This window comes from Micromonospora sp. NPDC005291 (genome assembly GCF_040607415.1).
Taxonomy (GTDB): Bacteria; Actinomycetota; Actinomycetes; order Mycobacteriales; family Micromonosporaceae; genus Micromonospora.
The window spans coordinates 1-230,686 of the sequence record NZ_JBEXGR010000002.1; the positions used below are offsets into that span (position 1 = coordinate 1).

The window sequence follows — 230,686 nt, forward strand, 5'->3', positions numbered from 1 at the left end:
AACCGCGCCTCGGGCACTCCCCGCTCATGCAGAGTAGCCACCCGCACTGCGGCCCGCTCCCGCAACTCATCCAGAGCCCCGTACTGAATCGACTCGGTCGGACACGCCTGCGCACACGCCGGAGTCATCCCCACACCGAGCCGGTCATAGCAGAGCGTGCACTTCCACGCCCGACCATCATCCTTACGCTGATCAATCACCCCATAGGGACACGCCGAAATGCAGTAGCCGCACCCGTTGCAGATGTCCTCCTGCACCACCACCGTCCCGAACTCCGTCCGGAACAGCGAACCCGTCGGACAGACATCCAGACACGCCGCGTGGGTGCAGTGCTTGCACACATCCGACATCATCAACCAACGGAAATCAGTGCGCCCCTCCGCGCCGGTGCCCCGACCCGGCGGCCGCGCACCCGGCATCCCGAGGAACTCCGGCCCGCCCGACATCCGGGCCGCCGCTGCCGGCGAGCCGGGCGGCAGGCCGGGGTCCGTTCCGGTGTCGGTGCGGGTACGCGCGCCGACCGCCGCCGTCGCCGGGCTGACCGCCGGCCCGTCCGGGTTCTCCTCGAACGCGGGTGTGGACCAGCCGGAAGGACGGGCCTGCTCCACGAACGCGACGTGCCGCCACGAGTTCGCGGTCAGCGCCCCGGTGTTGTCGTACGACATGCCGAGCAGGTCCAGCCCGCTCTCCGGGACGCCGTTCCACTCCTTGCACGCGACCTCACACGCCTTGCACCCGATGCAGACGCTGGTGTCGGTGAAGAACCCCATCCGTGGCGGCGCGTCCACGTAACCGGCGTCGGGTGCCGGGTCGAGCGGCCCGTACAGGGCGTTGGCATGCGCCATCGGTCAGACCTCCTGGTCGCGGCCGCTGTCGGGGTCGTCGGTCGTGACCTGCGGTGGATAGTGCGGGCTGAGATCCCCGGACCGCCGTCGGTAGTCGACGAGGAGGTCGAGCAGTTCGCGTCCTCTGGGTCGCCGCCCGGATCGGATGTCGCAGGTGCCGACCTTGCTCTCCTGGATCAGGACGTTCGGGTCGAGGCTGATTCCGAACAGGTCGTTGGCCGAGTCACCGGTCACCAGACCTTCCGGGCCGAAGTGGTACGGCAGCCAGAGCTGGTGGATGATCCGGCCGTCCACGCGCAACGGGGTGAGCCGGTCGGTCACCAGCACCCGCGCCTCGATGGCCGCGCGGGCGGTGATCATGTGCGCCCAGCCCAGGTGGTTGAGCCCGCGTTCGGTCGCCAACTCCGGCGACACCTCGACGAACATCTCCGGTTGCAACTCGGCCAGCGGCGACACGTTACGGCTCATCGCGCCGGCGGTGTGGTGCTCGGTGAGCCGGCTGACCGTGAAGATGTACGGGAAAACCTGGCTGTACGGCTCCGGTGGGCTCGGGTTGAGCGTGTTGATCGGGTGCGTGTAGACCTTGCGGGTCGGGTTGGACTGCTGGCGGTAGAGCGGGTTGCGCACCGGCGATTCCACGGGCTCGTAGTGGGTGGGCATCGGCCCGTCGAGCACGCCGGTGGGCGCGTACAGCCAGCCCTTGCCGTCGCCCTGAAGGATGAACGGGTCGTCGCCGGAAATGCCCGCCACACCCGAGGCGTCGTGGGCCGGTCGGTAGGAAGGCGGCTTGGTCTTCTCGAAGTCGGGCACGTCGTAGCCGGTCCACTCGCCCTTGTCCGGGTCCCACCAGACGTAGCGCTTGCGCTCACTCCACGGGTTGCCGTCCGGGTCGGCGGAGGCACGGTTGTAGAGGATGCGTCGGTTCGCCGGCCACGCCCAGCCCCACTCCAGGGCGACCAGGGACTGCTCGCTGGCGGGTTTGCGCCGGGCTGCCTGGTTGACGCCGTCGGCGTACACGCCGCTGTAGATCCAGCACCCGCAGACGGTGGAGCCGTCGTCCTTCATCTCGGTGAAGGACGACAGTGGCCGCCCGGTCGCCACGTCGTACCCGTTGATCTCACGCAGCACCGCCTCGGCGCTTGGCTCGACGGTCGCGCCGTGCGTCGGATAGTCCCAAGCCAGGTCGAGCAGCGCACGGTCGCGGGGCTTGGTCGACGTCGCCAACCGTTCCCGGACGACGCGACCGAGATGGTAGAAGAACCAGAGCTCGGAGCGGGCGTCGCCTGGCGGCTCGACGGCCTTCTCCCGCCACTGCAACAGGCGTTGGGTCTGGGTGAAGGTGCCCTCCTTCTCCACGTGGGAGGCGGCGGGCAGGAAGAACACCTCCGTGCGGCACTCCTCCGGCACGATCTCGCCGGTTTCGATCTCGGGCGCACTCTGCCAGAAGGTCGCGCTTTCGATCTCGAACAGGTCCCGGACGACCAACCAGTCGAGGTTGGCCATGCCGAGCCGCTGCGCCCGACCGTGCGCCGACCCGACCGCCGGGTTCTGCCCCAGCAGGAAGTACCCCTTGATCTTCCCGTCGATCATGTTCAGCACCTGCTGGTAGGTGCCGTGGTCGCCGGTCATCCGCGGCATGTAGCCGTAGCAGTAGTCGTTGTCGGCGGTGGCGGCATCGCCCCAGTACGCCTTGAGCAGGTTGACGGCGTACGCGCGAGCGTTACCCCAGTAGCCCTTCTGCCCGGGGTTCCGAATGCTGTCCACCCACTCGTCAAAGCTCGGGTGGTCGGCGTGGTGGGGCATCGGCAGGTAGCCGGGCAGCAGGTTGAACAGCGTCGGAATGTCCGTGGAGCCCTGGATGCTGGCGTGCCCGCGCAGCGCCATGACCCCGCCACCCGGGCGGCCCATGTTGCCGAGCAACAGCTGGATGATCGCGCCGGTGCGGATGTACTGCACGCCGACGCTGTGCTGCGTCCAGCCCACCGAGTAGACGAGCATGCTGGTCCGCTCCCGGCCGGAGTTCTGCGCCCACGCCTGGGCCAGCTCCAGGAACCGGTCCTGCGGGATACCGCAGACCCGCTCCACCATTTCCGGCGTATAGCGAGCGTAGTGCCGCTTGAGGATCTGGTAGACGCAGCGCGGGTGCTGCAGCGTCTCGTCGCGTTCGGTGTCGCCGTTGACCGGAGCGCCGTGCGACTCGTGCTCCAGCCCGGCTGCGGTCTCCCGCTGCGTCTCGGTGTCGCGGGTCGCCTCGTTCTGCCCGTTGCCCGCGTACCGCCAGCTGGCCTGGTCGTAGGAGGCGTTCTCGTTCTTGAAGCCGGAGAAGAGCCCGTGCAGGTCATCGGCGTCGACGAACTCCTCGGTCACGATCGTCGCGGCGTTGGTGTAGGAGACCACGTACTCCCGGAAGTCGAGCTCGTTCTCCAGGATGTAGCGGATCACGCCACCGAGCAGGGCGATGTCGGTGCCCGCCCGGATCGGCAGGTACGCGTCCGCCACCGCGCTGGTCCGGGTGAACCGCGGGTCGACGTGGAAGACCTTCGCGCCGCGGCGCTTGGCCTCCATGACCCACTGGAAGCCCACCGGGTGCGCCTCGGCCATGTTCGAACCCTGAATGACGATCATGTCGGAGTTCGACAGGTCCTGCTGGTACTGGGTGGCGCCGCCACGGCCGAAGCTGGTCCCCAGACCGGGGACGGTGGAGGAGTGTCAAATACGGGCCTGGTTCTCGATCTGGAGCGCCCCCATCGCGGTGAACAACTTCTTGATGAGGTAGTTCTCCTCGTTGTCCAGCGTCGCCCCACCCAGACTGGAGATGCCCAGCGTCCGGTTGAGCGGTCGACCCTCGTCGTCGACGTCCTCCCAGGTCTCGTCCCGGGCGGCCAGGACCCGATCGGCGATCATGTTCAGCGCCGTGTCGAGGTCGAGGTCCTCCCACTCGGTGCCGTACGGCCGGCGGTAGCGGACCTTCGTCTGGCGCAGCGGGCTGGTCACCAGGCTCTTGCTCGCCGCGCCCTTCGGGCAGAGTCGACCCCGCGAGATCGGGCTGTCCGGGTCGCCCTCGATCTGACTGACCTGCCCGTCCTTGACGAACACCCGCTGACCGCAACCAACGGCGCAGTACGGGCAGACGGACCGGGCCACCGAGTCGGCGGTTTCGGTGCGGGCGGTGAGCGCCCGGGATCCATCGGACTTGGCGGCGGCACCCCGGCCGAGCGGGTCCGTGCCGGTGAGCTGGCGATAGACCGGCCAGCCCTCGATCCAGCTGCGCACCCCCATCGCCGCACCTTTCCGGCCAATTCCACCAAATGCGAACAGCCTGACATTAGACGAGGTGCCGGCCCGGTCGCAGCAGGATCACAAGAGCCATGCCTCCCCCGGCTTTTCAAGCAGACCAGGGAAGGCATGGTGTACGCGGTCGGCGGGGATGCCCCGCGACGGTCAACTCGGCTGGAGCTGGCGGTGATCGTTTTGGCCGGAGGCGGATCAGGCGCTGGGAGAGCCGCCTGGCTGCGGTCGGCGATCCCACAACACCAGGCCGGTGAGCAGCATCGCAACGCCCAGCGTGACCATTCCCAACCCCACGGCGGTGCGTGCGCCCCCTTCCAGGTGACCCGCCACGATCCACCCACCGTCGATCCCGAACGCCAGCACCATCACCCCTTGCGGGATCACCGGGATCCATCCCACCGTCAGCAACCCCAGCGCCCACGCCGTCGCCTTGTTGTCCCGATACCACTGGGCATCCCACTTCAGCGGGATCACCGTCTCCGCGGGTCGGCTGCGCTGCCCGGCCGCCGCGAGCACCTCGGTTCCACGCCGGCTGAGGCGGTCGTCGGCCAGCAAGAGGCCACCCCACAGGGCCGCAGCACCCGACAGCACGCCGACCAGCGGCAGCAGCGGAGCCACCCCGGGCGGGCCCCAGATGATCAGCGCGAGTACCGGCGCCGCGGCGAGCAGCCCACCGGCGGTGGCGACCAGGACGCTGACGATGTCGGTCGGGTTGTCGGCCGAGGTGGGATGCCGCGGGTCGGCTACCGGGCGCACCCGCAGCAGCGACACCCACACCGGCACCGCTGCGCCCGCGCCGAGCAGAGCCGGCAGGGTGGAAAGTGCGGCCAGCGCGTCGACATCAGGCGCGAGGAGGACGCCGGCGACGGTGAGCAGCACCCCAATGGGGGTGACCAGCGCCAGCCACGCCAAGGCCCGCCCACGGACCTCGGCACGTTCACCGCCGGGCGTGGTGAGCGGCAGCCACAGCGCGGTGCCGTCGAGCCCGACCAGCCCGGCCGACATCGCCGCCGCGCCGAGCACGGCGAGCGGCCCGGCCCACGGCAGCAGCAGATCCACGTCGGACAACAGTGGCAGTCCGGCGAGCAGCGCGCCATACACCACCGCGAACGCCAGATACTGCATCCGCAGCGGATGCCGCATCCAGGCACGCAACTCACGGACCGCGACCGCCCGCGTCGCGGCCGGCAGCCATCCCAGCCACCCGCGCTGCTCACTCCCATTCCCGGCCGCCGTGGCCGGGCGCAACGCCGCCGGCTCGCTGTCAGGGGCGCCGACGAACGGGACTGCGGTGGTGCCGCGCGGCCGGAACGGTACGCCCGCGGTGATCACCCTTCGAACGAGCATGATGTACGCGACGGCGCAGAGCACGACGATGCCCGCCAGGGCCGCCATCATCCGCGCCCCTTCCTCGGGTGCCCCGACCACGGCCGAGATTGGCCAACTGCTCGGCACGTACCCCATTACCCGGACCACCTCGTCCGGCGCCCCGACCAGCAGGACCGACACCCAGGGGAAGACCGCCCAGAGCGACCCCGCGACACCCATCGCCGTCCCGGTGAAGATGCCGGTGAGCAGCGCACCAGCCGGCCCGCCGGCGTGGCCGACGACCTCCAGCGCGATCGCCGAGCCGATCAGCCCGAGCAGCCAGAGCAGCACCGCGCCGAAGGCGGTGACGAGGACCGCAGGGGGGCCGTAGCGAGCGGCGTGCACCGGCAGCGCAGCGAGCGCCACCAGCGACACGGCGGGACCGATGCCGATCGCCGACGCGGCGAGCAGACCGATCGCGGCCGGGGCACCGCCGATCGGCTCCAACCGCAGGTGGGCTGGACGGACCCGGCCACGCCCACCGCCGAGCAGCAGCGGCAACACGATCCAGCCGAGAACCCACGCCCCGGCCAGCAGGGCGAGAGTGTGCTGGTCGCCCTGGAGTGCGTACCGGATCAGCCAGGCGGCGGCGAGCAGACCGACCAGGCCGGCCACCGCGGGTCCAGGATGCTCGCGCAGCGAGCGACGCAGCATGGCCGTGCGCATCCGGGCCGGCACTGCCATCTTGCCAAGGGTGCCGGCCAGCGGGCCGGGGGCGACGGAATCGGCGCTCATCGGGGCCCGGTCAGCCAGTCCAGGCCGGCGTCGCCGGAGGCGTCGGCGCCGACCAGCTCGACGAACCGGTCCTCAAGGTTGCTGCCGGCGGCGACCTCGGCGACCGGCCCGGCGGCGACCACCCGACCCTGATGGATCACGGTCACCTCGTCGCACATCTGCTCGACCAGCAGCATCGAGTGGGTGGACAGCACGCAGGTGCCGCCGCCGGCCACGAATCGGCGCAGCACCCGCCGGATGGTGGCCGCGGAGACGGGGTCGACCGCCTCGAACGGCTCATCGAGCACGAGCAGCCGGGGCGCGTGCAGCAGCGCCTGGGCGAGGCCCAGCTTCTTGCGGGTGCCGGTGGAGCAGTCGGCGAGTGGGGTGCCAGCGCCCTTGGCCAGGCCGAGCACCTCGATCAGCTCGGCGGCCCGTTCGGCGGCCGCGACGCGGTGCAGCCCGCGCAGGCCAGCGCTGTAGCGCAGCAGCTCGGCCCCGGTGAGTCGCTCCGGGAAGTCGAGGCCGTCGGGCAGCACGCCGGTCAGCGTGCGGGTCAGGCCGCGGTCGCGCAGCGCGTCGTGGCCGAGGATCCGGATCTTCCCGGCGTCCGGGGTGACCAGTCCGACGGCCATTCCGATGGTGGTGGACTTGCCGGCACCGTTGGGTCCGACGATGCCATGGAACGTGCCGGAGCGAACGGTCAGATCGATCTGGTTCACCGCACGATGCGTCCCGAAGGTCTTCACCAGGCCGCGGATCTCGAGTGCTGGGGGGATCACGCGCCGAGCATAGTGATCCTTTGACGACGGAGGGACCCGTCGGCGTGACGGATCGGCAGAGGCAGGCGCGGGCAGGGTCATGGATTCTGTACGTTTCACCGCTGACACCTCGTCGGACGGTGTCGTCGAACGCGACTTCCTGCCGGGACACGGCGACCGCCCGCGTACGGACGAGGACGAGCAGGCCGTACGGAGATCCGGGAAGCCGTGACGGCGGGCGGCAACCCACGGTTCGCGGCGCCGATTGACTCCACATCGGACCGCCCCGGCGTGAGCCCGATCCGAGCTACTGGCACTCCATACCTTGTTGGCCGACCCGGCCAACTCCCCGTGGGCTCCTGGTCCAGCGGCCGACTGTCACTAGCGTGTGGCGAGTCGCTCCAACAGGGCGGCGCTGCGTGCCAGTAACGCCCGCTCCTCATCCGTGAGTTCGGCCTCGATGGCCTGCGCGAGCCAACCGGCCCGGCGGCCGCGCTCCGCTTCGAGCGCGGCCCGGCCCGCGTCCGACAGATCGACCAGTGACTTTCGGCGGTCCGTGGGGTGCGCCCGGCGCGTGATCAGGTTCTGGTCGATGAGCAGCCCCACCGCCCGCGCCATCGACTGGGGGCGTACGCGCTGATCGGCGGCGAGGTCGCTGGTGGTCATGGCGCCGTCGCGGTCGAGCGCACCGAGAACGGCAACTTGGCCCAGCGGGATGTGGTCCTCGTGTTTGACGCGTCGGGTCAGCTTGCCCATCGCGGTGCGCAGTTCAGCGGCGATGGCGGCGGCTTCCGGGGTGGGCATAGGGCACTTTACACCGTCGGTCAGCAAAGCTGTGCAGCTAACCTGCGCAGCAACACTGAACAGCATTGCTGTAGGGTTTGCCGCTGTCGGGCTCAGCGCCACCGCTGTCGCAGCCGGGGCCACGGCACGACAACGGTAAGGAACTCCCATGTCCGCACAGACAGTCGCAACCGTCAACGCCGCCATCGAGACCGTCACCGCCCGCCAGATCATCGACAGCCGGGGCAACCCCACGGTCGAGGTCGACGTCGTCCTGACGGATGGGTCCCTGGGGCGCGCGGCTGTCCCCTCCGGCGCCTCCACCGGTGCCCGGGAGGCCGTGGAACTGCGCGACGGAGACTCCGCACGCTGGCACGGCAAGGGCGTCGACCGCGCGGTGGCCCACGTCAACGGGGAGATCGCGGCGTCCGTGCGCGGCCGGGACGCGGCGGACCAGGCGGGTCTCGACGCCGCGTTGGTCGCCCTCGACGGCACCGCCACGAAGTCTCGGCTCGGCGCCAACGCGATCCTCGGCGTCTCCCTCGCCGCCGCCAAGGCCTCCGCTGCAGCCCACCACCAGCCCCTCTACCGCTACCTCGGCGGCGCCGACGCCCACCTCCTGCCGCTGCCGATGATGAACATCGTCAACGGCGGCGCCCACGCCGACAACCCGCTGGACTTCCAGGAGTTCATGATCGCGCCCGTGGGCGCGGACACCTTCGCCGAAGCCGTCCGCATGGGCAGCGAGGTCTTCCACACCCTGCGCCGCGATCTGCTGGCCGCCGGGCATTCCACGGGCGTCGGCGACGAGGGTGGCTTCGCGCCCGCGCTGCGTACCGCTGAGGAGGCGCTCGACTTCGTGATGGCCGCCATCGAGCGCACCGGCTACCGCGCCGGCACGGACTTCGGCCTGGTCATGGACCCGGCGTCGTCGGAGTTCTTCCGCGACGGGGTGTACGACTACGCGGGCGAGGGAGTGCGCCGCACCCCGTCGGAGCAAGCCGACTACCTGGCCAAGCTCATCGACGCCTACCCGATCGTCTCCATCGAGGACCCGATGGCGGAGAACGACCTGGACGGCTGGCGCGAGCTGACCGCCCGCGTCGGCGAGCGCTGTCAGCTCACCGGCGACGACGTGTTCTGCACCAACGCGGCGCTGCTGCGCGAGGGCATCCGCACCGGCGTCGGCAACTCGGTCCTGGTCAAGGTCAATCAGATCGGGACCCTGACCGAGGCGCTGGCCGCGGTGACCATGGCTCACCAGGCGGGCTGGACGGTTGTCATGTCGCACCGCTCGGGCGAGACGGAGGACACCACCATCGCGGATCTGGCGGTGGCGACCGGCTGCGGTCAGATCAAGACCGGCTCGCTCTCCCGCTCCGACCGCACGGCGAAGTACAACCAACTGATCCGGATCGAGGAGGAGTTGGGCGACTCGGCGCGCTTCGCAGGCCGCTCCGCACTGCGTCGGGCGTGAGCAGCAGGCAGGGGTAGCGACCACGCGGGCCCCCGATCACGATCGGTGCCCCGTTCCGTCGGATCGGCAGACGCAGCCGCGGGCAGGGCTCCTCAGACGACATGCACCAACCGGAAGCGCTCGGTGACCACCATGGTGTCGTCGTCGGCCGTGAACCCTGGATCACCCAGCTCGGCGCGCACCTCCGCGCTGTGCCAGAACGTCTCGTGCCCCGCCCGCCACTGCGCCACCGACTCGTCCCGCTCGCCCTCGTCCAGGGCGTGTTGCAGGTCGACGTCGGCGAGCCGTAACACCCGCACCTCGGTCAGCTCGATCACCGCGACCCGCCGACCATCGGAGTCCACCACGGCGGATCGTTCGCCCACCTCGGGCAGCGGGTCGCCAGCGCGCTCGTATCCGACCAGCAGGGCGGACGTCGAAGTCTTGGTGCCGGAGAGGATCGCGGCCACGAGACTGTCCCGCAGCGGTCCCGGAAACGCGAACTCGGCCAGCGGAAGATCATCGAGGTCCATCCGCGCAGGCTACGCGATCCGGCGCGCGGCGAGGGACCGCCGTCGACAAGCTCATGGCGACATGGCACGGTCTCGTGGTGGCCACCTATGACGTCGCTCTCGTGCTGCTCGTCGATCCATCGGGCGCGGTGCTGCTTCAGCACCGCGACGAGGATGCGGCCGCCTCGCCTGGTCAGTGGAGTTTGCCGGGTGGCCACATTGAGCCCGGCGAGTCGCCGGAGGAGGCGGCCCGCCGCGAACTGTTGGAGGAGACGGGTCTGACAGCGGGTGACCTGCACCCACTGTGGAACGGCCCCCGTCCGCACGAACCCGGGTTTCCCCACACCGTGACCGTCCACGTGTTCCGTGGCACCACCACGGCTCGGCAGGAGGACGTGGTCCTCGGGGAGGGGCAGGCAATGGTGTTCGTCCCCCGGGACCAGGTGCTCCATCGTGAGCTGGCGGTTTCCGCGGCGCTGGTCCTGCGCATGATCTAGCTCGAACTGCCCTGCCTCGCCGATCATGCAGTTGTGGTGGGTGACGAAGTAGCCGCTAGAGCTCCAAATCGGGCACCACAGCTCCATGATCGACGGGGGCCGAGCTGCGCCCCGGCGAATCAGCCGCCGCTCAGACGTGGTGGATCGGGGTCTCCAGCTCGCTGAGCGGGCGACCCGAGCCGCCCCAGGCCTGGGCGGTGATCTCGGCGGCGATCGCCACGGCCGTCTCCTCCGGTGTTCGCGCGCCCAGGTCCAGCCCGATCGGCGAGGAGAGCCGGGCCAGCGCACTCTCCTCCACACCCGCCTCGCGCAGCCGGCGCATCCGGTCGTCGTGTGCGCGGCGGCTGCCCATCGCGCCGATGTAGCGGGCGGGTGTGCCGAGGGCGACCTGGAGCAGCGGCACGTCGAACTTGGGGTCGTGGGTCAGGACGCAGAGCACCGTGCGGTCGTCGACGGTCGTCGACTCCAGGTACGCGTGCGGCCACTGGACGACGAGGTCGTCGGCGTCCGGGAAACGCGCGCGGGTGGCGAACACCGGGCGGGCGTCGCAGACCGTCACGTGGTAGCCGAGGAACCTGCCCATCCGGGCCATCGCGGCGGCGAAGTCGATCGCACCGAAAATGATCATTCGGGGCGGCGGCACGTACGACTGGACGAACACGGCCACGTCATCGCCGCGCTGCTCCCCCTGCCGGCCCAGGTGGATCATGCCGGTGACGCCGAGGGCGAGCATCCCGGCCGCCTGCCGGGCCGCCGCGTCGTCCAGGTCGGGTGCGCCGAGGCTGCCCGCGACCCGGTCGGGCCAGATCACCAGTTGGGCGTTCTCGACCGATGCGGTGGCAACCGGGCGGCCGTCCCGGATCGCGGCGAGCACCTCGTCGGGCTCGGTCATCGCGACACTCGGTTGGACCAGGATCTGGATCGTGCCACCGCAGGTCAGGCCGATGTCGAACGCGTCGTCGTCGCTGACCCCGAAGGTCTGGGTGTGGGCCGTTCCGGTCTCCAGCGCGGTCCGGCACAGCTCATAGACGGCACCTTCGACGCAGCCGCCCGAGATGCTGCCGAGGACCTCGCCGTGCACCGAGACGGCCATCGCCGCGCCCGCCTGCCGGGGCGCCGACTGCCAGGTCCGTACGACGGTCGCGACGGCGAACGCGACGCCGTTGGTGCGCCAGCCCGTCAGCCCGTCGACGATGTCCCGCATGGCCGCACGATCCGGGAGCCCTGGCGGCACCGTCAACGGCGACCTAAGCAGTTGCTTAGGTCGCCGTTGACTTTGGCCACCGCCGGGCAGAGATTTTGCCGGACTGCGGGAGGTGCGACATGCAGGTGCCGGCACCGTTCGAGTACGAGCGAGCCACCAGTGTGGACCATGCGATCGGCCTGTTGGAGCGGCTGGGCGGTACGGCGCGCCTGATCGCCGGCGGGCACAGCCTGCTGCCGATGATGAAGCTGCGGCTGGCCAACTTCGACTACCTGATCGACATCAACGACCTGCACGCCGAGCTGGGCTACATCGAGACCGGCCCGGACGAGGTACGCATCGGAGCGCTCACCCGGCATCGGGAGCTGCTCGAATCCGCCGTGCTGGCGGCGGCGTTCCCCATCTTCGCCGACGCCGAACGGGTGATCGCCGATCCGGTGGTGCGTAACCGGGGCACCCTGGGCGGCTCGCTCTGCCAGGCCGACCCGTCCGAGGACCTCTCGGCGGTCTGCACGACGCTGGACGCGCGGTGCGTGATCCGTGGTCCGGGCGGCGCCGAGCGGGTCGTGTCGATGGAGGAGTTCCACGTCGGGCCGTACGAGACGGCCGTCGCGGACGACGAGATCCTCGTCGAGATCCGGCTGCCGGTGCGGCCGGGCTGCGGCAGCGCGTACGCCAAGGTCGAGCGCCGGGCCGGCGACTGGGCCGTGGTGTCGGCCGGCGCGGCGGTGTGGCTCGACGGCGGCGCGATCGTCGACGCCCGGGTCGGGCTCGCGGCGGTCGGCCCCAACACGACGGGCATTCCGGAGATCTCGGCGGCGCTACGCGGGCAGGAGCCCTCGGAGAGCCTCTACGAGCAGGCCGGGGCGATCGCGGCGCGCAGCTGCGACCCGGTGACCGACCAGCGCGGCAGTGCGGACTACAAGCGGCATCTGGCCGCCGAGCTGACCAGGCGGACCCTGCGCCGGGCCGTCGAACGGGCGAGGAGCTGAGCATGCAGGTCACCATGACCGTCAACGACGTCGAGGTCACCCGGGAGATCGAGGCCCGGCTGCTGCTGGTGCACTTCCTGCGGGACGTGCTGAGCCTGACCGGCACCCACTGGGGCTGCGACACCAGCAACTGCGGCACCTGCGTGGTCTGGCTGGACGGCGAGCCGGTGAAGTCGTGCACCGTGCTCGCGGCGATGGCCGGCGGCCACCAGGTGCGTACCGTCGAGGGCCTCGCCAAGGGTGCCGAGCTGGACCCGATCCAGCAGGGCTTCATGCAGTGCCACGGTCTGCAGTGCGGCTTCTGCACGCCCGGGATGATGATGACCGCGCGAGCGCTGCTCGACCGCAACCCCGATCCGAGCGAAACGGAGATCCGGGAGGCGATCTCGGGTCAGATCTGCCGGTGCACGGGCTACGCCACCATCGTCCGCTCGGTCCGCTGGGCCGCCGTGGCCGAGGCGCAGGCCGCGGCCCAGGTCGCCGAGACCACCGAATCGCCCGAGGCCGGCGAGATCGCCGACGCCGGCCAGACCGCGGGGGCCGTCGCATGACCACCGTGCACGAGCGCGTGGACACGTTCCACGACAACGACCAGAAGCCCGTCGGGTACGGCCGGATGCTGCGCAAGGAGGACCCGAGGTTCCTCCGTGGTCGCGGCCGGTACGTCGACGACGTCCAACTGCCCGGCATGCTGCACCTCGCGATCCTCCGGTCCCCGGTGGCGCACGCCCGGATCGTCAGCATCGACACGAGTGCCGCCGAGGCGTCGCCCGGGGTGAAGGCGGTGGTGACCGGGGCGATGCTGGCGCAGCAGAACCTGGCCTGGATGCCGACCCTCTCCAACGACGTGCAGGCCGTGCTCGCCACCGACAAGGTGCGCTTCCAGGGCCAGGAGGTGGCGTTCGTCGTCGCCGAGGACCGGTACGCGGCGCGCGACGCGTTGGAGCTGATCGAGGTCGAGTACGACGTCCTCGACCCGGTGATCGACGCGCGTCGTGCGCTGGAAGCGGGCGCCCCGCTGATCCGCGACGACCTTGACGGTAAGACCAACAACCACTGCTTCGACTGGGAAACCGGCGACAAGGCGGCCACCGAGGCGGTCTTCGCCCGCGCCGACGTCGTGGTCAGCCAGGATCTCGTCTATCCCCGGGTGCACCCGGCGCCCATGGAGACCTGCGGGGCGGTCGCCGACTACGACGCCGTCGACGGCAAGCTGCGGCTCTGGTCGACGACCCAGGCGCCGCACGCGCACCGCACCCTCTACGCCATCGTGGCGGGCCTGCCCGAGCACAAGATCCAGGTGATCGCGCCGGACATCGGTGGCGGGTTCGGCAACAAGGTGCCGATCTACCCCGGGTACGTCTGCGCGATCGTCGCCTCGATCGTCACCGGCAAGCCGGTGAAGTGGATGGAGGACCGCTCAGAGAACCTGATCAGCACCGGCTTCGCCCGCGACTACATCATGCGCGGGGAGATCGCCGCGACCCGCGACGGCCGGATCCTCGGTATCCGCACCAACGTGCTGGCCGACCACGGCGCGTTCAACGGCACCGCCGCCCCGGTGAAGTACCCGGCCGGCTTCTTCGGGGTCTTCACCGGCAGCTACGACATCGAGGCCGCGTACTGCTCGATGACGGCGGTCTACACCAACAAGGCGCCCGGCGGTGTCGCGTACGCCTGCTCGTTCCGCATCACCGAGGCGGTCTACCTGGTCGAGCGGATCGTCGACTGCCTCGCCGACGAGCTCGGCATGGACCCGGCCGAGCTGCGGTTGAAGAACTTCATCCAGCCGGAGCAGTTCCCGTACACGACGAAGACCGGCTGGGTGTACGACTCGGGCAACTACGAGCCGACGATGCGGCTGGCGATGGAGATGGCCGGCTACGACGAGTTGCGCCGCGAGCAGGCCGAGAAGCGGGCCCGGGGCGAGCTGATGGGCATCGGCATCGCGTTCTTCACCGAGGCCGTCGGCGCCGGCCCTCGCAAGGACATGGACATTCTCGGGCTGGGCATGGCCGACGGCTGCGAGCTGCGCGTCCACCCGACCGGAAAGGCCGTGGTACGCCTCAGCGTGCAGTCGCAGGGTCAGGGGCACGAGACGACGTTCGCGCAGATCGTCGCCGAGGAGATCGGGATTCCGCCGGCGGACATCGAGGTGCTGCACGGCGACACCGACAACACCCCGTTCGGCCTCGGCACGTACGGCAGCCGTTCGACGCCCGTGTCGGGCGCGGCGGCGGCCCTGGTGGCCCGCAAGGTCCGCGACAAGGCCCGGATCATCGCCTCGGGGATGCTCGAGGTGTCGGTGGCCGACCTGGAGTGGGAGAAGGGCGCGTTCCACGTCACGGGTGACCCGGGAAGGTCCGTCACCATCCAGGACATCGCCCTGCGCGCGCACGGGGCGGGTGACCTGCCCGAGGGCATCGAGGGTGGGCTGGAGGCGCAGATCTGCTACAACCCGTCGAACCTGACGTACCCGCACGGCGCGTACATCTGTGTGGTGGACATCGATCCCGGCACGGCTCAGGTGACGGTACGACGGTTCATCGCGGTCGACGACTGCGGCACCCGGATCAACCCGATGATCATCGAGGGGCAGGTGCACGGCGGGTTGACCGACGGGGTCGGCATGGCCCTGATGGAGATGATCGCATTCGACGAGGACGGCAACTGCCTCGGGGCGTCCCTCATGGACTACCTGATCCCGACGTCGCTCGAGGTGCCCGACTGGGAGACCGGCTTCACCGTGACGCCGTCACCGCACCACCCGATCGGCGCGAAGGGCGTGGGTGAGTCCGCGACGGTGGGGTCGCCGCCCGCGATCGTCAACGCAGTCGTGGACGCCCTGAAGCCCTTCGGCGTACGCCACGCCGACATGCCGCTGACGCCGTCGCGGGTCTGGGACGCGATGCGCGGCCAGGCCCGGCCGCCGATCTGAGGGAGCCGAGGATGACCACCATCGCGGAGCGCGCCCGGGAGCTGACCGACACCCGGGAGCCGTTCGTCCACGCCACCGTGGTCCGCGCACAGGACCCGACGTCGGCCCGGCCGGGTGACGCCGCGGTGATCCGGTCGGACGGCTCGATCGAGGGCTTCGTCGGTGGGGTGTGCGCCGAGAGTTCGGTGCGGGCGGCAGCACTCGACACCCTGCGCGACGGCACCGCGCTGCTGCTGCGGGTGCTGCCGGACGGCGCAGCCCCGTTCCCGGAGACACCGGGGGCGCGGGTGGTGGTCAACCCCTGCCACTCCGGCGGCGCGATCGAGGTCTTCCTTCGACCGGTGTTGCCGGCGCCGGCGCTGCGGGTGGTCGGCAACACGCCGATCAGCGCCGCGGTGGCGACCCTCGCCGCGTTCCTCGACTTCGACGTCGTCACGGCCGACGACTGCACCGGCTGCACGGCGGTCGTGGTGGCCGGGCTCGGCAAGGGCGAGCAGGAGGCGATCCGGGCCGCGCTGGACGCCGGCGTGGGGTTCATCGCGCTCGTCGCCAGTGGCAAACGCGGCGCGGCTCTGCTCGACGAGCTCGGCCTGACCGACGCCGAACGGGCCCGCGTCCACTCACCGGCCGGGTTGGACATCGGCGCGCAGACGCCACCGGAGATCGCCCTGTCGATCATGTCCGAGATGGTCCGGGCGATCCGGGTGGACGGGCTGACCCCGTCCTCGGACGCGCCGGTCGCCCGGCCCCAGCAGGCTGTCGACCCGGTGTGCGGAATGACCGTGCTGGTCGGCTCGGAGACCCCGCACGCCCGAGTCGACGGGCAGGACCTCTGGTTCTGCTGCGCCGGCTGCCTCGCGACCTACACGGCGGCGTAGCCCGTGTTCCTGACCGGCCTGGTGCTCGCCGCGGGCGCGTCGGTGCGGCTTGGCGAGGCGAAGCAGCTGCTCCCGTACCGGGGGCGGACGCTGCTCGACGCCACCCTCGACCTGGCCCGCTCGTGCGACTTCGACCAACTGCTCGTCGCCCTGGGCGGCGCTGCGGGCGAGATCCGCGGCCGGGTGGACCTGACCGGCTGTCAGGTCGTGGAGAACTCGGCGTTCAGCAGCGGCTGCGGGTCGTCGGTCAGCACGGCCGCGCGGGCGGTGGACCCACGCGCCGACGCGCTCGTGCTGCTCCTCGGCGATCAGCCCGGCGTCCGCGCCGAGGACGTCCGCCGGGTCGCCGCGGCGACCACTCCCCTGGCCGTGTGCCGGTACGCCGACGGGCTCGGCCATCCGTTCCGCTTCGGCCGCGCGGTCCTTCCCGAGCTGTACGACCTGCACGGCGACAAGGCCGTGTGGAAGCTGCTGCACTCCGGTCGCCACCCGGTGACCGAGGTGCCCGTCGACGGGCCGGTGCCGATCGACGTGGACACCCGGGCGGACTACGAGCGCCTGTTGGCGGGCGAGGCATGAAGGACGCCCTGACCGTGCGGCACCGCCTCGACGCCGTCGACTACCTGGTCGACGACGGCATGGCGATGGCCCTGTTCCTGGCGTTGCGCCTCGGCCGGCCCCTGCTGCTGGAGGGCGAGCCGGGTGTCGGCAAGACCGCTGCCGCGAAGGCGTTGGCCCGCGCGCTGGAGACGCCGCTGATCCGGTTGCAGTGCTACGAGGGGCTGACCGCGGGTGAGGCGCTCTACGAGTGGAACTACCAGCGACAACTGCTGGCGATCCGGCTCGCCGAGGCGAACCATGCCCGGCTCACCGATGCCGACCTGTTCAGCGCCGAGTTCCTCCAGGAACGGCCGATCCTGCGGGCCGTACGCCACCGGGGGCCGGTCCCACCGGTGCTGCTGATCGACGAGATCGACCGGGCCGACGACGAGTTCGAGGCGCTGCTGTTCGAGTTCCTCGGTGAGGCCGGCATCACGATCCCGGAACTCGGCACGTTCACCGCCCGCACGCCGCCGGTCGTGGTGCTCACCTCCAACCGCAGCCGGGAACTGCACGACGCCTTACGCCGCCGCTGCCTGTACCACTGGATCGACTTCCCCGAGCCGGCCCGCGCTGTGGAGATCGTCCGCCGGGCCGTACCGGGCGCCACCGAGCCGCTGATCCGCACCGCGGTCCAGTTCATCGGCGGCGTACGCGACCGGGAGTTGGAGAAGGCGCCCGGGATGGCGGAGACCATCGACTGGGTCGGCGCGCTGGCGGTGCTGGGCGCCGCCGACCTGGCCGCCGACAACGTCGCGCAGACCCTCGGCACCATCGCCAAGACCCCCGACGATCGCGCCGTGGTCGCCGCCGCGCTCGGCGCCTACCAGGAGAGTCAATCATGAAGATCACCAACGAGTTCGTGGTCACCGTCCCGATCGAGCGGGCGTGGGCGGTGCTCACCGACCTGGAGGGAATCGCGCCCTGCCTGCCGGGCGCCCAGTTGACCGGTGTCGACGGCGACGTCTACCGGGGACGGGTGAAGGTCAAGGTCGGGCCGGTCATCTCGGAGTTCGCGGGCACCGCCCGGTTCGTCGAGAAGGACGACACGGCCTACCACGGGGTGATCGACGCGAAGGGCCGCGACGCCCGGTCCACCGGGAACGCGTCCGCGCTGGTCACCGCCCGACTGCGCCCGGACGGCGACCGGACGCTGGTCACCGTGGACACCGACCTGAAGATCTCCGGCAAGCTGGCCCAGTTCGGCAGCAGCATGATCAAGGAGGTCTCGGGCAAGTTGCTGGCCCAGTTCGTCGCCAACCTGGAAGCCAAGATCGCGGCCGACCAGCCGACGTCCGCCACCGTCGGGGCCGCTACGCCAGTGCCCGCCGCCCGGACCGGGTCCGATGCCGTCACGTCCCCGGCGCAACCCGAACCGGGGCTCGCCCCGGCCGCGTCCGCCGCGGCGGTCGCGACCACGCCCACCACCACCGCTGTCGCACCCTCCCCGGTCGAGCCGCCGCCGCTCGCCCCCTCGCCCGCCGAGCCGTCGCCGACCGGGCCGCCAGCCGCCGAGCCCTCCGCCGCCGGGTCACCGCCGGTCGCGTCGCCGCCGGTCGCGTCGCCGCCGGTCGCGTCGCCGCCGGTCGCGTCGCCGCCGGTCGCGTCGCCGCCGGTCGCGTCGCCGCCGATGGAGCCGTCCCCTGTCGAGCCGTCGGCCGCCGGCACGCGGGCCACGGCGACCGCCGAGCCGGAGGCGCTCGACCTGCTCAGCATCGCGGGTGGCTCGATCACCAAGCGTGTCGTACCCCTTGTTGTCGGTCTTGTCGCGGCCGGTGCGGTGATCGCCTGGCTGGTCGCACGTCGGTGAGCCCGGCCGTGCTGCGCGGGGTCGACCGGGCCGCGTTCGCGGTGGCGTTCGCCAACCGGCTGCGACGAGCTGGCGTCCCGGCCGGGCTCACCGACGTGGACGACTTCGTCCGTGCGCTCGCCGCCAGCGCACCTGACTCGATGTCCACGCTCTACTGGACCGCCCGGATCAGCCTGGTCCGACGGCACACCGACCTCGCCGCGTTCGACCGCGTCTTCGCGGCGATCTTCGCGGATCCCCCGCCACTGCCCCGGCCGTCGCGGTCCGCGCCTCCGACGGAGGGCCACGACGACGTGTACGTCCGGGTGCCCGCCGACACCGACGGCGCGGGCTCGGGCGGCGGCCTGCCGTGGGCCACCCTGCCGCCAGCCGTCGCCGACGCGACGGAACACGACACCGCACTACGGCTGCCCGAGCGGCGTCCCAGCGCCCTCGCCGGGCTCGCCGACCGCCCGTTCGACGAACTCGATACCGCGCAGGTCACGCAGCTCGGCGACGCCCTGCGCGCGGCCGTCGCCGGCTGGCCGACCCGGCGCACCCGGCGACACACCGCCGGCCCGACCGGTCCCCGGATCGCGCTGCGACCCACCATCGCCCGGGCCCGCCGCACCGGCTGGGAACCCGTCGAGGTCGTCCGCGAGCGGCCGGTGAGGCGACCACGCCGGGTCGTGCTGCTCTGCGACGTCAGTGAGTCGATGCGGGCGCAGGCGACCGCGTACCTGCATCTGATGCGGGCGTTCGCGGTGGTCGCCGACGCGGAGGTCTTCGCGTTCGCGACGACGCTGACCCGGCTCACCGTGGTGCTGCGACACACGTCGGCGGCCGAGGCGGTCGCCCAGGCCAGTGCCGCCGTGACCGACCGGTACGGGGGCACCCGGATTGCCACGAACCTGCGCGCACTGCTCACCTCCCACCACGCGGATGTCGTACGCGGGGCGGTGGTGGTGATCGGCTCGGACGGCTGGGACAGCGATCCGCCCGACGGGCTGGCCGCGGTGATGGCCCGGTTGAGCCGCCGCGCGTACCGGATCGTGTGGTTGAATCCCCGCGCCGGCGCACCCGGCTTCGCGCCCCGGGTCGGCGGCATGGCCGCCGCTCTCCCCTACTGCGACCGCATGCTGCCGGCCGGCACCTTCCAGGACCTGCTGGTCGTCGCCCGTCAGCTCCAGAGCGTCACGTGCACCGACGGCCGGAAGTGGCCGACGCTGACGCCCGCGCCGCGCATCATCGCCTGAATCGCCCTCGGGGTCGACGAGAAGCGGCACAGCTCGTCGGCGGCCGACATCGAGCCGGGGCTGGCGAGCACCTGCGAATGCCACACCGCTTCCATCGTCGCGTGCGGCCCCGCCACCTGCACCAGGTGGCCCTGGCGGACGTCCGGCGCGACGGTGAACGCGAGCGCCGGTGAGATGCCCTTGCCCCGCTTGGCCTCCCCCAGCGCCGCCGCGTGGCTCTGGAAGATCTGCTGCCGGTCGTCGGGCACGGCGAGGCGGCGCAGCATCGCCGGCACCCCACCAAGCTCGGAGGTCGCCGACGGCCCGAGCAGCCAGGTCTGTTCCCGCAGCTGCCCGGGGGACGCCGGCACACCGGCGAACGGGTGATCAGGGCCGACGACGAGGACGAGGCGGTAGTTCATCACCGGCCGGCAGGCGATCGCGGGGTCGACGACCGGCGGCTGCGGCCCGATCGCGATGTCCGCGGCGCGGGTCAGCAACAGCGACCCGAACGAGCCCGGGTTGCGCACGCTCAACTCGACGTCGAGGTCAGCAGCCCGCTTCGCGAACAACTCGATCAGCCCCGGCGCGGCGAACTCGGCGAACAGACTGGACGTGGCGACCCGCAGCAACCGGCGGCCACGCTTCGCGGCGCTCACCTCCAGCATCGTGCGGTCCTGCAGGCCCAGCAGCTCGGCCGCCCGACTGGCCAGCCGAAGCCCGCCAGGGGTGAACGCGAGTCCCGCCGCCGTACGGATGAACAGTTTGTCGCCGAACTCCTTGCGCAACTGTGCGATGTGGAGCGACACCGCCGACTCGGAGACCTGAAGCTCCGCGGCGGCCTGCTTGACGGAGCCCAGCCGGACCACGGCTACGTACGCGCGAAGTTGCGTCGGGGTCATCGGCGTCACCCTCTTCCGCCCGATCGCGTGGTTCGGCTCTCCGTCGAGACGAACCACGATCATGCCCCGCTGATCGACCCCGCCGCCAGCGCCTGATCGACCGATCGTCACGCGGTGGTGCTGCTGACCACCCCGTTCCCGGACACGCAGTACACATCGCCGGAATTCGCCTGGTGCGGGAGTGCGAGCAGGTGTGCTGCCATGTCGTTCGCGGGTATCCAGCTCTGGAACGTCATCGACTTGTCGTCGCCCAACGCGACGTCGAAGCCGTCGAAGCCGAGCGCGCCCAGGCGATCAAGACACCGGTAGGCGACCGGGCGCGCGATCGTGGTGAACTCGAAGGAGAGGGCGGGCAGCGGGCGGCTCAGGCCGGCCAGCACCTCGTCCTCGAAACCCTCCACGTCGATCTTGGTGAAGGCCGGCACGCCGTACCGGTCGATCAGCGCGTCGACGGTGACCACCGGGACCTCGATGGCCGCATCCCACACCTCGCCCTCCCACCCGCCCGCGCCCTTCGCCGCCTGCACGAAGTCGGACGAGGCGGTCGACACGGTGGGGTTGGTCGAGTTGACGTGGAACCGGACGCTCCCGGCGACCGCGCCACACGCCGCTTGCACCAGAGTCACCTGGTCGTCGCCGCCATAGATCGCACGGAGCGCACGTAGGCACAGCGGCTGCGGCTCCACGGCGACGACCCGGGCTCCGAGGCGGCGGAAGCTGCCGATGTGGTCACCCACGTGGGAGCCGATGTCGAAGACGAGATCCCCACTCGTGACGAACCGGGAGTAGAAGTCGTCCATCCTCGCGTCGCGCTCGGCGTCGCCGTAGTAGACGTTCAACGACCGGTGCAGGAGCGACATGGCCGGATCGGTCTTGAGCGCCGCGATCCTGGTGCCGGTGGTATCCGTCATCTATCTGTTCCCGTCCGTGAGAGGGGCGCGAGCGGGGCCGGGATTACGGCCCGAAGGCGGTCAGGAACCGGTCCCGGAAGGTGTCCATCGGCCAGACCGGGGCCTGGGGACCAGGCTTGAGCCCGTCCTGCCAGCCCCACCCGGAGATCCGGTCCAGCACGGCCCGGTCTCGGGTGATGATCGTGATCGGGACGTCGTGGCTGGCGTTCTCGCCGGTGACGACCGTGGCGGGCTGGTGGTCACCGAGGACGATGAACACGAGATCGTCGTCGCCGTAGGTCTCCACGTAGGAGATCAGCGTGCCCAGCGTGTACTCGATGGAGTGCCGGTAGTCCGCCCGGATCTGGGCGGTGGTGCGCCGCCCCTCGTCCGCCGCACCGCCCCCGGCGGCGGCGTCGTGGAAGGTCGCGCCGTCGCCGACGGTGGTCCAGTCGATCAGCCGCGGAACGGGCGTCCAGGGCGCGTGGCTCGACACCAGCGCGAGCTCCGTCATCGTTGGTCTGCCGTCCTGCTTCGCCTGCTCCAGGCCCTGCCAACTCGACAGGGTGTACTGGTCGGGCATGGTGCCGAAGCTGAACTTCGGGCCGTGGTAGTCGAGCGTCTTGGCGTTGTAGAACCGGTCGTAGCCGAAGAACGAGCCCTCCGGCCACGCCCTGGTGACGGCGGGCATCACGCCCACGGTCTGCCAGTTGGCCCGCCGGAAGGCACCGTTGAGGGTCATCCGGTCGCTGGCCAGCAGGGTGCGGTGACGCTGATCGTTGTCGATCCAGAGGCCGGAGAGCAGCGTGGCGTGGGCGAGCCAACTGCCGCCGCCGAACGTCGGCGAGGTGAGGAAGCCGCTCTGCGCGGCGAAACCGGCCGCGCCCAGCCGGCTGGTTCCGCTGTCGAGGACCGCGCCGACCTGCGGGGCGAACTCCGGATCCTCGACGGCGTCCCGGCCGTAGCTCTCCACGAAGGAGATGACCACGTTCTTCCCGCGCAGCGCGGTCAGTAGTTGGTCGCCCGGAGTGTCGCGGAACCTGTCGGCGTCGACCAGGGTGGAGAACGTCTTCCGGTCGTTGAGACGCAGGCGCACCTGGAATCCGTGGCCGTTGGCCAGGGTGGTCGCGGACGTATCGGCAACCGGTACGCCCGGCAGCACCCGCACGTTGAACGCGGCGCAGACGACCCAGACGACCACCAGCGTCGCCACGATCCGGGTGGTGCCGGTGCGGTGCCGGATCACCAGCCGACTCAGCCGCCGTACCGAGAGCATGACCAGGATCGGCAGGCCGACAGCCACCACCGCCACGGCGATTGCCGCGCCGACAGCGCCGGGCCGACCGTACGACTCGCTGAGGAAGGCGAACGCGTCATCGAGCAACGCCCAGTCGAGCACCGGGTCGAACGCCCGACTGAGGGAGGCGGAGAACCCCAGATCGAGCAGTTTCAGCATGCCGAGCAGGCCGAGGGCCACGCCGGCGACCGTCGCGACCAGCCGACTCCCGCGGAGCGGCAGCGCGACCAGGAGGGCAACGAACAGCAGCGCCTCCAAGGGGATCCGCACGAACCCCGCCGGGGTGAGCTGGCCGAAGTCGTACGGCGCGGTGAGCACGAGCAGCGCGAGCAGCGCGGCCAGGACGGTTGTCAGCCAGGCCCAGATCGGGCGCTTCGTCCGACCCTCGACTCCGGTGCCATCGTTGGCGGGAACGCCCGAGAGTTCGCTCCTCATCGCTCTCCGTCCCTGGCTCGGCAGCTGACGTACTCGCGCGTCAAGAGCGACAACCCGGGCATCCTTCCATGATCGCTGGTGAGTAAGGCACGCGCGCGGCTCAGACCCGGGCGATTTCGCTTCGGGCCACAGCGACCGTCGGGCGCGCCTGCCAGGGCAGCCCATCCGTCTTTCCTGCGCCCAGCCCGCCCAGCGGAGAGTCGGCGCACTGGGTGCTGTGGCTCGCCTGACCGCTCGGATGGACCAACGCACCCCTCATGCCCGGGGTGTCCGCGACGATGGAGGCGCGGCGGAGGTGACGGGTCACCCACAGCCAGGTGACGTCACGCCCGAACGACTCGATCAGCAACGCCAGGGACACCATCAGCACGACCGTCGTCAGCGGCCCGGGCAGCGCATCGCCCATCGCCACGGTCAGCAACACGCCCTGGATCGCCGCGACGACCTTACGCCAGTAGCGCGGCGGCAGAGATCCTCGCATCCACCCCAACACCCAGCTCGCGGCGACGAAGACGTACCGCATCGCGCCGATCGCGAGCACCCAGCCGCCCACCGAGGGTGCCACGTGGAGGCAGAGCACCAGAACCAGGAAAGAGTCGATCTCCATGTCGAAGCGCGCGCCAAGCTCGCTGGTGGTCCCGGTGCGTCGGGCCGTGTACCCGTCCACCGCGTCGAGGGCCAGCGCCACGGCGGTGAGGGTGACCATCAACGCGGCCGGCGCCGGCCGGGCGAACGACTCCGCTGCCAGGGCCGTCACACCGCCGACGAGGATCGCGCGGCTCAGGGTCACCTGGTCCGCTGGACTCAGACCACGCGCACCCGACCGGGACATCCCCCGGCTGAGCAGGACGCAGAGGACCAGCCCGTACGCCAGCCCCGCCAACCACCCCACCGTGCCCAGACCGACCGTTCCCGCGAGCACCGCCAGCACGACGATCTGCACGATAAGTCCGATGACCGGACCAGTTCGAACCGTTGACATCGTGCCTCCGTGGTTCTGGTTTGTGACCCTGACCGGCAACACGGAAAATATGACCGATCGGTTCATTCCGAAACGCGAGCCAGCAGAGTTCAGCCCGGTCCGGCTGTCTCCTTGGCGAGGGTGTGGAGCGCCGCGGTGGTCACCGGGCCCGCGGGAAAGAAGGCCTCGACGGCCAGCCCGGAGACGGTGACGTCCAGCGGAGTGCCGAAGAGGGTGGTGGTGCTGAAGAAGGACAGCTCCTGGTCTCCGTGGCGGTACCGGAGCGGGACGACGACACGCGAAACGGCGTCGCTGATCGGCGCCGCGACGTCGGTGCCGCTGGGATAGCCGCGAAGCTCGTCATGCAGTGCGGAAAGCGCCGGGTCGTTGGTCGTCGCGGCCTGGTGGCGCAGTCGGTTGAGCAGGTGGGCGCGCCACTCGGGCAGGTTGAGGATTCGCGGGGCCATGCCGCCGGGGTGCAGGCTGAGCCGCAGTACGTTGACCGGTGGGGCCAGTAGGTGAGCCTCGACACCGGCGGTGAACAGCGCGAGGGCGGCGTTGGCCTCGACGAGGTGCCAGTGCTCGTCGATGAGCACTGCGGGGTACGGGTTGTGCCCATCGAGGATCTGCCGGACGGCGGCACGTACGGGAGCCAACTCCGGGTCGTTCAGCTCGTGGCGGGGATAGGCGGGGGCGTAGCCGCCCGCCAGCAGCATCGTGTTGCGCTCAGCCAGGGGCATGTCAAGCTGCTCCGCCAGCCGCAGAATCAACTCCGGGCTCGGCCGAGATCGCCCGGTCTCCACGAAGCTCAGATGCCGGGCCGACACGCCCGCCTCGATCGACAGGTCGAGTTGACTCATGCCGCGAGTTCGGCGCCAGTCGCGCAGCAGCTCCCCGACCGGTCGCCCCGGCATGGTCATGGTCGTCACGCCCCGACCCTAATGACCGCGCCGGGGGCAGAGCCATTACCTGCGACGTAATCGACAGCGCGCGCGACTGGCCGGCCGAACTCAGTCGAGCTGATCGCTCGTAGGCGTCGCCTGCGAGGCAGAGCCGGGGCACAAGTTCCGCCGGTCAGGCGAGCACCGACGGTCGGCAACGAGCGTTATGACACCGAGGTATCAATATGACTCAGAGTCATAACGCTCGAACGACACCGCGCCCGGTTCGGGCGGCGGCCCGCGGTCGTCGGGAGATCAGGTCGCGTCGGGCAGCCACGGCGTGAGGACGGCGGGGTCGGCGACGTACTGCTCCACCCGCGTACGCTCCTGCGCGGTCAGGGACAGTGCCCGGAGGCGGGCGCCCCACTCGGACACCCGCTCCACCTTCTCCAACGCGACCGACAGCTCGATCAGCGCGGCGAGCGCCATCGCCTGCTCGACCACCGGAGCGTCCTCCTCGCGGCGGCGCATCCCCGAGTCGAGCGCCCGGTAGGCCGCCCGGTCGTCGGTCTTGAACTCGCGCAGGATCCGCGCGTTGTCGAGCACCCGCGCGAGGCCCTGCAACTCCGTCGACCCGCCGTACTCCAGCTTCTCCGGTTCGTCCCGTCGGATGAAGGTGATGGTGTTGCCCGACGGGTCGACGATGCTGAACCGCGACGCCCCGGCACGGTAGCGGGTCATCCGGGCAGACCCTTGACCAGCACCTTGCCGTACGTGCGGCGCATCGCCTCGGTGAACGCCGCGTGGTAGGGCGCGACCGCGTCGACCATCACCAGGCAGCCACCGGACGTCTCCTTCGCCGGGTCCAGGCCCTTCGGTGCGGGGCCGTAGTGCAGCTGGAACCCACTCCATCTGAAGGCCAGATACACGTACGGCTTGTGTTGCTCGTAGGTCACCTCGAACCCGAGGGACCGCCAGAACGCCAGGGTCTCCGCCGGCGCCGGGCAGGGCAGCAGTGGCACCGTGGTCTCGTTCGGCTGGACACGGTCCTCATTGGTCGTCATGGTCACTCCCGGTCCCTTCGGCAGGTCGGCCATTGTGCCAGCACCGGCGACGCGTTCCGACGGATTTCGTCTCCTACCCAGGGAGGAGACGCGCTCCGACTGCCGGTCGCGACCAGGGCTCGCGGTCGGAGGCGACCGGCGGACACGGTCGCGAGCATCTACAGACATGGCAATCGATCTGCGCCGGGCGGCACACTGGCACCGCCCACTCATGCTCCTCGTCGCCGCGATGGCGGCGCTCGCCGTCGTCTGCGCGGTCGGCATCGTCGTCGACTCGCGGGTCCTCACCGGATCGCCGATCTGGCTCAAGCCGTTCAAGTTCGCGGTGTCCTTCGTGCTGTATGGCCTTACCCTCGCCTGGATGCTCTCGCTGCTGCCACGACGGAGCCGGGTCGCCGAGTGGGCGGCCACGGTCATCGTCGCCGTGTCGGTGATCGAGCTGGTGGTGATCGTCTGGCAGGTCATCCGGGGCACGACCAGCCACTACAACGGCACGACGCCTCTCAACGCCGCTCTGTTCTCGGCGATGGGCGCGGCGATCATGGTGCTGTTCGTCGCGCACCTCGTCATCGGGATCGTGGTGTTGATCCGGCGGATTCCCGACCGGGTCGCCGCCAGCGCTGTCGGATGGGGCATCGGCCTGTCCCTGCTGGGCATGCTGGCGGCGGTGCCGATGGTGCTGCCCATGCAGGAGCCGGGGATCGAGGGAATCAGCGGGGCGCACAGTGTCGGCGTCCTCGACGGCGGGCCCGGGTTGCCGCTGGTTGGCTGGAGCACCACCGGTGGGGACCTGCGGATCGGGCACTTCGTGGGCCTGCACGCCCTACAGGCCCTGCCGATCCTGGCGATCCTGCTGACCCGGTTCATCGGCACCCGACTGGACGAGCACACCCGCGCCCGGCTCGTGGTCGTCGCGGGTGGCGCGTACGGCGTCCTCACGCTGCTGTTGACCTGGCAGGCCCTGCGTGGGCAGCCGCTGCTACGCCCGGACGCCCTCACGCTGGCCGCGGTCGCGGCCCTGGTGGTCGCGACCGCGACCGCCACCGCGGCGGTGCTGGCTCGCCGGACCCGGCCGGAACTGGCGCTGGCCGCATGACCGCGACGCTGTTCACCCTGACGTTCGCGGTGGCCGCGCCGTTCTGGGCGCTGATGATCCTGCTGCCGCGCTGGTCGTGGACCGCTCGGATCATCTCTTCGCCGCTGATCGTGCTGCCGGTCGTGGTGATCTACGGGCTGCTGGTGATCCCGGCGTTCGGCGACGTGCTGCCGGCCGTGACGTCACCGACTCTGGAGGGGGTGCGCGACCTGCTCGGCACCTCCGACGGCGCGGCGGCGGGCTGGGCGCACATGATCGCGTTCGATCTGTTCGTCGGCCGGTGGGCGTGGCTGGACAGCCGGGAACGGGGGGTGCCGGCGCTGGTCATGGCTCCGGTGCTGGTGCTGACCATCCTGCTCGGACCACTCGGCCTGGCCGCCTACCTGGCCGTGCGGCCCCGGTGGCGGGGCGCTCGTGCCGCCGAGCCGCAGCACCTAGGCTGACCCGGTGGGGTGGCCGGGACGGTTGTTCGACGCGCGGGACACGCTCGTGCGGACGCTTCTGCTCGACCTCAGCGGGGTGGGCTACCTGGTCTTCGGCACCCAGGCCGGTCGCGAGCCGACGGTGACACAGTGGATTCTCGCGGTGGTCGCGTTCGCGGTCGCCCTGGTGTTGCACCGCCGGCCGGTGGTCAACCTGGTGGCGCAGGCGGCACTGCTGGCGGTCGCGATCTGCCTGGTCGACGACATCATGATCAACCAGGTCGGCGCGAGCTGGGCGCTGCTCGAGGTCACCATGCGGGCACGTCGCGGCCACACCATCTGGCTGGCCGCCGCGCTGCTGGTCGTGGTCGATCTGACCGACTCGATCGGCGACCCGGCCGGCCGGGTCGCCTCCGGCGTCGTCGGGCTGGCCCTGGAGGTCGGCGTTCCCGTGCTGCTCGGGCTGGTCATCCGCACCAACCGGGAGCTCGGTCTGCAGGCCGTGGAGCGGGCGGCGGCGGAGCAGCGCCGACGTGAGTCGGAGAGCCGGGCGGCGCGCGCCGACGAACGCAGCGCCATCGCCCGCGAGCTGCACGACGTCATCGCGCACCACGTGGCGTCGATGGTGCTGCGGGTCGGCGTGGCCCGGCACGTGCTCACCGACCTGGAACCCCGGGTGGGCGAGGTGTTCGACGACGTGCACGGCACGGGCACCTCGGCCCTGGCGGAGCTGCGCCGGCTGGTCGCGGTGCTGCGCGACCCCGATGGGGTACGCGGCGACGCGGCCCTGACCGCGATCGAGCCGTCCGCGTTGCCGGCGGCGATCGGTGCGGCGGTCGACCGGGCCCGTCAGGCCGGTATCACCGTGGAGGCCGACCTCGACCCGGCGATCGGCTCGCTCGACGCGGTGCGCGGTCTGGCGGTGCTGCGCCTGACCCAGGAGGCACTCACCAACGTGGCCAAACACGCGGGAACGTCCGCGCTGGCGCACCTCGTGGTCGCCGTCCGCGACGGGGCCGTGCACTGGGAGGTCGCCGACAACGGCCGCGCCGGGGTGCCGGCGGGCACGCCGGCCGGTGGCGGTCACGGCATCATCGGAATGCGCGAACGCGTCGAGGTCCTCGGCGGCCGGCTGGAGGCGGGCCCGACCGGCACCGGGTGGCGGGTACGAACCGTGCTCCCGACCGTGGTTTCCGTCGGGACGCCGGTCGTGTCGGTGCCCCGCGAGCGCGAGGCCCCGGCCGGGTCACCCACGCCGGAGCCGGCGTGATCCGGGTGCTGCTGGTCGACGACCAGCACCTCATCCGGGCGGGGCTGCGCATGCTCTGTGAAGCCCAGCCCGACATCGAGGTCGTCGGGGAGGCCGACAACGGCCGCGAGGCGATCCCGCTCGCCGCGCGGCTCCTCCCCGACGTCGTCGTCATGGATCTGCGGATGCCCGGGGTCGACGGGATCACCGCGACCAGCCGGATCCTCGCCGAACGTCCCGCCACCCGCATCCTGGTGCTGACGACGTTCGGCGACGACGACCACCTCTATCCCGCCCTGACCGCCGGGGCCTGCGGGTTCCTGCTCAAGGACGCGCCCCCGACCGAGCTGCTGGACGGCATTCGCCGGGCCGCCGTCGGTGACAGCCCGTTCAGCCCGGAGGTGCTGCGACGCCTCGTGCAGCGCGCGGTGCACGCCCGCCCCGAGACGCCACGGCCGGCGCAGGGCCTGACCGCCCGGGAACGGGACGTGCTGAACCTCGTCGCCGAGGGCCTCTCCAACACCGAGATCGGCGACCGGCTCCACATCGGTGTCACCACGGTCAAGACCCACATCACCAGCCTGATGACCAAGACCGACAGCCCCAACCGGGTACGCCTGGCCCTGTTCGCTCGCGGTGTCTGAAGGTCAGGCCCTCATCCGCGCGGACACGACGATGACGAGCACCAGCGGCACGATCAGCAGCGCCGGGGCGACGACCGGTAGGTGCAGGGCGACCAGGGCGCCGACCGCGGCGCCGACCATGAGGGCCAGCAACACCTGAGCCTTGGGGCGCAGCGTGCTCCACGGGCTGCGTCCGGCGACGCCGGCGATCAGGCTCGTGAGCGTGCCGGTCAGGTACGTGGAGGACAGGCCGGACACGCCGAATCGTTGGATCGCACTGCTCTGCACGCCCAGCGCCACCGCGGACAGCATCAGCAGCGCGAGGTGGACGTGCGCGTCGGGGGCGCCGAGTGTGACCTCCCAGACGACGAGGAACACGACGAACACCGCCAGCTCCAGGACCAGCGCCCAGGTGACCCGCCGTGGCCAGACCGGATCGTCCGGCTGTGCCGAGCCGACGACGCGGGCACCCGCGAGGACGCCGACGATGAAGCTGATGATGGCGCAGCCCGACGTGAGGGCCAGCTCGGCGTCACCTCTGCCCGCCGAGAGTCCGAGCAGGACCATGTTGCCGGTCATGACGCTGGCGAAGGCGCCGCCGAGGGAGAGGAACCCGATGGCGTCGGCGCTCCCGGTCAGGAAGGTGAGCACGACGACGAGCGCCTGCCGTCGCCGTAGGAGGTGCTGGTCCTCCTGAGCCGCGACGCGGGGGTGGATGACGTGGGGCACTGTGCTCGACACTGTCGGCTACCCTCCAGAGATTGTTCTTCGTATACACTTTGTCCGGATACACGTTCACGGAGAGGCGACCAGGTGGCGGAAGACCTGCGGGACAAGCTCGGCGCGCAACACCTGCCGCTACGCGATCAGGTCCTCGCCGCACTACGGACCGCCATCATCGACGGCGACTACCTTCCCGGAGAACGGCTGACCGAGGACCGGCTGGCAGAGGACTTCGGCGTCTCCCGCAACCCCGTCCGGGAGGCTCTGCGCGTCGCCGAGGCGGAAGGCTTCGTCGTGGTCCTCCCCCGCCGGGGCGCGGTCGTCGCCTCACCGAGCAGCGGCACCATCACCGACATGTTCGCCGTCCGCGAGCGGCTGGAGACGCTGGCCGCCCGGCTGGCCGCCGAGCGGGCGACCGCAACGGACGTGGCGGCCCTGCGTGCCCTGCTCGACCAGGGCCGCGAGGCGACGCAGCGGCAGGACCTGGCCCGGGTCGCCGAACTGAACAGCACACTGCACCTGCGCATTCTCCAGATCAGCGGAAACCCCTGGCTGTCGTCGATCGCCAAGTCGCTCTACCTCCATGTCCAGTGGGTCTTCCGGCTCGGGGCGGCGCAACGCGCACCACACTCGTGGGCCGAGCACATCCAGCTCGTCGACGCCATTGAGTCAGGTGACGGTGACCGCGCCGAGCAGGCCGCGCTCGCCCACCTCGACGCGGCATCCGCCGCCGCGTACGAGAACGCCGAGGGCGGATACGGCGCCCGCTAACGGCCGCACGCGTAGCCCTGCATCCCTCGGGGGTTCGCACCGGCGGAGAGCACGCCCGTGCCCGGGTCGCGGGTCACGGCGCAGAGCCGCCCGAGGCTCCATCCGTCGGTGACCCGCACCTCGTGCCCGTACGCCCGCAGTGCCGCCAGCACGCCCTCGTCGAGCCGGTCCTCCACGACCAGGACGCCGGGCTCCATGTCGCGTGGGTAGAACGACCCCGGCAGGCTGACCGTGTGCCACGCGGGCGCGTCGATGGCCTCCTGCAGGGACTGGCCGCCGACGAGATGCCGCAGCAGGAACGGCAGCTGCCACTGGTCCTGCTGGTCGCCGCCGGGGGTGCCGCACGCCAGCACCGGCTCCCCGTCGCGGTGCACCATCGTCGGGCTCAACGTCGTACGCGGTCGACGACCCGGAGCCAACGACGAGGCGAGACCCTCCTCCAGCCAGAACATCTGCAGCCTGCTGCCCAGCGGAAAGCCGAGTTCCGGAATGGTGGGAGAACTCTGCAACCAGCCACCACTCGGGGTCGCCGAGATCATGTTGCCCCAGCGGTCGACGACGTCCACGTGACAGGTGTCGCCACGGGTCACCCCGTCGGCCTGCACCGTCGGCTCCCCCGTCGTGGGATCCGTAGGGTCGGCACGCCGCCCGGCACCGGGCCGGACGTGGGCCGGCAGGCGCGGCTGTGCCCCGTCGGGACGCCCCGGCCGCAACTCCGCCGACGCGCGATCGCCGATCAGGGCGGCGCGCTCCCGCGCGTACTCCCGGGAGAGCAGCGCCTTGGCGGGCACATCGGCGTCGTCGCCGTACCAGGCCTCCCGGTCGGCGAAGGCGAGCTTGAGCGCCTCGACCTGAGCGTGGATGCCGGTCGCCGTCCCCGGGTCGTACGCGCCGGGGTCGTCGAGCGCGTCGAGGACGGACAGCGCCTCCAGCAGCACCGGCCCCTGGCCCCAGAAACCGGTCTTGGCCACCGAGTAGCCGTGCCAGTCGAGGGTGGCGGGCGCCTCCCAGGTCGCCGAGTACGCGGCCAGGTCGTCGCCGGTGACGAGCCCGGCATTGGGTCGACCACTGGAGTCCTGGAACGGCTGCCTGCTGAACCGATCGATCGCCTCGGCGACGAAACCCGTACTCCAGGCTCGGCGCGCGGCCTCGATCTGCGCCTCCCGGTCGGCGCCGGCCGCCTGCCCCGCCTCGACCAGCCTGCGCAGGGTGCCCGCGTACGCCGGGTTGGCGAACATCTCGCCTGCGGCCGGCGGACGGCCGCCGCGCAGCCAGAGCTGGGCGGAGGTGGGCCAGTGTTCCTCGAACAACGACCGCACGGCTGCCACGGTGTCACCGACCCGGCCGATCAGTGGGTGGCCGGCACCGGCATAGCCGATCGCCGGCTCCAGCACCTCGGCGAGGGTGAGCGTGCCGTGCTCGCGCAGCAGCAGGAGCCAGGCGTCCACGGCGCCGGGCACGGCGGCCGCGAGCGGTCCGGCTCCCGGGATGAGGTCCATCCCGAGCGACCGGAAATGGGCGATGGTGGCACCGGCCGGGGCGGGCCCCTGCCCGCACAGCACCTTCGGCCTCGGGTCCTGTGCGGTGGCCACGATGGCCGGCACCTCGCCACCCGGCCCGTTCAGGTGCGGTTCGACCACGTGCAGGACGAACCCAGCGGTGACCGCGGCATCGAAGGCGTTGCCCCCGCGTTCGAGGATGCCCATCGCCGCCTGGCTGGCGAGCCAGTGCGTCGAGGACACCATGCCGAAGGTGCCCTGCAGCGTCGGTCGGGTGGTGAACGTCATGACGAAACCTCACTCGGATCTGCGGTGCGAACGTCGGGACCGGTGCCGTCGGGCTGGACCAGGTGGCACGCGGCCATGCCGTCGCCGATCGCCGTCTGCGCCGGCACCTCCGTCGCGCATCTGTCGAACGCGAGCGGGCACCGGGTACGGAACCGGCAGCCGGACGGCGGATCAAACGCCGACGGCAGGTCGTCGCCGAGCAGCACCGGCTGACGCTGCCGTTGGCGCACCGGATCGGCCACCGGCGCGGCGGACAGCAGTGCCTGCGTGTACGGGTGGGCGGGCCGGGCGAAGATCCGCTCGCGGGTGCCCTTCTCGACGAGTTGGCCCAGGTACATGACGGCGATGTCGTCGGCCAGATACTCGACGGCGGACAGGTCATGGGTGATGAAGAGGCAGGCGAACCCGATGTCGCGTTGCAGGTCGGCGAGGAGGTTGAGCACCGACGCCTGGACGGACACGTCGAGTGCGCTGGTGGGTTCGTCCGCGATGAGCAGCATGGGTTCGGAGATCAGTGCCCGGGCGATGCTGACCCGTTGGCGTTGCCCACCGGACAGCTCGTGGGGGTAGCGACGCGCCACCTCGGCGCGCAGGCCCACCCGCTCCAGTTGCGGAGCGACGCGGACGTCCCGGTCGCGCCGGGAGATCCGTGTGCCGGCCAGCCGCAGCGGCTCGGCCACGATCTCGCCCACCAGCATGCGTGGGTCCAGTGACGCGGCCGGGTCCTGGAACACGATCGACACCGCGCCACGGTGTGGGCGCAGCCGCCGTCGGGACAGATGGGTGACGTCCGTCCCGGCGATCCGGACCGTCCCGGCGGTCGGCTCGACGAGCCGCACCACGCATCGGCCCACGGTCGACTTGCCGGAACCGCTCTCTCCCACCAGGGCCGTGACCCGGCCTCTCGGGATGGTGAGGGACACCCCGTCCACGGCGCGGACCGGGCCGAAGTGCATGACCAGGTCCTCGATCTCCAGGGCGTTCGGCTGCGGCGTCATCGGTTCGCCTCCTGGGGTGCCATGGAGCAGGGGTGCCAGCAGGCCGCGAGGTGGTCCGTGCCACCGACCCCCTTCAGGGGCGGTGCGGCGTCGCGGCACTGCGCGTCGGCGGCCGGGCAGCGGTCCGCGAAGGTGCACGCGTCGGGTTGGATCGACAGGACGGGCACCAGCCCGGGGATCTCCGTCAACCGATCCGTGCCGGCGTGCCGGCCCGGCTGCGGTGATGCCGACAGGAGCCCGGCCGTGTAACGGTGCTGCGGGTACGCGAACAGGTCGAGGACCGGTGCCCGCTCGACCACCCGCCCCGCGTACATGACGACGACGCGGTCCGCGATGTCGGCGATCACGCCGAGATCATGGGTGATGATGAGGACGCTCGTGCCGAGCCGGTCCCGCAGGTCCCGCAGCACCTGGAGGATGCCGGCCTGGACGGTGACGTCCAGCGCCGTGGTGGGCTCGTCGGCCACCAGCACCTTCGGGCCACACGCCACCGCCATCGCGATCATCACGCGCTGGCGCATCCCGCCGGAGAGCTGGTGCGGGTAGGTGTCGACCCGAAGGGCTGCGGACGGGATCCCGACGAGCGTCAGCAGCTCGACGGCGCGAGCCCGCGCCGCCCGTCGGGACATCCGCTCGTGGACCTGGAGCACCTCCCCGATCTGACGCCCGACGGTGAGCACCGGGTTCAAGGACGTCATCGGCTCCTGGAAGATGTAGGCGATCTCCTGGCCGCGTACGCGACGCAGCGCCGACTCGCGGGCGCCGACCAGCTCGGTGCCGTTGAGGCGTACGGAGCCGGTGATCCGGGCGCTGCCGGGCAGCAGGCCGGCGATGCTCATCGCGGTGACGCTCTTTCCGCACCCCGACTCGCCCACCATCCCGACGATCTCCCCGGGTGCGAGATCCAGACTGACACCGTCGACCGCCGAGACGGTGCCGGTCTCGGTCGGAAACGACACCGAGAGATCGCGTATCTCCAGGACGGGCGCGGTGGCCCGTTCGACCGTGGTCATCGGCGGTCGCCCTTCGGGTCGAGGGCGTCGCGCAGGGCATCGCCGAAGACGTTGAACGCCAGCGCGAGACCCATGATCACGACACCGGGGAGGACCGCGGCCCATGGTGCTCGGGCGGCGAACTGCTGGGCGGTGGCCAGCATCGTGCCCAGGCTGGGTGCCGGGGGTTGGATGCCGAGGCCGAGGAACGACAGCACCGCCTCGCCGAGGATCGCGGCCGGGATCGCGACCGTGGCCTGCACCAGGATCACCGACGTCGCGTTCGGCAGGATGTGCCGGGCCAGCACCCACAGGTCACTCGCCCCGTCCACGACGGCTGCCGCGACGAAGTCCAGCGACTTGAGGCGCAGCGTGTCCGAGCGGACGACCCGGATCACCCCGGGGATCTGGGCGATGCCGATGGCCACGGCGGCGTTGCCGAGGCTGGCACCCCGGATGGCCGCCAGCCCCACCGCCATGATCAGGAACGGAAATGCGAGCAGCAGGTCGGTGAAGCGCGAGATCACCGCGTCCCAGGCCCGGAAGTAACCGGCCGCGAGCCCGAGCGGCACCCCGATGATCAGGGAGGTGGCCACCGCCAGGAGCCCCACCTGCAGCGACGCCCGCGCACCGAGCATGATGCGGGACAGGACATCCCGACCGAGGTCGTCGGTGCCGAGCACGTGCCCGGGGGTGCCGGGAGGTGCGAACGTACGGGCGAAGTCGGTCTGGTCGACGGAGTAGGGCGCGATCCACGGCGAGAGCAGCGCGATGACAGCCGCGAGCGCGAGCACGACGAAGCTCACGACAGCGAGCGGGTTGCGACGCAACCGCCGCAGCACGCGCGTACGCCGGGTGATGCTGGCGCCGCCGGTCTCCGCCATCGGTACGGTGAGGACGGTCATGCCGGATCTCCCGTCACCCGAATCCGTGGGTCGATCACCGAGTAGAGCAGATCCACGAGAAGGTTGATCACGATGTAGGCCGCCGCGGTGAGCAGGACGACGGCCTGGATCACCGGGTAGTCCCGTTGGAACACCGCGTCGATGGTCATCTTGCCGAAGCCCGGCAGCCCGAAGATCTGCTCGGTGACGACCGCGCCGGAGATCAGGCCGCCGAGTTGAAGACCCACGACGGTCACCACCACGATGAGGCTGTTCCGCAGGGCGTGCTGGGTGATGACGGCTCGCGGCCGGAGGCCCTTCGCCTTCGCCGTCCGTACGTAGTCGGAGGAGAGTGAGTCCAGCATCGCCGACCGGGTCTGCCGCATGATGATGGCGGCGAGGCCGGTCCCGAGGATCACGGCCGGCAGGACGATGTGGTGCAGGTTGTCCACGGGATCTTCCAGGAACGGCACGAACCCGGAGGCGGGGAACAGCCCGGTGGCCACGGACAGGTAGAGGATCGCGAGCAGCCCGAGCCAGAAGTGCGGCACGGACAGGCCGATCAGGGCCAGGCCGTTGGCGAGCCACTCCGCCGGGCGCCCGCGGCGTACGGCCGCGAGCACCCCGGCGCCGACGCCGAGCGCCGTGGCGATGAGGATCGCCAGGACGGACAGCTCGACGGTGACCGGCAGGGCGGTCGTGAGCATCGACGAGACCGGCGTGCCGGTGCGGATCGACACCCCGAAGTCGCCCTGCGCCATGCGCTCCAGGTACTGCGCGAACTGCACTGGCAGCGGCTGGTCCAGCCCGTAGTGCCGACGGATGGCCTCCAGGGCCTCCGGCGACCGGTCCTCCCCGGCCAGCGCGAGGGCCGGGTCACCGGGGAGCGCCCGCACACCGACGAAGACCACGATCGTCGACAACAGCAGGGTCAGCGCCGACTGCCAGGCGCGGGTGAGGAGATATCGGGCCACGGCGACCTACTTGGTGAAGCCGGCGAAGGCCGCGCGGATCACGCCGTCCGGGAACACCTGCAGGCCCTGGATCTGCTTGCTGACGGCGGTGAGGTTCCGCTGCCGGTAGAGGTAGATCAGCGCGTCGTCCTGCTGCAGCAGGGTGACGGCCTGCCCGTACAGCTTCTTGCGCTCCTCGATGTCGCCGGACTGGCGGGCCTGGGTCAGCAGTGCGTCGAGCTGGGGGTTGCTGTAGCCGGAGACGTTCTGGCTCGCGCCGGTGCCGACGAAGTTCGTGATGTTGGCGTCCGGGTCGATCCGACCGCTCCAGCCGAGCTGCAACAGCTCGAAGTTGCCACGGTCCTGCTCGTCGAGGAGCGACGAGTACTCCACCGGGTTGATCTTCAGGTCGAACCCGCCGTCCTTGACCATGGACTGCAACGCCTGCGCGAGGCGCAGCGTGTCGGGTGTGTTCGAGGCGAGCATCGTCACCGTGTACGGCGTCTGCACGCCCGCCTCGGTGAGCAGTTGCTTGGCCTTGGCGGGGTCGTGCGCCGGGCAGGTCTGCGCTTCCGGTGACGAGAACGTGCTCGCGGGCGAGATGGGTGAGCACGCGGCGGCGTGGATGCCGTTGAAGACGGCGTCGACGAGCGCCTTCCGGTCGATGGCGTGCTCGAAGGCCTGCCGCACCTTGGCGTTCTGCGCGAGGGGGCGGTTGATGGGCTTGGGTGCGGTGCCGACACCGTCGACGTTGCCGATGTTGATGGTGAGGCCCTGGTAGCCGAGGGACTGCGACTGGAGGACGGAGACGGAGGACTCCTGCCGCAGGGAGGCGACGTCCTGGGTGGAGATGCTGTCGGCGACCTGGGCGTCGCCGGAGCGCAGGTTGGCGGCGCGGATGCTCGCGTCGCTGAGGATGCGCCACGAGATGGCGTCGAGGTGGACCTTGTCAGCCTCGTAGTAGTTCGGGTCCTTCACGACTTCGATCGAGTTTTGCGGCACTCGTTTGGCGAACTTGAAGGGGCCGACGCAGACCGGCGCCGAGGCGAAGTCGTCGCCCAGGCTCTGCAACGCCTTGGCGCTCATGACCATGCCGGCCCGGTCGGCGAGGGCGCCGAGCAGGGGCGCGAACGGCTGCTTCAACCGGAGGACGACGGTCTGCGCGTCAGGGGTGTCGACGCCGTCGATGGGACCGAGTTCGCTCTTGCGCGCCGACCGGGCGTTGGTGAGGTGGCGCTGCAGGGTGGCCTTCACCGCGGCGGAGTCGAACGGCGTCCCGTCCGCGAAGCGCACGCCCTGACGCAGCGCAATCGTCACCGTCCGGCCGTCGCTGCTCGTGGTGGGCAGGGCGGTCGCGAGCTGCGGTACGACCTGCGCCTGCTCGTTGACGTCGTAGAGCTTCTGGCACATCGCCTGGAAGACATAGCGGGAGTAGAGGCTTCTCGACAGCGTCGGATCCAGCGCGTCGGGTTCTGCGGAGAGGGCGATGACCAGCTTGCCGCCCTGCTTGACGGCGGCGGGGTCCGCCGGCGTACCGAAGGAATCCTGGCCGGCCGACGGGTTGTCGCCGGACTGGTCGCCGCTCCCGCTGTTCGAGACCGGTGAGCAGGCAACAACCGTGCAGACGACAGCGGCCGCCGCCACCGCGGCCCGGAGCACACGGCGGCGGGGCAGGCTCGTTTCGCTGACGGAGAGGTTCGTCATGGAGAGCTCCTCGAGTGGACGATTCGGGGAGCGTATGTTGTATACGATGACCGCCGCAAGACCTCCACGCATGACTCTCGGGCACCCCGCGCGTGCCTGAGCACCATGGACAAACCCAGCCCGCGATCAGCCGACGGGCCGGGCCCGGCCGCCCCGGAAAAGGCTGACCAGGACGACCAGAGCGAGCACCGCCACCACGGCGCTGAAGACCTCACCAGCGGGACGCAGACCGATCGTCTGGATCAGCAGGCCGACCCCGACCGCGGGCACGCCGAGCATGGCGAACAGGATGGCGAAGAAGGTCGACACCACCTCGGCCTGCTGCTTGGGCGCGGTCTTCATCGTGATCGTCGCGATGCCGTCGCCAACCGCCACCCCGGACGCGACCCCGATGATCGCCGCGCTGATGACCAGTGTCGCCAGCACGGCCATCCACATGCTGAAGGCGAGCAGGCCGGCCCCCACGATCAGGCCGACGCAGGCGCTGGCCAGCGCGGCGCGCGAGGACAGGACGCGGGTCAGCAGCTGACCGAACGCGGCACCGGTGAAGGCCACGAAGACCACCAGCGCGGCCAGGGTGTGCGACGTCTCGTGCAGGACCATGCCGAGGAACAGGCCGCTCACCGACGTGAGCACCCCGAGCGCGGCGAAGCCCGCACCGCCGGTGATCGCGGAGCGGACGAAGGGGCCGCGAATGTTCGCCGGCACGCGCAACCGCTGGATTCGCAGGGTCACCGGCGAGCGTTCCCTGACCGTCTCCGGTACGCCGCGCAACGCGATGATCGCGATCACCGCCAGGATCAGCACGATGGCCCAGGGCAGCCGGAGCGGGCCGGGCGCCACGTCCGACACGATCCCGGCCAGCAGGGTGCCGGTGGCGAGACCACCCAGGTTCGCGAAGATCGACACGGTGGCGGCGCGTTTCGGATGCCGCGGGCTGATCAGCTCTGCCAGCGCCGCCGTCGCCGCTCCGATGATCAGTGCGGCGGAGAGACCGGCGAGGATCCGACCCACGATGATCATCGCAAGGTCCACGGCGGCCAGGAACACGGCGTCGGCGGCGACGGAGAGGAGCAGTGCGGCGAGGATGACCGGACGCCGGCCGATCTGGTCGGAGAGCCGACCGAAGACCAGCAGCCCGACGACCACGCCCAGCGCGTACAACGCGTAGACCACGGTCACGGTCAACGACGAGAAGCCGAACTCCAGCTCGTAGAGCGGGTAGAGCGGGGTCGGCACGGTGGTGCCCACGAGCGTGATCCAGAACGCGAACGCGACCCGCACCGCGCCGGAGGTGGAACTGGACCGTGCCATTGCGCCGTCTGCGTGGCTGGCGTTGGACATGATCAGTCCCCTCGGGCTCGGACCCTGCTGCGGGCCATCGCCGCCCGCACCCTCCCGTCGCGGCTCCTGTCCCCGCGTACAGCATGGGTCTTGACCTTGGCGGGGGTGCGGCAACGGCCCTTAAACGCCCACATCAGGTGGCGCGGCCCCGCCCCGCCGCGACCACGTGGCCGGCTGCGGAGAACGCGCCCTCGCGGTCAGCTCGCCGGTCCGCCCTCGCGGCGCCCGGGTTCCCGACGGTGGTACTCGGGGCGAAGCTTCGCGCTCGCGAATGCCGCCTTCACCGCTGCCGAGAGCGCGGTGATGTCGTACGCGCCGTGGTGGCGCCGGCCGTTGATGAAGAAGGTCGGGGTGCCGGTGACGCCACTGAGGTCGGCGGAGTCGACGTCCTCGGCGATCCGGTCGACGCCCATCCGCTCGACCATGTGCTCCCGGAACCGGTCCAGGTCCAGGCCGAGCTGTTCGGCGTAACCGAGCACATCAGCGGGATTGAGTGCGTCCTGGTGGGTGAGAAGCAGGTCGTGCATCTCCCAGAACGCGCCCTGCTCGCTCGCCGCCTCCGCAGCCTCGGCGGCGAGCTGGGCCTGCGGGTGGACATCGGTGAGCGGCAGGTGCCGCCAGACGTACCGGACGTTCGCGAAGTCGGCCAACAGCTTCCGAACCGCCGGCTCGGCCTGCCCGCAGTAGGGACACTCGAAGTCCCCGTACTCCACGACCGTCACCGGCGCCTCGCTCGGCCCGCGCAGGTGGTCGCGCTCCGGATCGACCGGAAGCATCAGGTCGACGATCCCCTCGGCCACGCCCAGCAGCGCCCGCGCACGCCGCGCCGGCGGGAGCCGCGCAGCGGAGCGGAACACCAGCCAGGTGATGACGGACGCACCAACCGTCGCGACGAGGATGCCGAGCTTCGCCTCATCCAGGGCCGAACCGCTCAGGGCATGGGTGGCGATGAGCAGGGCGACGGTGAACCCGATGCCGGAGACCGTGCCCACCCCGGCGACGGCGACCCAGCCGACCGGCGGCCGGAACCGGTTGCCGCTCAGCCGCGCGACCAGCCACGAGGTGGCAACGATCCCGGCCGGCTTGCCGATAACGTACGCCGCCACGACGCCAAGCGTGACCGGGGAGGTCACGGCCCTGGCCAGGAGCTCGCCGTCGATCACGATCCCGACGTTCGCCAGCGCGAAGAGCGGCACCACCACGTAGCTCGCCAACGGATGGTAGAGGGTCTGCAACCGCTCGTTGGGCGACAACGCCGAGGTGAGCCCGGCCTGGGCCATACGGGCGAGCTGCGGGGTGGGCTGTTCCCGGAAGAGCCGGAACTGGTCGCTCGCCCGCTGCAGTTCGTTGCGGCCGGGGGCGTAGGCGTAGGTCAGCAACCCCATCACCAGGCCCACCAGGACCGGGTCGACACCGGACTCCGAAACCGCGACCCAGGCCGCCACCCCCAGCAGCGCAAAGACCGGCCCGAACCGCACGCCCCACGCCCGGACGAGCAGGACGACGCCGAAGATTCCCGCCGCGACGAACAGCGCCGTCGACGAGGGATGTTCCGGGTAGGCGATCGCCAGCACCGCGATCGCGACCAGGTCGTCGATGACGGAGACCGTCAGCAGGAAACCCCGCAACCGATCCGAGAAGCGTGGTCCGAAAACGGCCAGCGCGCCGAGCGCGAGCGCGGTGTCCGTGGCCATCACCGCTCCCCAGCCCGCGGCGGTGGGGTGCCCGGCGTTGATCGCGAGATAGATCCCGATCGGCAGGAGCATGCCGCCGAGCCCGGCCAGCATCGGCAACGCCAGGCGCCGTCGTTCCCGCAGCTCACCGATGTCGAATTCGCGGCGCAACTCCAGCCCGGCGACCAGAAAGAAGAACGTCATGAGGCCGCTGTTGATCCAGAACCGCAGGTCGTGTGACACGCGCCAGTCGCCGAACTGGACGGAGAAGGGCGTGCTCCAGAGCGACTCGTACGACGACAGGTGCAGGTTGGCCCACAGGAGCGCCACCACCGCAGCGACCAGCACCACCCGTGCGCCGCCGGTCTCGGTACGCAGGAACGAGCGCAGCGGAGCGTTGACCCGGCCCTCCCAGGCGGTCCGGGCGGACCATCCCCGGCGTGGGTTGCTGCTCGTCACGGGGACAATCCTCCCCGACCTGATCGCCACCGGGTTCGGATTCGCGCACACGGCGACCGGGGGTGCCCCATCCCTCCTGGTCGGCGCAGCAATCAGGGCATGCACACAGCGCCACCGGTTGGTAGCGTACCGGTGATCTCGCCGGCCACCGCCGGCAGTGGTCCCCTGGGGAGGGTCGGCATGTGGGCGGACGACGCTGTGCTCGACGCGGCGGGACGCCGGCTCGACGAGTGGGAGTCGTCGCTCGCCGAACGCGCGGAGCGGGCGAAGACGCTGGCGGCGAGGGTGCAGGCTCTGACCGGCACCGCCCGCAGCCCCGACCGGACGGTCGAGGTCACCGTCGACTCAGCCGGCCTGCTGATCGACCTGTGGCTCGACGAGCGCGTCCGGCGCCATCCGGCCGCGAGCACCGCCCGGCAGATCCTGGCGACCACCCGGGCTGCCCACGCCAACCTGCTGACGCAGCTCAGCGAGGTGACCACGGAGTCCCTCGGTGACGACGCGAGCGCCCAGGCCATCATCGACTCGTACCGCAGCCGCCTGATCCGCGACCAGGGGCCAAGCGATGCCCGCCGGTGACGGCATCCAGGTCGACCCGGCCGACCTGACCACCCACGCCGGGCGCCTCGACCGCTGCGCCGGCAACCTCGACACCGCCCAGCAGGCAGGCCAGCACGTCCGGTTGGGCGTCGACGCCTACGGTCAGCTCTGCGCGATGATGCCGACACTCCTCGACGACCTGCAACGGACCCTGGTCGACGGCATCGGCACGGCCGCCGGATCGGTGCGCGACACCGCCGGGAAACTGCGAACCGGCGCAGACCGCTACCGAGCCTCCGACGCCCACGCCAAGCAGCTGCTCGACGGGGTGCGGCAGCGCCGGTGACCTCCAACCCGCTCGTCGCCACCGCAGCGGACACTCCGCCCAGCGCCTGGGCGGGCGTGTGGATCTGCGAGGACATCGAGCTCATCGCTCAGGGCGTACGCAACGGCAGCTGGATCGACGGCAGCCTCGGCGTCGTCAGCGCCGGCCTGGACGCCCTCGCCCTCGTCTCCGACCCGGTCAGCGCCCTGCTCCAGTACGGCATCGCCTGGCTCATCGAACACGTCAAGCCACTCAGCGAGGCCCTCGACTGGCTCGCCGGCGACCCGGCGCAGATCACCGCACACGCACAGACCTGGCGCAATGTGGCCGGGTCACTACGCGAGGAAGCCGCCACGCTGGCGCGCGCCGTCCGCACCGACGTCGCCAACTGGGGCGGCAGTGCCGGCCCCGCCTACCGGACCTGGGCCGCCGAACAGCAACAGGCCATCACCGGCCTCGCCCAGGGCGCCGACGCCATGGCCGCGATCACCGAAGGCGCCGCCGGTCTGGTCGCCGCCGTCCGGCTCCTTGTCCGCGACGCCATCGCCACCTGCGTCTCCCGCCTCATCGTGTACGCGGGCGAACTCCTCGTCACCGGCGGACTGGCCGCACCGCTGGTCGTGGAACAGGTGATGACGACGGTCGCGTCATGGGGGGCACGGATCGCGCGGCTGCTGCGCGGACTGCTGGCCAGCCTGCGACGGCTGATCCCGGAGATCCGCCGGCTCGGGGACCTCATCGAGAAGCTCAAGCAGGCACTCGGCCGGCTCCAGAAGCAGTCACCCGCCCCGCAGAGGCCCGACGGTCCCGAGCCGACAAAGATTCCGGGTGATCCCGGCCGACCGGACTTCACCAAGGCCGACATCGACCCACGTAAGATCACTGCTTACGCCATGAACCCGGACCACCCTGTCGGCAAAAACAAGTATCGCGTCATCAACTCCACCACTGGCCTCGGCCCGGACGACTCCGACGTGATCCTGCAGCAGATCCGCGAAGGCGTACTCGCCGGAAAGCCTTTGCCAGGCAAGGCGGACGAGTTCGGCCAGCGGTGGTCCGTGGACCTTCCCCTGACCGGGCCTGGTGGCACGATCATCGTCCGCACAGCCTGGATAATGGAGAACGGGACATTTGCACCTCGGATGGTGACCATCTCGTTCCCGCCCAAGGAAGGATGACATGTTGGAGCTGTACGACGTAGTTGAGCTCCGAGAAGCCATTCCGGGGGAACAACTGCCCGCCGGGGCAGTGGGAACCGTCGTTCACATCTTCCGTGGCCCGCCGACCGCGTACGAGGTCGAGTTCACCGATGCCGATGGCCGTACCGTCGCCATGGCCACGCTCCGGGCCGACCAGATAATTCACCGAGACGGGTAATTGATCGGTGTATGCCTTCCTGGCGCAGATCGCTAAGTCGATCATGCCCACCGGTCTGGAGGTGTCTGGTCAGCGGCGTAGGCGGCGGGTGCAGTCGCCGTCGTGACCGTCGCGGAGGAGGCAGCGCCGGCCGCCAAGCAGCCGCAGGTCGCAGAAGACCCGGTGACGGAGGAACTGCTGGTCCTCTTCGGAGACGGTGATCTCCCCCGGATCAGCCATCGGCAGCACCGCCATCCAGCGACCGATGACCCGGGCCAAGCGCTGCGCGGCGGGCAGGTCAGCGGCGACGACGGGCAGGTGGATGACGTACCGCTCGCTCATCGCACCTGACCCCGCTCGTTGCAGGCGGGGGCGTGGTTGGTCTGCCAACGGCGCAGCGCGTCCTTGATCCGGGCGGTCTCGCGGCGACTCTCGGCGAGAGCGGCGTAGACGGCGGCCATGTCGACGGCGACCCGGTCGAGGAAGGCGTACACCTCGGCGGCGTTCAGACCGCGACGCCCGAGCCCGGTCGGCGAGAAGCGGCGCTCGCGGACCTGCCATGGCAGGAGGCTGGTGTACGCGGCGGAGCGGTAGGTAGCGCCACCGCCGACTGAGGTTGGTCGTTGGTTAGGAGCGTTCATGTCCGTCCGCCTTCCAGGTCGTGGGTAGGGCGGGCCTGTTCGCTCATTGCGTGCGGGCAGACCCACCCCGCCCTGACGCCGCAGCATTCAGCGGTACGACGCCAGGGCTGCTGTGTTCGGGGAAGCACGGCGGCCGTTCGGGGGGACCGGCCGGCCGCCGTCCTGTTATCAGCCTGACAGTCCGTAGTGGAGACGCAACGTTCCAGACCGCATTTTCGCCTTTGTGCATTGACTTTCTTTGTTGAAACCCGTAGGAGTTGCAAGAGTAGGTCACGCAGTGTTGCGGGACGGAACCAGGGAATGTGCCGATGCCCGAAGACATCGGATCGACCGTGCCGCGCCGGCAACTCGGCCGGCTGCTGTGACAGTTCCGCAACGAAGCCGGGGTGACGCTCGACGCCGCCGCCGAGGCCCTCGAATACAGCCGGCAGAAGATCTGGTGCCTCGAATGCGGCCAGGGCTCGGTCCGGGTGCTCGACGTCAAGGCGATGTGCGAGTTGTACGGGGTGTCGCCGGAGATGACCGAGGCGTTGCGCGGGTTGGCCGCGGAGACGAAGTCGAGGGCTGGTGGCACGCGTACGGCGACGCGGTGCCGAAGTGGTTCGAGCTGTACGTGAGCCTGGAAGCCGCCGCTTCCCGCCTCCGTCGCTACGACGAATCGCTCATCCCTGGGATCCTTCAGACCAAGGAGCACGCCCACGCGTTCTACCGCCTTGGCGGGATCCTCAGCGAGGAGGAACGCGAGCGGGCGGTCCAGGTCCGACTTCAACGGCAGGCGTTGCTCTTTCGTCGGTTGCCGAGTGCCCCCAGGCTTGAGTCCGTGCTGTCTGAGGCGGTGCTCACACGTAGCGTCGACGGACCGGCGGTCATGACCGCGCAGCTCGATCGCCCAACCAAGGTGGCTGAGCTGCCGAATGTCAGCGTCAGAGTGCTACCGCTGGCGGTCGGTCCACAGCCCGGCGCGGTTGCGGGGTCTTTCGTGATCCTCGATTTCCCGGCGACCAAGGGTGGCCGGGCCGCGCCGGAACCATCAGTGGTCTACAGCGAATCGTTGACCGGGGCGCTGTACCTCGACAAGCCCGACGAGTTGGCCGCTTACGAGCGCGTCTGGAGAGGGCTGGATGCGCTGTCCCTCGGCGAGGCAGACTTGACTGACATGATCAAGAATATCGCTGGGGAGATGCGACATGACTGACCTGAGCGGCGCCGTCTGGCGCAAGAGCATCCGTAGCGGCGACAACGGCGGCGACTGCGTTGAGGTCGCCACCAACCTTCCTGGCGTCGTCGCCGTTCGCGACTCCAAGGATCCCTCGGGTCCGCGCCTACGGTTCAGCGGTCCCGGGTGGTCTGCGTTTCTCGGCTCGCTGAGGAACAAGACGCAGCACGGCTGAATCGGCCGGCCTCGACGCAGCTCGGCATGCACCGCTGACCGGGCAGCGCATGCCGATGAACCTGGAACGACGCGGCGTTGCGCAGGATGCTGGGGCGCTGCGAAATGTGAGAGCTAACGAATGGTGGTCGGCTCTGTCGCATCTTCGGATTCGCCCAACTCAAGCTGGCAGACCATCGCCTGCTGTCGGCACTCATCGGCGAGATCGTGCTCGGTCTCCGACTCATCCAGGTCTCGGGCCAACGTCGCGAAGGCCTGACGCGCCTGCCGAAAGTCACCTGCGAGCATGTAGAGGTTCGCGAGTTCCACCCGTAGCGCGATGATCTCGTCGTCTTCCGGCCCTGAGCGGAGCGCCCGCTCCAATACCTCGGCCGCCTGCACGAAACGCTCATTCTCGGCGAGTTCCCTTGCCTGGGCTCGCAACTCCACCAGCTCATGCCGGGGCCTCTGCAACGGCATCAAGGCGGACGCAGAGGACGGTGCAGCGCGGGAGGACTTGTTGTCCGTTCGGGTGGCCGCTATCCCAGGGGTATCGCCGCCGTCGAGGAACGGCGTAAGGATCTGGCCAACCTCGCCAGCCGACGCTGGCCTCTCCGCTGGATCTTTGGCCAGGAGGCAGTAGAGGAGATGCGCCAGGTCGTCGGGCACATCCGATCGATACTCGGTGATGATGGGTATCGGCGAATCGATGTGCAGGCGCAGCATGGCCGGGGCATTCGCCGCCTCATAGGGAGGGTTCCCGGCGAGCATTTCAAACAGAACGCAGCCCAGGGCGTACAAATCGGTAGCTGGCCCTACCGGGCCACCCTGGGCCTGCTCGGGAGAGATGTACGTGGGGGTGCCGAGCGTGCGGCCGGTGGCGGTGAGTCGCGATGCTTCGGCTGGACCGAGCAACGCGGCAACGCCGAAGTCGAGCACCTTCACCACCCCGGACGGGGTAATCATGAGGTTCTGGGGCTTCAGGTCACGGTGTACGAGGGAGGCGGCGTGGGCGGCGACGAGCACGGAACAGACCTGTGCGGCAATGGAGACCGCCTCACCGACCCGTAGTTGTTCCTGCTCGGCGATGTGGTCGGCGAGGACGATCCCCGGCACGAGTTGCATGACGAGGTAGAGGTCCGCACCGTGTACGCCAAGGTCGTGTACGGCCGGCACGCCGGGATGGTCGAGCCGCGCAGTTGCTCTCGCCTCGCGCCTGAAGCGCTTGCCCGCCGTCTGACGATCACCCTCGGGCACCTCCAGCTGCCGAAGAAATTTGATTGCCACCGGCCGGTCGAGCCGTTCGTCGAAGCCGGCCCAGACCTGACCCATTCCGCCGCGACCGACCGGGTACGTCAACTCGTACCGGTCACCGATCCGTTCCCCCGCCTGCACGTACGACCTCCTTGCGCACCGAACCAGCCCTGCTGGCGTCGCTCACCGTAGCTGGCGCTGGACGAGCCGACTGGTCAGGAAGGGGCTGGGCATGCCGTGCCAGAACACCGCAAGCTCGTCACGCGAGCGAGTGGCGGCGACGAAGAGCAGTGACCGGTCGCGCTGGCGTTCGCGCTGGTAGCGCTTCGGGTCCGTGTCCCGGTACCTGCTGATCATCTGCCGAGGCACCAGGCCGTCGCTGACCCCAGCGATGATCATGCGCTGATACTCAAGTCCCTTGAACCGGTGCATCGTGCCGATGTGTACGCCGTCAGGCCGCTTCGGGCCGTCCGGGCCGATCTCCACCACGGCCAGTCCGTCGGCCTCCAGTCGGCTGATGACGTCCGCCGCCAGGTCCTTGGTCGGCACGCAGATGGCCACCGAACCGTCGGTCGGGTTGCCCCAACTGCTCAACTGTTCGACGATCAGGTCTCGCTCCTGCGCCCACGTCGCGGCACCGCGAAAGGCCGGGTGGCCGCCACGTAGCAACGATCGGTAGCCGGCCAGGTCTTCCTCACCGCCGTCGAGGTCGTCGTACACCTCCCCGGTCATGATCTGCAAGGCATCGGCGAGGATCTGCCGGGTCGTGCGGTAGCTCAGTGTGAGCCGGGACGACCGACCGCGGATGTTGACGCCGAGGCTGCTCAACGTCACGTGGTTGTCGTAGATGCGCTGGTGGGTGTCGCCGGTCAGGAACATATCGTCCGGACCTGGCGCCACCATGGCGCGCAGCATTTTCCAATGGGCGGCGCTGAGGTCCTGCGCCTCGTCGACCACAACGTGGCGGTATCGCGGTCGGTAGAACCCACCGGACGCTTCACCAGCGACGCCGGTGTTCTGGCCGGTGCGGTCCATCTCGAGGCGGGCGGCGCGTTGTGCCACCTGGCGCCAGGTCCAGACGCCTTGGTTCTCCAGCCAGGTCGTAAAGCGCTCGGTCAGCTGCCAGATCTGATCGCGCTCGATCCGGTTGAGACTGCGGCCACGGTTAGGGCGGCGGGCCTTGAAGTAGTCGGTCCGCGAGTTGAGCACCTGGCCGAGGATCACCTGGGTCCACTCGGCGACGAGGAACTCCGCCTCCCAGGCGGTCTCCCCCGTCTCGATGAGGAACTCATCCCACAGCTCAAGGACGCGATTGTCGTCAACGACGCGCCGGCTGCCGCCCGACTTCGCTTCGGCCACCACCCGGCTGGCCAGTCGGTCGATATTCACGATATCGACGCGAGCCACCAGTTCCTGCCCACCCAGTGCCATCAACCGGGTGCGCAGATCAGCGGCGAGGTTCCGGTTGAAGGTGGTGAGCAGGATCGGCTTGTCCGCTCCGGGCGGCAGTTGACGGGCCAGGTGCGCGACCCGGTGCAGGGCAACGATCGTCTTGCCGGTGCCCGGCCCGCCACCGACCCGCGCCGGACCCTTGTACGTGCGCTCGACCAGCTTCCGCTGAGTGGGGTGTAGGAAGATCTGCCACCGCTCGAAAGCCTCGCCGAGCATCGCCTGCAGCGCCTCGTCGTCGGAGGTTACCTGCGTGGCGGGGCGTTCCACCGCCGCCTCGAAGTCCTCGGGGTCGACCGGCTCGTCGGCGCGTACCGGGTCGGTGACCTGTTGGAGCACCTCGTCGTAAGGGGTGCCATCAAAGAGCGCGAAGAGCACGTCGGTGGTGAGCTGTGGCGCCCGGTCGAGCAGTTCCAGGAGCTGCGCCTCGGTGGTCAGTTCCCGGATCTGCGGCAGCAACGGCTCGGAGACACCGAGCTCCAACAGTTGGGCGTCGGTGTATGCCTGGAAGAGCGGCTTCTGTGCGGGCTCAGGCTCAGCCTCGGGCGGCACGACCCGTCCGATGATGCTGTCGCCGACGGGCGCCATGTCGATGACCTCGATGCCGCCGGTGACCCGGTTGATGCGGTACGCGTACCGGGTGAGGTCGTCGTACACCTCACCGCGGTGCTTGACGGCGACGAGCAGGTAGTCAGCCCCGGCAATGTGCAGCAGCAGGGCGCGGTAGTCCTTGTTGACCCGGGCGGACATCAGCCGGGAGTCGCTGTTGAGAGCTTTCAGGTTGAGCCCGGGGTTCTCCGGATTGTGCCGGAACTTGTGCATGAACTCGTAGACCGCTCCGATGTCGGCGCGGGTGAGCTTCATGACCTCTTTGTCGGCGCGGTCCAGCATCCGCAGGGTTGTTGCTCCGGTGCTCATCGACGTTCTCCCCCGCTTGTCGCCTTGATCTCTGCCGCCAACTCGTCAACCGACCATTCGCGAGCGGTACGGGCGTGCCAGCCCGCTTCCGCGTATGCCCGGTCGCGATCTTCCGTCTCCGGGTCGTCGGACGGGCCAGTGAGCACAATGGCGATCCGCCGGTCGGGCCAGGCAAGCTCAGCCTGCCAGCCCTGATCGCCCAGCTCGTAACCGACGACCGGTGCGGGCAGATCCTGCCGGGCCAACTGCTGGACGAGCTGGTCCAGGGTGTTCTCGTCCGGGTCCAGGTAGCGCAGAATGTCCCGCCACGGCGACTCCTTGGCGAGCGTCTCGGGCTCCGCGGCCATCGGCTGCGCCGCGACGCCTAGCCACGTTGCCGTCTCCTCGTCGAGCGGTAGCGCGCGTTGAGCCAGCACCAGCCCGGTGCCCTCGGTGACCGCCATCGAGGCCGGCTCGAAGACGTCGAGGGTGGACACGGCGAGTTGACCGGCGTCACCGCCGCCATTGGCGAGGAACTGGATGACGTTGCCCCAGGCCAGCCAGGCAGCCCAGCGTTCCTTGTGCCCGTCGCCGGCGACCGAGGCGGGCAGATCGTCGAGGACGGCGAGGGCCGAGATGGTCGGCAACGGCTTGCTGCGCGCGTCGAGGACGATCGTCACCGGGCAGCCTGCGTTGTCCTCAGCCCTAGCGACCATGATGTGCCCTGCGGTCGGCGCGGGTAGTGATCCTCCACGCAGAGCGGCGGTCAACCTTTCCGCGACGCCGGCGGAGTCGGTGGTGCTGTTGTCCCGGGCCTGCTTGAGCATGCCCCACAGACCCGCCTCTGCCCGCCGCTGCCAACGGGTGAGGTCAGGATCGGCGAGGAAGCCCATCAGCTGCTCGATCGGGTTGACCCAGATGGTCTCCTCGATCTCATTCGGGTCGGCGCCGGGAAGGGAGTGCCGGTATTTCTCTCGGGCGAACTGCTTGCTGACCCCGCCGTACGGGGCCCACCGCCCCTGCCCGTCGGTGCTGCCCCAGGTTTTGACGTCGTCCCAGGTGGCGGCGAAGACGAGGTAGCCGTGCGCGCGCAGCCGTGCGCGCTTCTCCGCGTCGTCGGCGAGCCGGTTGTACTGGGACGAGGCGTGGTACTTGAAGCCGTCGAGGTAGACGGCCACCTCAGGTGACGGGGCGTCGAGGCGTTTGAAGTGGACGTCGGGGCGAGTGCCTCGAACGGTGTTCTGCAGTTTCATCTGCCAGTGGGTGACGCTCTGACCGTTGTCGCGGACGAACCGCAGGTCGGCGATGCGGGCACCGTCATGATCGGTGCGCCGGTCGATCCGCAGACCCGAGTTGGGTGTCTCACCGAGCGCCAGCAGCTTGGTGAGGAAACGCATCTCCAACTCGCTCTCCACCTGGTGGATCAGCGAGATCTCGTCCGTGCGGGTGCCCTCCTGAACGTCCCAGTTGTCGAGGAGCTTGTCGAGCATGCCCAACGCCTCGTCACGGCTCATCAGGGCGAAGTGCTCGTTGCGCGCGTGGCGCAGGAGACAGCGGTGACACACCGCCCTGCCTTCGTGTCGACACACGCAGTCGGCGATTCGCTGCCGCGCGAGCTCCAGGACTGCGCGGAACTCCTCCGGCTTGGCGAGGCGGTGCAGATAGCCGGTGCCTTGCGGCTGAGTGTCGTAGACGACCACGAAGTTGCGCGTCCCGTCGCTCTGCCCGTCCGGCATGGTGGCCGACACGGCCTGAAGGTGTGCGGGGTCGCCACCGTACTGCGCGGCGATGCCGAGGCGGATCGCGGCGGCGAACGACGCGATGCGCTCCTGCACGACAGCGGTCGCGGCGGGAATCAGGATGCGCAGCGCCTCGGTTTCCAGCTCGTGAGCGAGGATCAGATCGACATGGGTGCCCTGGGCAGCCGCCGAACGCCGGTGGGGACACCAGGGCCGGTGATGCTCGGCGCCCTTCACGACGGTCGACCCTGAGGTCTCCGCGGCGAGTTGTTGGCTCACCGCGGGGACGCCGTCGACCGTGGTGCCGCCGCAGGAGGCGCAGGTGTGGAACCGGTTGATCCGCACCTCAACGCCCGCGAAGAGTTCAGCTGCCCGGTCGTAGCGCTGTGCGCCCAGGTTGAAGTGACGGATCATCGCGTGCCGGCTGTAGTCGACGCCGAAGGTGTCATGGGCGTGCCGCCAGGACGAATCGACCTTCGCCGGGTCGACGTCGACGGCGACGGTGGTGGCGTAGAAGCGCCGGTCCCGGTCGTCGCTGTCGTCGCGGATGCGGGCGTCGTCGCGCTTGTCGCGGCTGAGCACCCGGGTCGGTTGGAGAACCTGGAACAGTCGCCCGTGGTCGGCGATACCCGGGTCCGCACAACGCGGGCAGGCGCTGGTGTCCTCCTTGGCCAGGTGGGTGCGGACGTAGCCGCACTGGGCGCAGACCCGCCACTGCTCGTACGCCGGACGGTCCGCCGGGCCCACGTCGAGCCCTGAGATCTCGTGCTTGTAACCCCGCACGTAGTAGCTGTTGCCGGGTGCGATCTCGACCAGCGCCTGGCGGGCGGGGCGTGCGTACTCGCGAAGTTCGCTGTGGAACCGGCGGTCGCCGTCGGTCTTGTCCTCCCAGGTCAGGGTGGCTTCCAGGTCGGTCCGGGTGTCGATGAGCGCGTAGTTCGGCAGCAGACCGAACTCGACCAGCGTGCCGTGAGCGGCGGCCGCGCTGACCTCCCGAAGCCGGCGACGGACAGCCCTCTCCTCGGCCTTCAACATTTTGATTTCGCGGGCGTGGTCCGGGTCGCTGGGCACCAGCGTGCCCCGGGCGGTGGCGAGTTCCTGCATCCGGCGACGCAGGTCGGCCAACCGGGACTCCCAGACGTCGTCGGCTTCCTTGACCCGGTGGACGATGCCGTCCACCGCGAACTCCCGCAGTTGGTCGGCGGCGGCCCGCAGGACCTTGTCGCCGAAGAGGGTCAGGAACTCCTCCACCAGCCGGCCGCCGTCGCGCCGGCCAGCCTCGGCGAGGCCGGTCAGCCAACCGGTCGGCCCGAACAGCACGTGCGCCCGCCGTGGCATCGGCAGCACGCCGGCCAGGCGGCCGCGGGCGGCCAGGTCGATCAGGTGGGCGAGGTACTGGCGGCGCAGGATCTCCACGGCGGAGAGGAAGCAGCCGGGCGGGACGATCTGACCGGCGATCATGTCGCGCGGATCGGTGAGGTAGTAGCGATCCCGCTCGGACCGTCCGACCAGCGTCAGCACGAGGGCGTTGCCGCTCTTACGGCCGGCGCGGCCGGCCCGCTGGACGTAGTTGGCTGGGCCGTGCGGGAGCGACGCCAGCACCACCGCCGAGAGGGCGCCGATGTCGATGCCCATCTCCAGGGTGGGCGTGCAGGAGAGCACGTTCGGGTCGGTGTACCGCTCACCGTCGCGGAACTGCTTCTCCACCGTCTCCCGCTGGGCACGGGTGAGCATGCCGGTGTGTTCGCCGGTGACGACCCGGAACACCGGGCTGTCCAGGTAGAGCCGCCGGTAGTAGTCGTCGGCAGCAGTGTCGTCGTGGACGGGCTGGAGCTGACCGCGGCAGCGGTACTGCCGGCACGGCTGGCCGACCCAGTCGGCCACCCGGTCGGGATGCTCCGTCTGCTGCCAGTGGCAGGTGTCGCAGCCGACCCCGGCGGTCACCGCGGACGCGTCGTCAAGTCGGGTCACCCGGAGGTGGCCGGGCACCAGCCCGTACACCGTGTTGCCGTCCTCGGTGTCGCCGGCGGCAACCACGTCGGCGGCGGCAAGGGCCGGCAGCAGCCGGCTGAGGAAGCCGGCGGTATCGCCGGAGTCGAGACCGAGGCAGCGAGACGTCCAGTCCTGGTACCAGTTGCCCCGCGCGGTGATCACGTCGAACTCCGAGCGGGACTTCGGCGTCGCGAGCAGGAACGCGGGCGCCGACAGGCCCTTCGGGAACGCGGGCATCCCGGCGGGGCGGCCGCCCCAGATCTGCCACCGGGTGCCACCGCGCTTCAGGTACGGCACCAGCCACTCGTGGAACACCGCACCCCGGATACGCAGCCGTTCCAGCAGACCGCGGAGGAAGGCGAGGTAGCGGGCATCGTCCGGCGGTGTCCCGGCGATGTGGCCGGGGCCGATCAGGTGGACATCGCGGCAGATCGCCGCGGCTCGTGCCGGATCGTCGAGGGCAACCTCGACGGCGACGCTGCGGGTCAACTCCAGGGTGCGGCCCTGGCGGGAGCGCAGTCCGGTTTCCATGACGGTGGCGAAGACGAGCCGCTCGCTGATCAGCTCCCAGGTCTCCCGGCTGCCGTTGTGTTCTCCAGCGAGCAGGCTGTCGACACCGGGCTGATCGTGCAGGTCCGGCGGTACGACGGTGGAGAGGATCTCCGGCTTCGCCGCCTCCTCGATCATCTTGACGAATAGGTCGTCGAGCCCGATCGACTCCCCGGCCTTCAGCCGGCCGGCGAGCAGAGAGCGCAGCGAGAACGAGTAGGACCGGTTGGCAACGAAACCCGCGCGGTGTGCGGCGTCCTGGACCGAGTCGTTGAAGAGCAGCGTCTTCTTCTCAGCCGCGTCGAGCTCCCCGCCGGTGAAGAGTTGGGTGATGGCCACCGAGGCGAGGGTGGCCAGGCCGGCGCCAAGGAAGCGGATGCCGTGGTCCAACTCGCAGGACGGGCAGCGGTCCTTCTCGGCGCCGTCAATGTCGAGGACGTCGCCGAGCACGACGATTGCGTCGTCGGTGGGCGTGCGGTCGCGCTGCTCGTCGAAGGGGCGTACCCGGCGGCCGTACTCCAGGACCAGCAGGCCACGGGAGCGCTGGCGTACCTCGTCCTCGGTCGCGGCGATCAGCGCGCGGACCCGGCGCTTGTCCCGACCGACGCTGGCCCGGTAGATCTTGTCCGGGTCGGTCTCCAGTTCCTGCGGGTCCTTTTCCGGCGACAGCGCCATCCAGCCGGAGCGGCCGCAGTGCCGGCAGTAGATGGCCGGCAACCGCGGGTAACGGTTGTCGGCCACGACCACGTCAGCGTCGGTGGCGTACGGGTCCAGCTCACGCGGCGCTTCGCCATACCAGCCAAAGGCAGCCTGGTGGGAGGTGCCGCGCAGCAGGCGAGAGACGGCGCGTACCCACAGGTGGGTTTCGATGTTGAGCAGCGGGCGGCCGGGTGCCTCCGGATTCTGCGCCACGGAGAGCAGGCCGACGAACCGGGTGAGCGCCGTCGCGGTGATCTCGGGTGGGGTCTTCATCACGCTGCCCCAGCCGGTGGCGTTTTTTCTGGGCAGCACATCAATGATCTCGTCGAGGGTGCATGGCCTCGCCTGGAGCGAGTCGAGCACCGCCTTCGTCAACGGATGCTGGCGGAGCAGACCACCGAGGCGCGTGGGGTCGTCGAGACAGCGCTCGCCGACGACCAGCTCGGCGACCTCGGCCATCATCTCCTCGGGGTCGCGGTCGTCGACGGCCGCGAGCTGCTCCGGGCTGGGCAGCGGCAGGCTGAAGTCCTGGCTCGCGATGAACTCGCCAGCCTCGTAGCGGTCCTCCCCCACCAGTGACCCGGTGCCGAAGGCAATGCCGAAGACCTGCTCGGCTACCTCACGGATAGCGGTACGACCGTCCCGGCCTCCGCCCTCACCGAGGGTCGCGGAGGTCGCCACGGGGCAGATCGGCCCGAGCGGCCGCTCCGGCTCGTCGAGGTCGAGCGCGGCGGCGAGCCGGCGCAGCAGCATCGCCACGTCGGTGCCCTGCGCGCCGTCGTAGGTGTGGAACTCGTCCAGCACCACGTACGCCGGCTCGGCGCCCTCCCACAGCGGCAGGTCGTCGGCGCGCTGGAGCAGCAGGTCCAGCATCTTGTAGTTGGTGATCAGGATGTCCGGCGGCGTGCGGCGCATCTCCGAGCGTTTGGTGAACACGTGCGGGTACTCGATGGCCGCGACGTCGCCGATGTAGAGACCTGCCGTGACCTGGCCGAGCGCCGGGTCGGTGAGCAGCTCGTTGATGCGAGACGTCTGGTCGGTGGCGAGGGCGTTCATCGGGTAGAGCAGGATCGCCTTGACCCCGGCCCTGCCCTGCTGCTTCTGCCGCCGGCAGTGGTCGAGCACCGGGATCAGGAACGACTCCGTCTTACCCGAGCCGGTGCCGGTGGTGATCAGGGTCGGCTTAGCCGCCTTGCCCTTCGTCGACAACCGGGCGAAAGCGTTCGCCTGGTGCAGGTAAGGGGTGAAGTCAGCCGGCGCCCAGTCCAGGTCCGCGCGCCAGTCCCCCTCCGCCGGGCGGAAGGGAGTGCGAATCCGCAGGTACGGGCCACGGAAGATGCCCTGCTCCGGGTGGGAGAGAAAACCCTCCAAACCATGACGTACGGCGTCCTCGGTCAGGCCGAAGGTGGTGGTGAGGTACTGGGTGAGGGTCCGACGCAGGGTGTCGGCAGCGATTGTCGGCCTCATGAGCGGATCACCGCCGCATGCTACTGCACCCCTTACCGGGCCTGACCTGCCCAACAGCCCCGTAGCCGGGGCGAGTCGGATTCGCGACACCGGTCGCCGTCCATCACCGCCTAGGATCCGCACCCATGTCCCCCACGCCCCGAGTCCAGCTTCACGCTGGATCAGTTCGACCGACACCCTGTAGACAAACTTCTCGGCAAGCGTTTCGCCGGGGAGTTCGCGGTGCGTTCGCGCCGTGACCGGCCTGCCAGCGGAGCGCGATGACGAGCCGACGACAGAGGTGATGTCGCTCGAGGAGGCCGTCCGATCGGCCGTCGAGCGGGGCCACGCGGAACTTACGAGCCTGGATGACATCACCGACGACCTGGTCGGCGCATTTGCGCAAGGGCAGCGCGTCGCACCGTCCTCGTCTGGCTTGATCAGCCGACTGGACGATTTCACTCGTGGGTTCCCGGGGGAAATGCGACGTCACCTCGATCGTGAGCGCGAGTCGCTCGGGTCGTTCAACATCGCCTTCTTCGGGCGTACCGGCGTCGGGAAGAGCACCCTGCTGTCGGCGTTCGGCCAACTCGACGGGGAGTATGTCTCACCAGGTGTCAGCGATTGGACCACCGAGGTGCGTCCAATCGAGTGGCGAGATTGCCGGCTGTTCGACACACCTGGGATTAACGGCTGGGGACGGACCGAGAGCCGCGACGATCTCGAGGCCAAGGCCCGCGAGGCAGTCGAGATCGCCGACATCGTGCTCCTGTGCTTCGACAACCAGTCTCAGCAGGAGATGGAGTTCGAGAAGATTGCCGCCTGGATCCGCGACCACGGAAAGCCGGTGGTGGCTGTCCTCAACGTCCGCAACCCGCGCTGGCGCCACCCCGCAAAGGTTCCCGAGGCACGCCGCAGGCATTTGTCTGAATCGGTTCGCCAGCACGCCGACAACATTCGGACCCAGCTCGTACAGATTGGGTTGCCCGACGTGCCGATCGTCGCGATCCACAGCCAGCGGGCCTTGTTCGCGCGCGCCACGATCCCCTTCCACGGCCCAGCCGAAGGGGACCTCCATCAGGAAAGGGAGAGGTTCGGGAAGGACTACCTCGACCGCTGGTCGAACTTCGGGGCGCTGGAGCGCCTGATAGCCACCTCAATCGCGGAAGGCGGGGCCGATCTCCGGTTGGCCGCGTTGCGCGAGGACATCCGATCGCGGTGCCACCGAGGGGTCGGCGAACTCGATGACCTGGCGGTCGAGATCGAGCGGGAAACGGAATCCCTCGAACGCGAGGTCGAGTCGCTGTTCGCCGTGTTGGGCTATCCGGAAGACGCCGAAGGTGCCACGTGGCTGCACGATGCGGCTCTCAACGCGAATCTGGTTGACGTGTCCGAGCAGGCGCGGGGCCGGCCGTACACGTCGCCGGTCAAAGGGGCACTGGACCGCTTCGTCCGGCACCTCGCTGCCTCGCACCTTGCCGGATGCCGCCGACACGCGAAGGCCAGCACGGATGATCTGATCCGGAGCGCATTCGACGAGCACACAGCAATCGACGAATCGAAGTTCACGAAGGTTGTGTTCGATCAAGGTGCCATTTCCGCTGCGGCGGAAGCCGTCTGGGCGGATCGTCGGGCGTTCCTGCATCGTGAGCTTGAAGTCGCGGTGGACCATGAGTCCGTCGACAACGAGACCGCGGTATCGCACGCCGCGATGATCCTCGGCGACGAGGGCGGCGGCGTGGCGGGTGATGTCGTCAGGGGGGCGGGCATCGCGGTAGGTGTGGGCGCCCTTGCGGTACCTGCGGTGGCCCTCTTCTGGAACCCCGTAGGTTGGGTCCTCGGCGCAACTGCCGTGGGCGTCGGGATCGCAGGACAGCTCCAGCAGCATTTCGGCAAGAAGATGAGCCATCAAGCCTCGGAGCGAGCACGAGCAGCGAAGGCGCAGGCAATTGCAGACTGCCATCGCGCTGTGGATCAGACGTTCGTCGACTACGAGGACGCTCTCGTCCGCGACAGCCGGAAAGCGGCGTGGACGTCGTTGGCTTCTGCGGTCGGCGAGTTGCTCCGCGCCGCGATCGAGCTTCGCATGGCGGGGAGCCGGATCGCCCGGTTGATCGACAGTCTGCAGACCTACGCCGGTTCGATCAAGCCCGCACCCGCTGTGACCGACGTCCTGCTACGGGCGCAGCGACGGATCGGGCAATCCCCGGCAGAGGTGACCCGAGCATTGTTGGGCGAGGACTGGCTCGAGTCTGGCGTCGACCACCAGCCGGCGCAGATCGACCTTGGCGTCCACGAGGCGTACTCGAGTCGCCGGGATGAGGACCGCAGCCGGCTGACACGCACAATAACTGCGGCGTGGAGCGCACCGTCGACGGCAAACATCCACTCGTGGCGAGACGACCTCGAGGACGCGGCCCGACGCGATCCGGCATTGTTCAACATCGTACGAACCTTCTGGCGCGTCGATGGGGCGAGACCAGCTCTTGCCTTTCTCGGCGACTACAACTCGGGAAAGTCGTCGTTGATCCGCCGGATCATGGCGGACAGCGGCCAGAAACCGCACGCAGCGATCGACATCCGGGCGTTGCCCGCGACCGCAGCCGCGCATCGCTACCAGTTCCCCCGGTTCGATCTCGTAGACACACCGGGCTTGCAGAGTGGACACGACGAGCACGACACCGTCGCGCTCGAGGCGATCGCGGAGGCTGCTCTCGTGTTCGTCGTCGTCCACATCAACCTGCTGGTCGGCAACACCTCGATCCTCGAAGAGCTATCACGCGGCTCGGAGCTGGTTGCCGCAAAAGGCGGGCGGATGGTGTTCCTCGTCAATCGGTGCGACGAACTGGGCGTGGATCCGTTGACTGCACCCGAGGCATTTCTCAATCTACAGAACCGCAAACGCGAGGAACTCCGCGCCGCCCTTGCCGCTCGTTCCATCGAAGTCGGGATCGATAGAGTTTACTGCTTGTCCGGCGATCCGTTCGGCCTGGTGGGGGACGCAACGGCGGGGCCGGCGGATTTCGACGAGAACCGGCTGTGGGACGGCGTGGCCGTGTGGACGAGCGTCATATCAGGTCTCACTGACGAGCAACTGTTCGCTGCGGCGTCGTCGGCCGCCTTCGATGCGGCGGTCACCGACCTCAAACGTCACCAGCACACGCTTCACCAGGTGCAGGTCGACGGCACGAAAGACCTGCGTCGCTCGGAACCGGTGCTCGGTACCCTTCGGGCTGCAGTGAACGACGCCGTGGTCCTCGGAGATTCACTGCGAGAGGACGCCCGCCGCATGGTGGACCGCCACCGGGTAGCGACGAAATCTGCAGTCGCGAAACTTGATCTCAAGGAGGGCCAGAAGCTCGAAGAACTCGTCGAGTCCTGGTGGAAGGCTCCGCAGTTCGAAGCTGATCTCGAACGATACCTTGCCGACGCGGCACGCAAACTGGACGAGTGGTACAACGACAACTCATCAGCGATCGGGCGCGAGATGCGCGCTGCCGATTTTGAGGTGACACCCGCGTTCGCGGCAGAGTTCAAGGCCCAGGGAAACGCCTGGTACGAGGATCTGGCCCAGGGCGCCGGCAATGTCGCAGGAGCCGCGGCGCGGCTTGCGAAAGCCCTTGGAAATCGGAACGCGGTCTACGCGATTGGCAAGCAGCTTGGACACAAGTTCAGGCCGTGGGGTGCGGTGAAGGGCGGCGCCAACGTTGCCAGGGCCAGCGTCGTCCTCGGGGTCGTCGCTGCCGCCGCTGATGTGGCGGCGATGGTCAACGACATTAAGAAGGCTGGTAAACACGAGAACCAGCAGGAGTCGGCGTCGCAGGCGATCGACGAGAGGGCTGCGGGGATCGTCGAACAGATCATGCACGGCGAGCAGGGGGAAAGTCCCGTCGGATACCTCGAACAGCGGACCAGGGAGCTTGAGACATTGCTCGACGAGCACCTCGACCTCGAATCGTCGATCAGGGAAAGGATGGCCTCAGCGAAAGCGCGGGCCGAGGTGGCCGGGGCCTTGATCGCGGCTGCGGACGAATTGATCAGCACACCAGGGCGGAGCGAGTGACGATGGTCGACATCGATGCAGTGCGGAACTGGCTTGGGCGACTTCCAGGCGGATCGCTGGTCGGGCAGTACGTCGACGACTGGGACGCGTTCGAGAAGCTGAACAGTCCGGTCGTGACCCTCTTCGGGTCCTACGACACCGGCAAGAGTTCCCTGCTCCGCCGGCTGCTCGTCGATTCGGGCGGCGATGTTCCCGACTGGCTCACGATCAGCGCGCGCCACGAAACCTTCGAGGTCAACGAGGTTGCGGTCGGTGGTTGCATCATCCGCGACACTCCTGGATTCGCGGTCGGCGCGTCCGACATTCGCGCACGAAACAACTCGCGCCGAGCGATGGCGGCGGTCGGACTCACCGACGTCGGTATCGCGGTACTGACGCCGCAGTTGGCGACCGCCGAGCGTGACGTGCTTCAGAAGCTGTTCACGCAGGGATGGCCGGTGGGGACGATGTGGTTCGTCATCTCGCGGTTCGATGAGGCGGGTGTGGACCCAGAGTACGACCTCGTGGAGTACCGGGAACTAAGTGACCGCAAGGTTCGCGAGTTGCGGTCACTATTCGAATTAGACGACAGGACACCGGTGTTCGTTGTCTCGCAGGACCCGTTCCAGACGGCAGGGCCGGATACAGATCTCAGCCGAGATACCTGGGATGACTTCCGTGGCTGGGACGGCATGAGGGACCTTGCGAATGCCTTCGAGGCGGTGTCCCCTTCGGCACTGCCCGGATGGCGACAAGCGGCCGGGCAACGGTACTGGACCGCGGTCCTGGACGAGACCCTGACCGAACTACGGAGGCAACTGGCGGACTACACGGCGCGTGCCGAAGTAGCTGCCAGTGGCGTCGCTCGCCGTGGTGTATGGGAGAGCGAACTCGACACGCTCGATCGGGCCGCCCAAGCCAGCCTCGACGGTCTCGTCGAGGAGGTGATGCGGCGGTCGGGGGAGCCGAATTCAGGCGCCGATGCACCTCAGGCCGAGATTCAACGCACGCTCGACGAGTGGTTCACCAAGCACGAGGTCCGCCTCCAGCGGTTGCAGCAGTCGATCCGCAAAACCAAGGAGCGAGAGCGCGCTCGACCCTCCTGGGCCGGCTTTGCTTCGCTGGTCTCGACACTCGGGTCCGAAAAGGACGGTTCCACGACCCCCGCGGGGCCCGGTGGTGCCGCAGAACATGTCGAGACGGTCGGGACCATGTTGATCGGTATGTTGAAGGCCGCGAACACACCTAGGCCGATCCTCGGCGGGAAGGCCGTTGCGGCGAAGGCGGCCGGGGACCTGGGTCGGCACATCGGCATCGCCGAAGCCGCTCTTCCCCTTGCCGTCTACCTGGCGAAAGTCGTCGACGAACAGGGAGCGGATCGCGCGCGCCTGAACCAGGGCAAAGCGGCGGCTGAGCAGCGACAACACGTCGTCACTGAGTGCACGCAGCGCGCTCGCGACACCTGGCGTCCGTTCGTCGACGACGTGCGTGAAGCGATCGTCGCGGAGACGAGAGACCAGGTCGACCTCGACGCGATCCTGCGCCAACTCGTCGAGCAGCTGCGAGAAGCTGTGGCGGAAGGCGAGGGTCTCTTCCAAGCGGGTGTCGTGCCGCTACTCAAGACAGAGGCGTGAGCGAGTGGCCACTGTGATCCGATTTGACGTGATGCCAGTTGACGCACTTCTGTCGGCGGGACGGGCGGGTGCGGCGGCGGTTGAACGGGGTCCAGGCGGTGCTGCGGGCGCCCTGTAGCCCTTGTCCGCGAAGGTCAACACGTTCGCGCTTGTCAGCGCGTCGATCATGCCGTGAGTGCGGGCGGCGGTCAGGTCGTGGACCAAGCCAGGTAGTGCGGCCGACGCCCAGACCAGCCGCCCAGCGGCGTCGGCGAGGACCTGCACGTTTACGCCGTGGCGCTTGTGCTTACCGGAGTAGTACGGCGTAGGTAGGGCCAAACGGTGGTAACCGACACCTCGAAGCCGGCCGCGAGGCGGATGAGGTTGTGCAGATGGGCCAGGGTCATCAGTGCCTGCTGCCGCGCGGCAGCCTGCGCCAAGGCCCGCCGAGCGCACGGCGCCGGTCGCGGATCAGCTCGGTCGGGCGGGCCAGGCTGCGCGAGCCGGTGAAGTGCCAGCGCAGGTGAACAGGTCCGAGCGGTCCGGCCCGGCGGAGTTGGTGCGGGTGCCGTCTAGGTGGTCGGCGGGCGCTCGTGCCAGCGCTGGATGGTCCGCTTGTAGGGATCCGGCATGTGCAGATGAGGCACCTCGTCGTACGCGAACACGCCGAGTTCCTTGTGCTCAGCGGAGTAGACAAGGTCCTCGTCCCCAACATAGGTAGCGCCGAAGCTCACGATGAACACGTGCCGGACCGGCGTGATCACGTAGACCCAGGAGTCGATGATGTCGACTTCGGTAATGGTCAGCCCGAGCTCTTCGGCGACTTCGCGGCAAACGCCATCCTCGGGTGTCTCGCCCACTTCGAGCTTGCCGCCAGGCAGCTCCCATTCGTCGCGCTCGTTGCGCAACAGCGGCACTCGGCCGTGGTGATCGATGACGAGCTTGACCGAGATGGGTAACTGGTACTCGAAGTACCCCGGGTTCCGCTCGACGAGGTACGGCGGTCGCTCAGTCATGCGGGCGGTCCTTCCATGGGTGCGGCGTCAGTTCGGGGTCAGCAGGAGAGCGGCGATGTCGTCGGCCCGCTTGAACCGGCCGCCGCGGCTGCCGGGTTCGTTTTCTGCATCCCGGAGCAGCTTCTCCAGGTAGTGCAGCCCTCGATCGCGCGCATCGGGGATCACCTGGGTCCACGAGCAATAGAGCCCGTAGTCGGTGACCAGCCGGGCGAAGCCGTCAGTGCACAGCAGTATGCAGTCGGTGTGCGTCCACTCGCCGCAGGCGGTGTGCGGGCTGAGCTGGCGATGGGGGTGCCCGGAGAAGACCGATTCGACATCACCGGAGGTCATCGTGTGCAGCCGGCGTTGGTGCATCGCTGCGACAACCCGGTCCGTCTCACCCTCATTCGTCGCCACCGCCGCAGCTTCGCGTCGGTCGAAGTAGCCAGTCGATAGGACCACCGGCCGAACGCCGTCGACAACGGCGGTGGCGTCGCCGATGCGGGCGAGGTCGTAGCCGATGCCCTGGTCGACGCAGACCGCTATCGAGCAGGCGGGTGGCACCCTGCTTGCGGGGAACGACAGTGCTGCCTGCTCGCGGGCCACGTCCGCAGCGATCGACGTCAGCAGCGCGGCGGCGGATCCTCGGTAGTCGCCGGCGCCGGCTTGGGCCAACCGTTCACCGATGGTGTCGACAAGCCACTGCACGTCACTGTCAGCGGGCAGCACGGTGTCGTCATACAGGTCGGTGGCGCCGTCGATGACCCAGGCGAGGGTGCCGCGGTGGCCGACACGGTCCTCGTTCGCCCGCGTACCGCCAGCGGAGGTAATCGCTTCTCCTACCTTCATGGCTGGTCCAACTCTCATGACATCCACGAGGCCGGCACGAACATCCCTGCCCCGATCATGGCGCACCCGATGACGACCGCTGCGATCACCCGGAGAACGCGGCTGTTGTTGACGAGAGAGAACGTACCGAAAACGACGCTGATAGCGCCGGACGCCACGAGCATGAGGCGGAGGCCCTCGACGCCGCTGCTCTGGCTGGCGATGTTGCTGGCGGTGGCGATGAACGCCACCACGGCCGCCAGCAGGCCCAGGAGTTGCAGTTGCTGGCCCTTGAACTCGGTCAGCTCCGTGCGGAAACGGGCGTGAGCCTGGGCCCACCGGGCGCGCTCCTGCATCAGATCGATGCGAATCCGACTCGACTGATACTGGGTGAGCCGACGCAGGTGGTCCCGCGAGGCGCGCGGCTCAAGCTCGATTGCCTGTGCAACAGCAGTCCTGGCAGCCTCGAACTCTCCTCGCAGTGCCAGCACCCGAGCTTTTGTCTCGTAGTAGTGGGCGATACGGCCCTGGGTCAGGGTGATCGCCCGGTCGACATGCCGTTCCACCTCGTCCAGGTCACGTGCGGGGCCGGGATCCTCCAGACGTTCGAGGTATTCGACCCAGAATGCCGCCAGTTGATGAACCACCGCCGCCACGTCAGGCATGGCGGCGACCGCCTGACGGGAGTATTCGACCGAACTGCGAAGCGAGGCCAAGTCGCCCTTGGCCCGGGCCACGATCGCACGAAAGGTGTGGAAGTAGGGCTCGGCGCCGAACTCATCTTCGTGGTATCGGACGACCGAGCCGTACTCGGCGTGGCGTTCCTCGCGTCGCAGGCGCAGCAGGAGCGCGTAGAGCGCCGCGAACCGGGACCGGCTGCGAATGGTTCGATCGTCGAGAACGGCTCGCAGCAGCGGCTCGGGATCGGGGTACGCCTCGATGACGGCACGGATCGCCTGCGGAAAGGCCGCGTCGGACGGCAACGGCACCTTCGACAGTGCAGCGATGAGGTGGGCACGGCCCTGCGGTGACGACACTGCCGTGCGCGCTCTAGGAACTCGCAATCGAAAACCCCCGGTTCAACCACGCGTACGGATGGTCGCTGTTGACTCTCGCCAGGAGACGCGCCAGGCTCCGGTCCCCGGTGAAGGCCGTGCGCCCGTGCAGGAAGCGGTGATTGTGTACGAGGTAGCCGTCGCCCGCACCCAGGTGCAGAGTCTCGGCCGTCTCAGCGATCAGGCGACGGATCGCGACCACGAGGTCCGTACGCCCATCGGTGCTGTACGGACCGGCGATCCGGTCGTCGCGATAGCGGATGCGGGCGTGGCCGGCACCGATCTCGACAACCGCCGGGCCTGGCCGACCGGTAGCCGTCCTCAGCCGCAGACCGGCGATCTCGGCATCCCCGGCGTGTTGGCGGACGAGAGACAGCACCCGCACGCCGTCGACCAGTGTGGCGCTTCCCCCGGCCCTCGCCGGAGTCAGCATGAGGGTGGCGAGCACGCTGGGGGGCTGTGCGTGCAGACTGCGATCGGTGTGCGGCGACAGGGCCAGAGCGGTGAAGCCGGCCTCGTTGTCGTCCTCGTCGGTACGTAACCGAGGCGCGATGACGGTCAGCCCGTCGGCCACCTGATGCGGATGGTCGACGGGGACGGTCCAGCGGTCGAGCAGAGCCTTGACCTCGGCGATGGACCCCTGCCGGATCAGGACGACACCATCACGGGCGAGTGCGCCGGGCACGAGGTCCGGGCGCACCTCAGCCTCGCGTCCCGCCTCCACCAGCCGCATACGCCCCGCCTACGCGCCGTCAGTCCTCAGGATCTTCGAGGTCGACGGCCGCCGGAAGCTCCGACCGCGCGGGGGGCTTCACCGGGGCGGGCGTTGGCAACGCACCCAGACCTGCTCGGTCCAGCGCCGTGTGCAGGGTGCCGACCAGTTCCTTGAGCACATCTTCCCGGGCCTGGTTGTAGGCAAGTTGGGCGGCCGCGCCGGCGGCGGCTCCGGCACGCTCGTAGCCGCCCCAGGTGTCCAACCACTCGTAGGAGCCGTTGACGCGGCGCATGCGGGCGACCCAGTAGACGGATCCCTGCTTCCGAACCGTCCAGTAGCTGCCATCGGCCGTGTAGTTCCGGTATGCCATACCGACCAAGCTATCGATGGAAAGTGCGGGCCACTTCAGCCGTACGTCCACTTCAGACTGCGTCCGAGCACCGCAGCGCACGGGGACGAGGCCCTTGCGGGGCAGCTACGGGCGCCGGTCCAGGCCCGCCAGGTCGAACCGCCCGGGCGACAGCGGCGACCGGGCAGAGTGCGCCGCCGGCCTGCGTGGCCATCCTGAGCCAGGCAGAGGCACTGGCTACTTCGTGCTGAATTCCGGACCGAGCGCGAGACATGGTCCGATCGAGCCGATCATTGGAAGAGGGGCGGCTGGACATCGATGATCGGCTTTTTCGCTTCATCTGCCGGCGGCAGCATGCCTAAATTCTCAAGGTCTGTCGCCTTCAGAAGCGGTCCATCGAGGATGGTTTTCAGCACATCGTCCTGCTGCGGCTCGAGGAGCACGCATCCATGGAGTACGGCTAGCAGGTTTCGCAAGTCGTCGGTGAAGTCCCACTTACTGGCAATGATTTCGTTCAGTGGAGACGATCTGCGCACGCGGGGCCGCTTGGAGCGGTAGTCGAACCACTTCTTGACTACTTGCGTGCCACAGACGTTGTAATCCCATACTGCTGAGAGAACGGGACCGAGGGCTCCTTCGCCGACATACAGGGTCGAACTGTCCCGGTCGTACGTGATGCTTTCGGGCATGCGGTCCGGCACCCCTGGTATGGGCACCAATACATCGGGCCGCAGTTCCCGCGGGGGTCCCGGCGGGCGGCCGGCTGCTGCGCAGACATAACGCTCACCGTAGGTCTGGAGCCAGATTACTCGCTCGCCAATCCTGATTGCTTCACGCCAAAGGACAGGGTTCACGGTAAACGGAATCCGCACTCCCGGAGTGCGAAGGTCCGCACGGAATCGTATCGGGTAGCCGGGATGTGAAGCCACGGCGGCAATATAGGCAAGCACTTCGTCGCAGGTAACGGGGCTATCGAGCTGACAAGAAAGATGCTCGATCAAGCCAGGCGCGATGTTGGGCTGCTCACCACTGGCGTCACGGTATTGAGGTAGCACCTTGCCGCCATGGTGGCCCATGTAGTGGTGGGCATCCGGCACCTCGGCGGCAAAAACGACGGCCGGTCCCGAAGTTACCGATTCCGCGAACAATGTGGTCAGATACGTCTGATGCTTTCCGTACGTAGACCAGAGATCGGGGCGGGAGAAGTCGACCACTCTTCGGTCGGAAATAACATACTGTTGATCGAAGCTCCGGAACGATACGCGCATGATGGCAACCTGAGGATCAATGGTGCCAGCCAGTGACGCGGGCTGACCTGTGCCATCGAAGTGCGGCGAGAGTGCGACAGAGATTGCCCTATCCCTAGTCTCCTTCATGAGCTCCGGCCGTTCTGCCAGCGGAGCCAAGCTTAGGCGCCGCCACCGCTCGGCCAACGTTTCATGGTCCGGCGCGTAAACCCATGTTCGGTTAGGTTTGATACCTGGGGATTGCCACGGCATCAGGTCAGCGAGCGCAATGCAGTCGTTCCATATGGCCTGCGACGCGGGACGGAAGGGAGCCGACCACTTCGTTGGGCAGTCCAACCACCGACCGCTTGCGGCAGTCAGAGCCTGGAGGGCGTCGAATTTTTCTTGCTTGGTCCCGGAGAGGGCAACGTAACGGATCCTGGCGGGTGTTTCCGTATCGGCCGTCTTGGCACGTCCGAATACGCCGATACACAATGGCTGCTGCACGTCCGGGAAAATGCGTGTCGGCACCTCGGGCTGATGCCCTTCAGGAGATAGATCGATGATCCAACCCCAGTCGGCCTGCCGTCGCAGGTACTCGCGCATGCCGGCGAATCCTGGTCCGGTCGTGTAGGCCGACGTGCAAACGAAGGCCACGATTCCCTCCGGGTGCTCAGGATGTGCTTCGAATACCTTCCAGGTGGCCCAGCGCCAAAAGTAGATGTTCAAGTTGTGCAGTTTGAACTCGACTCTGCCGGTACCGGTGCCTCGAAAAGCGTCGAGCATGCTCGACTTTCCCTTGTTGCTGGCAAGTACGAGCCCTCCCTGATTCTTGGCGCGTTCGAGGTAGGGCGGGTTGCCGAGAACGACCATGACTCGTTCCTCGGTCTTGACCTTGATTGCTTGCGCCCGGGAGTCAGCAATTGGCCGGTACACGTACGGGCTAACAAGCGTCTCTACGTCAGGGTCCTCCAGGGTATCGGTGACGTAGAATCTGACCTTCTCGTCGGCAACCTCCAATCCCCGCGCTGCGAGATCCTGGTGCAGCCGTAGTTCCGCTACGGCGAAGGGCGCGATCTGGCGTTCAAATCCAACTAAACGACCGAGGAGAGCACGAAGTTCAGCTGGCTCGTCCCCGCGGTCAGCCGCAATCGTCTTCGCTACACGTGCAATCACGCTCAACAGGAAGGTGCCTGTACCCATAGCCGGGTCGACGACCACTACGTCGCGGTCGGCCAGACCTAGCCGTCGTTTCAGCTTGTCGTGCAAGATGCTGTCGACAAACTGGACCATGAAGTCCGCAACGGGCTGCGGCGTGAAGTAGGAGCCACTTCCCCGTCGAACCGCTGGGTCGTACAACTCCAAGAAGCGCTCATACAGCTGGTCCGATGTGTCTGTCCGCCAATCTGTCCAGTCACTGGCCTCGATGGCGCGCCGCAGCGTTTGCAGAGCCACGCTGCGCTGCTCAATGCTAGGACCACCGTGGTCCTCGGTGAGGATAGCCAGCGCTCGCCCGACGAGCAGGTGGTTCTTGGCCAGCTCTCGCCCGAGCGTCGGCAGTTCCTTGCCCTCGAACTCGATCCCTGACCGACGCGCCAACAGCAGCCCAAACGTGACGGTCTGCGCGTAGGCGTCGGCGAACAACTCCTCGCTCAGGTGGGGAAATAGCCAGGTGCGCCAGTCGGCTAGATGATCGCTGAAGAGCCGCACCCTCCCACCGACTCGCTCTTGACCAAGGGTGTCCAACACCTCGTCGCGCAACAATCGGCAAAGTCGTGCCGCGTCTCGGACCAGATGTTCGAGGCGGCGATGTGGACGTGGACGCCACGCAAGGAAAGCGTGGAGCACGAGCGCCAGGTCGCCGTCTGCGGGCCGAAGGCGCGCACCGGCCCGCTGCAGGTCGCCGTCCATCCGTGCCACTGGCCCCTGCAATTCTCCCCAGCGATACACCGCGAAGGACTGACCATCGCTGTACAGAACGTTCGGAAGCAACTGAAGCTGGACCCATTGCCTACGCTCCCGGGCCGTGGGATGCCAACCGTGGCCGGGAACACCCCTGCCCGGCGCCTTGAGTTCCACATACCCGATCGGGGCTCCGTCGACGTCGATCAAGTAGTCAGGGCGGATAGCAAGGTCCGGGAGGCGGACCTCGCCATGCGCCCTGACCGGGCAGCCAATCGCTTGTCCAGCCGCAACGAGAAGCTCGACCATTGGCGCCCGCAAGGTGTCCTCCCGAGCAGCCAGTCCCCGCTGAAGGACCGGCGCGACGGAAGCACCGAAATGAGAAACAGCTGCCTCGAGCACGGCCCCGTACGCTTCAGCAGAGCCCCGAGGACCGGGCACGTGGGCCGCACTGCGGGTGCGGGCGCTCCTGTCCATGCGCCCTCATCTCGACCGGTGAGTCGTAAACGTGCCGCCACCACCCAGCTCACCATGGCTACTCAGAGTCATTAGCCGACCTCCCGCCGTATTGCCACAGCATGCGGCAGGCAGCGAAATAGATCAATGGCGACAGTGCACGTCTGACCAACCGCATGATGCCGATAGGTACGCACGACAGAGAACGGAGGCGCTGAAGGTGATTGGCCCGACCGGCCCCGCCGACGGGACTCACATCAACACCTGATCTTGCACGTCGTACCCCTCAGGCAGGATCTGGATCATGACAACGCACCACCCCGACCACCCGGCGCCTGGTCTACGGCCACGCGCAGATGCACGACTGCCTCGCCTTCGCCGACGCGGACACCGCCGCCGAGGAGGCTGCGGAGATCAAAGCGATCGCCGCCGCTCGCACCTGGGGCGAGGCCCGGCGAATCCGGACCACCCACGTCTCGAACCCCGCCGACCCGGAGTACTACGACCCCGACGAGGACCCCGCGGACGACGAAGCGTTCGACATCAACGAGGTGGATTCGGTCGTGGAAGGCGACTGGCCGCCGCTGGTGGCGGAACGGGCCTTCACGCTGCTGCCGAAGGATCTGCACACGCGCTTCGGCAAGCAGCAGGCCACCGTCCTCAATGGCGACCTGCTGGAGATCCCGCTGAACGATGAGGCGGAGCTGGTGGCCGAGCTACGGCGGCGCGGCTACGAGGTGCACCGCGATGACGAGCTGATCAACGTGCTCGACGGCCGCAGCTTCAGCCCGCTGCCCGGCTGACCGCGACTCCGGGCCCCGACCGCCGGCTCCGGGCGACACGCCGGAGCCGGCGGCAAATTCCGATCACCCCGAAAAACATACAGAACCCCCATTGGTACGCCGACAATCGTCGCGTGGGAATTGCGCGTACATGACTGTTGTCGCGAGTGTCTTGTATGGTCAGACGCGTATCGCTATTGATGAAATGGCGCCGCCGAAGAATGGCTTAACGGCAACGTTCCACGTTTCAGCGATGGCGTCGGGATGTAACACCATGCAACACGGAGAGGGGTGGCGGATGGCCGACGACATGGGATCAACAGTGCCGCGACGGCAGCTCGGGCGGGCGCTCCGCGACCTGCGTACCGAGGCCCGGATGACGCTGGACGGCGCGTCCGAGGCGATGCAGTTCAGCCGGCAGAAGCTGTGGCGCATCGAGACCGGCCTCGGCCCGGTCCGCGCCGTTGACGCCAAGGCCATGTGCGAGCTGTACGGGGCGACCGCCGAGCTGACCGCCGCGCTGACCGCCCTGGCCAACGAAACCAAGGCCAAGGGCTGGTGGCACTCGTACGGCGACGCCATCCCCGACTGGTTCGAGCTGTACGTCGGCCTGGAATCTGCCGCCTCCCGGCTCCGGGAGTACGACGACACCCTGATACCCGGCCTGCTCCAGACCAGAGGTTACGCCCACGGCGTCTACCAGCACCGCTCGCGCATCTCCCAGGACGAACGCGAGCGGCTGGTCGAGGTTCGGCTGCAACGTCAAGCGCTCCTGGAACGCCGCCTTCCACCTGCACCACAGTTCGAGGTCGTCCTCTCAGAGGCGGTTCTCCTCCGGGTCGTCGGTAGTCCCGCCACGATGGCCGAGCAGCTACGACACCTGCTCGCCGTAGGCACGCTTCCCCACGTCTCGATCCGGGTGCTCCCCCTCAGCGCCGGACTCCACTTCGGCGCGGTCGCTGGCCCCTTCGTCATGCTGGAATTCCCGCTCCGCAACCGGGTCGAGCCCGATCCACCGGTCATCTACAGCGAGTCGTTGACCGGGGCGCTCTACCTCGATCGCAAGGAAGAACTCGCGATCTACGAAGAAGTTTGGACGAGCCTCACGTCACTGGCCCTCGATGAGCAACAATCGAGGTATCTGATCAACAAGATTGTTGGAGAGGTCCACCATGGCTGAGCTGACCGGCGCCCGGTGGCGCAAGAGCACCCGCAGCGGCGACAACGGCGGCAACTGCGTGGAGGTCGCCGACAACCTGCCCGGCCTCGTCGCCGTCCGCGACAGCAAAGACCCCGCCGGGCCAGTCCTTACCTTCCGGCCCGCCGCTTGGGCCACGTTCGTCGGTGCATTCACGCCGATGAACTAGCGTTCATAGACGCGGGTGTGCCAGGCCGGCCGTCTGGCCCACCCGCACCCGCGCTGCTCACACGTGACTTGAGAGATATCAACCGGCATCAAGCCGCGATTTGAACTCCTTATGGGCCTCGCGCATTTCCCGCTCCCGATCGGCCTTGTAAAACGGACCCACAAAACCGTCAGGGACAGGCTCCTTCGCTGGGGCCGCCAGATGCGCCTGCAACTGAGCAAAATGCTCCTTCCGCTGGCGCTGCCCGTGAGCGCGATGGTTTCCTGCAATCTTCCAGCCGCCGAAGTCGAACCAAGTCCCTTCCTCGAACCTATTCATAACGGGGAAACGAGAGCGGTACATTGCGATTAGGGAATCAGCATCCACCCCAAGCCAAACGGCCACCAGCGCGTCCAGTTCAACAAGTGCGGCACGTCGAGCCTTTTCAGTCCTTAGTGGCGTCGAATACTCCCACTGCCGGCCCACCGAGCCCAACGGTTCGAGTCCATCCCAGGCCAGGGCCCAATTCTCATCTCGGAGCGCGTCGTCGTACACCTCCCTCCACAACTCCGAGTAGGCCCTCGTCAGGCAGTTTAGACGTAAGCTCCGGAGCAATAGAGCGTTGGCGAGTGGATGCGGAAGGCTAGGAGCCGGCATGCGTCGGGCGTTCGAGACATCAAGATGGCCTACACCAAGTACCCGTAACAAATAGTCGACAGGAATCGAGGCCCAGAAGCCGGCTGTCAGACAGGTCAAGCGACGGCTTCGAAGTGACGCACTTCGCACCGCGTTCACATGAGCGGGACCCGGTGGAAGTATTGCCGCGTACAGGCTACGTTCGGTGTCTGGGGCGATCATCTCGCGCCAGGAAAGTCGGAAGAATTCAGTGTAGCGGCGGGTTGCCCGCTCCCGAAAGTGGCGCTCAACTTCGCCTCGCGAAACATCCTGCGCCTTGCAGCCAAGCAAGTTCGCGAGAGCGGCACGCGCCTTCTCAACCTCATCAGCCGAATCCAATAGCCGGTCCAAGATCTCATAGTCGATCCAGCGATCCTGTTGATCCCTATATTCCTGCGGTCCAACAACCCGCCGATATTCAGTTGCCGGAACCGCATCTTCCGCCAACTGAATGAGGTTCGCCCCTAAGACATCATTACTTCCCGGGTTCGGCCCTTTAAAGAACGGCGTTGCGACACCCAGTTGAGGACCCTTCAATATAACCTCAAACCAGTCGCCGGGCTCCGAGAGAGCGTAATCCATGACGCCCGCCTGCTTTGCTCCCGCCTCATCGAATCCTCTAGATATTTGCGGAAGAAGGCTTTCGAGGCGGGTTGACCAATTAGACAGGGCGCGAATTGCAGAGCTTTCCGCAGTGCTGACCGGAGACAGCAGGCGCGCATGCTCGACTGGTCGATCAGTCTCACCCGCAAGGCGCTGCCATCGAGCCAGGACATCCCTGTCGACTCTAACAATGCGGGCATGATGGGGGCGCTCGTCTAGCGCTCCTCTAAACCGAACACTCGGCGGATCCCCGGATCCATCATGATCGAATGAATGACGCAAAGCATCAACGGAGAAGAGCCAGGAAAGGTGATTGAAGCGGATTTTCCCGGGGCTGCCGTAAATGTGGACGCCAAAATGGCTTGATTCACCGACCGGCTCCGGGAAAAACCGATGCCCGGGATTAACAAAGTCTCCGTGAACTCTCAGGCGGGAGTATGCGACGGCGCGGAGCAACGCCTCTTTCTCTCCAGTGAAATGCGTGTCCGGGTGCACGAGTCCCGCAGTGCCACCCCGTGCGGAGTTTTCCCATACTCGGCACATGAAGCACCGATACAGATCCGGCTGCGTTCCGACTAGGAGCGGGAACACCTGAGCAGACCCAAAGAACGCCACCACCGCACTGATTCGTTCTCTCTCGTTCCTCAAGCTGCCCGCCGCTAAAGAGCTCGCCAGGACTGCCTCTGCACGTGTCGCCTTCGCCCGCGCAGACGGCTTTTCTGTAAGCTTGAACCAGGGATCGAATTCAGCCAGAACAGCGGAGGCATCCCACCTTGGGCGAACCCAGGGCGGGTTGCCGACCTGGAGGTCAAAGCCCTCCTTAGCGAAGGCTTGGGCAAAGGTGAGTTCCCAGTGGAAGAAGCCGTTCTGGTCGGCGATCTGATCGGCAGCGAGGAGCCAGGGGAACCGGTCACTGAGGGTCCAGGGCGAGTCGACGCCGATCACGCCGTCGAGCTTCCGCTCGAAATCGCTCATCTCGCTCAGGCTGGTGAACGTCCGCCCGTAGAACCGCTCAGTATTCTCGTCCAGATCACTCCGGCCGATGAGCGCTTCGGCGAACGTCAACCAGTCGTCCACGTTGGACAGGGGCACCTGCTGGCGGAGCTGTTCCGCCACCGTCATGCGTCGCGAGCCCGTGGCCTTCGTCGGCATCTTCATCTGCTGCGGCTGTACGTTGCCGAAGATGTCTGGCGTCTCGTAGACCACCGGTTCCTCGTACGCCGGCTCGTCTTTGATGTGTGAGACCTGGACGGGCGCGGCTGGATACGCCGGGTCGGAGCCGTCGAGCAGCCCAACCTTGTCCAGCGGCCAGAACCACAGCGCGCACCACACGTCCATCAGCGTCTTGAGCCGCCAGTACGGGGTGCCCGGCGCAGTCAGATCTGCGAGGATCTCCTCCCGAGGCACCGCTTCCGTGACGGGCGGTAGGTCCTCTGCGCCCCAGACCGCGATGTCGCGGCGAATCTCCCGCTCGGAGATGTCGAGCCGCTGCTGCACCAGCCCCCACAGGAACTCGACCCGTCGGGCGAGGGCCTGCAACCGCTGCACCTGCGAGTTCTTGCCCTTGGCCGACGGCGTGCGCTTCATCGCCGTACGCCATGCTTTTAGTCTCGCGGTCTCAGCCGGCGCCAGCTCGCGGGCCTCCTTCTCGCCCGCGACCGCGCCCCAGCCGTCGGCCGGGAGCAGGAAGTGGTGGATGGTGCCCTCGTCGATCGGCCCGTCCCGGAACGGCTGCTCCTTGGGCGCGGCGGTCAGCCACGACTTGTCGGCGAGCTGCTTCGGGGTGTAGGTCTTGCGTCCGCCGCCGATGAGGGAGTTGCCGCGCTGTAGGTGCAGGCCGAACCAGGGTGCCTGGAGGCCGGCGTGCATGACGTTGAGCCAGAGCGACACCTCGGCCAACTCGACGGCGGTGCGATTGAGGTCGACGCCGTAGCTGTTGTGCAGGGCTATGTACGCCTTCACCCGCTGGAGTTCGAGGTGGTAGTCCTCGGGGTCGAGGGTCACCTCCCGTTCGGCCTGGCGGCGGCGCAGGTATTCGGCGGCGACCTGGTTGATGGCCTCGTTAAGGAACGCGCCGGAGCCGAGCGCCGGCTCGCAGATCGTCCAGTCCAGCAGTTCGCGCGCCTTCGTGACGGTGCCGTCCTGGTCAAGTCGGTACTTGAGGGCGAGTTGGACGGTGACTTCGGTCAGCGACTGCGGGGTGTAGTAGGAGGCGCTGGTCTGCCGGTCGCGGCCGGCGAGCCGGTAAACGAACTGGCCGGGCTGGTAGCTGACCCGGCTGCGGACACCGGTGTACGGGTCCTCCTTGTAGACGAAGACACCGTCGTCGTACTCGTCGACCTTGGAGGCCGGGATCATCCACGAGCCGTCCTTCGGGTCACCGTTCTTGGCGACCTCGTAGAGCTGCTCGGTGGCGACGAACCCGGTGTACGACATCAGGCCCTCGTAGACCGCGCCGAGCTGGTTGATGCCGAGCTGGGCGTAGGAGATGAAGCCGCCGCGGCGCTTCTTGCCGCCCTTGGTGAGCATCAGCCGGCGCAGCACCTCGTAGAGGACCTTGTTGCGCAACCGCGTATCGATCTTCGGGGCGTCGTCGTCATCCATGTCGTCGGTGTCCGGCACGGGGATCAGCCGACCGATGAGCTTGGTCTTTTCCGGCAGGAACAGGTCGGAGCGCATCGGCTCGAAGCGCAGCCCCTCCCCCTCGCTGGCCTTGTCGCCGACGTCCGCGCCGCCGCGCGGCCGGTGCCCCCCGTTGACCATGCGAAAGAGCAGGTCGAGTGACTCGTACAGGTGGGTGCCATCCTCGGCGGAGGGGGCGAGGCGGCGGGAGACGAGGTCACCGAGGCGGGCCAGGCTGTAGCCCTCGACGTACTGGGGGTCGTTGACCGGCAGCACACCCAGCTCAGGACGGGCTTCGGCGTAGAGCAGGAACAGGATTCGGTAGAGGTAGCGCAGCGACTCCCGGCTGAGTTCCTTGGCCAACTCGTCGAGATCCATCACCTGCTGCGGGTGGTAGCCGGCCTGGCGGATCTGGTCGAGGACCTCGTTGGCGATGAGTTCGACCGAGATCTTCAGGCCCTCGCGGAGCTCGCTGGAGACGCCGACGGCGTGCTGGCGGGAGCCGGCGACCAGGTCGGCGAGGGGTTCGGTGCCACCCTCGGCCGGTGGGCGCAGCGAGTCGGCGCCGAAGAGCGCGGCAACGACGTCAAGTTCCTTGTCGTCGTTGCGGGCGTACGCGGTGTCCAGGCTGACGGCCAGATAACGGCCCTCACCCCAGACGGTGCGGTCGGCGAGGGTGATCACGCCGCCGCTAAGGATCAGCACGTAGCGGGGTTTCGGGCTGTCGGCGGCGAAGAGCAGGGAGGCGAGTTTGGCGCCCGTCTCGATGGTCTCGGTGCTCGACAGGGTGAGCGGATCGAGCAGGCGGCCGGCGCCGTCCGGGTCCTGGGCTGCCTCGGTGTCGGCCGCCCAACCGCAGTCCAGGGCAACGATGCCGTGCGTGGTGCCCAGTTCGGCGTGGGCGACGTGGACCTCGTGCTCCTGACCGGCCCGCTCGACGGTGATGGTCTGCGGCTGCGGCTCGAAGCCGAGCGCCCGCAGCACGTCCTGGTGCTGCTTGCGCAGCCGCTCGGGGTCGAAGAAGTCGGCGTCGGTCAGCTCGGTCTTCGCGTCGAAGTAGGGCCGGCGCATGCCACGCAGGCCGGTGCGCGGCGTCGACTCGCCGGACTTCTCCGTCTCCGCCCACTGCTTGAGCAGACCGCCCTTGAGGGTGGTGGGCAGGATCTCGGCGAGGTAGTGCGCGGAGAGATACTCGCCGCGGTTGGTCAGCGACTCGAAACTCATGCGGCACTCTCCTGCGACGGTACGAGGACGGCGAGCACCCGCAGCAGCGGGTCGCCAGTGGTTTCCAGGCGGTCGAGCAGGTCGTGTTGCTCCTGGACGGTGGTGTCGACGCGTTGGCGTCGCTTCTCCCGATGCGCGCCGGTCAGCTCATCGAGGAGGCTGGCCTGCTGGAAGGTCGTCAACTGCTGGCGGTGCTTCTGCAAGGGCTCCGCGTTGGCCTCGGCCCACTCGGCGCGCTTGCCCTCCAGATACTGCCGAGCAACCTCGACGGCCTCCGGCAGGAGATCCTTCAGCGGGTCGATCGCAATGGCCTCGGCACGGTTGACCATCGCGGGGCCGACTTTGGCTTCGCGCAGCACCTCGTCCATCGGCCGGATCGTCGGCGACATGGGCAGGCCGGCGACAGCCATCCACTGGACGACCGTGGGCTGGCCGAGGCGGTTGGCGTAGACGCCCTGGATCAGGAACGTCGGCGCGGTCACGTCGGCGGTGAGCACCGGGGCCTGCTGGCGGCCGAGCCGGATCAGAACCTTGTCGACCAGCCAGTCGACCATCGGGTGCACGTCACTGAGGAAGGCGATGTCGGGCCACATCGGGGTCTTGCTCTGCCGGGCCTGGTCGAGCTTGCGCTGCGCGAGGGCGCGGTCGAAGGTGACCTTGAGCCGCAGGTCCTCGCCCTCCCGGTGCGCCCGCAGGTAGGTGCGGGGCAGGTCGGTGAGCCGGTGCACCAGGTCGTCAGGGGCGAGGAACGTCATCAGTTCGTCCTCGCGGCGCAGGTCGATGTGATCCTCGGGCCGGTCCTCGTAGATCTCGTAGAGGGCGGCGTCGACGAAACTCTGGGTGGAGTCGAAGAGCTTGGGCACGTTGGCCCGGGGCACGTCCGCCGTGACCGGTGCGGTGCCGACCTCGGCGAAGAGGCCGGCCATCACGTCGATCTCCACGTGGGCGGCCTCGTAGGACTCGTCCACCGACTTGCCAGCGAGCAGGTCGCGAACCAGCCGGTCCTCCTCGGCCTTCGCGTCGTAGAGGCCCGTCGCGGCCTCGACGCTGCCGAGGCTGCGGTGCGCCGTCTCCTCCCGGTTGAGCAGCTTCTCGGAGACCGTCCGGTCGTCCTTGGCGTCCTCACGGTCGGAGGTGAGGATGAGCGCATGGAACTGCGGCTGGTGCTTCTGCCCGTAGCGGTCGATGCGACCATTACGCTGCTCGATGCGGATCAGGCTCCACGGGATGTCGTAGTGGATCAGGTGGTGGCACTGCTGGTGCAGGTTGACGCCTTCGGAGGCGACGTCTCCGGTGAAGAGCAACCGGACCTCACTGCCGGCCAACTCGAACTCCTGCAGGATCGTCTGCTCGTCGGAGTCAGCCACCCCGCCGTGCAGCACCCTGATCGCGTTCGGCTTGAGACCGAGCATGCCCGGGACGACCTCGGCGAGCCACTTGATGGTGGGCACCCGCTCGGAGAAGACCACGGCCCGGGTGTCGCTGCCCTTGCCGACACCGATCTTCCTCAGCTCGTCGACCAGCCCTTTGAGCTTGCTGGAGTCGCGGTCGGTCATCGAGGAGGTCAGCTCCGCGAGCCGGTCCAGCGCCGCCCGCTCGGTGCCGGTGGTCTTCTTGCGCCGCTTGTCCACCGTCTCGTGCAGCGCCCGGTGGGAGGACAGAAACGACTTCAACAAGGTGTACGGGAAGAGCCGGTGCTGCCCGGTGATCGCCTCGTCGGTCCACTTGCCGGCCAGCCACACATCGGTCAGCTCGTCGAAGATCTGCTCCTCGACGGGCGTCGCTGTGCAGTGCAAGGCCTCAGACGGGCCGCGATCGGCCCAACGGTCGCCGATCTGGTCGCGTACCTCCGGGCTGATCTTCGTGCGGCGCAGGTAGAGGTGCGCGATGTCCTTGGCCTGGTAGTCCTTCTCATTGGCAATCGCCGCCGGGTCGAGCAGCGAGATCAGCTGCGCGAACGACTCCTTGTCGCCGTTGTGGGGGGTGGCGCTGGCCAGCAGCAGCGCGTCGGTCTTCGCGGCCAGGCGGCGGGCCAACTCGTTGCGCTTCGTGCCCTTGTTGATGAGGTTGTGCGACTCGTCGATGACGACGGCGTCCCAGGTGGTGGCGTCGAGGTGGTGGCCGAACTGGCCGGCGTCCTTGAGAGTGTCGACCGAGATGATGGCCCGCTTGAAGTAGGTGAACGGGTTACGCCCAGCCGGGATCTCCTGCTGGATGCGCTGAATGCCCGTCGAGTCGAGCCGGACCAGCGGGATCGCGAACCGGGTCCACAGCTCCCGTTGGAACTGTTCGAGGACCTGCTGCGGCGAGACCACCAGGATGCGCTCACCCCGGCCCCGGCGGATCAGCTCGGCGAGGATCAGCCCGATCTCCAGGGTCTTGCCCAGGCCGACGACATCAGCGAGCAGGATCCGCGGCCGCAGACCGGACAGCGCCAGCTCGACGGGACGCTGCTGGTAGGTCAGCGGGTCGAGCAGGAACCGGTCAGCGAGGGCCAACCCTCGCTCGGTGCGGGGCAGCGGAGTACGCCGCAGCACGGCCTCCAGGAAGAGGCGGCTCTGCCGGAACCGCGACGAGGTGTCCTGGACGAGCTCAGTCTCCTCCGGCACCAGCGGCCTGATGTCCTCAAGCTCGGTGAAGAAGGTCGCCTCGACGTCCTGCACGAACTCGGAGACGCCAACCGCCTTCACCATCGTGCCGTCCGCGGTGCCGGTCTTGACGCTGCGGATCAGCCATTCCTCGTCGCGGACGACGATGCGGGAGCCCGGAGCGAAGGTCGCGGCCTGGGTGGTCGTCATCGGTGGTGCCTTCCTACAGGGTCGAGCGGCGGGCGTACTGGCGGCGCATCTTGTCGACCAACCACGTCACATCGGCTGCCACCCTGGCGGGCCGCTCGGCGTCGACCTTCGTGGGTGTCGTCTTCGGCACCGGGACGGTGTCCGCCTCGATGACCGGTGTGCTCTCCGGGTCCTGACGCGGATCATCCAGGTCCGGAGGGACCAGCAGCTCGGTGTCCCCGTCGTAGGTGAGCGCGGCCACCTCTTGCCGCAGTGCGTGGACACTCTTGCCGCTGGTAGCGGTCGCGACCGCGAGCAGCCTGGCGCGAACGTCGGTCAAACCAGGGCGGGCCGTGGGGTCGAAGGCGAGCATCGTGCCAAGCAAATGCACCACCTCGGCCGGCACCTCGGAGAGATCGGGAAGGTCGGTCGGCTCGCTGATGCGCAGCAGCAGGTTCCAGGAGTTGGTCGGCGGATAGAGCCCCCGCCCGGTCAGTGCGAAGACCAACGTCGCGGCAAGGGCATAGACGTCGACCGCCGCAGTGAGGTCTCGCTCACCCTTGACCTGCTCGGGCGACATGTAGGCGGGAGTGCCGACCAGGGCGCCCGGCTCGGTCAGGTAGTCGTTCCGCTCGATCAGCACCGCCAAACCGAAGTCGATGAGTTTGGGTCCGTCGGGGCCGAGGATGATGTTCTGCGGCTTCAGGTCGCGGTGCAGCAGCTTGACCTGGTGCACCTTGGCGAGCCCCTCGGCGAGCATCGCCCCCGCCATGGCGGCCAACGGCAGCGGAAGCGGCCCCCGCGCGTCGACGTGCTGGCGCAGGGTGGCGCCGGGGACGTACTCCACGGCAAGCCAGGCCGGGTTCGCGTACGGGTCGGCGTCCTCCAGGCGGGCCACCCGGGAACCGAAGACCAACTTGAGGCTGTCGACCTCGACGGCGAACCGCTCGCGCACCGTCGGCGCCTCAATGAGGTGCTGTTTGATCACCTTCACAGCGACCCGTTCGGCGGTCGGCGACACCGCGAAGAACACATCGCCCATACCACCTGAGCCGAGCGGCCTGACCAACTCGTAGCCGCCAATTTTGCCCAGCGTCATTCGTCCCCCTCACGATGACACCCACCCCAACTGCTCGTCTGCCCTGTCGGCTCGACGCCTGGCGGACGCATGACCGTACAACGTTGAACTTTCAACGAGGAAGCGTCCGAATGGCGGTTAGCGCTGGCCCGCCGTCTGATATCCGACGACATGCGGGCCGCTCTGCAAACGACCGGGCACGGCAGTCATCGCGTCACGTCCGGCCGGATTGTTCCCCGAGCCAGGCCGTCAGCGGTGAGCTGGGCCAGCTCCGCTCCCAGCGAGGCAGCCTGCCGGATCGCTGACTCGAAGGCAACGAGGCGCCGGAAAGCGTCGCCGTGCGCTCGCTGCTCGTCGAGCGGCAGCCGCCGCACCTGCGCCCGCCGGATGTCAAACCGCATCGTCCCCGACAGGCTCGACGACTGCTTCTCGTTCGCCGACGTCCGCAACTGCCCTGCCAGGAACCACGGATCCAACGCCGTCGGATTCGGCCGCAGCAGGTACAGATTCCGCCCCAACAGCGCTCCCTCGGCGGTGACCACCCGCGCGGTGAGCTGCCGCGCGATCATCGGCACCACCACGTCGCCCACCGCGAGAGGGATCTCCTGCCCGAACCGGTCGTCGACCCGTCCGGACGCCTCCACTCCGGCGATCACGTCCGGCACGGTGAGCACCGGCGGCCCGTCGGGTGCGGGTGTGGACGTGCCCGCGCGGACCGGGCCGATCAGTTGAAGCGCGCCAGTCTTCGCCAGCTCCCCCACTGTGAGGAAGGAACCGTCCGGCCCGTCGGGCGCGGGCGTGACCTGCGGCAGCAGCGCCGGCAACTCGCCGACGATGGCGGCCAGCCGCTCTCTGGTGCGTACCAGATGCTCTCCCGTTGCCTCGCCCACGACGGCCGGTTGCCGACGCGCGGGGGTGAGATCGACGTCCTCATCGAGCAGCTCGATGACCGGCACCGCGCGGGCGAACCCGGCCTCCTCGACGTCGCCGTCCGGAGTAGCGGCGAAGGCCCGCCACGCGGCCAGCACACGCGGCGCGGTGTCGCCCAGTTCGCCGTCGGCGGCGTCGATCAGCAAAGCTCGCGCCGGTGGCGGCGCGTCGGCCGCAGCCCGCCGTAGCACCCACAGATGCAGCGGTACGCCGTGCGGCGCCGCCACCCCCGGTGGGAGGGCGATGACAGCGCGCAGGTGGCCTCGGCGCAGCAGCTCGCTGCGGATCCGTCTGCCGGCCCTCCGGCTGGCCACCGTGGGCGGCATCAGCAGGACGGCGTGCCCGCCAACCCGCAGGTGGGCCAGGGCGTGCTGCACCCAGGCCAGCTCCGGTTCAGTACGGGGTGTGGTGCCGACGATCCAGCGAGGATCGTGGCCAAGCTCCTCGTCGCCCCAGTTGGTGGCGCCGAACGGCGGGTGGCAGACGACGGCGTCGACAGCGCGGCCAGCGAAGGCGTCGGCGCGCAGGGTGTCGCCGGCGCAGACCTCCCCGGGTACGTCGTGCAGGGCCAACCACAGGCCGGCGAGTTTGGCCAGGCCCTCGTCGAGTTCCTGCCCGTACACCGAGGTGCTGCCTGCGCGGACGGCGGCTCGGAGGATGGCGCCGGAGCCGGCGGCCGGGTCGAGGACTGAGCCGCCCCCGACGCTGGCGAGCCCGATCATCAGGTCGGCGAGGTCGTCGGGGGTGGCGAAGGGGCGACCGGGCCCTGGTGCGGAGAACCGCTGCCACAGCTCGTCGAACGCGCCCTGCGGGCCCAGCTCGTCGGCGAGGGCGTCGACGTCGACCAGCAGCGGCGCGAGTTGGGCGTCGGGGTGGCCGCTTCGGGAGCCGCGTTGCCGGGCCAGCAACAGGGCGCCGACGGCGGCGAGGCCGGCGGCTGGAGTGTCGCTGGCTGCGGCGAGGTGTCGCCAGAGCCGGTCGGCGGTGGCGAGTTCGGGGAGCTTGCCCTGGGTGCGTAGCCACTGCTCGACCTGGATCAGGTCGAACTCCGGGCTCGCCGTCGTCCCGCCCACCGGGGCGGGGAAGTCGGGGTGCCGTTTACGCCAATTGCTGACCGCAGCGCGACCGACGCCGGCGAGCCGGGCGATCTCCGCTGCCGTGATGGTCGGGTTCTCCTGCACGCCAAAAGTCTCGCACATCTGTCAAGCACGAGAACGTCTGTTGACACCGCTCTCGGACGATGCTCTTATTGACGCCGCAACGTTCACATCAGGAGGACAACAATGCGCAAGACCACCACTCTCGCTCTGATCGCCACCGGCCTCATCGCCCTGGGCTGCGGCTCCGGCGCCGCCGACAACGCGGGCAGCTCTGCCAACGAAGAGGGCGGCACCAAGGCGAGCAGCTCCACCGGCGACAAGGGCGACGCAAAGACCGAGGAGAAGCCGGCGGCGACCGCCAAGATCGGCCAGCCGGCCCGGGACGGGAAGTTCGAGTTCACGGTGAAGTCCGCCAAGTGCGGCGTCGCCAAGATCGGCAGCGACATGCTCGGCCAGAAGGCTCAGGGCCAGTTCTGCCTGGTCACGGTCAACGTGAAGAACATCGGCAAGGAAGCGCAGATGTTCGACGGCAGCAGCCAGAAGGCGTACGCGGCCGACGGCACCGAGTACTCCGCCGACACCAGCGCCGCCATCTACGCCAACAAGAACGCCGAGACGTTCCTCAACGACGTCAACCCCGGCAACCAGGTCAGCGGCGTCGTCGTCTTCGACATCCCGAAGAACGTCAAGATCACCAAGCTCGAGCTGCACGACTCGATGTTCTCCGGCGGCGTCGACGTCACCCTCGGCTGACTCTCCCCCACCCCCGGGGCGGGCAACCACCGCCCGCCCCGGCTGTTCACAGCCCACCTGTTCACAGAAGGAGCTTCGCCATGACCGATCCGACCCCGCCGCACCCCGACGAACCCACTGAGCAGTCGGCCCCGCCTCTCGCGGCGTCGCCCTCCGGCAGCCCCGTCGGGGACGTCCTGCCCGGCGAGCCGGTCCCACCCGCGAAGGGCCGGCGGTCCCCTCTACGCGCCTGGGCGGTCGGCGGTGCCGCCCTGGTAGTCGCCCTATGCTGCGGCGGTGCCGTCATCGGCGCGGCGAGCGGCGACAACGAGGAGCCGGCGGCCAGCGGAGGCAGCCCGGTCTCGGCCAGCCCGAGCGCGGTCATTTCCACGGCCGTTGCGCCCAGCACCGCTGCCCCGACGGCCTCCCCCACCACCGCGGAACCGACGGCGGCCGCGCCGACCACCACTGCGCCGGCCCCGAAGCCGAAGGTGATCAAGGGGCGGGGCGACGACGTCGTGCGGATCCCCGAATTGACCGACTTTGCCGTCGTGAAGTTCGTCTGCCGCTGCAGCAGCAACACTGTCCTGCGCAGCGACGGCCCCGAGGGGCTGCTGGTCAACGAGATCGGCGCGTACACCGGCAAGCGATGGATCAACCTCGAGGATGGCGCGCTCACGACCCAGTTCGAGGTGGAGGCAGCGGGCAGCTGGACGTTGACGATCGGCTCGCTCGACCAGATGGCCACCAAGGCGACCTCGGGCAAAGCGTCTGGCAAGGGCGACGACGTCGTCGTCCTGGGCGGAGACGCCACGGCTGTAAAGATCACCCACTCCCGGGGCAGCTCCAACTTCGCGGTGTACGCCTACTCGCTCGAATCCGATGAGGGCGGCCTGCTCGTCAACGAGATCGGTGGCTACTCCGGCGTGCGGCCGCTGACGGCGCCCGCACTCATGGAGATCACGGCCGACGGTAACTGGACGATCGCACCCGCCTGATTCGTTTGCGACATCAGGCCAAAGCGCACCAGCACGTACCTCCTCCCGCACGCCTCGCCCCTGACGAGCCGTCGACCCGCGGACACCACACGCCTGGAGACGACCATGACCCAGCCTCCGCAGCCCACCGCGCCCCTGATCGATCTGATCTTCGACCGACTGGCCGCCGCTGACGACGTACCGACCGAGACCGCCGAGCTCGTCCTCGCCGCCCTGACCAGCGAGGACGACCTGACCGCCGCGCTCGCCGGCGCTCCCACCCGACTCGACCCCCGCGCCCCCGCCGCAGACGGTCCACCGGAACGGATCTGGTTGAAGTCGGTGACCGTCGCCGGGTTCCGCGGCGTCGGCCCGGAGCGGACCCTCCAGGTCGACCCCGGTCCGGGCCTCACCCTGGTCGTCGGCCGCAACGGCTCCGGCAAGTCCAGCTTCGCCGAGGCCGTCGAACTCGCCCTCACCGGTGACAGCGCCCGGTGGGCCGACAAGACCAGCGTCTGGCGTACGGGGTGGCGCAACCTCCACAACCAGGACCCGTGCTGGGTCGGCGTGGAGCTGCGCGTCGACGGGGTAGCCACACCGACCCGGGTGAACCGCGCCTGGCCGGTCGGGGCCGAGCTGGCCGACGCCGAGGTGACCGTCAGCAGCGCCCGGGGCCGGCACACCGGCCTCTCCGAGCTGGGTCTGGCCCGCCCGCTGGAGCTGTACCGGCCGTTCCTCACGGCCGCCGAGCTGGGCAAGCTCGCCGCCGGCACGCAGAGCCAGCTCTTCGACGCGCTCTTCGCGATCCTCGGCCTGGACGCGCTCACCGACGCCGACCAGCGTCTGCTGCGCGCCGCCCGGCCGCACGACACGACCATCAAGGAGGTACGCGCACAGCGCATCGCCCTGGCCAACGCGCTCGCAGAAATCGCCGACTACCGGGCCCGGCGGACCGCCGCACTGCTGCGCGGCCGGAGCGCGGTCGACCTCGGCGCGGTGACGGCGATCCTCGACGAGCCGGACGAGGCGACCACTGACCGGGAGGTGCTGCTCTGCCGGGAACTCGCCGCTTTGGCGCCGCCGCCGGTCGACGAGGTGACCCGGCTGGCGGATCAGCTGCGAGAGGCGGCGGCCGAGGCTCTGCGGTACGACGGTGGCCGGTCCCGGGCCGCGCTGCGCAGCGCCGAACTGCTCCGCCTCGCCCTCGAACACCACGAGGACGACGGCGACGGGCCGTGCCCGGTCTGCGCAACCGGCACTCTGGACGGTGGGTGGCGTGCCGCCGCCGCACAGTCGCTGACCGACCTTCGGCAGCGCAGCGTCGCCGCTCAGACGGCGGGGACCCGGCTGACGGCTCTACTCCGGCAGACGCACCACCTGATCGACGACCTCGCGGTGCCCGAGGGGCCCGGGTCGGAGCCGCCGGTCGGGGTGCTGCGCGACGCCGTGTCCGCGCTGCGGCGCGTACCCGGGAAGCCTGCCGAGCTGGCCGACCACCTGGCCGCGCGGTACCCCGCGGTGGTGGAGGCGGCGGACGCGGCCCGCGCGTACGCCGAGGGGTTTCTGCGGCAGCGCGACACCGGCTGGCGGGCGGCGGCGGCCGACGTGCGCGAGTGGGTGTCCGCCGCTGGCGGGATGCCGGCGCGGGAGGCGGCCCTGACCCGGTTGAAGGCCGCACGCGGCTGGCTGAGGGACGCCGGTACGGAGATCCGCAACGAGCGGGTCGCGCCGTTCGCCGGGCACTCGCAGCGGATCTGGGCTCAGCTGCGGCAGGAGAGCAACGTCGAGCTGGGGGCGATGACGCTCGAAGGCGCGAACACCCGGCGGCGGGTCGTCTTCCCGGTCAGCGTGGACGGCGCCGACAACGGCACCGCGCTGGGGGTGATGAGCCAGGGTGAGATGCAGGCGCTCGGGCTGGCGACCTTCCTGCCGCGCAGCTGCGCCCCGGAGAGCCCGTTCCGGTTCATCGTGGTCGACGACCCGGTGCAGAGCATGGATCCGTCGAAGGTGGACGGTCTCGCGCGGGTCCTCGCCGAGTTGGCCGAGCAGCGGCAGGTGGTCGTCTTCACCCACGACACCAGGCTGCCCGACGCGGTCACCCGGCTCGGCCTCGGCGATGCCCGCATCATCGAGGTCCACCGGGCGGAGAAGTCGGTGGTGACGCTGCGGCCCGGCTCCGACCCGGTGACCCGCTACCTGGACGACGCGTCCGCGCTGGCCCGCAACGAGGACATCCCTGCCGAGGTGCGCGGGCCGGTGGTCGCTGAGCTGTGCCGCTCTGCGGTGGAGGCGGCCTGCCACCGGACGGTGTGGCGGAACCGGGTGGCACGCGGCGTCCCGCACGCCGACATCGAGAAGGCGATCGACGACGCGTCCCGGCGGGTCGCCACCACCGTCGCGTTGGCGTTGTTCGACGACCCCGATCGGGGCGGTGGAGTACGCAACGAGCTGCTCCGCCGGCACGGACGGCGGGCGGCTGACGCGTACCAGGCATGCCGGGAAGGCGTGCACGGTGCATACCTGGCAGACCTGCCGGGCCTGGTCGCGGACGCCCGCCTCCTGGCCGAGGCGCTGCGGTGACCGCGCCGACGCCGCAGCGCTGCCTGGCGGCGGCCGATCAGCTGCTGCGCGGGGCCGGTCTGCTGGGGACCGTCGCCGTGACCGGCGGTTGGTGGCCTCGGGCCTGCGCCTGCCTGATCCGGCTCGCCCTGGAAGGCGGCATCGACGGCTACTGGCAGCGGGTGAAGCCGACCGTGGCGGCCTGCCGGCAGGGCCGCGCAAAGCAGTTGATGCTGCGTGGCCGGCTCGGCCCGGGCACCGAGACCGCCCGCCGGGTGGCGTTCGCCTGGGCGACGCTCTCCACCGCCACGCACCACCACTGCTACGAACTGGCCCCCACGGCGGCGGAACTGCGACGCCTGCACACCGAGGTGAGCACCCTGCTCGCACGACTCCAGCCGACCGCCAGCACCACGAACTGACCCCCGACAGATGACTCGACCACCCAAGAGGGAACCCACCTTGTCCTACCAGCCGGGATACGACCCGACCCGCCCGCAACCGCCGATCTCGGTCGTGCCCGCCGGTCCCTACCCGCCGATTCAGTACCAGCCGCTGCCGCCCCAGATGGTCGTACAAGCCGCGCCCTCGTCCGACCTCGCCACCGCGTCGATGGTCCTCGGCATCCTCGGTTTCCTCGGCGGCTGGTGCCTGTTCGGGCTGCCCTGCGTCCTCGCAGTCATCCTCGGCCACATCGGCCTGCACGAGACTCGAGACGGCAGGAAGTCCGGGCGGGGCATGGCCGTGACGGGCCTGATCCTCGGCTACGTCTTCGTCGGCCCGATGATCGCGCTCACGGTCCTGGTCTTCTTCGGCGGTGTAATCGGCGCGGCAACTCCGACGCCGACGTCGACCCCGTGAGTACAGCGGCCGGCGCCCGTGACTGTGGCGACCCGACCCGCTCGCACCACACGCTCAATCTGTTCAGCCACTCGCGTTTGGACACTACGCGCGGTGAGATGCCGCTCCGGATGAGCCGGGGTGACCACGTTGACACCTACTGTGATGCTCCCGCTGTCGATCATGAAGGATTTGAGATGGCACCTGAGGCCGAGGGATCCGAGAACGAACTCTCCATACCCGTTGACCACGATGCGCTCGACGGACCGGTTCCGGAAGCAGCCGTACCTGGGCAGCGAGTCCTCGACCTCCTGGATAAGGCAATCGCCATCCAGAGCCCTCTGGTGCGAAAGAACATCGCCCGAGCCCGCCAGCGGAACCCAGAGGCGACACCAGCAGAGGTAATCGGCAATCTGGAGCGGATGTACGTCAGCGCCTTGACCGGGACGGGTGCTGCCGTTGGAGGAGCTGCAGCGGCGCCCGGCGTCGGCACGGGCGTCGCACTGGCACTGTCGGCGGGCGAGTTTCTCTCATCTCTTGAGCTGAGCGCCCTCTTCGCGCTCTCGATCGCCGAAATCCACGGCGTCCGCATCGACGAGATCGAGCGCCGTCGAACGATCGTGATGGGAATCATGCTTGGCGGGTCCGGCTCCGCGACCATTACCAAGGTCGCAGAGCGTACGGGGCAACACTGGGGACGTCAGATTGTCGCCAAGGTGCCTCTACAGACGTTGCGTCAGATCAACAAGGTCTTGGGTAGACACTTCATCACGAAGTACGGGACCAAGCAGGGAATCATCGTTCTCGGTCGAATGGCACCGTTCGGTATCGGCGCTGTGATTGGTGGTGGCGCCAACGCTGCCCTCGCCACTCTGGCTGTGCGGGCTGGTCGTCGCGCATTTGGCCCACCCCCGACGACCTGGCCGTGACTGACGCGCACCCCGCCAAGGTCATGCGAGGTAGGGTCCAGTCACGGTCGACGAAAGGCATATCAACCATGACGATTCCCCACCTGACGGCCGCAGACGGCACCACGTTGCCGGCGATCGGCCTCGGCACGTACCGACTGAACGGCTCGGCGGGTGTCGACGCGATCGGGCAGGCAATCCGGGCGGGCTACCGGTTGATCGACTCCGCGGTGAACTACGAAAACGAGGGCGCGGTGGGTCGGGCCGCCCGATCGGCCGGCGACGTACGGGACGAACTGGTCGTCACCTCGAAGCTGCCGGGCCGGCACCACCGCTACGACGAGGCGCTGACCACCATCGAGGAGAGTGTGTTCCGCACCGGCCTCGACCGGGTCGACCTGTACCTGATCCACTGGCCGAATCCGAAGGTCGACCTGTACGTGCAGGCATGGCGGGCGCTGATCGAGGCTCGCGAGCGTGGTCTGGTCACGCACATCGGTCTCTCCAACTTCCTGCCCGAGCACATCGACCGGCTGGTGGCCGAGACCGGGGTCGCTCCGGCGGTCAACCAGATCGAGGTGCATCCGTACTTCCCACAGCAGGAGGCAATCGACTACCACCGCGAGCAGGGGATCCTCGTGCAGGGCTGGAGCCCGCTCGGCCGTGGCAACGACCTGCAGGAGCACCCCGTCGTGGTGGAGATCGCGACCGCGCACGGCGTCAGCCCGGCGCAGACCATCCTCGCCTGGCACGTGGCCCGCCAGGTGATTCCGCTGCCCAAGGCCGCCTCCCCGCAGCGGCAGATCGAAAACCTGGACGTCTTCGGCATCAAGCTCACCGACGGCGAGGTCGAAGCAATCACCGCTTTGGGCCGCCCGGACGGGCGGCTCGCGGACCAGGACCCGGCGGTGTACGAGGAGTTCTGACCAACCCGACCTGCTCAGTCGGCGGCACGGCCTGAAGATGCGGAGCAGCGGACGCCGTGACGAGCGTGATGACTCTGAGGCATGAATATGCCTGTGAGTCATGACGCTCACCGGCACATCCGGCGCCGACCAGGAAGAGCGGCCGCGCCTGGCCCATGAAGCCGTGCCGACCCCGGCAGGAGCCGTGTCAGTCGGCGTCACCCATGACCCTGAGGTACGACCACTCGACGACCGGTTCCGGGCCCGGAAGACCTGCGCCCAACTGCCGGTCACGCCACCTGTCCGCCGACACGCGCGAGTCGGCGATGCCCGCTTGGGCTGACCCCGTGGACCCGTTTGAAGGCCGCACTGAAGCCGAACGCATCCGCGTACCCGAGTTGATGCGCCACGGCGGCGACCGTCGCTGTCGATTCGGCCAGCATGTCGGCGGCCAGGGTCATTCGCCAGTCGGTCAGGTAGGTGAGCGGCGGCTCGCCCACCAACGCGGTGAACCGTTTCGCCAGTGTGGACCGGGAGACTCCTGCCTGCACGGCCAGTTCGGCCAGGGTCCACGGCCTGCCCGGCGCGTCGTGCATGGCACGCAGCACCGGACCGACCGTGTCGTCGCTCAGCGCGCGATACCAGCCGGGAGCCTCAGCGTCCGGCTGGTCGAACCAGTCCCGCACCGTGCACACCAACAGCCAGTCCAGTAGTCGGTCCAGCACGATCTGCCGTCCGGGCCGACACGCGCCGAGCTGTGTGTCCAGGTAGTCGCGGAGGGCTGCACAGTCGTGGTCGTCCGGCACGACGAGCACCGGCGGTAGCGCACCCAGCAACCGCTGGGGTGCCCGGCCCTGGACGTGGTACGCCCCCACCAGCAGCACCATGCGGTCGCTTTGGTCCGCGCCCACAGAATCGGTCATCCCCGACTGGCCGCAACGAACGTCCCGGAGTTCCCCGGGTTGGAAGCTCGACCGTGGCTCGGCGGAGAACACGAACGGTGCCGGCCCGCGCACGGCGGCGGCCTCCCCGACCCGCACCAGGCGGGGCTTGTCGCTCTCCGGATGCGAGATCCAACCCTCGCCCCGCAGAGGGACACAGAGCGTCAACGGGGCGCCGTCGGTGAACCGCAGCGCCCCTGGCGGCGTCAGCACCGAACGGCCGAAGGCCGCACCGTCCGCGTGTACGCCCCGCAGCAGGTTGTCGAACGGGTCCATGGCACCGACGATAGATCCCGGACGATCGGACATGCCCGACGTACGACAGGACATGTACCGCCCGCGACCGGGCGAGTTGACTCGTGACCATGACGACAGACGCACCCTCGATACTCGTGATGGCAGGGACCGGCAAGACCGGCCGCCGGCTGGTAAGGACGCTGCGGGCGGCGGGCCAGCACGTCCGGGCGGCCTCTCGCTCGAGCGAGGTGCGGTTCGACTGGTCGCAGCGGGCCACGTGGCAGCCGGCCCTGGCGGGAGCCTCGGCGGTCTATCTGCTGGCTCCGGAGGACCCCGCTCTGGCCGTCGACTTCGTGGCAACCGCGGTCGACTCGGGTGTCGGTCGAATCGTGGCGCTGTCCGGCCGAGGGATCGACCAAATCGAGGGTGACTTCTCCCCCGGCATGGTCGCCGCGGAGGAGGCAGTGCAGAACTCCGGCGTCCAGTGGACGATCATCCGGCCGAACAACTTCAATCAGAACTTCAACGAGGACCTGTGGCGCCAACCACTGCTCGACGGTCGGCTGGCTCTGCCGATGGGCGCGACTCCGGAGCCGTTCATCGACGCCCAGGACATCGCCGACGTCGCCGCGACCCTGTTGACATCGCACGGTCATCACGAACAGGTGTACGACCTGTCCGGGCCTCGTGCGCTCACCTTCGCCACGGCGGTGGCGACGATCGCCAGGGCAGCCGATCGTTCGATTCGCTACGTGGAGCTCACACCAGCGCAGTACCAGGCCGAACTGCTCGCCCAGGGCCATCTGGAGGAAACCGCCACGGCGTTGAACATCATGTTCGCCGGGATGCGCGCGGGTCATCTCGCCGAACCGACCGACACGGTGCGTCGGGTTCTCGGACGTGACCCGCTCGATTTCGACAGCTACGCCACCCGGGCTGCGGCGGCCGGAGCGTGGTCATAGCCTCGGGCGGCATGAGAGCGGCGTAACAGGTGATCTGCCGGCATGCCGGGATCCCGCCGACGTACCGTGAGATCGTGTCGACGAAAGACGTACTCACCAAGGCTGACCTCGCCGAACTTCGCCGCTCGGCGCTCGGAACGGCCAACCCGCTCGGTATCGCCGCCGATCTCGCCGAGGCCGCGGAGCAGGGCCGACTGGAGGATCCGGACGACGCCGGGGACGCCCTGACCCTGGCCGCCGAGATCGCCGAGATCCGGGCAAGGCCAGACGCCGCCCTGCGGTACGCGGAGCAGGCTCTGGCGGCGTACCCGTCCGGAGATGATCCGCGGGCCGGGTTCGCCCGGGCGCTGCGGGCCCGGGCGCTGTTCCGGGCCGGCGGTCAGGACGACGAGGCGATGGCGGAGCTGACCGCGCTGCGCCCGTTCCTTATCGTGCAGCCCGACGCCGCCGCCTACGTGAGTGCGGCCCTGGACGCCGGTGGCCGTTCGGCGGTCGCCGAGACTTGGCTGAGCGAGGCGGTCGACACCCTGCTCGGCGAGCGTGCCGCCGCCGGGGCGTCCGCGCAGGCCATCACGGCGATCGACCCCGTGCTGGAGCTCGGTCCGCCGGACGCGCCCGGTGTCCTCTTCTTCCTGCTGCAACAGCGGCACCGGGTACGCCGAAACCTCAACCTGCCGCACGACCGGCAGGACGATCTGGCGGACCGACTGGAGAACCAGCTCGTCCGCCGGGCCGGGGAACGCAGGGACGCGGAGTCCGATCTGCTCTTCTGGCCTCGGGCCGAATTCGATCGTCTGCTTTCCGAGCACGCCGCGCTCGCCGAGGTCTACGGGCAGGACTGGGACGAGCACCGGGCCCGGCTGGAGAAGGAACTGGTCCGGCTGACGGGCGCCGGTCAGGCCGGGTTGGGCGTCTTCAGCGCGACCGTGGCCGGGCTGAACGACTTCGCCGGTCGACGCGACGGCGATCCGACCGATGCGGCGATCCGGGCGGGCTACGCGGCCGAGGTGTTGGCGCGACCCAGCGCGCGGATCGCGTGGCCACCGGAGCGCAACGACGCCTGCTGGTGCGGTTCGGGCCTGAAGTACAAGAAGGACTGTCTGCCGCGCTCCCGGAGCTGAGCGCGGCTCACTAGGATAGCGATCGTGCTGGTCATCGCGCACCTCAGTGACACCCACCTCGACAGCCAAGCCCGATCGGCCGAGCGGACGGCCCGGGTGATGGACTACCTGCACACCCTGCCGCGGCCGGTCGACGCGATCCTGATCACCGGGGACATCGCGGACCACGGCGAATTGGCCGAATACGAGACCGCCGCGAAGCTCTTCGACTCCCCACTGCCGGTCATGATCTGCCCCGGCAACCACGATGTGCGCGACGCGTACCGCAAGGGTCTGCTCGGTGACGATCGCGGCGGCACCGGCCCGATCAACGCCCGGTACGACGTGGCCGGCGCGGTCTTCCTCCTCGCCGACTCCTCCGTGCCAGGCGAGGACGACGGTCACCTGGACGAGGAGACCATGACGTGGCTCGCCGACGAACTGGGCTCGGTGCCGGCCGAGACGCCGACGTTCATCGCCTTCCATCACCCGCCGGTGGTGCTGCACCACCCAGTCATGGACCCGATGCGGCTGCTACCCGCCGACCCTCTGGCCGAGCTGGTCACCGCCCACCCGCAGGTCGTCGCCGTGCTGACCGGGCATTTCCATACCGCCGCCGCGAGCACCTTCGCCGGCCGCCCGCTGCGGATCGCACCGGGTGTGGTCTCCACCCTCCGGATGCCGTGGGAGGGCGAGGGACAGTTGACCACCCAGACCCAGCCGCCCGGCGTCGCATTCCATGTGTACGACGACAGCGGGCTGCTCACCACCCACTACCGGGTGGTGGTCTGACGGCGGTCTTCACGACGAAGACGGGCGCTGCTGGCAATCTTGGGGGCTGACATGCCTCTTCGGTACCGATAACGTCCATCCCTGGGCGATCGACGTCCACCGCCATCACCGGAGGAGACGCCGATGTTCGAGGAGTTCATGGGCATTCCCGCCCATCCTCTGGTGCTGCACGCCGCAGTCGTGTTCGTGCCGCTGCTGGCCCTCCTGACGATCGGCTACGCGCTCGTCCCGCCGATCCGGCCGCACACCCGCTGGGTGCTGGGGCTGCTCGCCCTGGGCGCGCCGATCTCCGCCCTGCTGGCGAAGCTCTCCGGCGATGCCTTCTTCGACCGCCTGCGCGCCGCCAACCGTGTCACTCCCGAGTTCGCCCCGACGATTGAGGCGCACCAGGAGTTCGGCGACATCACGCTCTGGGCCACCATCGGGCTGGCGATCGTGGCGCTGGCGCTGGTCTGGTTCGTCCCACCGAGAGCCGCCAAGGCGAGCGCAGCCGAGGCGAGCGCCACCGACGATGCGCGGCCCAGTAGGGCGCTGACCCTGGCGTTGCAGGTGTTGTCGCTGGTGGCCGCCGGCATCGCCGTGTACTACGTGATCCGCACCGGCGACTCGGGCGCGAAGGCGGTCTGGACGGGCCAGTGACGAGTCAGGCCACCTCGTCGCGTGCCCGCCAGGAGAGCGCCACGAGCCAGCCCGAGATGAGCACCGCTCCGACGGCGAAGCGGATGCTCGCGCTCTCCTCGCTCCACGGCCGGGCGGTGAGCACGAACGCGACGGCACCGCTGGCTGCGCTGTAGAGCGCCCAACCCCGGTGCCCCTGGCCGACGAAGCGTCGGGCGAGCAGCAGGCCGGCCGGCCGCGATCAGCGACAGGAACGCCGCCGCGCCGCACACCGTGTGCAGGACGCTGCCCGTGCTGACCTGCTCGGGCAGCCCCGCCGGGGCCCCGGGCGGCCAGCCGAGCGCGGGATCGGGGACGAAGATTCCGCCGCCGACCATCGCCACCCCGTAGACGCCGACCAGCACCGGGCCCACGGTGCCGGCCCGGCCCGGACGCAGCGCCCGCCACAGACCCACCGCGAAGGCGACGGCCAGCAGGCCGGTGCCCACGAACGCGATGACCTGCAGCCAACCGAGGTCACCGAGGGTGAGTGAGCTCACCGCGTGCCGGCGCAGATCGAACCCGCTTCGGGTGAACGCCTGCCCGAACGACAGAACGGGAAAGAGCAGGCCGGCGACCGTGCCGCAGCCCAGCAGGATCCGGGTTCGGCGGAGCTGGATCTCGGGGGCGGTCGTCAGGGACGTCATGGGCGTACCTCTCGTGTCGGCGTCGGTGTTCTGCCGTCACGACGAACGAGGTGGGGCCGGATCGACACCGCGGCCCGGGGAGGTACGGAAACGGGGTGCTGGTGCGGCCCGGTTGAGGGCCGCCGGGCCGCGCCGTGGCGCGAACCTTCCGGTCGAGCCAGACCTTCTTCGCGCCGGCGAGCAGCGAGTTGGTCGCCAGCTTCGCGGTGGCTGGGCTCTTCTTGGGTACGTGGCCGGCGACCGCGCCAATGCTGGGCAGCGATTTCCGCAGTGTGTCGCCGCCCGACTCAGTTCGATGTGGTTTCGATTGCCGCACATTGTGGACGAAAGACGTATCCCCACCCGAAGGGATCGACGGAACGCCGGCTCGGTCATAGCATGTCGACGAATGGATCTTCGAGATTGGCCCGTGCCGAAACCCGGCAACCAGCCCAACCGAAGGGAGACGCGCATGCGTCGACCCCGCCATCTGGCACTCCTCAGCGTCGGTGTGTCCGGCGCCCTGGTTCTGAGCGCGGCCCCGACAGCGGCGGCGGCCCCGCCCACGCCGGCCACACCCACCGGCATCGTGGTCAGCGACGGCATGACCCAACCGGTGTTCTCGCTCGCCGACGCGATCGAGGAGCGGGTGTTCGTCCAGACCCCGGTGGACACCGACCACGACGGTCGACCCGACCGGGTGGCGATCGACATCTCCCGACCCCGGGAGACCGCCACGCAGGGCTTCAAGGTGCCGGTCATCTTCGAGCACAGCCCGTACCGCAAGGGCACCTGGGGCGACGTGCCGTACCCGAGCGTGTTGGTCGACGACCTGCCGCAGAACGGTGTGACCGACCGGTCCGGACGTCGATCCCTCGACGTCGGCACCCAGCGGGCCCAGGCGAAGGCCAACCTGCCCGGCTCGCTGGACGACTACTACGTGCCGCGCGGGTACGCGGTGGTGCTCGGCCAGAGCGTCGGCACCGGCGACTCGGACGGCTGCCCGACCAGCGGCGACCAGGCCGAAACGCTCGGCACCAAGGCCGTCATCGACTGGCTCAACGGGCGCGCCAAGGGCTACGACGCGAACGGCGCCCCGGTCACCGCCCGCTGGACCACCGGCGCGGTCGGCATGACCGGCGTCTCCTACAACGGGACGCTGCCCAACCAGGTCGCCACCACCGGCGTCAAGGGACTCAAGACCATCGTGCCGGTCTCCGCGATCAGCAGCTGGTACGACTACTACCGGGCCAACGGCCTGGTCGTCGCGCCCGGAACGTTCCAGGGCGAGGACCTCGACATCCTCGCCCAGTACACCGCCGGGCAGGCACGGGCCGAAGGGCCCTGCGCCGACGAACTCGCGAAGATCACCGAGGAGCAGGACCGGGTCACCGGCGACTACTCGAAATTCTGGCAGGATCGCGACTACCTCGACGCCCGGGACGTCAAGGCGAGCGTCTTCGTCGTACACGGCCTCAACGACTGGAACGTGAAGACCGAGCACTTCGCCGGCTGGTGGGACCAACTCGCCAAGCGCGACGTACCGCGCAAGATCTGGCTGCACCAGGGCGGGCACGGCGGCCCGGGCAGCAGCGCCTCGGTGACCCTGCCCAGCGGGCAGACCTGGACCTACAAGCAGACCGAGAACCGCTGGTTCGACTTCTGGCTGTGGAACGTGCGCAACGGCATCATGGACGAGCCGACGGCGGTGCTGCAGCGCGAGGACCGGGCCTACACCACGTACGCCAACTGGCCCGACCCGGCAGCGCGTGAGGTCGGGCTGCGGTTCGCCGCCACCGACGCCACCGCCCCGGGCGCGCTCACCACGGGCAAGCCGCCGAAGGCCAAGGTCGAGCAGAGCTTCGTCGACGAGGGCCGGACCATCCACCCGGACACCCTGGTCGCCAACCCGGACACGGCGAGCGCGAACCGACTCGCCTACCGCTCCCCCGCGCTGACGCAGAACGTCCGCATCTCCGGACGTCCCGAGATGCGGCTACGGATGGCCATCGACAACAAGCCGGACGCGAACCTCACCGCGTACCTGGTCGACTACGGCCCGGCCGGGACGACCGCCGCGCCGACCGTGGTGACCCGCGGCTGGATGGACCCGCAGAACCGCAAGAGCCCGGCCCGCACCGAGCCGGTCAAACAGGGCAAGCTGTACGACTACCGGTGGACCATGGAGCCGAAGGACTACATCTTCCCGGCGGGCCACCGCATCGGCGTGGTCCTGTTCTCCAGCGACCAGGAGTACACCCTGCTGCCGCTGGGCGGCACCGAACTGCGGGTCGCACCGAACGACAGTGAGCTGCGACTGCCGGTCGTCGGCGGTCGGTCCGTGCTCGGGTTCTGACACAAGTCGTCCCGAACAGGTGGGGCAGTCCGACGCGTCGGACTGCCCCACCTGCGCGTTCCGACCGCACTGATCCGTCCGGGCTGCTGGACGCGACCCTTCCGTCCCGCGTTTGGCGGCCGGAGGCGCGGGAAGACCTCGCCGATCGGGCCCAGGCGACCCGCCACGTCCGTCGTCCGGCAGCGCTGGCGATGCCGGCGAGACCCGAGGAGGAGCGAGGATGAGCCCACGCAGGACAACCGTCCCGGCACGCAGATCGCCCGGGCCCACCAAGGCCACCGGGGCGACGAAGATGCCGCCGAGCCGGAAGGTGGCGGCCAAGAAGGTCGCCGCTGCCACGAAGCGGGCCACCGGCGCGAGCGCAGCCAAGACGCCCGGCGAGAAGCCCACGCCGACCACGCCCCGCGTCGCCCGGAAGAAGGACGTTTCCGCCACCACGGCCTCGCCCAGCCGCAGGCCGACGGCGAAGGCGGCCGCCGCCAAGAACGCACCACCAAAGAAGGCACCCACGGCGAGGGCCGCGGCGAAGAAGGCACCGGCGAAGAAGGCCGCGCCGACCCGGGCCCGCACCACGTCCGCCACCAGGGCGCCGGCCAAAAAGGCGACCACCATGGAGTCGTTCGGCAACCGGCGTACGGCGCGGAAGACCTGAACTTCAACGCCTACCCGATGTGTCGCACCAGCTCGCTGACCGTAGGGGAGGCGTCGCCGCAGGCGTGCACCACCCTCACCATCCGACCCCGCCCGCCCGCGCCGTTTTGGCACCCCGCTCGGTCTGCACACCCGCGGGTCGAACGTCGTGGACGCGCGTGTGGCCGACGGTACCGCCCGGGTGACGTATCGGCGGCGTGAAAAACCGGCGCGTCGGCTCTAGAGTGCGTGAAGATCCTTGCCCGGGTCGACCGGGCTGAGATCTGCTGGACGGCGTCGGGGTGAAGGACCACCCCGAGCGAGGTGAGAAGGACGACGGGAACCCTCTCCCGGAGTGCGGGGGGGTGTGCGACAGGGGGGTCACCTGGTCCGCCGGCGGAGCCGCCGGACCCACCCGAGCGGCCTCCGCCGCGCCCTGCCCGGGGTCCGAGTGACTGCCCGGCTCACCCGGTCCGCCTTGAGGCCGGCGCGTCCGAGCAGCCGGATCAGGAGCCAGCAGAACACCGCCAGCGTGCCGAACAAGGCGGCCGTCACGATCCGCCAGGGCATGCTCTCGACCTGCATCATCTCCGGCAGGAGCGCGGCGACGCCGGCAACCGCGGTGACCGAGAACAGCCACTGGAGCCGCTGCTGGAACAGCGCCGTCTGCAACCCGAAGAGCTGGCCCAGATTGCTGCGGAGCAGTTCCAGGCGCTGCCGGGCGGCCTGTAGGTGCCGGGACACCCGCAGCCCGTCGATGAGGAACGTGGCCACCGCGATCCGCACCGGATCCCGGTACATCAGGTCCACGTTGCCGACCTCGGCCAGCCCTCGAGCGAGTTGCAGTTGCACCCGCGCGAGGTGGGTGATGCGGGCACCCAGTGAGTGCCCCGGCCCGACCAACTCGTCGCGGTCGTTCGGATCCACCCCCACCCAAAGTTGACAGAAGAACCACTGGGCGTGGATCTGCCCGTACATGTCCTGCACCAGCCGTACCGCCGCGGTACCACCGTCGACCCCGTCGTGCAGGACGGCCACCGTGGACCAGCCGGTGGTGCGCACCATGAGGCCGCGTAGGCGCAGCGGCCCGTCGTCCGCAGCCGCACCCGGGGCCACCGGCAGGGCGGAGAGCCGCAGCAGCGACTCGACGATCGGCGCGTTCTCATGCTGCTCGGGGCCGCGCAGCACGAAGAACTGCCGCATGTTCTGGAACGGGTAGCGGCGTTCCCGTGGCTCGAACCCGGCCGAGTCCCGAAGGATCCCGCGGATCGCCTCGACGTAGGCCGCGACCGTCAGCCCACCCGCCTCGAAGCTCTCGGCCTCGACCGTGCTCAGGTGTCTGGCCAGGTTCGGCGGGAAGGTGTCCAGGTCGCGCAGGTGCCGGAAGTAGTCGACGGTGTTCTCGCGGATCAGGTCGTCATAGAACCGGCAGATGTCCTCGGTGCTGACCGCTGGCTCGGGTGCGGCGAACCGTAGGTCCACCGAGATCACCCCCAGCGCCGGGTAGATCACGACCTGGGTGCTGGTGGCCCACGTGGTGCGGCCGATCCGTACCGCCGAGGTGCCGAGGGAGAGCTGCAGCACCGGAGGATGGGTGGCGAGGTACGAGATGTTGTATGCCCTGGTCTCCTCGTGCTCGACCACGTCGACCGTGATGGTGCCCAACCCCGCCAGCAACGGAATGGCCGGCTCCACGTCCTGCACGGTGCCACCGAGGTCGAACTTGATGGGTACGTAGATGTGGTCGATATCGAGGCTCACGCATTCATTGTGGCTGCCGGGATCAACCTTTTACCGCCCCGGCACAGGTGGTGCCAACTACCGGTGCATACCTAACTGATCTCTCACCCGGAGAGCGTCAGATGGCCGCCGCCTTGGCCACCTTCCACTCCCCGTCGACCGGAACCAGTGTGAGCACCACGCGATTCTGGTCGACCTTCTCCCCGGCCGTGTTCACGTTGCGCCGGTACTGGTTGAGGTACACGAGCAGCTCGACCCGTTCGGCGGTCGCGGTCACCACGCCCGTCGCGGACACCTCCGCCGCCACGACCGCCTGCTGCGTGGCTGCGGTCTGCTTCAGCGCAGGCGTGGTCTGCTCATACTCCTTGCCGAGCACCTCGCCGACTGGATCGCCACCCGCGGCTACGCCACCAGCTGACCCGCACACAACAACACGACCGAAGGGCCGGACCCCACCAGGGTCCGGCCCTTCGGCGTCGTCATTTCCACCAACTGCGGTACGTATTGACAAGCTTCGACATCGGGGTGAGGCTGGGGTCAGTGAGAGCGCTCTCTCGCTACCCCGGGCTCAACAGACCACCACCAGTCTGGCCAGGGCAATCTCCGATGTCTTCGGCGGCGGCGCCGGAGCTGCCCCTGACCCGTCCCCCCGACAGGAGTCACGAGATGGACAGGGCCGCACCCCTCTCCGGCATCCACCGCCGGCTGCGCCTCGCCACGGCGATCAGCGCACTGCTGGTGCTACTCGGCACGTACATGGTTTCCACCACCGCACGGGCCGACGCCGCCCCCGGCGCCAACGCGATCCGGGTCGCCGAGTTCCCCGCCGACTGCACCTACAGCCACCGGCTGCCGGACGACCCGATCGTCTTCCCCAAGCTGCCTGGCGCCTCGCACATGCACAGCTTCTTCGGCAGCACGGTGACGAACGCCAACACCACCCTCCCGGACCTGGTCAACTCCCCCACCACCTGCAACCCGCGGGTGGACGTCTCTTCCTACTGGGTGCCAACCCTGTACCGCGACAACGTGCCGGTGGAGCCGGCGATCTCCACGTTCTACTACCTGGGCGAGGGGGTACGCGCCGACGTCGTCGCGAACACCCAGCCGTTCCCGCTGGGTCTGCGACTCGTCGCCGGCAACGCGCGAGCCACCGGGCCGAACGACAGCATCGCCCGCTGGTCATGCCTGCACGCCGGGCAGGTGCCGCCGTCGAAAGACTTCGTCAACTGCCCGGCCGGCACGATGCTGGAGTCGTACCTGGACTTCCCCCAGTGCTGGAACGGCCGAGACCTCGACTCCCCGGATCACAAGAGCCACCTGGCGTACCCGGTGAACCAGGCCTGCCCGAGCACCCACCCGGTGCACGTGCCGAAGTTGCGGCAGGTGCTGCGATACCCGGTCACCGGCGACCCGTCGCACTTCCGGCTGGCCTCCGGACCGGGCTACACCATGCACGGCGACTTCTTCAACGCCTGGCCGGTGGCGGAGATGGCCCGCCGGGTCCAGGACTGCATCCGCCCCGTCATCAAGTGCGGCCACGACGGCCGACCGATCTGAGCCGACACGTTCACACCCGGAGGCGGGCCCGGTCCACGCCGGGCCCGCCGTCCGGGGCGAAAGGAGGCCGGATGCGGATCCCCGTGACCGCACCCATCCCCCTGCTCCTCGTGGCGCTGCTCGTCACGGGCTGCGCCACCGGATCGCCAGGCCCCGCCCGAACCACGCCACCGACTGCCGCGCCGTCCACGGCCACACCACCCACGGCCGAGCCACTGACTGCGCCGCCCAATCAGGTCCCGTCCGCAACGGCCGGCCCGACCAGCCAGTTCAGCGCCACCGACATCGCGTGGCTTCAGCTGACGGTGGCGATGACCGAACGTCTACTGCCGGTGCTCGACATGGTGCCGAGCCGGACCACTGACCCGGCCTGGCGGCGGATGGCCGAACGGGTCGGCGCGGTACAACGCGAAGACCTGGGCCGGGCCCGCCGGCTGCTCGCCGCGTCCGGCGCCCCGGCCTCCAACCCGCACGAGGGTCACGACATGCCGGGCATGGTCACTGACGAGGAGTTGGCCGCGTTGCAGTCATCCAGCGGGGTTGTGTTCCACCGGTTGGCAGGCCAGCACGTGCGCGCACACCTGGCACAGTCGGTGCGGATCGCCACGGCGGAGCAGCGGGCCGGGCTTCACCCCGCGACCACCGCCTTCGCCATGACGGTGGTCGCCGCGGGCAACGCGGAGCTCACCCGGCTCGAACGGATGGACCGGCCGCCGGCAGCAGGCCCGTGACGTGACCGCGGCCGACCGCCGCCACCCGAGAAACGGAGGAACCGGCCCCCGGCGGCGGGCCGAGTGACGTGACCACCGCCGACCGCCGTCCTACGAGAACGCATGGACCGGCCGGGTGACGTGACCGCACCCAACCCCCGTCCTACGAAACTGGCACCGGCCCCACGGCGAGAGTGACCTCCCGGCCCGACCATCGGGACCGGAGCCGCCGGTCGTGGCTGGCGACGACGATGGCGCCCGGCCCGGTGCCCAGTGCCTCCTCCAGCTCGTCGCAGAGCCGGGGCGAGAGATGGTTGGTCGGCTCGTCGAGCAGGAGCAGGTCCGGCGGGTCGGCGACGAGCACCGCGAGGCCGAGTCGACGACGCTGTCCGACCGAGAGTTCGGCCACCGGGCGGTCGAGGTCCGCCGTAGCGAGCAGACCGAGTGACGACAGCGGCACCGCCTCAGCCCGTTGCGCCCCGACAGTCGCGTCGAAGATCTGCCGCGCTGTCCGCCGCGCATCGGGGAAGACACTGTCCTGCCTGAGCAGGCCGATACGCAGGTCCGGTCGCCGCCGGACGGTTCCGACGCAGGTCAGCTGGCCGGCGAGGACGGCGAGCAGCGTGGACTTGCCCGCGCCGTTGGGCCCAGTCACCAGGAGCCGGTCGCGGGCCAGGATCTCGAGGTGCGCCACCCGTAGTCGGCCGGGCACCTCCAACCGGTCTGCCGTGACGATGGCCTCGTTGCCGTCACCGGTGGCGAGAGCAGGCCCGTGAAAGCGCAACGGCTCGGGCGGAGCGGGGATCTGGACACGCTCAATCGTCCCCAGCCGCCGGGCGGCGTCGCGAACGCGGCGAGAGATCTGGTTCTGGACGCGGCCGGCGGTGTGCCCGTACCCCATCTTCTCGCTGTCGCGGGGGCCACGGCCGTGTGCGACCTGGTGCCCGGTCACGGCGGCGGCCTCGCGCAGTTCGGCGAGGAGTGCCTGCTCGTCGTCGTAGCGGCGGCGCCACCGGTCGGCCTCGGCGCGCTTGGCCGCGAGGTACTCGGTTTGACATCCTCTCCGCCCTAAAGGACGGAGGTTCCCTCCACGCTGCGCGTGGAACACGCGGCGTCCGGGTGAGTTACCGCTTCGCCGCGCGGTGCCGGGACGGGTCCCGGTCTTACCTGCGCTCCACGGTCGTTGAAGTCCGCCTGTCCGGCGGCCTTGACGTTGATGGCGGCGTTGACGTCCCGGTCGTGGGCTGCTCCGCAAGGGCAGTCCCACGCTCGGATATCCAGCGCCATATTCTCGTTGATCCGACCACACGCCGAGCACGTCCGGGTGGACGGAAAGACCCGGTCCACCCTGGCGAAGGTACGCCCGTACCGGGCGGCCTTGTACTCCAACATGCCCGTGAACGACGCCCATCCGGCGTCGTGCACAGATTTCGCCAGCCGGGTCCGGCCGAGACCGACCACGCACAGATCCTCGACGTACACCGCTTGGTTTTCGCGGATGATCCGTGTCGAGAGTTTGTGCTGCCAATCCCGCCGGGTGTCGGCCACCCGGGCGTGCGCCCTGGCTACCTTCACGACGGCCTTCTTGCGGTTCTGACTGCCCCGCTGCTTGCGGGACAGATCCTGCTGCAACCGGCGCAGCTTGCGAGCCGCGCGGCGCAGAAACTTCGGTGCCGTCACCTTCGTACCGTCCGACATGACCACGAAGTGGGTCAGGCCCAGGTCGATACCGACCTCGGAGTCCGCCTCGGGCAGCGTCTCGTCCTCGGCAGTCTGCACGACGAACGAGGCGAAATATCGGCCTGCCGCATCCTTGATGACCGCCACGGACGACGGGTCCGACGGCAGAGTCCGCGACCAGCGCACGCGCAGGTCGCCGATCTTCGGCAGGCGCAGGCGGCCGTTGTCCAGCACCGTGAACCGGGAGTTCTTCGTGAACCGGATGGCTTGCCGGTTGTCCTTGCGAGACCGGAACCGGGGCGGGGCCACCTTAGGGCCCTTGCGGCTGCCGGTGACCGAGGCGAAGAAGTTGCGGTAGGCGGTGTTCAGGTCCGCCAGGGCCTGCTGCAACACCACGCTGGACACCTCACCCAGCCACGCCCGCTCCGGCGTCAGCTTCGCCTCGGTGATCAGACGCCGGGACAGCTCAGCGTCGGAGACGGACTTCTCGCCCGCCTCCCGCGCCTGCCGGCGCAGGCGCAGCCCGTCGTTGAACACCACCCTGGCACACCCGAACGACCGGGACAGCGCCTCGCGCTGAGCGGTGTCCGGGTACACCCGGAAGTTGTAACGGAGCTGCACGAGAAGCACTGCACCATGTTGGTCTATGGCTAATCTCGAAGGCATCCGCACTGGCAGACACTGTGTTTTTGCTCTGCACGCCCACTTGGTTTTCGTGACCAAGTTTCGGCACAGTGTATTCGGTGACCGACACCTCACCCGGATGGAAGAGATCATGCGGTCGGTCCGCGCGGACTTCGAGACCGAACTGGTCGAGTTCAACGGCGAGAACAACCACGTGCACCTGCTCGTAAACTTCCCGCCCAAGGTCGCCCTGGCGAAGCTGGTCAACAGCCTCAAAGGCGTCTCGTCGCGGCGGATGCGGCAGGAGTTCCCCGACCTGGTCCGGCACTACTACCGGGCCAACAAACTCTGGTCAGGTTCGTACTTCGCGGGCTCCATGGGCGAGGCGCCGCTCAGTGTCGTGCGTCAGTACATCGAGCAGCAGAACCGCCCGGTTTAAGACACTGCTCAGGCCTTGGCGGCCCTCAGAGGTTAGCTCACCGCCAGCGACACCGGTGTCAGCTCGCGCCCATGCTCGACGAGCTGTTGTCCGACGAGTTTCCCGGGCGCGAGGTGTATCGGCCCGCCAGTCGCCCGGCCCGCGCCCGGCGCCCCAGCGCGCCGATGATCGTCAGCAGCAGGACGGCGAAGAGCACGATCCCCCCGCCAAGCACGGCAAAGATCATTCCGACCGACATGCTCCACCGCCCTCCGACCCACGACCGGTACGGCCGGGTGAACAGATCCTGACACGATCAGGCCCTCTGAGCACCTGCCCGCAGGGAGTCGATGGTGAGGTCGAGAGCGGCCTCAAGGTGGTCGATCTTGCCGGTGGACAACAAGAGCAGCACCCCGCCCTGGATGCCGGCCGCCGACGATCCCGTCGGCGTAGGTGACCTGGCGCAGTTGTGGCAGCGGATCGGGCATGGAGTCGAACAGGTTTTCCTCGCCCGCGACGAGCGGACGAATGACCAGATCAGTCATGGCTTGGTCCTCCGGGAAGCGAGCGCCCCGGGTCAGGTCCGCGCGAACGCCGGAGCGCGCGGGGGGCGCAGAACATCGGACATTGTTCTGACCTCCTCCCGGCTCGACGGCGTGCCCGAAGAACATACGCGCAACGCTCGCCGGCCCGCAATGGATTGCCGGACGCGGGTCACAGCGTCGGGTTGGTCTCCGACCCGCGCCGGTGGGCGCGCTGGTCGAAGACGGCGATGCCGACCAGGATCACCGCCGCGGACGCCGCCACGGCGACCGGCGGGAGCAGCACCATCGGTATCGCCGCCACGGCCAACGCCAGCGCGCCGATGTACAGCGCTCGGCAGCGCGGCGCGAATCGGTTTTCCTGCTCCAGGAAGCTTCGCCCGACAAGGAACAGCACCGGGCCGCCGAAGATGATGGCCACCAGTGCCCAGTCGATCGGCGGGTGCGGATCCTCGATGACCTGCCCGAAGCCGACAGCCGTGCAGATGATGCCGCCGACGATGAGCAGCAGGCTGTAGCTCGCCCACCGGGACAGCCGTATCCCCTCCCCGCCCGAGGTCGACGCCTGGCCGGACCCGACGTGGTAGAAGTAGATTCGCCAGAAGGACACCGCGGCCGTGAACGCGGCGACGAGGGTGATGGTCCCCTCGGTGGAGAAGCCCGGGAAGCTGACGGCGGCACCTGCCTCAAGCACCACCTCGGCGAGCGCGATCATGAAGAACTGGTTGTACCGCTCGGCGAGGTGTTCCTGGGAGACGGTGACCCCCGTGATGTTGAGCCGCTGCCCACCGAGCCGCTGCCCACCGAGCCGCTTCCCGCTGATGCGCTTTCCGCCCAGTCGAAGCGCGGGCCAGGTGGTGGCGGCGCCGATCATCTCGATGGTGAGGGCGAGGGTCCAGAAGATGCCCCGACCGAGCCCTCCGCTGATGCCGCCACCGATCCACAACACGCCGGACACCAGGTGCCAGGTCAGCACCCGGGCCGAGAACGCCCGACCCGGGTGCCCCCGCAGGGCGAGCGTCAGGAAGAGCGGTCGACCGACCTGAATGATCACGTACGTGCAGGCGAAGACGACGCCGCGCTGGCCGAACGCCTGCGGCAACGAGACAGCCAGCACCAGCGTGCCGAACATCGTCGCCAGCAGGACGGCCTGTAGTTCGGTGCGCCGAGGGTCGTAGGTGCTGGCCAGCAGAGCGTTGAGCGACCAGATCATCCACATCGCCGTGAAGAACAGCACCGTCTGGCCGGCCTCCGACAGCAGCGTCTGCCGGACGATGGTCAGGTCGTCGGCGACCCGCCCGGCGAGGCGGGCGAGCGCGAACACGTACACGATGTCGAACAGCAGCTCCAGGACCGTCGCCGAACGCGGGCTCTTGCTGTCCCCGAGCCCGCGGAATACGGCGCGCGTCAGCACGTACGGCGGGACAGCTCAGCCGGCCAGAGCCGCCGGCGCGGGCGCGCCGGGGTGGTAACGGTGCTCAGTGACCTGCCCCGCTGCCATCGCCCCTGAACCTCCCCGCCGGCATCATTCCTGTCCGCACATTTTATCCGCCCATAGAAGGATCACGGTGGTTATGCGGAGACCTGGTGGGGCCGTTCGGGCCCGGTTGAACGCGGCGCTGGTCGGCTGCGTCGCTCTCACCGCGTCGCGCGGACTGGCCCGGTCGGTTGGACCTGGCCCGCCGCAACCTCATCGGCGGTACGCCGAATCATGTGTGCCGTCACCCTCCGGTACGAACGCGGGTCGACGGGGAACAGCCATTGCCGGGCCCGGGTCAGTGGGCCGAGGTTGAGCCCCAGCTCGTTGAGCACCTCATCGATGTTGTGCATCGAGAACGGGATGATGTTCGTACCGCGGGCGTGCCGCCCGTTGGTACGCGCCGCCATCCAGGCCAGGCGGGCACTCACCTCGTCGCGCATCCGGCCCTCGGTCGGCAGCGTGATCCCGCCCCGCAGGTACGCGGCCGTCCAGACCGCCGCCATCTCGGCGCTGAGCGGGCTGAAGAAGGACGAGTTGTAGCCGGCGAACGTCAGGTGCGGCACGCCGATCGGCAGGATCTGGCGGTAGAGCATGAAGTTGCCCGCATCGTCCTGGAGCCGGGCGTGCAGCGCGTCGTCGAAGAACGGCACGCGCTGGCGGAAGCCGGTGCCACAGATGACCAGGTCGGCGGCGAGCACCGTGCCGTCGACGAGGCGGGCGGCGGGCCGGCCGCCGTCCTCCACGAGCTCTTTGATCACCTGGTCCCGGTGCACGGTGATCCGGCCGTCGGCGACGCGCTCGAAGAAGCCCTCGGTGGCGAGGCTGACCGTGCTTCGGGCGATGTCCTCGAAGCCACCGTTCGGCACGAGGCCCAGCTCGCGCAGCTTGAGCTGCCTGGTCGCGACCGAGCCGACGCTGTCGACCATGCGTCGTCGCAGACCGTTGCCCGGGCCGTGCAGGAACCGCTCGAAGCCCTTCAGGTTGAGGTAGCGGAACAGCGCCTCACCCATCCGGGTGAGCAGCAGGTACTTGTAGTTGAGCGCCCCGCCGAGCTTCCTGGGCATCTTCCAGAGCAGTTCGCGAGCCACGACGTGGGTCTGGGCGGCGACATCGCTCAACGGGATCGCCACATCGCAGGACGACTTTCCGTAGCCGACGACGAGGACGTTCCTGCCTCGGGCCGCCTCGATGTCGTGGAACTCCCCCGCTGCCAGCACACGCCCTCCGGCGGCGGCGAAGTTCGCGTGACCCTCGAAGGACGGGACGAGCGGTTCGGAGAAGATGCCGTTGGCGACGATCAGGTGGTCGTACCGTTCCACCGTCACCGGGTCCCGGGCGTCCGTCGGCCGCGACGAGATCAACCACCCGGTCTCGTCGTTGACGAGCTCGGCGGAGATGACCTCCGTGGACAGGCGCAGCACGGAGGCGAGCCCGAACTTCTCCACGTAGCTCTCAAGGTACTGCTGGACCTGCTCACCCGACGGCCACTGCGGGTAGTGGGCGGGCATCGGCAGGTCGGACAGGTGATAGGTGCCCTTGTCGTTCTGCGTGTGCAAACCGGGATAGCGCCGGGTACGACTCCACACCCCACCGACGTCGGGCGCCTTCTCGAACACGGTGACGACGAATCCGCTCTGCCGCAGCACCTTCGCTGCGCTCACACCGGCGAATCCAGCGCCGACGACGGCAATCCTCATGACATCCTCCCGGGTGCGTGACCCGCTGATGAAAACCGCGCCAGCGGTGACCGCACGCTAGCGAGCAGGCCAGGAAGGTCGCTATCCGCGAGACGCGGGGTCTGTCCGCTGTACGCAGACCGACCGCCCGTTGTCGGGTCGACGGCTTTCGTGCGCTGTCCTCCGGGTCACGACTTATGGTCAGCGCATCAGGACGCGCGGAGGTGTCGGATGGATGCCGTGACGGTCCGGACGGACGACATCGAGCGGGCTCGCACCGAGGTGGGCCGCGTCTTCTGCCCGCACCGGCTCACCCCGCAGGCGGGCGTGCGCAGCGTCCAGCTGCGGATGGCGGCACGCCGGGTGGGCGGGGTGGGTGTCATCGACCTCGACTACGGGCAGGCGGTGCGGATTCAACCGCCCGCGCTGGAGACGTTCTACCTCGTCCAGATCCCGCGCGCCGGCAGCACGGTGGTCCGGCACGCCGGTCACACCGTCACCTCGACGCCCGGGGTCGCCTCCGTCCTGTCCCCGTACGACGCCTCGGACATGCACTGGTCCGAGGGGTCACCACATCGGATCTTCTACGCCGACCGGCGCACTGTCGACCGGGAGCTCGCCCGCCTCCTCGGTCGCCCGCCGGACGACCCGGTCCGCTTCGACATCGGCATGATCATGACCACGTCGACCGCGCAGGCGTGGGCGCGCGGGGTGGCGTTCCTCGCCGACGAGCTGTCGCAACCGACGGAGGCGTCCCTGTTCGACCACCCGCAGGTCGCCGCCCGCTTCGAGCAGGGGCTCATCGGCAAGCTGTTGCTGGCCCACCGGCACACCCATTCCGACCTGCTCGCCGAGTCGGGCCACCACCCCCACCCAGGGCGCCTCGTCCGCCGGGCCTGCGCCCTGATCTCCGACCACCACAGCGAGGCACTGACCGTCGGTGATATCGCGGAGGCGCTGCGGGTGAGCGTACGAACGCTGCAGGACTGCTTCCGCCGGGAGTTGCAGACCAGTCCGACGGCGTACCTGCGCACCTGCCGGCTCGACGCGGTGCACCGCGCGCTGCGCGCGGGCGATCCCGGGGTGTCCGTGACGAGCGTTGCCGTGCAACACGGCTTCGTGCACCTCGGTCGGTTCGCGACCGACTACCGGACCCGGTACGGCGAAGCGCCGTCCACGACCCTGCGTCGCTGACGATCATCCGGCCTGTTCAGCAGTGTCGGCCCGCGGGACGATCACCACGTGCAGGTGTCGAGGGCCGTGGACGCCCTCGACCCGGTTGAGTTCGATGTCGCTGGTGGCGGAGGGACCGCTGATCCAGGTGAGTGGACGGTGCGGGTCGAGGCGCGCGAGGGCGTCCGGGACACCCGCGACGACCTGATCGGTGCGCACCACGCAGATGTGCACATCGGGCAGGAGCGTGATGACCCGCCTACCCTGGTCGGCGGCCGCGTCGAGGATGACGGTCCCGGTCTCGGCGACGGCCACCGCCGCCGCGGTGACCACCCCGTCGGCGGTGGCGATGTCCTCCCTCCGGAGATTGTCGTCGATCAGCACGTCGACGCTCTCGGGCAGCCAGTGTCGGGGCAGCCCCGCCGGGATCACGACCCGCCGGCCACCGAGGATCGCGTCGACGACCTGCGCCACCTCACCGTCGGAGCACCGGTGCACGGTGGCCCGGTAGTCGGTGAGCCGGTGCACCAGGACGTCGAGGTGCACGGCACCGCCGGCCGGCCGGTAGTCCCGCGCCACGTCGGCGGGGGTGGACGGCTCGGGGCCGAGAGCGGCGCGCACCCGGCCGAGGATCACCTCGCGGGAGCTCATCGCTGCGCCCACCATTCGCGGAAGGTCTGCGGTGGCGGCTGCGGCAGGTCGCGGCCGACGGTCCAGCCGGACAACGGCGGGGGGAGGCCACGGCCGCGCCGGCCGGCGAAGCGGGCGGCCCGCGAGCCACGCTGCGCGGCCTCGTACAGCGGCAGGTGATCCATGGTGTACGCGGCGGCGGCCATGGTGACCGCCTCGGCGCTCGGCAGGCGATGCTCGCTCCGGTAGGCGGTCACATGCTCCGCGCGCAGGTGCACCAGGATCGACGGGATGTCGATCTTCACCGGGCACGCGTCGAAGCACGCGCCGCAGAGCGAGGAGGCGAAGGGCAGGGAGGCGTTGTCCTCCACCCCGGTCAGCTGGGGTGAGAGCACGGCACCGATCGGTCCCGGATAGACGGATCCGTACGCGTGGCCGCCGGTGCGCTCGTAGACAGGGCAGACGTTGAGGCAGGCGGAGCAGCGGATGCAGTGCAGCGCCTGGCGCCCGACCTCGTCGGCGAGCACCGCACTGCGGCCGTTGTCCAGCAGCACGAGGTGGAAGTCCTGCGGCCCGTCGTCGGGGGTGACGCCGGTCCACATCGAGGTGTACGGGTTCATCCGCTCCCCCGTGGAGGCCCGGGGCAGCAGTTGCAGGAACACCTCCAGGTCCGCCCAGGTGGGGATGACCTTCTCGATGCCCATCACGGTGATCAGGGTGTCCGGCAGGGTGAGACACATCCGGCCGTTGCCCTCGGATTCGACCACCGCGAGGGTGCCGGTCTCGGCGACCGCGAAGTTCGCCCCGGAGACCGCGACCCGGGTGCTGAGGAACGTACGCCGCAGGTGACGGCGGGCCGCCGCCGCCAGGATCGCGGGTTCGTCGGTCAGCGCGGGGTCCACGCCGGGCATCTCACGCAGGAAGATCTCGCGGATCTCCGCGCGGTTACGGTGAATCGCGGGTACGAGGATGTGGCTGGGCTTGTCCCGGCCTAGCTGGACGATCAGCTCGGCCAGGTCGGTCTCCACCGGTTCGATGCCGGCAGCCTCCAGTGCCTCGTTGAGGCCGATCTCCTGGGTCGCCATCGACTTGACCTTCATGACCCGGTCGCTGCCGGTGGCCTTGACCAGCGCGGTGACGATCCGGTTGGCCTCGACGGCGTCGGCGGCCCAGTGCACGGTGCCGCCCGCGGCGGTGACCGCCGTCTCCAACTGGTCCAGCAGCTCGGGCAGGCGTGCCATCGCGTCGGCCTTGATGGCGCGGCCGGCCTCGCGCAGCTCCTCCCAGTCGGGGACCTCGCTGATGACGGCGGCCGACTTGGCCCGGATGGTGGCGGTGGCGTGGCCGAGGTTGCGGCGTAGTTGGGCGTCGGCGAGGCTGCGCCGGGCCGCCACCGGGAAGGGTTCGTCGCCGCGCAGGTGCCCGACACCGCGCGGTGCGGTGGCCGGCATGCCGAGGAAGGTCCGGGTCATACCGGCACCTCACCGGTCCGTCGCTGCGCCTGCTCGGCCGGCTCGGCGGTGGCCTCGGTGCTGGCCAGGATCTCCGCGAGGTGCACGGTGCGTACGCCGGTCCGCAGCCGGGACAGCCCACCGCCGATGTGCATCAGGCAGGAGGCGTCCCCGGCGGTGCAGACGTCGGCCCGGGTGGCGAGCACGTGACGCATCTTGTCGGCCAGCATCGCCGTCGAGGTGTCGGCGTTCTTCACCGCGAACGTGCCGCCGAAGCCGCAGCACTGCTCGGCCTGCGGCAGCTCCACCAGGTCCAGGCCGCGGACCTCACGCAACAGCCGCAGCGGCTTGTCCCCCACCCGGATCATCCGCAGCGAGTGGCACGTCGGGTGGTACGTGACCCGGTGCGGATAGTAGGCACCGACGTCGGTCACCCCGAGCACGTCGACGAGCAGCTCCGACAGCTCGTACGTGTGACGGGCGACCTCCTCGGCCTGGCTGGCCAACCGCTCGTCGCCGGCCCGTCGGGCGACCATCGCGTGCTGATGGCGCACCGACCCGACGCACGAGCCCGACGGGGCCACCACCACGTCGTACGGGGCGAAGGTCCGCACGTGGCGACGCACGAGGCGCAGCGCCTCGTCCGGGTAGCCGGTGTTGATGTGCATCTGCCCGCAGCAGGTCTGGTCCTGCGGGAAGGCGACCTCGTGACCGAGCCGCTCCAGTAGCCGTACCGTCGCCTTGGCCGCCTCCGGGAACAGGGTGTCGGCCAGGCACGTGACGAACAGGGCTATCCGCATGCTCAGTCCTCCCGTCCGAGGCGCCGGGCAGCTGCCCGCCACGCCGTCGCGTCGGCGCGTGGCTCGTACCGCACGATCTGTTGGGTCGCACGCAGTACGGACCGCAGCGACGCCAGGTCACCGCCGATCACGCCGAGCGCGCGGGCCTGCACCAGGGCGTTGCCCAGGGCGGTGGCTTCGACCGGCCCGGCGAGCACCGGCAGGCCGCAGGCGTCGGCGGTGAGCTGGCAGAGCAGGTCGTTGCGGGCACCGCCGCCGACGACGTGCACGACGTCGACGTGTCGACCGGAGAGCCGTTGCACCTGCTGGACAGCGCGCCGGTGCGCCAGTGCGAGGCTGTCCAGGATGCACCGGACCGTGGCCGCGGGGCTGTCCGGCAGCGGCTCCCCGGTACGCCGGCAGACCTGGGCGATGCGGGCGGGCATGTCGCCGGGTGGCAGGAAGGTGGGGTCGTCCGGATCCACCACGGAACGGAACGCCGGTTCCTCAGCGGCCTGCCGGAGCAGGGCGGGCAGGTCCGTGGTGCCCCAGGTGCGCAGTGACTCCTGCAGTGGCCAGAGGCCCATCACGTTACGCAGGTAACGGATCGTGCCGTCGACGCCGGACTCGTTGGTGAAGTTGGCCCGTCGGCTCGGCTCGCTGAGCACCGGGGCGTCCAGCTCGACGCCGACCAGTGACCAGGTGCCGCAGGAGATGTAGGCGAAGTGCGCACCGGCAGCCGGCACCCCGACCACGGCCGACGCCGTGTCGTGCGATCCCACCGCCACCACGTCGGGCGTTCCGGGCAGGTCGAGCGCGGGCAGGACCGGGCCGATCCGGGTGCCCGGCTCGCGCAGCGGCGGGAACAGCTCGCCGCGGATCCCCGCGTCGGCCATCAGGTCGGTGGCCCAGGCGCGGCGACGCAGGTCGTACAGCTGGGTGGTGGAGGCGTTGGTGACCTCGGCGCCGACCTCACCGGTGAGCCAGTACGCGATGAGGTCCGGGATCAGCAGCAGCCGGTGCGCGGCCTCCAACTGGGGCGTACCGGCGGCGGCGGCGAGCTGGTAGAGGGTGTTGAACGGCAGGTGTTGCAGCCCGGTCGTGGCATAGAGCCGCTCCGGCCCGAGCTGCTTGGCCACCCGGTCGCTGACGCCCTCGGTACGCCCGTCGCGGTAGTGCACCGGGTTGCCGAGCAGAGCGCCGGTGGCGTCGAGCAGCCCGTAGTCCACCGCCCAGGTGTCGATGCCGATCCCGGCGACCGGGCCGGCGGCGCGCAGCCCTTCCAGCACGCCCTGGTAGAGCGCCAGGATGTCCCAGTGCAGGGTGCCCGCCACCCGCACCGGCTCGTTGCGGAACCGGTGCGCCTCCGTCAGCTCCAGCGTCCCCGGCCCGACACGCGCGAGCATGACCCGGCCGCTGGACGCGCCCACGTCCACCGCGGCCAGTCGCACGGCGGTCATCAGCGGAGGAAGGCCGCGGCGACGCCTGCGTCCACCGGGACGTGCATGCCCGTGGTGTGCGACAGCTCCCCGCCGGTGAGCACGAAGACCGCGTTGGCGACGTGCTCGGGCAGCACCTCGCGCTTGAGCAGCGTGCGCTGGGCGTAGAACTCGCCCAGCTTCTCCTCCGGCACGCCGTAGACGGCGGCCCGCTGCGCGCCCCAGCCCCCGGCGAAGATCCCGGAGCCGCGGACCACCCCGTCCGGGTTGACACCGTTGACCCGGATGCCGTGACCGCCAAGCTCGGCGGCGAGCAGCCGGACCTGGTGCGCCTGGTCGGCCTTCGCCGCGCCGTACGCCACGTTGTTCGGCCCGGCGAACAGGGAGTTCTTGCTGGAGATGTAGACGATGTCCCCGCCCATCCCCTGCGCCAGCAGCACCCGCGCGGCCTCCCGCGAGACGAGGAAGGAGCCCTTTGCCATCACGTCGTGCTGGACGTCCCAGTCCGCTTCGGTCGTCTCCAGCAGCGACTTGGACAGCGACAGCCCGGCGTTGTTCACGACCAGGTCCACCCCGCCGAAGGCCAGGACCGCCTCGCGCAGGGCGGCGGCCACGGCGTCACCGTCGCTGACGTCGGCGGCGACGGCGACCGCCGTGTCGGTGCTGCCGATCTCGGCGGCGACGGCGGCAGCCGCCTGGGCGTCGCGGTCGGCGACCACGACGCATGCGCCCTCCGCGGCGAGCCGGTGGGCGATCGCCCGGCCGATCCCGGAGCCGCCTCCGGTGACGAACGCGACCCGGGTGGCGAGGGCCTTCGGCTTCGGCATGCGCTGAAGCTTCGCCTCCTCCAGGGCCCAGTACTCGATCCGGAACTTCTCGGCCTCGTCGATCGGCGCGTAGCGCGACACGGCTTCCGCGCCGCGCATCACGTTGATGGCGTTGACGTAGAACTCGCCGGCGACGCGGGCGGTCTGCTTGTTGACGCCGAAGCTGAACATGCCCACACCGGGCACCAGGACGACGGCCGGATCGGCACCCCGCATCGGCGGGCTGTCCGCGTTGGCGTGCCGCTCGTAATAGGCGCGGTAGTCGTCGCGGTAGGAGGCGTGCAGCTCCTTGAGGCGGGCGACCACGTCCTCGACGGGTGCGGTGGGTGGCAGGTCGAGCACCATCGGACGGACCTTGGTCCGCAGGAAGTGGTCCGGGCAGGACGTGCCGAGGGCGGCGAGCGCGGGGTGCTTCTCCCGCGCGACGAAGTCCAGCACCACGTCGCTGTCGGTGAAGTGGCCGACCTGCGGCCGATCGGTGGACGCCAGGCCCCGCAGCACCGGGAACAGCGCCGCCGCCCGCCGCCGTCGTTCGTCGGTGGGCAGCGGCTCGTAGCCGGCGATGACCGGGCCGAGCGGCTCGGCTCGACCCCGCTCGTCGAGGAACGCCTGCGCGCGGCGGATCATCTCCAGCGAGTTGCGTTCGCACTCGTCGCTGGTCGGGCCCCAGGCCGTGATGCCGTGCCCGCCGAGGATCACGCCGATCGCCTGTGGGTTGGCCCGTGCCACCGCGGCGATGTCGAGGCCGAGCTGGAAGCCGGGCCGCCGCCAGGGGACCCACAGGACCCGGTCGCCGAAGATCTCCTTGGTCAGCTCCGGCCCGTCGGCGGCGGCGGCGATCGCGATGCCGGCGTCGGGGTGCAGGTGGTCGACGTGCGCGGCGTCGACGAGCCCGTGCATGGCGGTGTCGATGGACGGCGCGGCCCCGCCCCGGCCGTGCAGGCAGTAGTCGAACGCGGCGACCATCTCGTCCTCGCGCTCGATGCCGGGGTAGACCTCGACGAGGGCGCGGAGCCGGTCCAGCCGCAACGCGGCCAACCCGGGCTCGGTGAGGGTGCCGAGGTCACCGCCGGAGCCCTTGACCCAGAGCAGCTCGACCGGACCGCCGGTGACCGGGTCGGTGGCCGCACCCTTGGCGGAGGTGTTGCCCCCGGCGTAGTTCGTCGTGGTCGGGTCGGCGCCGAGCCGGTTGCTGCGCGCGATCAGCGCCTGAACCTCGGATTGCATCGTCCTCACGTCCCCAGTCTGCGTTTCTTCGGTGATGGTCAGGCGCCCCAGCCGGCCTGCTGGCCGTCGGCGCGTTCGGCGCGGATCTTGTCGAAGTAGCCGGAGCGGGCGTACGCGGCCATCGGGTCCGGATCCAGGCCCAGGTCCGTACGGAACTCGGCCAGCAGTGGTCGGACGTCGGTGTTGTACGCGTCCATCAGCACGGCGTTCGCGGCGAGCACGTCACCGCTGCGCTGTGCTGCGGCCAGCGCGTCCGCGTCGACGAGCAGCGCCTTCGCCGTCGCCTCCTGCACGTTGAGCACCGAGCGGATGATGGCGGGGATCTTCGCCTCGATGTTGTGGCACTGGTCGAGCATGAACGCGATGCCCGCCTCCGGCGCCAACGCGTCGCCACGGACGATCTCGTACATGATCCGGAACAGCTGGAACGGGTCCGCGGAGCCGACCATCAGGTCGTCGTCGGCGTAGAAGCGCGAGTTGAAGTCGAATGCGCCCAGCTTCCCGACGCGCAGCAGGAACGCCACGATGAACTCGATGTTCGTGCCCGGGGCATGGTGCCCGGTGTCGATGACCACCTGCGCCTTCGGACCCAGCTCCAGGCAGTGCGCGTACGCGGTGCCCCAGTCCGGCACGTCGGTGGTGTAAAAGGCCGGCTCGAACAGCTTGTACTCCAGCAGCAGCCGTTGGTCGTCGCCGAGCCGGTCGTAGGTTTCGCGCAGCGCGGTCGCGAGCCGGTCCTGCCGGGTGCGGATGTCGTCCTGGCCGGGATAGTTGGTGCCGTCGGAGAACCAGAGCTTCAGGTCGCGGGAGCCGGTGCGGTCCATGATGTCGACACACTCGAGCAGGTGGTCGATGGCCTTGCGGCGCACCCCCGGGTCCGGGTTGGTGACGCTGCCCAGCTTGTAGTCGTTGTCCTGGAAGACGTTGGCGTTGATCGCGCCCAGGGCGACACCGTGGTCCCCCGCGTACGCGGCCAGATCGGCGTAGTCGTCGACACGGTCCCACGGGATGTGCAGCGCCACCGTCGGTGCGACGCCGGTGAGCTGGTGTACGACCGCCGCGTCGGCGATCTTCTCGTACGGATTGCGCGGCACACCCTCCTGCGGGAACACCTTGAACCGGGTTCCGGAGTTGGCGTACGCCCAGGACGGGGTCTCGATGCGCTGGCCGCGCAGGGCTTGCTTGACCCGATCGAGGGTCTGCGCGTCGGGCTGCGTCATGGTGTTTCTCCCGTCTCTGCGGCGCACCGCGTCGCACGCTCTGCGGCGAGCTGCGCCTCAAGGTTGAAGACCTCGTCCAACGGCCGCATGGTGCGGTCGGCTCCCCCGGTCGGTGCACGACGTGCGCCGGCACCGACCGGGAGGGCGATCAGAACTGGAACTGGTCGATGTTGTTCTTGTCGAACACGGTGGGTGGGCCGAGGACGACCACCCCGTCCTTCGCGACGGTGAACTCGCCGAGCTTGCCGGCCTTGAACTTGTCGCCCTCGGCGCCGGTGATCTGACCGGAGGCCAGAGCGGCACCGGCGTACGCGGCGAGGTAGCCGAGGTCGGCCGGGCTCCACAGGGCGAACCCGTCGACGGTGCCGTCCTTGACGTACTGGCGCATCTGGTTCGGGGTGCCCAGGCCGGTCAGCTTGACCTTGCCCTTGTACTGGGAACCACTGAGGTACCGGGCGGCGGCGGCGACGCCGACCGTGGTGGGCGAGATGATGCCCTTGAGGTTCGGGTACGACTGCAGCAGACCCTGGGTTTCCTGGAAGGACTTCTGGTCGTCGTCGTTGCCGTACGCCACGGTGACCAGCTTGATCTTGCTGTACTCGGGCTTCGCCAGCTCGGTCTTCATCAACGCGATCCAGGCGTTCTGGTTGGTCGCGTTGGCGGTCGCGGAGAGGATCGCGATCTCCCCCTCGCCACCGATCTGCTGCGAGATGAGCTTGACCTGGTTTTCCGCGATGCCCTCGGCGGTCACCTGGTTGACGAAGATCTGGCGGCACTCGGGCTTGGTGTCCGAGTCGAAGGTGACGATCTTCGCGCCGGCCGCCTTCGCCTGGTTGAGCGCCCCGCAGATGGCATTGGGGTCGTTCGCCGAGGTGACGATGACGTCCATGCCCTGCTGGGACAGGGTGTTGATGTAGCTGACCTGGGACGAGGCGCTGGCCTCGGAGGGGCCGACCTCCTTGAACTCACCCTTGATCTCGGTGACCGCGTCCTTGCCGCCGTTGTCCGAGACCGTGAAGTACGGGTTGTTGAGCTGCTTCGGCAGAAAGGCGATCTTGAGCCCTTCCTTGAGGGTGGCGTTGGGATTGGCAGCGCCGCTCGCCTGGTTGTCGGCGCCGGTGTCGTTGCCGGTGTTGTCCCGGGTGGTGCCGCCACAGGCCGTGGCGCTGAGCAGCAGTGCGGCGAGGGTGAGGCTGGTGGCACCGACACGGAGCCCTCTGCGGTACGCGGACATCGTCATCCTTCCGGGGGTGGGTGGTACGCGGGGGAGGTCACGGCACGACAGGGTGCCGCTGTCGTCGACGCTGCAGCCGGGCGCGGACGTCCGCGACGGCGTTGGGCAGTACGACGGATGCGATGAGCAGGGTGCCGGTGACGATCGTCAGCGCGTTGGCGTCGACGTCGGCGAGCTGCAGCGCGTTGCGCAGGACGCCGAGGAGCAGGACGGCGGCCAGCACGCCGAGCAGACCACCCCGACCGCCGAAGATCGACACACCACCGAGCAGTACGGCGGTCACCACGGTCAACTCCAGGCCGGTGGCGTTGTCGCCCCGGGCGCTGGCGTAGCGCAGGGTCCAGAAGATGCCGACCAGCCCACAGACGGCACCCGAGACCACGAACAGCCAGAACTTCGTCCGGGCCACCGAGACACCGGTGAACGTGGCGGCCTGGTCGTTGTTGCCCATGGCGTAGAGCGCGCGACCGGCCGGGGTGGCGTGCAGCACGACCGCGAAGACCACCGCGAGCAGCAGCAGAGGCACCACCACGACCGGAACGGACGTGCCGGGGATGTTGCGCACCACGGCCGCCGTCCAGTCGGCCGGGAAGTCCGCGACGGCCTGGTCGCCGAGCACGACGAAGGACAGCCCCCGGTAGAGGGCCAGAGTGCCGATGGTGACCGCCAGCGACGGCAGGCCGAAGCCGGTCACGAAGAGGCCGTTCACCGCGCCGAGCACCGCGCCGAGCAGCACCACGGCGACGCAGATCAGCTCCAGGGACAGCCCGCTGGAGAGCCAGAGCTGGCCCATCAGGGTGCTACTCAGGCCCACCATGCTGGCCACCGAGAGGTCGATCTCGCCGGTGATCACGATCAGGGTCATCGGCAGCGCGATGAGCGCCAGCGGCACCAGATCGAGCAGCAGGAACTGGGCGTTGCGACCGGTGGCGAAGTTATCCACGGTCAGACCGGCGACCAGCACGGCCACCACGAGAGCGGCGACGATCACCGCGTCCCAGGAGCCGAGCAGCCCGCGCAGGCTGGCGAGGCGGCCCGCGCCGGGCTCGGCCTCGGCGGTGGGCGGTGCCGCGTACAGGCTGTCATGCGCCATGGGCGCTTCTCCCTCGGAGCCGGGCCGCCACCCGCAGGGCCAGGAGCCGGTCCAGCCCGATGGCGGCAAGGATGAGTGCGCCGACCACGGCCTGCTGCCAGAACGGGTCGATACGCAGGACTGCGAGCGAGCTGCCGATCGTGGTCAGCAGCACGGCGCCGAGCGCCGCGCCGTAGGCGCTCCCGCTGCCACCGAAGATCGCCACCCCGCCGACCACGGCCGCTGCGACGACCTGGAGCTCCAGACCTGTGCCGGCCGCTGCGTCCAGGGTCCCGAACCGGGCCGCGTACAGCACGCCGGCGAGGCCTGCGAGCGCGCCGTTGGCGACGAACACGGCGAACACCCGCCGGCCCACCGGGATGCCGGAGAGCCGGGCGGCGGCCGGTTCGGAGCCGATCGCGTAGAGCTCCCGGCCACTGCGGTAGGACCGCAGGTAGAAGCCGATGGCGGCGACGACGACCAGGGCGACGAGGAACAGCACGGGTACGCCGAGCACCGTCTGGTTGCCCAGCCGCAGAAACGACGGGGGCATGTCGGCGGCGTTGATCTGGCGCCCGGACGCCCAGTAGTAGTCGACGCCGCGGAAGGCGTAGAGGGTGCCGAGGGTGATGACCAGGGCGGGCACCCGTGCCACCGCGATCAGGCCACCGTTGACGACCCCGCACAGCGCGCCCAGCGCGACACCCAGGACGAGCGCCACCGGCCACGGGGTGCCGGGCGCGGAGACGAACAGCGTGCCGGTGGCGAAGGCGACCAGGCCCAGGATCGAGCCGACGGACAGGTCGACGTTGCGGGTGACGATGACCAGGGTCTGGCCGACCGCCAGGATCACCAGGATCGCGCAGCCCAGCAGCAGGTCCTTGACGCTCTGACCGCTGAGGAACCGGTCGTTGCGCAGGGTGGTGACCAGGACCAGCAGGCCGAGCGCGATCAGCAGGCTCAGCTCGCGTACGGCCAGCAGCCGCTCGGTGAGGCCACGGCGCTGCCGGCCGGGGCCGGTCGGGGCGTTCCCGGCGGCCCGCTCGGGCGCGTCGGCGTCGGTGAGGCTCATACGGTCGCTCCTTGACCGGTGGCGGCGAACATGATGGAGGTCTCGTCCGCCTCGGCCCGGGACAGCTCACGGACCAGGCGCCCCTCGTGCATGACGAGAACCCGGTCGGCCATGCCGAGCACCTCGGGCAGCTCGCTGCTGATCATGAGGATGGCCAGGCCCTCGCCGGCCAGCTCGGAGAGCAGGCGGTGCACCTCGGACTTGGTGCCGACGTCGATGCCACGGGTGGGTTCGTCAATGATCAGGATCCGTGGTTCGGTGGCCAGCCACTTGGCGAGCACGACCTTCTGCTGATTGCCGCCGGAGAGGGTCGCCACGGGCGCTCCGAGCCGGGCGGCCTTCACCTGCAGCCGCCGCGTCCAACGGTGGGCCTCGGTGCGCTCGGCGCCGCCGAACAGGAGGCCGAGCCGGCTCAGGGCCCGGCGGCGGGCCAGGGTGGCGTTGCGCTCGACCGACAACTCCATGACGAGGCCCTGCTGTCGACGGTCCTCGGGGACCAGCGCCAGGCCGGCGGCGATCGCCCGGCCCGGGTTGCCCGCCCGGACGGGTCGGCCGGCCACCAGCACCTCGCCCGCGTCGTATCGGTCCACTCCGAAGATGGCGCGGGCGACCTCGCTGCGCCCGGCGCCGACCAGCCCGGCGAGGGCGACGATCTCGCCACCCCGTACGGAGAACGACACGTCGGCGAACACACCGGTGCGGGTGAGCCCACGGACCTCGAGCAGGGTGTCCCGCAGCTCGGCGTCCTGCTTGGGAAAGAGTGAGGAGACGTCCCGACCGACCATGCGTCGCACCACCTCGTCGACGGTGAGGTCGGTGGCGTGATCGCTGGAGACCCAGGCGCCGTCGCGCAGCACGGTGATGCGGTGGCTCAGGTCGAACACCTCGTCGAATCGGTGCGAGATGAACAGCACCGCCGCACCGCGCTCGCAGAGCGACCGGGTGACCGCGAACAGCCGCTCGACCTCCACACCGGACAGCGCGGCGGTGGGTTCGTCCATGACCAGGACCCGGGCGTCGAAGGAGATCGCCTTGGCGATCTCGACGAGCTGCTGATCGGCGATGGAGAGCCCGCGCGCGGGGCGGGTCGGATCGATCCGGACGCCCAGCCGCTGGAAGAGCCGCTCGGCATCGCGGTTCATCGCCGCGGTGTCGATGCGGCGCAGACCGCGCAGCGGTTGCCGGCCCATGAAGATGTTCTCCGCCACCGACAGGTCCGGGAAGAGCGTCGGCTCCTGGTAGATGACGGCGATGCCGGCGGCCCGCGCGTCGCCGGGGCCGCGAAGGCGCAGCGGCTGCGCGTCGAGGGTCATCTCGCCCGAATCCGGCGCGTGCGCGCCGGCCAGTATCTTCACCAGGGTGGACTTGCCGGCCCCGTTCTCGCCGACCAGGGCGTGCACCTCACCGGAGTGCAGCGCCAGGTGCACCCCGCGCAGCGCGGCGACGGCCCCGAAGGACTTCGTCACGCCGTCGAGGACCAGCAGCGGAGCGCGGTCCGTGCCTGGTGCTTCGGCGGTCATCCGACCCTCCTGAATCGTTTCATGCGTCGTCCATGGACCGTAGGGGCCGGCCTTCGAGAGCGTCAAGAGTTTCGCCGCTATTTCTTCCCTGTTGCCGGTCCGGGCTTTCGACCACTCCGCGCTGGCCCGCCCGCCGACGTTTCGACGCGCGGCACTTCCAGCCGGATGGATGAAACGTTTTAGCCGCTATAGACTGCCGAGGCGACCTGGTCGTGCCGACCCACGCCCTGCGTGACCGGCCTTCCGGGAGATCACCGCGACCGCGCCGCCCGGCGCCGGGCGCGGGGCCGCGACCACCGCACAAGGCATTGAGGGAGCCATGGCAACGGCGAACATCAAGGAGGTTGCCCGGCACGCCGGCGTCTCCCTCGGCACGGTGAGTAACGTGCTCAACCGACCCGACACGGTCGCCCCCGCCACCCGCCAGCGGGTGCTCGACGCCATCACCAGCCTCGGCTACGTCCGCAACGACTCCGCACGTCAACTGCGTGCCGGGCACAGCCGCACCGTCGCCATCGTCGTCCTGGACGTGGCCAACCCGTTCTTCACCGACGTGGTCCGTGGCGCCGAACAGGTGGTCGAGGAAGCTGGCGCCATGCTCGTCGTCTGCAACAGCGGCGAGGACAGCGCCCGTGAACGCCGCCACCTGGAGCTGCTGGAGGAGCAACGGGTCCGCGGCGTGCTCATCACCCCGGTCGGACACGGCCCGCAGCCCACCCTGGACAAGCTCATCGACCGGGGCATCCCGGTGGTGCTGGTCGACCGGGGCGCCGGCCGGGCGAGCCGCTGCTCGGTGGCGGTCGACGACGTCCTCGGGGGCCGACTCGCCATGGACCACCTGCTGGACCAGGGCCACCATCGCATCGCCTACCTCGGCGGGCCGCTCTCCATCGCCCAGGTCGCCGACCGACACGCCGGGGCCGCCGCCGCGCTGGAGGAACGCGGCAGCACCGCCGAGCTCCGGGTGGCGGTGACCGGCAGCCTGACCGTCGCCGCCGGCCGGCGCGCCGCCGAGGAACTGCTGGCGCTGCCGGCCCGGCAGCGCCCCACCGCGGTCTTCTGCGCCAACGACCTGATCGCGCTCGGCGTGCTGCAGGAGTTGACCGCGCGTGGCCTACGGGTGCCCGCCGACGTCGCCATCGTCGGCTACGACGACATCGAGTTCGCCGACGCGGCGGCGGTGCCACTGTCGTCGGTGCGCCAACCCCGCGACCAGCTCGGCCGCACCGCGGCGCAACTGCTGCTCGAGGAGGCCGAGGCCGGTGACACGCACCGGCACCGGCATGTGGTGTTCCAGCCGGAGCTCGTCGTGCGCCGCTCCAGCGACCAGCCCCGGCGCGCCCGGCGCTGACCGACGGCCGCGCCTCGCTGACCGACGGCCGCCCCCTCGCTGACCGACGGCCGCCCCTCGTGCACGCAGGAGCCGGGCGGGAGACCCGCCCGGCTCCTGGGTCAGAACGTCAGGCTGACGGAACGGCCGTGGCCCAGACGTCGGCGATCGACGGGTCGTAGCCGTCGCCGGTGTCCTGGAACCGCACCCGCACCACGCCGTCGCGGGTCGCCTCCGGCAGGTCGACGACGAACTGGTAGCTGACCGTGCCAGCACCGCCCGCCGTGCGTCGCCATGAGCGGGCGTGTGCCACCACCCCGTCCACGACCACCTCGTAGTCCTTCAGCTGCGCCCCGTCGTACGTCTCCCGGGCCCGCAGCACGAACGGCTCCCCCGGCTTGACGGCGAGATCGAACTCGAACCATCCGCCCGGACGGGTCGTGTCGGTGTACCGGCGGGTCAGCCCGGCCTCGGTGCTGGTGGCCGAGTAGGTCGAGGCGGCGAGGCGGTGTGCCTGCTCGGAGGCCGCGTCACCGAGATCGACGTGGTCGGACGCACCCGGCGGCGGGTTGTCGAGCCGCACCGGGAGCGCGAGTGTGCGCCGTTGCACCGCCGTGTCGCCAGTGGCCACCGTGATCTCCGTTGGCCCCTCCGTCGCCGACACCGGCGCGGTGAGGACGGTCGACACGGTGGTCTCCGCGCCGGGGGCGAGGTCGTAACCGGTGGTGGCCGGTGCCGCCCGCCAGCCGTCCGGCGCGGTGACGGTGAGCTGCCCCGCAACCCGTACGCCGGCCCGGTTGCGCAACACCGTGCCGACCGTCGTCGCCGTACCCGGCGTGACGTCGGCCGGGGCCGAGGCCACCGAGACGATCTCCACCGCCGGAATGACGTCGACCGTTCCCGCGACGGGCACAGTGGCGGTGCCGCCCCGGTGGCGGTAGCTGACGGAGCCCTCGACGGAGGCGCTCACCGGTGCCTGGCCGGCGGGAATCCGCAGGTCGTAGCGATGGCTCACGGTGCCGCCCGGCGCGACAGTGGTGGTCTGCCTGCCGACCGGGGTCACCGTCCAGCCGTCCGGTGCCCGCAGGCCCGAGGTGACCCCGGTGAGCGGGTCACGCCCACCGTTGGCCACCGTGACGGTGGCACGGACGACGTCACCGGGCAGCCGCTCCCCCACTGGCAGGTCGAGCTTGGCCACCGCGCCGACCAGGGTCGACGACGCCGCGGAGAGCCGCTGGTCGACCCGGGTGAGCAGCACGGTGAACCGGTCGGCGTGGGCCTGCGTGATGCGGCCCGCGGCGACCTGGGTCCGCAGCCAGCGGGTCGTGTCGGCCGCGGTCGCCAGCGCCCGGTGCACGTCCCCGGCGGCGGAACGGGAGTTGCCCGCCAGGTACGCCGTGCGCGCCGCCGTCGTCTCGGCACCCAGTCGACCGAACCGGCCCCGCAGGTACTCGGCCGTCGACCGACCCAACTCACCGGCGAGCTCATTGGTGAGCGTCACCAACTCCCGGGCCGTGTCGCCGGCGTCGCCCAGGTCGCCGAGCACCCGATCGATGGCGAAGGAGTAGGTGCCGGATCCGATCTCGTAGACGGCGACCGTGCCGTCCATCCGCACGAACCGCACCCCGTCGGCCTGCTCCGCCGGCCGGCCGCCCTCGGTGACCGCGTTCCGGCCGGGCGCCGGGAGGCGTACGGTCGCCGTGGTGTTCGCCGGCAGGGTGAGGCTCAGCCGCATGTCCCCGCGCGCGTCGAGTTTCCAGTCGCTGCCGATCGTGCCGTAGGCCGAGCGGTACGACGCCTTTGCGGAGGTGAGGTCGCCACCCGGTTGGGGGGCGAACGTGAGGTGCGAGTACCCGGGGTTGCCGGCGTCGGGCTGGATGCCGGCGACGGTCCGGTACATCCAGTCGCCCACCGCGCCGTACGCGTAGTGGTTGAACGAGTTCATCCCCACGTCGCCGAAGCTGCCGTCGGGTTTGATCGAGTCCCAGCGCTCCCAGATCGTCGTCGCGCCCTTGGCGATCTCGTAACCCCACGACGGATAGGTGTCGTTGAGCAGCAGCCGGTACGCGACGTCCAGGTGTCCGGTGGCGCTCAGCGCCGGCAGCAGGTCCGGGGTGCCGAGGAAGCCGGTGGAGAGGTGCCAGTCGTGCCGTTGCACGTTGGCGACGAGCCGGTCGGCGGCCTTGGCCCGCAGCGGGTCGGGCAGCAGGCCCATGCCGATGGCCAGCACGTACCCGGTCTGGCTGTCGCCCTGCACCGTGCCGTCGGCGGCGACGTACGCGCCGACGAACGCCTGCGCGATGTCCTTGGCCAGCGCCGTGTAGCGGGCCGCGTCCGCGTCCTTGCCGAGGGCCCCGGCCATCTCCGCGAGCAGCCGGATGCTGTAGGCGTAGTAGGCGGTGCCCACGACGCCGGCGGGCGTCGGGTCGTCGAGGTTGAGCCAGTCGAGGTACGGGCCGGCGTTGGTACGCCGGTTGCCCGAGCTGGTGCTCTCCAGCCAGGACGCGTACTTCACCATCGACGCGTAGTGCTCCTCGACCACCCGGGTGTCGCCGTAGCGCTGCCAGAGCGCGTGCGGCACGGTGATGCCGGCGTCGGCCCAGCCGGTCGCGCCGTCCCCGCAGCAGGCACGGGGTGCCACGTCGGGGTAGGCGCCGTTGGCCGCCTGCGCGTCCCGCAGGTCCTGCAGCCACTTGGTGAGGAACGTCAGGCTGTCCATGTTGAACGTCGCGGTGTTGGCGAAGACGTTGATGTCACCGGTCCAGCCGAGCCGCTCGTCCCGGGCCGGAGTGTCGGTCGGGATCGACAGGAAGTTGCCGCGCTGCCCCCAGGTGATGTTGCTGTGCAGCTTGTTCACCATGGCGTTGGAGGTCTCGAACTCGCTGGTGAGCTCCCCGTCGGTGTGCATGACCAGGCCGGTCACCGACGACAGGTCGGGCTTGCCGGGAAGACCCGTCAGCTCGACGTAGCGGAAGCCGTGGAAGGTGAACGTGGGTTGGTAGACCTCGTCCCCGCCGCCGCGAAGCGTGTACAGGTCGGTGGCCCGGGCGCTGCGCAGGTTGGCGGTGTAGGCGGTGCCGTCGGGGTTGAGCACCTCGGCGTGCCGGATCCGGACCGTCGTGCCGGCCGGGCCGTTGACCTTGAGCCTTACCTTGCCCACCATGTTCTGGCCGAGGTCGAAGATCCAGGTGCCGGGTGTGGGCTCGGTCAGAGCCCGTGCCGGTAACTCCTGCGTGACCCGCACCGGCGGGTCGACCTGGGCGACGATCCGGTCGGTGGCGTCGACGTCGTCGACGGTGGCGGCCGACCAGCCACTGTCGTCGAACCCGGCCGTGTCCCAGCCGGTTGGCAGACGCCGCGCGTCGTAGGTCTCGCCGTGGATCAGGTCGCTCTGCAGGAACGGCCCGGCCGTGGCGCGCCACGAGCCATCGGTGCCGATCGTCTCGCTGCGTCCGTCGGTGTAGTCGATCTGCAGCTGCGCGCTCAGGTGCGGCCGGGAGCCGTAGATGTCGCTGCCGAACCAGGCGATGCTGCCGGAGTACCAGCCGTCGCCGAGCATCGCGCCGAGGGCGTTGTCGCCCGAGCGGAGCTGGCTGGTCACGTCGTACGCCTGGTACTGCACACGCTTGGCGTAGTCGGTCCAGCCGGGCGCCAGCTCGTGGTCGCCGACCCGCTGGCCGTTGAGCGACAACTGGTAGACACCGAGGGCGGTGGCGTAGACGCGGGCGCGGGCGACCGTACCGTTGACCCGGAAACCTCGGCGCAGCAGCGGGTTCGCGTCCAGTGCGGCGAGCATGGCCTCGGTGTCGCCGGTGACCCGCAGGCCGTCCGCGGTGGCCGTGCCCGCCCCGAACGGATTCTTGCCGTCGGTGAGCGGGGCCGCGTAGAGGGTGTCGCCGCCGCCGCTGGTCACCGAGAAGTCGGAGAACACGCCGGTCTCCACGCCGTTGGTGCGCAGGCCGACCGAGCCAGCCCGGTGCGCGCTGCTCTGGGTGACGTCGACCTGGGTTCCGTCGACCCAGGTGGTGAAGGTGTCACCGGCCGCGGTGATGCGCAGGGTGTGTGGCGCGGTCAGCTTGTCGGCCGGTACGACCCCACCCAGCGGCACCTCCTTGAGCAGGGTCCAGGCGCCGTTGACCCGGACGTGCGGGCGCAGCTTGGCGCTGCCGCCGGTGATGGAGAACTGCCACATGTACGCGTTCGACGCGCCACGGGCGCGTAGGTAGATCCCGGCGGCGTCGCGTTCCAGCCGGAGCGTCGTCTGCACCGTGTAATCAGTCCAGGACTCGGTGGGCGACGGCATCCCGATCCAGTCGGCCCCCCAGCCGGCACCACCCTGGACACCGGTCTCCCACGACGCGGGGGCGCTCCACTCGGAGGCGCGGCCGGCGGTGTCCCAGACCCGAACCTGCCAGACATAGGGGGTACGGGGTCGCAACTGCGGTCCGGCGTACGGGACGAGAGTGCTGTCCCGCGAGCGAACCCGGCCGCTGTCCCAGACGTCGGCGTCGTTCAGCCGGGCCGCGCTCGTCGCGACCCGCACCTGGTAGGACTCCTGGATCACGCTGCGGACGGCGCCCTCGATGCGCCAGCCGAGGCGGGGCTTCGCCACGTCCAGCCCGATCGGATTGGTGGCCCGTTCCGTGGTCAGACCGGTCGCCGTGAGCGGTGGGGCGGCGGCCGGGGCGGCGGCGGCCGGTCCTGGCACCACCATCGGCGTCACGCCGAGCAGCAGCACAAGAAGCGCGGAAAGTGCGGCGCGGCGCCGCGATGTGCGCATCATTCCTGGTCCTCATCCTTTGGTTGGTGGTGGCTGGGCCAGTGGGTAGCCGTGGACGGGCCGTCAGCGACGCTCCCGCTAATGAATCGTTTCAGGCAGGCTACGCGCTCGTTGTGGTCAAGTGAAGACGTTCACTGTGTTCGGATCCGAACAGGCGCGGGTGGCGATCAACGCCGCTCCCGGCGGTGGAAACTGTTATCCCGGTGCGGCGGGCCGGTCTCCTGATGAGAGGCGCCGGTGGCGATCAACCACCACCTCTCCGCTGAGTAGCGGTGCGACCACGTGAAGGAGTGGAAACGATGCGCGGAACCGGTCCCGGCCGAGCCGACACCGGAACGGTCACCCGAGGCGCCCACCCGGACCGCCGAGGTGGGCTGCGAAGTCGCATCCCCATCGGCGCGAAGCGTCTGTTGTGGCCGCTCGCTGTGGCCGCCGTGGTCGTCGTACTGGTGACCGGGGTGGTCGTGGCGGTCCAACCGACCGGGCCGGTGCCCGCCCCCGTGGCGACGCAGGCGGTCGACGCGCTTGCGCCCACGAACCCGGCGCCGAGCCCACCGACCGCGACCCCGCCCGCCGCCACGGCGAGTCCGGCGGGGGCGACACCGACGCCGACGCCAGCGGCGAAGCCGACGACCGGGCGTCCGGTCGCCCCGGCGGCCGCGATGACCTCGAAGCGCAAGGGCGTCGGGGTGTGGACCTTCGACGGCGTCAGCCAGGCACTGGCCAACTCCGGGGCGAGTTGGTACTACACCTGGGACGTGGCCCATCAGGGCGTCGCCAGCCCGAAGGGCGCCGAGTTTGTCCCGATGATCTGGGGTGCGAAGAGCGTCACCGCCAGCAATCTGCAACAGGCCAAGAAGAACGGCCGACAGCTGCTCGGGTTCAACGAACCGGACATGGGTGGTCAGGCCAACATGACCGTGGAGCAGGCCCTGGAGTTGTGGCCGCAACTGGAAGCCACCGGCCTTCCGCTGGGCAGCCCGGCGGTGGCCTGGGGCGGTGACCGGACGGGCGAGTGGCTCGACCGCTTCATGACCGGCGCGAAGCAGCGCGGTTACCGCGTCGACTTCATGGCCCTGCACTGGTACGGCGGCGACTTCACCACCGCCAACGCGGTCAACCAGCTCAGGTCGTACCTCCAGGCCGTGCACGACCGCTACAGGCTGCCGATCTGGCTCACCGAGTTCGCCCTGATCGACTTCTCCAACGGCGTTGCATTCCCGACCCAGGCACAGCAGGCCGCGTTCCTCACCGCGGCGACCCGAATGCTGGGCGGCCTGTCCTGGCTGCATCGGTACGCCTGGTTCGGCCTGCCCGCCACCGACAAGGACCAGACCGGGCTCTTCCGTACCGGCAGCACGGCGACCGCCGTCGGCCGCGCCTACCAGGCCGCCCGCTGACGCTTCCAGTGCGGCCCCAATCCCAGAGGGATCGTCGCCATGGTGCGCTCGCCTGACCAAAAGGTAAGTACCTGAGGAAATAGTAGGTACTTGATGCGTCACGCTCGGCGGACCGAGGATGGGACCGGGCCGCCGAACGATCTGCGAACGGTGCGGCGCCATCCATCCCGTCTCGCTGAGGAGCACCTCCATGTCCGAATACGTCCGTCCCCCGGTCACCGTTCTGGGACTCGGACCGATGGGCCAGGCGTTGGCCGGCGCGATGCTGGCCGCCGGGCATCGCACCACCGTCTGGAACCGGACCTCCGCCCGGGCCGACCCGCTCATCGCCCGCGGTGCGCGGCGAGCAACCACCGTGGACGAGGCGGTCCGGGCCAGCGCTCTGACGCTCGTCTGCGTCATCGACTCCGCGGCAGTCCACGAGATCGTCGAACCGGCCGTTGCCGCGCTGAAGGGCCGTACCCTGGTGAACCTCTCCGCCGACACGCCGCGTCGCGCCCGGGAGATGAGCGAGTGGGCGGGCTCGCACGGCGTGCACCACCTCGACGGCGCGATCATGACCCCGGCCCCCACCATCGGCGGGCCGGACGCGTTGGTGCTCTACAGCGGCCCGGAGCACGTCTGGCAGACCCACCGGGCGACGCTGGCCAGCATCGGCGGTGCCGCCGACTGGCTCGGACCGGAGCCCGACCGCGCCGCCGCTCACGACATCGCGCTGCTCGACGTCTTCTGGACCGCGATGAGCGGCGTCGCCCACGCCTTCGCCCTGGCCCGTGCGGAGCGGATCAGCCCGACCGCGCTCGCCCCGTACGCCAGAGCGATCGGGGGCCTGCTACCGGAACTCATCGACGACATGGCCCGTCGCCTGGCCGCCGACGATCACGCCGCCGACGTCTCCGCCATCGCCTCCGCCGCCGCCAGCATGGCCCACATCATCGACGCCGCAGACGAGCACGGAATCGACGCCGGCATGGTCCGGGCGGCCCGCACGGCCGCCGTACGGGCGATCAGCACCGGGCACGGCGACGACGACTTCTCGCGAATGACCGAGATGTACGCGCAGGTCCACCCGTCAGCGGCCGGTGGTGTCCACGTGGTCTCGCCATGAGTGCCGCGGCTCGTAGCCCAGCACTCGCCGCGCCTTGTCGATGCTGAGCAGCGTCTCGTGCTCGCCGAGCTCCCCGCGGACCTCGACACCCGGGTAGACCTCGGCCATCAGACTGGCACTGGACCTGGTCATGACGGTGTCGGCGTTGGCGATGATGAAGACATCAGCGCCGGGCTGGTCGTGAGCGAGTGCCCGCTCGACCGCCTGGGCCCCGTCGCGTGCGTCGATGTAACCCCACAGGTTCCACCGGCGCAGCGCCGGGTCATCGTCGAACGAGGGGAAGGGCGCGTAGTCCTCGACGTCCATGACGTTGGAGAAACGCAGACCCACCATGACCAGCTCCGGGTCCCAGCGGCAGAAGTGCCGCGCCATCTCCTCCTCAAGGGCCTTGTTCAGCGAGTACGTCGACTCCGGTCGCGGCGCGTACTCCTCGTCGACCGGCGCGTACGGCGGCGGTGTGTCGAACGGCAGCCCGAGCACCGTCTCGCTCGACGCCCACACCACCCGCTTGATCCCGGCCGCCCTGGCCGCCGCGAAGACGTTGTACGTCGCGGCGGAGTTGTTCGCGAACGTGGTCGCGTTCGACATCAGCCCGGGTGCCGGCACCGCCGCCAGGTGCACGATCGCGTCGACGCCGCCCGCGTGCTCGTCGGCGCCCCCGGTGAACGCCTCCACCACCTGCCCGTAGTCGGTCAGGTCGACGAGGAGGAACTCGCCGTCCACGTCGCGGGGGTCGCGGCCTCCCGCACGGTCGACCGCCAGCACGTCGACGCCCACGGCCCGCAGGTGCGCGACCACGGCGCGACCGAGCTTGCCGGTGGCACCGGTGACGACAACGCGCGCGGGCAGGGCAGGGTTGCTCATGACGACATCTTCGCCGGGCGTAGCCGGAGCGCCGCAGTCGGGTGTGGCCCGGCTCGGTGCCAAGCCACACGCGCCATGATCCCGATCCGAGGGCGATCGGGTCGGCGGGTGCGTAACGTGCAGGGATAACGCTGACGCGACGAGGAGAGACTTCATGTCCAAGCCACCGCTGCCCGAGGCCGCCATCGCCATGCTCCAGAAGCCGAACCCGGCCGTCATGACCACGCTTCAGGCGGGTGGTCAGCCGGTGTCCGCCGCTACCTGGTACCTGTGGGAGGACGGCCGGATCCTGGTGAACATGGACGAGAGTCGCCGCCGGCTGGAACACGTTCGGAACGACCCCCGGGTGTCCCTCACCGTGCTCGACGACGCCGGCTGGTACACCCACGTCAGCATCATCGGGCACGTCGCCGAACTGCGCGCCGACGAGGGCCTCGCGGACATCGACCGGCTGTCCCAGCACTACACCGGGAATGCGTACCCACGGCGGGAACGCGCTCGGGTCAGCGCCTTGATCGAGATCGATCGCTGGCACGGCTGGGGTTCGCTCAAGGACAACAGCCAGGTCGGCTGAGAGGCTGGCCCGGTCCACCGGGGGGCGACCGGGCCAGCACCGGGCCCGTCAGGGCGTCAGGGTGGCGGCGGACCTGGTGCCGACGCGGGTCACCAGGTAGCCGAAGGCCGCCGCGGTGAAGAACATGACGATGCCGTAGACGGCCCCCGGGATCGCCACCTGGGTGCTGTTGAGCAGCGCCGGGCTCAGCGCGATCGTGATCGCCAGGGTGCTGTTGTGGATGCCGATCTCGAACCCGGCCGCCGTCGCGGCGCTCCGGTCGACCCCGGCCAGTCGCGGCACCCCGTACCCGATCGCGAGGCTCAGCAGGTTGAACGCGAGCACGGCCAGGCCGACCGAGACGAAGTAGTCGGCGATGTTCTCCCGCTCACCGAGCACGGCGCCGGCGATCACCGCCACGAGCACGATGACCGAGAGAATCCGGACCGGGCGGTTCAGGCGCTCGGCGACGTGCGGCACCCGGGCGCGGATCAGCATGCCGATCGCGACCGGGACGAGCACGATGGCGAAGACCTGCAACACCTTGTCGAACTGGAGGCCGAGGCTCCTCCCGTCGGGCAGGAAGTACGCGGCCGACAGGTTGACCAGGATCGGCAGGGTGAACACGGCGAGCACCGAGTTGATGGCGGTGAGGGTGATGTTCAGGGCCACGTGCCCGCCGAACAGGTGGCTGAAGAGGTTGGCCGTCGTGCCGCCCGGGGAGGCGGCCAGCAGCATCATGCCGACGGCCAGCTCGGGCGCCAGGTCGAACGCGAGGACGAGGCAGAAGCAGAGCGCCGGCAGGACCAGCACCTGACACACCAGCGCGATGACGGCAGCTCTTGGGTGCTGGGCCACCCGGCGGAAGTCCGCGATGGTCAGTCCGAGACCCAGACCGAGCATGATGATGCCGAGGGCGATGGGCAGGCCGATCAGAGTCAAGGCTGAGTCCATGGCACAACATCGTTACCACCGGGTAACGCCCTCACAATCCCCCATGTGGCTGGCGGCCCTTGACCGCAGACGGTGATCGGCTTAACTTCATCAATCAGATAAGTCTCTTTACTAATTCTGTCTGATGCCTCGTGGGAGTGTGCCGATGCGACCATTCCGCCACCGCCGTCTCACCGCCGTCGTCGCCCTGGCGACCCTGCTGATCACCGCTGCCCCACCGACCGCCGCGAGCGCGAGTCCCAAGACCGACCGGACCGGCTACCACCGGGTCGGCTACTTCACCCAGTGGGGCATCTACGGCCGGGCCTTCCCGGTCAAGAAGCTCGACACCTCCGGGGCGGCGAGCCGCCTCACCCACGTCAACTACGCCTTCGGCAACGTGAGCGAGGACGGGCGCTGCTATGTCGACGGTGGGCCGGGTGAGGGCGACGCCTGGGCCGACTACCAGCGGCCCGTCCCCGCGGAGGAGAGCGTCGACGGCGTCGCAGACGCCCCGGGTCAGGCGCTCAACGGCAACTTCGGCCAGCTCGCCAAGCTGAAGGCCAAGCACCCCAAACTGAAGGTGCTGATCTCGCTGGGCGGCTGGAGCTGGTCGACGTACTTCTCGAACGCGGCCCGCACCGACGCCTCCCGCAAGGCGTTCGTCACGTCCTGCATCGACCTCTACCTCAAGGGCAACCTGCCGGGCGGGGACGGCGCCGCAGGCGGCCCGGGTTCGGCCGCCGGTGTCTTCGACGGCATCGACCTCGACTGGGAGTGGCCGAACTGGGAAGGTGAGCCCGGCAACGTCATCCGCCCGGAGGACCGGGAGAACTTCACCAAGCTGCTCGCCGAGTTCCGCCGGCAACTTGACGCGTACGGGCGCACGACCCGCGCGCACCACCCCCTGACCGCCTTCCTGCCGGCCAACCCGGCAACCATGGACGCCGGGTACGAGGGCCGCAAGATCTTCAAGTACCTGGACTTCGCCACCGTGCAGGGGTACGACTTCCACGGCAGCTGGGACCCGGTGACCAACCAGCAGTCGGCGCTGCGCGTACCGGCGGGTGCTCCCGACAACCCGGACTTCTCCGCCGAGGTGGCCATCGACGGCTGGATCGCTCGCGGGGCGCCGCGCGACAAGCTGGTCCTCGGCATCCCGTACTACGGCCGGGGCTGGACCGGCGTCACCGGGGGCGGCAACGGCCTGTTCAAGCCCGCCACCGGGCCCGCGCCGGCCACCTTCGAGGCCGGGTACGAGGACTACAAGCAGCTCAAGACCCTCGCCAACAACGGCTACACCGTGCACCGCGACCTCCGCAGCGGGCACGCCTGGTTGTTCGACGGTACGACGTTCTGGACCTACGACGATCCGGCGGTCGTGCTGCAGAAGACGCTCTACATCCGTCGGGCCGGCCTGGCCGGAGCCATGATCTGGTCGCTCGACGGTGACGACGACAACGCCACGCTGACCAAGACCATCGGCCTCGGCCTGACGACCTGGTAGACGTACCCCAGCGGTTCTCTGGCCCGTCGCCGACCGATTCCTCGGCCGGCGGCGGGCCGCCTACGTCTCCTCGGGGGTCACCGCGCGCACCGCGGCCTCAATGAGCGCGGTCACCTCGTCCATGTCACGAGCTCGGCGGACGTCCAGCTCGGCGGACCATCCGTCCGGATCGGTGAGTGTCACCGTCAGATCGTCGCGGCGGTGGGTCAACCAGCCGGCGATCGCCTGGACCAACACCATGACGTCGCCAGCGTCGTCAACCGCCACCCCCAGCAGGTCCGTGCCGTCCGCCGATATCTCATCAGGCGGCGTCGTGGTCACTCTTTCGCGAAGCCGGTCCTCGGACCGCAACCAGGACGCGAGCGAACGCCGAGCATCGGCGGAGGGAAGATCCGGATGGACCGAAAGCGTGATCGTCTCCTGAGACACGGGCAACGTCTCCTCCTTCCGGGCGAGGACAACCCCACATCGTCATCCTGCCAGCCGGCGTCGCCCCGGGCATCCTGCAAAGTCACCTGAGTCGATCAGACCTTGACCGCTGCATCGACGGTTCATAGGCTCCGGCCACTGCGAGGCTTTTCCCGAGAAGGGAACCCGAGACATGGATCCATCGTCGCGTCCGTTCTGGACGGTCCCCCCGAAGCGGCTGGCGAGTGCCGCCACGATCGCACTCCTGCTCAGCATGGTCCCCCTGCTCAGCGGCACATCAGCCGCGAGCGCCGCCCGGCCCTCCCCCTGCCGCAACGACCCGACCGCCCGGTTGAGCACCGTGCCCACCCCGGAGGCCGTGCTCGGCTTCCCGCTCGGCGCGGGGCAGGAACGGGTCGTCACGAATGACGAGGTCCGGACGTACCTCGGGGCCGTGGACGGCGCCTCCGACCGGGTTGTCACCGGCGTGATGGCCACCAGTGTGCTCGGCCAGCCCCTGCCGTACGCGGTGGTGTCCAACGAGGGCAACATGCGCCCGGCGGCCCTGCGCAAGATCGCCGACGACGTCCGGGACCTGCGCGACCCGCGCCGAACCAGCGCGCGGACGGCCGACCGGACGGCGAAGGACAGCCCGGCCATCGTCTGGGTCACCGCGAACGTGCACGGCGGCGAGAAGAGCGGCACCGACGCGGCGCTCAAGACGCTGTACGAGCTGGCGGCGGGCCTGTCCTGCGCGGTCGCGCAACGCAACGACAATCTCGTCACCATCATCGTTCCCACCCAGAACCCGGACGGCCGCGACGCGACCCGGCGGCAGAACGAGTTCGGCTTCGACATGAACCGGGACTGGTTCGCCCGCACGCAGCAGGAGACCGACGGCAAGCTCGAACTGCTGCGCCGCTACCCGCCGCAGGTCTTCATCGACGCCCACGAGATGGGTGGCCGCCAGTACTTCTTCCCGCCCAACGCCGACCCGATCCACCACGAGATCGCCGGTGAGGCGGTGGACTGGATCAACCGGATCGGCGAGGCCAACAAGGCCGGGTTCGGCTACAACGGCGCCTGCGACGACACCGTCACCACCGAGTGCTACTTCAACTACGACACGTACGACATGTTCTTCATGGGCTACGGCGACACGGTGCCGACCACCGGCTTCGGTGCCGCCGGCATGACGTACGAGAAGGGCAGCGCGTCGGCGGTGGCCGACCGCGTCCAGCAGCAGTTCAACACCCAGTGGTCGACGCTCGGCTGGGCCGCCGCGAACAAGCGCGAGGTGCTGAACGGCTACTTCGACATCTGGACCGACGCGCTCGCCCAGGGCAGGGCGGGCACGCTGGAGCCCAACGAGGTGGTCCAGCCCACCAACGAGGTTCAGTTCCCGGTGCCCGACATCAAGATCCGCTCGTACTTCCTGCTGCCCGACCGGCAGCTCGCCGACGTCCGCCAGCTCGTCGAGCGGCTGCGCCGGATGGACGTCGAGGTGTACGAGGTCCAGAAGCCGACCCGGGTGCCCACCGCGCGGGTCTTCGGCGGGCGGACGGCCACCAACCTGACCGTGCCCAAGGGCGCGTACTGGATCCCGATGGACCAACCGCAGAAGCACTGGATCCAGGCCATCATGGGCGAGGACCCGTACACCCCGTTCCCCTACTTCTACGACGTCTCGTCCTGGAGCAACCCGCTGCTGATGGGCGTCTCCACCATCTACACCGGTGACAACGTACGGCCGAAGGCCCAGCTGGTCCGGAAGATCACCGGCGGTCGGACGGCGCCGGCGTGGCCGTGGGGCTCCTACACGTACCCGCTGGACTCGGAGGCGGCCGCTGAGCTCACGTTCACCCTGCTCGGCCGCGGCGTCCCGCTCGTACGCGACCTGAAGACCAGCAGGGTCGCCCTCCCGGCGACCAAGCTCAGCCGTACCGTCGACGAGCTGGCCGAATCACTCGGAGTGACCCTCACCCCGGGCGGGCGACCCACCGGAACCCGCCTCGACCTGCCCGACGTCGGGCTGTTCCAGGGCACCGGCATCTCCACCACGTCGGGCTCCCATGGCGAGGCCCGGTACGTGCTCGGCAAGCGGTGGGGCCTCGACCTCACGCCGGTCACCACGGCCGACATCAACGACAACACCGAGGCGTTCACCGGACGTACGGTGCTGCTGGTGCCCGACGGCAGCAGCGCGACCGGCGGTCTGACCGCCGCCGGACAGGCCAACCTGCGCGACTGGATCGCCCAGGGCCACACCTACGTCGGGCTGCGCAACGAGGGCACCCGGGTGGCCCGCGCCGCCGGGCTCACCTCCACCACCGAGAAGGCCAAACCGGCCGACTACCTGGTGATCGGCTCCCACCTGCGGGTGGACGTCGACCACGACAGCCCGGTGGCGCTGGGCCGTCCCGCCGAGGACTTCGAGTTCAACAACAACGACCCGATCCTCAACCCGAGCACCACCGGGACGAACGTGCTCAGCTACCCGACGGGTGACACCTTCTGGGCCAACGGCTACATCGTCGGCGACGACACACTGAAGGGGACGGCTGCCCTGGTCGACGAGCCGACCGGCGCCGGTCGGGCGGTGCTGTTCGCGTTCAATCCGCTCTTCCGGGCGTACAACGAGAATGGTCTGCACCTGGTGGCCAACGCGCTGCTCTACCCGGCGGGCGCGACCACCGCGCCGGACGCCCGGCGCTCGCCCGGGGCCGACGCGGCACGCGCCAGCGCCGCCGCCGCGCCGGTGACGCCGGACCTGGGCGGCGGGTGGCGGCCGACCACCATCGAGGTGGCGGCGACGGACCTGGCGCGCACGCAGGCAATCGTCGAACGCTTCACCACCGACGCCCAGACGTCCGCGAAGGGCAGCTCGGCGTACGTCGTGATCCCGAACCCGGAGGGACTCCAGGCCGACGAGCACCCGTTCCTGGCTGACCTGGTACGCGCGCTGCGCGACGCGCGAGTGCCGCTGCGGTCGGTGGTGGGCTGACCGACCCCGCACAGCGAAGCGCCCGTCCCTTCGACTGAGGGACGGGCGCTTCCGTGCGTTCTGGGGTTGGCTACGACCGCCGAGCGACCTCGGTGACGAACGCCCGCCAGGCGACCGGCCCGAAGACCAACGCTGGCCCTTCGGGGTCCTTGGAGTCCCGCACACCGACGATGCCGGGCAGGTTGTCCGCAACCTCGACGCAGTTGCCACCACCAGAGCCGCTGCGGGTCGACTTACGCCACGTAGCGCCGATCAGGTCCATGACGTCACCACTTCCCTCATCAGGTCGATCGACTGACGGCGGGGTAGCGCCTCGCTGCGAACCATCTCCCACCTTGACATGAGGGTATCCACATCGTCGTCGCGGTCGATGACAACCCCGCCGAGCTGATTTTCCATCTCCGCCACCCACTTGTGGTCGGGCAGGCGAGCCAGGCTGAACGGCCCGGTCAGGCCGACGTGCATGCTGACCTCGTCCGGCAGCACGTGAACGCTGATGTTCGGCCGCTCAGCGAGGGTGGTCAACTGCTTTACCTGCCCCGCCATGATGTCGCGGAAGTCCGCGCCAGCGCGGCGGAGCACCGCCTCGGCGATCACGGCGACGAACTGCGGGGCATTCGCCTTCGTGAGGATCGCCTGCCGGTCGAGCCGGTTTGCCAGCCGCTTGTCGACCTCGTCATCGCTCAACATGTCGTTGCAGCGGATGACGGCTCGGCCGTAGCTCTCCGTTTGAAGCAGACCCGGAACGAGGCTCGGCTGAAAGCACCGGAGCTGGGTCGCGGTGCGCTCCGCGTCGAGCCACGGCAGGAACCAGGACGGGGTGCCGAGCTTTCCCACCATGCGCTCGAACAGCCCGGCGTTGTTGAGGGCGCGGTCGGCGCCTTTGATGAAGTCCATCGTCAGCGCTCGCGTCTCGCCCTCCACGGCGCTGACGTGGGATGCGCTGAAGCCGGCGCCCCGACCGAACGCATCCTGCGTCATTCCGGCGGCCCCTCGGGCCCGGCGAATCTCGGCCACGATGAACGCGGCGAGCGGGTGCGGCAAATCGGCCATTCAATGCTCCCCAACCCGGAAGATCGACTACTCACGCCACTGCCCGGCGTGGAACGTTTCGCCAGCTCAGCCCGAACCGGCGAACCACCTTCCGAGCGTAGTGCCCTTCACAGCAGAGTGTCACCAGCGGCGCGGCCGGTGGAGGACCCGAGACCCGGCGGACGCGTTCGTACCGGGGCCGCCCCTCTGGGCGAGCACTCACGGGGCGGCCCCTCCCAACGTGAGCCGGGGGAAGACCATGCCCACAGACCAGCCAACGCAGGTGCGGTCCGGTGATCTGCTGCGCCTGACCCGTACCGCGAGCCCGCAATTCGCTCAACCCATCACCGTCCGGGTGATCCGCGCCCTCACCGACCGACACACGTACCACGGTTGGTTGTGGATCGACGCTTACCAACTCGGCCCGAACGGTGACGCCATCGCGCGCCGCGAGCTATATCTGATGCCGGCCGGCGCACGCTGGCTCACCTCGCTGCCCACCCCACCGGCTCGGCCCGCTGCCCGGCGTGCGGTGCGTCGGAACCCCGTGTGGATCGACTGATGGCCCGTCGCCCGTCCGACCACCGGCCGGCCCGTCCCACCTGGCGCTGCGGAACCTGTGGCGTCGCCTGGCCCTGCTCAGCCGCGAAACTTCGCCTCCTCGCCACCTACCGGCTCGACCGCGCGGCCCTGCTCGTCCACCTGACGACGCTTCAGGCCGAGGCTGCCAGCAACCTGGCCGCCCTGAACCCGACCGCCCCGCCGGCCGACCTGACCGAACGCTTCACTCGCTGGGCGTCCGCCCACTAGTGTCCTGCGCCGGAAGTTCGCCTGATAAGTGAGCAGGGTGGTGGGATGCCGAGAACCGGGCGTCCCACTGCGCCGCTGACGCTGACCGACGATGAGCGAGCGGCGTTGACGCGGTGGTCACGGCGGGCGAAGTCGTCCCAGGTCCTGGCGATGCGTTCGCGGATCGTCCTGGCTTGTGCTGACGGTGCGTCGAACATCGATGTCGCCAGGGATCTCGGTGTGCATGTGTCCACGGTGGGCAAGTGGCGACGGCGGTTTCTGAAGCTACGGCTGGATGGGCTGATGGACGAGCAGCGACCAGGGCGTCCACCCGTCGATCAGCCTCGACCAGGTCGAGGACGTGGTGGTGACGACGTTGGAGCGGACCCCGCGCAACGCCACCCACTGGTCACGCAAGTCCATGGCCGAGAAGTCGGGGTTGTCGAAGTCCACGATCGGAAGGATCTGGCGCGACTTTGGCCTCAAGCCACACCGGAGCGAGACCTTCAAACTGTCCACGGACCCGCTGTTCATCGAGGAGGTCGTCGACGTCGTCGGGCTCTACCACCATCCGCCCGAGCGGGCCGTCGTGCTCTGCGTCGACGAGAAGAGCCAGATCCAGGCCCTCGACAGGTCTCAGCCAGTCCTACCGATGATGCCCGGCATGCCCGAACGGCGCACCCACGACTACGCCCGCAACGGCATCACCAGCCTGTTCGCCGCGTTCAACATCGCCGACGGCAGTGTCATCGGCGAGTTGCATCGCCAGCACCGCGCCGTCGAGTTCAAGAAATTCCTGGCTGGCGAAACATCCCCGGTTCCACATGCACTTCACCCCGACCGGCTCATCCTGGATCAACCAGGTCGAACGCTGGTTCGGCCACCTCACCGAGCAGAGGATCCGCCGCGGCACCCACAAGAGCGTGCAGTCCCTCGAAGCAGACATCCGAGCGTGGATCGCTGACTGGAACAGCAACCCACGCCCGTTCATCTGGACCAAGACCGCCGAAGAGATCCTCGAATCACTCGCCCGCTTTTGTAGGCGAATTTCCGGCGCAGCACACTAGCTCACGGTTTGGTGCGCGGGCGGCGCCGGTGCCCGGCCCGGCTCAGCCCCGCCGGCCGGGAAAGTCGACGGTGAACGGCGAGGTGCCCACCCGGATGGCGGACGCGTCGACCTGCCTTACGTAGTCCGGGTAGCAGCGGTCGCGGTGCAGGCAGAACCGGACCCGCTGGCCAGGCAGGAGTCGGGCGTCGTACCGGCCGTCCTCGACGTTCTCGTCGACCGCGACGATGTCGCCGGTGTCGGCGTTGTAGACGTAGACGGGGTAGCTGTAGCCGTACACCGGAAGGCCATTGGCTTGGCCGGAGACGGCGGTGCCGGCGCTCATCCGCTCGTTCGCCACGGTGGTGCCGCCGGCGACGACCGTGATCCGGGTCGCCTTGACGCTGTTCGGCGCCCCACCGGACCACTGGGTGGCGTAGCCGCTGTTGGCGCCGCCGTTGCCCGGTGGGATGAACGCCAGCGACCACTCGTACGGGCCGAGCCCGCTGAAGGTGTACGAGCCGTTGCCGGAAACCTTCCAGGTGGTCTCGTACCAGAACGGGTCGTAGGTCGTCAGCGCGACGGTCACCGACACCGGCTGGCCGGTGACCGCGTCGGTGATCGACCCGGTGATCGACCCCGCCGGGTCCAGCAGGATGTCGGGCAGCGTGGTGATCCCGGGCCCTGGCTCGACCACCAGTGCCTTGGCCCGGTCGCCGGTGCCACCCTTCGGGCCGACCCACTGCGCGCCGTGCCCGTTGGCCGAGCCGCCGGCCCAGATGTTGTACCGGTCCGGGTAGAGGCTCCGGAACCGCACCACCCCGTTCTCGTCGGAGATCTCGTTGGCGTCATAGATGTCGGGGAACCGCTTGTCCACTGAGATGGCGATGATCCCCGCGTTGGGCACCGGCGCGCCGGTCGCCCGGTCCCGCAGCGTCACGCGCAGTTCGTTGCCGGGCGGCTGGACCGGCAGCGTCGCGTGGGTCACCCGCCCGGCGACCGCGGTCGCCTCGACCATCCCGCCCTCGTGTACGCCGTCGTTCGCGGTGCCGGTGAACCGGTAGTGGCCGGGCGGCACCTCCAGGTCGAGGTACCCGTTCGGGAAGGTTCCGGCGGGGTTGGTGCAGATGAAGCCGAGCTCCAGCGGGTCCTGCACACAGAAATTCCGCACCTCGGAGCCGGTGGCCGCGTCGGCCGCGACGAACCGGATCCGGCCGGCCGGGGGTAGCACGTCGTCGACGACGAGCCGGCCACGGGTCGGGACGGTAACAGCTCCCCAGGGGAACCCGAGCCGGCTCGGGTAGTAGCGGGGCCGGAACACGCCGGGCAGTTGGTTGGTGATCCGGTAGCGGCCGGCCGACACCCCGGACACCCGCCACCGGCCGGCCCGGTCGGTGGTGGTCGAGTAGGTTGGATGCTCGGCGCCGGATTCCGGCGCGAGAGTGACCCTGACCTGGCTGGCCGGTCGGCCGGCCCGTTCGGTCAGGGTGCCGCTGACGGTCGCGGCGGCGCTACCGGCCCGGACCGGCGCAACCGAACCAAGCACCGCGTCGACCCCGAGCAGCAACAGCGCGCTCAGCGCCGCTAACAGGAGAGTTCCGGTACGTCTGGTGGGACGTGCTACTCGACTGCCCATCATGGTGGCACCTCCGGAATCGGCGAAGCCCAGCTCGCTTCGTGCACATCAGGGCAGCCTAACCACGGTTCTCACCACTGCATGTCAAGTGACGAACACGGACAGTGTCGGTTTTCGAGGCACCTGCGGACCGCGGCGGACGGTCACGGCGCTGCCGGCCGCTCAGCTAGCGTGCCGCGCCGGAAATTCGCCTACAAAAGCGGCGAGTGATTCGAGGATCTCTTCTGCGGTCTTGGTCCAGATGAACGGTCGGGGGTTGCTGTTCCAGGAACGGACACTCGGCGCTGGCCCGCTGGCCCGCAGGCGGGCAGAGCGCGAGCCGGCAGCGCGAGCCGGCAACGCAGTCGATCGGCTGCCCCTCGGGTCGGCTTGTGGACATCCTCCGGGCCGGATCACGACAGCGTTCACGACGCCCGGCGACGAGGCTGGCCGGGACCGCTGGCGGTGGGCGCCGGCTGCCGGAGGAGGCGCGCGACCATGGGCGTACCCCGGGCAGGGTCGGTGGGTCGGGGGGCGCTCGCTGGCGGCCTCGCCCTGCTACTGATGGCCACGACGGTCGCGTGCCGCCGGTCGCGTCCCGCGCCGGCCCCCGCCGTCGCCGCCTCGGTCGGTCTCACCGTCGCCGCGTCGCAGCCGGCGTACCGGGTGGGTGAGCAGGTCAGCCTCCGGCTCAAGCTGGTCAACAACCGCGACGCCGAGTGCCGGCTGAGCCGGGTGCCGGACGGCGCGGTGACGGTGCTGTCGCTGACCCGCGACGACGCGGCGGTGGCACCCACCGTCGGTGGCGCCGCCTACTACCGGGACTTCAGCGCGTACCTCATCGAGAACCTGGTCCGGGTGCCGCCGCGCGGGTCGGTGGAGCTGACCCTCGGCAGTGACCCGCAGAGCCCGGTCGGTGCGGCGCTGACCACGTCCGCGCCGGACGGGCGTGGCGGCGCGACCGTGACCTGGTGGCCGGTGGACCAACCGGGGGCGTACCGGCTGGTGCTGGGTTACCTGCGGGCGCCGCTGCGGGGGGTGCCGGCGGACGCCTGCGCCGCGACGGCCGAGCAGGGCACGGTGGCGTTCGAGGTGAAGGGCGGATGACCGGTATGCGCATCCGGATACGGCTGGGTCTCGTGCTGGTGGGCGTGCTGGTGTTGCTCGCCCCCCGGGCGGCGTCCGCCGTGGTCAGCGTCAACCCCGAGCTGCAAACGGTGTACGCGGGCTGCGTCGGAAAGATCCGCGGCTCCGGCAACGGCGCCGTGCTCGACGCGCTGCAAGGCTCCGGCAAGCAGATCAAAGTGCGCAAACCCATCTTCGGTACGGAGAGCAGCACCACGACGTACGTCCCGGGCAGCGACGTGCAGATCAACTGGTGGCCGGAGAACGATGGGCGGGCACTGTCGGAGGAGGGTGCGGGCTTCACCGAGGACCGCTGCGCCACCCTCATCCACGAGATGAACCACGCCCTCGACGAGGCGAACGACACCGATCGGGGCCAGTTCTGCACCCAGGGGGGTCAGTTCGCCAGCGAGGTGGACCCCGCCGAGGTGCACGCGGTGCTGGCGGAGAACGCGTACCGCAAGGCCGTTGGGTTGCCCACGCGCACGACGTACAGCGGAATGAAACTGCCGTCGAACGGCAAGGACTGTGACAAGCCCAGGCCGCGCCCGCCCGGCGGTGGTGGTTGTTCGATCTCGGTGGTCGGCAAGGGTTACCGCTGCGCGAACAGCAACGGCGACCCGCACCTGCTCACCTTCGACGGTCTCCGGTACGACTTTCAGGCCGCCGGGGAGTTCGTGCTGACCCGCTCGACCACGGACGACTTCGAGGTCCAGGTACGACAGACGATGTTCCCGGCCAGCTCGGTGGTGGCCGTCAACTCCGCCGTGGCGGCACGGGTGGCCGGCGACCGGGTCGGCGTGTACGCGACACCCGACGGCCCGGTGACCCGGGTGAACGGCGCCCCGCCGGTGTCCGCGCCCGCCGGGGTGAAGCTGCCCCGCGGCGGCACCGTCACCACCTGGGACGACGGCACGGTGACCGTGGACTGGCCGGACGGCGCTCGGTTGACCGTGGATCCCGTCGGTGTGTGGGGGTTGAGCGTGAGCGTCAGCGCGCCGACCGGACGGGCCGGGACGCTGGAGGGCCTGCTCGGCGACCACGACGGTGACCCCGCTGACGACCTGACCGTCCGCTCTGGCGGCAGGTTGGCTCAGCCGCCGACGTTCGAGGCGCTGTACCCCGGCTTCGCCGACAGTTGGCGGGTCGAGGCTCAGCGGTCGCTGTTCGACTACGAGCCGGGGCAGGACACCGACTCGTTCACCGACCGGAAGTTCCCCGACCGGCTGCTCACCGTCGGCGACCTGCCCAACCGGGCCACCGCCGAACTCGTCTGCCGGCGGGCCGGCGTCACCGATCCGCAGATCCTCGCCGACTGTGTGCTCGACGTCGGTCTCACCGGGCAGGTGGCGTTCGCCGAGGACGCCGCCCGGGCGCAGCGCGAGGCTCCCGCCGCGGGCGACGCCGACCTGGAGGTGACCCGGGCCGGTGCCACCGCCGCGCTGAAGGTGCCCGGCCGGGCCGGTCAGAAGATCTTCGTGGAAGTACCGGCTGCCACCGTTGCGGATCGCTGCGGCGTGCTGTTGTTGCTCGACCCGCAGGGCCGTCAACTGGCGACCGGCTGCGTCATCTCCGGTGTCGGCTTCATCGACACGACCACGTTGGCCGTCACCGGCGACCACCAGGTGGTGCTCGACCCGTGGGACGCCGACCTCGGCCGGGCGACGGTGCGGGTCGTCACGGTGACCGACGAGGACAGGACGCTCACGGTGGACGGGCCCGCGGTCCGGGCGACGCTCGCCCAGCCGGGGGCGGTCAGCCGCCTGGCGTTCGACGGGCGGGCCGGCCAGAAGGTCTTCCTCCAGGTCACCGGCGCGACCCTGCCGGATCGGTGCAACGTGCTGCGCCTGCTCGACCCGGCCGGCGAGCAGGCGGCTACCGGCTGCGTGATCGGCGGCCAGGGGCACGTCGACGGGTTCGTCCTGCCAGCCACCGGCCGGTACGTCCTGGAGATCGACGGGACCTCCACCGACACCGGCTGGGCCGACGTGCGGCTCCGCGACGCCCGGGACGAGCAGGCTGACACCGTCGCCGATGGGCGGACCAGCACGTTGACCGTCAGCCGGCCGGGAGCCGTGAGCCGTCTACGGTTTCCCGCCGACGCCGGCCGGCGCCTCACCGTCGAGGTGACCAGCGCCAGCCTTCCCGACCGGTGCGCGATCCTGATCGTGGCCGGCCCGGACGGCGACCAACTGGGCAGTGGCTGCGTCATCGGCGGCACGGGGCGGTTCGAGATGGGCCCCCTGCCCAGGAGCGGCACGTACACCCTCGTGCTCGACCCGTGGGCGGACGAGACCGGGTCGGCGACGGTCAGCGTCCGCCAGGTCGGCTGACCGTGCGGCTCGGCTGACCGTGCGGCTGCGCTGGTCGTGCGGCTGCGCTGGTCGTGCGGCTGCGCTGGTCGTGTGACCGTGCGGGCCGGCTGGCCCGAGGAACGGGCCAGCCGGACCACAGCGGCGTCAGCCGGTGGTGCAGACGGTGCCGTTCAGGGCGAACGCGGTGGGCAGCACGTTCGGGCCGCTGTACGCGCCGACGAAGCCGGCGCTCACGCTGCGGCCGGCGGCGATCTGCCGGTTGTCATCGGTGGGGGTGACCCGCACGGCGGTGCCGACCTGTTCCCAGGTGGCGCTCCAGCCGCTGCTGACCTGCTGCCAGCCGGTGGGCCAGGTCCAGGTGAGGGTCCAGCCGTTGATCGGCCTCGTCCCGTTGTTGGTGATCTCGACGCCGCCGATGTAGCCGTTGCCCCAGTCGCTGTTGGTGGTGAAGCGGACGGTGCACGCGCTGGCGGCCGGGCCACCGGTGGCGAAGGTGAGCGGCGGTGAGGACCAGGACACCCGGCCGGCGGTGTCCCGGGCCAGCACGTTGACGGTGTACCTGCTGCCCGGCACGAGGTTGCCGACCGTGAACGAGGTGGTCGTCGTCTCGCCGAACTGCTCGCTGACCGCACCGTTCTGCCGGTACACCTCGTACTTGGCGATCGGGCTCCCGCCCGGGGTGGCGGCCGGCCAGGAGATCGTCGCGGTGCGGTCGGTGACGCCGTTGGCGGTGGGCTGGCCCGGCGCCGAGGGACGCCCGGCGGTTGCGCCGGATGGGCGCAACACGAGCGTGGTCAACGAGTATGCCGGCAGCGTCCGACTTGTCGCGGAGCCGGACTGGCTGGTGGCGATGCCGGTGGCGCCGTTGGTGAGGGTGGACACCGTCGGCGCGGCGGCCGACGGGGTGAACCCGGCGTAGTCGATGGTCACCGGGTGCGCGGCGGCCGGATCCTTGTTCACCAGGAGCACCGCGAGGTCCCCGTTGCCCCGACGGACGGCGTGCGCGGTGACCAGCGGCTCATCGGTGCCGGCGCGGACGAACTGGTCGCCGGCCTTGGCGAACAGCTTCATCATGGTCAGCCCGTGGTACGGGGCGAACGGCGTGTTCAGCGGCGGCTCGCACACCGAGCCGTCCTCGGTGCAGGTGCCGCTGGAGAGCATGCCGAAGTCGCCGTAGTCGGTCTGGCCCGCCACCTCCGACACGGTGCCGAGCCCGTTGTGCACGTTCCACCACTGGACGGTGAAAACGCCGCTCTCCAGCAGCCCGCTGTAGACGTCGGCCAGGAAGAGCGCCGCCGGCTGGGTGGTCCGGCCCGCGTCGACGTTCAGCTCGGTGAAGCTGATGCCGATGCGGTCGGCGTTCGCGCCGGCGTACCGACTGAGTTGCTGCCGCAGCAGGTAGGTGGCGTCCGGGAGATGGTTGACACGGGCCAGCGACTCGGCGGCGGTGCCACCCGGGTACCAGTGCACGTCCACAAAGTCGATCTTCGGGCCGGCGATGGAGAGCACGGTCTGGTTCCACGGGCCAGGATCGCTGCCGGCGGTGATCCCGTCCGGCCAGTTGCCGGGCATCGTCAGCACCGCGCCGACCTTGATGCTCGGGTCGACCGCCTTCATCGCGTCGGCGTACTCGACGACCAGCCGCGCGTACTGGCTCGCGCTCTTGTCCGGGTGATCGTCCGCCTCCCACGCCGACCCGTAGTGCCCGTTGCCGTAGTTCTCGTTACCAACCGTCCAGTACCGCGCGCCGTAGCCCTTCGTCACGTTGGCGTACCGCACCCAGTCGGCGGCCTCGGCCGGCGTGCCGGTGCCGTAGTTCGCAATGATCATCGGTTGCGCGCCGACCCGCCGGACCCCGGCCATGAAGGTGTCGAAATCGGTATTGGGGGCGACGTAACCGCCGGGCGCGGTGTGGTCCTTCCAGTGGTAGATGTCGGCGTACGAGCCGCCGGGGTAGCGCATCATCTGCACACCGGCGTCACGCAGCAGGTCGGATGTCTCGGTGGTGCCCAGGTTCGTGTCCCAGATGGCGTGGTTGACGCCAAGCGCGGTGTCGGGCACGGTCGCCATTCCCGCGCGGGCGTTGACGGTCACCGTGACCGGATCGGGTGCGGCGCTGGCGGTCGGGGGGTTGACGCCGGAGAGTGCGGTCGCGGCGAGCAGCAGGCTCGCCAGGAGTGCCGCGCGGCTTTTCGGTTTACGCATGAGCTGGGTTCCTTCACGCAGATGAGTCGCCCAGCCGGTCGGGGTGCGGCGCGGCGGTGGGCGGACTCGTGGACGGATGGCTCTCGTTGGTCCATCACTCGTGTCACCGTCCCCCGGAGTCCGTGTTGGATCCCGGCTGCCCATTGGACGGTCGTCAGCCCCGCGCGCGCGGCATGTCATCGACGGCCAAGAATGTCACGGTCGGAACGACATTCTCAAGGGGTACGCCACGCCACCCGGGACACGTGTGTCCGGCGTGTGCGGAATGACCCGTCGACAACGGGTCAGGGAATCAGCAGCCCCTTGCCCGGGATTGAGCGGGCTTCCATCGCACGGTGAGCTTCGGCTGCGGCGGACAACGGATACTCACGTGCGATCACCGGACGCATCCGCCCTTCCGCGGCGCTTGCCAGGGCCTTACTCGCGAGCCGCACCATCTCCGGCGCCTCGAACTGCACATCGGTGATGCCCCGCAGCACGATGCCGCGGGCCTTCACGGCCTGTTCGTCCACTCTGGCAAAGTCGCCACTCGCCGCTCCGTGGGTCGACACGTGCGCACCGTCCGCAACCAGGTGGAAGGCTTCGGTGCCGAGATCGCCTCCGACGCCGTCCAGCAGCACATCGACTGGCAGACCGCCAAAGGCGTCGCGTACGGAGTCGGTCCATCCGTCCTCGGCGTAGTCCACGGCGGCGTCGGCGCCCAACTGTCGTACCAGCGCGAGCTTGGCCTTACCCCGCGCCGCCCCCACGACCTGTGCACCGAGGGAATGTGCGAGTTGGACCAGCAGCGTTCCCATGCCGCCCGCGGCTCCCAGGATCAGCACTCGGTCGCCGGGCTTGACGCTGGCGTGCTCGATGATCCCGGTGCCGGTCACGCCGTCGTGTGCAAGACCCGCCGCCTCCCGCAGATCCAGTCGTTCTGGGACCGGCACCAGCCGGTCGACACCAGCGCGGACCAACTCGGCGTAGGAGCCGTGCGTCCCGGGGCCGGCGACGACCCGGCGGCCGAGCCAGGACGGCGAGACGCCCGGACCGGTGGAGACCACCGTTCCGGCAGCTGCGCCGCCCGGTACATACGGCGGGACGACTCCGAACACCGTGCCCCAGCCACTGCGGATCTGGGTCTCCAGGTAGATGGTGTCGATTGCCTCGGCCCGTACGACGACCTCCCCTTCTCCGGCTCGCGGGTCTGGCAGGTCCACCGGGACCAGAACCTCAGGACCCCCATACTCGGAAACCTGTATCGCACGCACGCGTCTGCCCCCAACTCAGCCGTGGCCCAGCGTTCGGGCCTGCCGTGATACCTGGTGTCGGCGACGCTACGACGTGAACGTTGGTTGAAGTCAAGTGTGGAGACGATGATGATCCACCCCGGACCGGTCGTCGGGAGCGCGGCCGGAATAGTCTCGCGGGATGCGGGGACGACTCGGTGCGGCCAGGCGATGGTACGGCGGGTGCCGGCGGTTCGTCCGCTACACGCTCCTCGCGCTGGTGACTGGTGCGGTGGTGCTCACCGGCGGCACGGTGGCCAGCGTGTCGTGGGTCCGTGGCGCGGCCGACGGCCACCTCTACAGCGAGGCTGACGTGCCGAACGCGCCGGTCGCCCTGGTGCTGGGGACCAAGGTGAACGCGGACGGCAGCCCGTCACCGTTCCTCGCCGCCCGGCTGGAGATCGCGCGACGGCTCTTCGTGGCCGGCAAGGTGCGGGCGATCCTGGTTTCCGGCGACAACATGAACGCGGACTACGACGAGCCCACCGCGATGCTGAGCTGGCTCGTCGACCGGGGCGTGCCGGCGCGGAAGGTGGTGCTCGACTACGCCGGTTTCGACACGTACGACTCGTGCGCGCGGGCTGAGCGGATCTTCGGAGTGCGGCGCGCGACGGTCGTGACCCAGTCGTTTCACCTCCCCCGCGCCGTGGCACTGTGCAGGCGCCTCGGCATCGACGCCAGCGGGGTGGGTGACGAGACCGCGAGGCGCTACGCCCAGACGTGGCGGGTCAGCTCGTCCCGCGAGAACGGTGCCTGCCTGAAGGCGGCGCTGGACCTGCTCTCCGGTCGGGACCCGGCGCACCTCGGCCGCCGGGAGACGGGCGTCGACGACGCTCTCCGTGACGCGTGAACGGCGGTCACGACCGTGGCCGCCCAGGCGGCGACGGTCGCGATGGTGGTGCGGCGCTGTCGCGGACGATGAGCTCGGTGGCGAGCTCGACCCGAGGGCTTTCGGTCTTCTCGCCGCCAGCGAGGCGCAGCACGGTGCGTGCGGCCAGCATGCCCATCTCGGCCAGGGGTTGACGAACGGTGGTCAGCGGCGGGGAGCACCACCGGACCTCGGGCAGGTCGTCGAAGCCGACCACGCTGATGTCGTCAGGCACCCGTAGGCCACGCTTGCGAACCGCCTCGTAGACGCCGAGTGCCATCTGGTCGCTGGAGGCGAAGATGGCGGTGGGCGGGTCGGCCAGGCCCAGCAGCTGCGTACCCGCGGTGAAGCCGGACTCGTGGTAGAAGTTGCCAGGGCGGATGAGGGTGTCGTCGACGGGGATGTCGGCGGCGCCGAGGGCGGCCCGGTAGCCGTCCATCCGCGCCCGGCTGCACATCAGGTGCGGCGGCCCGGCGATAAAGCCGATGCGGCGGTGGCCGAGGCTGATCAAGTACTGGTTGGCGCTCAGGCTGCCAGCCCAGTTGGTGGCCCCGATGGTGGGTGACTCCTGCGGGTCGACCCCGGCGGGGTCGATGATGACCACCGGCAGGTGGAGTCGGCGCAGCTCGGCCTGCAACGGTGGGTTCACCATCGAGGTCACGAAGATGACGCCCTCGGTGGAACGGGTGAGCATGTTGTCGAGCCACTGCTTGGCCGAGGAGATGCGCCAGTGGATAGCCGACACGACGGTGCCGACGCCGCTGGTCTGGCCGACGTCCTCCACCCCGCGGATGATCTCCACGGCCCACGGGCTGTCCAGGTCGTTGAAGACCAGATCGATGAGGGCGGCGTCGGTACGACGCGCCGGTGACCGGCGGCGGTAGCCGTGCCGGTTGAGCAGCGCCTCGACGCGTTCCCTGGTGTCGGGGGCGACGTCGGAGCGGCCGTTGATGACCCGGGAGACCGTGGGCACGGAGACACCGGCCAGCCGCGCGATCATGGCGATGGTGACGTTTCGGCCGTTCTCCGAGCCCACGGTCAGCCCCTTCGTCTGGCTGGAAGCTTCAGGTTTGCTCGCAGTGGTACGGGGTCATCCCTTGACGCTGCCGGTCAGGCCACCGATGAGCTGGCGTTCGGCCACGGCGTAGAAACCCAGGGCGGGAAGCATGGACAGCACGACGTAGGCGAGCACCCGTGCGGTGTCGTCGGCGTACTGGCCCTGGAAGGCCTGGACCCCGACAGGGAGGGTCCACCAGCTCTGGTCGCTGAAGACGACCAGCGGCAGCATGAAGTTGTTCCAGCTGGTCACGATCGCCAGTACGGAGACGGTGGCCAGGGCGGGACGGGCCATCGGCAGCAGGACCCGCCAGAAGAACCCGAAGGAGCCGCACCCGTCGAGGACCGCGGCCTCCTCGACCTCAGCGGGGATGGTTCGGAAGAACTGCCGCAGGATGATGATGGTGATCGGCAGCCCGAAGGCGGCCTGGGGCAGGATGACGCCGAGCGGGTTGTCCAGCAGACCCACGCTCCGCAGCAGGACGAACAACGGCAGGATGGCCACCGCGAACGGAAACATCAAGCCGATCGCGAACAGGGTGACCAGGAACTCGCGGCCCCGGAACGCGTAGCGCGCGAAGACGAACGCCGCCATCGCCGCTGAGCCGACGACGATGAGGGTGCTGCTCAGGGCGATGAGCAGACTGTTGCCGAGCTGCCGCCAGAACGTCCCGGTGCCCAGGATGTCGAGGTAGTTCGGCACCCAGGGGTCGGGCCAGCCCAGCGGGTTGGTGGACAGCTGTCCGTTGTCCTTGAAGCCGCCGAGCACCCCGAACCAGACCGGTACGACGATCAGCGCGCCGACGGCGATGCAGACGAGGTGCAGGACGACGCTGCGGGTCCGCTGGGCGCGGTTCACCGTGCCGCTCATCGCTGGCCTCCCTGGTTGGTGATCGCGCCCGCGGTGTCACGGCGCAGAACGATGCGCTGGTAGAACAGTGCGAAGACGAGGCTCAGCAGGAACATGATGATGCTGATCGCGCTGGCGTAGCCGACCTCGAAGCGCCGGAAGCCGTACTGGTACATCGTGACGGCCAGGGTCTCCGAGGAGTGGACCGGGCCGCCGCCGGTGAGCACCCAGACCATGTCGAACAGTTGGATGGTGCCGATGACCGACAGGAACACGCTGATGCGGATCGTCGGCCCGAGCAGAGGCAGCGTGACGTGCCGGAACGCCTGCCAGGCGGTGGCGCCGTCGGTGACCGCAGCCTCGGACAGCTCCTTGGGGATGCCCTGGCGAGCGGCCAGGAACAGCATCATGTAGAGGCCGAAGTACTTCCAGGACACCACCAGGAAGACGGCGAACAGCACGGTGTCCGGGTCAGCGAAGATCGTGCCCGCGTCGGCGCCCAACCACCGGGCGACCCCCTCGCCCAGGCCCCGGTTGGGTGAGAACACCAGCGTGAACAGGACGGCCGTGGTGACCTCGGAGAGGACGTACGGTGCGAAGAAGATCAGCCGGTAGACGGCCCGGCCGCGCAGCGGCTGGTTGAGGAGCATGGCCAGGGCCAGCGCGGCGGGCAGCTGCACGGCCAGGGACAGCACCACCAGCAGGAGCCCGCGCCACAGGTCACCGCGGAAGGTCGGGTCGCTGAAGGCACGGGTGTAGTTGTCCAACCCGACGAAGTTCTCCGGCAGCCCGAAGCCGTTCCACTTGTAGAAGCTGGCATAGCCGGCCACCACGATGGGGGCGACGACCAGCAGCAGGAACAGCGCCAGGGCCGGCGCCAGAAAGACAGCGAGGACGCTGCCCCGGCCGGGCCGGGGCTGGCGGCCGCGCTGTCGCGCGGTGCCCGGCCCCGGTGCCGGCGGGTCGGTCGCCGTGTCGCCGCGCCTGATGTCCGACACGGTCGATGGCCTGGTCATGCCTGCTCCACTCGGGTTCTACGGCCGGCTACGGATGGATGGGTGGTCATGATCAGACGGTCTTTGCCACCTGCGTGATGTCCTTGACGATCGCCGCGGGCTGCTTGTTGCCGGCGATCAGTTCGGCCACGCTGTCGTTGATCTGCTGCCCGAGTGCCGGCGCGTACGCCTGGTCGAGGTAGAGCTGGAAGCCGGTGTTCTTGGCCAGGGTCTCCGCGACGACCTTGTTGTTGGCGTCGCTGATGGCCGAGGTGGCCTCCTTCACCGTGGGCAGCACCGCGCCAGTCTCGGCGGACCGGCGCTGGTTTGCGGCGCTGAGCAGGAACTTCAGGAAGTCGATGGTGGCCGCCGGCGCGTCCTTGCCGACGGCGAAACCGTTGCCGCCGCCGAAGACCTCGGTCGAGGAGCCCTTACCGCCGTCCACGGCGGGGAACGGGAAGAAGCCGAGCTTGTCGCCGAGGCCCTTCTTGCTGGTGGAGGCGGACGCCTGCACCGCCGGCGCCCACTGCCCCATCAGTTCCATGCCGGCCCGGCCGTTGCCCATGGTGGCGGCCTGGCCGTCGGGCGAGCCGAATTCCGCGCCGAGGAAGCCCTTCTGAAACGGCTGCAGGTCGACGAGTTCCTTGAGCCGTTCGCCAGCGGCGACGAGGTCGGGGGTGTCGAAGTTCTTGTCGTCGACGGCCTTCTGCAGCGCGTTGACCCCGCCGATGCGCATGGCCAGGTACGACCAGTAGAAGTGGGCCGGCCACTTGTCCTTGCCGGCCAGGGCGACCGGGGTGATCCCGGCGCTCTTGAGCTTGCGGACCGCGTCGAGCAGGCCGGCCCAGGTGGTGGGTGGGGTGGTGATGCCGGCGCGGGTGAAGAGATCCTTGTTGTACCAGAAGCCGACCATGCCGATGTCGAACGGGATGCCGTAGATCTTGCCGTCGATCGTGTACGGCTGCATGGCGGCGGGCAGGATGCCGTCGACCAACGATTTCACATCGTCGGTGAGGTCCTTGACCAGGCCCGCGTCGACCTGCTGCTTGAGCACGCCGCCGCCCCAGGACTGGAAGAGGTCAGGCGGGTCGCCGGCCTGGGTGGCGGTGGTGAGCTTGGCCTTGAACGCCTCGTTCTCCAGCGGCTGGATGGTGAGCGTGACGTTGCTGTGTGCGGTCTTGTACTCGTTGGCCATCGCCGCCCACACGGGCAGCATCGGTTCGGTGTTCTGGATGTGCCACCAGTTGATGGTCTGCGGGGCGTTCGGGTCGCTGGACTCCTCGTCGCCGCTGCAGGCGCTGAGCAGATAGGCGCCTGCGCCTGCGCCGGCGAGACCGAGCAGCGTTCGGCGGGAAAGGTGCGTCGTCATGATCCATCCCTTCGGGGACTCACGGGGTGCTCGGACGCCGGTCGAGCCGGCAATGGTGCGAACATGGATCTCCGGAACTTTCATTGCTTCGCCGGTATTACCGATCGATGGCCGGCACGCTACGAGCTGTTGCCGCAACGGTCAAGACCTCTGTCCTATTGCGAAAAGACCGGCTAGCGTAGTCAGGACTTCCGGTGATCCTGGACCGCAAGTTTCCGGAAGTTCCAGACCGCCGCCCAGAGGAGCCCCCGTGTCGACCGACATCGCTGACGTGGTGACCGCTGCCCGGTCGATCCGCAATCCCGTCCTCGCCGGGTTCCACCCGGATCCGTCGATCCTGCGCGTCGGCGATGACTACTACCTGGCCACCTCGACCTTCGAGTGGTATCCGGGTGTGCGTGTGCACCATTCGCGTGATCTCGTGAACTGGCGCACCCTGGGCGGGATCATCACCGACCGCCGCCTGCTCGACCTTCGCGGCTGTGGTGACTCCAACGGGGTGTGGGCGCCCGACCTGACGTACCAGGACGGCGAGTTCCACCTCGTCTACAGCGATGTGGCCAGCTTCGCCAGCGGCTACTGGGACCCGCAGAACTTCCTCGTCACCGCTCCCGACATCGCCGGGCCCTGGTCTGATCCGGTGAAACTGCACGGGCGCGGTTTCGACGCCGCGCTGTTCCACGACGACGACGGCACCAGTTGGCTGCTGAGCATGAGCGCCGACTGGCGACCCGGCCGGGACCGCTTCGGGGGCATCGAGATCCAGCAGTACGACCGGGCCGCGCGCCGTCTGGTCGGCCGGCCCCGCATCCTGTTCACCGGCACGCCGGTCGGGGTCACCGAGGGTCCGCACCTGTACCGCCACGACGGCTGGTACTGGCTGATCACCGCCGAGGGCGGCACCAGCTGGGAGCACCAGGTCACCGTGGCGCGGTCCCGGGAGTTGTTCGGGCCGTACGAGGTGGACCCGGACGGCCCACTGCTCAGCTCCGTCGGCCGGCCCGACCTGCGATTGCAGAAGGCCGGTCACGGCAGCCTGGTCCGCACCCCCGACGGCGGGTGGTACCTGGCCCATCTGGTCGGCCGCCCCTACTCGCCGCTGGGCAACTGTGTGCTGGGTCGGGAAACCGCGATCCAGCGCGTCGAGTGGCCGTCAGGTGGCTGGCCCCGGATCGCCGGAGGGGTGCCAGCAGAGGAGGTCGTCGCGCCCGACCTGCCCGCGCACCCGTGGCCGGCGGAGCCCGACACCGACCACTTCGACGCCCCCGAGCTGGGTCTGTGCTGGTCGACGCTACGCCGGCCGGCCACCGCGGACTGGATCGACCTGCACACCCGCCCGTCGCACCTGCGTGTCCACGGCGGGCAGTCACCGGTCGGTCGACAGGCCCCCAGCCTGGTCGGGCGACGCGTCGGCGCGACGCACTGCTCCCTGGAGACCGTGGTGGAGTTCGAGCCGGTCGACCACCGTCAGCTCGCCGGGATCACCGCCTACTACAACACCCTCAACTGGCACCACCTCTACCTGACCCGCGCCGACGACGGGCGGACGGTGCTGGAGCTGCTCAGCTCTGACAACGGGCGGCGCACCCCGTACCCCGATCTGACCGTCGACGTCAGTGGCGTCACCCGGGTCGGCCTGCGGGCCGTGTTCGACGGGCCGGTGGTGCGCTTCGACTACGACCTCGGCGCCGGTTGGCAGGGGCTCCCGGTCGACCTGGACGCGACCATCCTGTCCGACGAGCACGCCGCGCTGATCATCGACGGCGAGCCGGCGGCGTGGGGCTTCACCGGGGCGTTCCTCGGCCTGTGGGTGCAGGACCTCGGCGGCGACGGCGTGCACGCCGACTTCGACCTGGCCACCTACCGGGAGCACTGACACACGGGCGGCATCCGCGTCCCAGTCGGGTGCCGCCCGCCAACAACGGGATGAACAGGCTCCGTCGCGCCCTGCGGTCGTCGTTTGACGGTGCATCGACGTACTGGTATCTGTTAATACAGTTTCCTGATGCTCGCGGTGCCCGCCGGGGCCGAACCGCCGCGCCGGGCCACCGACCGGCCTGCGGCCCGCCGCCCTTTCCCCGAGGAACACCATGGTTCGCAAGAGAACAGCCGCCTACGTCGTCGGCGCCCTGCTGATCGGCGTCGCGGCGGTCGGCTACGGCCTGCCGTCGGCGAGCGCCGCGACCGCCGGCCCGATCACCGGCCTCGGCGGCAAGTGCATCGACGTCGCCGGTGCCAACCCGGCCAACGGCACGCCGGTCCAGCTCTACGACTGCAACGGCAGCGCGGCCCAGACGTGGACGGTCGGCAACACCGACACCTCCGTCCGCGCACTCGGCAAGTGCCTCGACGTCACCGCCGCGTCGACCACCGACGGTGCCAAGGTGCAGCTGTACGACTGCAACAACACCGGCGCCCAGAAGTGGACCGCCAGCAACGGCGCACTCGTCAACACCGGCTCGGGCAAGTGCCTCGACGTCACGGACCGGAGCACGGCCAACGGCACCCGGTTGCAGATCTGGACCTGCTCGGGCACCACCAACCAGCGTTGGACCCTGCCGGGCGGCGGCACCGGCACCCCCACCCCGACCACCCCGGCCGGGACCAACCTCGACGACCCGGCGAAGAAGGACGTCGCCATGCAGATCGTCTCGGCTGCGGAGAACTCCTCGCTCGACTGGCGTGCGCAGTTCTCCTACATCGAGGACATCGGCGACGGGCGCGGCTACACCGCCGGCATCATCGGCTTCTGCTCCGGCACCGGCGACATGCTCGAACTGGTCGAGGCGTACACCCGCACCAAGCCCGGCAACGTGCTCGCCGCGTACCTGCCGGCGCTGCGCGCCGTCAACGGCACCCCCTCGCACGCGGGCCTCGACCCCAACTTCCCGCGCGACTGGCGGGCCGCGGCCACCGACTCGGTGTTCCGGGCCGCGCAGGAGGCCGAGCGGGACCGGGTCTACTTCAACCCGTCGGTACGCGACGGCAAGAACGACCAGGTCCGGGCACTCGGTCAGTTCGCCTACTACGACGCGGCGGTCATGCACGGGTACGAGGGCATGCGCCAGATCCGCAGCCGCGCCCTCGCTCGGGCGAAGCCCCCGGCCCAGGGCGGTGACGAGCGGACCTGGCTCAACGCGTTCCTCGACGAGCGGGTCATCGAGATGCGCAAGGAAGCGGCCCACTCGGACACGTCCCGCGTCGACACGGCCCAGCGGGTGTTCCTCAACAACGGCAACTTCAACCTGAACACACCGCTGGTGTTCGCCGTCTACGGCGACCAGTTCCGCATCGGCTAGGTTCGCCGGCTCACGCGGATGCTCAGGGCGTCGCCTCGTCGGCGGCGCCCTGAGCGCATCTTGCCTTGACGCCAACGACAAGGTTTAACCTGGTCGCGACGGCTGATCGAGGAGGTCGGAATGCTGATCGGCGAGCTGGCTGAGCGGGCCGGCACGAGCACGCGAACCCTGCGCTACTACGACGCGCACGGGTTGGTGCAGGCGCAGCGCTCCACCAACGGCTACCGCGTCTACGAGGAGGCCGAGCTTCGGGTCGTCCGCGAGATCCGGACACTGCTCGACGTTGGCTTCGGCCTCGACGATGTCCGCCCGTTCGTCGCGTGCCTCCGGGCCGGCAACTCGTCCGGCGGCGTCTGCCCGGACTCGGTACTGGTGCTGCGACGCAAGCTCGCTGAGGTCGACGCCTACATCGACCGGCTCGGCGCCGTACGGCAGCAGCTCAACGCCCAACTCACCCACGCCATCGCGCACCGGGAGGAAACATGCCCCAGGAAACGGCAATCGGCTCTCTGATCACCGTCACCGACGACACATTCGCCGAGCTGGTGCTGGCCAGCGAACGACCCGTCGTGGTCGACTTCTGGGCCGAGTGGTGCCCGCCCTGCAAAATGATCGAGAAGAGCCTCGCCGAGTTGGCGCGGGAGTTCGGCGACCGGATGGTCGTGGCCAAGCTCAACTCCGACGAAAACCCGCAGGCCACTCGGCGCTACAGCGTCATGTCCCTGCCGACGTTGCTGGTGTTCCGCCAAGGCGAGGTCGTCGGCTCGATCGTGGGGTCCAGGCCGAAGACGCACCTACGGCAGAGCCTGACCACGTACGCCGGCCTGTAACGCTCAGCGGCGGTCGGGCTCCTCCCGGGGCCCGGCCGGTCGTCCTGCGGTCCTCGACGCCTGTGCCTCCGCGCGCCGCTTGACCTCAAGCTCGGGTGAGGTCCTAACCTCCGGTATCGGAGGTACTGAATGAGCATGGAATTTGCCGCGTGGACATCGCTACACCACACGATGAACGCGCAGGACGAACGACCACTGTCCCGGGCCACCTTGAAGCGCATCGCGCAGTTCGCGCAACCGCACCGCGCTTTGATCATGAGATTCCTGCTGTTGAGCGTGGTGACAGCGGCTCTCACGGTCGCGGCGCCCGTACTCGCCGGCCGGGTGGTCGATGCGATCGTCGACGGCGCCGACAGCAGCGTCGTGATCCGGTTGGCAGTGCTGATCGCCGTGATCGCCCTGGCCGAAGCCGGCCTGGGTCTGGTGACGCGATTCCTTTCCGCGAGCATCGGTGAAGGGCTGATCGTCCAACTGCGGACCGCGGTCTTCGACCACGTTCAGCGCATGCCGGTGGCGTTCTTCACCCGGACCCGCACGGGCGCGCTGGTCAGCCGTTTGAACAACGACGTGATCGGCGCGCAGCGGGCCTTCAGCGACACCCTGTCGGGTGTCGTCGGCAACGCCGTGACGCTGATCCTGACATTGGCCGTGATGCTCACCTTCTCCTGGCAGATCACGCTGCTGGCGCTCGTCCTGCTGCCCATCTTCGTCCTCCCCGCCCGGCGGATGGGTTCGAGGCTCGCCCAGTTGCAGCGTGAGGCGGCCGAGCACAACGCGGCCATGAGTACCCGGATGACCGAACGCTTCTCCGCACCCGGCGCCACACTGGTCAAGCTGTACGGGCGTCCGGCCGAGGAGTCGGCCGAGTTCGCGGCGCGGGCACGACGGGTGCGCGACATCGGCATCCGCGCCGCCATGCTCCAGTGGGTCTTCATCACCGCGCTCACCGTCGTTGGCTCGCTGGCGCTGGCACTGGTCTACGGGCTGGGCGGTCTCTACGCCCTCCGGGGCAGCCTCGACGCCGGGACCGTGGTCGCCCTCGCGCTGCTCCTGTCGCGTCTCTACGCACCGTTGACATCGCTGGCCAGTGCCCGAGTCGAGGTGATGAGCGCGCTGGTGAGCTTCGAGCGGGTGTTCGAGGTCCTCGACCTCAAGCCGCTGATCCTCGACAGGTCCGACGCCCGCCCCCTTCCCGACGGGCCGGTCGCGGTGGAGTTCGACGGAGTACGGTTCGGCTACCCCTCAGCAGACAAGGTGTCGCTCGCGTCCCTGGAGGATGTGGCGAAGCTCGATACGCGCGGCGGCGACGAGGTGCTGCACGGCGTGTCGTTCCGCGCCGAAGCCGGGCAGATGGTCGCCCTCGTCGGCTCCTCCGGTGCGGGCAAATCGACGATCGCGCAACTCGTGCCACGCCTGTACGACGTCGAGGACGGCGCGGTGAGGCTCGCCGACATCGACGTACGCGATCTGTCGGCCGAGTCGATCCGGGCCTCGCTGGGCGTGGTGACCCAGGACGGGCACCTCTTTCACGAGAGCATCCGCGCCAACCTGGCGTTCGCTCAGCCGGACGCGACCGAGGACGAGATGTGGGATGTGCTCGGGCGGGCCCGGCTCGACGGCCTGATCCGCTCACTTCCGGATGGGCTCGACACCGTCGTCGGCGAACGCGGATACCGCCTGTCGGGCGGGGAACGGCAACGGCTCACCATCGCGCGGCTGCTGCTGGCCCGGCCGCGCGTGGTCATCCTCGACGAGGCCACCGCGCATCTGGACTCCACGTCGGAGGCGGCGGTTCAGGACGCCCTCGCCGAAGCCCTGACGGGCCGGACGAGCGTCGTCATCGCGCACCGGCTCTCCACCATCCGGGCGGCGGATCAGATCCTCGTCGTGGAAGAAGGACGCATCGTCGAACGCGGGCGACACAGTGACCTGCTCGCCGCTGGCGGCCGCTACCACGAGTTGTACCGCACCCAGTTCGACCAGGAGCAGCCAACGGTCCAGGAGCAACGCGTCGCCATCTGAGGGACGTCTCGTACCCGGGTCACGGGCACCTGCTCGAACCCACTGCCGCCGCCCGCCCGGGTATTCCCCGTGACGGGCGGCGGCATGGCAGGGTCAGTCGTCGTCGTCGGACCTGTCGTCATCGTCATCGTCATCGTCGTCATCGTCGGACTGGTCGTCGTCGGCCTGGTCGTCATCGTCGTCGTCGACCGGCTCCTGCTCGGCCTTGACCACCGAGCCGTTGTCCCGATCGACGTCGACCTCGTGCTCGGTGTCGCCGGCGACGATCTCGACGCTCCACACCGGGCGGCCGTGCTCCTGCTCGGCCTCGACCTCGACGATCCGGCCGCCACCCGCCTTGGCGAGCGCGATCTCACCGGCGCGCTGCTCGTCGACCGCGCTGCCCGCCGTCGAACTGTCGGGCGCCGGGGTGCCGTTCGACGGCGTACCCGATGGGGTGCCGCTCGACGGCGTACCGCTGGTGCCCGGCGCGGGGGTGGTAGCGCTGCCGTCCGGCGTGTTCGTGGCCGTCGGGGCGGCGGTTGCCGCCACGAGTGCCGTGCCGCCGGCCCGCGAGTCGTTCGCGGCGTTAACGCCGAGCGCGACCCCGGCAACCGCCAGCACCGCCGAACCGCCGACCGTCGCCAGAAGCAGATTGGTGCGCTTCATCGTGGTGTCCACCTTTCCTCGGTTGTCGACTCCGAGGATCGGTCGAAACGGGATAGCACCGCGCTGTCCCGACGCTAAGGCCGGGTTAAATCGGCGCTTCCGTGTGAATCTTGGACAGTTTCCGTCAGCCGGGCCGGCAACGCGCCGGGCCGGCGGTCACCCCGGGCCGGCGGTCGAGAGCTGGTCAACCGCGCCGGTTCAGTTCTGCCTCAAGCCGCTGGACGAGCGTCTTGCGGTCCTTGCCTGCGTGCTCGTTACGTAGTGCGGTCTGGAGCTGTCGCTTGTCGAGACCGCGGACCAGCTTGGCGGCCTCGGCGACCGACATCTCCGGCATTCGGCCGGCCGTGGTGGCATCTCGCCGCGCCCGTTTGGCCGGCCCGGTGTTGGCGACGTACTGCTTGCCGGATCGGGACGCTTCACGCTTCTTGGTGTCGGTCGCGCGCTTCTGGCTGTCCGACATCTCGGCCCAGGCCCGCTTGGGCAGGTAACGACTCGTCGTGTCGCCCTTGCGCGCACGAGTGTCGCCCTCTTTCGTCTGCCACTTCTCGTTGCCCCACCGCTGGAGAGACTTCTGCCGTTCGTCCTTTTCGCCCAGGAATCCTCCTCCGCGCTTCTTGTACTCCTGAGTGAGTAGCTGCGACTTGCGCGCCGACCACTGCCCCGGCCTGCCGCCCTTGTCCGAAGCCTTGATCTCTTCCTTGATCTGCTCTCTGAGCTCGGGTTTCGTATACCGCGCCATAGCTCGCAGCTACCCGGGGCAGCAGCGCCTATGCCTCCCGCTGCGGCGTCGGTGGCCCGAGCCGGAGCAGCACCTGCGCCCCGCCGCCCGGACCGGTCCGCACCTCCAGGCGACCGCCGCCGGCCTGCGCGGCGCGCCGGGCGATGTCCAGGCCGAGGCCGGTCGACCCGGCCGCGCTGGCACCCCGCCGGACCGCACCGACCGGCATGCCGGGGCCTTCGTCGGCGACGGTGAGGAGCACCTCCCCCGCGTCGCGGGCGAGCCGGACGGCGAACGGCGTCCCGTCGGGGGTGTGGGCGAAGACGTTGCCGAGCAGGGCGTCCACGGCCGCCGTCAGGTCGTCGGCGGGCACACCGACGGGAAGGGGGCCGGGAGCCAGGTCGAGCGTGACGGCCCGGCCGGTGTCCTCGGCCAGCACCGACCAGAACGCGACCCGGTCGGCGACGATCGCCGCCGCGTCCGAGGCGACCGGTTCCGCCGTCGGTGAGCGACGCCACCGGGCCTGCCGGATCAACCCGGTGACCGCCCGTTCGAGCCCGTCTGCGGCGGCAGTGATCCGGGCGGCGTCGTCCGGGTCACGCAGCGACTCCGCCTCCAGCCGCAGTGCCGTCAGCGGCGTACGCAACTGGTGCGACAGGTCGGCGACCTGCTCGCGCTCCTGCACGAGGAGCACCTGGATGCGGGTGGCGAGGTGGTTGAGCGCGCCGGCCACCTCGCGCAGCTCCGCCGGGCCGGCTGGTGTGACCCGGGCGTCCAGCTCCGCGTTGGCCAGCCGGTGCGAGACGGCGGAGAGGTCGCTGATCGGCCGGACCAGGGTGCGCGCCAGCCGGTCGGCGACCAGCAGCCCGATCAACACGAGGATCACGCCGAGCAGCGCCAGCACCAACCAGGCCCGGGTGACCCCGGCGGTCAGCTCGTGCTGTGGCACCGCGATCCGGATCACCCCGGTGCCGTCCGCCCGACCCTGCACGGCGATCACCACCTCCCGGCCGGCCGCCGACTCCCCGGTGAGGCTCTGCCCACGCGCGGCCAGAGCCACCGCGGGCGTACGGGGTGTCTGCGCGCCGAGCACCGTCCCGTCCGGCAGGAAGACGCTCACCGGTCGCCCCGACTCCGCGGCGAGCTGCTCGACGGTGAGCCGGATGGTCGTCGCGTCGGCGGTGCCGACCACCGGCACCAGGCTCTGCGCGTCGGCGGTGGCCCGAACGGTGGCCCGGTCCTCGGCGACGGTGCGGACCAGCAGCGCCAGCGGCACCAGGAACGCGATCAGGGTGAGCACGCTGACCGAGGCGACCAGCAACGCGAGCCGGGCCCTCACGGTTGCGCTGCCGGCGCCTCGAGACGCACCCCGACACCGCGCACGGTGTGCAGGAAGCGGGGCTGCAGGGCGCTCTCCCCCAACTTGCGGCGCAACCAGGACAGGTGCACGTCGACGGTCTTGTCGGCGCCGCCGTACGGGATCTGCCAGACCTCGGTGAGCAGCTCACGTTTGGTGACCACCTGGCCGGGCCGGCCGGCGAGGTGGTGCAGCAGGTCGAACTCGCGGGGCGTCAGCTCGACCGCAACCCCGTCCAGGGTGACCTGTCGGGCTCGGGGGTCGACGCGTAACCCGCCGACGACGAGCGCCGGGTCCTGCGCGTCGGCGCCGGCGGGGCCTCGCCGCAGCACCGCCCGGACGCGGGCGTCGAGCTGTGCCGCGGTGAACGGCTTGACCACGTAGTCGTCGGCGCCCGCGTCGAGCACCCGGACGATCTCAGTTTCGTCGTCACGCGCGGTGGCCACGATGACCGGCACGGAGCTGACCGCGCGCAGCATCCGCAGCAACTCGCGCCCGTCCAGGTCGGGCAGGCCCAGGTCGAGCACGACGAGGTCGGGCCGATCCTCCAGGGCGTCGCGGAGCCCGGCCATCGCGGTCGAGGCAGCGGCCACCGCATGACCGCGTTCCCGCAACGCCCGGATCAGCGGGGTACGGATGGTCAGGTCGTCCTCGATGAGCAGCAGGCGGGCCACGCTGGCAGGCTAACCGCTGCGGCTGGCAGTGCGGCGCGCGTTAACCGTGCCTTAGCGTCCGGATGTGCCGATGACAACGTTGGATCGGGGATAGTCAGGGGATGGGCCGTCGTTCGATCCTCGTCGCCACCGGTTGGGTGGCCACCGCCGCCGCGGCGACCCTGATCGGGTTGGGCGCGATCCGGCTGGTGGGCGAGAGCATCACGGGCACCCCGGGCGGGGTGCGCAGCGAGGCGGAGATCGAACGGGCGCTCGCCTCGCCGGAGCCGGTGCCCACCGGCACGACGGGCACCGCCTCGGCCGGGCCGGGAGCGACCGGCACGGCCTCAGCCGGGCCGGGCACGACGGGCGTCGCGCCGAGCGCCAGCTCCGGGGTCCGCCGGGGGTTCGCCACCGACGGCGGCACGGCCGTCGCCGAGTGCAGTGCCGATGGTGTACGCCTCGTCTCCTGGGCGCCCGCGCAGGGCTACCGGGTCCACGACGTGGACCGGGGCCCGGACGACGACGTCGAGGTCACGTTCGAGGGGTCGACCCACAAGTACGAGTTGAAGGTGCGCTGCATCGGCTCGGAGCCGGTGGCCGTCGCCGACGACTGACGACCTGGGAGCAGGTGAGGTGAGTGTCGCGACGGGTCACCGGCTCTGTAAGGCGTCCACCAACCTCCGGAGCGTCGCGCGGGCGTGCTCGAGATCGCCAACGCTGAGGCCGGCTCGGTCCACGGCGTCCCGGCGGTCAGCGTCCGAGCGTTCCAGTAGACCGGCGAGCGTGGCCAGCCCCTCTTTCGTGAGTGTCACCAGTGGCGCGCGGCGGTGATCGGGATTGTCGTGCAAATCCACCATTCCGGCACGGGCCAGGTCGTCGACCACTCGCTGCACGCTCTGTCGAGCGAGGCCGAGTCTGCGCGCCGCGCTCGCGACGGTGCGGGAGCCGTCGGAGAGCACGCTCATCACGTGCCATCGGGCGGCAGTTTGCCCCTCTTCTCGAGCCAGCTCCTCGCTTGAGCGCCGAGACTCGCCCGCCAGTTCGTACACGTCTGCCATCAGCAACCGATACGCGTCGACCCGGTCCTGCTTCCGTTCCCTCACCGACAGCATGGTATCGGACCTTGACAGCCTATTACTAGAATGACAGCATGCTGTCATGATTCTTCGACTGTGGAGCGGGTGGACGGAGCCCGCTCTCGCTGACGCCTACGATCGGTTGTTGACGCAGGACATCGCGCCCGCGATCCTTGCCCGGGGCGTGGACGGGCTTCAGGAGCTTCGGGTTCTGCGTCGTTCCCCGCAGGAGCTGGATCCCGCCGAGGGCAGCGAATTTCTCACCGCCATGACATTTACGGACTTCGCCGCGGTGTCGGCCTTCACCGGCGGTGATCCGTCAACCTCCGTTGTCCCGCCTGCTGCCCGTGATCTGCTCGGGCGCTTCGATCGGCAGTCCCGGCACTATCTCAGCCGAGCGGTGTTCCGCGGCGATGCTGGATAGCCGTCAGGCGTCGGGTGAGCAGCCTGCCGTCTCACTGGCCCATTGGCTGCTCGCGGTCGGCGTTCCGGCCGAGGGCGACCATGCGCAGGGTCTCCTCTCGACGTCGCATGAGTAGCGCCCCGGCCAGGAAGGTCACCGGCGCGACGAGCACCAGCATCGCCCACTGCGCGGGCACCAGGGGAATGACGTGGCCCATGTGCATGGTGGAGGTGGCCCAGCCGGCAAGGGCGCTGTCGATCACCAGGGCGAGCGCGGCCACCGGCAGGAGCATGACGACGATCCGCCGGCGTACGCCGGGGGTGAGCCTGGCCAACGCGACCAGCATGGCCAACGCGGCGGCCCCCAGACCAGCGACGTAGAGCCAGACGACCAACTCGGTGCTCGCCTCGATGCCATAGAGGACCTGGTAGGACGCCCCGTCGACCGGGTCGAACGTGGGACTGGTCACCCGGTTCGTCACCAACAGCGCGACCATCGCGGCCGGCGCGAGCAGCAGCACCAGCAACCGGCGTACGCCCAGCAGCGCGACCACCCGACGACGCGGCGCGGGCACAGTGAGCGCGGCGGCAGCCACCACGGCGAGGGCGAACTGCGGCAGCGTGTCCACCACGTACGTCAGATTGTCGCTGGCTTGCGGGGCGACCAGCCAACCCCAGCCGAGCACGCCTGCCCAGGCCAGGCCGGCGGCCACCCAGCGCCACCCGACCAGCACCGCCGCGCAGACACCCGCCCAGCCGGCCACCCGCAGCCACTCGACGAGGTCCGGGCCGCTCGGCTCGTACCCGGGCGGCAGACTCGGGTTGTGGATGAGCTGGTTGAGCAGTGACTTTCCGGCCAGGGAGAGCAGGACGAGCCCGACCAGCAGGCCGGTCACCGTCGCCGCGTCCGCCCAGGTCGACTCGGTGAACCCCCGTGCGCCCACCCGCAGCCGAGCCCGCAGGCCGGCGCTGACCAGATTCCGCACGTCACCGGCGGCGGGTCGCCGTTGGCCCGGCCGCGCGCCGGCGAGAAGCACGGCAAGCATCTCGTCCTCGTACGCCCGGCGGTGCTCCCACGGATAGACGGCCAACAGCCGCCGGTAGCGGCGCTCCAGATCGTCGCTGCTCACGCCGCACCCCCATCGGTCAGCAGGCCACCGCGGCGCAGCCGCACATGAGCGGCGTCCGCATTGTGTCGCAGACGGGCCACGTCTTCGGCGAGACGGCGCGCGCCCAGAGCGGTGAGCCGGTAGTAGCGACGCAGACGGGACTGCACCACCTCCTCGCGTTCGACCTCGATGAGGCCGTCGACGCGGAGCCGGTCGAGAACGGCGTAGAGGGTGCCAGCGCGTAGGCGCACCCGGTTGTCGGAGATGCGCAGCACGTCCTCGATGACGGCGTACCCGTGCTTGGGTGCCTCAGCCAGCGCGGTGAGCACCAGAAACGTCGGTTCCCGAAGTGGACTCTCGGTCATACACGGCAGCATATACCGACAGCCGGTATATGCAATATGAATCGCTACCGGGCGTGCCCGGCACGGGAATCCGTGCCGGGCACGTCAGCGGTGGTGGTTCAGCTCGTGTACGCCTCCACCTCCCAGAGCGAGTGACCGTATCCGGTGCCCCGGGCGGTGCCGTAGATCCGCAGGTAGCGACCGTTGGCACCGAGCGCGGTGTGCTCGTCCACCCCGCCGTCAGCGCCGGTCACCGTCTTCACGGTGGCCCAGGTGGTGCCGTCGTTCGAGGTCTGGATCTGGTACGCGCTGCTGTACGCCGCCTCCCAGCTCAGCTTGACCCGACCGATCGCGGTGGGGCTGCCGAGGTCGACCCGGATCCACTGCGGGTCGGAGAACGTGCTCGACCAACGGGTGGTGAGGCTGCCGTCCACCGCCTGGGCACCGGACACGTCGGCCCCCTCGTTGCTGGACGTCAACGCCGGCTTGTTCAACAGCAGGTTGGTGCCCGGCCCGGTCGGGCCACCGGTGTTGCCGTACACCTCGAACTCGAACAGCGAGTAACCCCAGGCGGTGCCCCGGGTGGTGCCGAGGAGCCGGACGTACCGGCCCGAGCCGGTGAGCCCGGTCAGGTCGTCCACGCCGCCGTCGCCCCCGGTCACCGTCCGGACCGTGGTGAAGGTGACCCCGTCCGGCGAGGTCTGGATCTGGTACCCACTGCCGTACGCGGCCTCCCAGGTCAGCTTGACCCGGTTGATGGCGTACGAGGCACCGAGGTCCACGTCGATCCACTGCGGATCGCTGAACGCGCTGCCCCAGCGGGTGCCGGCCACTCCGTCGAACGCGTTCGCCGCGGTGAAGGCCCCCTCGAAGCTGGACGTACGCGCCGGCTTGCCCTGGGCCAGGTTGCCGCCCGGGTTGGGATCCGGGTCAGGTCCCGGGCCACCGGGGCTGGTGGAGAGGGTGAACTCGTCGATGTCGAACCACGGACCGGCGCCCTTGAAGACCAGGAACAGGGTCCGGGTGCCGGTCGGGGCGGTGACCCCACCGGTGACCGTGGCGAAATTGGCGTACCCGCCGGTCGGCACCACGGTGGCCGAGCCGACCAGCGGCCCGGTCGGGGAATCGACCCGCAGCTCCAGTGTGCCGCCACCGCCGGCCGGGGCGCCGACCCGGGCGCTGAACGACTGGACGCCGGTCAGGTTGTAGGGGCGGAACGAGATCCAGTCGTTGTTGTCGACGTAACCGACCGCCGCGCCGCCGTGCCCGGCTGCCCCGGCGACGATCTGGACGCCGGACGAGTCACCGAAGTGCTCGGCCTGGCGCACCCGCGGTTGCAGGACGGCCTGGGTGTGCGTGGTCAGCGGCGGCTGGCCGCCCCCGCCCAGGTCGGTGTACTCGGCGTCGATGATGCCGAAGATGTTCGCCGCCGAGTCGTGCTCGCCGTCGGCCGAGGTCTGGATGACCCCGGAACAGCCCTGCACGCTGCCGAGCTGGTGACCGTGCGAGTCGTGCCCGAGGACGTAGTTCACCTTGACCCGGGCACAGTTGATCGCACCGTCCTGGGCGTCAGTGACGGTGACGGAGAACGGCACCGCGTCCCCGAAGTTGAAGGTCTGCCCGTTCAACGGGGTGTTCACGGTGACCACCGGGGCGCTGTTGCCGACCGTGACGACCACGCTCGCGGTGGCCGTCTTGCCGGTGGTGTCCCGGACCGTGAGCGTCGGGCTGCGGGTGCCATTGGTGGTGTACGTGAAGGTCGGGTTCGCGGCGGTCGAGTCGGTGGTGCCGTTGTTGTCGAAGTCCCAGGCGTAGGTGAACGGGTCACCGTCCGGGTCGAGGGTGCCGGCCGAGGAGAAGGCCACGGTCAGCGGTGCCGTGCCGCTGGTGGGGGTGGCTGACACCACCGCGACCGGTGCCCTGCCCTCACGGGCGTACTCGATGCGGTAGAGCGCCGAGTTGGCGTCGCCGTTGAACCAGCCGGTGCCGTAGTCGAGCACGTAGAGCGCGCCGTCCGGCCCGAACTCCATGTCCATGACCTGGGTGCCGGTCCACGGGAACGGGTTGATCTTCAGCGGTTGGCCGGCCGGGTCGAGCTTGATGTTCTTGATCCAGCGGCGGCCGAACTCACCGGCGAAGTAGGTCCCGTCGTAGTACTCGGGGAACGCCACCGGCGATGTGTTGTTCGGGTCGTACCGGTAGACCGGGCCGCCCATCGGGGACAGGCCGCCGCCGGTGAACTCCGGCGGCGAGCCGGAGCCGCCGTAGGGCAGCCACGCCGAGACGGCCGGCGGCAGTTGGGTGATGCCGGTGTTGTTGGGCGAGTTGTTGACCGGCCCGCCCTCGCAGTTGAACTTCGGCCCGGACGGGCCGGACGGGAAGGTGTAGTCGTTGTACGCGTCGTTGCGGGCGGTGCAGTACGGCCACCCGTAGAAGCCGGGCCGGTCGATGCGAGCGAACTCGACGTTGCCCGCGGGTCCCCGGTTCGGGTCGGCGGTGCCCGCGTCGGGACCGTAGTCACCGAGGTAGACGATGCCGGTGGCCTTGTCCACGCTCATCCGGAACGGGTTGCGGAAACCCATCGCGTAGACCTCGGGGCGGGTCCGGGCGGTGCCCGGTGCGAACATGTTGCCGGCCGGGATGGTGTAGCCGCCCGCGGCGCTCGGCTTGATCCGGAGCACCTTGCCACGCAGGTCGTTGCTGTTGGCTGACGTGCGCTGCGCGTCGAAGGCCGGGTTGCGCCCGGCCCGCTCGTCGATCGGGGTGAACCCGGCCGAGTCGAACGGGTTGGTGTCGTCACCGGTGGACAGGTAGAGGTTGCCGGCCGCGTCGAAGTCCATGTCACCGCCGACGTGGCAGCACATGCCCCGGCTGGTCGGCACGTTCAGGATCAGCGTCTCGCTGGCCAGGTTGATGGTGTTGTCCGCGTTCACGGTGAACCGGGCCAGCCGGTTGACGCCATCCCAGACGGCGAAGTCGGCCGGCGTGCCGGTGGCCGGGGCACCGCCGCCGGGGGTGCTCAGTGGTGGCGCGAAGTACGCGTACACCCAGCGGTTGGTGGCGAAGTTCGGGTCGGCCTTGATGCCCTGCAGGCCCTCCTCGTCGCCGGTGTAGACCGGCAGAGTCGCGGCGATCTTGGTGTTGCCGGCGGCGTCGGTGTGCCGGATCACGCCATTGCGGGAGGTGTGCAGCACGCCCCGGTCCGGCAGGACGGTGAGGCTCATCGGCTCACCGGTCTCGGCCGCGCCCTTGGCCAACTCCACCTGCTGGAAGCTGCTGTTGACGGTGGGACCGCAGTCGGCCTCGGCCGCACCCGCCGCGGTCCTGATGCCGCCGAGCAGGTGCTGACGGAAGTTCGCCTCGGTGTACGACGCGTCGGTGTGGCCCAGGCCCGTGTACCAGGATCGGCCGCCGGAGTAGTTCTGGCACCAGGAGATCGGGTGGTCGGCCCCCATACTTCCGCCGGTGTAGGTGCTCTCGTCCAGCGTGGCCAGCACGTGCACGTTGCCCCGGGGATTGATGCGGTAGTTGTACAACTCGTCGAACCGGCTCCACCGCTGCGGCAGCGTCGCGGTGGACGGGTGCACCTGGTCGGCGACCTTGACGGTGACGGTCTGCTCGGCCGGGTGCGAGGCGAAGTACGCCCCGACCAGCCCGCCGTACCAGGGCCAGTCGTACTCGGTGTCGGAGGCGGCGTGCACACCCACGTACCCGCCGCCGCCCTGGATGTAGCGCTCGAACGCGGCCTGCTGGGCGGCGTTGAGCACGTCGCCGGTGGTGGACAGCCAGATCACCGCGGCGAACCGGTCGAGGTTGGCGTCGGTGAACTGGGCGGCGTCCTCGGTGGCCTCGACGGTGAAGCCGTTGGCGGCGCCGAGTTGCTGGATGGCGGTGATGCCCGGGGTGATGGCTCCGTGCCGGAAGCCGGCGGTCTTGCTGAAGACCAGCACGGTGAACGGTGCGGCGCTGGCCGTGGGTGGCACGGCGACGATGCCGCCCGCCACGAGGATCGCGCTCAGCGCGACGCCGAGCCACGATCTCAGGGATCTGCGCACGGTAGGTCCTTTCGCGGTGCGAGGACGGCGTGCGCCGATCACGCCTGGCGGTGATGGGACGAGACATGCGAATGCATCGTTGCGTCCGGATCACGGCCGCGTCAAGCACTCTCCCACCATCCGTGAGAGCGTTATCTCCGCAGGTCAGAGGCGACCGTGGCAGGCGAGATCAAATAACGGTTTTCGGGCCACGACCCGCACCTGGAGGGCCCGATGCGCCAGCGGCAATCCATCTGCTTAGGGAAGGCTGCCCTTCTCAAAATATCCCTAAAAGGGGATTCTGATGGGGAGTTGTCCCGTCGAAGCCGGGTACTGGGATTGCCCTGCACCACCGACGGAAGCGAGACCGCTCATGACTGACATGCTGGAGATGCCGCGGGTCCACGAGTGCACGGTCACCGACTGCGGCTACAACCACGACGGCTGCCACGCGTTCGCCATCACCATCGGGCAGCAGAACGCCAACTGCGCCACGTTCATCGACACCTCGGCCAAGGGCGGGCTGGACCGCGTCATCGCCCAGGTCGGGGCCTGCAAACGCTCCGACTGCCAACACAACGCCGAACTGGAGTGCCACGCGCAGTCCATTCGGGTGGGGCCGGGTCAGGACATCGCCGACTGCCAGACGTATCAGCCACGCTGAGCGCTCCGCGGGCACCGATGGGGGCGGCCACCAGGGCCGCCCCCAGCGCACGTCAGAAGCCGCCCTCAGCTCTCAGCGACCGCCCGCGACCAGCTCGGCGATCATCCCCTCGCAGCTGCGGACGACGACCTGGGCCCCGCGCCGCTGCGCGAGCGGCAGCAGGGGGTCCTCCGCCCGGTCCCGCCACTGCCACTGCGCATCAGCGGCGACCTCCCAGAGCCGCTGCACGGTCGCCTCGTGCTCGACACCGAGCCGGGCGGCGAGGCCCACCCCGTCACCCCCGATCAGCCGCTGCGCCTCGGCGGCCAGCTCGGCGTCGAACCCGAGCCGGGTGTTCCGCAGCGCCACCAGCAGGCGTAGCTCCCGAAACTCGTGCGCACCGACGAGGATCTGCTCGACCACGCCGGCAAGCTCGGCAGAACCCCGGGTGGGCTGTGCCCGCAGCAGCGCCTCGACCGCGGCCAGCGCGGATCGGGCCTTGAGCGCGTCGCGGCGGTCGATGAAACAGCGAGTAACCGACTCGCGCAGCTCGGTGAGACCGCTGCGCCGAATAAGCTCGGCGGAGAGCGTCACCCGGCTGTCGAAGCCGCTGCGGACCAATGTGGCCGCCAGCCGGACACCGAAGACCCCGAACCGATCCAGCAGCGCGGCGCGTACCTCGGTTTCCAGCCGTACCGGCAGCTCGCCGCGAAGGAAGCGGTCGGCGGAGATCAGGTGGGCGTCCAACTCCGCCCGGGGCACCTGGGCCAGCGTCGCGAGCGCGGCGAAGTCCGACTCGCCGAGCATTCTGCCCGCCAGGCCGATCATCCCACTGCACGCCACCACGTTCACGCTGAGCGCGCGCACCCGCGGATCGCGGTAGTGCCGCCGAGCGAGCTGACGGGCGGTGAGCAGCCCGTCGATCCGGCCTCCGCCGGTCTCATCCGCCCGGGACAGCACCATGATCACATTGACCGGCGCGGTCTGCCCGACGGCGCTGTCCCGGCCGGACTCCAGCACCCGCAGATCACTGTCGCGACCGTCGCGGGTCAGGTACAACACCGCGTCCGAGTCCCGTAACACCCGGTCCAACACTGGCACGCGGCCCTGCTCATCGGTGCCGCTGAGCGCCGGGGTGTCGATCAGCGTGATCTGCCGCAGCGCCCGCGTCGGCCACTGCACCACGATGTCCCCCACGGCCCCCGCGCCCCAGGCGAGATCCACCCGCAGCCCGGTGGCCGACTTGACCACGGTCAGCTCCTGCGGAGGCTGGCCGGCCGGGTAGGCCGTGGCGCGCGGCGCAGCGCCGTCCTCGTACCAGGTGAAGACGCCGTCTGCCCTCTCGACCGGTGCGACCTCCTCCCCCATCAGCGCGTTGAGCACCGTCGACTTGCCGGATCGCCACGGGCCGGCGACCGCGATCCGCAGCGGTTGCTCCAACCGGGCCACGTGATGCCGCAACTGCCCGACGGCCCGGGGGTCGTCCTGGTAGAGGTCGATGGCCTGGTGCAGCAACCCCCAGGCCGCCTCGTCCAAGCGCAGCCCCACGGTCATGCGTGAGGCTCCACCAGCATCGGGGCGGAACGGGCGCCGGTCACCTGCTGGGCCTGCTCGTAGAGCGCGGCCAGCCGGGTCATCTTCAGCCGGATCTCGCGCTGCCGCTGCTCGCGCAGCGAGGCATCGGTGTCGGCCTCCTGCTTCGCGCTCCGGAACGACTGGACGATGGCCTCCTGGAGCTCCTCGGTCAGCCCCGTGAAGTGGTCCCGCAGCATCCGCTGCACCTGCCGGGCGGTGTCCCGGCAGTCTCGGATCATCCGGACGAAGACCTCGTCGACATGCCGCTGGATGGCCGTCTTGACGGTCGCCTGCCGGCGGCGGAGCAACTGCTTGCTCTCGTCGCGGATGCTCTTACCGCCGAACAGCGCCCCGATGCCGACCGAGACCGGGTTGATCATCGGCATTCCCGCCAAGGTGGTCGCCAGTCCGAACATCAGCATGCCGCCGTACGAGCCCTTCATGCCGGTGAACAGCTTCTGCCCTGTGGTGAACCGGTCGATCGTCGGCCGTTCCAGCTCTGGCAGTCGCTCGCCGATGTCGTCCGGCATCGTCATCGACCAGGGCGGCAGCACGTCGTAGCCGTACCGGTTGAAGTTGGCGGCCACCCGGCGGGCGATCCAGTCGCAGCGCTGGATGAGCCACTCGTGGTTCGCCTCCGCCGCCTCCACCAGGCTCCTCTCCAGCCAGTCGTGGAAGGTGTCCCAGGCGACCAACGGATCGGCGGTGTCGAACGCCTCGTCCACCGTGCGCAGGATCTGACGGGTCCGGTCGCGAAGGTCGTACTCGATGTCGGAGAGCAGGTCGCCGATCTCGTCGTTGAGCGTGTTCTGCCACCGGGTGGAGCACCGGCGCAGCTCGTCGACCTCGCGCTGCGCCGCATGCAGCCGGGAAATCGGCCCGGACTGCTCCTCGGCCTCCTGGGTCGCCAGCTCGGCGCGCAGCGGCGCGGCCAACTGCTCCACCACCGTCCGGGCCACCCTCTGCACCGACGCCCTGGCCAGTTGGTCGGCCTTGCCAACCAGGTCCCGCTGCAGCCGAGCGATCAGCGCGGGAAAGCCGGACTCGGCGTTGAGACCACGGTCGTCGACCGCGGCAGCGCGCAGTCGCAGCGTCGCCGAGACCGGGATCAGCATCGCCGGGACGCCTGCTTCGGCCAGGTGCTGCCGGTTGCGCTCGGCGACCGCACGCCAGTCCGCCACCAGATCGGTCTTGCTCTGCACCACGACCACGTTCGGATGCGACCGCATGACGTGCAGCAGCATGTTCAGCTCGGCAACCGACAGTTCCCGGGTGGAGTCGGAGACCAGCAGCACGGTGTCCGCGCGGGCGGGAGCAGCGACCGAGGCGGCACCGCCGATAGCGGCGATCTCGTCGGTGCCGGGAGTGTCCACCAGCACCAGTCCGGCACCGAGCAGGGCGCGGGGCACCCCGATCTCGACGTACGCCGGGCCGCCACCCGGCCGCCGTCCGACCATGCCGGCCACACCCGCCGCAACCTGGTTGAGCGCCACCGGGGTCCGCTCGACGGTCAGCGCGACGGCAGTGCCGGCGGGACGACCCGGGGCTGGTGGCGGCGCCTGGGCCACGACGGCGGACGGGACCTCGGCGTGCTGCACCACGGTCGGCAGGACGGTCGTGCGGCCGTCGCCGACCGGGCAGGCCGGCGCGTTGATGATCGCGTTGATCAACTGGCTCTTGCCCTGGTTCGGCTCACCGATGACCAGGACGCGGAGCGTCGGGTCCAGCAGTTGGGCGCGCTTCTGCCGCACCGTCTGGAGTAGATCACCGCGACCGTGCGCACTGCATGTGCGGGCGATCTCGTCCAGCACGTCCAACCAGATCCCGGCCATCACCGCACCAAGTGTGCGGATTTCGGCTCAATTATCAAGAGGGACCGGATGTGGAACCGGAGAGGGCCGGATCGCCTGAAGCGATCCGGCCTCCCGCTCCTACCGGAGATCCCCGTCAGAGCAGACCGCCGGTGATACCCAGCAGCCCGTGGTCGGACGAGGCGTGCGAGTCGCCCAGCACACCATCGGTGACTCCGCCGGTCACATCGCCGACCGTGCCGGTGACACCGGGCAGGAGGCCGTCCACCTGGTGCGTCACCCCGCCCACCGCGGACGGTACGTCGAGCGGCGGGACCACGCCGCCGACAACGCCACCATGCCCGAGGCCGAGCCCGCCCAGGGTGTCGTCGACACCGAGGGAGCCAACGACACCGTTGATCTGACCGTGGGCGCCGGAGAGGACACCGCCGGTCAGGTCACCGCCGAGCAGACCCGGGTCGGTGGCGCCGAGCAGGCCGCTCGGGTCGCCGACCGTGCCGGTGACGTCCCCGAGCACCGGGTCCGTGATGGCGTCCACCGGCTGGACCACGTCGGCATCGAGGGTGTATGCCACGTCGGAGACACCGGCCAGGTCGGTGTCGAGGCCGTTCGGGCCGACGCCCAGGCCGATCCCCGGCAGCACGGTGACCCCGGCGGCAGCGGTTGCCGGGTCGACCGCGATGGCGCCGAGCACACCGGCCTTGACGTCCACGCCCGTGGGAGAACTCGTGACGCTGATCTGCTGCGCCACGCTCTGCAGTTGGCCCACCACGTCGGTGGTGTCGGTCACCAGCGGGTCCAGCCCGAGCTGGCCGACGGACGGGACCAACGGCGCGAGGCCCTGCCCCGGCGCGTAGTCGACGACCAACGGTACGACGTCCTGCACGTCGGCCGCGGTGATGTCGGTGAGCCCCGCAGATCGCAGCGCACCCTCGGGGTCGAGGTCGAAGGCCGACCGCGCGTCGGGGTTCGTCAGCAGGTCGAGCACGAAGTCGTGGAGGGTCTGGTGCGAGTCCATGTGCCGGTTCTCCTCGGAAGTGGCGTCGGCGAGTGTCGTACGTCGACAGTGACGCTATTGCCGGGCACGCCCCCGGACATCGGGGCTCAGCCCGCATCCGGGCCGGTTGAACTAGGGGCTCCTCCGCCTCGTACGTTAGGGGGACAGGGGGAAACCGTCCCGGCAAGATTAGGGTCCCGACCAGGGACTGATCTCTGGTACGAACGTAGGAGCCCGCGGGGTTTGCCGGGGGTGGGTCGTCGGCAGCACCGACGCCATCGCCACCGACCGGCCAACTCACGGGGAGAGAAGAGACGATGCCGTACGTCCTGGGGATAGACATCGGAAGCACCAACACGGCCGCCGCCGTCGCGCGGCGACACGGCACGACCTGGACGCGTCCCGAGGCCATCCCGCTGACTGACGGCTCAGCTCTCGTACCGTCGGTGCTGTGCCTGTCGGAGGACGGCTCGCTGCATGTCGGCGAGCCCGCGACCGACGACGGCAGCCGCACCACCCGCGACTTCGTCCACCGGATCGGCGATGACGTGCCCCTGCTGCTCGGCGGCGAGGCATGCGCCCCGCAGACGCTGACCGCGGAGCTGGCGGCGTGGGTGGTGGAGCGGGCCCACGCCCTGGAGGGCGGCGCGGCCGAGGCGGTCGTGCTCAGCCACCCGGCGGGGTGGCGCCCCTACCGGCGCGAGATGCTGCACCGGGCACTGTCGGACCTTGGCCTGCGTCACGTGACGTTGCTGCCCCGCACGGTCACGGTCGCCGAGAGTCACGCGGCCCGCGGGTTCGCGGGCACCACGGCCGTCGTCTACGCCCTGGGGGGCAACAGCTTCGAGGCGGCCCTGGTGCGTTGCACCCCGCGCGGCACGTACGAGACGTTCGGCACTCCCCAGGGTCTCGACTCGATCGGCGGCGCCGACTTCGACGAGGCGCTGGCCGAGCATGCCCGTACCGTCCTGGCCCGGGAGTTGGCCGCCACCGCACGCCGAGGCGCCCAGGCCGCGCTGCGCGGGCTTCGCGCGGAATGTGACCGGGTCAAGCGGGTGCTGACCGTCGATCTCACGGCCGACGTGGTGCTGGCCCTGCCGAGCGGCCCGGCCCGGATACCGGTGACCCGCGCGCAGTTCGAGGACATGATCCGCCCGACGGTGCAGGCCACCGTCGACCTCCTGCTTCGGGCCGTGCGGAGTGCCAACCTGACGCCGGCGCAGCTCGACGGCGTCCTGCTGGCGGGCGGCTCCACCCGCGTCCCGCTCGTCGCCGAGCTGATCAGCGCAGCCCTCCCGGTCCCCGTCGAGGTGGAGCCGGATTCACAGCTGACCGCCGCCACCGGGGCGGCGATGGCAGCCTGCCAGGTGGTGTCGCCACGCCCTCGCCACCCGGCACCGGTACGCGACCCGGCCCTGGTCGTCGGCACCGGGCGGGCCACCATCCCGGCACCGCGCCGCCCGCACCACGACACCACCGTCCCGGGCGATCCGCCACCGCGGCCCCCGGTCCGGGTCCTCCCACTGGAACTGCCGAAGCCGTCCCGCCTGGCGCTGGCCCGCAGCCGGGGACGCGAAGGATGACCCCAATGATCATGAATGACATCGCCGAATCAGGGCTGATGCTGGACAAGGGCCCGCAGGCCCTGCTGGAGACGGTCGTGCAGGATCCGACCGGCCCGCTCACCGTCGGCATCGCCGGCCCTGGCGGTCACGGAAAGACCGCACTGCTCGCGGAGTTGGCGCGGGTCCACCGGCGCGCCGGGATCACCGTACGCACGGCCGCCCCCGAGCCGGGCGAAACGGTCGACCCCGACACGTTGGTGCTGGTCGACGACGCGCACCTGCTCGACGACGCGCGGATCGGGGTGCTGCTGCGCCTGGTGGCCGCCCGTCGGCACCGGCTGGTGGTCGCGCATCGCCCGTGGCCCCGGCCAGCGGCCCTCAGCGAGCTGGTCGACTCCCTGCGGCGCGACGGGCAGGCCGTGCTGCTCACGCCGTTCACCCGGGAGCAGACCGCCACCTACCTCGCCTCCACACCCGAGTTGGGCCGCCGCGACGACCTCGTCGACTTCGTACACGCACAGACCTCCGGCGTACCCCGGGACGTCGAACGGCTCGTGCGCGGCCTGGCCGGCACGGAGACCCTGACCGGCACCGTGGTCGACCCGCCCCGGTCCGTCGTCGGAGAGTTCGGGCCGGACCTGGACGTTCAGCCCGCCGCCGTACGACGACTGCTGCTCGCCGTCGCGGCGGGCGGGCCGCTGCCGGTGAGCATGCTCGGCGCACTCCTGGGCCGCGAGCCGGCGGCGGTGGACGAACTGATCGCCGCGACCAGGGCGGCCGGGCTGCTCGGCGCCGACGGCCGGCTCGCGCCGATCGTCCGGCGGGCCGTCACCACGCTCAGCCCGACCACCGACCGGACGGCGGTCTGGCGCCGGCTCACCGAGTTGCAGCTCGCTCGGGGCGGCGCGGTGCTGCCGCTGGTCCGCTCCCTGCTCGCGGTCGGCGCGCTCGGCGACTGCCCGGTCTCGACCCTCGCAGCGGCAGCGAGTGAGGCTCTGGCCGATGACCCGGCGTTCGCCGCCGACCTGTTCGCCGCCGCCGCCACTGCGGCCGGGCGGCCGGCAAGCGCCCAGCAGGCGCTCGCCGCCGCGCTCGCCGGCAACCTCGACGACGCCCTGCGGCTGGCGGACCGACTGCTGGCCACGGCCCCTCCGCCCGAGCGTTGCGAGGCGGCCCTCGTGGCGGCAACCGCCCTGGCCCATCGCGGTCACGTCGGTCACAGCGTCGAGCTGTACCGGTGGTCGGGCACCGCCTCGGCCGTGGCGTTCGCCGTCGTCGGCGGGCTCGCCAGCGGCGACCTGAGCGCCACCGCCGGACCGCCGACGGGCGACCCCGCGAGCGAACCACCAACCTCGCACGCCAGCGCCGCCCGACTGATGGCCAACGGGGTACGCGAGAGCGTGACCGGCGCGCCGACCACCGCGCTCTCCACGCTCGTGCAGGCCGCCGCGCTGCTGGAGCCGGACGGACGGGCGGCGCTCCTACCGGACAGCCCAGCCGCGCTGGCCGCGTTGACGGCGGTGCACTGCGGTGAGCTGGAGATCGCCGAGCGGGTCCTGCACCGGGCCCTGGGTGCCGGTGTCGGCGGCCCGCTGATGGCTCGCCGCCACCGACTGTTGCAGGCCTGGATCCTGATGGTCCGGGGCGAGACGCACGCCGCGACCGAGCGCCTCGTCACGGTGACGCTCGACGGACGGCAATTGGAGTCACGCGACCTGCTCTTCGCCGCCGCGATTCGGATGGGCATCGGCCGGCGCAACAGCGACCTCGGTGCACTCAAGCGTGGCTGGGGGCAGGCGCTGGAGGCGGTTGTTCGGCACCCCGTCGACCTGTTCACGCTGCTGCCGCTGGGTGAGCTGGCCATCGCGGGCGCCCGGCTGGGTGACCTGGCCCGGCTGGAGCCGTACCTGCGGGAGGGGCGTTCGTTGCTCGGCCGACTCGGTGACCCACCACTGTGGAGTGTGCCGCTGCACTGGAGTGGTCTGCACGCCGCGATCCTGACCGGCGAGCCGGCGGTCGCCGACGAACACGTCGCCGCACTACTCGCCGCGGCGGGCCACAGCCGGTACGCCGCCGTGGTCGCCGCGGCCGCGGAGAGCTGGGTGGAGGTCCTTCGGGGCGTCGTCGACCCCGCCCGGGTGGAGGCCGCCGCCCGAGGGCTGCACGAGACCGGGCTGTGCTGGGACGGTGCTCGCCTCGCCGGCCAGGCCGCGATCCGTACCGCGGACCGGCGGGCGATGACCACCCTGCTGGAGTGCGCCCGCGCATTGCAGGGACGGCCGCCCGGCGGCTCGGGCGGGCCGACACCGACGACCGGTGAGAGCACGGCGCGGGTCACCGGCCCCACCCAACAGGGGCTCAGCGACCGCGAGTACGAGGTTGCCGAGTTGGTGTTGGCCGGGTTGACCTATCGGGAGATCGGCGACCGGCTCTTCATCTCGGCCAAGACCGTGGAACACCACGTCGCGCGAATGCGCAACCGGCTGAACTGCGCCAACCGCGCGGAGCTGCTGGCTCTGCTGCGCACCCTCGTCGCCGACCGGGCCAGCGACACCGCCGGCCAGCCGTGGCCGCAGCGGGCGACCCGATGAGACACCCACGCCACTGGCGCCGCCGCACCGAGCGGGGCGGCAGGTGACGCGTAGCGAGGTCCGGCTGATCCGGACCAGGCTGGCCGTGCTGGCCGCCGTCCTGATCACGCTCTGGTCGTACGCGGCCTACGTGACCAGCCAGGACGCCGTCGACCTGTTACGGGTGCGGGCCCTGGCGGACACCCTGGGCCAGCCCATCGACCGCCTGATCCTGAGCCTGCAGACCGAACGCCGGTTCACCGCCGAGACGATCGCCGGAGCCGGGCCGACGGCGACCCCGCTGATCGGGGCACGCGAGGGCACCGACCGGGCCACCAGCGAGGTCCGCGAGTTCACCGAGGGCCGCGACCTTCGGCTGCTCAGTGCCGGCGAGGTCCGCGACCGGGCCGGCGAACTGGTCCGACGGCTGGACGGCCTGGGCACGATCCGGTCCCAGGTGGACGCCGGGCGACTCGACCAGGCCGAGGCGGTCGACGGGTACGACCAGGTCATCGACGTCGCCTTCCGGGTGTACGGCCAAGAGTGGGGCGCGAACGAGAGCCAGTTGGCCGCCGACACCCGGGCGGTGATCGCGCTGGCCCGCGCCCGCGAGTTGCTCGCCCGGGAGGACACCCTGGTCAGCGCAGCCCTGACCGGGGAACGGCTCGGTGTCGACGAGCGTCGCCGACTGACCGGACTCGTCAGCAATCAGCGGTACGCGCGCACCGAGGCGGCAGCCGGGCTGTCGGGCGAGCTCACGACGGGCCCCGAGTTCGCGGGCCTGGTCGCCCTGGAGGACAGGCTGCTGTGGGCGGACGCCACCAACCCCCTGGTCGGGATCACCACGCCGGCCTGGCGGGCCGCGGCCGACACCGCCCTCGGCACACTGCAGACAGTGGTGACGACCACCGCTCGTAGCAGCGTCGAGCGGGCCACTCCGGGTGCCGCCGTGATCGTCGCGCGTACCGGCGCGGTGGTGGGGCTCGGCCTCATCGTCGTGCTCGTGCTCCTGTTGAGCTGGGCGGGCACCGTCCGGCGCCTGGCCGACGAGCTGACCGGGCCCTTCCCGGTCGTGGCGCGGGATGCCCCGGCGACGGTTCTGACGCGGGATGCCACGGCGACGGAGGACGGCGCCCACCAGGAGCTGTTCCTGCGGCTCACCCGACGCAACCAGGTCCTGCTGCGCGATCAGCTCAGCCTGCTGGACGGGTTGCAGCGCCGGGAGCGGTCCGCCGAGGAGACCGCCGAGCTGTTCCAACTCGACCACCTCACCACCCGGATCCGACGCAACGTGGAGAAACTGATCGCCCTCGCGGGCGCGACGCCCGCCCGCCGCTGGCGGCGCCCGGTGCCCCTGCTCGACGTCGCACGCGGTGCTGTCGCCGAGGTGCCGGACTACCACCGGGTCCTGATCGCGCCGCACTGGCCGTGGTCGCTCGCGGGCCCCGCCGTCACCGACGTCATCCACCTGCTGGCAGAGCTGATCGAGAACGCCCTCGCCTTCTCTCCGGCGGACACCACCGTCCGGGTCACCGGCGAGCGCCGACCGCAGGGGTGCGCCGTCGTGGTCATCGACGACGGGCCTGGCCTGGACGAGTCCGCGCTCGCCGAGGCGAACCACCTGCTCGGTGGCCCGCCACCGGCCGGCCCGCCCACAGGCCCGGCAGGGCTGTACACCGCCGCCGTGCTGGCGAAGCGGTGTGGTGCCCACGTCTCGCTGCGTCCCAGCCAGCGGGGTGGGACGGCCGCGATCGTGCTCCTCCCGGCCCGGCTGGTCACGGCGACCGACACCAGCCGTGGCCCGTCCGCCGCAGCGCCCGGCGACCCGTTCCCGCCGGCCGGGAACGGCGCCGATCTGCCCCACCCGAGCGGCGGCGGCGAGCTGCCGACGCGGGTCCGTCACACCGGGCCGACCGGCCCCGAACACCGCAGCACCGGCCTCGACACGGTCGAGTTGCCGGTCGCGAGAACAGCGAGGAGACACCAATGACGTCTGCAGTGGTCACCGACGACAACCTGACCGGCGCCCTGGACCGCCTGGTCGACCGAGTGCACGGCGCGGAGTTCGCCGTGGTGCTCTCTCCCGACGGGCTGCCCCTCGGCGGTTCCCGGCAGGTGGAGGCGAAGCTGGCCGAGCAGATCTCCGGCGTGGTCGCCGGCCTGATCGCGTTGGGGCTTGCCGCCACCCGGGTCTGCGACGCGGGTGGCCTGCGCCAGGTCGTCGTGCAGATGTCGCGAGCGTTCCTGTTCATCGCCACCATCCCGAACGGGACCATCCTCACCGTGCGGATCGCCGGTGACGACGTCGAGGTCGGCGACATGGCGTACGAGGTGGCGCTCTTCGTGGGGCAGGCCGAGCGGCACCTGCCGATCAGCCTGGGACCGGCCTCCTCGGCGACGATCGAGGACACTGGTGCACACCACCGGCAGCGCTGACGAGGCGTGGTACGACGACGACGCGGGCCCGGTCGCCCGGCCCTACACGATGACCGGCGGGCGCACCACGCCCGCGCGTGGCCAGTTCGACCTGATCTCACTGGTCGTCGCCCGGCGGGCGGTCACGCCTTCCGCACCGCTCTTCCCCGAACAGGCACGGATCGTCGAGCTGTGTCACCATCCAGTGTCGGTGGCTGAGGTCGGCGCCGAGCTGGACCTTCCGCTGGGCACCGTCCGCGTGCTGCTCGGCGATCTGCTCACGGCCGGGCTGATCGAGACGCATGACCCGCCGGTGCTGTCGGAGCTGCCGACCGACGATCTGCTTGAGGCGATACTCGTCGGGCTTCGCGCCCTGTGACAGGGCAGGTGCCATCCGCGACCCGGACGGATCGTGGACGCGCACCCGGCGCCGAATTGAAGGGGAGACAGGCAGTGCCGGCAACACCACCCCAGCCACGCCGTACCGTGGCGATCATTCTGCTGGACCGCATCGTGGCCCTCGTTACGGCCGCACGGCGGGTGCTCACCGGTCGGGACGACGTCTCGCGGGCCACCTGGGTGGCCATGATCGCGGCGTTCGGGGTGCTGATCGCGACGGCCGTCTCCGTCATCGGGGTCCTGCGTACGCCGGAGAAGCTGACACCGGTGACCCTCGATCCACCACCGTCCGTCGAGCAGGTGCGCACACCGCCGGCGGGCACTCCCCGGGCACAGGCGCGACCGGCGGCCACCAGCTCGGCGGCGTCCGCTCCCCCGGCAGCCGCCTCGTCCACCCCAGACCCGCCGATCGTCGGGGCGTCGGTCCGGCCCACACCGACCGGTTCGACGGCTGCACCCACACCGGCCGCGCTGCACGCCGACTTCGCCATCGCGGACAACGCCCTGCTCAGTTATGGCGCGGCCGTGACGATCAGCAATCCCGGGCCGGTGTCGGTGCCGCAGTGGTCGCTGACCGTCACCCTGCCCCGGGAGTCTCTGCGCGTCAGCGCGGTCGAGGGCGCACGGGTCAGCCGGGACGGTGCGGTGTGGACGTTCGTGCCGGACGGAAGCGCGGGTCAGGTGCCCGGCAGCGCCTCGGTCCGGGTGACGTTCCGGGTCAACGGCTCGCCGGTCGGCGCCGCCCCGGAGGCGTGCACCATCGACGGTGCCGCCTGCTCCGGCCTGGCGGACTGACCACCCGGCCCGATGGGGTAGGTACACCCAGCGTTCCGGCGGCAGCCACACTTGATTGATCATGAATTCGGGTGCGCTTCGTACCGTTCCCGCCATGACTGTCCTACCCGCATCATCGTCGCCCGACCGCGCCGGGTCGAGGCTCCGGGCCCTGCGTAGCCGGGCCGCCGCCACCGTCGCCGCCCTCGCCGTCACCGGCGCTGCCGTCGCGGTCACCGTCGCTACCTCGTCGCCCGCCACGGCCGAGCCGGGCAGCATCGTCGTCTCGGAGAACTTCTCGGCCGGGTCACTGCCCGCCGGTTGGAACGCGGTCGACGGCACCTGGAAGGTCGAGAACGGCCGGCTGTACGGGACCTCCGCCAGCTCCGGCGAGAACAACAAGATCACTTTCGGTCGGCACCTGAACGACTTCCGCCTTGAGGCGACCATGCGCTTCGAGTCGGTCTCCGCCGCCACCCGCTGGGCCTCACTCGGCATCGACGTCCCCGCCGACGGCGCCACCCCGTGGTGGATCGCCACCATGCGCAGCGGCACCACCGCCGCCAACGGTCTCGAGTTCGCCCAGCGGACCACGGCCGACGCCTGGGTCGTGGCGAACACCGCCTCCGCCCCGTACGCCGCCGGCACCGGCCGGGACGTCCGCGTCGCCGTCGAGGTGCACGGCAACCAGGCCCGCTGGATCTTCGACGGGCGGGAGGCGATGCGGACGAACAGCCTCCAGCGCTCTGCCAACGGCGTCCAGGGGCTCTTCGTCAACGGCTCCACCGTGTCGTACGACGACGTCACCGTCACCGAGCTGGCCCCGAACGGCCACATCCGGCCCGAGGGCAGCCCGTTCACCGTGATCGCCCACCGGGGCGCGTCCGCCGCCGCACCGGAGAACACCCTCGTCGCGCAGGAGATCGCTCGCAAGGGTGGTGCCGACTGGATCGAGAACGACGTCCAGCCGAGCAAGGACGGCATCCCGTTCATCCTGCACGACGGCACTGTCGACCGGACCACCGACGGCACCGGCAATATCCGGGACCTGACCGCCGCGCAGATCAAGGCACTCGACGCGGGCTCCTGGTTCGGCCCGCAGTACGTCGGCGAGCGGGTGCCCACCCTCGCCGAGCAGCTCGCCGACCTGCGGACCCGGGGCGGCAACCTGCTCGTGGAGATCAAGGGCAGGCACACCCGGGACGAGGTCGCCACGATCATCCAGGTGATCCGGGACGAGCAGATGATGGGCCGGGTCTTCATCCAGAGCTTCGAGGTCGGCGCACTGAAGTACACCTACGAACTCGCCCCCGAACTGCCGCTCGGCCTGCTCCGCAGCAACCTCGACGCCGACCCGGTGGCGATCGCCAAGGAGCTGCATCTGACCGCGTACAACCCGGACGGCAACGCGCTGCTCGCCAAGCCGGAGGTCATCGGCCCGCTGCACGCCGCCGGGGTCGCCGTGATGGCCTGGACGATGGACTCGGCCGGCCTGTGGCAGCGGTTGGAGCGCATCGGCACCGACGCGATCATCACCAACCGTGCGGCCGAACTGGTCGGCTGGAACGCCGCGTTCCTGCAGCGGGCCTCGGCGGACCCGACGGTGGAGATCACCTCGCCGGCCAACGGGGCTCGGCTCGACCGGGCGCAGTCCCCGGTGATCGCGGTTGCCGCGACCAACGCGGACACCGTCACCGTCACGTTGGACGGCAAGAAGTCAGCCGCCGGGCGCAAGCTCGACCTGGCCAAGCTGACCGCGGGTCGCCACACCATCTCCACCCAGGTGACCGGGCCTGAGGGCACCGCCACCGCGACCGGCACCTTCACCGTGACGGTGAGCCAGGCCGGCCTCGGCTACCTGATCCTCACGTCCGGCGCCGATGCGAGCGCCATCACCGCGATGACCACCAAACTGGTCCACGCCCAGTACGCCGAGCTGGCCACCTACGCCGACCGGCAGGCCGGCAAGCTCGTCCCGGCCGAGGTCGCCAGCGTCATCGCCGCCGACGCCCGTACCCTCGCGCTGAAGTAGCCCAGACTGGTCCCCGCCGTCGCCCTGACGGCGGGGACCAACGCGTCTCAGTGGACTGCCACCGTCGGCTCGACCCGCTCACCCTGCTGCCGCAGGGCCGGCAGGGCCGGCGCGAGTGCCACCAGCATGCACAGGCCGCCGATCGGAAGCAGATCGAGGGTCACCACCGGCAGGACGATGCCCGCGAGCAGCAACGGAACGCTCCACCACGGCAGCCGCCGTCTGGCGGCGAGCATGCCCGCGAGAACGACCAGGCCGAGGAAGAAAAGCTGCGGTACGACGTCGTAGAAGGCCACCTCGACGCCGGGGATGTCCTTGAAGTCCGCGCCAAGCGCTGACATCTCCGCCCGGTCGGCGGCCAGGAGCCCTTCCACGATGTCCGCGACGAACTGCACCATCGTCGCGGCGAGCCCCACCAACGTGAGCGCCACCACCCCGTTGCGCCAGGGGCCGCCGGGTAGCAGGCGGGACAGCGCGAGGACGGCCGGGACGAAGAACACCATGCCGGCGAGGCCGACCAGATGCGCGGCCTGCCAGTCGAACCCCGGGCCGTACACCCCGTCGGATCTTCCCCACAGACGTACGAGCCCGTAGGCCGCGATACCGACCGGCCCGGCAATCACATAGAGCGCAGCGCGTTTCATGCAAGCCATCATCTGGCCGCTGGCGCCCGCCCGACCTCCGGGAACCTCCCTTGCCTGGCCCTGGATTCCGGATCAGGACTTTCACCGAGCAACCCCTAGATGAGTAAGTCCCAACTGGGGTGAGCGGCACGTTCCTGGCCGGCTGACCGGCAGTTCCCGGCCGGATAATTTATCGTCCCGTGGGCGCCGAAATGCTACGAAGGGGAGTGCCTAACCTGACAAGCTCCCTTGATGCCACGTCCCTGGAGACTCCGCGGCTGCTGTTACGCCGCTGGCAAAGTGATGATCTAGACGGGTTCGCCGCGGTCAACGCGCAACCCGAGGTGATGCGCTACATCCATGACGGCCGCACCCTGGACCGGGCCGCGACCGCGGAGCGTCTGGCCAACTATCAGCGGCACTGGGACGAGCACGGCTTCGGCCTGTACGCGGTGGAGATCAAGGAAACCGGCGAGCTGGCCGGTTTCACCGGGCTGGCGGTGCCGACCTTCCTGCCCGAGATCATGCCGGCCGTGGAGATCGGCTGGCGGCTCGGCCGCGCGTACTGGGGCCGGGGCCTGGCCACCGAGGCGGCCCAGGCCGTCATCTCCCACACTCGTGCCGAGCTCGGCCTGCGGCGGCTGGTCAGCATCCACATCGTCGGCAACGAGGCGTCCGCGCGGGTAATGGTCAAGCTGGGCATGTCGCTGGAACGCGAGACCGTGCAGCCGGACACCAGCCGCCGGGTCCGGGTCTACGCGATGGACCTGTAAAGGAGATCGTCACGTAGGTCTCCACGTCCATGGTGTTCGTCTCTTCTTTCCGGCGTGAGCGGGCTCACCGCTCACTGATGAGTGGGGCGTAGTCGGCGCGGGTGCGCGGTTCGGTGGACAGGGAACCGTCGGCCCGGGGCACGCCGAGAGCTTTGCGGTCCCGCAGGAATGCCACGGTGGTGACGTCGTCGCGGCTCGTGAGGGTGCAGACGATCTGCCCGAAGGCGAGGACCTCGTCGCTGCGACCTCCGTCGTCGGCGGGTTCGTCCACCTCGACAAGGGCCCGCGTACCGGTCACGGTCGCACCGGCCGCGTTGACCGCTCCTGGCAGCGCGCTGGTCAGGCCGCTGTCGCGTTCGGCCCCGGTAGGCCCGGAGAGCAGATGCCGCAGTTGCTCCTCAATGGTCGGTGGACGGTCGACGCGCCGGACCACCGGGATGATGCGGTTGTCGTGTACGAGGCAGAGGGTCTCGGCGGCACGGCCGGCCGGTGCGGTGGTGTCGGCGGGAACGGAGCCTCGGAACGGTCCTCGCGGGGGCTGCACCGTTCGAGGGCTGTCGTCGGTGGGGATGCCACAACCGGTCAGCAGCACGGCGAGCGCCAACGGGACGAGACGACGGCGGTTCACGGCAGGCTCCCCGGCAGGGTGACCCGAAAACGGGCTCCTCCACCGGGACGGTCGGCGACGGTGACGTGCCCCGTGTGCGCGACGGCGTGCTGGGCGACCAGCGCGAGCCCGAGCCCCGTGCCGTCACCCGCGCCGCGGGTGTGGGCGGCTCGCCCCCGGACGAAACGGTCGAAGATCGTCTGACGATCATCGACGGGCACGCCCGGGCCCTCGTCGTCGACCTCGATGATGCCGGTGTCACCCTCGCGGCACAGGCGAACGGCTGCGGGGCCACCACCGTAGGTCACGGCGTTGTCGAGCAGGTTCGCCAGAATCTGGGCGAGCCGCCGCCGCTCGACCTGCCAGGTCGGGGGTACGTCCGGTGCCAGGTGGACGAGGCTGACCGGCAGGTCGTACGCGTGGCACGCCTCCCCGGCCAACTTCACCACGTCCACCGGGGCACGGTGGGCGGGCTGGTCGCTACGGGCCAGGTCGATCAGGTCGTTGACCAGTCGCTGGAAACGGTCGATCTCGTCGGCGACGAGCCCGGCGGCAGTGGCCGTTCGTTCGTCCTGGTGTTCCCGACGACGGGCCAGGACGCTGGCCGCCGCGGCGAGGGTCTGCAGCGGTGAACGCAGCTCGTGGCTGACGTCGCCGGCGAACCGGCGATCCCGCTCGATGCGACGGGCGAGTTGGTCGACCATCTGATTGAACGAGGAGGAGAGTCGGGTCAGATCGGGGTCGGTGGCCGGGTCCAGCCGGGCCGTGAAGTCACCGGCAGCGATCTTCTCGGCCGCGTCGGCGACCGCCGTCAGCGGCCGTAGGCCGTGCCGTGTGGCGTACCAGCCGAGGGCGGCACCGGACCCGGCGACCATCACCGCGACGCTGGTCAGCGCGAGCGCCAGGACCTGAAGCGTCTGCTCCAGCTCGCGCAGCGAGTTGACCTCGAAGTACGCCGCCGTCGCGGACAGGGGCACCCCCACCACCAGGGCAGGTTGTCCGTGGACGCGTACGCGCTGCACCGCCGGCTCCCCGGAGGCGACGACCCGACGCAGGTCGACGGGAATGGCGGCGGTGGTGCCCGGGTCGGCGGTGCGGGCGTACCACTCGCCGTTGAGGTGCAGCACGGGCCGCCGGCTCCCGCCAGTGTCCAGCGACCGGAGCACCTCCACCACGTCGGGGGTGTCGGTGTCGAGCCCGGCATGCACCACGGCGGCGTCGAAATAGGCGGCGCGCAGAGCGATGCGTTCCCGGTCGTCGAGCAGGGATCGGCGGGTCAGCTCGTAGGAGACCAGGGCCATCGACGCCGAGAGCAGCAGCGCGCCGACGGCGAACGCGGCGGTCACCCGGGTCCGCAGTCCAAGTCGTCTCATCGCTGCAGCTTGTAACCCAGACCCCGCAGGGTCACCAGGTGCCGGGGGTTCGCCGGGTCCGATTCGATCTTCTGCCGCAGTCGGCCGACGTGCACGTCGACCAGCCGTTCGTCGCCGCTGTCGTACCCCCAGACCCGTTGCAGCAACTGCTGGCGGGACAGCACCCGGCCGGCGTGTTCGGCCAGCTCACAGAGCAGCCGGAACTCGGTGCGGGTGACCGTGACCTGCTGGCCGGCGCGGCGTACCTCCCCCGCCTCTGGACTGATCTCCAACTCCCCGAAGGCGACCGCCAGCACGGGAGCCGGCGACGATGCCGCCACCACCGGGCGGGCGCGGCGACGCAGGGCCCGCAGTCGGGCGGTCAACTCTCTGATCGCCACGGGCTTGACGAGGTAGTCGTCGGCGCCGGCCTCGAGGGCGGCGACGATGTCATCGGTGTCGTCGCGGGCGCTGACCACCACGATCGGTACGTCGTCGTCACGGCGCAGCTGCCGGATGCACTCGAAGCCGTCGAGACCGGGCAGCATCAGGTCGACGAGCACGTAGTCGGCCGGGTGGTGGCGCTGGGCGCGCAGACCCTCCTCCGCCGTCGCCGCGCCGAGAGCGTCGTAGCCCTCGTCCTCAAGTGCGAGCAGCAGCGCGAGCCGGATGCGGTCGTCGTCCTCGATCACCAGTACGGCCGTCATGCCGGCATCATCCTCGGCAGCCCGCCGGCCGGCCAACCGTGCCCGGCAGCCAGCGGTTTTGTCACACAACTGTCACAGAGCCTTGCAGTGATCGCCAACCCCGCCCACCAGGGTGGTGGTCGAGCGAGGGTTGACGGAGAGGGGTGCGGCCATGACAACGCCGGTGATGCCTCCGCGGTGCACGCTGCCGCTGGTCGAGGTTCGCGTCACCGAACTCGACCTGGTCTGCCTGCCGGAGGTCGGTGCGGTGTTCGATCGGCTGTTGCCCCTGCGCCCCGCGCAGGTCGTAGTGGACCTGTCCGACTGCCAGCATCTCGACGCCGCCGCCATCGGCCTGCTCCTCGACGTGCATCGGCGGCTGGCTCGTGCCGACGCGGTCCTCACCGTCCGCAATCCGAACACTCGGGTCCGACGCATCCTGCGCATCGCCCGCATGGACCAGGTGCTGTCGATCGTGAGTGAGGAAGGAGCAGCAGAATGACCGTCGTCCCGGACGAGCACCTGATGACCCTGATCTGCGACACCTGCGGCGAGACCATTCGGGGCACGGCGTGCGTGCTTCCCGACGCCGAGGTCGTCTGGACCCTGGTGGCCGAGCATGGCTGGAGCGGGTCTCCGTTCGCCACCGGGCCGCACCGCTGCCCCCACTGCAGCCTGCTGCCACCCTCGGGCGGCGGGCACGTGGCATTCGACGACCACGGCCCCGGCGGCATCCTCGGCATCGACCAGCTCGACGACGTGACCGTCATCGCCGCCACGGGTGACCTCGACACCGACGACACCGTGCGTACGGCGCTGCGGCACGTGACCGAGGTGGGCGAGCACGTCGTCGTCGACCTGAGCCGGGTGCACATCATCGACTCGACCGGCCTCGGTCTCCTCGTCCGCGCCCACCGTGACGCTCGGGAACGGGGTGTCACGCTCTGCCTCGCCGCGCCGTCGCGATTCATCCGCACCGTCCTGCACACCATGCGTCTGGACGGAGCGTTCCCGATCTTCGAGAGCCACGACGACGCCCTCACCCAGTTGTCCGACAGCGGCGAGAAGCCCCTCCCCCATGTGCCCCTCGCGGGCATCGTCAACGACCCGCGCCCGCTGACCCCGGCAGCACGCTCCTAAGAGGACGGTGTGCCGGGACGGCTCCCGCGTGGTCGGGTGGCGAGCATCGCTCATGCTGTAGTGGTGATTCGTTTCGTACTGAATGTGCTGTGGCTCATCTTCGGTGGTGGCATCGTGCTGGCGGTCGGCTACGGCGTCGCCGCGCTGATCTGCTTCGTCCTGGTCGTCACCATCCCGTTCGGCGTCGCCTCGCTACGCCTCGCCGTCTACTCGCTGTGGCCCTTCGGCCGCACCCTCGTGCCGAAGCCTGGTGCGGGTGTCGCCTCCGGGTTGGCGAACATCCTCTGGGTGGTGCTGGCGGGCTGGTGGCTCGCGCTGTCCCACATCGTCGCCGGCATCGCCCTCTGCGTCACGATCATCGGGATCCCGTTCGGCATCGCCAACTTCAAGCTCGTCCCCGCCGCGTTCTGGCCCCTCGGCCGCGAGGTCGTCGACGCACCGTAATCCTCCGGACCCACCACCCGCAGCGGACACCCCAGCGAACCCTCATCCGACGCTAAGACCGCCGTCACGGGCCGTTCCTAGCGTGTGCGGGCATGGCGACACCACCCGTCGTCGCCGTGCTGAGCTGGAACGGGGTCCGCATGCCACCGTCGACGACCGCCACCCGACCGACCGGTGCCGCCGCCTGGTTGAGCTGCGCCGAGCCCCGCCCGGCCGCCCGACTGCGGCTGGTCTGCCTCCCGTACGCCGGCGCTGGCGCCGCCGCGTACCGGCCCTGGTCGGCGCTGCTGGGCGACGACGTGGAGGTCTGGACCGCGCAGCTGCCCGGCCGGGAACGCCGACTGGCCGATCCGCCGCTGAGCACGATGGCCGAACTGGCACCACCGCTGGTCGATGCGATCGCCGAGCGGGTGCAGGCACCGTACGCGATCTTCGGGCACAGCATGGGCGCCCTGATCGGGTACGAGGTGGCCGCCCGCCTGCTCGCCCGGGGCGGCCCGGCACCACACCGACTGGTGGTCTCCGCGGCCCGCCCGCCGCACCGCGACTCGCCGATCGGCACGGCACACCGCCTCGACGACACGGCGCTGACCCAGTGGCTGCGTGACCTGGGTGGCATCACCGACGAGGTGCTCGCGGACGTCGGCCTGCTGGAGCTGATCCTGCCCACCGTACGGGCCGATCTGGCCGTGGTCGCGTCGTACCGGCCGACCACGGTGACGCCGCTGCCGCTGCCCGTGGACGCGGTGGCAGCCGCCGATGACCCCCTCATCAGCCCGGACGAGATGGCCGGCTGGGCCGCCTGTACCGCCGCCGGGTTCTCGCTGACGGTCGTACCCGGGGGGCACCTCTACCTGCACGACTCCCCTCCCCCACTGGCCCGCCTGCTGAGCGGTACGCCGACGGCCGAGGGTGCGGACGTCGAAGGGGTCACCCGGTGAGCCAGGACCTGCACCCGGACCTCGCCGGTCTCACCCCCGAGCAGCGGGAGTTGCTGGCCCTGCGGCTACGCCAGACCCGTACGCACCGCCCGGACGCCGCGACCGCGTACCCGCTCTCGTTCACGCAGGAGCAGCTCTGGTTCCTCGACCGCCTGGAGCCCGGCACCCCGGTCTACAACGTGCCCTTCGCCGAGCGGATCACCGGCCGACTGGACGTCGCGGCACTGCATCGGGCGGTGAACGCGGTGGTGGCTCGGCACGACGCGCTGCGGGTCGTCTTCGTACCGGGCGACTCAACCGCCGAGGGCGGCCACCGCAACTCAGCCGTCACCCAACGGGTCCGCGAGGCCGTGGAGGTGCCGCTGCCGGTGGTCGACCTGACGGTGCTGCCGCCCGCGGAACGACGGGCCGCAGCAGACCGGCAAACCGTTGCCCACGCGGCGATCCGTTTCGACCTCACCACCGGTCCGCTGCTCGCGGTCCGGCTGCTCGCGCTGGCCGACGACGAGCACCTGCTGCTGGTGAGCGCGCACCACATCGTCTTCGACGCCTGGTCGGCCGGCGTGTTCGTCGAGGAGGTGGTGAGCTGGTACGGCGAGTTCGCCGGTGACGTGCCGGCGGGGCTGCCGGCGCTGTCCACCCGGTTCGTCACGCACGTCACCGCCCGCCGCCAACCGGAGGCCGAACGCGAACTCGCCGCTCACCTGGCGCACTGGCGGGAGCGGCTCGCCACCGCGCCGACCCGCTCGACGCTGCCGCCGGACCGCCCCCGGCCGCCGGTGCAGACCCACCGTGGCCGCAGCCTCCCCTTCACCGTCGACGCCGAGACGACGGCAGCGCTGGGCGGGCTCGCCCGGTTGGCCGGCGCGACCGTCAACGCGGTGGTCCTCGCCGGGCTGAGCGCCCTGCTCCGGCAGGCCACCGGCCAGGACGACCTGCTGCTCGGCATGCCCGCCGCCGGTCGGGCGAGCACCGACCTGGAGCCGCTGATCGGTTGCTTCGCCACCATGCTGGTGCTGCGGGTGGACGCGACCGGCGACCCTACGGTGCGCGAACTGGCCCGCCGGGTGCACCGCACGGTCAGCGAGGCGTACGCCCACCAGGAGGCCCCGTACGCGCGGGTGGTCGAGGAGGTCCGCCCGGTCCGCGACCCCAGCGTGAACCCGCTGTTCCAGGTGCTGGCCACGATGACCGAGGGCGGTGCGGCACAGCGGCACGCGGCCGGAGTCACCTTCACACCGGTGGCCGCCGAGAACGGCCTCACCGACTTCGACCTGTTCGTCAGCCTGACCGTGCACGGGGACCGGATCGAGGGCGCGGTCGACTTCAACGCCGACCTGTACCTCGACGAGACGATCACCGCGACGGTGGGGCGCCTGCCGGAGCTGCTCCGTGCGATGGCCGACGCCCCGCAGCGGCCACTGTCGCAGGTGCCGGGGTTGCGCCGGCAGCGGATCGCCCTGGCGGCCACCTTCACCGTCGACCCGTTGCGCGACCCGGTGGAGTTCTGGCTGCGTTTCCTGCGGGTGCCCGCCTCGGTCGAGCTGGTCGGCTACGGGCAGCTGGTGACACACCTGCTCGCCGGGCCGCCGGCCGACGCCACGGTGTGCCTGCTGCGCTGGGAAGACTGGCTGCGCCGGCAGGACCGCAGCGCCGGTGCGACGGCCTTCGACGCGGCGATGGACGACCTTGAGGCGGCGGTGGCGGCGTACCGGCGGCGGAGCAGCGCCCCGCTGCTGCTGGTGGTCTGCCCCGCGTCGCCGGGCTTCGACCTCCGGAGTGCCGAAGGTCGGCTCGATGACCGACTGGCCGTGTTGGCCGCACGCACACCGGGTGTGCACGCGGTCTGGGCCGCCGACCACGCCGGCACGTATCCGGTCAGCGAGGTGGGCGACGAGCGCGCCGACGAGCTGGGGCACGTGCCCTACACCACCGAGTATTTCGCGGCCCTCGGCACGATCCTCGTGCGCGAGCTGCGCCGGGCCGCCGCTCAACCCGGCCGGCAGGTGCTGGTGGACGGCGATCGGCTGCCGATCGACCGGCTCACCGAGGCGCTGCCCGGCCACGAGGTGCGGCACTGCCCGGCCGACGGCCTGACCGCCGCGCTCGCCACCGCCGATCCGGCGACGGTGGTGGTGCTCGACAGCGACCCGGAGACCGTCGCGGCGCTGCGCCGCGACAACCCCGACCTGCTGGCGCTGACCGTACCGGCCGGGTGGGACGACGCGCGCCGGCTCCTTGCCCACGTCTGGGCCCTGGACCCGCCCGCTGCGGAGATCACCACCGGCCACCTCGGACTCCTCGCGCCGATCGGGCCGGAGCGGGCCGCGTACCTGGTCGAGGAGTTGAGCACGGCCGCGGCGGTCGCCGAGCGGAGTCGACCCGCGCCGGTGCGGGCGGCCGGGCCGGACGACGCGGAGGCGGTGGCACCGCGCACCCCGACCGAGCAGCGGCTGGCCGATCTGTGGGCCGTCGCGCTCGGCGTCGACCAGGTCGGTGTGACCAGCGATTTCTTCGGCCTCGGTGGCCATTCGTTGCTCGCCACCCACCTGCTGTCCCGGGTGCAGGCCGAGTTCGGCCGGGAGGTGTCGCTCTACACCCTGTTCACCAACCCGACCGTGGCCGGGCTCGCCGCGCTGCTGGACGCCGACACGGAGGGCATCGCGCTCGCACCGCTGACCCCCGCCGCACCTGGCACACCCGCGGTCGCGTCGTCGGCGCAGGTCCGCCTCTGGGCCCTCGACCAGCTCGGCGACGACGTGGTCCGGCACAACACCACCGCCGCCCTGGAGCTGCGCGGCGACCTCGACGAAGCGGCCTTGCGCCGGGCGCTCGACGACGTGCTGGTTCGGCACGAGGTGCTGCGGACCACGTTCCGGGACCGGAGCGGCGAACCGGAGCCCGTGGTGCGACCACACGTGGACCCCTGGCTGGAGACACTGGACCTGACCAGCCTGCCGACGACGAAGCAGGCCCGAGCGTTGCGCCGTGCGGCCGGCGAGCTGGCCGCCCACCGGTACGACCTGGCCGCCGGCCCGCTGGTGCGGTCCCGCCTGGTCCGGCTGCCCGATCAGCGCTGGCACCTGCTACTCGGCATGCACCACATCGTCTGCGACAACACCTCGTGGAGCATCCTGCTCGACGAGGTCGCCACCCGGTACGCGCACCACACCACCGGTGCCGACGGACGGCTGGCACCGCTACCGGTGCAGTTCGTCGACTACGCCCACCACCAGCGCGACTGGTTGACCTCGACCGCCGTCGAGCCACACCTGACGTACTGGCGGGAACGACTGCGCGACGCGCCGACACTGCTGGAGCTGCCCACCGACCACCCCCGTCCCGAGGAGCGCTCCGACGTCGCCGGGTACCAGGCACAGCGGCTGGCCACCGGTCTCGGCGCGGCCGTTCGGGAGCTGGCTCGTGCCGAGGGGGTCACCCCGTTCGCCGTACTGCTGGCCGGCTTCGCCGCTCTGCTGCACTCCGAGAGCGCCCAGTCGGACCTGGTGCTCGGCGTGCCGACCGCGGGCCGGGAGCGGGCCGAACTCGCCCCGCTGATCGGTTGCTTCGCCGACCTGCTGCCGCTGCGCGTCGACGTGGCCGGGCGGCCCACCTTCCGTCAGCTCGTGGCCCGGGCGTACCGGACGGCGCGGGAGGCGTACCGGCACCAGGGGCTGCCGTTCGCGTCGATCGTGGAGGCGCTGGGGCTGCCCCGGCAGGCCGCACACCACCCGCTGTTCCAGTGCGTGCTGAACGTCATCGACGGCCCCGACGAGCTGCCGGAGTTCGCCGGGCTGACCGCCACCGGAGTGGACGTGCCGAGCGTCGGGGTCGACTTCGACCTGTTCCTCAGCGTCACCTGGCAGGGCGACGAGTTGCACGCCGACCTGGCGTACCGTGCCGATCTGTTCGTCCCGGAGCGGATGGTCCGGCTGCTGACCGGTCTGGGGCGCGTGCTCGACGACGGGGTGCGGCGGCCGGACGACCCGATCGGTGGTGCCACCCGACCCGTCCCGGCGCGTCGTCGGCCTGCCCCGCCGGCGCCCCGCCTGGTGGTGGGGGGCACGGTCGAGCTGCCCGGGCTGGCGGCGACGGTCCGCTTCTGGGCGGAGTTGCTCGGCCTGCCGTACACCCTCGGCCAGCTCCCGTCCGGGGCGCTGCTGCGGCTGCTGCGCGACCCGGCCGCCGGCCTGGCGACCTCTGCGCGGGACCGCAACGTGCTGGTGCTGCGCTGGGAGGACCGGCTGGCTCCCGGCCCACTCGGCGCGGCAACCGTCGGGCTGCGCGACTTCCACGCCGAGTTGCTGGCGGCGCTGGACGTCTACCGGTCCCGCAGTGCCACCCCGCTGACGATCGCGATCTGCCCCGCCTCGCCGGCGTACCGGACACCGCCGTGGGACGCGCTCTTCGCCGAGCTGGGCGGGCGGTTGCGCGACGGCCGGCCCGACGTCGACGTCGTGTCGGTCGAGGCGTGGGCGCGGCGCTACCGGGTGCCGGAGCTGTTCGCGGGCGACGAATGGTCACCGGAGCTGGCCGTCGCCACGGCGACCCTCCTGGTGCGGCGGGCGGTGCGGCATCCGGCGGTCGGCCGGCTGGTCGTACCGGCCGGGCCCGCGCACCGGCAGGCGGAGCTGGCACCGCTGCTCGCGACCCAGGCCAGGGGCGGGCGCGCGGTGCTGCTCACCACAGCGCCGCAGACCCCGGAGCTGTCCGCGCTGGTCACCGCCGGCATCATCGGGTACGCCCCTACGCCGCCCGTCGACGCGGCGACCCTGTTCCTGCACCCGGCCACCGAACCCGGCCCTCCGGACACCCTGGCGATCCCCTTCGACCCGGAGACCGGGCCGGTGGAGGTGCTGCGCGGCCTCTGGTCCCTCGACGCGGCCCGCACCGTGGACGCCGACGAGCCGGTCGACCGGATCCCGCCCGGCCTGCTGGCCGAGGTGGCCACCGAACTGGTCGACGCGGCGGCCGTGCGGGTCGCTGTCGTGGACGGGTACCGGCGGTCGGCCGACCGGGCCGCCGCCGCCCCGCGCACCGATCGGGAGCGTCAACTCGTGGCGATCTGGTCGGAGCTGCTGCGCACCAACCAGCTCGGCATCCACGACGACTTCTTCGCCGTCGGCGGCGACTCGCTGCTCGCCATGCAGCTCGTCGCACGCTGTGCCACGGCCGGCATCGACGTCACACCGCGCCAGCTCGTTCGCCATCCCACCGTCGCCGATCTGGCCGCGAGCCTCGGCGAGCCGGCGACGATCGGTGCGGCGACCGCCCTCGACGCCGAGCAGGGCGAGGTGCGCGGCGACGCGCCGCTGACCGGAGCGCAGCGCTGGTTCACCGACCTGCTCGCCCCCACGATGGCCCGGCCCGCCCTGTTCAACCACCCCTACTACCTCCAGCTGGCCCGCCCGCTCCCCGCCGACCTGCTCCGCGAGGCGGTACGCCGGTTGGTCGCCCAGCACGACGCGCTGCGGCTGCGGTTCACTCAGCAGCCGGACGGGAGCTGGCGACAGCACCACGCCGACCCGGCCGACGCTGTCCCGTTCGCCAGCCACGATCTGACCGGGTTGCCGGTCGAGGATCGGAAGGCGGCGGTCGAGGAGCGCTGCGCCGAGGCGCAGACCGCGCTGGATCTCGACCTCGGCCCGCTGACCCGGGTGGCGCACTTCCGGCTCGGCCCGGAGCTGCCCGACCGGCTGCTGATCGTGAACCACCACCTGGTGGTGGACGCCGTCTCCCGCGGCCTGCTCCTGGCCGACCTGGAGACCCTCTGCGACCACCTCGAACGCGGCGAGGAGCCGACGCTGCCCCAGAAGACCACGTCCTACCGCAGGTGGGCGCAGCGGCTGGCCGAGTACGCCGGTTCGAGCCGGCTCGTCGAGCAACTGCCGTTCTGGCTCGCACAGGCCGACGACGGTGTGCTGCACCGACTCGCGGACGAGCCGGAGTCCGGACCGTTCCGCCTCGGCGACCTGGGGTTGGCCACCGTGACGCTTGACGAGCCGGCCACCCGCGGGCTGCACGCCGCCGCGCGCCGGCTGCGGGCCAGTGTGCGGGACCTCCTGGTGTGCGCGGTGGCGACCACCATCGCCGGGCACATCGGCGGCGGCGCGGTCACCGTGGCCACCACCGGCCACGGCCGGGAGCCACTTTTCGACAACCTGGACGTCAGCCGCACGACCGGCTGGTTCCAGGTGCTCTACCCGCTGCGGCTGCAACTGCCCACCACCGCCGACCCGGCCCGCTCGCTGCGCTCGGTGATCCGACAGCTCGCCCGGGTGCCGGAGAACGGCATCGGCTACGGGCTGCTGCGCCACCTGTGCCCCGACGAGGAGGTACGCACCCGGTTGGCCGCGACGGCACCGCCGACGGTCGCGGTCAACTACATGGGTGGCTTCGGGTTCGACGACGTCGCACCGGCCACCCCACTCCTCGACGTCTGCGCGGCGCCGTTCGGGCCGACCGAGGACCCCGACGGGCACTGGCCCTTCCCCTTCGACGTGACCGGGTCGCTCAGCGGCCCCCGGCTCCGCGTCGACCTGAGTTACGCCACCCCGGCCTTCCGGTCGGGGACCGCTGAACACCTGCTCGACGGCATCCGGACCAGCCTGCTGCGCCTGGCCGGAGACCACGGGCAACCGCCACGGCAGTAGGAGGAGACCCCATGGCGTTCCGACGCCCGACCCGGTTCGCCGGGTTCACCACAATCTGGTTCGGCCAGCTGCTGTCGGCGCTCGGCACCCGGATGACGAACTTCGCCCTGAGCATCTGGGTGTGGGACGCCACCGGCCGGGCCTTCGACCTGACCATGTTGATGGCGTGCGCGTTCGGCGCGACCGTCATCTTCAGCCCGATCGCCGGCGCGCTGGTCGACCGGTGGGGGCGGCGGCTGACCATCGTGCTCAGCGACGTCGGCTCCGCGATCACCACCGCCGCCGTGCTGCTGCTCTTCCTCACCAACTCGGTCGAGGTATGGCACCTCTACCTGGTCAACCTGGTCACCGGCGCGTTCCTCGCGTTCCAGCTGCCGGCGTACCAGGCGACCATCACGGTGATGATGGAGAAGGGCCAGTACCCACGGGCCAACGCGATGATGTTCGCGGTCCGGACCATCCCGGTGATCTTCGCCCCCGGCTTCGCCGCCGCGCTGCTCGGCGTGATGGACATCAAGGTCATTTTGTTCATCGACGCGCTGTCCTACGTGGTGGCGATCGGGGCGGTGCTGCTGGTGCAGCTGCCGCCGGTGCCCCGCTCGACGCAGCAGGACGACGCCGGCTTCTGGTCCGACACGATCTACGGCTTCCGCTACATCATGGCCAGCCGGGCCTTCACCGGGCTGGAAGTGATCATGTTCGCCATCAATGTGCTCGCCGCGGTCGGTTTCGCCCTGCTGGTGCCGCAGATCCTGGCCCGCACCGACAGCAGCACCAACGCGGTCGGGTTGGTGCAGACCATCGGCGCGGTCGGCGGCGTGGCCGGCGCGGTCCTGCTCGGGCTGCTGCCCAACACCCGGCACAAGATCCGCAGGATGCTCATCGCCATCCTGGTCTTCAGCGTCCTCGGTCGGATCGTGTACGGCGTCGGGGACAGCATCATCGTCTGGTCGATCGCCCTGCTCTTCCTGCACCTGTCCATCCCCTTCATCGACGGGTACGCCCAGTCGGTCTGGCAGGAGAAGGTCGAGCCGTCGCACCAGGGCCGGGTCTTCGCCGCGCGACAGTTCATCGAGGACCTGGCGTACCCCGGCGGCACCGCGTTGGCCGGCATCGCCGCGGACCGCTGGTTCGAACCGATGATGCGCGACGGCGGTCCCGGCGTGCCGTACTTCGGCTGGTTGGTGGGCAGCGGGCCAGGCGCCGGCATGGGCCTGATCTTCGTGATCGTCGGCCTGTTCGGCATCGGCGTCGCGGCAGCCGGGTTCGCCTCCCCGAGCATCCGCCGGATGGAGACCGACCTGCCCGACTACGACGAACCCACCGCCGTGCCGGCGCCGCTGCCGTCACCGACCGGCACTGACGAGTTGGCCGACGACCGCGCGGTGGTGGCGAAGTGACGCTGACCGAGGTGGTCGCCGGGGTTCTGGAGGTCGACCCGGCCGACGTGACCGACGAGTCGGGACCGGGCACCATCGGCACCTGGACGAGCCTGCGTCACCTGCAACTGGTCGTGACCCTGGAAGAGATCTACGGGCTCTCCTTCGCCTTCGAGGACATCCGCGACGTCCGCAGCGTCGGTGAACTGCGCGCCGTGCTGCGCACCAAGGGCACGGAGGCGACATGAGCGCCGAGTTGTTCGCCCGGCGGGGCCGCTGGCAGGCCGTCACCCGGCAGCGTCCGAAGCCGGCACTGCGCGTCGCGTTGCTGGCCAGCTACACCGTGGACCCGCTGGTGCCGTACCTCGGGCTGGGCCTGCACGACGCCGGGCTGCCCGCCACCCTCACCGTCGGCCTATTCCAGCAGGTCGTGCAGCAGTGCCTGGCCACCGACGGCTTCCTCGCCGACGTGCGGCCCGACGTGCTCGTGGTCGCGCAGCGCCTGGAGGAGGCAGGAGTTCCCGGCCCGGCCGGCGCCGGGTGGGCGACGGAGCTGCTGGCCGGCGCGGAGACGGCCGTCGCCGCCGCGCGCCGGCAGGGCGCACTACTGGTGTACGTCCTGCCGGCCGTTCCCGCCGCCCGCTCGTACGGCCCGGCCGACGCGATGCACGCCGACGGGGTGACCGCCAGCGCCACCGCGGTACGGGAGCGACTGCGCGACCGGCTGGCCGGTGACCCGTGGGTGCTGCTCGTCGACGCGGACGAGGCGGTGCGGATGGTTGGCGACTCGCGGGCGTACCACCCGGCGTTGTTCCGGTTCGCCAAGGTGCCGTACACCGAGGAGGTCTTCGCGCGGCTCGGTGCCGCCGCGGCCGCGCTGGTGGGCTGCTTCTTCGGCGCGGGCTGCCAAGCTCTGGTGCTCGACGGCGACGGCCTGACCGGTGCCGCACGCCTGCTGCCGGCGCTGCGGGAGCTGCGCGCCGCCGGGGGGCGCGTGGCGCTGCGCGCCAGCGGTGCCGACTACTGGTCGACCGCCGACGGCGCGGATCTGCTGCCCGTGCTGGACGGCTGGGTCACCGACGACCGCCCGATGGCGGAGCAGCTCGCCGAGATCGCCGGCGAGCTGGACATCACCCCGGCTCAGCTCGTCCTGGCCGGCACGGGCGACGCCGAGGCAGCGCCGGGAGGGGTGGCGGCCGACCTAGCGCCGGGAGGCGTGGCGGCCGGAACGGCGCCGCGACGGGTGCTGCTCGGCGCCGACCCGGGGGCCTGGTCGGACGAGCTGCGGTCGGCGGGACTGACCGACCGGCTCCCGGCCCGACGCTGGGCCGGCGGCACGGCCGGGCCGGCCGCCGCGCCCACCGGGCTGTCCCTGGACGACTTCGTGGCCGGCCTGGACGTCCGAGTCGACTACCGGCCGGTGGCCGCCGACAGTGTCGCCGAGGTCGCCGAGGTGGTCGCCCGGGCACACGACTTCGCCCTGGCCCCGGCACCACCGGCCGCCGCGCTGGCCGAGCGGGCCGGTGACCTGCTGGCGGTCCGCGTACGCGACCGGCTCGGCGACTACGGCACCTCGGGCCTCGTCGCGCTCGATCGAACCGTCGACCGCTGGACGGTCGACGTCTTCTCGCTCTCCTGCCCGGTGCTCGGCAAGGGCGTCGAAGCCGCCGTGCTCCGGGAGCTGACCCGGCGGGCCGGGGCGGCCGGGGCCGGCGAGGTGCTGGTCCGCTGGACCGACACGGGCCGCAACGGCACCGCCCGGCGCTTCCTGTCCGAACTGGACGCCGTCGTGCCCACCGATCCGCAGGTTCGGCTGCGCGCCGCCCGCACCACCGACGACGAGCACGCCACTGCCACGGCGGTGCGGCGATGAGCACGCCACCACCGGTCGGCGTCGGGGTGGCCGCCCTGGCGCACGTCCTCGGCGAGCAGGTCGACGTGGCGGCGGCCGCCGCCACGTACACCGATGACCTGGACCGGCTGCGGTCCTGGGAGTACCGGGCCTTTCACCGGGCCGGGCCCGGCATCGGGGTCACGGACCTCGCGGTGGTGGCCGGCGGCACCGCGCTGGACCGGGCCGGGTTGTCCGCCGCCGACGTGGACCTGGTGGTGCTGGCCATCCCCGACCTGGCCGAGTACCTCTACTGGGACCCGGCCGCGCACACCCAGGCACGCCTTGGCGCGCACCGGGCCGAGGCGGTGCTGCTCAACCAGGCCTGCGGCGGTGGAGTGGCCGCGTTCGACACCGTCGCCGGCCGGTTCGCCACCCACCCGGAATACCGGACGGCGCTGCTGATCGGCGCGAACCGGGTCTGTGAGCCGTACTGGAACCGGATGGAGGTCAACACCAGCATCTTCTCCGACGGCGCGGCGGCGGCCGTGCTGGTCCGCGACCACGACCGGTGCCGCTGGCTGGCGACCGAGACGATCAGCGACGGCCGGTACGCGGGATTCATGCGCATGCCGGTGGGCGGCGCGGCCCAGCCGTTCACCCCGGACGGCGGCACTCCCCGCGTCGGTGACCCGGCGGACCGGCTCAACGAGTTCTTCGCCGGCGACGTGCGGCGGATGTTCCAGTTCGTCGCCACGATCCGGGAGCGCAACCGGCGGGTGGTGGAGGCGGCCTGCGGCCGGGCTGGCGTGACTCTCGCCGACGTCCGCCGGTTCGTGCACTTCCACGACAACGCCCGGCAGTTCGCCGAGCTGGCCAAGGATCTCGGCGTGGAGCTGGAGCGGACCAACGTCGAGCTGGCCCTCACCCACGCTCACGTCGGCTGTGCCGACCAGCTGATCGGGCTGGAGCACCACCTGGGCACCGGCGAGCTGACCGAGGGGGATCTGGTCGCGCTGACCAGCACCGGCAGTGGCATGCACTGGGTCTGCACCCTGCTGCGGGTCTGACCGGCCGCACACATCCGACGGGAGCAGCGCGAACGGCCCGTCGACGACGACCCCGCCCGGCGGGAGAGGAAGGAACACCGCATGAGAGTCGAGGAGGTCCTCCTCCGGATCCGTCGGTTACGCCGACCCGACGCGGCCGGAGACCCGGAGCTGGCACCCGGCCTGGTCCACCTGGACGACGCGGCGGTCACCGCCGTCGCCTCCGCCGGTCGGCTGCTCGCCGACGTGCCCGCCGAGAAGCTGGCCAGCCCGGACTTCCCACTCCGTCCGCTGCGGGTCGCGGTCACCGGCACGTTCACCCCGGGCACGGTCGAGCCGCTGCTGCGGGTGGCGTTGCTGCGGATCGGAATCACCGCCGAGATCCACGTCTCCGGCTTCGACCAACTCGTGCTCGACCTCAGTGACCCGCGCTCCGCGCTGGCCGAGTTCCGGCCCGACGTCACGCTCTGTCTGCTGCACGACGGCTGGTTCCTACCCCCCGAGTGGGACCCGGGCGACCTCGCCGGTCTCGCCGACGTGCTGGGCGAGCGGGCGGGAGTGCTCGGGGCGGCCGTCCGTGGGTACGCCGCCCGCAGCGAGGGCGCCCTGCTGCTGCACACCGTGCCGTTGTCCCCACTGGAGCACCGCAGTCTGGTCAGCTTCCGTGGCCGGGCCGAGCTGGGCCGGCTCTGGCGGGAGCTGAACGGGCAACTGCTGGAGCTGGGCGAGCGGGACACGACGTACACCCTTGACCTGGAGACGCTGCTCGTGGACCACGACGGCCCGGTGCGCGACGAGCGCCTGTACCGGTTCGCCAGCATGGCCTGGACACCCACCGTGGAACGCCGGTACGCCCACGAGGCCGCCGCCTTCTGCCGGGCAGTCCTCGGCCGGACGGCGAAGGTGCTCGCGCTCGACCTGGACAACACGCTCTGGGCGGGGGTGCTCGGCGATGACGGGCTGGCCGGCATCCAGCTCGGCACCGACTATCCCGGCAACTGCCACCGGGACGTGCAGCGGCGCGCCCTGGCCCTGCGCCGACAGGGTGTGCTGCTGGCGGTGTGCAGCAAGAACGACCCCGATCTGGTGACCGAGGCGTTGGCGCAGCACCCCGATCTGCTGCTGCGGTCCGACGACTTCGTCGCACAGGCAGTCAACTGGGGGCGCAAGGACGACAACCTGCGCCAGCTCGCCACCACCCTCAACCTCGGCCTGGACGCCGTGGTGTTCGCCGACGACAGCCCGTTCGAGTGTGAGCTGGTGCGCCGCGAGTTGCCGGCCGTGCGGGTCGTGGAGCTGGCCGGCGACCCAGCCGGGTTCTCCAGCAGGCTGCTCACCGAGGGGCACTTCACCGTGCTGGCCATCGGCGCCACCGACCGCGAGCGCACCGAGTTGTATCGAACCCGCAGCGGCCGGGAACGCTTCGCCGCCACCTTCGACTCCGCGGCGGACTACCTGCACGAGCTGAAGCTGCGGGTCGCCGTCCGCCCGGTGGACGCCCTCAGCCTGCCCCGGGTCGCGCAGCTCGGGTTGCGTACCAACCAGTTCACCATGACCGAACGGGCACACACCGAGGCGCAGACCCGGCAACGCGCCGACTCCCCCGGCCACCTGGTGCTCACCGTCGAGGTCACCGACCGGTTCGGTGCCGAAGGGCTGGTGGGCGGCCTGTGGCTCGACCGGGACGACCCGGAGGCCTGGGTGATCGAGAACTTCGTGCTCAGCTGCCGGGTCTTCTCCCGTGGCGTCGAACAGGCCGCGCTGCACCGGGTGGCGGAGCTGGCCCGCTCGGCCGGCGCGACCCGGCTGGAGGCGCTGTTCCGGCCCACCGCCCGCAACAAGCCCGGCGGGGCCGTGTGGCCCACCGCCGGTTTCACCGTGGCGTCTGAAGAGGACGGCACCATCCGGCACGTGCTGCCGCTGCACCCACCGCCCCGGCTCCTGCCGGCGTGGATCGCCCTGGAGGAGGGAGACGTCCGTGCCTGATCTGTTCACCACCGTCGCGGACCTCATCGAACAGGTCGCCGACGTACCGGCCGAGCGGCTCTCGCCCGACGTCCGGTTCGCGGCACTGACCAACTGGACCAGCCTGGAGGCGCTGCGGCTGCTCGCCGCGCTGGAGGACGACCTCGGCGTCCGACTGGACCTGCGGGCGTACCTGGCGGTGACCGCCGTCGGTGAGCTGGTCGACCTGATCGCCGGCGAGCTGGACGGGGCACCGCGATGACCGCCACCCGCACCGAGGCGCCGCCGACCGTCCCGACCCGGCTCGCCGACGCCGACCTGGACCTGCTGCTGCTGATCCGGCACTTCGAGCTGGCGCTGCTGGACATGTTCGGCCGGGGCGAGCTGCACGGCACCACGCACACCTGCCTCGGCCAGGAGTACGTGCCGGTCGCGCTGCGTCCGCTGCTCACCGACGGCGATTTCGTGTTCAGCAACCACCGGGGCCACGGCCACTACCTGGCCCGGTTCAACGACCCGCACGGGCTGCTCGCCGAGGTGATGGGGCGCGAGGGCGCGGTCTGCCACGGGGTCGGCGGCAGCCAGCACATCCTGCGCGACCGTTACCTGTCGACCGGGGTGCAGGGCGAGAGCGCGCCGGTGGCCGCCGGGGTGGCGCTGCACCTCAAGCGTGCCGAGCCGGGCCGGCTGGCGCTGGTCTACCTGGGCGACGGCACCTGGGGTGAGGGCGCGGTCTACGAGGCGCTGAACATGGCGGCGCTGTGGGGGCTGCCCCTGCTGCTGGTGGTGGAGAACAACGGCATCGCCCAGTCCACGCCGACCGTCGCGCAGCTCGCCGGCAGCATCGGCGGCCGGGCCCGCGCGTTCGGGGTGGACCACGTTGAGGTCACCTCCACCGACACCGTCGTGGTCCGGGCCGCGCTGGCGCCGGTGCTGCGCCGGGTCCGCGAACGGTCCACGCCGTACGTGGTGGAGCTGCTCACCCATCGGGTGGGGCCGCACAGCAAGGGTGACGACAGTCGCCGCCCGGAGGAGCTGGCGCACGCGACAGCGCACGACTGGTACGCCCGCTACGCGCAGGCGTACCCGGAGCAGTTCGGCGCGCACGACGAACGGCAGCGGACGTACGTGGCACAGGTGGTCCGGGAGGTCGCCGGCCGACCGGCGAGTCGTTGGGCGGAGGCGGATCGTGGCTGAGCGGGTGGTGGAGAACCTCAACCAGGCGTTGCACGCGTTGCTGGCCGACGATGCCGGGTTGACCCTGCTCGGGGAGGACGTGGTCGACCCGTACGGCGGGGCGTTCAAGGTGACCCGAGGGCTGTCGACGCGCTGGCCGGACCGGGTGCTGTCCACCCCGCTGAGCGAGGGAGGCATCGTCGGTGTGGCCGGTGGGCTGGCTCTGGCGGGGCAGAGCGCGATCGTCGAGATCATGTTCAGTGACTTCGTGGCCCTGGCGTTCGACCAGATCCTCAACTTCGCCAGCAAGTCCACCGCCATGTACGGCCGGCAGGTGCCGATGCGGCTGGTGGTGCGCTGCCCCACCGGCGGCAACCGGGGGTACGGCCCGACGCACAGTCAGAGCCCACAGAAGCATTTCGTCGGTATCCCCGGCCTGAGCCTGCACGAGGTGTCGCCGTTCCACGACAATCGGACGGTACTCGCCGGCATGCTCGCCGCCGGCCGGCCGGGGCTGCTCTTCGAGGACAAGGTCCTCTACACCACCCGCATGTACGCCGACGGCGTGGTGGACGAGCTGTTCCGCTACGACATGGTCGGCCCGGACGCCGACGTGGCCCGGGTCTGGGTGGACGACCCGGGGCAGGCCGACTGCGTGCTGGTCGTACCGGGCGGGTTGGCCTCGCGGGCCGTGTCGGTGGCCCGGGAGCTGCTGCTGCGCGACGACATCGTCTGCCAGGTACTGGTGCCGTCCCGGCTCTGGCCCCTGGACACGGACACTCTGCTGCCGCCGATCGCGCGGGCCGGCCGGGTGGTGGTGGCCGAGGAGAGCACCGCCGGCGGCACCTGGGGTGCCGAGCTGGCACACGTCGTGCACCAGCGGCTCTGGGGCGCCCTGCGGGCACCGGTGCGGCTGGTGCATTCCGCGGACAGCGTCATCCCGACCGCCGCGCATCTCGAACGCACCGTGCTGGTGCAGGACGCCGACATCCGCCGGGCCGTGAAGGAGGTCGTCAGTGGCAACTGACCTGGTCGTCCCCAAGCTCAACAACAACGACACGACGTACGTGCTCATCGACTGGCTGGCCGAGGACGGCGAGCAGGTCCGGGCTGGTGACCCGATCGCCGAGGTGGAAACCTCCAAGGCTGCCGAGGAGCTGCTCAGCGACGGCACCGGCGTGCTGCACCGACTGACCACGGTCAACCAGGAATGCGCCCCCGGCGACGTCATCGGTCACGTCTTCGACAGTGAGCAGGCCCGGCAGAGCTTCCTCGCCGAGGCGGTCGCCGCTGCCGTCGTACCGGTGCCCGACGCTCACCCCGGCGGGCCGGTGCTCACCGACTCGGCCCGCGAGTTGGCCACCGCGCACGGGCTCGACGACGCCGAGCTGCGGACCCTCGGCAAGGCGGTGGTGCGGCGTACCGATGTGGAACGTCTGCTGGCCGACCGGTCGGCGGCACCCACGGTGGCGACCGAGCCGGTGGTGGTGGCCGCGGCCGCCGCGCTCGCGGCCGGCGACGGCCCGGAGCCGGACGACCCGCGCCCGGTGCACACGCTCTCCCGCGCCCAGCGGGCGGTGGCCGCGGTGGTCACCGAGTCACACCGGGAGGTGCCGGCGGCACTCGCCGTCATCAAGGTCCGCGCCGACGCCGCCCTCGCGGTCGCCCGGCAGCTCACCCGCACCACCCGCACCCTGGTCGGCCTGCCGGAGCTGCTGGTCAAGGCGATCGGCGGGTTGCGCGAGGACCACCCGTTGCTCTTCGCCGCACCCGGCGACGGCAGCAGCGTACGGCTGGCGGAGGCGGCCCACGTCGGCGTCACCATCGACGTCGGTACGGGGCTGTTCATCCCGGTGGTCCGCGACGTGGAGGAGCTGACCTGCGCGGAGATCGCCGAGACACTGATGGACTTCCGTTCCCGGGCCGGCAGTGCGGGCTTTCGGGCCGGCGAACTGGCCGGCGGCACCATCGTCGTCTCCCTGCACACCGACCCGGACGTGGTGCTCGCCGGGCCGATCGTCTTCCCTGGCCAGACCTGCGTCGTGGCGATCGGCGGCACCCAGGACGAGTTGGCCCTGGACGCGGCCGGTCAGGTGGTCACCCGCCGCTTCGTCAACCTCAGCGCCGTCTACGACCACCGGGTGGTCAACGGCCGGGAGGCGGTCGCCTTCCTCCAGGCGGTGAAGGCGGCGTTGGAGGCGCCGGCCAAACTGGCCGACGAACTGCCCTGAACACGGAAAACGGGAGACACTCGGTCTCCCGCCACTTCTAACTTATAGCGCACTGGGGGGCTTGCGGCAAGACCCGGGTCGTGGCGCAAAATCGTCGGCCGAGGCCTGAATCTGCCGAAATGGAAGTCATGAATTGCATTCCTTGCCTACCTCCGTGTTCGACCTCCCCGGTCACCTCTCCCCCAAGGCTGACCCGGCGCTGATCAGCCGCGACGAGCAGCACTTCGCGGCCATGGCGGAGAGCCTCGCGCAGTCGCACGCCGACCTGTCCGAGCGCCTCGACGCAGAGCGCAGGGCACCCGCCGGCAGAGGCCGGCAGGCGGTGGACCGGGACGAGGAGGTCCGCCGGCTGACCGCGGTCTCGCGAGCCGTCGCCGGTATCGCTGGACCCGTGGCCGGATCAGCGACTACTGGGACGAGGTGTTCACCCCCGACGGGTTCGTGGGGCACGCCGTCGCGCTCGACGACCAGTCCGCCTTCATCGCCAGCCTGGGCAGCGCCCGGTCGACCCGGATGCGTGACGTGCTCAGCACGATCCAGGCCGACCAGGACGCCATCATCCGCGCGGGATCGGCCGGCGCACTCGTCGTCGACGGCGGTCCGGGCACGGGGAAGACCGTCGTCGCCCTGCACCGCACCGCCTACCTGCTCTACTCCGACCCTCGCCTCGGCCAGCGCCGTGGTGGCGTGCTCTTCGTCGGGCCGCACCAGCCCTACCTGGCCTACGTCGCCGACGTCCTTCCCAGCCTCGGAGAGGAGGACGTACAGACCTGCACCCTGCGGGACCTCGTCAAAGAGGGCACGGCGGCAACCATCGAAACCGACCCGGACGTGGCCCGGCTGAAGTCCTCCGCGGCCCTGGTCCAGGCGATCGAGGCGGCCGTGAGCTTCTACGAGGACCCGCCGGTCACACCAATGACGATCGCGACCGACGAGGCCGACATCCCGCTGAGCGCCGACGACTGGGCCGACGCGTTCCAGGCGCCGGGGCCCGGCACCCCGCACAACGAGGCGCGTGACGAGATCTGGGAGGAGTTGCTCACGATCCTCACGGACAGGTACGACGGTGATGGGCCGGATGACCTGCTCCGCGCGTCGCTGCTGCGCGACAGGGAGCTGCGCACGACCTTCAACCGCGCCTGGCCGTTGCTCGACGCGGCCGACCTCGTCGGAGACCTGTGGTCCGTGCCCGCGTACCTGCGCAAGTGTGCTCCCTGGCTCAGCCCCGAGGAGGTCCGGAAGCTGCAGCGCGACGACGCCCAGGCCTGGACCGTGTCCGATCTACCTCTCCTGGACGCGGCACGGCAGCGGCTCGGCGACCCGGAAGGGTCGGGACGCAAGCGCCGGTCTGACCCCGCTGCCGCCATGGAACGGGAGCACATGGACAGAGTCGTCGACGAACTGCTGGCGGCCGACGCCTATGACGACGGTGAGGGTCTGCTGACGATGCTGCGCCAACAGGACCTGCGCGACGTCCTGGTCGACGAGTCCGCAGTGCGCGTCGCCGACCCGGACCTGCTCGCCGGCCCGTTCGCGCACATCGTCGTGGACGAGGCGCAGGAGTTGACCGACGCCCAGTGGCAGATGTTGCTGGCGCGATGCCCGTCCCGGAGCTTCACGATCGTCGGTGACCGCGCGCAGGCCCGGCATGGGTTCACCGAGTCGTGGCAGGAACGCCTCGATCGGGTCGGGCTCGACCACATCACCCTGGCCTCCCTGAGCATCAACTACCGGACGCCGGAAGAGGTCATGGTGGAAGCCGAGCCGGTCATCCGGGCCGTGCTCCCGGACGCCAACGTGCCGACCTCCATCCGCCGCAACGGGCTTCCCGTCGTCCACGGATCGGCCTCTGATCTGAGCTCGATCCTCGACACCTGGCTCGCGGCGCACGCCGACGGGATCGCCTGTGTGATCGGCGACCCGACGTTCCCGCCGACGTCCCGCGTCCGGTCGCTGAGCCCGGAGCAGGCCAAGGGGCTCGAGTTCGACCTGGTCGTGCTCATCGACCCGGAAGCGTTCGGCACGGGCATCGAAGGGGCGGTCGACCGCTACGTCGCCATGACCCGGGCGACCCAGCAACTCGTGATTTTGACGAGCCCCTGGCCCAGCCGCGACAGCACCTTGCGCAGCGGCCGGTCAGGCAGCACCGACGATCCGAATCGCCGGGCAGCCTTGCTGTAGGCGGTTATACCTGTGAGTCATAGATATGACTTACAGGTATAACGCTCTCCAGCCACATCACCTCAACCCGAGCCGGATGCCGAACGTCATCTGGGGCCGCCCAGCCGGGTGGCCTCGGCCGTCAGGTGTTCACGGACGCTGCGGGGGCGCATGTCGGTCCAGGTCCGCGCCACGAAGTCCAGGCACTCCTGGTGGCTGCCGGCGCAGCCGGCGTCCCGCCAGCCGTCCGGAACCTCCTTGTGGCGGGGCCAGAGGGCGTACTGCTCCTCGTCGTTGACCAGAACGCGGTGCTCGTCAGCCATCACGGTTTCCTTCCTCGTGTCGGGCCAGGTGCAGCTCGCGGGCGAGACTCTCCGGAGACAACGCCCGGATCTCCGCGAGCAGGTCGGTCAGGTCGGCGTCCGTGGGCGGGGCATCCCCCGGGGGTACGGCGGCAGCCGGTCGGGCCAGCGCGGCGACGGTACGGGCCAGCGCGGTGGGCGTGGGTGACTCGAAGATCGCGGCCGGCGGCAGATCGACGCCGAGCGCGTCCCGCAGCCGGGCCACCACCCGGGTGCCGAGCAGCGAGTGCCCGCCGAGCTCGAAGAAGTCGTCGTGCGGGCCGATCTCGTCCACGCCGAGCAGGTCCACCCAGATCCGCCGCACCACCTCGTACGGCTCGTCCGCCGTCTGACCCGGCGGGGCCGCCAACGCCGAGGACGCCGGGGTCTGGTCCGGTGCGATGTCGTCGGGGTGGACCGGGCTCGGCCGCTCCGGCCGGTACCGCTCGACCCAGTGCCGCTGGCGGGCGAACGGGTACGTGGGCAGGGGCACCCGTCGTCGTCCGTCGTCCCGGCCGTCGGGCCAGCGCACCGGCACCCCGGCCAGCCAGAGCCGGCCGACCGCCAGGGCGACCGCCGCGTCCTCGCCGGCCGGCGTGCGGTCGACGGGCAGGGTCGTCAACACCGGGACGCCGCGTGCCGCCTCGTGTTGGCGGGCGAGGGTGGCCAGGGTGCGGCCGGGGCCGACCTCCAGCAACGCGAACCGCTGGTGCAGCAGCAGATCGGCGCCGGCGGTGAAGTTGACCGGGCGGCGCAGCTGCCGCACCCAGTAGTCGGGGTCGGTGGCCTCGTCGTCGGTGAGCCAGCCACCCGTCACGTTCGACACCACGGGCAGGGTGGGCGGGCGCAGCGGCACCTCGCGCAGGTGCGCGGCGAAACCGGCGAGCGCCGGTTCCATCATCGCCGAGTGGAACGCGTGCGAGGTGCGTACCTCCCGACAGGCCACCCCACGGTCACGCAGCTCGGCGGCGAGAACGACGACGGCGGCCGTCTCACCGGAGACGGTGGTGAGCCGGGGCGCGTTGGCGGCGGCCACCTCCACCCCGGCGGGCAGCAGTGGCGCGACCTCGTCGGCGGGGAGGCCCACCGAGAGCATCGACCCGGGCGCCTGGGTCTGCATGAGCCGGCCACGTACGGCGACGGTGGCGAGCGCGTCCTGGAGGGTGAAAACGCCGGCCAGGCAGGCGGCGACGTACTCACCGAGGCTGTGCCCCGCCAGGGCCGCCGGGCGTACGCCGTGGTGACGCAGCAGCTCGGCGAGGGCGTACTCGACGGCGAAGAGGGCCGGCTGGGTGAGCCGGGTCTCGTCCAGCTCGGGCACGGCGGGGACCGCCTCGCCGGGCGGGCAGAGCAGCGCGCGCAGGTCCACGTCGAGATGCGGGCGGAGCAGGTCGGCGCAGCGGTCGAAGGCGGCCCGGTACACCGGTTCGGTGCGGTACAGGGTGCGGCCCATCCCGGCGTACTGCGCGCCCTGCCCGGGGAAGAGCAGCGCCACTCCCCCCGGCGCACCGGTGGTGACGCCGGTGCGGACCAGCGCCGAGTCACGGTCGGCGAGCTGCGCGGCGGCGACCGTGCCGGTGTCGGCGACGGTTACCAGCCGGTGGGCAAACTCCCGTCGGGTGCTGCGCAGGGTGTACGCGACGTCGGCCAACGAGACGTCGGGGTGCGCGGCCAGGTGGGCACCGAGCTGGGCGCGAGCCCGGTCGAGCGCGTCGGCGTCCCGGGCGGTGAGCACCAGCAGCTGGGCGGACTGTCCGCCCACCTCGGTCAAGGTCGCGGCGGCCGGCTCGGCGGGTGGGCGGTTCCGGTCACCGGTGCTCGGGGCTGCCGGGTCGGCGGCCTGGAGCACCACGTGGGCGTTGGTGCCGCCGATGCCGAAGGAGCTGACCGCGGCGCGGGGCGGCGTACCGAGGTCGGGCCACGGCTGTGCGGCGGTGGGCACCCGGAAGGGGCCGCCGCCGGCCAGCTCGGGGTGCGGCTCGGTGCAGTACGGGCTGGGCGGCACGACGCGGTGGTGCAGCGCCAGCGCCGCCTTGATCAGGCCGGTCACCCCGGCCGCGACGTCGAGGTGCCCGAGGATCGACTTGACCGAGCCGAGCGCGCAGCGGCCGTCGTCGGCGCCCCGGAACGCCTCGGCGAGGGCCCGCAGCTCGATCTGGTCACCCAGCTCGGTGCCGGTGCCGTGCGCCTCGACGTAGCCGATGGTCGCCGGGTCGACCTCGGCCATCTCCTGGGCGGCCCGGATCACCGCGACCTGACCGTCCACTCCGGGCGCGGTGAAGCCGACCTTCACCCGGCCGTCGTTGTTGATCGCCGAACCGCGGATCACCGCGTACACGGTGTCGCCGTCGCGGCGGGCGTCCACGAGCCGACGCAGCACCACCAGGGCGACGCCGTCGCCGCCGACGGTCCCGCTGGCCCGGACGTCGAAGGGGCGACAGTGCCCGTCGCGGGACATGATGCCGCCGACCTCATGGCGGTAGCCGGTGCCGGTGGGCAGCAGCAGGTGCGCGCCGCCGGCGAGCGCGACGTCGCACTCCCGGGCGAGCAGCGACTGCGCGGCGAGGTGCACCGCCACCAGCGAGGACGAGCAGGCCGTCTGCACCGCCACGGCGGGTCCGCGCAGGTCCAGGTGGTACGCCACCCGGGTGGGCAGCGAGTCCTTGTCGTTGGCGAGCATCAGCTCGTACTCGGAGACCGAGTCGAGGTGCGGATTACGGAACAGGTGGTGCAGCAGATAGCCGCTGGCCGCGGCGGCGGCGTACACACCGACCAGTCGGTCCGGGTCACCGGTGAGGTGACCGGCGCGCTCCAGCGCGGCCCAGGCGCACTCCAGGAAGAGACGTTGTTGCGGGTCGAGCAGCCGGGCGTCGCGGGGCGAGTAGCCGAAGAAGCCGGCGTCGAACCGGTCGATGTCCGGCAGAGCGCCGTGCGCCGGCACGTGGTCGGGGTGTCGCCGCTCGTCCTCGGTCACCCCGGCGGCGGTCAGCTCCGTGTCGGTGAACCGGGTGATGGTCTCGTCGCCGGCGAGGACCCGCCGCCACAGCTCGTCGACGTCGCTGGCGCCGGGAAATCGGCCGGCCATCCCGACGATGGCGATCTCCAGCCCGGTCTCCTGGTTGGTCATGGTCGTCCCTCCCCTGCTGGCACCGGGCGAGTCCGTCGGGCCCGGTCGGCCAGCGCCTGCTTGCGTGCGTCCCTGCGCCGACCGCCGTCCCCGGTCGGTACGGCCGTCGGTGGTCCCGCGCCGTCGAGGAACCGGGCCAGCAGGGCGATGGTCGGGTAACGGAACAGCTCGACGGCGGGCACCGGGCGACCGAGCCGTTCCGTGAGCCGGGCCTGCGCCCTGGCCAGCAGCAGTGACGTGCCGCCCAGGTCGAAGAAGTTGTCGTGCACGCCGACGTCGGCGAGCCCGAGCACGTCCCGCCAGACCTCGGCGACGACCCGCTCGACCTCCCCGCTCGGCGCGACGTACGCGGCACCGACGTCGGCGCGGGCCACGGTGGGGGCGGGCAGCCGGGACGGGTCGAGCTTGCCGCTGGCCGTCACGGGCAGGTCGGGCACCACCACGAAGGCCGTCGGCACCAGATATCGGGGCAGGTGCCTGAGCAGGTCCTGGCGCAGCTCGTCCACCTTCAGTCCGTCGCCGACGAGGTAGCCGACCAGCCGCCGACCGCCGGGCGAATCGGTGCGCACCACGGCGGCGGCCCGACGCACACCGGGGCATTGACGAAGCCGGGCCTCCACCTCGCCCAGCTCGATCCGATACCCATTGATCTTGACTTGGTTGTCGGCCCGGCCCACGAAGACCAGTTGCCCGTCGGCACGCCAGCGGACCAGGTCCCCGGTGGCGTACATCCGCTCCCCCGCCGTTGGGGCGTACGGGTCGGGCAGGAACTGCCGCGCGGTGAGGGCCGGGTCGCCGTGGTAGCCACGGGCCACCCCGGCGCCGCCGAGGTGCAGCTCGCCGGGCACCCCGGGCGGCACCGGCCGCAGCTCGGCGTCGAGCACGTAGGCGCGTACCCCGGCCAGTGGCCGGCCGATGGGCAGGTCGGTGCCGTCCGGGGCGCAGCGGGCGGCGGTGGCGGTCACGGTGGCCTCGGTCGGGCCGTACCCGTTGATCAGGAGCCGGTCGCGCGACCAGGCGGCGGCGACGTCCGGGGCGCAGGGTTCGCCGCCGACGGTGAGCACCCGCAACCCGGGCGCCGCGGCCGGGTCCAGGGCGTCGAGCACCACCGGGGGCAGGTCAGCCACGGTGATGCCGTGCCGGACGAGTGCGGCGGCCAGGTCGGGGCCGGGGGTGCGCTCGTCCGCGCCGAGCAGGCGCAGCGTCGCGCCCACGGTCAGAGCGGTGACCAGGTCGGACAACGACACGTCGAAGCTGATCGAGTGAAACTGGAGGACCCGGTCGTCGGCGCGGACGCCGACCAGGCGGGCCTGCGCCTCGGCGAGGTTGCGCAGCCCACGATGGGTGCCGACGACGCCCTTGGGCAGCCCGGTCGAGCCGGACGTGTAGATCAGGTAGGCGGCGGCGTCCGGGTGGACGGTCGCCGGCAGCGGGCCGACGGCGGACGGCGGCGGCTCATCGAGCCGCAGCAGCGGCACGTCGCTTTCGGGCAGCGCCAGCTCCGCGTCGGCTCCGGTGATCACCAGCGCGGCGTCGGAGTCGGTGAGCAGGTAGGACAGCCGGGCCGCCGGCAACTGCGGGTCCAGGGGCAGGTAGACCGCGCCGGCCCGGAACACGGCGAGGACGGCGACCACCCAGTCGGGGCTGACGGGCAGGCAGACCCCGACGGTGGTCTCGGCCCGTACACCCCGGACCACCAGGGTCCGGGCCAACCGGCCCGCCCGCACGTCCAACTCCCGGTAGGTCAGCGTCTGCTCGCGGTACGCCACGGCGATCGCGTCGGGGGTCGCGACGGCCTGCCGGGCCACCAGCTCGGGAAGGATCGGCTGTTCCGTCGACCCGGTGGCGGTGGCGGCCCAGCGGTCGACCAGGTCCCGAGCGGCGTCCGGGTCGAGCAACGGCAACCCACTCACGGGGGTGTCCGGTGCGGCGAGGGCGGCGGTGAGCAGGGTGGCGAGCTGGTCGGCGAGCGCCCGAGCGGTGGTCTCGTCGAAGAGCCGGGTCCGGTACTCGATCCGCCCGTCGATCCGACCCTCGTACGGAATGACGGTCAGCGTCAGGTCGAACATGGAGGTGCCGGTGTGCGTCTCACCGCTGGACAACACGGTGACCCCGGGCAGGGTCAGGTGCTGCTCCCAGCCGTCTTCGACGGCGAACATCACCTGGGCGAGGGGGTGGCGGCCGGGATCCCGGGCGGGGCGGACCTCCTGCACCAGCGCGTCGAACGGCACCGGGTCGGTGAGCGCGGTCAGCGCCGCGTCCCGCAGCTGGTCCAGCAGCGCGGCGAAGGTCAGCTCGCCGTCGACCCGGCTGCGCAGCACCAGGGTGTTGACGAAGAACCCCACGGCCGTCTCGCTGTCGAGGGTCTGCCGGTTCGCCACCGGGGTGGCGATCAGCAGGTCCGGCTGATGGCTGTGCCGGTGCAGCAGCGCCGCCCAGGCCGCCGCGAAGATCATGTACGGGGTGGCGCCGGTGCGTCGACCCGCCTCGGCGACCCGTTCGGCCAGCTCGGGCGGCCAGGAGAACTCGATCTCGTGACCGGCGTCCTCCAGATCCGCCGGCCGGGGCCGGTCGGTGGGCAGGTCCAGTCCCGGTGGCGCCCCCGCGAGGGCGTCGCGCCACCAGCCCAACCGCCGGTCCAGCTCGACCGGGCCGAGCATCCGGTCCTGGGCCAACGCGGCCGGCACGTCACGCGGCACCGTCGGCAGCTCCGGGACGCGTCCCGCCCGCGCCGCCGCGTACGCCGCAGACAGCTCCTCGAACAGCAGGCCCATGCTCCAGCCGTCGCAGACCACGTGGTGCAGGGAGAGCAGCAGCGACCAGTCAGCGGGGCCGGTGCGGCACAGGGTGGCGCGCAGCAGCGGCCCCCGGGCCAGGTCGAACGGGCGGACCGCCTCCGCGGCGGCGTACTCGTCGATCTGCTCCGGTACGACGTCCCGCACCTCCAGCGGCAGGCCGGTCGGCGGCAGGATCAGTTGGTACGGCTGCCCGTCCAGGGGCACGAACACCGTCCGCAACGCCTCGTGCCGCGCCACCACCAGGTCGAGCGCGCCACGCAGCGCCGGCACGTCCAGGTCACCGCGCAGGTCCACCCGGTACGGCACGTGGTAGGCCGGGCTGTCCGGGCGGAGCTGCGCCAGCAGCAGCATCCACTCCTGGGCGGCGGTGAGCGGATGAATCCCGTACCGGTCGCCGTCGGCACGGACCGCGGCGAGGAAATCCCGCCGCCGCTCGGGAGGCAGCGCGTCCACCCGCTGCCGCAGTCCTGTCGGTGTGAGGGCACCGGTCATCGCGCGCTCCCGTGCTCGTACTGGTCGAGCAGGCCGGCGAGATCGGCGGGTGGTGGCGCGTCCGGCGGGACCACCCCGACCTGCCCGGAGGGCTGGACCGCCGCCTCGCGGACCCCGGTGATCGCGTCGGCCGCAGCGGCCAGCCCCGCGACGGTCGGATGGTCGAAGATCAGTCGCAGTGGCACCTCCGCGCCGATCGCCGCGGAGAGCCTGGACCGCACCCGGCTCGCCTTCAACGAGCGGCCACCGAGGTCGAAGAAGTCGTCGTCGCGTCCACGCACCGGCACACCGAGCACGTCTCGCCAGATCTCGGCCACGGCCCGCTCGGTCGGGGTACGCGGGCCGGTGTCCTCGTCGCCTGCCAGGGTCGTGTCGGGTGCGGGCAGCGCCGAGGTGTCCACTTTGCCGTTGCGGTTGAGCGGCAGCCGGGGCAACGCCACGAACACGGCCGGCACCAGGTGATCGGGCAGCTGTTCCCGGGCCCGTTCCCGGACCATCTCGACGCGCACACCGGCGGCGGGCACCACGTACGCGACCAGCCGGGTGTCGCCCGCCGCATCACGGTCGGCACACACGATGACGTCCCGCAGCAGTCCACTGCCGCGCAGCACCTCGGTCACCTCGCCCGGTTCCACCCGGTAACCACGGATCTTGACCTGGTGGTCCAACCGTCCAACGAACTCGATCAGCCCGTCGGCACGCTGCCGGACCAGGTCGCCCGTTCGGTACAGCCGGCCCCCGGCGCGCGGCCCGAACGGGTCGGGCACGAACCGGTCGGCCGTCGCGTCCGGGCGGCCGAGGTAACCACGAGCCACTCCGTCCCCGCCGATGAACAGCTCACCGAGCACACCGGGCGGCACCGGCTGGAGGAACCGGTCCAGCACGTACACCCGGGTGTTGGCGACCGGGCCGCCAATCGGAACCACCAGGTCGGAGGCGGTGAGCAGGGCGCAGTCGTACGTCGTGGTGTAGGTGGTGCCCTCGGTCGGGCCGTACCCGTTGACCAGGATGGTGCCGGGGCAGGCCGTCCGGAGCCGGTCCACCGCCACCCGGTCGGCCTGCTCACCGCCGAAGGTCAGGTACCGCAACCCGGCCAGGGCGTCCGGGGCCTCCGTCGCCAACTGCCGGGCCACGGAGGTGGCCAGGAACATCATCGTCACGCCGGTGGCGCGCAGTCGGTCCCGCAGCCGGTCCGGCACGATCACGTCGTTGATGTCCAGGCCAGCCAGGCAGGCACCGTTGAGCAGCGCCCCCCACACCTCAAGGGTGGCCGCGTCGAAGGACATCGTGGCGGCCTGCCCCATCACGTCGTCGGGGCGTACGTCGACGAAGTCGGTGTCGCGGACCAGTCGGACGATGTTGCGGTGGCTGACCCCGGTGCCCTTGGGTCGGCCGGTGGAGCCGGAGGTGTACATGACGTACGCGAGCTGATCGGGGTGGATGGTCACCGCCGGCGGGTCCGCCGGGCCATGGTCGGCCGGCAGCTGGTCCAGGACGATCCGGGGCGTACCGTCGTCCGGGAGCCGGTCGGCGAGCGCGGCGGTGTGCAGGATCGCTCCCGGTGCGGCGTCGCGGCACGTCAACGCCAGCCGTTCCGGTGGGTAACCGGGGTCCAGTGGCAGGTACGCGGCGCCCGCCTTGAGTGTGGCCAGGGCGGCGATCGCCCAACCAGTCGTGTCGGTGAGACAGATCCCGACCAACGCCTCGGCGCCGATCCCCAGCCGGCGCAGATGCCCCGCCAGGTGGTTGGCGCGCCGGTCCAGCTCCCGGTAGCTGAGAATCTCGTCGTCATGGCGCAACGCTGGCGCGTCCGGCGTCTGCCGGGCCCACTGCGCGAACAACTCGGGCACCGACCGGTCACGTGGGTAGCCGGTGTCGGTGGCGTTCCACTCGGCCACCACCCGCCGTTCGGTCGCCGGGTCGAGCAGCGGCAGATCGGACAGGCGGGCCTCCGGCCGCTCCTGCGCCCGGCCGAGCAGCACAGCCAGTGCGGCCCCGACCAGCGCGGCGCTCGGATGACTCACGGTGGCCGCCGGCAGTCCGTCGGTGTCGTCGATCAGCAGCCGCAGCACGCCCCGGTGCCCCGGCGGCAGCGAACCAACGGCCACCGACACCACCGGGCGGTGCTCCGGAACCGTCGCAGGCAGCCCCGCCTCGTGTGTCCGCACGTCCCGCAGCGCCGTCCGGACCAGATCCCGCAGTTCCGTCCAGGTGGGATCCTCGGGCACTCGGACCCGCACGGGCAGCCAGCGTCCCGAACCGGACCGGCCGGCCGGCGTCTCGGCGACCAGGTCGCGACCCCCGGTCCAGCGGTGCAGCAACCCGAACAGACCAGCCAGCGCGGCAACGAGCGCCTCAGCTGAGCCGCCCGGCAGGGTCGTGACGGCATCGGCCGCGGTGACACCATCGGCCGCCGGTGGGAAGGACAGGTCCGGCGGCTCCGGAAGGGCGTCCATTTGTCGTTGCCAAAAGGCGACAAGGCCAGGGGCGACGGTCTGTTCGGTCATCGGATCTCAGCTCCGATCGGGCAGGCGAAACGCAATGCCCGGAATTCTGCGGAAGACCCGTGCCGGTTGCTTGTATGGCCCGTTCAGGTGCTGTTCCGGCTGCCTGAGGGAACTCTGAGGGTCGCATTATGCCGATACCGCATAGCAGTCAGTAAGTACACCGACTCTTTTGGTTATGGCGATGATGCTCGATGAAGACAATGATCGTGCCGGGGGGAAGCCACGCCGGGCGACGGCTATAGACGCCCGGTTGTCTCTTCACTCACCTGAGCCTCCACGAGAGAAAACAGGAGCGGTGGATGTCCGGAGACAACGTCAACCATGCCTTGCGCCCGTCAACGCCGACCCGCACCAAAGGCGGGGGCGAGGCACCGACACCAGGACAAGCGCACAGATATGGCGATCCGGGCCGGGCGCTGCGCCGCCTCGCTGACGCCGGCGACCGCACGGCCGCACACCTGTGGCTCACCACTCAGCCCGACCTGCTCACCGCCACACCCGATTCGGCCGAAGCCCCACTGGCCGACATCTGGCGCGTCGCGTTGCACCACCTGATCGACGGCGAACCGCAGTTGGCCGCGGCCCGGCTGGCGATGGTCCCGATCGACGCGGCCGGCCCGCACGCCGTGCAGGTGCACTGCCACGCTGCCGTGCACCATCTGATCGACGGCGACATCGAGCGGGCCACCACCGACGCCGAGGAGGCGGCCAGGGCCGCGCACTCGTGCGGCTCCTCGACCGCCCACCGGGCGTACGCCCGCCTGGCCATGCTGCTCGCCGCGGCGACCGGCGACGCGTCGGTGGCGCGAGGGCGCGCGGAGCCGGCGGAAGGGCTGCGCCAGGCGGACGTCGGCCTGTTCCGGCTGATGATCCAGCTGGACCTCGCCAGCTACCTGCTGTGGGTCGGGGACGCCTCCGACGCGCTACGGCACGCCGAGGCGGCCGTTCGGCTGGCCGAGGTGACCGGCGACACCGGCTACGAGCCGTATGCGCTGACGCTCGCGGCCGCGGCGAAGTGCCTGCTGGGCCGCCTTGAGGAGGCGCTCGCCGACAGCGCCGCCAGCCAACGCCTACGGGAGGTGGCCGCAATCGGCGCCGACGAGGCGTTCTCGCTCACCATCCTCGGGATGGTGCACCGCCGCCGGCGTGAACCGCGCCAGGCCCGTAAGGCGTTGGAGAGCGCCCTGGCCATCCTCGGCAACGGGCAGCACCGGCCGACGTCACGCGCCTGGATCCTGGCCGAGTTGGCGCGGATCCGGGCCGCCGACGACCTGGGCGCCGCGCAGGACCTGGCCGAACGGGCGGTCACCATGGCCCGCGAACCCGACCGGCCGTACGCCCTGCTGGCCCGGGGTTGGGTGGCGCTCCTGCGAGGCGACACCGACGCCGCCCACTTCGACGCCGCCGAAGCCCGCACCGGCGCGACGGTCGGACGGCGGCGAGCGACCCTGATCGAGGCGCTCCAACTCACCGTGCTGGCGGCGGACGATCCACGGGCCGCCGCCGGGCTGCTCGACGACGCCGCAGCGCTCTGCCGGGATCTCGGCGATCCCGCTCAGGAAGCCACGGTTCGACTGATCGTCGCCCGACTGCAGGGCCGGCAGGCACGGCGCGGAGCGGAGGGCGCCGAGCAGAAGCTGCGCCGCTGCGGGGTACGCCTCGACCCGGGCGTCGCCGACGGGCTCACCGCCATCACGCTGCGCGTACCGGTGGTGGTCATCCACACCCTCGGTGACTTCCGGGTGTTCCGGGCCGGTGCCGTGGTGCCGTACGGCGAATGGCAGTCCAAGAAGGCACGGGACCTGTTGAAGATCCTCGTCGCGCACCGCGGCCGGGCCGTGCCCCGCCCACGGCTGATGGAGTTGCTCTGGCCGGACGAGTCGCCGTCGCGGACGGCGAACCGGCTCTCCGTGCTGCTGTCCACCCTGCGCCGGGTGCTCGGCACCGGGCGACGCACCAGCGGGCGGGGCGCGGTGCTGGCCGACCGGGGCTCGGTGGCGATCGACCTCGACGTGATCGACGTGGACGTCGAGTCGTTCCTCACCGCCGCCGAGGAGGCGCAGGCCGCACAGCGCGCCGGGCACCCGGCCGCCACCCGGCTGTTGATCCGCGCCGACGAACTGTACGGCGGGGACTTCCTCGCCGACGACCCGTACGAGGACTGGGCGCAACCGCTGCGCGAGGAGGCGCAGGTGGCACACACCAGTGTGCTGCGAGCCCTGGCGCAGCACGCCTCCGACACCGATCAGAAGCTCGTCTACCTGATGCGGCTGGTGCACCGGGACCAGTACGACGAGGACGCCCACCTGGAGTTGGTGCAGGTGTTGCGCGCGGCGGGCCGGCACGGCGAGGCGCAACGGCGCTACCGGGCGTACGCCGAGCGGATGCGGGAGCTGGGGATCGCGCCGGCTGCCGGTGACACCCGCACCAAGCCCGCCGGATCCGGTGCCGGAATGCGCACCGACTCGTCGGCCGGGCCGGGGCCACGGGTGGCCCAGTGGCGAGCGCCGGCCGCGCTGTCGCGGCCGTGGACAACGGAGTTCGGGGACACCGCGATCCCGGCGCAGCGAGCAGGTGGCTTACCGAGTCTCAGCAAGCACCCGGTCTGATCGGTGAGAGCGCACGGCGAATGCGCCGCTCCTACTCAAGTCGTAGGCGCATTGCCGCTGACCAGCACGGTCAAGTCGCACCTCGGACGCGCCATGGCGAAGATTGGCGCACGGGACCGACTACAGACCGTCGTGTGGGCGTACCAGAACGGCGTTTTTCGACGGTGATCGCTGCCATTGGCCCGGCAAGCGCGCCGTGACGGCGGGCGTCGACAGTGGACATCGTCGGAGTACGATCCCGGTCGTACCGCAGTGGTGAACTCCAGTCGTCGACCCCTCGATAGGAGCCTGGCATGGCCGGCCCGGACGCCGAACTCGCCGCAAAGCTTCAGCCCGACGTGCCGCACGCGGCACGGATCTGGAACTACTGGATGGGCGGCAAGGACAACTTCCAGTCCGACCGGGCGGCCGGTGACGCCGTCGCCGAGGTCTACCCGGAGATCGTCCTCATGGCGCAGCAGTCGCGCCTGTTCCTGGTGCGGGCCGTGCGTTACCTCGCCGCCGAGGCGGGCATCCGGCAGTTCCTGGACATCGGCACCGGCCTGCCCACCATGCAGAACACCCATGCGGTCGCCCAGGGCATCGCGCCCGACTCCCGGATCGTCTACGTGGACAACGATCCGATGGTGCTGGTGCACGCGCGGGCACTGCTGGCCAGCACGACGTCGGAGGGCGTCACCACCTACGTACCCGCCGACTACCACGACCCGGAGAAGATCCTCGTCGAAGCGGCGCAGACGCTCGACTTCGACCAGCCCATCGCCGTGATGTTCATGGGTGTGATGGGCTACGAGCCGGACCTGGCCGTGGTGCGCTCGATCGTCGGGCGGACGATGGACGCGATGCCGTCCGGCAGTCACCTGGTGCTCTGGGACGGCACCAACACCAGCCCGGCGGTGGTTTCCGGTGCCGATCGGCTGGCGCAGAGCGGCGGGGTTCCGTACATTCTGCGCAGCCCGGAGGACCTCGACAGCTGCTTCGCGGGGCTGACGATGGTGGAGCCCGGCCTGGTGCCGATCCCCCTGTGGCGGCCGGACGAGGCCGACGCCACCGGGATCGACGCCTACGGCGCTGTGGCCCGCAAGCCCTGACCAACGCGAGGCCGCCCCGCTCCGCCACGACGGCCGGAGCGGGGCGGACGCGGTTCACCGGTCGCAGGTGAGAGTCATCTCATCGGAGAGACGGAGCGACCCGCACCCGGTCGCTCTCGTTGTCGGAGAGGAACGCCGCCAGCGCCCGCCCCTGCTCGGCGACGGCGGTGCGGTCGGCTCGGGAGAAGCCCCGCAGCGGGCTGACCGTCACCGTGCCTGAATCGACGCTCCAGGTCGCGGCGACCCGGCCGTCGACCAGCACCACGCGCTCACCGGCCACCGACAGGCCGCGGTGGGCGTCGTCGATGATGCGGCTGCGGTCGTCGTAGCCGAGGATCGCGTTGTCGAACGCCGGCAGGAACCGCACCGGTGCGGGTGTCTCCGGGTCGGGGCGCGGCGCGTCGGGCAGGTCGATCAGTGTCCGGCCACGCTCGTCACGGAACGTGACCAATTCCTCGCGTATCGCGGCCACCGCCGCCGGCAACCCGGCGAGACCGCACCAGGCGCGCAGATCGGCCGTGGCCGCCGGGCCGAACGCGGCCAGATAACGCCGTACGAGTACCTGGCCGATGGGGTCGCGGCCCTCCGGGGTCGACGGGTCGATCTCCCGGCCCAGCCACTCGGAGAGCAGGACGTTGCGCACGCCCGCCTTCGTACGCCACACGCCGCGTGGCGGCAGTTGCGTCATCGGGAGGAGCGCGATCACCATCTCGCCCAGTGCCCGCGGCCCCGCCGCCGGCCAGCGCTCGCCGAGCGCCCGCCCGATCTCGGTCATCGAGCGGGGCTCATCATCAGCCATCACCGCCCGCCCTGCCGCGGCGAGCTCGTCGAGGTCCACCCCGTCGAGCTCGCCGCGGTAGACCCCGAGCACCCGTTGGCGCAGCATGACGTCGTGCCGTGGTCGCCAGCCCACGGCGTCGTCGGCGACGAGCAGGTGGACGGTGCGGCGCATAAGGTGGGTGCGCACCAGGTGTCGCTGGGTCAGCAGGCTCGACAGCACCGCCGGGTCGAACGCGCGCAGCCGCGACCAGAGCCCGACGAACGGTTCCTGCGGTTCCTGTGCCTGCAGGCCACCGAGGTGCGCGACGGCGTCGAGGGCTGGCAGGTCGGCGCGGTCGAGCAGCAACTGCCGGGCGAGCGTCGCGCGGTTGAGCGCCCGCGTGTCGAGAACGGTCATCGGGTCCTTCCGGTCGTCGTTCGGCACGGAACGACGATGGCAGGTGAAGCGGCCAGATACCGGCCGCTGCAGCGCTGATCGACAACGATCTGCCCAGCGGCCAGGGCCAAAAACTTTTGTTCACTTCCTACAACTGAGGGACAGTTGGTTCGGTGGTTGCGCCATAGCGCTCGCAGCCGCCAGGCGGAAAGGTGATCACTGCTGGGAGCCGTCGTCTCGCAGCACGCAGTTCGAGGTCTAGCTAAGGGGTCAGTCGGGTGTTCAACCGTGTCGCCATCGTCAACCGTGGTGAAGCCGCCATGCGGCTCATCCACGCGGTCCGCGAATTGGCCGCGGAGACCGGCATCCAGATCGAGACCGTCGCTCTTTACACCGACGTTGACCGCACCGCCACCTTCGTCCGCGAAGCGGACATCGCCTACGATCTCGGCCCGGCAGCTGCCCGCCCGTACCTCAACTTGGCGGTGCTGGAGCGCGCCCTGACGGAGACCGGGGCCGACGCCGCGTGGGTCGGCTGGGGTTTCGTCGCCGAGGATCCGGCGTTCGCGGAGCTGTGCGAGAAGATCGGCGTCACGTTCGTCGGGCCGAGCGCGGACGCCATGCGCCAGCTCGGCGACAAGATCGGCTCGAAGCTGATCGCCGAGAAGGTCGGCGTGCCGGTCGCGCCGTGGAGCCGCGGTGCCGTCGAAACCCTGGCAGCCGCCCAGGCCTCGGCCGCCGAGATCGGCTACCCGCTGATGCTGAAGGCGACCGCGGGCGGCGGCGGGCGCGGCATCCGTGTGGTCAGGAACGATGCCGAACTGGTCGACGCGTACGAGCGCACCAGTCAGGAGGCGGCGCGGGCGTTCGGCAGCGGCATCGTGTTCCTGGAGCGCCTGGTCACCGGGGCCCGGCACGTCGAGGTCCAGGTGATCGCCGACGGGCAGGGCACCGCGTGGGCGCTCGGCGTTCGCGACTGCTCGGTGCAGCGACGCAACCAGAAGGTCATCGAGGAGTCGGCGTCGCCGGTGCTCAGCCCGGCGCAGGCTGGCGAGCTCAGGACGTCGGCCGAGCGGCTGGCCCTGGCAGTGGGCTACCGCGGTGCGGCGACCGTTGAGTTCCTGTACCACCCCGGCGACCGGCTGTTCGCGTTCCTCGAAGTCAACACCCGCCTGCAGGTCGAGCACCCGATCACCGAGTTGACCACCGGGTTCGACCTGGTCAAGGCACAGCTGCACGTCGCCTCGGGTGGGCGGCTCGACGGCGAACCGCCGATGGAGCGCGGGCACGCCATCGAGGCTCGACTGAACGCCGAGGACCCCGACCGCGACTTCGCGCCGTCGCCGGGCCGAATCGCGCGGCTCGACCTGCCCAGCGGCCCCGGCATCCGGGTGGACACCGGCGTCAGCGAGGGCGACACCATCCCGGCCGACTTCGACTCGATGATCGCGAAGATCATCGCGTACGGCCGCGATCGGGACGAGGCACTCGGCAAGCTTCGGCGAGCGATGGCGAACACCACGGTGATCATCGAGGGCGGCGCGACGAACAAGAGCTTCGTGCTCGACCTGCTCGACCAGCCCGAGGTGATCGACGCCAGCGCGGACACCGGCTGGATCGACCGCGTCCGCGGCGAGGGCAGACTCGTCACGCACCGCCACTCCGCGGTCGCACTGGCGGCCGCCGCCATCGAGGCGTACGAGGAGGAGGAACGCGTCGAGCGGCAGCGTCTGCTGTCGACGGCGTCCGGTGGGCGCCCGCAGGTGCAGCATGCCAGCGGCCGACCATTGGACCTCAAGTTGCGTGGCGTCGACTACCGCACGCGCGTGGCGCGGGTCGGCGCACACCGGTTCCGCGTCGGCATCGAGGCAGGTGCCGTCATGCGCACCGCCGACGTCAAGCTCGACCGCTTCGATCGGCACACCGGCCAGATCGTCGTCAACGGCATCCGGTACCGCCTGCTCACCGGCACCTACGGGCCCACCCACCTGGTCGAGGTGGACGGCGTGACGCACCGGGTCAGCCGCGACGAGGGTGGCGTCCTCCGCTCCCCGATGCCCGCGCTGGTCGTCGCCACGCCGCTGGAGGTCGGCGCCGAGGTCGAGGCGGGCGCACCGGTGCTGGTGCTGGAAGCGATGAAGATGGAGACCGTGCTGCGGGCGCCGTTCAGGGCGCGGCTGAAGGAGTGCGCCGTCTCCGTCGGCAGCCAGGTGGAAGCGGGTGCGCCGCTGATGCGACTGGAGCCGCTCGCCGACGAGTCCGACGAAACCGCGGACGACCCGACCGTCGAGACCGTCGAACTGGACCTGCCCACCGCCGCCGAGGACATTCCGGCGTACGAGCGCAGCAGGCGCGGTCAGGAGGACCTGCGCGGTCTGCTGCTCGGCTTCGACGTCGATCCGCACGACGACCGTCGGGTGCTCGACGGCTACGTCACCGCGCGGCGGGCTGCCACCGAGGCCGGTCATCGGCCGCTGGCCGCTGAGCTCGACCTCATCGAGGTGTTCGCCGACCTCGTCGAGCTGAGCCGCAACCGGCCGACGGGCGAGGACGGCGGCGCCGCCCACGTCCACAGCGCCCGGGAGTACTTCCACACCTACCTGCAGAGCCTCGACGTCGAGCGGGCCGGGCTGCCGGTTGCCTTCCAGACCAAGCTCGCCAAGGCGCTCGGCCGGTACGGCGTCACCGACCTGGAGCGCTCCCCCGCCCTCGAAGCCGCCGTCTTCCGGATCTTCCTCGCCCAGCAACGCGCGTCCGCCGACGCGACGGTCGTCGCGACGCTGCTGCGCGCGTGGCTGCGGGAGACCCCGCCGGACGACACGCTGCGCGAGCCCGCCGGTCTCGCGCTGGAGCGGTTGATCGCCGCGACGCAGGTCCGCTTCCCCGCGGTGGCCGACCTCGCCCGTGGCGTGGTGTTCGCCTGGTTCGCCCAGCCGCTGCTGCGCCGCAACCGCGCCCGCGTCTACGCCGAGGTCCGTGGGCACCTGCGGCACCTGGACGCCCACCCGGACGCGGCGGACCGCGCCGAGCGCATCGCCGAGATGGTACGCAGCACAGAGCCACTGGTCCGGCTGCTCGGCCAGCGGCTCGTCCGCGACCACCTCGACAACGCGGTCATGCTGGAGGTGCTGACCCGGCGGTACTACGGCAACAAGGCGCTCACCAGCGTGCGCACCCGCGAGGTCGCGGGCTGCACGTTCGTGGTCGCCGAGCGCGCCGACTCGAGCGTGGTCTCCGCCGCGGTGAGCTTCGATGCGTTGGGCAGCGCACTGCGCGGGCTGGCCGAACTGGCCAGCGGCGAGGACTCCGTCGACGCCGACATCTACCTCGGCTGGGAGAACCAGCCGGAGGACTTCGACGCGATGGCGGCCGCACTGGCCGAGGTCATCGCGGCGCACCCGCTGCCGCCCCAGGTCCGTCGGGTCACCACGACCGTCGCGGGTCGCGGCGGAGCGGTGATGCACCACCACTTCACCTTCCGCCCGTCGAGCACTGAGATGACCGAGGACCGGCTGATCCGCGGTCTGCACCCGTACATCGCGCAGCGGATGCAGCTGGAGCGGCTGCACAAGTTCGACCTGACCCGGCTGCCGTCGTCGGACGAGGAGGTCTACCTCTTCCAGTGCGTGGCGAGGGAAAACCGGGCGGACGAGCGCCTCGTCGCGTTCGCGCAGGTACGGGACCTGACCGAGCTTCGTGAGCAGGACGGCCGCCTGGTCGCGCTGCCGACGACCGAGGACGCCATCGCCGCCTGCCTCGACTCGATCCGTCGCGCACAGTCGCGGCGACCGTCGAAGACGCGCTTCAACACCAACCGGATCGTGGTCTACGTCTGGCCGCCGAGCGAGCTCACCCGCCAGGAGATGGAGATGATCGCCGGGCGCGTACGCCCGACGACCGTTGGCGCCGGGCTGGAGGAGATCCTGTTCATCGCGCGGCAGCGCGACCGCCGGACCGGCGAGCTGACCAAGATCGCCGTGCGGATCTCGTTCGACGCCTCGGGCGGGGCCGACCTGGCCGTCGGTGAGCCGCCGGTCGAGCCGGTCGAGCCGCTCGACGAGTACCGGCTGAAGGTGCTGCGCGCGAGCAGCCGCAACACCGTGTACCCGTACGAGCTGACCGGCCGGCTCGGTGACTTCGTCGAGTACGACCTCGACGACGACCATGTGTTGGTGCCGGTGGACCGGCCGAAGGGACGCAACAGCGCCGCGATCGTCGCCGGGGTGGTCACGACGCCGACCGAGCGCTACCCGCAGGGTGTCACCCGCGTGGTGCTGCTCGGCGACCCGACGAAGTCGCTGGGCGCCCTGTCGGAGCCGGAGTGCCGGCGCGTGATCGCCGCACTGGACCTGGCGGAGCGGATGCACGTGCCGTTGGAGTGGTGGGCGCTGTCCGCCGGCGCTCGGATCTCGATGACCTCGGGCACGGAGAACATGGACTGGGTGGCCGCGGCGCTCAAGCGGATCGTCGAGTTCACCCAGGCCGGTGGTGAGATCAACATTGTGGTCGCGGGCATCAACGTCGGCGCGCAGCCGTACTGGAACGCCGAGGCGACGATGCTCATGCACACCAAGGGCATCCTGGTGATGACACCGGACTCGGCGATGGTGCTCACCGGCAAGCAGTCGCTCGACTTCTCCGGTGGTGTGTCCGCAGAGGACAACTTCGGCATCGGCGGCTACGACCGGGTGATGGGGCCGAACGGGCAGGCGCAGTACTGGGCGCCGAACCTGACGGCCGCACGGGACGTGGTGATGTCGCACTACGACCACACGTACGTCGCACCCGGCGAGGACGCGCCACGGCGGGCGGCCACCACCGACCCCGCGGACCGCGACATCTCCGACTTCCCACACGACGTGGCGGGCAGCGCCTTCCGCACCGTCGGGGAGATCTTCTCCGTCGAGTCGAACCCGGACCGCAAGAAGCCGTTCGACATCCGTACGGTGATGCGCGCCCTCTCCGACCAGGACCACCCGGTGCTGGAGCGCTGGGCGGGCATGGCCGACGCGGACACCGCGGTCGTGCAGGACATCCACCTCGGTGGCATCCCGGTCTGCCTGCTCGGCATCGAGTCCCGGTCGGTGCCGCGGCACGGCTTCCCGCCCACCGACGGTCCGGACACCTACACGGCGGGCACGCTGTTCCCCCGCTCGTCGAAGAAGGCCGCGCGGGCGATCAACGCGGCCAGCGGCAACCGACCTCTCGTCGTACTGGCGAACCTGTCGGGCTTCGACGGCTCACCGGAGTCGATGCGCAAGCTCCAGTTGGAGTACGGCGCCGAGATCGGCCGGGCAATCGTGAACTTCCGGGGGCCCATCGTCTTCTGCGTGATCTCGCGCTACCACGGCGGTGCGTTCGTGGTGTTCTCGAAGGCGCTGAACCCGAACATGACCGTGCTCGCCCTGGAGGGTTCGTTCGCCTCGGTGCTCGGTGGCGCCCCCGCCGCCGCTGTGGTGTTCGCCGCCGACGTCAACGCCCGTACGGCGGCCGACGCCCGGGTGCGGGACCTGGAGACCCGCGCCGGTGCCGCGACGGGCACCGAACGCGCCGCGCTGACCGCCGAACTCGACGAGCTGCGCTCGTCGGTACGCGCGGAGAAGCTCGGCGAGGTGGCGACGGAGTTCGACCGGGTGCACAACATCCAGCGCGCCGTCGAGGTCGGCTCGGTGGACGCCGTCATCCGCGCCGCCGAACTGCGCCCGCGCATCATCGACGCCATCGAGGCCCGCCTGGGCTAGGGGAACGCAATCGGGCCTTCACCCCTCGACGTGAGCGAACACAAACCAGGCGATGGCGCAGACCGCAGCCGACATCAGCAGAGCCCACCCGGTGCCTGCGGCAACGGCAGCACCCATGACGACGACGCCGAGGGTGGCGCCGACCTGGCGCACTGTGTTGAGCAGGCCGCCCACCGCGCCGGCCGTGCCAGCCGGGGCGGCGCCGACGAGGGCCACGACCAACGCCGGCAAGGCGTAGGAGACGCCAAAGCCGGTCAGCACGAGGCCGACCGCGA

At 70.4% G+C, this 230,686-nt stretch carries 181 protein-coding genes and 4 pseudogenes (1 of these 185 cut by a window edge); 92 read left to right on the plus strand and 93 right to left on the minus strand.

The window, feature by feature from the left end:
- The 4 genes from ABZT18_RS02320 to ABZT18_RS02335 all read right to left on the minus strand — a co-directional run.
- A partial coding sequence (locus ABZT18_RS02320) for a 4Fe-4S dicluster domain-containing protein (protein WP_355250211.1) occupies window positions 1–845 on the minus strand: 845 nt, incomplete at its 3' end.
- Window positions 846–848: 3 nt separating this feature from the next.
- Window positions 849–4,124 (minus strand): formate dehydrogenase, encoded by a 3,276-nt coding sequence (gene fdh, locus ABZT18_RS02325; protein WP_354991969.1) that lies wholly within the window; start codon window positions 4,122–4,124, stop codon window positions 849–851.
- Window positions 4,125–4,331: 207 nt separating this feature from the next.
- Window positions 4,332–6,239, minus strand: coding sequence for a hypothetical protein (locus ABZT18_RS02330; protein WP_354991970.1), 1,908 nt, complete (start codon window positions 6,237–6,239; stop codon window positions 4,332–4,334).
- Entirely contained in the window at window positions 6,236–7,000 is a 765-nt protein-coding gene (locus ABZT18_RS02335) for an ABC transporter ATP-binding protein (RefSeq protein ID WP_354991971.1), read from the minus strand. Before ABZT18_RS02335 ends, ABZT18_RS02330 begins: the two co-directional genes overlap by 4 nt.
- Window positions 7,001–7,079: 79 nt before the next feature.
- Here ABZT18_RS02335 and ABZT18_RS02340 point away from each other — a divergent pair, with 79 nt between their 5' ends.
- Window positions 7,080–7,211 carry a hypothetical protein gene (locus ABZT18_RS02340; protein ID WP_354991972.1) on the plus strand — a complete coding sequence of 44 codons (132 nt, stop codon included), beginning with the start codon at window positions 7,080–7,082 and terminating at the stop codon, window positions 7,209–7,211.
- Window positions 7,212–7,360: 149 nt separating this feature from the next.
- On the opposite strand, the gene ABZT18_RS02345 is transcribed toward ABZT18_RS02340, so the two are convergent.
- Window positions 7,361–7,849: a MarR family transcriptional regulator gene (locus ABZT18_RS02345; protein ID WP_354991973.1), complete on the minus strand. Its 489-nt coding sequence runs from the start codon at window positions 7,847–7,849 to the stop codon at window positions 7,361–7,363.
- Window positions 7,850–7,931: 82 nt separating this feature from the next.
- Between ABZT18_RS02345 and eno the strand changes: the two genes are divergently transcribed.
- A complete protein-coding gene (gene eno / locus ABZT18_RS02350; protein ID WP_354991974.1) occupies window positions 7,932–9,239 on the plus strand; it encodes a phosphopyruvate hydratase in 1,308 nt (435 codons plus the stop codon).
- 92 nt (window positions 9,240–9,331) lie between these two features.
- Here the strand turns inward: eno and ABZT18_RS02355 are convergent, their stop codons facing one another.
- A complete protein-coding gene (locus ABZT18_RS02355; protein ID WP_354991975.1) occupies window positions 9,332–9,751 on the minus strand; it encodes an ASCH domain-containing protein in 420 nt (139 codons plus the stop codon).
- A gap of 77 nt (window positions 9,752–9,828) precedes the next feature.
- Here ABZT18_RS02355 and ABZT18_RS02360 point away from each other — a divergent pair, with 77 nt between their 5' ends.
- Window positions 9,829–10,227, plus strand: a complete 399-nt coding sequence (locus tag ABZT18_RS02360) for an NUDIX domain-containing protein (protein WP_354991976.1) — start codon at window positions 9,829–9,831, stop codon at window positions 10,225–10,227.
- A 130-nt stretch (window positions 10,228–10,357) separates the two neighbouring features.
- Here the strand turns inward: ABZT18_RS02360 and ABZT18_RS02365 are convergent, their stop codons facing one another.
- Window positions 10,358–11,431 (minus strand): XdhC/CoxI family protein, encoded by a 1,074-nt coding sequence (locus ABZT18_RS02365; protein WP_354991977.1) that lies wholly within the window; start codon window positions 11,429–11,431, stop codon window positions 10,358–10,360.
- Window positions 11,432–11,550: 119 nt separating this feature from the next.
- Between ABZT18_RS02365 and ABZT18_RS02370 the strand changes: the two genes are divergently transcribed.
- From ABZT18_RS02370 to ABZT18_RS02405, 8 genes are read left to right on the plus strand one after another with little or no spacing between them, the layout of a single operon-like run.
- Window positions 11,551–12,423 (plus strand): xanthine dehydrogenase family protein subunit M, encoded by an 873-nt coding sequence (locus tag ABZT18_RS02370; protein ID WP_354991978.1) that lies wholly within the window; start codon window positions 11,551–11,553, stop codon window positions 12,421–12,423.
- Window positions 12,424–12,425: 2 nt separating this feature from the next.
- On the plus strand, window positions 12,426–12,974 hold the full coding sequence (locus ABZT18_RS02375) for a (2Fe-2S)-binding protein (RefSeq protein WP_354991979.1): 549 nt from the start codon (window positions 12,426–12,428) through the stop codon (window positions 12,972–12,974).
- Window positions 12,971–15,361, plus strand: a complete 2,391-nt coding sequence (locus ABZT18_RS02380; RefSeq protein ID WP_354991980.1) for an aerobic carbon-monoxide dehydrogenase large subunit — start codon at window positions 12,971–12,973, stop codon at window positions 15,359–15,361. The genes ABZT18_RS02375 and ABZT18_RS02380 overlap by 4 nt, the downstream gene beginning before the upstream one ends.
- A gap of 11 nt (window positions 15,362–15,372) precedes the next feature.
- Entirely contained in the window at window positions 15,373–16,239 is an 867-nt protein-coding gene (locus ABZT18_RS02385) for an XdhC family protein (protein WP_354991981.1), read from the plus strand.
- A 3-nt stretch (window positions 16,240–16,242) separates the two neighbouring features.
- On the plus strand, window positions 16,243–16,818 hold the full coding sequence (locus ABZT18_RS02390) for a nucleotidyltransferase family protein (protein WP_354991982.1): 576 nt from the start codon (window positions 16,243–16,245) through the stop codon (window positions 16,816–16,818).
- Window positions 16,815–17,684 carry a MoxR family ATPase gene (locus tag ABZT18_RS02395; protein ID WP_354991983.1) on the plus strand — a complete coding sequence of 290 codons (870 nt, stop codon included), beginning with the start codon at window positions 16,815–16,817 and terminating at the stop codon, window positions 17,682–17,684. Before ABZT18_RS02390 ends, ABZT18_RS02395 begins: the two co-directional genes overlap by 4 nt.
- On the plus strand, window positions 17,681–18,649 hold the full coding sequence (locus tag ABZT18_RS02400; protein WP_355250214.1) for an SRPBCC domain-containing protein: 969 nt from the start codon (window positions 17,681–17,683) through the stop codon (window positions 18,647–18,649). Before ABZT18_RS02395 ends, ABZT18_RS02400 begins: the two co-directional genes overlap by 4 nt.
- Entirely contained in the window at window positions 18,646–19,884 is a 1,239-nt protein-coding gene (locus ABZT18_RS02405; RefSeq protein ID WP_354991985.1) for a VWA domain-containing protein, read from the plus strand. Before ABZT18_RS02400 ends, ABZT18_RS02405 begins: the two co-directional genes overlap by 4 nt.
- Here the strand turns inward: ABZT18_RS02405 and ABZT18_RS02410 are convergent.
- The 7 genes and pseudogenes from ABZT18_RS02410 to ABZT18_RS02440 form a co-directional block, all read right to left on the minus strand.
- The gene (locus tag ABZT18_RS02410) at window positions 19,809–20,765 is read right to left on the minus strand and encodes a LysR family transcriptional regulator (protein ID WP_354991986.1); all 957 of its coding nucleotides are present in this window, start codon (window positions 20,763–20,765) and stop codon (window positions 19,809–19,811) included. The two genes, ABZT18_RS02405 and ABZT18_RS02410, sit on opposite strands and share 76 nt — an antisense overlap.
- A gap of 107 nt (window positions 20,766–20,872) precedes the next feature.
- A complete protein-coding gene (locus ABZT18_RS02415) occupies window positions 20,873–21,676 on the minus strand; it encodes an FkbM family methyltransferase (RefSeq protein ID WP_354991987.1) in 804 nt (267 codons plus the stop codon).
- Between the two features lie 43 nt (window positions 21,677–21,719).
- Window positions 21,720–23,387, minus strand: a complete 1,668-nt coding sequence (locus ABZT18_RS02420; RefSeq protein ID WP_354991988.1) for a sulfatase-like hydrolase/transferase — start codon at window positions 23,385–23,387, stop codon at window positions 21,720–21,722.
- Between the two features lie 307 nt (window positions 23,388–23,694).
- Window positions 23,695–24,369 (minus strand): annotated as a pseudogene (locus ABZT18_RS02425) (CDP-alcohol phosphatidyltransferase family protein); the annotation flags it as partial.
- 89 nt (window positions 24,370–24,458) lie between these two features.
- Window positions 24,459–25,268, minus strand: coding sequence for a helix-turn-helix transcriptional regulator (locus ABZT18_RS02430; RefSeq protein ID WP_354992501.1), 810 nt, complete (start codon window positions 25,266–25,268; stop codon window positions 24,459–24,461).
- A 276-nt stretch (window positions 25,269–25,544) separates the two neighbouring features.
- Window positions 25,545–25,970, minus strand: a complete 426-nt coding sequence (locus ABZT18_RS02435) for a hypothetical protein (protein ID WP_354991989.1) — start codon at window positions 25,968–25,970, stop codon at window positions 25,545–25,547.
- The gene (locus tag ABZT18_RS02440; RefSeq protein ID WP_354991990.1) at window positions 25,967–26,293 is read right to left on the minus strand and encodes a hypothetical protein; all 327 of its coding nucleotides are present in this window, start codon (window positions 26,291–26,293) and stop codon (window positions 25,967–25,969) included. The genes ABZT18_RS02435 and ABZT18_RS02440 overlap by 4 nt, the downstream gene beginning before the upstream one ends.
- A 166-nt stretch (window positions 26,294–26,459) precedes the next feature.
- Here ABZT18_RS02440 and ABZT18_RS02445 point away from each other — a divergent pair, with 166 nt between their 5' ends.
- Genes ABZT18_RS02445 through ABZT18_RS02460 form a run of 4 tightly spaced genes read left to right on the plus strand, consistent with a single transcriptional unit; the run spans window position 26,460 to window position 29,704 of the window.
- Complete coding sequence (locus tag ABZT18_RS02445; RefSeq protein ID WP_354991991.1) at window positions 26,460–27,389, plus strand: hypothetical protein; 930 nt, start codon at window positions 26,460–26,462, stop codon at window positions 27,387–27,389.
- Window positions 27,386–27,832, plus strand: coding sequence for an ABA4-like family protein (locus ABZT18_RS02450; protein ID WP_354991992.1), 447 nt, complete (start codon window positions 27,386–27,388; stop codon window positions 27,830–27,832). Before ABZT18_RS02445 ends, ABZT18_RS02450 begins: the two co-directional genes overlap by 4 nt.
- Before the next feature lie 4 nt (window positions 27,833–27,836).
- Window positions 27,837–29,081, plus strand: coding sequence for a histidine kinase (locus tag ABZT18_RS02455; RefSeq protein WP_354991993.1), 1,245 nt, complete (start codon window positions 27,837–27,839; stop codon window positions 29,079–29,081).
- Window positions 29,078–29,704 carry a response regulator transcription factor gene (locus ABZT18_RS02460; protein ID WP_354991994.1) on the plus strand — a complete coding sequence of 209 codons (627 nt, stop codon included), beginning with the start codon at window positions 29,078–29,080 and terminating at the stop codon, window positions 29,702–29,704. Before ABZT18_RS02455 ends, ABZT18_RS02460 begins: the two co-directional genes overlap by 4 nt.
- A gap of 3 nt (window positions 29,705–29,707) precedes the next feature.
- Here the strand turns inward: ABZT18_RS02460 and ABZT18_RS02465 are convergent, their stop codons facing one another.
- Entirely contained in the window at window positions 29,708–30,424 is a 717-nt protein-coding gene (locus tag ABZT18_RS02465; RefSeq protein WP_354991995.1) for a YoaK family protein, read from the minus strand.
- A 72-nt stretch (window positions 30,425–30,496) separates the two neighbouring features.
- Between ABZT18_RS02465 and ABZT18_RS02470 the strand changes: the two genes are divergently transcribed.
- Window positions 30,497–31,177 carry a GntR family transcriptional regulator gene (locus ABZT18_RS02470; protein ID WP_354991996.1) on the plus strand — a complete coding sequence of 227 codons (681 nt, stop codon included), beginning with the start codon at window positions 30,497–30,499 and terminating at the stop codon, window positions 31,175–31,177.
- On the opposite strand, the gene ABZT18_RS02475 is transcribed toward ABZT18_RS02470, so the two are convergent.
- From ABZT18_RS02475 to nhaA, 8 genes are all read right to left on the minus strand, one after another.
- Window positions 31,174–32,964, minus strand: a complete 1,791-nt coding sequence (locus ABZT18_RS02475) for a gamma-glutamyltransferase family protein (protein ID WP_354991997.1) — start codon at window positions 32,962–32,964, stop codon at window positions 31,174–31,176. The genes ABZT18_RS02470 and ABZT18_RS02475 overlap by 4 nt on opposite strands.
- The gene (locus tag ABZT18_RS02480; RefSeq protein WP_355250217.1) at window positions 32,961–33,962 is read right to left on the minus strand and encodes an oligopeptide/dipeptide ABC transporter ATP-binding protein; all 1,002 of its coding nucleotides are present in this window, start codon (window positions 33,960–33,962) and stop codon (window positions 32,961–32,963) included. The genes ABZT18_RS02475 and ABZT18_RS02480 overlap by 4 nt, the downstream gene beginning before the upstream one ends.
- Window positions 33,959–34,975, minus strand: a complete 1,017-nt coding sequence (locus ABZT18_RS02485) for an ABC transporter ATP-binding protein (protein WP_354991999.1) — start codon at window positions 34,973–34,975, stop codon at window positions 33,959–33,961. The genes ABZT18_RS02480 and ABZT18_RS02485 overlap by 4 nt, the downstream gene beginning before the upstream one ends.
- Window positions 34,972–35,859 (minus strand): ABC transporter permease, encoded by an 888-nt coding sequence (locus ABZT18_RS02490; protein WP_355250220.1) that lies wholly within the window; start codon window positions 35,857–35,859, stop codon window positions 34,972–34,974. The genes ABZT18_RS02485 and ABZT18_RS02490 overlap by 4 nt, the downstream gene beginning before the upstream one ends.
- Complete coding sequence (locus ABZT18_RS02495; protein WP_354992001.1) at window positions 35,856–36,812, minus strand: ABC transporter permease; 957 nt, start codon at window positions 36,810–36,812, stop codon at window positions 35,856–35,858. The genes ABZT18_RS02490 and ABZT18_RS02495 overlap by 4 nt, the downstream gene beginning before the upstream one ends.
- A gap of 6 nt (window positions 36,813–36,818) precedes the next feature.
- Window positions 36,819–38,495: an ABC transporter substrate-binding protein gene (locus tag ABZT18_RS02500; RefSeq protein WP_355250223.1), complete on the minus strand. Its 1,677-nt coding sequence runs from the start codon at window positions 38,493–38,495 to the stop codon at window positions 36,819–36,821.
- A 126-nt stretch (window positions 38,496–38,621) separates the two neighbouring features.
- Entirely contained in the window at window positions 38,622–39,809 is a 1,188-nt protein-coding gene (locus tag ABZT18_RS02505) for an MFS transporter (protein ID WP_355250226.1), read from the minus strand.
- A gap of 227 nt (window positions 39,810–40,036) precedes the next feature.
- On the minus strand, window positions 40,037–41,971 hold the full coding sequence (gene nhaA, locus ABZT18_RS02510) for a Na+/H+ antiporter NhaA (protein WP_355250229.1): 1,935 nt from the start codon (window positions 41,969–41,971) through the stop codon (window positions 40,037–40,039).
- A 180-nt stretch (window positions 41,972–42,151) separates the two neighbouring features.
- Between nhaA and ABZT18_RS02515 the strand changes: the two genes are divergently transcribed.
- Genes ABZT18_RS02515 through ABZT18_RS02530 form a run of 4 tightly spaced genes read left to right on the plus strand, consistent with a single transcriptional unit; the run spans window position 42,152 to window position 44,213 of the window.
- On the plus strand, window positions 42,152–42,550 hold the full coding sequence (locus ABZT18_RS02515) for a YbaB/EbfC family DNA-binding protein (protein ID WP_355250232.1): 399 nt from the start codon (window positions 42,152–42,154) through the stop codon (window positions 42,548–42,550).
- Window positions 42,537–42,857, plus strand: a complete 321-nt coding sequence (locus tag ABZT18_RS02520) for a type VII secretion target (RefSeq protein ID WP_355250235.1) — start codon at window positions 42,537–42,539, stop codon at window positions 42,855–42,857. Before ABZT18_RS02515 ends, ABZT18_RS02520 begins: the two co-directional genes overlap by 14 nt.
- A complete protein-coding gene (locus ABZT18_RS02525) occupies window positions 42,854–44,014 on the plus strand; it encodes a WXG100 family type VII secretion target (protein WP_355250238.1) in 1,161 nt (386 codons plus the stop codon). Before ABZT18_RS02520 ends, ABZT18_RS02525 begins: the two co-directional genes overlap by 4 nt.
- Before the next feature lie 4 nt (window positions 44,015–44,018).
- Window positions 44,019–44,213: a DUF4926 domain-containing protein gene (locus ABZT18_RS02530; RefSeq protein ID WP_355250241.1), complete on the plus strand. Its 195-nt coding sequence runs from the start codon at window positions 44,019–44,021 to the stop codon at window positions 44,211–44,213.
- 69 nt (window positions 44,214–44,282) lie between these two features.
- On the opposite strand, the gene ABZT18_RS02535 is transcribed toward ABZT18_RS02530, so the two are convergent.
- Both ABZT18_RS02535 and ABZT18_RS02540 read right to left on the minus strand, forming a co-directional pair.
- Window positions 44,283–44,534, minus strand: coding sequence for a hypothetical protein (locus tag ABZT18_RS02535; protein ID WP_355250244.1), 252 nt, complete (start codon window positions 44,532–44,534; stop codon window positions 44,283–44,285).
- A complete protein-coding gene (locus ABZT18_RS02540) occupies window positions 44,531–44,833 on the minus strand; it encodes a DivIVA domain-containing protein (protein ID WP_355250247.1) in 303 nt (100 codons plus the stop codon). The genes ABZT18_RS02535 and ABZT18_RS02540 overlap by 4 nt, the downstream gene beginning before the upstream one ends.
- A gap of 386 nt (window positions 44,834–45,219) precedes the next feature.
- Between ABZT18_RS02540 and ABZT18_RS02545 the strand changes: the two genes are divergently transcribed.
- From ABZT18_RS02545 to ABZT18_RS02555, 3 genes are read left to right on the plus strand one after another with little or no spacing between them, the layout of a single operon-like run.
- Window positions 45,220–45,450 carry a helix-turn-helix domain-containing protein gene (locus ABZT18_RS02545; protein WP_355250250.1) on the plus strand — a complete coding sequence of 77 codons (231 nt, stop codon included), beginning with the start codon at window positions 45,220–45,222 and terminating at the stop codon, window positions 45,448–45,450.
- Window positions 45,423–46,028 carry a DUF5753 domain-containing protein gene (locus tag ABZT18_RS02550; RefSeq protein WP_355250253.1) on the plus strand — a complete coding sequence of 202 codons (606 nt, stop codon included), beginning with the start codon at window positions 45,423–45,425 and terminating at the stop codon, window positions 46,026–46,028. The genes ABZT18_RS02545 and ABZT18_RS02550 overlap by 28 nt, the downstream gene beginning before the upstream one ends.
- Window positions 46,021–46,224, plus strand: a complete 204-nt coding sequence (locus ABZT18_RS02555; RefSeq protein ID WP_354992012.1) for a DUF397 domain-containing protein — start codon at window positions 46,021–46,023, stop codon at window positions 46,222–46,224. Before ABZT18_RS02550 ends, ABZT18_RS02555 begins: the two co-directional genes overlap by 8 nt.
- Window positions 46,225–46,337: 113 nt before the next feature.
- Here ABZT18_RS02555 and ABZT18_RS02560 read toward each other — a convergent pair whose 3' ends face one another.
- From ABZT18_RS02560 to ABZT18_RS02570, 3 genes are read right to left on the minus strand one after another with little or no spacing between them, the layout of a single operon-like run.
- Window positions 46,338–47,597, minus strand: coding sequence for a protein kinase (locus ABZT18_RS02560; protein ID WP_355250256.1), 1,260 nt, complete (start codon window positions 47,595–47,597; stop codon window positions 46,338–46,340).
- A 42-nt stretch (window positions 47,598–47,639) separates the two neighbouring features.
- Window positions 47,640–49,823 carry a UvrD-helicase domain-containing protein gene (locus tag ABZT18_RS02565; protein WP_355250258.1) on the minus strand — a complete coding sequence of 728 codons (2,184 nt, stop codon included), beginning with the start codon at window positions 49,821–49,823 and terminating at the stop codon, window positions 47,640–47,642.
- Window positions 49,820–56,248 (minus strand): DEAD/DEAH box helicase, encoded by a 6,429-nt coding sequence (locus tag ABZT18_RS02570; protein WP_355250261.1) that lies wholly within the window; start codon window positions 56,246–56,248, stop codon window positions 49,820–49,822. Before ABZT18_RS02570 ends, ABZT18_RS02565 begins: the two co-directional genes overlap by 4 nt.
- A gap of 235 nt (window positions 56,249–56,483) precedes the next feature.
- Here ABZT18_RS02570 and ABZT18_RS02575 point away from each other — a divergent pair, with 235 nt between their 5' ends.
- Window positions 56,484–60,290 (plus strand): GTPase, encoded by a 3,807-nt coding sequence (locus ABZT18_RS02575; RefSeq protein WP_355250264.1) that lies wholly within the window; start codon window positions 56,484–56,486, stop codon window positions 60,288–60,290.
- A complete protein-coding gene (locus ABZT18_RS02580; protein ID WP_355250267.1) occupies window positions 60,287–61,903 on the plus strand; it encodes a GTPase domain-containing protein in 1,617 nt (538 codons plus the stop codon). Before ABZT18_RS02575 ends, ABZT18_RS02580 begins: the two co-directional genes overlap by 4 nt.
- On the opposite strand, the pseudogene ABZT18_RS02585 reads toward ABZT18_RS02580, so the two are convergent.
- From ABZT18_RS02585 to ABZT18_RS02615, 7 genes and pseudogenes are all read right to left on the minus strand, one after another.
- Window positions 61,883–62,200 (minus strand): annotated as a pseudogene (locus tag ABZT18_RS02585) (transposase family protein); the annotation flags it as partial. The gene ABZT18_RS02580 and the pseudogene ABZT18_RS02585 overlap by 21 nt on opposite strands.
- 254 nt (window positions 62,201–62,454) lie before the next feature.
- Window positions 62,455–62,898, minus strand: a complete 444-nt coding sequence (locus ABZT18_RS02590; RefSeq protein ID WP_355250270.1) for an NUDIX domain-containing protein — start codon at window positions 62,896–62,898, stop codon at window positions 62,455–62,457.
- 27 nt (window positions 62,899–62,925) lie between these two features.
- Window positions 62,926–63,726 (minus strand): protein phosphatase 2C domain-containing protein, encoded by an 801-nt coding sequence (locus ABZT18_RS02595; RefSeq protein ID WP_355250273.1) that lies wholly within the window; start codon window positions 63,724–63,726, stop codon window positions 62,926–62,928.
- 14 nt (window positions 63,727–63,740) lie between these two features.
- Window positions 63,741–64,694: a hypothetical protein gene (locus ABZT18_RS02600; RefSeq protein WP_355250276.1), complete on the minus strand. Its 954-nt coding sequence runs from the start codon at window positions 64,692–64,694 to the stop codon at window positions 63,741–63,743.
- A gap of 61 nt (window positions 64,695–64,755) precedes the next feature.
- The gene (locus ABZT18_RS02605) at window positions 64,756–65,493 is read right to left on the minus strand and encodes a TauD/TfdA family dioxygenase (RefSeq protein ID WP_355250279.1); all 738 of its coding nucleotides are present in this window, start codon (window positions 65,491–65,493) and stop codon (window positions 64,756–64,758) included.
- 19 nt (window positions 65,494–65,512) lie between these two features.
- Window positions 65,513–65,845, minus strand: a complete 333-nt coding sequence (locus ABZT18_RS02610) for a hypothetical protein (protein WP_355250282.1) — start codon at window positions 65,843–65,845, stop codon at window positions 65,513–65,515.
- A gap of 269 nt (window positions 65,846–66,114) precedes the next feature.
- Window positions 66,115–69,354, minus strand: a complete 3,240-nt coding sequence (locus ABZT18_RS02615) for a type ISP restriction/modification enzyme (protein ID WP_355250285.1) — start codon at window positions 69,352–69,354, stop codon at window positions 66,115–66,117.
- A gap of 410 nt (window positions 69,355–69,764) precedes the next feature.
- Between ABZT18_RS02615 and ABZT18_RS02620 the strand changes: the two genes are divergently transcribed.
- The 3 genes from ABZT18_RS02620 to ABZT18_RS02630 all read left to right on the plus strand — a co-directional run bounded on the left by ABZT18_RS02620 (window position 69,765) and on the right by ABZT18_RS02630 (window position 71,557).
- The gene (locus tag ABZT18_RS02620; protein ID WP_355250288.1) at window positions 69,765–70,211 is read left to right on the plus strand and encodes a hypothetical protein; all 447 of its coding nucleotides are present in this window, start codon (window positions 69,765–69,767) and stop codon (window positions 70,209–70,211) included.
- 277 nt (window positions 70,212–70,488) lie between these two features.
- Window positions 70,489–71,370, plus strand: coding sequence for a helix-turn-helix transcriptional regulator (locus ABZT18_RS02625; protein ID WP_355250291.1), 882 nt, complete (start codon window positions 70,489–70,491; stop codon window positions 71,368–71,370).
- Window positions 71,363–71,557: a DUF397 domain-containing protein gene (locus ABZT18_RS02630; protein WP_355250294.1), complete on the plus strand. Its 195-nt coding sequence runs from the start codon at window positions 71,363–71,365 to the stop codon at window positions 71,555–71,557. The genes ABZT18_RS02625 and ABZT18_RS02630 overlap by 8 nt, the downstream gene beginning before the upstream one ends.
- Before the next feature lie 78 nt (window positions 71,558–71,635).
- On the opposite strand, the gene ABZT18_RS02635 is transcribed toward ABZT18_RS02630, so the two are convergent.
- From ABZT18_RS02635 to ABZT18_RS02650, 4 genes are all read right to left on the minus strand, one after another.
- On the minus strand, window positions 71,636–76,660 hold the full coding sequence (locus ABZT18_RS02635) for a class I SAM-dependent DNA methyltransferase (protein ID WP_355250297.1): 5,025 nt from the start codon (window positions 76,658–76,660) through the stop codon (window positions 71,636–71,638).
- On the minus strand, window positions 76,657–79,458 hold the full coding sequence (locus ABZT18_RS02640) for an SNF2-related protein (protein ID WP_355250300.1): 2,802 nt from the start codon (window positions 79,456–79,458) through the stop codon (window positions 76,657–76,659). The genes ABZT18_RS02635 and ABZT18_RS02640 overlap by 4 nt, the downstream gene beginning before the upstream one ends.
- A 13-nt stretch (window positions 79,459–79,471) precedes the next feature.
- Window positions 79,472–80,536 carry a serine/threonine-protein kinase gene (locus tag ABZT18_RS02645; RefSeq protein ID WP_355250303.1) on the minus strand — a complete coding sequence of 355 codons (1,065 nt, stop codon included), beginning with the start codon at window positions 80,534–80,536 and terminating at the stop codon, window positions 79,472–79,474.
- Window positions 80,537–80,721: 185 nt separating this feature from the next.
- Window positions 80,722–82,626: an N-6 DNA methylase gene (locus ABZT18_RS02650; RefSeq protein ID WP_355250306.1), complete on the minus strand. Its 1,905-nt coding sequence runs from the start codon at window positions 82,624–82,626 to the stop codon at window positions 80,722–80,724.
- Window positions 82,627–82,728: 102 nt separating this feature from the next.
- Here ABZT18_RS02650 and ABZT18_RS02655 point away from each other — a divergent pair, with 102 nt between their 5' ends.
- From ABZT18_RS02655 to ABZT18_RS02685, 7 genes are all read left to right on the plus strand, one after another.
- Window positions 82,729–83,298, plus strand: coding sequence for a DUF4352 domain-containing protein (locus ABZT18_RS02655; protein ID WP_355250310.1), 570 nt, complete (start codon window positions 82,729–82,731; stop codon window positions 83,296–83,298).
- 80 nt (window positions 83,299–83,378) lie between these two features.
- A complete protein-coding gene (locus ABZT18_RS02660) occupies window positions 83,379–84,275 on the plus strand; it encodes a hypothetical protein (protein ID WP_354992034.1) in 897 nt (298 codons plus the stop codon).
- Window positions 84,276–84,380: 105 nt separating this feature from the next.
- Window positions 84,381–86,834, plus strand: coding sequence for an AAA family ATPase (locus ABZT18_RS02665; RefSeq protein WP_355250313.1), 2,454 nt, complete (start codon window positions 84,381–84,383; stop codon window positions 86,832–86,834).
- Entirely contained in the window at window positions 86,831–87,235 is a 405-nt protein-coding gene (locus ABZT18_RS02670; RefSeq protein ID WP_355250316.1) for a hypothetical protein, read from the plus strand. The genes ABZT18_RS02665 and ABZT18_RS02670 overlap by 4 nt, the downstream gene beginning before the upstream one ends.
- 40 nt (window positions 87,236–87,275) lie before the next feature.
- On the plus strand, window positions 87,276–87,674 hold the full coding sequence (locus ABZT18_RS02675; RefSeq protein WP_355250318.1) for a DUF4190 domain-containing protein: 399 nt from the start codon (window positions 87,276–87,278) through the stop codon (window positions 87,672–87,674).
- A 176-nt stretch (window positions 87,675–87,850) separates the two neighbouring features.
- Window positions 87,851–88,582, plus strand: a complete 732-nt coding sequence (locus tag ABZT18_RS02680; protein ID WP_355250321.1) for a hypothetical protein — start codon at window positions 87,851–87,853, stop codon at window positions 88,580–88,582.
- Window positions 88,583–88,650: 68 nt separating this feature from the next.
- Window positions 88,651–89,487: an aldo/keto reductase gene (locus tag ABZT18_RS02685; protein ID WP_355250324.1), complete on the plus strand. Its 837-nt coding sequence runs from the start codon at window positions 88,651–88,653 to the stop codon at window positions 89,485–89,487.
- A 269-nt stretch (window positions 89,488–89,756) separates the two neighbouring features.
- Here the strand turns inward: ABZT18_RS02685 and ABZT18_RS02690 are convergent, their stop codons facing one another.
- A complete protein-coding gene (locus ABZT18_RS02690) occupies window positions 89,757–90,683 on the minus strand; it encodes an AraC family transcriptional regulator (protein ID WP_355250327.1) in 927 nt (308 codons plus the stop codon).
- A gap of 119 nt (window positions 90,684–90,802) precedes the next feature.
- Here ABZT18_RS02690 and ABZT18_RS02695 point away from each other — a divergent pair, with 119 nt between their 5' ends.
- The 4 genes from ABZT18_RS02695 (at window position 90,803) to ABZT18_RS02710 (ending at window position 94,137) form a co-directional block, all read left to right on the plus strand.
- Complete coding sequence (locus ABZT18_RS02695; RefSeq protein ID WP_355250436.1) at window positions 90,803–91,606, plus strand: NAD(P)H-binding protein; 804 nt, start codon at window positions 90,803–90,805, stop codon at window positions 91,604–91,606.
- 74 nt (window positions 91,607–91,680) lie between these two features.
- A complete protein-coding gene (locus ABZT18_RS02700; RefSeq protein WP_354992041.1) occupies window positions 91,681–92,727 on the plus strand; it encodes an SEC-C domain-containing protein in 1,047 nt (348 codons plus the stop codon).
- A 24-nt stretch (window positions 92,728–92,751) separates the two neighbouring features.
- Window positions 92,752–93,498 (plus strand): metallophosphoesterase, encoded by a 747-nt coding sequence (locus tag ABZT18_RS02705; protein ID WP_354992042.1) that lies wholly within the window; start codon window positions 92,752–92,754, stop codon window positions 93,496–93,498.
- A 123-nt stretch (window positions 93,499–93,621) separates the two neighbouring features.
- On the plus strand, window positions 93,622–94,137 hold the full coding sequence (locus tag ABZT18_RS02710) for a DUF2231 domain-containing protein (protein ID WP_354992043.1): 516 nt from the start codon (window positions 93,622–93,624) through the stop codon (window positions 94,135–94,137).
- Here the strand turns inward: ABZT18_RS02710 and ABZT18_RS02715 are convergent.
- On the minus strand, window positions 94,083–94,802 hold the full coding sequence (locus ABZT18_RS02715; protein WP_354992044.1) for a DUF998 domain-containing protein: 720 nt from the start codon (window positions 94,800–94,802) through the stop codon (window positions 94,083–94,085). The two genes, ABZT18_RS02710 and ABZT18_RS02715, sit on opposite strands and share 55 nt — an antisense overlap.
- Before the next feature lie 451 nt (window positions 94,803–95,253).
- On the opposite strand from ABZT18_RS02715, the gene ABZT18_RS02720 reads away from it, so the two are divergent.
- Together ABZT18_RS02720 and ABZT18_RS02725 are read left to right on the plus strand one after the other, a co-directional pair.
- Window positions 95,254–97,137 carry a Xaa-Pro dipeptidyl-peptidase gene (locus ABZT18_RS02720; protein WP_354992045.1) on the plus strand — a complete coding sequence of 628 codons (1,884 nt, stop codon included), beginning with the start codon at window positions 95,254–95,256 and terminating at the stop codon, window positions 97,135–97,137.
- 220 nt (window positions 97,138–97,357) lie between these two features.
- Window positions 97,358–97,789 carry a hypothetical protein gene (locus ABZT18_RS02725; RefSeq protein ID WP_354992046.1) on the plus strand — a complete coding sequence of 144 codons (432 nt, stop codon included), beginning with the start codon at window positions 97,358–97,360 and terminating at the stop codon, window positions 97,787–97,789.
- Between the two features lie 359 nt (window positions 97,790–98,148).
- On the opposite strand, the gene ABZT18_RS02730 is transcribed toward ABZT18_RS02725, so the two are convergent.
- The gene (locus ABZT18_RS02730) at window positions 98,149–99,528 is read right to left on the minus strand and encodes a hypothetical protein (protein ID WP_355250330.1); all 1,380 of its coding nucleotides are present in this window, start codon (window positions 99,526–99,528) and stop codon (window positions 98,149–98,151) included.
- A gap of 97 nt (window positions 99,529–99,625) precedes the next feature.
- The gene (locus ABZT18_RS02735; RefSeq protein WP_354992048.1) at window positions 99,626–99,883 is read right to left on the minus strand and encodes a hypothetical protein; all 258 of its coding nucleotides are present in this window, start codon (window positions 99,881–99,883) and stop codon (window positions 99,626–99,628) included.
- A gap of 290 nt (window positions 99,884–100,173) precedes the next feature.
- On the opposite strand from ABZT18_RS02735, the gene ABZT18_RS02740 reads away from it, so the two are divergent.
- Both ABZT18_RS02740 and ABZT18_RS02745 read left to right on the plus strand, forming a co-directional pair.
- A complete protein-coding gene (locus ABZT18_RS02740) occupies window positions 100,174–101,067 on the plus strand; it encodes a DUF1996 domain-containing protein (protein WP_354992049.1) in 894 nt (297 codons plus the stop codon).
- A 71-nt stretch (window positions 101,068–101,138) separates the two neighbouring features.
- Window positions 101,139–101,798, plus strand: a complete 660-nt coding sequence (locus tag ABZT18_RS02745) for a DUF305 domain-containing protein (protein WP_355250333.1) — start codon at window positions 101,139–101,141, stop codon at window positions 101,796–101,798.
- Between the two features lie 142 nt (window positions 101,799–101,940).
- Here the strand turns inward: ABZT18_RS02745 and ABZT18_RS02750 are convergent, their stop codons facing one another.
- Both ABZT18_RS02750 and ABZT18_RS02755 read right to left on the minus strand, forming a co-directional pair.
- Entirely contained in the window at window positions 101,941–102,885 is a 945-nt protein-coding gene (locus ABZT18_RS02750) for an ATP-binding cassette domain-containing protein (RefSeq protein WP_355250336.1), read from the minus strand.
- A complete protein-coding gene (locus tag ABZT18_RS02755; protein ID WP_355250339.1) occupies window positions 102,846–104,087 on the minus strand; it encodes a transposase in 1,242 nt (413 codons plus the stop codon). The genes ABZT18_RS02750 and ABZT18_RS02755 overlap by 40 nt, the downstream gene beginning before the upstream one ends.
- A 16-nt stretch (window positions 104,088–104,103) precedes the next feature.
- Between ABZT18_RS02755 and tnpA the strand changes: the two genes are divergently transcribed.
- Entirely contained in the window at window positions 104,104–104,520 is a 417-nt protein-coding gene (gene tnpA / locus ABZT18_RS02760; RefSeq protein ID WP_355250342.1) for an IS200/IS605 family transposase, read from the plus strand.
- A 58-nt stretch (window positions 104,521–104,578) separates the two neighbouring features.
- On the opposite strand, the gene ABZT18_RS02765 is transcribed toward tnpA, so the two are convergent.
- The 4 genes from ABZT18_RS02765 to ABZT18_RS02780 all read right to left on the minus strand — a co-directional run bounded on the left by ABZT18_RS02765 (window position 104,579) and on the right by ABZT18_RS02780 (window position 108,218).
- On the minus strand, window positions 104,579–104,758 hold the full coding sequence (locus ABZT18_RS02765) for a hypothetical protein (protein ID WP_354992053.1): 180 nt from the start codon (window positions 104,756–104,758) through the stop codon (window positions 104,579–104,581).
- Between the two features lie 112 nt (window positions 104,759–104,870).
- Entirely contained in the window at window positions 104,871–105,044 is a 174-nt protein-coding gene (locus ABZT18_RS02770; protein WP_355250345.1) for a hypothetical protein, read from the minus strand.
- A 169-nt stretch (window positions 105,045–105,213) separates the two neighbouring features.
- The gene (locus ABZT18_RS02775; protein WP_354992055.1) at window positions 105,214–106,455 is read right to left on the minus strand and encodes a low temperature requirement protein A; all 1,242 of its coding nucleotides are present in this window, start codon (window positions 106,453–106,455) and stop codon (window positions 105,214–105,216) included.
- A gap of 224 nt (window positions 106,456–106,679) precedes the next feature.
- Window positions 106,680–108,218, minus strand: coding sequence for an NAD(P)/FAD-dependent oxidoreductase (locus ABZT18_RS02780; protein ID WP_354992056.1), 1,539 nt, complete (start codon window positions 108,216–108,218; stop codon window positions 106,680–106,682).
- 210 nt (window positions 108,219–108,428) lie between these two features.
- On the opposite strand from ABZT18_RS02780, the gene ABZT18_RS02785 reads away from it, so the two are divergent.
- Window positions 108,429–109,391, plus strand: a complete 963-nt coding sequence (locus ABZT18_RS02785; protein WP_355250348.1) for an AraC family transcriptional regulator — start codon at window positions 108,429–108,431, stop codon at window positions 109,389–109,391.
- 3 nt (window positions 109,392–109,394) lie between these two features.
- On the opposite strand, the gene ABZT18_RS02790 is transcribed toward ABZT18_RS02785, so the two are convergent.
- The 10 genes from ABZT18_RS02790 to ABZT18_RS02835 form a co-directional block, all read right to left on the minus strand.
- Window positions 109,395–110,021: an LUD domain-containing protein gene (locus ABZT18_RS02790; RefSeq protein ID WP_355250351.1), complete on the minus strand. Its 627-nt coding sequence runs from the start codon at window positions 110,019–110,021 to the stop codon at window positions 109,395–109,397.
- Window positions 110,018–111,472, minus strand: coding sequence for a LutB/LldF family L-lactate oxidation iron-sulfur protein (locus tag ABZT18_RS02795; protein ID WP_354992059.1), 1,455 nt, complete (start codon window positions 111,470–111,472; stop codon window positions 110,018–110,020). Before ABZT18_RS02795 ends, ABZT18_RS02790 begins: the two co-directional genes overlap by 4 nt.
- Window positions 111,469–112,251, minus strand: coding sequence for a (Fe-S)-binding protein (locus tag ABZT18_RS02800; RefSeq protein WP_354992060.1), 783 nt, complete (start codon window positions 112,249–112,251; stop codon window positions 111,469–111,471). Before ABZT18_RS02800 ends, ABZT18_RS02795 begins: the two co-directional genes overlap by 4 nt.
- A gap of 2 nt (window positions 112,252–112,253) precedes the next feature.
- Window positions 112,254–113,690 (minus strand): rhamnulokinase family protein, encoded by a 1,437-nt coding sequence (locus ABZT18_RS02805; RefSeq protein ID WP_354992061.1) that lies wholly within the window; start codon window positions 113,688–113,690, stop codon window positions 112,254–112,256.
- Entirely contained in the window at window positions 113,690–115,723 is a 2,034-nt protein-coding gene (locus ABZT18_RS02810; protein ID WP_354992504.1) for a bifunctional aldolase/short-chain dehydrogenase, read from the minus strand. The genes ABZT18_RS02805 and ABZT18_RS02810 overlap by 1 nt, the downstream gene beginning before the upstream one ends.
- Window positions 115,724–115,761: 38 nt before the next feature.
- Window positions 115,762–116,943 (minus strand): L-rhamnose isomerase, encoded by a 1,182-nt coding sequence (gene rhaI, locus ABZT18_RS02815; RefSeq protein WP_354992062.1) that lies wholly within the window; start codon window positions 116,941–116,943, stop codon window positions 115,762–115,764.
- A 148-nt stretch (window positions 116,944–117,091) separates the two neighbouring features.
- Window positions 117,092–118,177 carry a rhamnose ABC transporter substrate-binding protein gene (gene rhaS / locus ABZT18_RS02820; RefSeq protein WP_354992063.1) on the minus strand — a complete coding sequence of 362 codons (1,086 nt, stop codon included), beginning with the start codon at window positions 118,175–118,177 and terminating at the stop codon, window positions 117,092–117,094.
- Window positions 118,178–118,214: 37 nt separating this feature from the next.
- A complete protein-coding gene (locus ABZT18_RS02825; protein ID WP_354992064.1) occupies window positions 118,215–119,270 on the minus strand; it encodes an ABC transporter permease in 1,056 nt (351 codons plus the stop codon).
- Entirely contained in the window at window positions 119,260–120,321 is a 1,062-nt protein-coding gene (locus ABZT18_RS02830; protein WP_354992065.1) for an ABC transporter permease, read from the minus strand. The genes ABZT18_RS02825 and ABZT18_RS02830 overlap by 11 nt, the downstream gene beginning before the upstream one ends.
- Entirely contained in the window at window positions 120,318–121,841 is a 1,524-nt protein-coding gene (locus tag ABZT18_RS02835) for a sugar ABC transporter ATP-binding protein (RefSeq protein ID WP_354992066.1), read from the minus strand. The genes ABZT18_RS02830 and ABZT18_RS02835 overlap by 4 nt, the downstream gene beginning before the upstream one ends.
- 319 nt (window positions 121,842–122,160) lie before the next feature.
- Here ABZT18_RS02835 and ABZT18_RS02840 point away from each other — a divergent pair, with 319 nt between their 5' ends.
- The gene (locus ABZT18_RS02840; RefSeq protein WP_354992067.1) at window positions 122,161–123,192 is read left to right on the plus strand and encodes a LacI family DNA-binding transcriptional regulator; all 1,032 of its coding nucleotides are present in this window, start codon (window positions 122,161–122,163) and stop codon (window positions 123,190–123,192) included.
- A gap of 109 nt (window positions 123,193–123,301) precedes the next feature.
- Here ABZT18_RS02840 and ABZT18_RS02845 read toward each other — a convergent pair whose 3' ends face one another.
- Window positions 123,302–127,954 (minus strand): family 78 glycoside hydrolase catalytic domain, encoded by a 4,653-nt coding sequence (locus tag ABZT18_RS02845; RefSeq protein WP_355250354.1) that lies wholly within the window; start codon window positions 127,952–127,954, stop codon window positions 123,302–123,304.
- Between the two features lie 296 nt (window positions 127,955–128,250).
- Between ABZT18_RS02845 and ABZT18_RS02850 the strand changes: the two genes are divergently transcribed.
- Together ABZT18_RS02850 and ABZT18_RS02855 are read left to right on the plus strand one after the other, a co-directional pair.
- Window positions 128,251–129,351: a glycoside hydrolase family protein gene (locus ABZT18_RS02850; RefSeq protein ID WP_355250357.1), complete on the plus strand. Its 1,101-nt coding sequence runs from the start codon at window positions 128,251–128,253 to the stop codon at window positions 129,349–129,351.
- 190 nt (window positions 129,352–129,541) lie between these two features.
- Complete coding sequence (locus tag ABZT18_RS02855) at window positions 129,542–130,459, plus strand: NAD(P)-binding domain-containing protein (RefSeq protein WP_355250360.1); 918 nt, start codon at window positions 129,542–129,544, stop codon at window positions 130,457–130,459.
- Here the strand turns inward: ABZT18_RS02855 and ABZT18_RS02860 are convergent.
- Window positions 130,424–131,323, minus strand: coding sequence for an NAD(P)-dependent oxidoreductase (locus tag ABZT18_RS02860; RefSeq protein WP_355250363.1), 900 nt, complete (start codon window positions 131,321–131,323; stop codon window positions 130,424–130,426). The genes ABZT18_RS02855 and ABZT18_RS02860 overlap by 36 nt on opposite strands.
- 154 nt (window positions 131,324–131,477) lie before the next feature.
- On the opposite strand from ABZT18_RS02860, the gene ABZT18_RS02865 reads away from it, so the two are divergent.
- Window positions 131,478–131,897, plus strand: a complete 420-nt coding sequence (locus tag ABZT18_RS02865; protein ID WP_354992072.1) for a PPOX class F420-dependent oxidoreductase — start codon at window positions 131,478–131,480, stop codon at window positions 131,895–131,897.
- 48 nt (window positions 131,898–131,945) lie between these two features.
- Here the strand turns inward: ABZT18_RS02865 and ABZT18_RS02870 are convergent, their stop codons facing one another.
- On the minus strand, window positions 131,946–132,830 hold the full coding sequence (locus ABZT18_RS02870; RefSeq protein WP_354992073.1) for a bile acid:sodium symporter family protein: 885 nt from the start codon (window positions 132,828–132,830) through the stop codon (window positions 131,946–131,948).
- Window positions 132,831–132,975: 145 nt separating this feature from the next.
- Between ABZT18_RS02870 and ABZT18_RS02875 the strand changes: the two genes are divergently transcribed.
- Entirely contained in the window at window positions 132,976–134,316 is a 1,341-nt protein-coding gene (locus ABZT18_RS02875) for a glycoside hydrolase family 18 protein (RefSeq protein WP_354992074.1), read from the plus strand.
- A 60-nt stretch (window positions 134,317–134,376) separates the two neighbouring features.
- Here the strand turns inward: ABZT18_RS02875 and ABZT18_RS02880 are convergent, their stop codons facing one another.
- On the minus strand, window positions 134,377–134,745 hold the full coding sequence (locus ABZT18_RS02880; protein ID WP_354992505.1) for a hypothetical protein: 369 nt from the start codon (window positions 134,743–134,745) through the stop codon (window positions 134,377–134,379).
- A gap of 172 nt (window positions 134,746–134,917) precedes the next feature.
- On the opposite strand from ABZT18_RS02880, the gene ABZT18_RS02885 reads away from it, so the two are divergent.
- A complete protein-coding gene (locus ABZT18_RS02885) occupies window positions 134,918–137,728 on the plus strand; it encodes a M14 family zinc carboxypeptidase (RefSeq protein ID WP_354992075.1) in 2,811 nt (936 codons plus the stop codon).
- A 70-nt stretch (window positions 137,729–137,798) separates the two neighbouring features.
- On the opposite strand, the gene ABZT18_RS02890 is transcribed toward ABZT18_RS02885, so the two are convergent.
- Both ABZT18_RS02890 and ABZT18_RS02895 read right to left on the minus strand, forming a co-directional pair.
- A complete protein-coding gene (locus tag ABZT18_RS02890; RefSeq protein WP_354992076.1) occupies window positions 137,799–137,990 on the minus strand; it encodes a DUF397 domain-containing protein in 192 nt (63 codons plus the stop codon).
- Window positions 137,981–138,781: a helix-turn-helix transcriptional regulator gene (locus ABZT18_RS02895; RefSeq protein WP_354992077.1), complete on the minus strand. Its 801-nt coding sequence runs from the start codon at window positions 138,779–138,781 to the stop codon at window positions 137,981–137,983. The genes ABZT18_RS02890 and ABZT18_RS02895 overlap by 10 nt, the downstream gene beginning before the upstream one ends.
- A 238-nt stretch (window positions 138,782–139,019) precedes the next feature.
- Between ABZT18_RS02895 and ABZT18_RS02900 the strand changes: the two genes are divergently transcribed.
- From ABZT18_RS02900 to ABZT18_RS02915, 4 genes and pseudogenes are all read left to right on the plus strand, one after another.
- On the plus strand, window positions 139,020–139,322 hold the full coding sequence (locus ABZT18_RS02900; RefSeq protein ID WP_354992078.1) for a hypothetical protein: 303 nt from the start codon (window positions 139,020–139,022) through the stop codon (window positions 139,320–139,322).
- On the plus strand, window positions 139,322–139,570 hold the full coding sequence (locus ABZT18_RS02905; RefSeq protein ID WP_354992079.1) for a flavin reductase: 249 nt from the start codon (window positions 139,322–139,324) through the stop codon (window positions 139,568–139,570). The genes ABZT18_RS02900 and ABZT18_RS02905 overlap by 1 nt, the downstream gene beginning before the upstream one ends.
- 150 nt (window positions 139,571–139,720) lie before the next feature.
- Window positions 139,721–139,819 (plus strand): annotated as a pseudogene (locus ABZT18_RS02910) (helix-turn-helix domain-containing protein); the annotation flags it as partial.
- Window positions 139,820–139,916: 97 nt separating this feature from the next.
- A complete protein-coding gene (locus ABZT18_RS02915) occupies window positions 139,917–140,513 on the plus strand; it encodes an IS630 family transposase (protein ID WP_354992080.1) in 597 nt (198 codons plus the stop codon).
- A 145-nt stretch (window positions 140,514–140,658) separates the two neighbouring features.
- Here the strand turns inward: ABZT18_RS02915 and ABZT18_RS02920 are convergent, their stop codons facing one another.
- A complete protein-coding gene (locus tag ABZT18_RS02920; RefSeq protein ID WP_355250366.1) occupies window positions 140,659–142,230 on the minus strand; it encodes a carboxypeptidase-like regulatory domain-containing protein in 1,572 nt (523 codons plus the stop codon).
- Between the two features lie 477 nt (window positions 142,231–142,707).
- Between ABZT18_RS02920 and ABZT18_RS02925 the strand changes: the two genes are divergently transcribed.
- Both ABZT18_RS02925 and ABZT18_RS02930 read left to right on the plus strand, forming a co-directional pair.
- A complete protein-coding gene (locus ABZT18_RS02925) occupies window positions 142,708–143,316 on the plus strand; it encodes a hypothetical protein (protein ID WP_354992082.1) in 609 nt (202 codons plus the stop codon).
- A complete protein-coding gene (locus tag ABZT18_RS02930; protein WP_354992083.1) occupies window positions 143,313–145,667 on the plus strand; it encodes a VWD domain-containing protein in 2,355 nt (784 codons plus the stop codon). Before ABZT18_RS02925 ends, ABZT18_RS02930 begins: the two co-directional genes overlap by 4 nt.
- Before the next feature lie 126 nt (window positions 145,668–145,793).
- Here ABZT18_RS02930 and ABZT18_RS02935 read toward each other — a convergent pair whose 3' ends face one another.
- Complete coding sequence (locus ABZT18_RS02935; protein ID WP_354992084.1) at window positions 145,794–147,854, minus strand: cellulose binding domain-containing protein; 2,061 nt, start codon at window positions 147,852–147,854, stop codon at window positions 145,794–145,796.
- 284 nt (window positions 147,855–148,138) lie between these two features.
- Entirely contained in the window at window positions 148,139–149,056 is a 918-nt protein-coding gene (locus tag ABZT18_RS02940; protein ID WP_354992085.1) for a zinc-binding dehydrogenase, read from the minus strand.
- Between the two features lie 211 nt (window positions 149,057–149,267).
- Between ABZT18_RS02940 and ABZT18_RS02945 the strand changes: the two genes are divergently transcribed.
- Window positions 149,268–149,975: an ElyC/SanA/YdcF family protein gene (locus ABZT18_RS02945; RefSeq protein ID WP_354992086.1), complete on the plus strand. Its 708-nt coding sequence runs from the start codon at window positions 149,268–149,270 to the stop codon at window positions 149,973–149,975.
- A 7-nt stretch (window positions 149,976–149,982) separates the two neighbouring features.
- On the opposite strand, the gene ABZT18_RS02950 is transcribed toward ABZT18_RS02945, so the two are convergent.
- Genes ABZT18_RS02950 through ABZT18_RS02965 form a run of 4 tightly spaced genes read right to left on the minus strand, consistent with a single transcriptional unit; the run spans window position 149,983 to window position 154,263 of the window.
- Window positions 149,983–151,029, minus strand: a complete 1,047-nt coding sequence (locus tag ABZT18_RS02950; RefSeq protein ID WP_354992087.1) for a LacI family DNA-binding transcriptional regulator — start codon at window positions 151,027–151,029, stop codon at window positions 149,983–149,985.
- Between the two features lie 54 nt (window positions 151,030–151,083).
- Complete coding sequence (locus ABZT18_RS02955; protein ID WP_354992088.1) at window positions 151,084–151,920, minus strand: carbohydrate ABC transporter permease; 837 nt, start codon at window positions 151,918–151,920, stop codon at window positions 151,084–151,086.
- A complete protein-coding gene (locus tag ABZT18_RS02960) occupies window positions 151,917–152,915 on the minus strand; it encodes a sugar ABC transporter permease (protein WP_354992089.1) in 999 nt (332 codons plus the stop codon). The genes ABZT18_RS02955 and ABZT18_RS02960 overlap by 4 nt, the downstream gene beginning before the upstream one ends.
- Window positions 152,916–152,967: 52 nt before the next feature.
- Entirely contained in the window at window positions 152,968–154,263 is a 1,296-nt protein-coding gene (locus ABZT18_RS02965) for an extracellular solute-binding protein (RefSeq protein WP_354992090.1), read from the minus strand.
- Between the two features lie 250 nt (window positions 154,264–154,513).
- Here ABZT18_RS02965 and ABZT18_RS02970 point away from each other — a divergent pair, with 250 nt between their 5' ends.
- From ABZT18_RS02970 to ABZT18_RS02990, 5 genes are all read left to right on the plus strand, one after another.
- Window positions 154,514–156,139, plus strand: a complete 1,626-nt coding sequence (locus ABZT18_RS02970; RefSeq protein ID WP_354992091.1) for a glycoside hydrolase family 43 protein — start codon at window positions 154,514–154,516, stop codon at window positions 156,137–156,139.
- 214 nt (window positions 156,140–156,353) lie between these two features.
- Entirely contained in the window at window positions 156,354–157,562 is a 1,209-nt protein-coding gene (locus tag ABZT18_RS02975) for a chitosanase (RefSeq protein ID WP_354992092.1), read from the plus strand.
- A gap of 120 nt (window positions 157,563–157,682) precedes the next feature.
- Complete coding sequence (locus tag ABZT18_RS02980; protein WP_355250369.1) at window positions 157,683–158,075, plus strand: MerR family transcriptional regulator; 393 nt, start codon at window positions 157,683–157,685, stop codon at window positions 158,073–158,075.
- On the plus strand, window positions 158,045–158,392 hold the full coding sequence (gene trxA / locus ABZT18_RS02985) for a thioredoxin (protein ID WP_354992094.1): 348 nt from the start codon (window positions 158,045–158,047) through the stop codon (window positions 158,390–158,392). Before ABZT18_RS02980 ends, trxA begins: the two co-directional genes overlap by 31 nt.
- Window positions 158,393–158,563: 171 nt before the next feature.
- Window positions 158,564–160,414 (plus strand): ABC transporter ATP-binding protein, encoded by a 1,851-nt coding sequence (locus ABZT18_RS02990; RefSeq protein ID WP_354992506.1) that lies wholly within the window; start codon window positions 158,564–158,566, stop codon window positions 160,412–160,414.
- 93 nt (window positions 160,415–160,507) lie between these two features.
- Here ABZT18_RS02990 and ABZT18_RS02995 read toward each other — a convergent pair whose 3' ends face one another.
- From ABZT18_RS02995 to ABZT18_RS03010, 4 genes are all read right to left on the minus strand, one after another.
- Window positions 160,508–161,062, minus strand: a complete 555-nt coding sequence (locus ABZT18_RS02995) for a PepSY domain-containing protein (RefSeq protein WP_354992095.1) — start codon at window positions 161,060–161,062, stop codon at window positions 160,508–160,510.
- A gap of 184 nt (window positions 161,063–161,246) precedes the next feature.
- Window positions 161,247–161,801 carry a DUF5872 domain-containing protein gene (locus ABZT18_RS03000; protein WP_354992096.1) on the minus strand — a complete coding sequence of 185 codons (555 nt, stop codon included), beginning with the start codon at window positions 161,799–161,801 and terminating at the stop codon, window positions 161,247–161,249.
- 28 nt (window positions 161,802–161,829) lie between these two features.
- Entirely contained in the window at window positions 161,830–163,119 is a 1,290-nt protein-coding gene (locus ABZT18_RS03005) for a HAMP domain-containing sensor histidine kinase (protein WP_354992097.1), read from the minus strand.
- A complete protein-coding gene (locus ABZT18_RS03010) occupies window positions 163,116–163,811 on the minus strand; it encodes a response regulator transcription factor (protein ID WP_354992098.1) in 696 nt (231 codons plus the stop codon). The genes ABZT18_RS03005 and ABZT18_RS03010 overlap by 4 nt, the downstream gene beginning before the upstream one ends.
- A gap of 101 nt (window positions 163,812–163,912) precedes the next feature.
- Between ABZT18_RS03010 and ABZT18_RS03015 the strand changes: the two genes are divergently transcribed.
- Window positions 163,913–164,407, plus strand: coding sequence for a septum formation initiator (locus tag ABZT18_RS03015; RefSeq protein ID WP_354992099.1), 495 nt, complete (start codon window positions 163,913–163,915; stop codon window positions 164,405–164,407).
- Window positions 164,408–164,443: 36 nt separating this feature from the next.
- Here ABZT18_RS03015 and ABZT18_RS03020 read toward each other — a convergent pair whose 3' ends face one another.
- Complete coding sequence (locus ABZT18_RS03020; RefSeq protein WP_354992100.1) at window positions 164,444–164,896, minus strand: MarR family transcriptional regulator; 453 nt, start codon at window positions 164,894–164,896, stop codon at window positions 164,444–164,446.
- 118 nt (window positions 164,897–165,014) lie between these two features.
- On the opposite strand from ABZT18_RS03020, the gene ABZT18_RS03025 reads away from it, so the two are divergent.
- Entirely contained in the window at window positions 165,015–165,293 is a 279-nt protein-coding gene (locus ABZT18_RS03025; RefSeq protein WP_354992101.1) for a hypothetical protein, read from the plus strand.
- A 31-nt stretch (window positions 165,294–165,324) separates the two neighbouring features.
- On the opposite strand, the gene ABZT18_RS03030 is transcribed toward ABZT18_RS03025, so the two are convergent.
- The 3 genes from ABZT18_RS03030 to ABZT18_RS03040 all read right to left on the minus strand — a co-directional run bounded on the left by ABZT18_RS03030 (window position 165,325) and on the right by ABZT18_RS03040 (window position 170,779).
- A complete protein-coding gene (locus ABZT18_RS03030) occupies window positions 165,325–166,401 on the minus strand; it encodes a hypothetical protein (protein ID WP_354992102.1) in 1,077 nt (358 codons plus the stop codon).
- Window positions 166,398–166,745 (minus strand): PadR family transcriptional regulator, encoded by a 348-nt coding sequence (locus ABZT18_RS03035; RefSeq protein WP_354992103.1) that lies wholly within the window; start codon window positions 166,743–166,745, stop codon window positions 166,398–166,400. The genes ABZT18_RS03030 and ABZT18_RS03035 overlap by 4 nt, the downstream gene beginning before the upstream one ends.
- A 98-nt stretch (window positions 166,746–166,843) precedes the next feature.
- Entirely contained in the window at window positions 166,844–170,779 is a 3,936-nt protein-coding gene (locus tag ABZT18_RS03040) for a ThuA domain-containing protein (protein WP_354992104.1), read from the minus strand.
- Window positions 170,780–171,131: 352 nt separating this feature from the next.
- On the opposite strand from ABZT18_RS03040, the gene ABZT18_RS03045 reads away from it, so the two are divergent.
- A complete protein-coding gene (locus tag ABZT18_RS03045) occupies window positions 171,132–171,422 on the plus strand; it encodes a DUF1540 domain-containing protein (RefSeq protein ID WP_354992105.1) in 291 nt (96 codons plus the stop codon).
- Between the two features lie 72 nt (window positions 171,423–171,494).
- Here ABZT18_RS03045 and ABZT18_RS03050 read toward each other — a convergent pair whose 3' ends face one another.
- The 3 genes from ABZT18_RS03050 to ABZT18_RS03060 all read right to left on the minus strand — a co-directional run bounded on the left by ABZT18_RS03050 (window position 171,495) and on the right by ABZT18_RS03060 (window position 175,805).
- Complete coding sequence (locus ABZT18_RS03050; protein WP_354992106.1) at window positions 171,495–172,955, minus strand: hypothetical protein; 1,461 nt, start codon at window positions 172,953–172,955, stop codon at window positions 171,495–171,497.
- Window positions 172,952–174,808 carry a dynamin family protein gene (locus tag ABZT18_RS03055; protein WP_354992507.1) on the minus strand — a complete coding sequence of 619 codons (1,857 nt, stop codon included), beginning with the start codon at window positions 174,806–174,808 and terminating at the stop codon, window positions 172,952–172,954. The genes ABZT18_RS03050 and ABZT18_RS03055 overlap by 4 nt, the downstream gene beginning before the upstream one ends.
- A 115-nt stretch (window positions 174,809–174,923) precedes the next feature.
- Complete coding sequence (locus ABZT18_RS03060) at window positions 174,924–175,805, minus strand: IniB N-terminal domain-containing protein (RefSeq protein WP_354992107.1); 882 nt, start codon at window positions 175,803–175,805, stop codon at window positions 174,924–174,926.
- 296 nt (window positions 175,806–176,101) lie between these two features.
- Between ABZT18_RS03060 and ABZT18_RS03065 the strand changes: the two genes are divergently transcribed.
- The 7 genes from ABZT18_RS03065 (at window position 176,102) to ABZT18_RS03095 (ending at window position 185,539) form a co-directional block, all read left to right on the plus strand.
- The gene (locus tag ABZT18_RS03065; RefSeq protein ID WP_354992108.1) at window positions 176,102–177,367 is read left to right on the plus strand and encodes an Hsp70 family protein; all 1,266 of its coding nucleotides are present in this window, start codon (window positions 176,102–176,104) and stop codon (window positions 177,365–177,367) included.
- A gap of 5 nt (window positions 177,368–177,372) precedes the next feature.
- Window positions 177,373–179,940 carry a LuxR C-terminal-related transcriptional regulator gene (locus tag ABZT18_RS03070; RefSeq protein ID WP_354992109.1) on the plus strand — a complete coding sequence of 856 codons (2,568 nt, stop codon included), beginning with the start codon at window positions 177,373–177,375 and terminating at the stop codon, window positions 179,938–179,940.
- A 43-nt stretch (window positions 179,941–179,983) separates the two neighbouring features.
- On the plus strand, window positions 179,984–181,909 hold the full coding sequence (locus ABZT18_RS03075) for a nitrate- and nitrite sensing domain-containing protein (protein ID WP_354992110.1): 1,926 nt from the start codon (window positions 179,984–179,986) through the stop codon (window positions 181,907–181,909).
- Window positions 181,906–182,355, plus strand: a complete 450-nt coding sequence (locus tag ABZT18_RS03080; RefSeq protein ID WP_354992111.1) for a roadblock/LC7 domain-containing protein — start codon at window positions 181,906–181,908, stop codon at window positions 182,353–182,355. The genes ABZT18_RS03075 and ABZT18_RS03080 overlap by 4 nt, the downstream gene beginning before the upstream one ends.
- Complete coding sequence (locus tag ABZT18_RS03085; RefSeq protein ID WP_354992112.1) at window positions 182,333–182,713, plus strand: DUF742 domain-containing protein; 381 nt, start codon at window positions 182,333–182,335, stop codon at window positions 182,711–182,713. The genes ABZT18_RS03080 and ABZT18_RS03085 overlap by 23 nt, the downstream gene beginning before the upstream one ends.
- Window positions 182,714–182,820: 107 nt before the next feature.
- On the plus strand, window positions 182,821–183,528 hold the full coding sequence (locus tag ABZT18_RS03090) for a cellulose binding domain-containing protein (protein ID WP_354992113.1): 708 nt from the start codon (window positions 182,821–182,823) through the stop codon (window positions 183,526–183,528).
- Between the two features lie 94 nt (window positions 183,529–183,622).
- A complete protein-coding gene (locus tag ABZT18_RS03095) occupies window positions 183,623–185,539 on the plus strand; it encodes a glycerophosphodiester phosphodiesterase family protein (RefSeq protein WP_354992114.1) in 1,917 nt (638 codons plus the stop codon).
- Between the two features lie 47 nt (window positions 185,540–185,586).
- Here the strand turns inward: ABZT18_RS03095 and ABZT18_RS03100 are convergent, their stop codons facing one another.
- Complete coding sequence (locus ABZT18_RS03100; RefSeq protein WP_354992115.1) at window positions 185,587–186,183, minus strand: hypothetical protein; 597 nt, start codon at window positions 186,181–186,183, stop codon at window positions 185,587–185,589.
- A gap of 191 nt (window positions 186,184–186,374) precedes the next feature.
- On the opposite strand from ABZT18_RS03100, the gene ABZT18_RS03105 reads away from it, so the two are divergent.
- Window positions 186,375–186,935 (plus strand): GNAT family N-acetyltransferase, encoded by a 561-nt coding sequence (locus tag ABZT18_RS03105; RefSeq protein ID WP_355250439.1) that lies wholly within the window; start codon window positions 186,375–186,377, stop codon window positions 186,933–186,935.
- Between the two features lie 64 nt (window positions 186,936–186,999).
- On the opposite strand, the gene ABZT18_RS03110 is transcribed toward ABZT18_RS03105, so the two are convergent.
- From ABZT18_RS03110 to ABZT18_RS03120, 3 genes are read right to left on the minus strand one after another with little or no spacing between them, the layout of a single operon-like run.
- Entirely contained in the window at window positions 187,000–187,563 is a 564-nt protein-coding gene (locus ABZT18_RS03110) for a GerMN domain-containing protein (protein WP_355250372.1), read from the minus strand.
- Window positions 187,560–188,915: a HAMP domain-containing sensor histidine kinase gene (locus tag ABZT18_RS03115; protein ID WP_354992117.1), complete on the minus strand. Its 1,356-nt coding sequence runs from the start codon at window positions 188,913–188,915 to the stop codon at window positions 187,560–187,562. The genes ABZT18_RS03110 and ABZT18_RS03115 overlap by 4 nt, the downstream gene beginning before the upstream one ends.
- Window positions 188,912–189,601, minus strand: coding sequence for a response regulator transcription factor (locus tag ABZT18_RS03120; RefSeq protein WP_354992118.1), 690 nt, complete (start codon window positions 189,599–189,601; stop codon window positions 188,912–188,914). The genes ABZT18_RS03115 and ABZT18_RS03120 overlap by 4 nt, the downstream gene beginning before the upstream one ends.
- 151 nt (window positions 189,602–189,752) lie before the next feature.
- On the opposite strand from ABZT18_RS03120, the gene ABZT18_RS03125 reads away from it, so the two are divergent.
- The 15 genes and pseudogenes from ABZT18_RS03125 to helR form a co-directional block, all read left to right on the plus strand.
- A complete protein-coding gene (locus ABZT18_RS03125; RefSeq protein ID WP_354992119.1) occupies window positions 189,753–190,082 on the plus strand; it encodes an STAS domain-containing protein in 330 nt (109 codons plus the stop codon).
- The gene (locus ABZT18_RS03130; protein WP_355250375.1) at window positions 190,079–190,720 is read left to right on the plus strand and encodes an STAS domain-containing protein; all 642 of its coding nucleotides are present in this window, start codon (window positions 190,079–190,081) and stop codon (window positions 190,718–190,720) included. The genes ABZT18_RS03125 and ABZT18_RS03130 overlap by 4 nt, the downstream gene beginning before the upstream one ends.
- 63 nt (window positions 190,721–190,783) lie before the next feature.
- Window positions 190,784–191,164, plus strand: coding sequence for a YccF domain-containing protein (locus ABZT18_RS03135; protein WP_354992121.1), 381 nt, complete (start codon window positions 190,784–190,786; stop codon window positions 191,162–191,164).
- A 92-nt stretch (window positions 191,165–191,256) separates the two neighbouring features.
- Window positions 191,257–192,105, plus strand: coding sequence for an alpha/beta fold hydrolase (locus tag ABZT18_RS03140; protein WP_354992122.1), 849 nt, complete (start codon window positions 191,257–191,259; stop codon window positions 192,103–192,105).
- Window positions 192,102–198,758 carry a condensation domain-containing protein gene (locus tag ABZT18_RS03145; RefSeq protein WP_354992123.1) on the plus strand — a complete coding sequence of 2,219 codons (6,657 nt, stop codon included), beginning with the start codon at window positions 192,102–192,104 and terminating at the stop codon, window positions 198,756–198,758. The genes ABZT18_RS03140 and ABZT18_RS03145 overlap by 4 nt, the downstream gene beginning before the upstream one ends.
- 11 nt (window positions 198,759–198,769) lie before the next feature.
- A complete protein-coding gene (locus ABZT18_RS03150) occupies window positions 198,770–200,158 on the plus strand; it encodes an MFS transporter (RefSeq protein ID WP_354992124.1) in 1,389 nt (462 codons plus the stop codon).
- Window positions 200,155–200,385 (plus strand): acyl carrier protein, encoded by a 231-nt coding sequence (locus ABZT18_RS03155; RefSeq protein WP_354992125.1) that lies wholly within the window; start codon window positions 200,155–200,157, stop codon window positions 200,383–200,385. The genes ABZT18_RS03150 and ABZT18_RS03155 overlap by 4 nt, the downstream gene beginning before the upstream one ends.
- A complete protein-coding gene (locus ABZT18_RS03160) occupies window positions 200,382–202,010 on the plus strand; it encodes a hypothetical protein (protein ID WP_354992126.1) in 1,629 nt (542 codons plus the stop codon). The genes ABZT18_RS03155 and ABZT18_RS03160 overlap by 4 nt, the downstream gene beginning before the upstream one ends.
- On the plus strand, window positions 202,007–203,038 hold the full coding sequence (locus ABZT18_RS03165) for a 3-oxoacyl-[acyl-carrier-protein] synthase III C-terminal domain-containing protein (protein ID WP_354992127.1): 1,032 nt from the start codon (window positions 202,007–202,009) through the stop codon (window positions 203,036–203,038). The genes ABZT18_RS03160 and ABZT18_RS03165 overlap by 4 nt, the downstream gene beginning before the upstream one ends.
- Window positions 203,039–203,119: 81 nt before the next feature.
- Complete coding sequence (locus ABZT18_RS03170; protein WP_354992128.1) at window positions 203,120–205,003, plus strand: HAD-IIIC family phosphatase; 1,884 nt, start codon at window positions 203,120–203,122, stop codon at window positions 205,001–205,003.
- Window positions 204,996–205,244 (plus strand): phosphopantetheine-binding protein, encoded by a 249-nt coding sequence (locus ABZT18_RS03175; RefSeq protein WP_354992129.1) that lies wholly within the window; start codon window positions 204,996–204,998, stop codon window positions 205,242–205,244. The genes ABZT18_RS03170 and ABZT18_RS03175 overlap by 8 nt, the downstream gene beginning before the upstream one ends.
- On the plus strand, window positions 205,241–206,179 hold the full coding sequence (locus tag ABZT18_RS03180) for a thiamine pyrophosphate-dependent dehydrogenase E1 component subunit alpha (protein ID WP_354992130.1): 939 nt from the start codon (window positions 205,241–205,243) through the stop codon (window positions 206,177–206,179). The genes ABZT18_RS03175 and ABZT18_RS03180 overlap by 4 nt, the downstream gene beginning before the upstream one ends.
- Window positions 206,172–207,185: a transketolase C-terminal domain-containing protein gene (locus ABZT18_RS03185; protein WP_354992131.1), complete on the plus strand. Its 1,014-nt coding sequence runs from the start codon at window positions 206,172–206,174 to the stop codon at window positions 207,183–207,185. The genes ABZT18_RS03180 and ABZT18_RS03185 overlap by 8 nt, the downstream gene beginning before the upstream one ends.
- Window positions 207,175–208,389 carry a 2-oxo acid dehydrogenase subunit E2 gene (locus ABZT18_RS03190; RefSeq protein ID WP_354992132.1) on the plus strand — a complete coding sequence of 405 codons (1,215 nt, stop codon included), beginning with the start codon at window positions 207,175–207,177 and terminating at the stop codon, window positions 208,387–208,389. The genes ABZT18_RS03185 and ABZT18_RS03190 overlap by 11 nt, the downstream gene beginning before the upstream one ends.
- A gap of 142 nt (window positions 208,390–208,531) precedes the next feature.
- Window positions 208,532–210,486, plus strand: a pseudogene (gene helR, locus ABZT18_RS03195) (RNA polymerase recycling motor ATPase HelR); the annotation flags it as partial.
- A gap of 170 nt (window positions 210,487–210,656) precedes the next feature.
- Here the strand turns inward: helR and ABZT18_RS03200 are convergent.
- The 4 genes from ABZT18_RS03200 to ABZT18_RS03215 are packed head-to-tail and all read right to left on the minus strand — an operon-like array spanning window position 210,657 to window position 219,763.
- A complete protein-coding gene (locus ABZT18_RS03200; protein WP_354992133.1) occupies window positions 210,657–210,872 on the minus strand; it encodes an MbtH family NRPS accessory protein in 216 nt (71 codons plus the stop codon).
- Entirely contained in the window at window positions 210,865–214,017 is a 3,153-nt protein-coding gene (locus ABZT18_RS03205; protein WP_354992134.1) for a beta-ketoacyl synthase N-terminal-like domain-containing protein, read from the minus strand. Before ABZT18_RS03205 ends, ABZT18_RS03200 begins: the two co-directional genes overlap by 8 nt.
- Complete coding sequence (locus ABZT18_RS03210) at window positions 214,014–217,307, minus strand: amino acid adenylation domain-containing protein (protein ID WP_354992135.1); 3,294 nt, start codon at window positions 217,305–217,307, stop codon at window positions 214,014–214,016. Before ABZT18_RS03210 ends, ABZT18_RS03205 begins: the two co-directional genes overlap by 4 nt.
- The gene (locus ABZT18_RS03215) at window positions 217,304–219,763 is read right to left on the minus strand and encodes a non-ribosomal peptide synthetase (RefSeq protein ID WP_354992136.1); all 2,460 of its coding nucleotides are present in this window, start codon (window positions 219,761–219,763) and stop codon (window positions 217,304–217,306) included. The genes ABZT18_RS03210 and ABZT18_RS03215 overlap by 4 nt, the downstream gene beginning before the upstream one ends.
- Window positions 219,764–220,113: 350 nt before the next feature.
- Here ABZT18_RS03215 and ABZT18_RS03220 point away from each other — a divergent pair, with 350 nt between their 5' ends.
- Both ABZT18_RS03220 and ABZT18_RS03225 read left to right on the plus strand, forming a co-directional pair.
- The gene (locus ABZT18_RS03220; RefSeq protein WP_354992137.1) at window positions 220,114–222,423 is read left to right on the plus strand and encodes a BTAD domain-containing putative transcriptional regulator; all 2,310 of its coding nucleotides are present in this window, start codon (window positions 220,114–220,116) and stop codon (window positions 222,421–222,423) included.
- A 293-nt stretch (window positions 222,424–222,716) separates the two neighbouring features.
- Window positions 222,717–223,514 carry an SAM-dependent methyltransferase gene (locus ABZT18_RS03225; protein WP_354992138.1) on the plus strand — a complete coding sequence of 266 codons (798 nt, stop codon included), beginning with the start codon at window positions 222,717–222,719 and terminating at the stop codon, window positions 223,512–223,514.
- A 79-nt stretch (window positions 223,515–223,593) separates the two neighbouring features.
- Here ABZT18_RS03225 and ABZT18_RS03230 read toward each other — a convergent pair whose 3' ends face one another.
- The gene (locus ABZT18_RS03230; protein WP_354992139.1) at window positions 223,594–224,718 is read right to left on the minus strand and encodes a winged helix DNA-binding domain-containing protein; all 1,125 of its coding nucleotides are present in this window, start codon (window positions 224,716–224,718) and stop codon (window positions 223,594–223,596) included.
- A 230-nt stretch (window positions 224,719–224,948) separates the two neighbouring features.
- Here ABZT18_RS03230 and ABZT18_RS03235 point away from each other — a divergent pair, with 230 nt between their 5' ends.
- Window positions 224,949–230,411: a carboxyl transferase domain-containing protein gene (locus ABZT18_RS03235; protein WP_355250378.1), complete on the plus strand. Its 5,463-nt coding sequence runs from the start codon at window positions 224,949–224,951 to the stop codon at window positions 230,409–230,411.
- Window positions 230,412–230,429: 18 nt separating this feature from the next.
- On the opposite strand, the gene ABZT18_RS03240 is transcribed toward ABZT18_RS03235, so the two are convergent.
- Window positions 230,430–230,686, minus strand: partial view of an MFS transporter gene (locus ABZT18_RS03240; RefSeq protein WP_354992141.1) — the 3' end only. It continues 1,153 nt past the right edge of the window; only the last 257 of its 1,410 coding nucleotides appear in the window; its start codon lies beyond the right edge, outside the window — the gene reads right to left on this strand; the stop codon is at window positions 230,430–230,432.

Excerpts from the sequence above, each read along its gene's own strand:
- ABZT18_RS02890 (WP_354992076.1), bottom strand. The coding sequence starts at position 137,990 with ATGGACCTGATCGGCGCTACGTGGCGTAAGTCGACCCGCAGCGGCTCT.
- ABZT18_RS02330 (WP_354991970.1), bottom strand. The coding sequence starts at position 6,239 with ATGAGCGCCGATTCCGTCGCCCCCGGCCCGCTGGCCGGCACCCTTGGC.
- ABZT18_RS02780 (WP_354992056.1), bottom strand. The coding sequence starts at position 108,218 with ATGAGGATTGCCGTCGTCGGCGCTGGATTCGCCGGTGTGAGCGCAGCG.
- ABZT18_RS02770 (WP_355250345.1), bottom strand. The coding sequence starts at position 105,044 with ATGACTGATCTGGTCATTCGTCCGCTCGTCGCGGGCGAGGAAAACCTG.
- ABZT18_RS02590 (WP_355250270.1), bottom strand. The coding sequence starts at position 62,898 with ATGACTGAGCGACCGCCGTACCTCGTCGAGCGGAACCCGGGGTACTTC.
- ABZT18_RS02640 (WP_355250300.1), bottom strand. The coding sequence starts at position 79,458 with ATGACGACCACCCAGGCCGCGACCTTCGCTCCGGGCTCCCGCATCGTC.
- ABZT18_RS02930 (WP_354992083.1), top strand. The coding sequence starts at position 143,313 with ATGACCGGTATGCGCATCCGGATACGGCTGGGTCTCGTGCTGGTGGGC.
- ABZT18_RS02440 (WP_354991990.1), bottom strand. The coding sequence starts at position 26,293 with ATGACGACCAATGAGGACCGTGTCCAGCCGAACGAGACCACGGTGCCA.
- ABZT18_RS02420 (WP_354991988.1), bottom strand. The coding sequence starts at position 23,387 with ATGAGGAGCGAACTCTCGGGCGTTCCCGCCAACGATGGCACCGGAGTC.
- ABZT18_RS02485 (WP_354991999.1), bottom strand. The coding sequence starts at position 34,975 with ATGACCACGGTCGAACGGGCCACCGCGCCCGTCCTGGAGATACGCGAT.
- ABZT18_RS02430 (WP_354992501.1), bottom strand. The coding sequence starts at position 25,268 with ATGACCATGCCGGGGCGACCGGTCGGGGAGCTGCTGCGCGACTGGCGC.
- ABZT18_RS03220 (WP_354992137.1), top strand. The coding sequence starts at position 220,114 with ATGTCCGGAGACAACGTCAACCATGCCTTGCGCCCGTCAACGCCGACC.
- ABZT18_RS02860 (WP_355250363.1), bottom strand. The coding sequence starts at position 131,323 with ATGAGCAACCCTGCCCTGCCCGCGCGCGTTGTCGTCACCGGTGCCACC.
- ABZT18_RS03095 (WP_354992114.1), top strand. The coding sequence starts at position 183,623 with ATGACTGTCCTACCCGCATCATCGTCGCCCGACCGCGCCGGGTCGAGG.
- ABZT18_RS02680 (WP_355250321.1), top strand. The coding sequence starts at position 87,851 with ATGGCACCTGAGGCCGAGGGATCCGAGAACGAACTCTCCATACCCGTT.
- ABZT18_RS03060 (WP_354992107.1), bottom strand. The coding sequence starts at position 175,805 with ATGGACTCGCACCAGACCCTCCACGACTTCGTGCTCGACCTGCTGACG.
- ABZT18_RS03080 (WP_354992111.1), top strand. The coding sequence starts at position 181,906 with ATGACGTCTGCAGTGGTCACCGACGACAACCTGACCGGCGCCCTGGAC.
- ABZT18_RS02475 (WP_354991997.1), bottom strand. The coding sequence starts at position 32,964 with ATGACGTTCACCACCCGACCGACGCTGCAGGGCACCTTCGGCATGGTG.
- eno (WP_354991974.1), top strand. The coding sequence starts at position 7,932 with ATGTCCGCACAGACAGTCGCAACCGTCAACGCCGCCATCGAGACCGTC.
- ABZT18_RS02875 (WP_354992074.1), top strand. The coding sequence starts at position 132,976 with ATGCGACCATTCCGCCACCGCCGTCTCACCGCCGTCGTCGCCCTGGCG.
- ABZT18_RS02565 (WP_355250258.1), bottom strand. The coding sequence starts at position 49,823 with ATGAGCACCGGAGCAACAACCCTGCGGATGCTGGACCGCGCCGACAAA.
- ABZT18_RS02555 (WP_354992012.1), top strand. The coding sequence starts at position 46,021 with ATGACTGACCTGAGCGGCGCCGTCTGGCGCAAGAGCATCCGTAGCGGC.
- ABZT18_RS02825 (WP_354992064.1), bottom strand. The coding sequence starts at position 119,270 with ATGGCGCATGACAGCCTGTACGCGGCACCGCCCACCGCCGAGGCCGAG.
- ABZT18_RS03050 (WP_354992106.1), bottom strand. The coding sequence starts at position 172,955 with ATGACCGTGGGGCTGCGCTTGGACGAGGCGGCCTGGGGGTTGCTGCAC.
- ABZT18_RS03170 (WP_354992128.1), top strand. The coding sequence starts at position 203,120 with ATGAGAGTCGAGGAGGTCCTCCTCCGGATCCGTCGGTTACGCCGACCC.
- ABZT18_RS03200 (WP_354992133.1), bottom strand. The coding sequence starts at position 210,872 with ATGGCTGACGAGCACCGCGTTCTGGTCAACGACGAGGAGCAGTACGCC.
- ABZT18_RS02435 (WP_354991989.1), bottom strand. The coding sequence starts at position 25,970 with ATGACCCGCTACCGTGCCGGGGCGTCGCGGTTCAGCATCGTCGACCCG.
- ABZT18_RS02925 (WP_354992082.1), top strand. The coding sequence starts at position 142,708 with ATGGGCGTACCCCGGGCAGGGTCGGTGGGTCGGGGGGCGCTCGCTGGC.
- ABZT18_RS03205 (WP_354992134.1), bottom strand. The coding sequence starts at position 214,017 with ATGACCAACCAGGAGACCGGGCTGGAGATCGCCATCGTCGGGATGGCC.
- tnpA (WP_355250342.1), top strand. The coding sequence starts at position 104,104 with ATGGCTAATCTCGAAGGCATCCGCACTGGCAGACACTGTGTTTTTGCT.
- ABZT18_RS02805 (WP_354992061.1), bottom strand. The coding sequence starts at position 113,690 with ATGACCGCCGTGCGACTGGCCGCGGTGGACGTGGGCGCGTCCAGCGGC.
- ABZT18_RS02570 (WP_355250261.1), bottom strand. The coding sequence starts at position 56,248 with ATGAGGCCGACAATCGCTGCCGACACCCTGCGTCGGACCCTCACCCAG.
- ABZT18_RS02410 (WP_354991986.1), bottom strand. The coding sequence starts at position 20,765 with ATGACCCCGACGCAACTTCGCGCGTACGTAGCCGTGGTCCGGCTGGGC.
- ABZT18_RS02535 (WP_355250244.1), bottom strand. The coding sequence starts at position 44,534 with ATGAGCGAGCGGTACGTCATCCACCTGCCCGTCGTCGCCGCTGACCTG.
- ABZT18_RS02885 (WP_354992075.1), top strand. The coding sequence starts at position 134,918 with ATGGATCCATCGTCGCGTCCGTTCTGGACGGTCCCCCCGAAGCGGCTG.
- ABZT18_RS03125 (WP_354992119.1), top strand. The coding sequence starts at position 189,753 with ATGACAACGCCGGTGATGCCTCCGCGGTGCACGCTGCCGCTGGTCGAG.
- ABZT18_RS02855 (WP_355250360.1), top strand. The coding sequence starts at position 129,542 with ATGTCCGAATACGTCCGTCCCCCGGTCACCGTTCTGGGACTCGGACCG.
- ABZT18_RS02540 (WP_355250247.1), bottom strand. The coding sequence starts at position 44,833 with ATGAACGCTCCTAACCAACGACCAACCTCAGTCGGCGGTGGCGCTACC.
- ABZT18_RS02635 (WP_355250297.1), bottom strand. The coding sequence starts at position 76,660 with ATGAGTTTCGAGTCGCTGACCAACCGCGGCGAGTATCTCTCCGCGCAC.
- ABZT18_RS02895 (WP_354992077.1), bottom strand. The coding sequence starts at position 138,781 with ATGGCCGATTTGCCGCACCCGCTCGCCGCGTTCATCGTGGCCGAGATT.
- ABZT18_RS02490 (WP_355250220.1), bottom strand. The coding sequence starts at position 35,859 with ATGACCGTCCTCACCGTACCGATGGCGGAGACCGGCGGCGCCAGCATC.
- ABZT18_RS03055 (WP_354992507.1), bottom strand. The coding sequence starts at position 174,808 with ATGGCCGGGATCTGGTTGGACGTGCTGGACGAGATCGCCCGCACATGC.
- ABZT18_RS03000 (WP_354992096.1), bottom strand. The coding sequence starts at position 161,801 with ATGGCGCGGTATACGAAACCCGAGCTCAGAGAGCAGATCAAGGAAGAG.
- ABZT18_RS02800 (WP_354992060.1), bottom strand. The coding sequence starts at position 112,251 with ATGCGGATAGCCCTGTTCGTCACGTGCCTGGCCGACACCCTGTTCCCG.
- ABZT18_RS03225 (WP_354992138.1), top strand. The coding sequence starts at position 222,717 with ATGGCCGGCCCGGACGCCGAACTCGCCGCAAAGCTTCAGCCCGACGTG.
- ABZT18_RS03180 (WP_354992130.1), top strand. The coding sequence starts at position 205,241 with ATGACCGCCACCCGCACCGAGGCGCCGCCGACCGTCCCGACCCGGCTC.
- ABZT18_RS02920 (WP_355250366.1), bottom strand. The coding sequence starts at position 142,230 with ATGGGCAGTCGAGTAGCACGTCCCACCAGACGTACCGGAACTCTCCTG.
- ABZT18_RS02790 (WP_355250351.1), bottom strand. The coding sequence starts at position 110,021 with ATGAGCTCCCGCGAGGTGATCCTCGGCCGGGTGCGCGCCGCTCTCGGC.
- ABZT18_RS03070 (WP_354992109.1), top strand. The coding sequence starts at position 177,373 with ATGATCATGAATGACATCGCCGAATCAGGGCTGATGCTGGACAAGGGC.
- ABZT18_RS02500 (WP_355250223.1), bottom strand. The coding sequence starts at position 38,495 with ATGACGAACCTCTCCGTCAGCGAAACGAGCCTGCCCCGCCGCCGTGTG.
- ABZT18_RS03045 (WP_354992105.1), top strand. The coding sequence starts at position 171,132 with ATGACTGACATGCTGGAGATGCCGCGGGTCCACGAGTGCACGGTCACC.
- ABZT18_RS02785 (WP_355250348.1), top strand. The coding sequence starts at position 108,429 with ATGGATGCCGTGACGGTCCGGACGGACGACATCGAGCGGGCTCGCACC.
- rhaI (WP_354992062.1), bottom strand. The coding sequence starts at position 116,943 with ATGACGCAGCCCGACGCGCAGACCCTCGATCGGGTCAAGCAAGCCCTG.
- ABZT18_RS02695 (WP_355250436.1), top strand. The coding sequence starts at position 90,803 with ATGGCAGGGACCGGCAAGACCGGCCGCCGGCTGGTAAGGACGCTGCGG.
- ABZT18_RS02945 (WP_354992086.1), top strand. The coding sequence starts at position 149,268 with ATGCGGGGACGACTCGGTGCGGCCAGGCGATGGTACGGCGGGTGCCGG.
- ABZT18_RS02810 (WP_354992504.1), bottom strand. The coding sequence starts at position 115,723 with ATGCAATCCGAGGTTCAGGCGCTGATCGCGCGCAGCAACCGGCTCGGC.
- ABZT18_RS03160 (WP_354992126.1), top strand. The coding sequence starts at position 200,382 with ATGAGCGCCGAGTTGTTCGCCCGGCGGGGCCGCTGGCAGGCCGTCACC.
- ABZT18_RS02685 (WP_355250324.1), top strand. The coding sequence starts at position 88,651 with ATGACGATTCCCCACCTGACGGCCGCAGACGGCACCACGTTGCCGGCG.
- ABZT18_RS02725 (WP_354992046.1), top strand. The coding sequence starts at position 97,358 with ATGAGCCCACGCAGGACAACCGTCCCGGCACGCAGATCGCCCGGGCCC.
- ABZT18_RS02370 (WP_354991978.1), top strand. The coding sequence starts at position 11,551 with ATGCAGGTGCCGGCACCGTTCGAGTACGAGCGAGCCACCAGTGTGGAC.
- ABZT18_RS03105 (WP_355250439.1), top strand. The coding sequence starts at position 186,375 with ATGCTACGAAGGGGAGTGCCTAACCTGACAAGCTCCCTTGATGCCACG.
- ABZT18_RS02375 (WP_354991979.1), top strand. The coding sequence starts at position 12,426 with ATGCAGGTCACCATGACCGTCAACGACGTCGAGGTCACCCGGGAGATC.
- ABZT18_RS02400 (WP_355250214.1), top strand. The coding sequence starts at position 17,681 with ATGAAGATCACCAACGAGTTCGTGGTCACCGTCCCGATCGAGCGGGCG.
- ABZT18_RS03015 (WP_354992099.1), top strand. The coding sequence starts at position 163,913 with ATGGGCCGTCGTTCGATCCTCGTCGCCACCGGTTGGGTGGCCACCGCC.
- ABZT18_RS02865 (WP_354992072.1), top strand. The coding sequence starts at position 131,478 with ATGTCCAAGCCACCGCTGCCCGAGGCCGCCATCGCCATGCTCCAGAAG.
- ABZT18_RS02905 (WP_354992079.1), top strand. The coding sequence starts at position 139,322 with ATGGCCCGTCGCCCGTCCGACCACCGGCCGGCCCGTCCCACCTGGCGC.
- ABZT18_RS02505 (WP_355250226.1), bottom strand. The coding sequence starts at position 39,809 with ATGGCACGGTCCAGTTCCACCTCCGGCGCGGTGCGGGTCGCGTTCGCG.
- ABZT18_RS02845 (WP_355250354.1), bottom strand. The coding sequence starts at position 127,954 with ATGATGCGCACATCGCGGCGCCGCGCCGCACTTTCCGCGCTTCTTGTG.
- ABZT18_RS02365 (WP_354991977.1), bottom strand. The coding sequence starts at position 11,431 with ATGCGGGACATCGTCGACGGGCTGACGGGCTGGCGCACCAACGGCGTC.
- ABZT18_RS02840 (WP_354992067.1), top strand. The coding sequence starts at position 122,161 with ATGGCAACGGCGAACATCAAGGAGGTTGCCCGGCACGCCGGCGTCTCC.
- ABZT18_RS02645 (WP_355250303.1), bottom strand. The coding sequence starts at position 80,536 with ATGACGCTGGGCAAAATTGGCGGCTACGAGTTGGTCAGGCCGCTCGGC.
- ABZT18_RS02710 (WP_354992043.1), top strand. The coding sequence starts at position 93,622 with ATGTTCGAGGAGTTCATGGGCATTCCCGCCCATCCTCTGGTGCTGCAC.
- ABZT18_RS02965 (WP_354992090.1), bottom strand. The coding sequence starts at position 154,263 with ATGACGACGCACCTTTCCCGCCGAACGCTGCTCGGTCTCGCCGGCGCA.
- ABZT18_RS03100 (WP_354992115.1), bottom strand. The coding sequence starts at position 186,183 with ATGAAACGCGCTGCGCTCTATGTGATTGCCGGGCCGGTCGGTATCGCG.
- ABZT18_RS02795 (WP_354992059.1), bottom strand. The coding sequence starts at position 111,472 with ATGACCCGGACCTTCCTCGGCATGCCGGCCACCGCACCGCGCGGTGTC.
- ABZT18_RS02975 (WP_354992092.1), top strand. The coding sequence starts at position 156,354 with ATGGTTCGCAAGAGAACAGCCGCCTACGTCGTCGGCGCCCTGCTGATC.
- ABZT18_RS02990 (WP_354992506.1), top strand. The coding sequence starts at position 158,564 with ATGAACGCGCAGGACGAACGACCACTGTCCCGGGCCACCTTGAAGCGC.
- ABZT18_RS02630 (WP_355250294.1), top strand. The coding sequence starts at position 71,363 with ATGGCTGAGCTGACCGGCGCCCGGTGGCGCAAGAGCACCCGCAGCGGC.
- ABZT18_RS02610 (WP_355250282.1), bottom strand. The coding sequence starts at position 65,845 with ATGGCATACCGGAACTACACGGCCGATGGCAGCTACTGGACGGTTCGG.
- ABZT18_RS02605 (WP_355250279.1), bottom strand. The coding sequence starts at position 65,493 with ATGCGGCTGGTGGAGGCGGGACGCGAGGCTGAGGTGCGCCCGGACCTC.
- ABZT18_RS03165 (WP_354992127.1), top strand. The coding sequence starts at position 202,007 with ATGAGCACGCCACCACCGGTCGGCGTCGGGGTGGCCGCCCTGGCGCAC.
- ABZT18_RS02765 (WP_354992053.1), bottom strand. The coding sequence starts at position 104,758 with ATGTCGGTCGGAATGATCTTTGCCGTGCTTGGCGGGGGGATCGTGCTC.
- ABZT18_RS02625 (WP_355250291.1), top strand. The coding sequence starts at position 70,489 with ATGGCCGACGACATGGGATCAACAGTGCCGCGACGGCAGCTCGGGCGG.
- ABZT18_RS02355 (WP_354991975.1), bottom strand. The coding sequence starts at position 9,751 with ATGGACCTCGATGATCTTCCGCTGGCCGAGTTCGCGTTTCCGGGACCG.
- ABZT18_RS02850 (WP_355250357.1), top strand. The coding sequence starts at position 128,251 with ATGCGCGGAACCGGTCCCGGCCGAGCCGACACCGGAACGGTCACCCGA.
- ABZT18_RS02720 (WP_354992045.1), top strand. The coding sequence starts at position 95,254 with ATGCGTCGACCCCGCCATCTGGCACTCCTCAGCGTCGGTGTGTCCGGC.
- ABZT18_RS02665 (WP_355250313.1), top strand. The coding sequence starts at position 84,381 with ATGACCCAGCCTCCGCAGCCCACCGCGCCCCTGATCGATCTGATCTTC.
- ABZT18_RS02480 (WP_355250217.1), bottom strand. The coding sequence starts at position 33,962 with ATGACGCCGCAGCCGAACGCCCTGGAGATCGAGGACCTGGTCATGCAC.
- rhaS (WP_354992063.1), bottom strand. The coding sequence starts at position 118,177 with ATGTCCGCGTACCGCAGAGGGCTCCGTGTCGGTGCCACCAGCCTCACC.
- ABZT18_RS02995 (WP_354992095.1), bottom strand. The coding sequence starts at position 161,062 with ATGAAGCGCACCAATCTGCTTCTGGCGACGGTCGGCGGTTCGGCGGTG.
- ABZT18_RS03215 (WP_354992136.1), bottom strand. The coding sequence starts at position 219,763 with ATGGACGCCCTTCCGGAGCCGCCGGACCTGTCCTTCCCACCGGCGGCC.
- ABZT18_RS02340 (WP_354991972.1), top strand. The coding sequence starts at position 7,080 with ATGGATTCTGTACGTTTCACCGCTGACACCTCGTCGGACGGTGTCGTC.
- ABZT18_RS02380 (WP_354991980.1), top strand. The coding sequence starts at position 12,971 with ATGACCACCGTGCACGAGCGCGTGGACACGTTCCACGACAACGACCAG.
- ABZT18_RS03210 (WP_354992135.1), bottom strand. The coding sequence starts at position 217,307 with ATGACCGGTGCCCTCACACCGACAGGACTGCGGCAGCGGGTGGACGCG.
- ABZT18_RS03140 (WP_354992122.1), top strand. The coding sequence starts at position 191,257 with ATGGCGACACCACCCGTCGTCGCCGTGCTGAGCTGGAACGGGGTCCGC.
- ABZT18_RS02620 (WP_355250288.1), top strand. The coding sequence starts at position 69,765 with ATGCACGACTGCCTCGCCTTCGCCGACGCGGACACCGCCGCCGAGGAG.
- ABZT18_RS03035 (WP_354992103.1), bottom strand. The coding sequence starts at position 166,745 with ATGACCGAGAGTCCACTTCGGGAACCGACGTTTCTGGTGCTCACCGCG.
- ABZT18_RS02655 (WP_355250310.1), top strand. The coding sequence starts at position 82,729 with ATGCGCAAGACCACCACTCTCGCTCTGATCGCCACCGGCCTCATCGCC.
- ABZT18_RS02835 (WP_354992066.1), bottom strand. The coding sequence starts at position 121,841 with ATGACCGCCGAAGCACCAGGCACGGACCGCGCTCCGCTGCTGGTCCTC.
- ABZT18_RS02690 (WP_355250327.1), bottom strand. The coding sequence starts at position 90,683 with ATGGACCCGTTCGACAACCTGCTGCGGGGCGTACACGCGGACGGTGCG.
- trxA (WP_354992094.1), top strand. The coding sequence starts at position 158,045 with ATGCCCCAGGAAACGGCAATCGGCTCTCTGATCACCGTCACCGACGAC.
- ABZT18_RS02595 (WP_355250273.1), bottom strand. The coding sequence starts at position 63,726 with ATGAAGGTAGGAGAAGCGATTACCTCCGCTGGCGGTACGCGGGCGAAC.
- ABZT18_RS02660 (WP_354992034.1), top strand. The coding sequence starts at position 83,379 with ATGACCGATCCGACCCCGCCGCACCCCGACGAACCCACTGAGCAGTCG.
- ABZT18_RS02520 (WP_355250235.1), top strand. The coding sequence starts at position 42,537 with ATGCCCGCCGGTGACGGCATCCAGGTCGACCCGGCCGACCTGACCACC.
- ABZT18_RS03150 (WP_354992124.1), top strand. The coding sequence starts at position 198,770 with ATGGCGTTCCGACGCCCGACCCGGTTCGCCGGGTTCACCACAATCTGG.
- ABZT18_RS02385 (WP_354991981.1), top strand. The coding sequence starts at position 15,373 with ATGACCACCATCGCGGAGCGCGCCCGGGAGCTGACCGACACCCGGGAG.
- ABZT18_RS02740 (WP_354992049.1), top strand. The coding sequence starts at position 100,174 with ATGGACAGGGCCGCACCCCTCTCCGGCATCCACCGCCGGCTGCGCCTC.
- ABZT18_RS02935 (WP_354992084.1), bottom strand. The coding sequence starts at position 147,854 with ATGCGTAAACCGAAAAGCCGCGCGGCACTCCTGGCGAGCCTGCTGCTC.
- ABZT18_RS02445 (WP_354991991.1), top strand. The coding sequence starts at position 26,460 with ATGGCAATCGATCTGCGCCGGGCGGCACACTGGCACCGCCCACTCATG.
- ABZT18_RS02900 (WP_354992078.1), top strand. The coding sequence starts at position 139,020 with ATGCCCACAGACCAGCCAACGCAGGTGCGGTCCGGTGATCTGCTGCGC.
- ABZT18_RS02415 (WP_354991987.1), bottom strand. The coding sequence starts at position 21,676 with ATGACGGATACCACCGGCACCAGGATCGCGGCGCTCAAGACCGATCCG.
- ABZT18_RS03115 (WP_354992117.1), bottom strand. The coding sequence starts at position 188,915 with ATGAGACGACTTGGACTGCGGACCCGGGTGACCGCCGCGTTCGCCGTC.
- ABZT18_RS02515 (WP_355250232.1), top strand. The coding sequence starts at position 42,152 with ATGTGGGCGGACGACGCTGTGCTCGACGCGGCGGGACGCCGGCTCGAC.
- ABZT18_RS03130 (WP_355250375.1), top strand. The coding sequence starts at position 190,079 with ATGACCGTCGTCCCGGACGAGCACCTGATGACCCTGATCTGCGACACC.
- ABZT18_RS02745 (WP_355250333.1), top strand. The coding sequence starts at position 101,139 with ATGCGGATCCCCGTGACCGCACCCATCCCCCTGCTCCTCGTGGCGCTG.
- ABZT18_RS02395 (WP_354991983.1), top strand. The coding sequence starts at position 16,815 with ATGAAGGACGCCCTGACCGTGCGGCACCGCCTCGACGCCGTCGACTAC.
- ABZT18_RS03065 (WP_354992108.1), top strand. The coding sequence starts at position 176,102 with ATGCCGTACGTCCTGGGGATAGACATCGGAAGCACCAACACGGCCGCC.
- ABZT18_RS02715 (WP_354992044.1), bottom strand. The coding sequence starts at position 94,802 with ATGACGTCCCTGACGACCGCCCCCGAGATCCAGCTCCGCCGAACCCGG.
- ABZT18_RS02450 (WP_354991992.1), top strand. The coding sequence starts at position 27,386 with ATGACCGCGACGCTGTTCACCCTGACGTTCGCGGTGGCCGCGCCGTTC.
- ABZT18_RS03120 (WP_354992118.1), bottom strand. The coding sequence starts at position 189,601 with ATGACGGCCGTACTGGTGATCGAGGACGACGACCGCATCCGGCTCGCG.
- ABZT18_RS02980 (WP_355250369.1), top strand. The coding sequence starts at position 157,683 with ATGCTGATCGGCGAGCTGGCTGAGCGGGCCGGCACGAGCACGCGAACC.
- ABZT18_RS02870 (WP_354992073.1), bottom strand. The coding sequence starts at position 132,830 with ATGGACTCAGCCTTGACTCTGATCGGCCTGCCCATCGCCCTCGGCATC.
- ABZT18_RS02830 (WP_354992065.1), bottom strand. The coding sequence starts at position 120,321 with ATGAGCCTCACCGACGCCGACGCGCCCGAGCGGGCCGCCGGGAACGCC.
- ABZT18_RS02345 (WP_354991973.1), bottom strand. The coding sequence starts at position 7,849 with ATGCTGTTCAGTGTTGCTGCGCAGGTTAGCTGCACAGCTTTGCTGACC.
- ABZT18_RS02960 (WP_354992089.1), bottom strand. The coding sequence starts at position 152,915 with ATGACCAGGCCATCGACCGTGTCGGACATCAGGCGCGGCGACACGGCG.
- ABZT18_RS02955 (WP_354992088.1), bottom strand. The coding sequence starts at position 151,920 with ATGAGCGGCACGGTGAACCGCGCCCAGCGGACCCGCAGCGTCGTCCTG.